Raw genomic sequence first — 224,364 nt, forward strand, 5'->3', positions numbered from 1 at the left:
CGTCCACCGTGTCGTCCAGCCGGAGCTTGCACTCGTCCAGCAGGACCATCGCCGCGGCCATCGCGACCGGCTTGGACGTCGAGGCCATCCGGAAGATCGTGTCCCGGCGCATCGGCGCGCCACCCTCGTGGCGCATCGTTCCGAGCGCCTCGACGTGCGTCTCACCGCGGTGGCTGACCAGGGCGACCAGCCCGGGAATGCGCCCGGAGTCGACATATCCCGACAAAACCTCATGCAGTCTCTTCATGATGAAATCTCCTTCGCCGATCAGGCGTTGAGGGCTTCGGTGATCTTGCGCATCATCTCGGCCATGGTCGGGCTGGGCTGGCCCTGGTGCGTACGGGCCGCCGCTTCGATGGCGACGGTGATCGTGGTGCGGAAGTTGTCGGCCTCTGCCGGGTCCTGCTGCTTGAGCAGGCTCACGCTCGCGGTCAGGGCGGGCAGCGCCTGGTCGGCCAGGGCGGCGACGGTCTTGCCCCACTTCACGCCCTTGGGCGCCTTGGACAGCACGTGCCCGGTCAGTCCGGTGGCCGAGGTCAGGGCGATGGAGCCGTGCGTGGCTGCCTTGTGCGCGGACTCGGCGGCTCCCGCGGCGGACATCAGCGAGACGGCGCCCCAACCGGCGGTGCGGAGGGTCAGCTTGTCCTGGTCGGTGAGGGTGATCGACATGGTGTGCTCCTTCGTGGAACCGGGTGATGGGCATTACCTTCGCCGACCGCCCTGATACCGGGCCGTCACCGTCCTTACACGGCCGCTGACACGGCGCCGATCAGGCTCCTCCTGGCGCGATCCACTCGGTCAGCTCGACGACGATCCCGTTGGGATCGGTCAGCCGCATCAGCCGCTCGCCCCACGGGTTGCGCGACAGCGGCCCGCTGATGGGTGCGCCCTCGGCGCTCAGCCGTTCGTGCTCGCGGGCCAGGTCGGTGACCGCGAACGCCACCACCGGCTGCGCGATCCGCTCGCGCGGCCGTTCGAGGTCACGCTGGTGGAGCAGGATGTCGGGGGCCGCATCGTCGCGGCTCAGCCACGTGAAGTCCGGGGTGTCGAGCACCTCGCGGAACCCCAGGTGGGTGGTGAAGAAGCGGCGGGAGCCCGCCAGATCGTCGACGGTGAAGACGACCGTCGAGGAGACAATGTTCACGGACCAAGGCTCTCGGTACGGCCAGGCCGGGGCAACGACGGATCCCGCAACGCCGCGTTAACCCCGGGCTTCACGCCGGGCCTCAGCCGGGCAGCGGGCCCAGGTCGCGGACGACGCGGGCGAACGCGCGGATCATGTCGTTCTCCGCCGAACTGAGCCACACCAGCCCGTACGGCAGGACGTCCATGTCCTGCACGGGCAGGTAGGCGATGTCCGGGCGAGGGTAGTAGCGCGTCACGTGGATGGGGAAAAGGGTGACGGTATCCCCCAGGACCGTGTGCATGAAGATGTCCTCGATGTTGTTCACGCTGGCCGTGCGATCGATGAGCCGCCCCTTGGGGGTGACCTCCGGCACGTAGTGGTCGAACCAGTAGGCGGGCACCGGCTCGACGGCGATGTGCTCGAAGTCGCTCACCGCCTCCAGCGAGACCGAGGACCATCGGGTGAGCCGATGCCCCTCGGCCACGGCCAGCACCCTGGGCTCGGCGAAGAGCAGCGGGCCCACCGTGAGGTCGGGCTCCTCGATGGGAAACCAGGTGACCAGGATGTCGACGTCACCGTTGCGCAACTGGGCGAACGGGTCCTGGTAACTGGACACCCGCAGGCGCAGCTCCCACTCCGGGTGCCGGGCGCGGAAGGTGTCCCAGTAGCGGCGCAGCTCCTGGATGTTGGCGGGGAACAGGCTGATCCGGAGCGTGCCCGTCTTGCCGCGGGCGGCCAGGCGCGCCCGCTCCAAGGTCTGCGCCAGGCCCTCGTGCAGCACGCGCAGATCGTCGCGCAACTGCTCGCCCAGCCGCGTGAGCCGTACGCTGTGGCTGTTCCTGGCGAAGAGCTCGGCGCCGATCGCCCGCTCCTGCTTCTTGATCGCCTGACTGACCCTGGCCACGGAGACGTGCAGCCGCTCGGCCGCACGGCCGAAGTGGAGCTCCTCGGCCAAGGTCAGAAAGATCTCGATGTCCCGCAGCTCCACAAGCCCCCTTTGTCCCTTTTAGCGGGACAAAGTCTAGGGGTGGAAGGGGAGCACCTTCCGGTACTGGACCAGCTCTCCGTACGGCAGGCCGGAGCCGGTGGCCAGCCACAACACGTCCACGGCCGCGTCGTCGGGGCTCAGCGCCCGCGACATGTCGTCGAACCACGGACGCGACGCGTCGGTGTCCACCAGCCCGGGGCACGCGGCGTTGACCACGATCCCCCTGCTCCGGTCCACCGAGCGGGCCAGCGCGCGCATCGCAGCCACCTGCCCGACCTTGGACGGCACGTTGATCCACTCCGGCCAGCCGAGCCGCTCCGCCGTACCACCCTCCACCGCGGCCACGTAGTCGTCCATCACCCGCCCGATGTCGCCGTCGAACAGCGGCCACAGCTGCTCGGGCAGGTGGTGCAGCGTGCCGAAGAAGCTGGCGACCACCACATATCGGCCGTCGTCGTTGAGCAGCGGCGCGAACGCCTCGATCACCCGGGCGGTCCCGTGGTTGTTGGTGTCCACGAACTCCCGCACCTGGTCGGCGTTCGACACCCCGGGCGAGATCCGCGCCGCGGCGTTGGAGATCACGATGTCCACCCCGCCGTGCCGCTCCGCGATCGTCGCCGCCAGCCCCTTCACGCTCACGTCGTCCCTTACGTCCAGCACCTCCAGCCGGGGGTCGAGCCCTTCCGTACGCAGCAGCTCCACGGCCCGCTCGCCGCGCCCGCGGTCACGCGCGGTCAGATACACCTCGTGACCCGCCCGGCACAGCCCGCGCACCAGCGCCAGCCCGAGCCCCTGATTTCCCCCGGTCACCATTGCGATCGTCATGGTCATCAGCATGGAAGCAGCGACGAGGACGGATCAAGGACGGAACCTGCCACGATTGGTAACTCCGGATGACCGATGGGAAAAGCCGTGGAACGACACGAGATCGAGGCCTTCCTCACGCTGGCCGAAGAGCTGCACTTCGGGCGTACGGCGGAGCGCCTGCGGGTCACGCACGCCCACATCAGCCAGACGATCAAGAAGCTGGAGCGGCGGATCGGCGGCCCGCTCTTCGCCCGCACCAGCAGACGCGTCGCCCTCACCCCGCTCGGCGAGCAGCTCAACGCCGACCTCGCACCTGCCTATTCGCTGGTACGGCAGGCGTACGCCAGGGCCGTCTCGGCGGTGGTCCTGCGCGCGGGATTCGTCGGGGCGGCGATGGGGGCGCTGATGCGGCAGGTGGTGTGCGGGTCGGAGGTCCAGCTGCAGGAGATCCAGTTCGGGGCGGCGTTGACGGCTCTGCGCTCGGGCGCGGTGGAGGTGCTGGGCTTCTGCTTCCCCATCAACGAGCCCGACCTGGTGACAGGCCCCGTGCTCCTGACAGAGCCCACCGTCCTGGCCGTCCCCGCCAACCACCCCCTGGCCAAGCGCGGTCACGCGTACGTGGAGGACTTGGCGGCCGAACGGGTGGTGAGCGCCCCCGACACCCTGCCCCCTTACTGGGCCGACCACCGCACCCCACGCCAGACCCCGAGCGGCCGCCCCATAGACCGCGGCCCGTCGGCGGCGACGTTCCAGGAGATCCTGATGCTGATCGCCTCAGGCCAGGGCGTGTACCCGGTCGGCGAACAGGTCACCCACTTCTACCGCCGAGCCGACGTCACCTTCGTCCCCCTGGTGGACGCCCCGCCCCTGGAATGGGGGTTGATCTGGCGCCGCACCACCCCCACCTCCCCCCGCCTGGACGCTTTCGTCAAGGCCGCCTCAGGGAAAGGGCGATCAGCAGGGCGAACGCGATGATGGCGGTGAGGGTGCGCAGGATGTTGAAGAGCTCCCACCGGCCCAGGATCTCCGCGTGATCCGCCGGAGCCGAGGTGAGCGCCCACTCCTTGATCCGGCCGTTGATCGGCACGTTGCCCAGCCGCGTGATCAGGAAGGACGCGAGGGTCAGCAGGCCTGCCGTACCAGCCACCAACCGGGTGCGTCCGCGGGCCAGGACCGCGAGGGCGAGGGAGCTCAGCGTCGACACGGCCATCGCCGTCTGCATGGTGATGCCGTTCATCCGCATCAGCTCGCTGTGGAAGGACAGCCGCATCTCCAGCGGCACCGCGTTGAAGGTGGGGACGAGGTTGGCCGCGCCGTACCCGAAAGCTCCCGCGAGGAGGCCGGTGGCGAGCAGGGCGAGTGCGTGGAGGAGCCGCATGGTCAGGCCCCCTTGGCGGGGATGCGCTTGCCGAGGGTGACGAAGAGCAGGATCAGGCCCACCGTCAGGATGATGTGCCCGAGCCCGGCGAGGCCGGTGATCGCGGCTCCGGCTTCGGCGCCGAGGACCGTCATGGAGCCGCGGACGGTCATCATGGCGACGGTCAGGGCCAGACCGGCGTTGTAGATCCAGAAGAACCAGCCGAAGAGCTTGCTGGCGGTCAGCGTGAACAGCTTCTCCAGCGCCAGCACGATGAGGAAGAACAGCATGCCGAGGGCGAGCAGGTGCGTGTGGACCACGCCGAGCTGGCTGTCGCCGGTGAAGTCGTTCAGCTTGGTGAGCTCGCGGTAGTAGAGCCCGCTGACCACACCGATGATCATGTAGATGTGCGCGGTGTGAAGGATCTTTCTCATGAGGGGCTCCAAGGAGATGGATGTCAACATGTCCAAGGAGCCCGACGACACAACCGCCTGAAATGTGAGGAAAGGGGTGGAAGGGAGATCCCTTCCACCCCTTTCAGGTGCCGCTACTTCTTGACCGGCAGGATGTCACCGCTCCACGACTTGGCCGCCGCGTTGTACACCGCGGCCGCCTCACCGTCGAAGTACGCGCTGATGATGGTGTCGATCCGGTTGTTCCCGTCGGTGTCCAGGAAGCCGCCGGTCACACCGTTCACGTAACCGAGACGCGTGGCGTTGCTGTACTTCAGCAGCCAAGGCCCGCCGTCGGCCCCCGGAGTCATGCTGCAGCGAAGGGCGACGTTCTCCTCGATGCGGTACTTGGCCCACACCACGTTCTTCGCCGACGTCTTGCCGTAGCACGTCTTGGGGGTGATGCCGGTGAACGCCTTGTGACCGTCGGGGTGCTCGGCGTACGGGTAGCCGAAGGCCCTGACCGGGGTCTTGGCGACCGGCTGGTTGTAGGCGAAGCCCTGACCGCCGACCGCGTCACCCAGGCGGCCGGTGGAGACCAGACCGCCCTCGTTGATGAAGTACTGCTCGACGTAGTAGACCGTCTTGGCGCTGGACTTGACCCACTTGAGCAGCCAGTAGGTGGTCTTCTTCCACCCGATGACGTTGGTGCCGTCCTTGACCTCCTCCAGCTTGCCGGGGAAGTTGCCGTTGGCCTTCTCCTTGGTGAGGCGCTCGAACTCCTCCTTGGAGATGGGCAGCGTCTCCGACTTGAACTGCGAGTTGTTCTCGTAGTCCTTCTTGGCGCCGGTGAAGGCGCCCTCGGTGACCTCGTAGGTGACCGCCTTGACGCCGTCCTTGCCGTCCGCGGTGAGGTACGGCTTGAGGGTCTCGTCCGAGTTCACACCGGAGGGCTTGCCGACCGTCTCGGTCTTCGGGTCGACGACCTTCGACTTGTACGGACCGTCCTTGCCGTACCGCTGCACGCCGGCGTCGTACTCGGCCTGGGTGATCTCCTTGTCGGTCACCCACTTGTCGCCGACGTACTTGTCGAACTCCTCCTTGTTGACCTGCGAGGTCTTCCCGTTGGAGAAGTTCAGCCCGTTGTAGACGGTGACGAACGCGTAGTTGCGGTCGCCGTCCTCGTAGTTGGCGTAGTCGTAGTGCATGTAGGCCGTCTTGCCGACGTAGATGCCGTAGGCGGTCTTGCCCTGGTAGTACGCCGGGACGAAGACGAACTTGTCCATGACGTGCCCGTTGGCCTCCTCGTCGTAGACGCAGCTGCCCGCGGTGGCGATGAGGTTGCGGTTCGGCGACTGGATCGAGGTGGCCGAGCACCAGCGCGGGGCGCCCTTGCCGTCGACGAAGAAGACCTTTCCGATGGTCTTGGGGAAGTTGACGTTCTGGCTCTTGACCGCCGTCTTCTTCTCCTGACCGATCGGCGCGACGATGCCGGGCTTGCCGTCGGCGACGTAACCGCCCTTCATGACGGCGCCGCCGACCTTGTAGTCGTAGGTCAGCGCGGTCGCCTGCTTGAGGGCGAGGTTGTTGGACGCCGTCCAGAACTTGAGGACCTCGGAGACCTTCTTGGCGTCCGAGGCCAGCTGCTCCTGCGCGGGGTCGGAAGCGGTGGCTGACGCGCTGGCCGTGAGGGCCGGGGTGGTGGCCAGACCGGCGGCGAGGAGGAATCCGCCGGCCGCGATGAGGGTGCGCTTCATTTGGTTAAAACTCCTTGGTCGGACGGGGAACGCTTTTTGCGTCCCCTGCGTCGGAGAGGGATGACGGAAACATACACGCCATTCGACCGAATGCAAAACAATTGCATTTCCGCAGGTCAGGGCCCAGAAATAAAGGAAGGCACGCCTTTATGAAAAGGCGTGCCCTCATCCCTTTATTGACGGCGTTCAGCGCAATAAGCCTCCCGAGCAGAAAGTCGATGTGAATGTTCTACCCGGCCGCTTTAAACGAATCTTCGACGCCCAGGTCACCGGGGGTTGGCCGGGGGGAATTCCGCGACTTTCCCAGGTGGCGGCGCATTGAATCTACGTTTAACGTAGTATGCAAGCTTGCTTGATCCACTTGGTTCTGCATCGGGGGCGACTGTGGCTGTGTGGCGTGTTGACCTGCTGGGACAAGTCCGTCTGCGTGACTCCCTCGGCCGGGAGGCCCCGACGGGGACGCCGCAGCAGCGGGCCGTCCTGGCGATGCTCGCGATGCGCGCTGGCGAGCTCGTACCCACCTCTGACCTGCTCGACGGCATCTTCGGGAACGATCCACCGCGTACGGCCGCCGCCACGATCTCCACCTACGTGGGCAGGCTGCGCAGGGCGCTGGGCCGGGAGGTGCTCGCCTCGGTGCCCGGCGGCTACCAGCTCAACGTGGCGCCCGAGCACGTCGACGTGAACAGGTTCACCGAGCTCACGGCCGCGGCGGCCAGGTCAGGGCCGGCCGAGGCACTGGAGCTCTACCGCGAGGGCGAGGCGCTCTGGCGCGGGGAGGCGCTGGCCGGCAGCGGTGGTCCGTACGTCGAGAGGCAGCGGGCCGCGCTCACCGAGCGCCGGCTGGCCGTCTGGGAGGCGCGCCTGGAGCTGGAGCTGGACCTGGGCGACTACGCCTCGATCGCGGCCGAGCTGCAGGGCTCGCAGCACGAGCACCCCTACCGGGAGCGGCTGCACGCCATCCACATGCTCGCCCTCTACCGCCTGGACCGGCAGGGCGCGGCGCTGACCGTCTACGAGCAGGTCAGGCAGACGCTGGCGGACGAGCTCGGCATCGATCCGGGATCCGACCTGTCGGACCTGCACACCGCCATCCTCCAGGCCGACCCGGCGCTGAACGTGGTCCAGCCGGTGCAGGTCAGCGGCGCGCACCCGGCGCAGCTGCCCGCCGACACGGCCGACTTCACCGGGCGCGCCGACCTGGTGGCCGACCTCACGGCACGGCTCGGCGACGCGGGACGCAGCGCCTACACCCTGGTGGCGATCTCCGGCCTGGGCGGGATCGGCAAGACGACGCTGGCGATCCACGCCGCGCACGCCGTACGCCAGCTCTTTCCCGACGGGCAGCTCTACGTGGACCTGCACGGGCTGACGCCGTCCGAGGTGCTCGGGCGGTTCATCGTGGCGCTGGGCGGGGACGCCGTTCCGGAGACAGAGGACGAGCGGGCCGCGCTGTACCGTTCGCTGACGGCCGACCGGCGAGTGCTGGTGGTCCTCGACAATGCGGGCGACCAAGCCCAGATCCGCTCGTTGCTGCCGGGTTCCGCGAGTTGCGCCACGATCGTCACCTCGCGGGCCATGCCGTCCCAGTTGCCCTCCGCGCACCACGTCGTCCTGGACGTCCTGACGGAGGAGGAGGCGCTGGAGCTGCTGTCCACGATCGCGGGACCGGCCAGGGTCGCCGCGGAGCGCGAGGACGCGCGGCGGCTGGTCGCCGAGTGCGGGCTGCTGCCGCAGGCGGTGCGCATCGTCGCCGCCCGGCTGCTCGCCCGGCCCTCGTGGACGATGGCGCAGCTCATGGAGCGGCTGTGCGGCATGGACGAGCTGCGGGCCAGCTTCGACCTGACCGAGCAGGAGCACGCCGCCCTCGGGCTGCTGTCCGCCTGCGGGGGCGAGGAGCTGTCCCTGGCCCGCTGCGCCGCCGCGCTCGGCATACCGGAGCGCGAGACGGAGGAGGTGGTCGAGCGGCTGGTCGACCGCTCGCTGCTCACCTCCCCCGCGCCCGGCGTCTACCGCCTGCGCCCCCTGGTCAGGATGTTCGCCGGGCGGACGCAGCCGCAGCACGTCGCCTAGTCCGGGCGCGGCGCCGGGTCGTCGGTGACCGACCTGAGCAGCGGCCTGGACAGGGCGCCCGCGCCGACGACCCCGGCGAAGCCGACCGCGACGCAGGTCAGTAGCGTGACCAGCCCTGCTGCGCTCATCCCGGCGATCATGAACGGCGCGGCGCAGAACATGCCGACCGCGATCGAGCCGCCGCCCATGATGACCAGCGGGATCAGCGTCTCCGACCTGCGCGCCCGGTCGAGCACCTCCAGCGGGGTGCCGGCCAGGCGCAGCAGGGCGTACGTCTGGCGCCTGTCGAGAATGGACGACGCCGCCGTGATGCCCGCGCTGGTGATCGCGACGAGGAACGACACCGCGAGCACCACGATCGTGCCGGTGCTGATGTCGTCCAGGATGCCCATGTCGACGCTGTCGTCCTCGGCCCTGGTGCTCGCCGAGTGGCCTGGCGCCACCCCGGCGAGAGCCGTACGGGCCCGGTCGACCGTCGCCTGGTCGGCCCCGCTGCCCAGGGCCACGACGATCAGCGACTTCTCCGCCTTCACCGTCGCGTCAGGCAGCAACTCGCGCACCTCGGCGACCTGCGAGGCAGGCGCCTTGACCCGCAGTTGGTGATCCTCGGCCGCGCCGGAGAAGGCGTCGCCGGGGCTCAGCAACCCGAGGAAACCCGCCACGAACCCGGTCAGCGCCACCCCGCTCACCGTCCGCCAGGCGGAGCGCGGATCGTCGACGAGCCTGCGCCCGGCCAGCAGCGCGGACGGCTTGCTCGCCCGCTTGGCGGTGATCCGTCCGATCAGCCCGACCACCCACGGGCCGACCAGGTTGATGCAGAGGAAGGCCAGGGCCAGCACCCCGACGACCACGCCGATGCTGGCACTCCTGCTCGCCAGCGGCACCGCGGCCATGACGGCGAGCAGCGCGAGCACCCTGACGGCGCGCATTCCCGGCGGCGTCTCGCGCTTGGCGACGCCCAGCGGGCTCACCACGACCCGGCGGAGCCCGACGATCGCCGACAGCCCCACCAGGATCGGCACCGTGACCAGCGCCCCCGCCAGGACCAGCGGACCGGGGAACAGGTCGGCGGCGAACCAGGTGCCGCCGCTGATCCTGATCCGCGTCAGCAGGGGTACGGCCAGCGCATAGGCGACCGCGCCGACCAGCGCTCCGGCGAACGCGACGATCACCGCTTCCGCCACGGTCATCCGTACGACCTGGCCAGGGGTCGCGCCGACGAGCCTGAGCGTGGCCAGCCGCTGGTCGCGGCGGGCGACGGTCAGCCGGGCCGCGGCCCCGCCGAACACCAGGAGCGGCACGATCATCAGCACGCTGGCGATCAGCGCGAGGAACCGGTAGGCGGTCGCGTCGTCACTGGGCGTCCCCGCCAGGCTCGCCACCTTCGTGCTCCCGGTCATCGCCGGGTCGTCCTGGCGGTGTCCCATCACGGCCACCAGCTCGTCCGGGTGCACCAGCGCCTCGTCTCCGAGCACGCCCGCGTTCTTGGGGAACCGCTGGGCGAGCTGGTCGGCGGGCAGCTTCCCGGCCAGCTCCGCCAGGGCGGGCGACAACCACGCCTCGCCCGGCTTGGGGAAGGCGGCCATGCCGGGCGGCGGCGCGACCCCGTCCTTCAGCGCGGCCAGCTCCACCACGGAGATCGGCCTGCCCTGGACGAAGTCGGTGCGTCCCGCCTGGACGGCCACCGGATTGTTGTCGGTCTTGACCGGGTTGCGCCAGGCGCCACGGTCCGCCCTCGCGCCGAACGCGACGTTCGCCGCCACCGCGAACAGCAGCAGCGCCGTCGAGATGGCGACCGCGCTCAGCGTCAGCCAGGTGCCGAGCATGCCTCTTCTGCCGCCGCCGCGCAGCAGCCGCCACGTCAGATCCATCATCAGATCGCGCTTTCGAACGGGACGAGCAGGTGGCCGTCGCGTACCTCGACCGTGCGGTCGCACCAGGCGGCCACGTTCTGGTCGTGCGTGACGACGACCAGCGAGGCGCCGTTGTGCTTGGTGGCCTCGACGAGGAGGCGCATGGTGTCGTTGCCGGTGTTGGAGTCGAGCGCGCCGGTGGGCTCGTCGGCGAACACCACGGCGGGCCTGGACACCAGCGCCCTGGCGATCGCCACCCGCTGCGCCTGGCCGCCGGACAGCTCGCCCGGCCTGCGCGTCTCCATGCCGGACAGGCCGAGGGGACCGAACCATTCGCGCGCCTGCCGCACCGCCTGGGCCCTGGCCACGCCGCCCAGCATGAGCGGCAGCGCGACGTTCTCCTCAGCCGGGAGTTCGGGGAGCAGCTGGCCGAACTGGAACACGAACCCGAACCTGGTACGGCGCAGCTGGCTCCTTTCGCGCTCGCTCATGGCGTCGATCCGCTGGCCGAGCAGGTGCACTTCGCCCGAGTCCGGCTTCATGATGCCGGCGAGGCAGTGAAGCAGCGTGGACTTTCCCGAGCCGCTGGGGCCCATGATCGCCACCGCTTCCGCCGCGTGCACGGTGAGATCCACTCCATCGAGGGCCACGGTCTGGCCGAACCGCTTGGTGAGCGCCAGCCCCGCGAGTACGTCATTCATGGTGACGAGCCTCGCGGCCCGACCCCACCCCGAGAATCGGCCACCCGTCCATTCCCCTCAGCCAAACGGCCGATCTTCCCGGTAGAGCGCCCTTCCCCGGACCGGAGTGATGTTCCAACGATCGCACCGAAGCAACCAACCCTCATACCCTTTAAGTAGTACCATCTATATATAGTAAAATCTTCCCGTGAGGAGTGAGTACGTGGAAGTTGGAGATCGTCGAAGAGGTGCGGTGCTGGTTGCGGTCTCTGCGCAAGGACGATCCTGAGCTGGGCATCCAGATCGCCGCCCGTATCGAACTCCTGCTTGACGGTCCCGGGCGGCGCCCTCGGGATCTGGTGGCCAGCCTCAGAGGCGACACTGCCCGGAGCATTAGTCTGCTGGAACTGCGTACCCATGGCACCATCCGCATCGCCTTCGTCTACCACGCAGGTACGGTCGTGCTTCTGCTCTCACACGGCGGCAAACGCAATCTGAAGAGCGGCAGATTCTACGACCAGCTAATCGACGAGGCAGTGGATCGCTATCACCGATGGCAGGCCGACGAGGAGGGGAAACGATGAAGAGTCGCGACGACAGCGCCTTGGCGGAGATCTTCGATGGACCGGGCGAGATGGACGAGATCCGGAGGCAAGCATCGCTCCTGCGTGCCGGGCTTCGGCTCGGCGAGGTCCGCAAGAGGCTGGGCCTGACGCAACAGCAAGTCGCCGATCGGATGGAAGTCTCCCAGAAGCGGGTGTCCGCGATCGAGACAGCGCAGCTTTCGACGATCAAGGTATCCACCCTGGTCGCCTATGCGGAGGCGCTGGGCGGCAAGCTGGGCGTCTCCATCGACGTGGACGACGAGCATCTGGAGCTTGCGGCAGGCGCGACCGACGCCTGACGGGGCCGTTGTCCGCATACTCGCCATGACTTTGGGCTCGGGGAAGAGCGCTTGGGCGCGAAGAGCGCCTGAAAGAACGGCCCTCGCGGAGCGAGGTCCTCTTCCGGGCCGGAGGCCCGCCATAAGCGCTGCCCGAGCGCGTTAGCGCGAGGTCCGAGGGTCCCTAAGCTGGGGGCGTGACGATTCGCGTGCTCATCGCCGACGACCAGGAGCTGGTGCGTACCGGCTTCCAGATGATCCTCGACGCCCAGCCCGACATGGAGGTGGTCGCGGCCGTGGCCGATGGGGCGGAGGCCGTCTCCGAGGCCAGACGGCTCAAGCCCGACGTGTGCCTTCTCGACATTCGTATGCCCAAGCTGGACGGGCTCGAAGTGACCAGGGTCCTGGCGGGGCCTGGTGTCGAGAGTCCTATGCGGGTGGTCATCGTGACGACGTTCGACCTTGATGAGTATGTCTATGGGGCGCTTCGTGCCGGTGCCACCGGGTTTCTGCTCAAGGACAGTGGGCCGACGTTGCTCATCGAGGCGATCCGGGCCGCGGCCAGCGGGGAGGCGCTGGTGTCGCCTTCGGTGACCGTACGGCTGCTGCAACACCTGGCCAAGCCGTCCCCCGTCGTGACCAGGCAGCCCGCAGAGCCGCTCACGGAGCGGGAGCTCGACGTGGTGCGCCTCGTGGCCAGGGGGAAGACCAACCAGGAGGTCGCCGCCGAGCTGTTCGTGTCGCTGTCGACAGTGAAGACGCATCTCGGCAGCATCCAGGTCAAACTAGGGGCGAGAAACAGGGTGGAAACCGCCGCTTGGGCGTGGGAATCCGGCGTCGTGAGCTGATTAATCCGGAGGCTGGCGGGATACAAGTCAGAGGAGAACTTGGGCGGCCAGGGGAGATACAGGTGCGCGCTATCCAGACACCACCGACGGGGGCCGCTGTCTACCTGACCCTCGCCACACAGGTCGTCTCCCTGGGCGGTCTGGTGATCTTCGAACAGGTCCGCGGCAGGCGGCTGGCTGAGCAGATCGCGACGCTGGGGGGCGAGGCGCGCGGGTCCGAGGCCGTAGTGGGGGCCGTGACGGTCTTCGCCGTCCTCATGATGGTGATGGTCGTGGCCACGGTCGCGGCCGCTGTCGCCTACCTGACGTGGCTGGTGCGCGCCCGGCAGGCCAACTCGCCCGCGGCGCCCGCCTCGCCGGTGCTGGGGGCCTGGCTGGTGCCGTTCGTGAACCTGGTGGCGCCGGTGGTGCTGGTGGACGAGGTGTGGCGGGAGGCGAAGCCGCCGTTCGACCGGCGCGGGAGGTGGCTGGCGCTGCTGGGGGCCTGGTGGGCTACGTGGCTCGTCGCCGCTGGGATGGTCACGTACCAGTTGCTGGTCAACGGGCGCGGGGAGCTTACCGGGCTGGGGGTGCCTGAGCTGGTGGTGACGGCGGTGGCGGCGCTGCTGTGCGCGGCGACGGTCCGCGACATCACGGCCATCCAGCGCTCCCTCCACGCGGCTCCCGCCATCCGGCTGCGCTCCCTCTCCTCAGTGGATTCGGTCAGTCGCGCGAGCTAACCCGCCGTAAGTGGCTGGCCTTCCTTCGAAAAGAAGGCCTTTGGAAAGGGCTGAGCGCCCCCGGGACTGAAGGTCCTTTGAGGGCTGAAGGTCCTTTGAGGGCTGAAGGTCCTTTGAGGGCTGAAGGTCGTTTGGGGGTACGGCGGAGCCGGGGGATGCCCAGTCGCCGACCGTGGCTGGGGTCCCTCCAGGGGTACGGCAGGCGAGCGGGAGGGGCGTCCCGCCGCAACGCCGCGACGGGACACCCCTCCCGGGTCTTCACGCAGCCGTAGGCCCCGAGCTGCCCTGGCTCGCGTGCCACAACTGCCGCGTCGGCGTCGTGATCGCAGGCCCCAGGTCGGCGTACGGGGAGAGCTGGAACCCGTTCGCGTACTCGATGCGCCGCCCCCCGACCGCCCCCGCGTCCTCAGACCCGCGCGCCAGCAACGCCCGGACCGCCTCCACCCCCTGCGCACGCCACAGCGCGTCCAGGTCGACCAGGTTCCAGCAGTCCAGCGCCCGCATGGAGATCGCCTTCGGCCCGGTGCGCCTGATCACCCCGCGCGCCACCATCAGCCACGACCCGAACACCGTCGCCGCGCACCGCCCCTGCACCGACTCGAAGAACGTCAGGTCCACCGGCCCTGTCGAATCGTCGAGGGTGGCGAAGATGACCCGCTGCCCCGACCGTACGGCCGGCGTCTGGGTCGCCACCTTGACCCCCGCCACCAGCACCTCGGCCCCGTTGCGCTGGGACAGCAGATCTTCCGAGCGCACCACCCCGATCGCGTCGAGCAGCTCGTCGTGGAAGCTGATCACGTGCTTGCTGATGTCGATGCCGAGGATCTCCAGCTCCGCCTCGACCATCTCGGTCTCGGTCATCTCGGGCAGCTCGCCGGGCGGGATGTGCTCGGCGAAGCCCAGCGGAAGCTGAACGGCGGGGATCTCAACGGGCGCGGCCGTCCTGACGTACCCCTTGCGACGCCCCGTGCCCGAGCGCACGCCGGAAAAAGACTCCCGGTCCAGCGCGCCGACCTGGGCGATCAGGTCGCGGCGGGTCAGCGTGCCCGGCCGCCAGCGCGGCCCGCCCCCGCCCGGGTGCAGGTCGTGCAGCGCGTCGAGGCCGCCGACCTGGACGATCCGCTCCATGATCGGCCGCGAGGGCCTGGCCCGGTCCCAGAAGTCGGCGAGCGAGGAGTACGGCTGCCCGGCCACCATGCGCTCCACCTCGGCCTCGCTGACCCCTTTGACCGCCGAGAACGGCACGCGCAACGCGTATCCCCTGCCCAGCTCCTCGATCTTGAACTCGGCTGGCGGGACGCGCAGGCCGAGCCGTTCCACCCGCCACTCCTTGCCCGACTTGTTCACGTCCAGCGGCAGGATCGTGACGCCGCACTGGCGGGCTTCGTCGACGATGACCCGCTGGGGGTACATGCCGGGTTCGTGGGTGAGCACCCCGGCGAAGAACGCGGCGGCGTGGTGGCGCTTGAGCCAGGCCGACTGGTAGGTGGGCAGCGCGAAGGCCGCGGCGTGCGCCTTGCAGAACCCGAACGCGCCGAACGCGTCGAGCACCTTCCACGCCTTGTCCACGGTGACGTCGTCGAACCCGTTGGACTTGGCCCTGGGCATGAACTCCTTCTTGACGACCTCCCTTCCTTCCGAAGTGGCCAGCGTGCGACGGAGCTTCTCGGCGTAGTTCAGGTCCTTGCCCGTCATCACCTCGATGATCTTCAGGACCTGCTCGTGGAAGACGACCACGCCGTGGGTCTCCTTGAGCGCGTCGCGCAGCCGCTCGTGCGCGTAGTACGGCTGACGCCACCCGTGCCGCGCCTGAAGGTACGGCGTGACCATGTCGGAGTTCACCGGCCCAGGCCGGAACAGCGAGATGTCCACGATCAGGTCGTGCATCGTCCGCGGCTCCAGCTTGGCCACCAGCTCCCGCTGCCCCGGCGACTCGATCTGGAAGCACCCGAGCGTACGGCTGGCGCAGATCATGTCGTAGGTGGTGGCGTCGTCGTGCGCCACCGCGTCGAGCTCGATCTCCAGGTCGTCGACGCGCTTGATCTCGCCGAGCGTGTAGGCCATCGCGGACTGCATCCGCACCCCCAGCACGTCGAGCTTGAGCAGCCCCGCCTCCTCCACGTCGTCCTTGTCGAACTGCGACATGGGGAACTCCAGCAGGCTCCGCTCGACCGGGGTGCGCTCGCGCAGCGTGGAGTTGCCGACCAGCACCCCGCACGGGTGCAGCGCGATGTGCCTGGGCAGCCCGTCGAGCTTCTCCGCCAGCGAGAACATCCGCCCGAGCCCCGCCTCCCCCAGCCGCGACTCGCGCAGCTCGGGCAGGTCGGCCAGCGACGCGGTGATCTGGCGCGCCCTGATGTGCGGGAACGCCTTGGCGATGGCGTCGATCTCGTGCGGCGGCAGGCCCATGGCGCCGCCGACGTCCCTGATCGCGCTGCGCGCCCGGTAGGTCTCCATCATCGACACGCAGGCGACCCTGGCTTCGCCGTACCTGTCGAAGATCGCTTTGTAGCAGTCGAGGCGGCGCGCGGACTCGACGTCGACGTCGATGTCGGGCAGCCCGATGCGGCCCTCGGACAGGAACCGCTCCATGAGCAGGCCGTGGTCGAGCGGGTTGACCTCGCCGATCCTCAGCAGGTAGTTGACGAGGCTGCCCGCGCCAGAGCCACGGATGGCGCAGCGGATCTTCATCCCCCGGATCATGTCCGTGATGCCAGCCACGGCTATGAAATATCCGGACAGGTGTTTGTTCTCGATGATGCCGAGCTCGTGTCTCAGCCGCTCCCGGGCATCGGCCGAGCCCGCCAGGCCGCGGTCGTGGAGGCCGTCCTCGCAGCGGTTGCGCAGCAGCGGGACCGGGTTCTTGCCCATCTCCGGCAGGTTCAGCTTCCGAGGGTCTCCGCTCTGGATGGCCAGCAGCTCCAGCGGGTCGATCGCGCACATCTCGGCGAGCTGCCTGGTGGTGTGCAGCAGCCGGGTGATCCGCTCCTCGTCCGCGCCGCAGATCTTGTGCGCGACCTGCCACATCTCCTTGGTGCCCTTGAGATAGGCGTGCGAGGTGGAGCGGTCCAGGTGGCGCGGGTGCAGCGGGACGAGCTGGCGCGCGGCGTCGAGCACGTCGCCGACCTGGTGGTCGGCCGCGTTCAGGTAGCGCACGGCATTGGTGAGTACGGCGGGCACGCCCAGGGACTCGGCCAGCGCCAGCATGCGGACCGCCGTGGTGGCGTCGCGGTAGCCGTACTGGTCCACCAGCTCGACCACCACGCCGGGGATCGTGGACCGCCAGAGGTTCAGCAGCACCCTGGCCTGCTCGTCGCGCCGCTCGGCCACCGCCCTGCCGACGTCGGACCGCGGGCCGAGCAGCACCATCAGCCCGTCGCCGGTGATCATGTCCCGGGTCACCGCGGGTTTGCCGCGCTCGCCCGCGTAGTGCGCCGCCGTGACCAGGCGGGTCAGGTCGGTCCATCCGTGGGAGCGGGCCAGCACGGTGACGCGGTCCTCGGCGTCGGGACCCGTCCTCGGGCGAGCGCCGGAAACGCCGGACAGGGCGAGGTCGACGCCCAGGACCGGCTTGATATCAGCCTTACGGCACGCGTCGGCGTGCTTGATCGCCCCGTAGAGCCCGTCGCGGTCGGTCAGCGCCAGGATGTCCATCCCGTGGTCGGCCGCCCGCTGCACCAGGGCCGCCGGGAACGCGGTGCCGTACCGCAGCGAGTACGCCGAGCTGACGTGCAGGTGCGGGAAGGCGGCCATCAGTCCCACGCTCGCAGCAGCAGCCACCCGCCACTGGCGGTGTCGAACCTGAGCTCGTAGGAACCCACCTGGCGGCCCGGCGAGGCCTCGACGCGCCAGAACTGCCGCTCGCCCGGGTCGCCCTCGCCGGTCTTCCACCACTCGCGCGCCACCACCCAGTGGTCGAGCACGCGCCGCACCAGGTAGAGCCGATCGCGCCAGACGAACTGGGTGGGCTGCCCATCACGGGTCCACACCTCAATTGGATCGCCATAGAGTCTGCTCAAGACGTCTTCTTCTTCCCACCGGGCCGAAAGGAGCCACCCGGGGGAAGACGGGTGCGTTATCTATCGAACATATGTTCTCACGCCTAGAAACGCAAGTCGCCGGCCTGCCTGATGAGCGGGTTGGCGCCGATCGAGTTGCGGATGCTGAACGTCACGCTGCCCGCGCGGTAGCGGTCGTCCGACCACTCCACCGGGCGGCCCTCGTGGGTGGTGGTGACCCGGCGCTGGCGCAGGAGCGGGCTGCCGCGCCGCACCCCGAGCAGGCGGGCGTCCTGGGCGCCAGCGGCCACCGCGTCGATGAGGTGCTCGCCGTACGCGAAGACGAGCCCCACGGAGTCGAACAGCGCCTGCGCCACCGACTCGCAGTCCGGCGGCAGCGCCTCGACGGCCGCGGCGATCCACCCGGCGTAGACGGTGCGCTCGATGAGCACCGGCTCGTCCTCGAGCGTGCGCAGCCTGAGCACCTCCAGCACCTCGTCCGAGGCGAGCCGGGCGGCCTCCCCGGCTGAGGCCTTGCGAAAACCTTGGGAAAGCACGCGCCCGCCGACCCGGTGGCCGTTCGCGCGCGCCCACTGGGCGAAGCTGTGCAGCTCCGCGAAACTCTGGCTGCGCGAGTTGCCCAGCACGATCCGCCTGGCCCCCTGCCGGGAACCCACGATGCCCTCGGCGACGAGTACGGACACGGCCTGCCGTACGGTCCCCCGAGCCGCCGAGTAGCGCGCAGCCAGCTCGGACTCGGATGGCAACTGGCTTCCTACCGGGTAGACGGCGCGAAGGATGTCGTCGCGCAGCTCAGCGGCAATCCGTTCATAGCGCGCAACCATTACAGACCCTTCCTGTTCACGAAAGAGCAATCTTTATGGGACTTACTAGGGCTGGCCTTGTTTGTACAAGTTCCCCTAGGTTCATTCCACACCCCCAGAGAGTGGAGGCGTCGTGTTCACACCTCGCGCCCGCGTGGCAGGCGTTATAGCAGCCCTAACCGTAGTCACCGCGGCGTGTGGCGCCGCACCGACCACCAAGACGGAAGCGTCGGCGTCGGCAGGAGGGGTGGACGCCAAGACGGCCACCTCCGCCGCCGACTTCGGCGGCCTCGACAAGCTCGTCGAAGCCGCGAAGAAGGAGGGCGCGCTCCACGTCATCGCCCTCCCGCCGGATTGGGCCAACTACGGCGAGATCATCAAGGCCTTCGAGGCCAAGTACGGCATCAAGATCGAGAGCGAGGATCCCGACGCGGCCAGCGCGGACGAGATCAACGCCATCAAGACCCGCAAGGGCCAGGACCGCGCCCCCGACGTGGTCGACGTCGGCCAGTCGTTCGCGCTGAGCGGCGCCAAGGAGGGCCTGTTCGCCCCCTACAAGGTGCAGACCTTCGACAAGGTTCCGGCCGGTCAGAAGGAGGACACCGGCCTCTGGACCAACGACTACGGCGGCTACGTCTCCATCGGCTGCAACGCCAAGGTCGTCAAGGCCTGCCCGACCAGCTTCAAGGACCTGCTCAAGCCCGAGTACAAGGGCCAGGTCGCGATGAACGGCAACCCCACCAAGTCGGGTTCCGCCTTCGCCGGCGTCTACGCCGCCTCGCTGTCCAACGGCGGCTCGTTCGACGACATCGCCCCCGGCCTGGACTTCTTCAAGAAGCTCAAGGCGGCCGGTAACTACAACCCGGTCGAGACCACCCCGGCCAGCATCGAGAAGGGCGAGACGCCCATCTCCATCGACTGGGACTACAACAACGCCGCCTACGGCCCCGAGATGGCGCCCAAGGGCATCGACTGGAAGATCGTCGTCCCGACCGACGCGCAGTACTTCCAGCTGTACGCCCAGGCCATCAACAAGGACGCGCCGCACCCGGCGGCCGCGCGCCTGTGGCAGGAGTTCCTCTTCAGCACCGAGGGCCAGAACCTCTACCTGAAGGGCTTCGCCCGCCCCGTCCTGCTGCCCGCCATGACGGCCGACGGCTCGGTCGACAAGGCGGCGGCGGAGAAGCTGCCCCCGGCCGAGGGCACGCCCACGTTCCCGACGCCCGAGCAGGTGGACAAGGCCAAGGCCGCGCTCGCCGAGGGCTGGGACGCCGCGGTAGCGGGTTGATCATGAGATCGAAAGGCTGGCTCGGGGCGCTGCCCCTGCTGGGCTTCGTGGCGGTCATCTTCGGCCTGCCCGCCGTGGCGCTGCTCACCGGCGCGTTCACGGCAGAGGGCAGGCCGAGCCTGGCCAACATGCAGCAGAGCCTGCGCGGCGGGTACCTGACCTCGATGCTCGGCAGCATCCAGCTGTCGGCCGTCGTGGCGGTGCTCGGCGCGATCTTCGGCACGTTCCTGGCGTACGCGGTGGTGACCTCGCGCTCCACCGCGCTGCGCGAGTCCGTGCTGACGGCCTCCGGGGTGCTGGCCAACTTCGGCGGGGTGCCGCTGGCCTTCGCCTGGGTGGCGACGCTCGGCAACACCGGGCTGATCAGCGAGCTGCTCGGCCTGTCGACGGGCGCCCTCTACACGTTCTGGGGGCTGACCACCGTCTACCTGTACTTCTCCATCCCGCTGATGGTGCTGGTCATGGCCCCGGCGCTGGACGGCCTGCGCCCGCAGTGGCGCGAGGCGGCGTCCAACAACGGCGCGACGACCTGGCAGTACTGGCGCTACGTCGGCATCCCGGTGCTGACCCCCGCGCTGCTGGGCGGCGTGGTGCTGCTGTTCGGCATGTGCTTCGCCGCGTTCGCCACGGCGGCCGCGATGGGCGCGGGCACCGTGCTGCCGCTGATCACCCTGAAGATCGCCAACGCGCTCACCGGCGACGTGCTGATCGGCTACGAGAACGTCGCGCTGGCGCTCAGCCTCAACATGATCGTGATCGCGGGCCTGGTGATGGCGATCTACCTGCCGCTGCAGAAGAGGAGCAGCCGATGGCTGCAGTGATGTGGCGAAGGTCCGTGCTCGTCCTCGCGGCCGTCTACTTCCTGGTACCGCTGGGCGCGTCGTTCTGGTTCACCGCGTACGTGCCCAACAAGGGCTTCACGCTGGACGCCTACGGCCAGCTGCTCACGGCCGAGGGGTTCCTGCCGAGCCTGATGATGTCGCTCGGCCTGGCGGTGGCCACGATCGTGGTGGTCCTGGTGCTCACCCTCCCGGCGATGCTGGCCGTACGGCTCAGCGCGCCCAGGCTGAAGCCGGCGATGGAGGTGATCTGCACGCTGCCCCTGGTGGTGCCGCCGATCACGTTCGTCGCCGGGATCAGCACGGTGATGTCCAAGAGCAACGACGTCCTGGCGCCGACGCCGTTCTGGGCGACGCTCCAGGCGATGCAGAACGGGGCTTTCCCCTTCGAGCTGGTGCTCGCCTACGCGGTGCTGGCGCTGCCGTTCGTCTACCGCTCGCTGGACGCCGGGTTCGGCGCGATCGACGCGCGCACGCTGGTCGAGGCGGCGCGCAACCTCGGCGCCTCCTGGCCGCACGTGATGTTCCGGGTGATCGTCCCGAACCTGCGCTCGGCCCTGGCCAGCGCCTCGTTCCTCACCCTTGCCCTGGTGCTCGGCGAGTACACGATCGCCAGGCTGCGCGGCTACCAGCCGTTCTCGGTCTGGATCGTGACGATCTCCGGGTCGAAGGCGCAACTGTCCGTGGCGGTGTCGGTGCTCAGCCTGATCCTCACCTGGGTCCTGCTGCTGGTCGTCTCCACCGCGTCTGGAAGGAAGAAGAAGGCATGACCGCTCAGGTGGAGTTCAGGGGGCTCCGGCGCGTCTACGGCAAGACCGTGGCGCTCGACGGGTTCGATCTGACCATCGAGCCTGGCGAGTTCGTGGCGCTGCTCGGCCCGTCCGGCTGCGGCAAGACCACGGCCCTGCGGTGCGTGGCCGGGTTCGAGCAGCCGGACGAGGGCGCGGTGCTCCTGGACGGCAAGGACATCACCAAGGTCCCGGCCAACAAGCGCGACGCGGGCATGGTCTTCCAGTCCTACTCGCTCTTCCCCAACCTCAACGCGCTCGACAACGTCTCCTTCGGCCTGCGCGTCCGCAAGGTCAACGTGGCCAAGCGCCGCGCGAAGGCGCAGGAACTGCTGGAGCTCGTCGGCCTGCCCACGCACGGCGACCGCTTCCCGCACCAGCTCTCCGGCGGCCAGCAGCAGCGTGTCGCCCTGGCCAGGGCGCTGGCCCTGGAGCCCGCCGTACTGCTCCTGGACGAGCCGCTGTCCGCGCTGGACGCAAAGGTGCGGGTGTCGCTGCGCGAGGAGATCAGGCGGCTGCAGCTCGACCTGGGCATCACCACGATCTTCGTGACGCACGACCAGGAGGAGGCGCTGTCGATCGCCGACCGCGTCGCCGTCCTGCAGCACGGCAAGCTGGAGCAGGTCGGCGCGCCCGCCGAGGTCTACGACCGGCCGTCGACCCCGTTCGTCGCCGAGTTCGTCGGGACCATGAACCACCTGCCCGGCCGGGTCTCCGGCGACCAGGTGACCGTACTCGGCCAGCTCCTCCCCCTGGACGGCCAGGCTCCTGGCCTGGACGTCGACGTGCTGGTCCGCCCCGAGGCCGTGCAGATCACCCCCACGGAGGACGGCAGGGCCGAGATCATCGCCGCCTCCTTCCGCGGCGCGTCCGTACGGCTGCGCGTGGCGCTGGACGGCGGCGAGGTCGTCGCCGACGTTCCTGGACACGAGGCGGTACGGCTGGGGCCGGGCACGAAGGTGGCCGTGCGCCTGGTGGAACGTCCGGTGCTGGTCGCCGGGCGCACCGCGGCAGCCCCCGTGCCCGCCGCTTCGGAACCGGCCGATGTTGCCTGACGCTGTTCTGTTCGACATGGACGGCACGCTGGTCGACACCGAGGGGCTGTGGTGGGACGCCACGGCGTCCATCGCCCGCTCCCTCGGTGTGACCGTCGGCCAGGACGACGTCCTGGGGCGTTCGGTAGAGGACACGGCGGCCATGCTCACCGCCGCCGACGAGGTCGACGGGGTGGCGCAGCGCCTCACCGACGCCTTCGCCGACCACATCAGACGGGGTGTGAGCATCATTCCCGGCGCGCTCGGGCTGCTGGCCGAGCTGTCGGCTGAGGGCATCCCGACCGCGCTGGTCAGCGCCTCCCCCAGGAGCATCGTCGACCTCGTCCTCCCCAACCTGAACCACCGCTTCGACGAGGTGGTCGCCGCCGAGGACACCGTGCGCGGCAAGCCGTACCCCGACCCCTATCTGGAGGCGGCCAGGCGGCTCGACGTCGACCCGGAGAGGTGCGTGGCCATCGAGGACAGCCCGACCGGGATCGCGGCCGCCCGCGCGGCGGGGTGCCGGGTCGTGGCTGTTACCGAGGCAGGACTGCCCGACCTGCGTGCGATGTCGCTAAGCTGACGCGCTGTGAACCAGATCGGGCGATACAGGCTGCTGAACGTGCTCGGCCGGGGCGGTATGGGTACCGTCCACCTGGCCGAGGACCCCACGGGGCAGCACGTCGCGATCAAGGTGATCAACCCGGAGCTCAGCCAGAACGAGCAGTTCCGCAGCCGTTTCCGCAGGGAGGCCGACGCGGCGCGGCGGGTGCGCAGGTTCTGCACGGCGGCCGTGCTCGAAGCGGCGCTCGACGGCGACCAGCTCTACGTGGTCACCGAGTACGTGCCCGGCCCGAACCTGGAGGAGGCGGTCAGGCAGTCAGGCCCGCTGCGCGGCTCCAGCCTCGACGCCCTGGCCGTCAGCGTGGCCACCGCGCTCACCGCGATCCACGGCGCGGGCGTCGTGCACCGCGACCTGAAGCCGTCGAACGTGCTGCTCTCCCCCGTCGGCCCGCGCGTGATCGACTTCGGCATCGCCCGCGCCCTCGACTCCCTCGACGGCGTCACCGGCACCGGCGAGCTGATCGGCACGCCCCGCTACATGGCGCCCGAGGTGCTGCGCGGCGAGCCGGTCGCGCCTGCCTGCGACGTCTTCTCGTGGGGCTGCCTGATGGCCTTCGCGGCGACCGGCCGCGCGCCGTTCGGCGGCGAGGCGCTTCCCGCGGTCATCTACCAGGTGCTCAACACGGAACCCCTCCTCGACGAGCTCGAACCGGGGCTCAGGGAGCTGGTCATCGCCGCGCTGGCCAAGGACCCGGCGAGGCGGCCGACGGCCCAGCAGCTGCTCGACCACCTCATCGGCCGCTCAGCAGCGCCCGAGCAGGCCGCGCACACGGTGCAGGTGGCCTGGCAGCAGAGCGCGCACCAGCCGACGAGGGTCGAGGAGCGGCGCAACAGCAGGCAGCGCGACCGGTCGAAGCTCATGATCGGGCTGGCAGCCGCCGCTGTGCTGGTCATCGGCGGCGGGGCCACGCTGTGGGCGCTGTCGGGCGGCGGGCCGCCCACCGACCTGCCCGCGCTCTTCCAGGACGACTTCAACAACACCAGCAGCGGCTGGGACAGCAGCACCTACGACCCGCTGGCGGACAAGAGCTACGGCTACACCTCCGAGGGCGCCTACGGGCTGGACGCGGCGGAGGACGCCGAGGAGAAGTGGGCGCAGGCCCCGGTCCCGTTCGTGGTGGAGGCTCCCGCGACGCCCGAGCCCTCGGCGTCACCGACCCCGGTCCTCCCGACGTCGTTACTGATCGGCGTGGACGCGACGGTCAGGAAGGTGCAGGGCAGCGGCGAGTACGGCCTGTGGTGCAGGGGCGACAACAACGGCACCTACTACGACTTCACCCTCGACTCGACGGGCAACGCCCGCATCAGGCGCGTCGTCGACGGCGCGGGCGGCAACCTGGCCCAGCCGGTCAAGGTGGGCGTCCTCAAGACCGGGCAGAAGGTGCGCCTGGAGGCGTCGTGCGACCAGGTCGACACCGCGGTGCGGCTGACGATGTGGGTGGACGGCAAGCGCATCCACCAGGTGGACGACGCCAACCCGCTGAAGAGCGGCTCGCTCGGCATGTTCAGCCGCGTCTCCAAGGGCAGCAAGTCGGTCATCAAGGTCACCTACGACAACTTCGAGCTGCGCGGCAAGCAACCGACTAAATGACCCCCTGCCTGGCCGCGGCCAGCGCGGCGTCGGCCGCCCGGTCCGCGTCCCGGTCGGTGACCGGCTCGTGGGTGACGAACAGCCGGTAGTAGACCGGCGCCACGGCCACCCTGATCACCTCTTCCGCGTCGACCCCCTCGGGCAGCTCACCGCGCTCGACCGCCTTCCTGATCACCACGGCCGACTGCTCGTGCCTGGCCGCGTAGAAGGCGTTGAGCGCTCCGGCCGCCGCGGGGTTCTGCATCGCCGCCGCCACGAACGCCGACGACACCGGCCCTGCCTCGGGATCGGCGAACCCGCTCCGCACGAGCCGGACGATCTCCCGCAGGTCGCCCTCGACCGTCCCGGTGTCGGGGATCGGCCACGGGTCGCCGACGGCGTAGTCGAGCGCGTCGGCGATGAGCCCCTCAGCGCTGCCCCAGCGCCGGTAGACGGTCGTCTTGTGCACTCCTGACCTGATGGCGACGTTCTCCACGGTCAGTCCGGCGTAGCCGCGTTCCACCAGCTCGGCCAGCGTGGCCTGCCGTACGGCCTCGCGCACCCGGGCGCTGCGGCCGCCGGGTCTCCTGTCGGGTTGCAAAAACTACTCCAGTTGCGTTAGTGTCCTTAAAGCAACAATAGTAGCGATTGGAGTTCGTTCTGACCACACAGCTCACCCTCAAGGACGTGACCATGGCGTACGGCGAGCGGGTCGTGCTCGACCACGTCACCCTGAGCGTCAGCCCCGGCGAGCGCGCCGGGATCGTCGGCGAGAACGGCAGCGGCAAGTCGACGCTGCTGCGGCTGATGGCCGGGGTGTCGCGGCCCACGGCCGGGACGGTCACCGTCAGCGGGTCCGCCGGTCACCTGGGCCAGACGCTCGGCCTGCCGGGCTCGTTCACGGTCGCGCAGGCGATCGACGCGGCGCTGGCCGAGTTCCGCCTGATGGAGCGGGACATGCAGGCGGCGGCAGAGGCCGAGGACATGGAGACGTACGGCGAGCTGCTGACGGCCTACGAGGCGCGCGGCGGCTACACGGCGGACGCGCGGGTGGACCGGGCGCTGGACGGGCTCGGCCTGGGTTCCCTGCCGCACACCCGGACCCTGCGTACCCTGTCCGGCGGGGAGCAGGCGCGGCTCGGGCTGGCCTGCGTGCTGGCGGCGGCGCCGGAGATCCTGCTGCTCGACGAGCCGACCAACCACCTCGACGCGTCTGCGCTGGCCTGGCTGGAGGAGCGGCTGCTGGAGCACCGGGGGACCGTGGTGACCGTCTCGCACGACCGGGTCTTCCTCGACCGGGTGGCGATGGCGATCATCGAGGTCGAGGGCGGCTCGATCACCCGCTTCGGCGGGGGCTACACGGGGTTCCTGGCGGAGAAGGCTTCGGCGCGGGCCCGGTGGGAGCAGGCGTACGCCGACTGGCGGGCGGAGATCGGGAGGCTGCGCGAGTTCTCGGTGACCACCGCGCACCGGGTGGCCGCCGGGCGCGAGATGCGGGACAACAACAAGATGGCCTACGACAGGAACGCGGGCCGGGTGCAGAGCTCGATCGCCGGTCGCGTCCGCCAGACCCAGGAACGGCTCCGCCGCCTGGAGGCCGCCCCTGTGCCCCGCCCGCCCGAACCCCTGCGTTTCCAGGGCCTCCCCTCCTCCGGATCCGGCTCTGGCGAGCGGGTGCTCCTGTGCGGGCCCAACGGCGCGGGCAAGTCCACGGTGCTGCGGCGGCTCGCCGCGCGGGCTCGTGGCCGGGTCGGGTACCTGCCGCAGGAGGTGAGCTTCGATCCGTCGCTGACCGTGCTCGCCGCCTACCGGCAGGGCAGGCCGGGGTATGAGGACGACCAGCGGAGGGCCCTGCTGGCCACCGGGCTGTTCGCGCCTGAGACGCTCGACGTCAGGACCGGCGAGCTGTCGGAGGGGCAGCGGCGCAGGCTCGCCCTGGCCAGGCTCCTGGCCGGCGAGCACGACGCCCTGCTGCTCGACGAGCCGACCAACCACCTCTCGCTGACCCTGGTGGAGGAGCTGGAGCGGGCGCTCGACACCTACCGGGGCACGCTCGTCGTCGTGTCGCACGACCGGGCGCTGAACGACCGTTTCCGAGGAAAGAGGATCGACGTGAACCAGTTCCAGGTGGGCGAGGGCGGCCCCTACGGCATCACGACCGGGCCGGACGGGGCGTTGTGGTTCACGCTCGTGCACGCGGGCGCGATCGGCAGGATCACGGTGGACGGCTCGGTCGGGACGTTCCCCCTGGACCCGGCGGACGGCGGGCCCACGGTCATCACGCCGAGTCCGGACGGCGCGCTGTGGTTCACCGAGTTCCACGGCCACCGCGTCGGCCGCATCACCACGTCCGGCGAGATCTCGTCCGTCGACCGGCCCGAGGCCGGGCCGTACGGCATAGCGGCGGGGCCGGACGGCGCGATGTGGGTCACCGAGCTCCAGTCCAACACGATCACCCGCATCGCCGTGGACGGCGCGGTCACCACCTACGACGTGCCGGTCGAGGGCGCGATGCCGTCGGCGATCACCAGGGGCCCCGACGACGCGATGTGGTTCACCATGAACACCGCGAACGCCGTCGGAAGGATCACCATGGACGGCGAGTTCACCATCCACAGGCTCCCGACCGACGCGGCCGCCCCGGTCGGCATCACGGCGGGCCCTGACGGCGCCTTGTGGTTCGTGGAGATCGGCGCGGGCCAGATCGGCCGCATCACCGTGGACGGCGAGATCACCGAGTACCCCCTGAAGACCCCCGAGGCCCGCCCCCACGCGATCGTCCCCGGGAAGGACGGCCTGTGGTTCACCGAATGGGCCGCCTGCAAGCTGGGCCACATCACCTTGGACGGCGAGATCACCGAGCACGACCTCCCTGGCGAGGAGCCGCACGGCCTGACCCTCGGCCCCGACGGAGCGGTGTGGGTGGCGATGGAGAGCGGCTCCCTGACCACTTACCGGCCCGGCACAACGATGTAACGGCGATCGGCCCGTCAGACCGCGTGCCGTGGGAGAGGCCGCGCGCCCACGGCGGCGGGTGGCGATCCCACGGCTCCGCCGTAACAGAAGGAATTAACGATCAGCGAAAGCTGGTTGCCGAGGTATGCGCGCAATCGTTATCGCCGAGCACGGCGGCCCAGAGGTCCTGGAGTACAAGGAGCACCCCGATCCGGTGCCCGGCCCCGGTGAGGTGGTGGTCGACGTCGCCGCCTCCGGGGTGAACTTCATCGACATCTACCACCGCAAGGGCGTCTACCCGCTCGAAATGCCCGCGCCGCTCGGCGCCGAGGGCGCGGGACGCGTCTCCGCCGTCGGCCCAGGCGTCCACGACTTCCGGGCCGGCGACATGGTCGGCTGGCTCAACATCCTCGGCAGCTACGCCGAGAAGGCCCTGGTCCCGGCCGAGCGCCTCGTGCGCGTCCCGGACAACGTGCCGGCGGACCTGGCCGCCGCCGCCCTGCTGCAGGGACTGACCGCCCACTACCTCACCCACTCCACCCACGAGGTGCGGCGCGGCGAGAACGTCCTCATCCACGCCGGCGCGGGCGGCATGGGCCAGCTCCTCATCCAGCTCGCCAAGCTGCGCGGCGCCCACGTGATCACCACGGTCTCCAGCGACGAGAAGGAGAAGCTGGCCCGAGCCCTCGGCGCCGACGAGGTGATCCGCTACGACGGGTTCGCCGAGGCGGTCAGGAGGGTCGTCCCGTCCGGCGTGGACGTGGTCTACGACGGGGTCGGCGCGGCCACCTTCGACGGCAGCCTCGCCTCGCTGCGCCGCCGGGGCCTCATGGTCCTGTACGGCGCGGCCAGCGGCCCGGTGCCGCCCTTCGACCCGCAGCGGCTCAACAAGTCGGGCTCGCTCTACCTCACCAGGCCCACGCTGGACCACTACATCGACGACCACGGCGAGCTGCTCGCCAGGGCCGCCGACGTGTTCGGCTGGATCGAGTCGGGGCAGCTCAGGATCGACATCTCGCACCGCTACCCGATGGCGGAAGCGGCCCAGGCCCACGAGGACCTCGCCGCCCGCCGCACCACCGGCAAGCTGCTCCTGATCCCCTAGAGCTCCCAACAGAGCCCCAGAGATGGGAGGGTCCCCTCTCTGGGGGGTTCTTGGGCGCTCTCAAGGTGAGGGCCCCAAGAGGAAACCATTCATCTCTGTGAGGGCGGAGATTTGGTGGAGGTCCTTTGTTAGGAGCTCTCAGCGCACGATGACGGTGTGGTCGGTGGGTGGGCGGAGCTCGCCGATCACCGTCGCGCCCGGGATCTCCCCCGCGACGAGCAGCCCGCCCGAGGTCTGGGCGTCGGCCAGCAGGATGAGCAGGTCCTCCGGCACCCCCTCCGCGTCCAGGAAGGGCGCCACCCAGTCGAGGTTGCGCCGCGACCCGCCGGGCACGTACCCCGCCTGCACGGACGCGCGAGCCCCCTCGATGAGCGGCACGGCAGCCGCGTCCACCACCGCCGTCACGCCCGAGGCCCGCGCGAGCTTGTACAGGTGGCCGAGCAGCCCGAACCCGGTCACGTCCGTCGCGCACCGCACCCCAGCCGCCAGCGCGGCGGCGGACGCGTCCGCGTTGAGCGCGGTCATCACCTCGACGGCCTGCGGGAAGCTCTCGCCCGTCGCCTTGTGCCTGTTGTTCAGCACGCCCGACCCGATCGGCTTCGTCAGGGAGAGCGGCAGCCCGGCTCGCCCCGCGTCGTTGCGCATCAGCTTCGCCGGGTCGGCCACGCCCGTCACGGCGACGCCGTACATGGGCTCCTCCCCGTTCACGCTGTGCCCGCCCGCCAGGTGGCACCCCGCCAGCGCCGCGACCTCGGCCCCGCCTTCGAGCACCCGCGCAGCGACCTCGTACGGCAGCCCCTCCCTGGGCCAGACCAGCAGGTTGAGCCCGACCAGCGGCCTGCCGCCCATCGCGTAGACGTCGGAGAGCGCGTTGGCCGCGGCGATCCGCCCCCAGTCGTAGGGGTCGTCGACCACGGGCGTGAAGAAGTCGGCCGTGCTGACGATCGCGGTGTCACCCTGAAGGCTGACCACGGCGGCGTCGTCGCCGGTCTCGGTTCCGACGAGGAGCTCACCCAGGGGGTTCTTCGGCGGGGTGTGCCCGAATCCGGCGAGCATGGCCTCGAGGTCGGCCGCCGGGATCTTGCAGGCGCAGCCGCCGCCCTGGGCATATTGCGTCAATCGCAGCATGATCACATCATGACCGATATCCGTAGGTTCGTCCCCCGGACCGATGCCGTACTGTCCGACCCCCTGCTCGCCGACGCGGTCGGGCGGCTGGGCCGGGAGCGGGTGAAGGCCGCGGTGCACGAGGCGCAGGACCAGGCCAGGGCGGGCACGATCACTCCGGGCGAGGTCGTGAGCGCGGTGCTCAAGAGCCTCCGTGGCACCCGCAGGGTGATCAACGCCACCGGCGTGCTCCTCCACACCAACCTCGGCCGAGCCAGGCTGTCCGCCAGGGCGCTGGCCGCGGTGGAGGTGGCCGCCGGGGTGACGGACGTCGAGCTGGACCTGGCGACCGGGCGGCGCGGCAGGCGGGGCAGGGACGCGATGGCCGCCCTCGCCGCGGCAGTGCCCGCCGCCGAGGCGGTCCACGTGGTCAACAACAACGCGGCCGCGCTCGTCCTGGCCGCCACGGCGCTGGCGCAGGGGCGCGAGATCGTGGTGAGCAGGGGCGAGCTGGTCGAGATCGGCGACGGGTTCCGCCTGCCCGACCTGCTGGCCTCGACCGGCGCCCGGCTGCGCGAGGTGGGCACCACCAACCGCACGAGAGTCGCCGACTACCTGGACGCGATCGGGCCGGAGACCGGGTTCGTGCTCAAGGTGCACCCGTCCAACTACCGCATCGAGGGCTTCACCCACACGCCGGGCATCCCCGAGCTGGCCGATCGCGGGGTCCCGCTGGTGGCGGACGCGGGCTCCGGGCTCCTCGCGCCTGAGCCGCTGCTGCCCGACGAGCCGGACGCGGCGACCTGGCTCGCCCAGGGCGCCGACCTGGTGACGGCCAGCGGCGACAAGCTCCTCGGCGGCCCGCAGTGCGGCCTCCTGCTGGGCCGGGCCGACCTGGTCGAACGGCTGCGCAGGCACCCGCTGGCCAGGGCGCTGCGGGTGGACAAGCTCACGCTCGCCGCGCTGGAGGCCACCCTGTCCGCCCCCACCCCGACGCACGAGATCCTGCACGCCGACGAGGCGGAGCTGTGGCAGCGGGCCAAGGCCCTGGTGACCCGGCTCGCCGACGCGGAGGCCGTACCCTCCACGGCCACGGTCGGCGGCGGCGGGGCCCCGGGGGTCGGCCTGGGCAGCGTGGCCGTCTCGCTGCCCGAACGGCTGGCCGAGCCGTTGCGGCTGGGCGACCCGGCGGTGCTGGGCCGGATCGAGGGCGGGCGGCTGCTCCTCGACCTCAGGACCGTGCTGCCGGAGGAAGACGACGATCTCCTTCTTCTGCTCAGCGATCTTGGCCGTTAGGATCGCCTGCGGAGACGTCAAGGAGTCTGGTGGCCCTCCCGGTCTTCAAAACCGGTGGCGCCGAGTATCTCGGCGCGGCGGGTTCGATTCCCGTCCGTCTCCGCTACTCCGATCGGGGGGTTGGATGGGCGTCGACGACCTGCTGAACCGGGCGCGTGAGGGGATGCGCCGCCTCAGCCCGCTGGAGGCGTTCGAGGCCTGCCGGGCGCGGGACACCCTCATCGTCGACACCAGGCCCGAGTTCCAGCGGCGGCGCGACGGCGAGGTGCCGGGCACGATCGTGGTCGAGCGCAACCACCTGGAGTGGCGGCTCGACCCGCGCTCGTCGGCGCGCATCCCCGAGGCCTTACCCGGCGTCCAGTGGATCGTGCTGTGCGACGAGGGCTACTCCTCCAGCCTGGCCGCCTGGTCGCTGCGTCAGCTCGGCCTGACCCGCGCCACGGACGTGATCGGCGGGTTCCAGTCCTGGCGCGCCGCCGGGCTGCCGGTCGAGCGGCCCGCCTGGCCGACGAGCCCCCGGCTGGCGCCGTGCTCGTGATCGCCACCGCCGGTCACGTCGACCACGGCAAGTCGACGCTGGTCCGCGCGCTGACCGGGATGGAGCCCGACAGGTGGGCCGAGGAGCGCCGCCGGGGCATGACCATCGACCTGGGCTTCGCCTGGTCCGCGCTGCCGTCGGGGCGCACCGTGGCGTTCGTCGACGTGCCGGGGCACGAGCGGTTCGTCACCAACATGCTGGCCGGGGTGGGGTCGTGCCCGGCCGCCATGATCGTGGTCGCGGCCGACGAGGGCTGGCGCGTGCAGTCGGGCGAGCACCTGGCCGCGCTCGACGCCCTCGGCGTACGGCACGGCCTGCTGGTGATCACCCGCGCCGACCTGGCCGATCCTGCCGGCGCGCTCGCCGAGGCGCGTGCCGCTCTGCGTGGCACGGGGCTGGCCGACGTGCCCGCGCTGGCCGTCAGCGGGACGACGGGCGAGGGCCTGCCCGCGCTGGTCGCGGCGCTCGACCGGCTGTCCTCAGAGGTGCCGGCTCCGCCGGTGGACGGGCCGGTGCGGTTCTGGGTGGACCGGGCGTTCACCGTGAAGGGCGCCGGGCTCGTCGTCACCGGCACGCTGGGAGCGGGCACCCTGCGGGTGGGCGACACGCTGCACGTGGACGGCTCGGCCATGCAGGTGCGCGGGTTGCAGTCGCTCGGCCTGAGCCAGACCGAGGTGCCCGCCACCGCCCGCGTCGCCGTCAACCTGCGCGGCCCCTCCCCCGTGACGCGCGGGACGGCGCTGCTGACCCCGGACGCGTGGCTGCTCACGACGACGGCCGACGTCCGGCTCTCGCCCGGCGAGCCGCCCAAGGGGGACGTCGTGCTGCACCTCGGGTCCGCCGCCGTGCCCGCCCGGGTCAGGCCGCTCGGCCCTTCGACGGCCCGGCTGACGTTCGCCAGGGCGCTGCCGCTGCGGGTGGGTGACCGGGCGCTGCTGCGCGATCCCAGCCGTCCCGCGGTGCGCGCCGGCGTGCTCGTCCTCGACGTACGCCCACCCGCCCTGGAGCGGCGCGGGGCCGCAGCCGCCCGGGGCGCGGCTCTCTCCGCTGTCGAGGCCCTTCCCGTCGCGGCGGATCTGCTGCGGTGGCACGGGCTGCTCAGCGGCGCCGACCTCGCCAGGATGGGCGTCGCCGTACCGGCCACGGCGCTGCCCGGCGGATGGCACGCCGATCCTGCTCACTGGGCGGGACTCGGGAAGGCGCTGGGAGAGGCGGTGGCGCGCGGGCCGCTGACCGTCGAGGCGGCCACCAGGCTGCTCGGCCTGCCGGACCGCCGCCTCACCGCCGCGCTGGTCGCCGAGCCGCTGGTCGTCGAGGCCGGGGTGATCCGCACCCCGGAGCATGGCCCGCTGACTCCGCGCCTGCTCAAAGCGGTCACCCTGCTGCACGACGACCTCGCGGGGAACCCCTTCCGGGCCCCCAGCGCGGAGCGGCTGGCGGAGCTCGGCCTGGCCCGCCGGGACCTCGCCGCGCTGCAGCGGGCCGGGTCCGTGCTGGTGATCGCCGACGGCGTGGTCCTGCTCCCCGACGCCGTCGATCAGGCCGTGAAGCACCTGCGCGAGCTCCCGGCGCCGTTCACCGTCAGCCAGGCCAGGGTGGCGCTGGACACCACGCGCCGGATCGCCGTGCCACTGCTGGAGTTGCTCGATCGGCTGGGCCGTACCAAGCGCCACGACAACGAGTCACGGAGCTGCACCCCCTGACGAAACAGGGCCATTCCTTTCACGGTATTGCTGGTTTTCGGACGTTCACTTACCTTGCCGATCATGACGAGCAGCACCGCGGGCGTCGTCGGGCAGGGTGCGCTCGTCGCCATCTTCCTCGTCGCGGCCCTGTCGAAGATCCTCACTCACCGCGACCTCACGCAGACCATCGCCAAGCTGGGGCCGGGCGCCGCGGCGCGACCGGCGACCCTGCTCGTGATCGGCGCGGAACTCCTCGCCGTCGTGGGCCTGACCGTCCTTCCCGGGCAGACCTGGCCGCGCGTGCTCATCGCGCTTCTGGCGCTGTGTTTCGCCGGGGCCGGAATCCGGGCGCTCGGGGTCAAGGAGAAGATCCGGTGCGGATGCTTCGGCGGCGGCCGGGCCGTGCTCGGGTGGCGTCAGGTCATGTACCTGCCGCTCTGGCTCGGGCTGGCGGCTCTGGCCGAGTACGCCTCGCCCGCGTGGAGCGTCGACGAGGGGCTGGCCGGGCTGGCGGGCCTCCTGCTGGTGCTGGTCGCCTGGAAACTGCTCGCCGAAGTAAGGCTCTGGCGAGTGCTGCGCGGTGACCGCCTGGTCATCCCTGAACCCAAGGAGGTGCCCGCCGCATGACGACGGTACTGCTCGTGGTGGTCTGCCTGCTGGCCGTGGGGCTGTTCCTGCAGATCGGCGCCCAGGTCGAGCTTTTCGAACAGGTCAAGCAGATCCGCGGCTATCTCGACATGGAGGACAAGCCCACCCCGGTGGAGCTGGGCTCGCTGGAGGGCGCGAGCCCGAGCCGATTCGGCCTGCCGGCCGTACTGGACCAGGCAGGACAGGCCATGGTGCTGTTCGTCTCCAACAAGTGCGAGACGTGCCGCAACCTCGCCTCGGCGCTGCGCGGTGGCGCGGTGCCCCCTTCGATGTGGGTCGTGGTCGTCCCGGTGACCGGGGACGGCAGCGAGTTCGTCACCGAGTTCGAGCTGCACGGCGAGCGGGTCCTCCTCGACGAGGGCGAGAAGATCGTCAACAGCATCGGCCTCGACCTCACGCCCGTCGCCCTCCACATCGCCGAGGGGAAGCTGACGCGGGCCCACACGGTGCCGACGATCAGGCAGATGTACGCGGCGGTCCCCGTCGCCTACTCCTTCTCCCTGACCGGGAAGCGCTGAGCCACCCCCCAAACCAGAAAGGCAGCACATGGACAAGATCTCGGACATGCCGAGGTCCAACCGCCGGGGCTTCATCGGCTGGATGAGCAAGATCGGGATCGGCGCCGTCGGCACGGTCGCCGGGATGACGGCGACGGCCAGGGCAAGCCACGCGGTCGAGCCCAACTGGAACTGCTGCAAGCTCGCCCTCCCCGACCTGTGGTGCCCGAAGAACGCCAGCGCGCAGTACTACTGCCCGCCCGGCTACACCATGAAGGTCTGGACCTGCTGCAGTGGCACAGCCCCCTGGCAGCGCAAGTATGCGTGCGGCGAGTGCACCCAGGGCGCCACCTGCGGCGACGGCCCGGTCTACTGCTCCGCCGGCTGGGTCGTCAGCGCCAACCGCTGCTGACGTGACCCTGGACACCTGGCTGACCATCGCGTTGCTCGTTCTCATCGCGAGTGCGGGCTTCGCGCAGCTCTTCAGCTTTTGAGGCCTCTCCTTCGTCGGATATCTCCGCCCCCTGGTTCAGGGGAGAGTACCCGGGGAGAAGGCCGTGTACCGGCCCCTCCTCGCGCTGGCGATCGGCTTCGCCGTCTCCGCCGTCACGATGTACGGACTGGTCCATCTCATCGGCAGCGGACTGCGCGGAACGGGTCCCAGGATCGCCGCCTGCGCCGTGCTGCTCGCCTGCATGGCCATCGACTCCGGGAAGTTCGGCCTCCGCACGCCCATGCTGCGGCGGCAGACACCACGTTCGCACTTCGCCCGGTTCGGTCCTGCCAGGGGCGCGTTCCTGTGGGGACTCGATACCGGGCTCGTCGTGACCACGTTCCGCGTCACGTCGCTGACGTGGGCGGCTCTCGGCGTGACGCTGTTCGGGCTGGTGCCCTGGTGGGCGGGCCTCTTCTACGCGCTCGGCTTCACCCTGCCCTCCGCCGTGATGGTGGCCGTCGTGCCGCCGTCGAAGGACCAGGAGGTCAAGGCCGAGCCGATCTGGCTGATGGAGTGGCTCATGGACAGGGAGAAGGCGGTGCGCGCCTACGCGTTCGCGCTGCTCACGCTCGCGTTCGCCGGGGTGCTGGCGACGGTGTTCCTCGGATAGGCGTACGGCGGGCAGCACGTGCTGCCCGCCGTACCCTCAGACGTGCGAGCCGCCGTCCACGCGGAGCTCCACGCCGGTCAGGTAGGCGCCGTCGGACGATGCGGCGAAGGCGATGGTGCCCGCGATCGCCTCCGGCTCACCGAAGCCGACCTGCGGCATGATCCGCCCGTAGAAGGACGCGTCGACGCCCTCGGGGAAGCTCACGCTCGTCATCAGCGGGGTCACGACACCACCGGGCGAGATCGCCACGACCCGCACGCCGTCCGCAGCCACCTCGGCCGCCAGGCTGATCGAGAACGCCAGCACGGCGCCCTTGGAGGCGGCATACGCCGTCATGAACGGATGGGCGTGGGTCGCCGAGGTCGACGCGGTGTTGATCACGACGCCCTTGGCCTCCCTGAGGTACGGCATGGCCTCGCGGCAGAACAGGAACGTGCCAAGCAGGTTGACGTCCAGCAGCCGCTGGAAGTCGGCCAGCGTCAGCGTGGCCAGCGGCGTCGTCTTGTGGATGCCCGCGACGTTGACGAGCACGTCGATGCCGCCCATCACGTCCGCTGCCGCTCGCACGGCGTCCTTCACCGACTGCTCGTCGGAGACGTCGGCCACCCAGGTCTTCGTCGGCAGGTCGGCCAGGCCCTCCGCGTTGCGGTCCACGGCGAAGACGGTGGCGCCCTCGTCGGCCAGGCGCAGCGCCGTGGCCCGCCCGATGCCGGTCGCCGCCCCCGTGAGGAGTACCTTCTTGCCCGCGAAACGCTCCATGACTCTTTCCTGTCTTTCAGTGAGACACCGATGTCTCGTCTAAGATAACCACTGATGACCACCACCGATTCCATGGCCAGGACCCGCGACGCGATCCTCCGCGCGGCGGCCACCGCGCTGCGCACCCACGAGCGGGCCGGGATGGCCGACATCGCCGCCGCCGCCGGCGTCGGCAGGGCCACGCTCTACCGCCACTTCGCCAACCGCGAGGACCTCCTCCTCGAACTGGGCAGGTTCGCCGCTGAGGAGTCCATCCGCGTGCTCGACGACGCGCGCATCGACGACGTGCCCGTGACCACCGCCATCACCAGGCTGACCAGGGCGCTGCTGACCACCGGCAGGGAGTTCTGGGTGGTGAGCAGCCACCGGCCGCAGCTGTGGCCCGAGGAGGAAGAGGTCGGCGTACGGCTGCGCGCCCTGGCCACGCGGGGACAGGCCGACGGGCTGCTGCGCGGCGACCTGGCGGCCGATCATCTCGCTGCGCTGCATGGTTCACTCATCATCGGCGCGCTCAGCGTGCCGCCGCTGTCGGAGCTGGGCATCGAGGACGCCACCGACATCATCGTGAAGCTGTATCTGGAGGGGGCTCGGGCGTGAACGGGATCTTAGGTTTCGCGGTGATGGTCGGGTTGCTGACCCTCACCCCAGGGCTGGACACCGCGCTCATCCTGCGCACGTCGCTCATCTCGGGCAGGCGGCCCGCCTGGGGCGTGGTGGCCGGGATCCAGGCGGGCACGCTGTCCTGGGGCGTGGTGGCGGCCGTGGGGCTGTCCACGCTGCTCGCCGCCTCGCAGGTCGCCTACGAGATCCTGCGGTGGGCGGGGGTGGCGTACCTGGTGTGGATGGGTGTGCGCATGCTGCTCCTGCGCGGGTCCTCCTCCTCGGTCGAGGCGCAGGAGGGCGGTTTCCTGGTGGGCTTCCGGCGCGGGCTGACGACGAACCTGCTCAACCCCAAGGTGGGCGCCTTCTACGTGGCCGTGCTGCCGCAGTTCATCCCGGCGGACGCGCCGCACGCGGCCATGGGGCTGCTGCTGGCGAGCGTGCACGTGGCCGAGGGGCTGCTGTGGAGCGCGGTGCTGATCGCCTTCACCGCCCTGGTCGGCAATGCTCTGCGCAAGCCCTCGGTACGCCGGTGGCTGGACCGGGTGACCGGGATGGTGATCGTCGGGTTCGGCATCAGGCTCGCGGTGCAGGACTGACGGCGATGTGGGTGGCCGCGACGTACCCGAAGGTCATCGCGGGGCCGAGCGTGGCGCCCGGGCCGGGGTAGGTCTCGCCCATGACGGCGGCGGAGACGTTCCCTGATGCGTACAGGCCCTCGATCGGGGTGCCGTCGGCGCGCAGGACGCGGGCGTCCACGTCGGTGACCATGCCGCCCTTGGTGCCGATGTCGCCGGGGACGATGGGGATCGCGTAGAACGGACCCTTCTCCAGCGGGGCGAGGTTGGGATTCCTCAGCGTCGGGTCGCCGTAGTAGCGGTCGTAGGCGCTGTCCCCGCGCCCGAAGTCCTCGTCCCTGTCGACGAACCCGTTGAACCGGGCGACGGTCGCGTTCAGCTTTTCCGGATTTATCCCCATTTGTACGGCGAGGCCGTCGATGGTCGGGGCCTTCTTGATGAATCCGGACGTCAGCCACGCCTTCTTGAACGGCTGGCCGGGGAAGTGGTTGAGCATGATGTGCCGGTTCTTGGTGCGCTGGTCGATGATCATCCAGGAGTGCACCGCGTCCTTGGCGTACATCGTGTCCACGAACAGGTGGTACGGCACGGCCTCGTTGACGAACCTGTCGCCGCGCGAGTCCACGACGATCATGCCGGGCACGGCGCGGTCGGTGACCAGGAAGACCGGCTTCTCCCCCGGCGGGACCGCCGTCGGCATGCCCCACACCCGGTCCATGAGGTCGAGCGCCGCGCCCGCCTTCAGTGCCGCGCCGATCACGTCGCCGGTCTGACCGGGCGCGGCCGAGGTCCAGGACGCGTCGGTCGGCTTCGGCAGGTATTCCTCGCGCAGCTTCTGGCTGTGCGAGAACCCGCCGGCTGCCAGGATCACGCCGCCGGTGGCCCTGATGTTCTTGCCCGCCGCCCTGATCCCGACGACCCTGCCGTCCTCGACGACGAGATCCTCGAACGGGGTGTTCACCCACACCTCGCCGCCCGCCTCGGCCAGCGACAGCCGTAGCCTGCCGACCAGCGCCTCGCCCAGCGAGGACCAGCGGGCGCCGGTGATCAGCGAGGAGATCGCGCGGAGGCCGATCTTGAGCGCCATGCGCTTGCCGCGCCAGGTACGCATGATCATGTTGACCTTGTGGAACTCGCGGGAGTTCATCACCATGCCGTAGGTCGGGAGCTCGGCTCTGCGCATGGTCTTGCGGAGCGAGCCGAGTTTGCGCAGGTCGAACAGCGACGGCTCCACGGAACGGCCCAGCGGCTTGCCGCCTGGGGCCTCGGGGAAGTAGTCGGCGTAGCCGGGCGTGTACTCGAAGCGCACGTGCCTGGTGTTGTCGTGCAGGAAGCGGACCATTTCCGGGCCGCGTTCCAGGTATGCCTCGCGGCGCTCCTCGGGGACGCGGTCGCCGACGGTCGCCTTGAGGTAGGTCCTGGCGTCCTCGCGGCTGTCGCGCAGGGCGGTGCCGTCGAGGTAGAGGTTGCCGGGGACCCAGATGGCGCCGCCGGAGAGGGCGCTGGAGCCGCCGTAGGAGGCGGTCTTCTCGACGACGAGCGCGGTGAGGCCGCGCAGCCTCGCGGTGAGCGCCGCCGCGAGTCCGGCGGCGCCGGATCCGACGACTACGACGTCATAGCTGTGATCCCAACGCATCGGCGAGCCTTCCCTATCTCACAACGAGACACCTCTGTCTCACCCCCACTCTACGCCACCCACAGAGAGAAGGACGAAGGGTCGAGTGGGAGGCGCTTCGGGGGCGGGGGGGGCTTCGGGGGCGGGGGGCGCTCCGGGGGGTGGGGCGCTTCGGGGGGGTGGGGCGCTTTGGGGGGGTGGGGCGCTTTGGGGGGGTGGGGCGCTTTGGGGGGGTGGGGCGCTTTGGGGGCGGGGCGCTTTGGGGGCGGGGCGCTTTGGGGGCGGGGCGCTTTGGGGGGCGACGAGAGGAGAAGGATGCCCTTCACCCCTCCCACCCCTCCCACCCCTCCACTCCTTTGACCTCCGCCCCTTGGGGCCTCAGGGAGTCTTGGGGTCTTGGGGTCTTGGGGGCGGGGGCGGGGGCGGGGGCGGGGGCGGGGGGTTCGCCTGTGCGGGCCGGTCAGGAGACGCCCACGGTCTGGTGTTCCGGGTCGATGACGGCGACGACGCGGTCCACGTCTCGCGTGTACGGCTGGCCGATGTACTTCTGCGCCAGCTCGTCGACGATCGCCCACCCCGCGTCCCCGTCGAGCCACTCCACCACCCGCCCCCGGATGATGACCGGCTCGAACGGGTTGTCCACCGGCGCCAGCGACAGCGCGACCCGCGGATCCCGCCGCAGATTACGCGCCTTACGCGACTCAGGCCCGGTGAGGATCACGATGCGCTCGCCGTACGTGCCGACCCACACAGGGACAGCGTGGGGAGCGCCGTCGGGCAGGACGCTGGCGAGGTGGGCGATCGAGGTGCCGTCGAGAGCGCGGCGCACGGTGGGGTTCAGCATGATGGTCATCTCCTAGTTCTCGACTGCGTAGTGGAGGTGCGTGACGCCGGGCGCGGGAACGGCCTCGACGAGGCGGAGCCGTACCTGCCCGGGAAGCGACTGGAAGAACGGCCGGCCAGCGCCGAGCAGGACCGGCACCTGGTGCAGGATCACCTCGTCGACCAGCCCCGCCTCGAGCGCCGCCGTCACGACCCCGCCGCCCATGAGCCCGACGTCCTTGCCGTCGGCAGCTTCACGGGCCGCCGCTATCGCGTCCGCGATGCCGGTGGTGACGAGCGTCTGCCGTTCGGTGATCTCCGGCGCCGCCCGGTGGCTGAGGACGACGAGCTTGGCCGCCGGGTGCGGGCTCCCGCCGCCGAAGTGCTCCGAGTCCTCGTAGGTGTTGCGCCCCGCCACGACCGCGCCGACGCGGGCGGCGAGGCTGTCGAAGACCGGGGCGCTGGCCTCGCTGAGCCGGAACCCGTCGAACACCTGGCTGGGTGTCTCCCCGCTGAAGTACCAGTCGAAGAGCATCGACCCGTCGCCGAGCCCGCGCCCGGCACCCGGGTCACGTCCGGTGATGTATCCGTCGACCGACACCGCGTGGGCGCTGATGACCTTGCTCATCGTCACACTCCTTTTGGGGTTCCTTAAGGAGACCGTAGCACGTGGAGTTTCTTCAGGGAACCCCAAGCGGTAGACTGATGCCATGCAACGCACGCAGTTCACCGAGATGGCCTGCTCCATCGCCCGCACCCTCGACGTGATCGGGGAGCCCTGGTCGCCGCTGATCCTGCGTGACGTGTGGGTGGGCATGAGCAGGTTCGACCAGATCCAGGCCGACCTCGGGATCTCGAGAAAGGTGCTGACCGAGCGGCTCAACCACCTGGTCGACCAGGGCGTGCTCGACCGCCGCCCCTACGACCAGCGGCCGCGGTACGAGTACCACCTGACGGAGAAGGGCGCCGAGCTGGTCGACATGCTCATGGTCATGACCAGGTGGGGCGACAAATGGCTAGCCGGGGAGGCGGGGCCTCCCGTGCTCTACCGCCATCACGCGTGCGGCGAGATCAGCCACGTCGACCTGCGGTGCGCCCACTGCGGCGAACCCATGCACGCGGGCGACGTCGACCTGCTGGAAGGCCCCGGCAGCCAGGGATCCTAGGACCAGGAGAGCTTGAGAGCGCGGCCCTGGGCGCGGCCCGCCTCGGCGGCGGGGAGGCGGGTGGAGGGGTCGAGCGGGTTGGTGCCGAACGTCGCCAGCGACGCCGCGTCCGGCTCCACGATCGCCACCTCAGCGCCAGAGGCCCGCAGGTCGGCGACCGCGTCGGCCAGGGGCTTCTCGGTGGGCAGCAGGGCGGCGTCGGTCGGCATCGGGGAGATCACCAGCACCCGCCGAGCCCCGGCGGCGAGGTCGGCGTTGTTGCCGTCGCGCACCCCGCCGTCCACGTACCGCCGCCCGTCGATGGTCACCGGCGGCCACACCCCGGGTACGGCGCAGCTCGCCGTCACCGCGTCCACCAGGCTCACGCCCGACGCGTTGTCGAAGACGCGCGGCTCACCGCTCTCCGCGTCCACCGCGACGATCTTCAACGCCCGCGCCGGCCACTCGTGCGACGGCAGCCGCGACTCGATCACCGCGCGCCGCTCCGGCTCGGACACGGTGTCCGCGGCGAGCGCGAACCCGCCCAGCCTGCGCCGGATGTCCGCGAAGCCGGACGCGCCCTGCAGCAGCGCGCCCGCCTGCGCGCCGAAGCTCGCCAGATCGACCTCCGCCATGATCTCCGCCGCCTGCAGCGCCGGGTCGACCTGGCGGGCGAACAGCTCCTCCAGGCTCAGCCCGCTGCCCAGCTGCGCCGCCACGGTCGAACCCGCCGACGTGCCCACGATCACGTCGGCGCCCGTCACGTCCTGGCCCGCGTCGGAAAGACCCGCCAGGAGTCCGGTCAGCCACGCGATCCCGGCGACACCGCCGCCGCCCAGTACCAATGCCTCAGCCATGCCTCGAAGATATTCGATTGCCGGCTACGCCAGAGCGGTGGTTGACTCCCGAACGAGCCACGAAAGAACGAGCCACGAAAGGAGGAGGAGTTGATGCCCAGGACCACGAAGGTCGCCGTCGCGCGCCTTCGGCAGAATCGACTCCTCCGGGGCTCCCGGCGGGGTTGATCCCGCATGGCGGCGTCGGCGGCGCAGTGTGCCTGGCCCGACGAACCCGCCACCCGGAGGCTCCCCTTGCCGCGCAATCGCGCCCGTTCTTTCCGCTGTGTCAACTGCCGTCTCGACGTGTCCATGGACGCGCCGGGGACCGCGCATCGCAACCACTGCCCGACCTGCCTGTGGTCGAGGCACCTCGACAACACCCCAGGTGATCGCGGCGCCGACTGCGGGGCCGGGATGGCGCCCATCGCCATCCAGGTGCGTTCCGGGGGCGAGTGGGCGATCGTGCACCGGTGCAACGCCTGCGGCGCGCTCGACGCGAACCGCATCGCCGGTGACGACAACCCGCTGACCCTGATGCGGCTGGCGGTCGCGCCGCTGGCGCAGCCGCCGTTCCCGCTCGACTGGTTCGCGACCCTGTAGGTCCTGGTCAGCCGCCCGGCCGCTCCGCTTCTCTGGGGGCGCGCTGGTCGGCTATCCAGGCGTCGATCTCCTCCCACTGGTCGTAGAGCCAGGCCACCCGCTCCTCCCGCGTCGCGGGAACCTCGCCCGAGGGCACGCGCCACCACTTGGCGGTGATGCGGGCCCGCACGGGGAGCTTGCGCCACACGTCGCCCACGGTGATCAGGTCGTCCAGGCCGGTGTGGGCCACGAAGATGACGTCGGCCGACGGGCACGCCTCGATCGCGGCGATCGCGCCGCCGGGGCGGGGAGGCAGGAGGTGGTCCATGGCTTCCGCGCGGGACGCCTCCTCCTCCAGCCCCTTGTCGCGCAGTCGCCGCACCGCCAGGCGCTTCCTGCGCGGCGTGAAGTTGCCACCCTCTGGGAAGATCACCAGCGCGTCGTCCGCGTCCATGGTCGACGCCAGGCGGCTGATCTCGTCGATCACGCCGCTCTCGGCCACCTTGCGCGGCACGAAGGCGTTGGGCAGCCGGTTGATCACGACGTCCAGCGAGGGGTCGTACTGCAGGGCCGCCTTCATCACGATCCGCGGCCGCCTGCCGTACAACGACAGGAGGTGGTAGACGAGCAGGAACGAGTCGCCCGGCCCGGCGTGGCGGGAGAGGACGATCACCGGGCGGGTCAGCCGCGCCGCCTGCTCGGCCGCGGTCAGCTCGGGCTCGTGGATGTCCACGGACAGCCGGAAGATCCGTACTGCGGTGCCGTACACCTTGCCGAGAAACCACCTGATCAGCGCGTAGTGCCGCTCCTGGTGCCGGTCCGTGCGCAGCCGCCCGCCGAACCCGCTGGCCACCCACAACCCCAGGCACACCACCAGCACGCCGCACTCCAGCGTCAGCCAGGCCACCGCGAACCACACGAACCGGGCACCGCGCCGCTGCGGCGGCGGCAGCCGTAGCGAGGCCGCCGCGACGACGATCAACCAGATCGGCAGCGTGACGATCACGAAGACGGTCAGCACGATCACCAGAGGGGCGAGAATCAGGCGCCGTATTATCCGAGGGGGTAACACATCCTCATACTCCACCGGATGCGAGATATCGGGAAGAAGCCTCGTAAGCCCGCGTGATATACCGCGAAATTCGCGACAAATCCCGATAACGCAGTGGGGACACCACCTCCGGCGATCCCGCCGGAAGAACATGAACCTCCACAGAGGCCGGCAAAGACGCCATCTCCTCCGCGAACCGGTGCCTGCGCGCGATCTCGAAGGCCACCATCCCCACCTCCCACGGCCGGCGCGGCGCGCGCAGCGGCTGCTCGATCCGCCCGACGTGCAGCACGAAAATACGACGCGCCCCCAGTTGTACGGCCCGCCCGACCGGAATGCTGTGCACCAGCCCCCCGTCGAAGAAGTGCTCGCCGCCGATCGCCACCGGCGGCAGCAGCCCAGGCACCGCACACGAGGCGAGCACCGCGTCGACCAGCGGCCCCTTGGTGAACCAGTGCGAGCTGGCCCGCTCCACGCTGGCCGCCACGCACTGGAACGGCACCGCCAGCTCCTCGATCGTCTCGACCGGCAGCATCTCCCCCAGCAGGCGGCGAAGCGGCCCTATCGGGTGCAGATGGGTGCCAGTCTTGGCCAGCGTGGACAACCGCTGCATCCACGACCCGGCGAAAGCCGTACGGACCACATCGGACCCCCACAGCGACGTCAGCGTCTTCACCGCGTCGGACGGGGCAGCCGCGAGCACCACGCCGTTGAGCGCGCCCACCGAGGTGCCCACGATCACGTCGGGCCTGATCCCCGCCTCGTCGAGCGCCCTGAGCATGCCCACCTCGTGCGCGCCGAGGACACCACCGCCACCGAGTACGAAAGCCGTCTCCACCGCTCTATCATCGGGTCATGCTGAGGTTGTTGGTGCCGCTCTTCCTGATGGCGATCGTCGCGGTGGTCATCTTGGGGATGATGCTGTCCGCCAACAGGAAAACTCAGGCGAAGCGCAAGAAGGAAGACCCCCGCGAGATACTCAAACGCCGCTACGCCGAGGGCGAGATCGGCGAGGACGAGTACCTCCGCCGCATGTCGGGGCTCAACCAGGACTGGTAGTTGCCGGAGTACGGCAAGAAAAAGGGTCCGTATGTGCGCGAGGACCTCAGTGACGTGACGCCCGCCAGGCGGGACCATCGCACGCATGACAGCAGTGGTGCAGGCCGAAGGGCTGACCAAGTACTACGGCAAGCGCCGTGGGCTTGAGGACCTCGATCTGGAGATCCAGCCAGGCGAGGTGTTCGGCTATCTCGGGCCGAACGGCGCGGGCAAGACGACGACCAACCGGCTCCTCCTCGACGTGATCAGGCCGACCAGGGGCCACGTCCGCATCCTGGGAGCCGACTCCCGCGAGCCGCACGTCAGGGCGCGGATCGGCTACCTGCCCGGCGAGCTGACGCTGGAGGGCAGGGAGAAGGCGCGCGACTACCTGGCGTTCCTGGCCAAGGCGCGCGGCGGCATCCCGGCCTCCAGGATCGATGCGCTGGCCGAGCGGCTCGACGCCGACCTGTCGGTCCCGATTCGCAAGCTCTCCAAGGGCAACAAGCAGAAGGTCGGGCTCATCCAGGCGTTCATGCACGAGCCCGAGTTCCTCATCCTCGACGAGCCGACCAGCGGGCTCGACCCGCTGGTGCAGCAGGAGTTCCTGGCGATGGTGCGCGAGGTGCGCACGTCGGGCAGGACCGTGCTGATGTCGTCGCACGTGCTGGCCGAGGTCGAGCACGTCTCCGACCGGGTCGGCATCGTGCGCGACGGCAGGCTGGTGGCGGTGGAGAACGTCTCCGCCCTGCGCGAGAAGGCGGTGCGCCGGGTCGAGCTGCACTTCGACGCGCCGGTGCCCCGCTCCGCCTTCGAGGGGCTGCCCGGCGTGCGCGACCTGTGGGTCGAGGGCGCGGCGCTGCGCTGCACCATCGACGGCAGGCCGGACGCGCTGATCAAGGCGGCTGCCCGGTTCACCGTGGTCCACCTGGTCAGCGCCGAGCCCGACCTCGAAGAGATCTTCCTGACCTACTACAGCGGAGGCGAGGAGCGTCATGCTGGTGTCCAGAACCCTGCGTGAGTACCGCAGGTCGCTCATCGGGTGGGCGATCGGCATCTGCGCCTTCTTCACGATGTATCTGTCGATCTACCCCAGCATCAAGGCCAGCCCAGACGTCTACCAGGGCGCGGCGCTGGCGAAGTACCCGGGCGCGCTGCGCGACCTCATGGGCGGGCTCAACGACTTCACCTCCGCCTCCGGATACCTGCAGACGCTGGTCTACCAGCTGTTCGGCCCGATGCTCTTCGTCGTGTGCGCGATGCTGCTCGGCACCAGGGCGATCGCCCAGCCGGAGGAGGCGGGCACGCTGGAGCTGACCGTCACGCTGCCCATCGACAGGAAGAACCTCGTCCTGCAGCGCTTCGCCGGGCTCATGCTCGCCCTGCTCGCGCTGTGCGCGGTGACGCTGCTGGTCGTGTGGGGCGTGTCGGTGTCGGCGGACATGGGCGTCGGCTTCGACCGGATCCTCGCAGGGCACACCGGGGTGTTCCTGCTCGCCGCGCTCTTCGGGACGCTGGCACTGACGCTCGGCGCCGCGACGGGACGCAGGGTGGTGGGCATGGCGGCGGTCGGCGTGCTGGCCGTCGGCGGTTACATCGTGGAGACCGTGGGGAAGAACGTGGACGCGATCTCCTGGCTGAAGTGGATCTCGCCGTTCCACTACTACCTGGACGGGCAGCCGATCTACAACGGTTTCCCGTGGGGTGACTACCTGGTGCTGGCCGGCGCGACGATCGTCCTCGCTCTCACCGCCGTCCTCGCCTTCGACAGGCGCGACGTAGGGGTGTGATGGACCATCTTGCCGCGCTGGCCTCGGCGGCCGGCACCGGCCGCCTGCCCTCCCGCGCCGAGCTCGACTCCTGCCGTACGGCCGGCGCCCAGGCGGCCGAGCTCGGGGTGCCGCTGCGCGCGCTCGTCGACGACGCGTTCGCAGAAGCCTGCGGTACGGCAGGCGCCGCCGTACTGCCCGCGCTTCGCAAGGTCGTCGCCGCGATCATGGAGGGCTACGAGGAGGCGCAGGTCGACGCGTTGCGGCACGAGGAGGCGGCGCGCAGGGAGTTCATCGACGACCTGCTCCAGGGCAGGGCGGAACGGCTGGCCGAACGGGCGGAGCACTTCGGACTGCGCCTGGCCGAGTCGTACGTGGTGGCGGTCGCCACCGGCGCGCGGCCTGGCGCCGAGGACAGGATCGAGCGCGACCTGATCGCCAGGTTCGGCTCGCACAACATCCTCGTCGCGGTGCGCGAGTCGCTGCTGGTGTGCGTGACGCCCGCGACGCTCTCCGCTGCCGTGGGCGAGTTCACCCACCACGTGCGCTCGTCGTTCGACGCGGGGTGGCGGGTGGCCATCGGCCGTGCGCACCGCGGTCCCGGCGGGGTGGTGACGTCGTTTCGCGAGGCGGTCAACGCGCTGGAGGTCGCCGACCGGCTCGGCCTGCGCCTCGACGTCGTCAAGTCGTCCGACCTGCTCGTCTTCCCCGTGCTGTTGCGGGACAGGGAGGCGATGGTGGACCTGGTGACCAGCGTCCTCAGCCCCCTGCTGGAGGCGCGCGGCGGGGCGGCGCCGCTGCTGGAGACGCTGGAGGCGGTGTTCGCCGCCCAGGGCAACCAGACGGCGGCGGCCCGGCGGCTCGGGGTGAGCACCCGGGCGGTCACCTACCGGCTGGAACGCATCCGCCGCCTGACCGGTTTCTCCCCCGACGACCCCACCCAGCGCTTCACCCTGGAGACGGCTGTCCTGGGCGCCCGCCTGCTGGGCTGGCCCAGCTGAACCCGCCGGGGCGGTCGTTCCTGTCGGCGATCAGCCCGGCGAGCGTGGCGAGGGCGATCTCCGGCGGGGTCTGGGAGCCGATGTTGAGCCCCACTGGACGGTGCACGCGGGCGATCTCCTCCTCCGGCACCCCGAGCTCCGCCAGCGCCGCCACGTGCGGGCCGGTGTGCCGGGCGCTGCCCATGATCCCGATCCACCTGGTCTCGCACTTGAGCAGGTCGCGGAGGATGGGGCCGATCTCCGCCCGGTGGTGGTCGGTGAGGACCACGTCGGCGTCGCCGTCCAGGAAGTCGCCGGGCTCGCGCTCCGCCGTGTAGCCGTCGAGCGTGCGCGCCGGGTCGGGCTCCAGGAGGATCGGGCGGAAGCCGAGCTCGACGCCGAAGCGCAGGAGGTGCCCTGCCATCGGCGAGGCGAAGACCGCGACCAGCGTCCTGCCGGCCTCCTTCACATGCGGCTCGCCGTGCGCGACGTCGCATGCCGGATCGTGGCTGTGGGTCATATCCGCAGTGTCGCCGAAATCGGCGGCGAGTTCCAGGAGCCCGCGGTCGTGATCGTCGTTTCCGGTGGTGCCGTGGTGACCATCCTTCGCCATCCGTCGCGCTTTTCTCGACCGCGGGCCAGTGCCTCTACCTGGATTCGAACCAGGGGCCTTCCGCTCATGAGGCGGCTGCTCTGACCAGCTGAGCTACAGAGGCCTGCCGGACGACGACTGGACCCTCGCCGCCCGGTTCCCTTTTTGCGCGAACATTCCGAATTCGCTTTCCCAGGAACTGGGCAATACGTTAACTCCGCTATTCGGCGGGCCGCCACTCGTTTATTTTCGAAAGGATCTGGGGGACATCGCCAGGTCCCTGCTCGATCAGCGCCATCAGTTTCGCGGTGTCCAGGTGCGTTTCGACGAGGTCGCCGAGCGCGTCGAGCCGCTCCTCCCTGAGCGCGGCGAACGACACGTCGGGCGCGGGGGTGAACGCCCTTCCCGCCCTTTCTGCGACGTCGGTGAGGAAGGCTCGGCGGAACCCGTCGTTCTCGAGGGCGCCGTGCCAGGTCGTCCCCCACACGTCACCGACGCGGCAGCCGTCCAGGAACGGCTCGCCACCGTGCACGCTCGCCACGCCGTGGTGGATCTCGTAGCCGTGCACCCGCTCGCCGTACGCCTGCCCGACCGGCCTGCCCAGCGTCTTCTCCCTGGCGAACGTCACGCTGACCGGCAGCAGCCCGAGCCCCTCGACCCGCCCCGCACCGGACTCGACGTCGTCGAGGATCTCCTCCCCCAGCATCTGGAAACCGCCGCAGATGCCCAGCACCGGCCGCTTTCTCTCTTGTACGGCTCGCGCCAGCCCCGACTCCCGCAACCACGCTAGATCGGACACCGTCGCCCGCGAGCCGGGCAGCACGACGAGGTCGGCGTCGTCCAGTTCCGCCGGGCTCGTCACGAACCGCACCAGCACGCCGGGCTCGGCGGCGAGGGCGTCCAGGTCGGTGAAGTTGGAGATCCGCGGCAGCCTGACCACCGCGACGCGCAGGGTCTGTCTGCCGTACGGCCGGCGGACGGGCACCGACCTGCTGTCGAGCGCCAGGGAGTCCTCGACGTCGAGCCAGAGCCCGTCGAGCCAGGGCAGTACGCCGTAGACCTCGCGGCCGGTGAGATTTTCGATCATGTCGAGGCCGGGTTGGAGGAGTTCGTGCGCGCCGCGAAACTTGTTCACCACAAAGCCCGAAATATGCGCCTGATCCTCCGGGCTGAGCAGCGCCACGGTGCCGTAGAACGCCGCGAACACCCCGCCGCGGTCGATGTCGCCCACCACGATCACCGGCAGGTTCGCCGCCCGCGCGAGGCCCATGTTGGCGATGTCGCCCTTGCGGAGGTTGATCTCCGCGGGGCTGCCCGCTCCCTCGCAGATCACCACGTCGTAGGCGCTGCGGAGCCTTTCCAGCGATTCCAGCGCCTTGGCGCGCAGGAGATCCTTCAGCCCGCCGTACTCCATGGCGTCCACGTCGGTCAGTGGCTGGCCCATGAGCACGACCTGGCTGCGCCGGTCGCTGCCCGGTTTGAGGAGGATCGGGTTCATGTCGGCCGTGGGCTCCAGCCCGGACGCCCGCGCCTGAACCTCCTGCGCCCGGCCGATCTCGGCGCCCTCGGCGGTGACGAAGGAGTTGAGCGACATGTTCTGCGCCTTGAAGGGCGCCACGCGCACGCCCTGGCGGGCCAGCCATCGGCAGATCCCGGCGGTGACGACGCTCTTGCCCGCATCGGAGGTCGTCCCGGCGACCAGAAGTGCACCTTTCACCCCGAAACCCTATGCCAGCCCTCCCCTCGCCTAGAGAGCGCCATCCATGCCGCTCTCTCTCCTTTTGAGAGGAGAGATATGTGTGGGAGGTCATTTGTTAGGAGCTCTTGGGGCTCCAAGACAGTTCCCTGGCCGTGAGTGCCGCTTCCAGGAGGCGGGCGTCGGCGGGGACGGCGATGTCCAGCCCGGTGAGCGCGGTGACCCGGTGCAGGCGGTAGTCGAGGGTGTTGCGGTGGATGTGCAGGTCGAGCGCGGTCTGCCGCCGGTTGTGCCCGCGCCTGGCGAACGCCTTGAGCGTTTCGAGCAGGTACGGGTGCCCCTCCAGCGGGTCCAGCTTCGCCGCGAGCCTGGCCAGCCCGCCTCCCGGCCGCGCCAGCTGATACTCAAGGATCACGTCGTCGAACCTGTACAACCCGGGCGGCCGATCGAGCCGTTTCACCAGGTCCATGACCCGCGCCGTCTCCTCCGCCGCGCCCGGGATGTCGGCGGGCGTCGCGGCCCAGCAGGCGGCCGCGTAGACCGGCTGCCCCACGGCGTCCGCGACCTTGGCCAGGTCCGGCAGCACGGGCAGCAGCGCGACGCCCTCGACGTGGTCCATGAGCACCAGCGTCCCCGTGCACGCGTCCAGTGCAGAGTGCACAAACCGGCCGGGAGGTGGTTGCTGGGGAAACCACAACCGCACCACCTCGTGCTCTTGCCCCACCGTGACCCGCGCCGCCTCGGCCAGCGCCTCGTACGGCTGGCCCGCCAGCAGCGCCGTCACCAGCGCCAGCCGTACCTTGCGCGCGTCGTCGCGCACCTCCTCCTGGCGGTGCGCCAGCGCCACTCCGGGGACCGCCGTGTGCAGGCAGGAGAGCAGCGTCGCGCCCGCCGTCTCCAGCTCCCCTGGCCGTGACACCTCCGACAGCTCCTGCCACCACACCTCCGCGCCGACGAGGTACGCGCTGAGCGCCGCCTCCAGCGGGACCCGCTCCCCGGCACGCCGGGCCGACCACGCGATCAGCTCGGTGAGGTCGGCCGTGGTGAGAGGCTCGCGCAGCGCCCGCAGCAGGAGGCCGAAGACGGCGGAGACGGACCGGCTGACCTCGCCGTCGAGCACCTCCCTGGGCAGTTCGCGGTAGAACGGCACCTCCTCGGCGCACCGCCGTACCACTCTCGCCGTGAGCTCTTTGACACGGGGCGCCATGCGGGCATGCAGGTCGGGCATCTCCGGATCGTCACATTGCACAAACCGCACGGTCAATGATTGGCCCGAGTGCGGAGCGACGGCTTTGTTCTGTTCGTCCATCATGTGCGCACACCCCCCAATGGAGGCCGCCATGCGCCTGTTACTCGCCTTCCTGCTGGTTCTCGGACTCGGGTTCGCCTCGCCTGCCCAGGCGTCCACCGGTGGTGATTACGGCTCGCCCGGGCCGTACGCCACCGCCGTCGACATCGGTGCGATCACCACGCTCTACTACCCGCGCGACATCGCGCAGAGCCCGCGCAAGCACCCCGTGATCATCTGGGGGAACGGCACGTTCGCCTTCCCCGTGGTCTACCGGGAGTTGCTGCTCCACTGGGCCAGCCACGGGTTCATCGTCGCGGCGGCCAACACGCCGCAGTCGAACCTCGGGATCTCGATGCGGCTCGGCATCGACCTGCTCGCCCAGCGCAACTCCGACCCGGCGAGCGTGTTCTACAACCACGTGGACCTGGACAGGATCGGCGCGTCCGGACACTCCCAGGGGGGTGCCGCGGCGATCGTCGTCGGGGCTGACCCGCGGGTGGACACGATCCTGCCGATCCAGCCTGGGCCGCTGGCGGACATCGACGCTGTTCACGGGCCTGCGTTCCTGATGGCGGGGCAGTGGGACAGCATCGTGTGGCCTGCGCTCGTGAAGGCGTTCTACAACGACGCCGACCACATTCCGGCGATCTACGGTGAGGTTCGCGGGGCGGACCACCTCACGGTCGTCGGCGACCCTGGGCCTTTTGCGGCGCCCACTACTGCGTGGTTCCGCTTCCAGCTGATGGACGACATGGTGGCCAGAGCCCAGTTCTACGGGCCGTCATGCGGCATCTGCACCGACTCCAGCACCTGGTCCAGCGTAAGACGCAACGCCCAGGTCCCCACCTCCTAACCCACCCCCGGGCACCCACACTCAGCCACCCCTGGACACCAACCCCCGCGCTCAGCCACCCCATGCGCGCCCGCTAGATCCGGCGCGCCCTGCCACGCGGAGATCCACCCACCGGCCCTCCGCGTGCACCCTCTAGCGGGATCACCGGATCCACTCGCGGACTCCCCATAGGGGAACCCCAACAGAGCCCGTCACCGGACCCGCAACCACGAAATCGCCCCGCCGGATCTCCCGGCGGGGCGAGGTTGCCGCCCATGGCATCGGGGGGCGCTTAATCACTCCTTTGCAGCGGTCAGGAGTCGAGGCCCCGCGGCCGCCCCCACGGGCCCGTGATCGCGAACACGTAGCCAGGCGCCTGAATGTTGGCGAACAGGATGTTCCCGTCGTGGCTGAAGTTCGGCCCGGTGAACTCGCTGTCGTTCAGCTCGTTACGCGCCATCGGATAAGCCGTCCCGTGCCGGGTGACCCCCACCAGGTGACTGAGCCCCTCCCCGTCCTCCGCCAGAATGACCCCGCCATACGGCGACACCGTGATGTTGTCCGGCCCGTCATAGTTGGTGTCCTGACTCGGATCCGGATTCACCCCGAAGATCGTCTTGAGCGTCACCGTGCGCGACTGCGGATCGTAGAACCACACCTGCCCGTCATGCTCGTTGGCACTGCCGTCCGCATGCCGCGCGAAGCTCGCCACGAAGTAGGCTCCGCCGTCCCCCCACCAGGCCCCCTCCAGCTTGCGGCTCCGCGTGACCTGGTCGTCGGTGAACTGTTTGCGCACCGACACCGTCGCCGCGTCCCGGTCAGGCACCTCCACCCAGCGCACCTTGTACCTGGTCCCGGGCTGGGTCGCCAGCGACAGGTCTGGGATGTGCGTGGCCCCGTGGTAGCAGCTCATCGCCTCCAACGTCCCCGCGGTCGGGTCGGTCAGCGCCCGCAGCGCCCCCTTCCCGCCTCTGAACCCGCGCGGCGGCGTCCAGCGCAGGTAGAGCCCGTTCGGCGTCCCGGCGTCCTCGGTCTCGTAGATCCGGAACGTCTCCGGATCCACCGCGACCGCCTCGTGCGCGAACCGTCCCAGGAACTTCAGCGGCACCGGGTTCTGATTGGCCTGCCGGTCGAACGCGTCGACCTCGAAGACGTACCCATGATCCTTCTGGAAGGCGCCCCCGGCCCGCTGCTCGGTCTCCTCGCAGGTCAGCCAGGTGTTCCATGGGGTGAGCCCGCCTGCGCAGTTGTTGTGGGTGCCGGCGAGGCTGACGTACTCCCTGATCCTGTTTCCCTCGCGGTCCACGTCGATGTTGGTCGTGCCGCCGCCCGCGCCCGGGTCGTAGGTGAGGCCGGGCAGGGCAGGCACCCTGTACGGCTCGCTGCCGCCGATCTCGTGGTTGTTGACCAGGGTCAGGCCGCGACGGCTGCGGAAACTGGCCGTGCCGTCCGCGTCGCTGGGCGTCGGCTCGCCGCTTTCCAGCAGCGTGACGCCGGCCTGCGCGACGATCTTGTACGAGAACCCGGCGGGCAGGGCCAGCAGCCCGGCGGGATCGGCGACCAGCGGGCCGTACCCGTGGCCGTGTCCGCGCCGGTCATCGGCGAAGGCCGGGCCCGCGATCGCCTCGATACTGCCGGCGAACACGATGCCCAGGCCGCCTGCGGCGCTGGTGCTCAGGAAATTGCGGCGGGAAACAGATGGGGACACGGGAATCGCCTCCGGCTCCGATGCTGATGTCCACAGACACAACTCGTGCTTGGAAACGTACGCTGTGCGGGCCGCTGAGCGCCCGATGAACGCGCGACCAATTCCGGATTTAACACCACATCAAGGAACACCCCTGCGCCCCCACGGCCACCAGCCCTCCCAAAACCCAGCCCGCTCCCGGCCCCTCGGCCAGACAGGCTGGACCAAACCCTCGCCAGGCCTCAGCCCCCTGAGCAGGCCTCAGCCCCCCGCGCAGGGATGGCCAGCCCCCTGGGCAGGCCTCAGACCCCCTGGGCAGAAGGGCCAGACCTCGCCCACCAGCCCCCGGCCACCGGCCACCAGCCCCGCCCGCCAACCCCTGGCTTGCCAACCCCTGGCCCGGCCATCGACCCCTAGACCTAGCGCCCCTTAGACGCCAAGTGACCGAAACGTCAGAGTGGCAAAACCCGCGGACGCCGAGCCTCAGGCACCCAGACCTCACTGGCGGCCGCTGCGCGAGAGCCCAGCGGTCCACTACGGATAGCTGGGCCCTCGCCCGTGCGACGGTGCGTCCCCTCGGAGGCGCGCCCCTACTCGGTTTTCGGGATCAATCCGCGCACTACACACACGGTCACGTAACTGATTGTAATCACAAAACCCCGAGGAGCGACGTCGATCTCACGCCCCCAGGGAGGCAGCTCAGGAAACTCCGCCAGCTCGTTGACCCACGGCGGCGGCGGCGCGACATTCTCCACCCGCACCCACCCGACCAGACACGACCCCCAGCCCACCCAGGAGGCCCACTATTGATCGATGCAACTCGAACATTCTAAACTCATGGTTCATTGCGGTGGGGAGGTCAACCCGTGCACGAACTGTCCCGCGGCGAGGCGCGCAAGCTGGCCGTACAAGCCCAACTCCTGGACGCCCCACGCCCGACCAACCTCCTGGACGTGGTCCGCCAACTGACCCTCGTCCAGATCGACCCAACAGCCGCGATAGCCCCCAGCGCCGACCTGGTGTTGTGGAGCCGCCTGGGCTCGACCTACTCCCCCAGCGCCCTGACGTCCGCCCTGGAATCCAGGACGCTGATCGAACTAAGGGCAATGATCCGCCCCCGCGAGGACCTGGCGCTCTACCGCGCCGAAATGGCCGCCTGGCCCGGCCCAGAAGACCCGCCAACCTGGCGCCACAACCAAGCGACCTGGCTCAGATCCAACGACGCCTGCCGCCGCGACATCCTCAAACGCCTGGAAGCCAGCGGCCCCCTGACCTCCCGCGACCTCCCGGACACCTGCGCCGTCCCCTGGAAGTCCTCCGGCTGGACGAACAACCGCAACATCACCCAGATGCTCGAGTTCATGACCCTGAGCGGCGAAGTAGCCGTGGCGGGACGCCAGGGCCGAGAACGCCTCTGGGACCTGTCCACCCGCATCTACCCGGCAGCGACGATCCCCCTGGCCGAAGCCCAGAGCCTCCGCGATTCCCGCCGCCTCCACGCCCTGGGAATAGCCCGAGCCCGCGGCCCAGAATGCCCAGTGGAACCCCTGGACGTAGGAGAAGCAGGCGACCCCGCAAAAATAGAAGGCGTTAGAGGCACCTGGCGAGTAGACCCCACCTACCTCAACCGCCCCTTCACCGGCCGAGCCGCACTACTCTCCCCCTTCGACCGCCTGATCCACGACAGAAAACGCCTGACAGAACTCTTCGAATTCGACTACCAACTGGAGATATACAAACCGGCGGCAAAACGCCGCTGGGGCTACTTCGCACTACCCATCCTGTACGGCGACCGCCTGATCGGAAAACTAGACGCCACCACAGAAGACGGCACCCTCCGCATACACAGAATCCATGAGGACACCCCCTTCACCCCCACGATCCGCTCCGCCGTACAGGCCGAGATAGACGACCTGTCCAGATGGATCAGTGACGCGGCAACGACGGATGCGGCGCACCCACGACGCCGCTGGTGATCGCCCACCGCTCATGATCCCGCCAGCGCCCGCCGATGAACAGCAGCTCAGGCGAGACCCCTTCAAACCGAAACCCAAGCCGCTGAACCAGCTTCAACGAGGCATGATTGTCCGGCCGGATCTGCGCCTCCAGCCGATGCAGCCGCAACTCCTCAAACGCATAACGAATCACCAGCCCAAGCCCCTCGGACATGTACCCCTGCCCCGCATAGGCCCTGAACACCGCATAACCAAGAGAACCAGACTGCAACCGCCCCCGAATAATACTATTGATATTAACGTTCCCAACAATGGCCCCAGTCTCCCGAACACAAACCAACAGCCCAACAGCAGAACCCGGATCCCCGAACCGCCCGAGAAACACCCGAAAATCCTCCACCGTCGTAGGCAGAACCATCGGACGATGCAGCTCAACGCTGTCTTTGGCCAATTCCAGAAACTCATCCTGATCGTCCTCAGTAAGAGGACGCAAAACCAACCGCGAAGCCCGTTCGCTACCTCTCGCAACCATGCCGAACAGGCTAACGGAGCAGCACCACATCCTCTCCCCGCCGACCTACGGCTCTAGAAGCGTGCCGCAAGCGCCACCCAGAGGACCCGAACCTGCGGTGAGCTCGCCCTCTCAAGGGCGATGTGCCAACGTAGTGACCATGGGGGCTGGTTCCGTACGGAGGATTCTGGCCGTCAAGCTCAACGGTCCATGGCTGGTCCTTCTCAACGAGGCCTGGAATGTCGAGTCCCGAAACGGAGACATCGATACCCCGTTCGCCCGGTCAAGGCTGGCACTCCTTCCACTGCTGGAACGCCCCAGGCAAGAGGTGGAAAGCCAGGCCAGTCAGGCACTCGGCCCAAGTGACCCCAGCGTCGCCGAAGCCCTGCTGGCGATCGTCGAGTGCGGCCTCATGGGCCCCTCCGAGTATTGGCTCTCACGAGCGCTGTCATGGATGACCCCTGACGAAGTAGGGCTTCTCGCCGGACAGCTCAACGAAATTGCCACAGGTCACCAGGGCTCGCAGACCACTCAACACACTGCCAAGCGACTCTTGAAACAGAACGGCCTTTGGCAATCCGCACGCAGAGCCTTCGATTCATAACCACTATGGCAAGCGGTCGTACGACGGACACTCACCCCCACCCAAATGCGGCGCCCCAAATAATCCCATGCCCCGTCGGCCGCCCTAGGGCATTCTGTAGCACCGTGACGATCTTCTACGTGGTCCAGCACGGCGAGAAGGCACAACACGCCGGCGATCCGCCCCTGACCGCCACTGGACGCCGCCAAGCACATCAAACCGCTCTCTGGCTGCACGCCATCCACCCAAAGGCCGTGTTCAGCAGCCCAATGAGGCGTGCTCGCGAGACCGCCGACATCATCGCCTCAGTCATCGGCGTCAAGGTCAACGAGGATGCCCGACTACGCGAACGGATGAACTGGACCGGCGAGCAGCCACTCGAACAATTCCAGGCCGACTGGACCACATCGGTTCACCATCGCGACTTCGTCCCCCAAAGCGGCGACTCATCCCACCAGGCTGCACAGCGATTCCAAACCTTCCTCAACGATCACACATTAGATCCGGGCCCGATCGTCATATGCACCCACGGAGGCATCACCGTCGACCTTCTCCGCACGTTGATGGGCGACGCATCCGTCCCCATCGACTTGGTGGAGAATGGAGTGCCATCGTGCGCCATCACAACCCTGGATGGTCACCGAGTAGAGGACATCGCGTCGCTACAACACCTGAACTGACCAGCCGCCTACCCGCATACACAACCCCTGTTGTCAGTGCCCTTCGAGACAACGCCTCCGGAGTCCCGCCCACAAGCGTGATCCCCCTGATGAGCGACCAACCAGAGGCCTGACCCCGAAGACTCGTGATCAATACGCTCATCGTCATGAGAGAAGACACGAAATCTCTGCAGTTGGCGGACGTCATCTCAGCGTTGGACACAACCCTCACCACCCTGAAAGCAACGGGAATTGACCTGACTTACCGCGTGGGTGGCACCAGCGCCGCTCTCCTGCAAGGAGTCCATCTTCCTGTCGGAGACATCGACGTCCTCGTGGCTCAACGGACGGACGTTGACGCGGTCGCTACCGCCCTCTCCCCCTTCCCCTGCCTGCACGCGACATCCTGGCTCCCCCAGGGCGCACAATATTTCGCCAGGTACGAGGTGAACGGAGTCCACCTGGAGATCAGCACGGTCGAGCAGGAGACCGAATCCGACGCACTGGAGTGCATCGATAGTGGTCCGTGGCACCATTACGTCCAGATCACGTGCGGCCAGCACCCCGTTCCCGTGGTCCGCCTGGAACTACGGTTGGCCACAGAACTCTTACGCGATCGCCCCGACCGCTACAAACCCCTTCTCGACCACCTGGCAACGCACGGGTTCGACGCCGACCTCCTGAACAGGGCCATGGTCGCGCGCGATATCCCGCTAGCCCGCCAACGCTCCATTCACAACCGCCTCATGTCCTCCCGATAGCCGCCAAGGCGATCACAGCCAGCACTTACCCATTCCCGGGAATTGCCTCTTTCCGGCGAGGAATGAGTGACCGGGAGTGAACTGCAACTCGTGACGCCCCGCCCATTTCACTTGCCTGACAGGCCGGATCCGGAAAATGAGACTCCGATCTGCGACTCCCTTCAATCGTTCTGACAGCGCCTTTCAGCTAGGGAATTGCAACGAACACGGAGGCTTCAGGCTCCATGACCAGCGGCGTTGCCAATGCGGTCCCGAGCGACCGTCATCAAGCCAACAGCAACAGGGTCTACAACTGAAATTAGAGCCTGCTACAAACATCGAATCCAAGCCACGATGCGCGTGTAGCCCTCGCCGTTCGGGAACTCTACCTCGGCACAGCCCGCCTCAACCTGGCCCCATGGACTCCACCTTCCGGGTCATCCTCTAGGCATTTGGGACGCCCACCGCGTGAGCTTTCCTGCCTCGTCCGCCCAAGCAATGTCAGTCGGCCGCCGCCGACCCGCCCGAAGGTGAAGCGAACGCAGCCTCGGGTCTACTTGCCGCGCCCGGTCGATGGCGCAGCATGATCAGGCTCCCACCGCTGACTACCCTGACCTACAGTGCACGACCACCCCAGAGCGCCTTGAGCAAAACAGGCCGAATGGATCACGTGGCACCCGTTGATCTGCTTGGACACGATTCGACAGCGGTCTACCTCGACATTAGCCAGTGCCCGTGGCTGACCAGCATCCCTTCACCCGGCGCCACGAGAGGTCCAGGGGCCCGAGGCCTCGGGGGTCCGGGGGCCGGTAGGCCGCCCGGCTGGGGGTCTTTGGGGGCTCGGCCCCCCAAAGAAGGGGAGCCCGAGCGCCAGCGCGCGAAGCGCGCCCCCGCGAGGCCCTTGCCTTGCGCACCCTGCAGGATTCGAACCTGCGACCGTCGGATTAGAAGTCCGGTGCTCTATCCAGCTGAGCTAAGGGTGCTTCCGACTTATTGTGCATGATCCCGCAACCCAACACGTACTCGATTGTCGCGTGTCAGTGCGCAAGACCGATCACCAGCCACATGAACACCGTCCCCCCAACCGTAGCCGCCAGCGTCAGACGGGTGGATCCGCGCGTCGTATGCGCCTCCGGCAGGATGTCGGCCGTGGCCAAGTACAGGAGGAACCCGGCGAAAAGTCCGAGGTACGGCGCGAGCACGGTGTCGGGGATGGTGATCAAGTAGGTGAGGGTGGCGCCGGTTACGGGGGCCAGGGCGTCCAAGGCCAGCAGGATCAGCGCCTTACGCCGTGCGTTGCCGTACAAAGAGGTCAGCGTGTACGTGTTGAAGCCGTCCGTGAAATCGTGCGCCACCACGCCGATCGCCACCGCCACCCCCAGCGACGTGTCGGTTTGGAAGGCGGCCCCGATGGCGGCGCCGTCCAGCAGGCTGTGGACGACCAGGGCGCTCCCGGCGGTCAGGCCGACGCCGGCATGACTGTGGCGATGAGCGGCGTAGTCACCCTCGTGGGCGTCGTGCACGCCGAAGCTGCGTTCCACGACGTGGATGCCGAGGAAGCCGAGTGCGAACGTCAGCATCGGCAACGGCACCCCGTGGACAAACACCCCGGAAAGCGACAAAGACTCGGGGAGCAGGTCGAAGGCGACGACGCCCAGCATGACGCCTGCCGCCGCGCCGAGGACCAGGTGCCGCCGTTCCCTGATGCGGTGGGCGACGAGGCCGCCGAGCAGGGTCATCAGGAACGCCGCGAAGGACAGCACGATCGGCATGACGCCTCACGCTAGCGCCACCCCAGCTTGCGACCAGTCACGACACATCGCGATACTCGATTCATGGCCGCCCGTTTGAGGTCCAATCTGCTGGCCCTCGCCGTGCTGGCGCTCCTGGCCGAGCGTCCGATGCACCCGTACGAGATGGCCACGACCATGCGCGAGAGGCGCAAGGAGGAGAGCATCAAGCTCAACTACGGCAGCCTCTACTCGACCGTGCAGAGCTTGGACAAACGCGGACTCATAGCCGTGAAGAGCACCATCCGGGACGGCAAGCGCCCGGAGCGGACGATCTACGCGATCACCGAGGCCGGCAAGCTGGAGCTCGACGACTGGATGAGTGAGCTGATCGCCACCCCGGCCCGCGAGTACACGAGCTTCGAGGCAGGCCTGAGCCTGCTGCCGGTCCTGGAACCGGACGAGGCGGTGCGCCGGCTGGAGGAGCGGGTGGCCAAGCTCGGCGAGTGGCTGCTCATGGCTCAGGCCATTCACGAGCTGGCCGCCAAGCAGGGGTTGCCGCGGCTGCTGGTGATCGAGTCGGAGTACACGGTGATGCAGAAGACGGCCGAGCTGGAGTGGACGAAGAGCTTGATCGAGGAGATCAGGAACGGCACGCTGCAGGGCATCGCCGAATGGCATGAGTGGCACAAGCCGGAAAACAGCCAGCGCGAGCGGTAGCAGTAAGTTTATGCTCTTCTGTCATGGTCACGACGCTGCAGGGCGGGAGCGTCACCGAGGGTGTGGTCCGGGTGGGCGACACCGTGCGCAGGCCGGTGAGCCGCTCGACGCCCAACGTGCACGCCCTGCTCAGGCACCTCGAGTCCCGCGGGTTCGACGGGGCTCCCAGAGTAGTGGGCACGGACGGGCTCGGGCACGAGATCCTCAGCTACGTGCCCGGAAGGAGCGGGTTCGTGGAAAACGCCGTGGAGGACCTGGCGAGGCTGGTCAGGGCGTTCCACGACGCGACGGAGGGCTTCCCGCTGAAGGACCAGGGCTGGATCGGCGGCTCGAACGTCGACGACCCGCCTGAAGTCATCGGCCACTGCGACATCACCCCCGACAACGTGATCTTCCGGGACGGCAGGCCGGTCGCGCTGATCGACTTCGATCTGGCCAGGCCGACGACCAGGTTGTTCGACATCGTCACCACGCTCAGGCACTGGGCGCCCATCGCCGACCCCGTCGACCTCGACCCGCTCCAGCGCGGCCTCGACGCGGGTGAGCGCATGCGGCTGTTCTGCGACGCGTACGGCGTGCCGCCCCGCGACCGGCGCCGCCTCCTCGACCTGGCCAGGCTCCGCTTCCACCGCTCCTACCAGGTCATGCGCACCAGGGCCGCGGACGGCGGCGCGTGGGGACGGATGTGGGCCGCCGGCTCCGGCCAGCGCATCCGCCGTGCGGCAGCGTGGCTGGATGTGCACGAAGATGAGCTTCGTGCACATCTCGTCTAGAGCAGCGGGCATCGCCCTCGGCGTCCTGCTCGATGGTGTTTTCGCCGACCCGCGCAAGGGTCATCCCGTGGCGCTCTTCGGGAGCGCCGCGGCAAAGCTGGAGAAGCGGCTGTACGGCGACGCCAGGAGCAACGGCGTCGCGCACGTCGCGATCTGCGTGGGCGCCGCGACAGCTATCGGGATATTGGCCGAAAAAACATCTCAAAAAACCCTGCTGACCGCTGCGGCGACCTGGGCGGTGCTGGGCGGCACGACACTGGCCCGCGAAGGCGTGTTCATGGCGGAAAAGCTGGAAACACGACACATCAACCAGGCCAGAGCGCGACTTTCTCACCTCTGCGGCAGGGATCCAGAGAAGCTCGACGAAGCAGGACTGGCCAGGGCGACCGTGGAGTCCCTCGCAGAAAACACCTCGGACGCGGTCGTAGCGCCCCTGTTCTGGGGCGCCGTCGCCGGGATCCCCGGGCTGCTCGCCTACCGCGCGATCAACACGCTCGACGCGATGATCGGGCACCACAACCCCAGGTACGAGCGGTTCGGCTGGGCCGCGGCCAAGCTCGACGACGTGGCCAATTACGTCCCGGCGCGGATCACGGGGCTGGTGACCGTACTCGTGAGCGGAAATGCCCGGAAGGCGCTGGCCGTACTCAGGAGGGACGGTCACCGGCACCCGAGCCCCAACGCCGGGCGCTGCGAGGCCGCGTTCGCCGGGGCGCTGGACCTCACGCTCGGCGGCACCAACGTGTACGGCTCGCGCGTGGAGCACCGGCCGGAGATGGGCGACGGGCCCAAGCCGGAAACGGGCGACATCCGCCGGGCCGTCCGGCTCACCCGTGCGGTGAGCTGGACCGCCGCGGCCCTGGCCGTCCTGGCGACCGTACGGAGAAAGAGCTAGGCGTTGGCGAGCACCTTGGCCGCGTCCCGCTCGAAGGAGCCGCGCGCCGCCAGAGTGATGAGCCCGCCGACGACCATGGGCGCGATCAGCGCGTACATGCCCACCGTCAGCGACCCGGTGCTCTCGGACACCCTGCCGACGATCAGCGAGCCGAACGCGCCACCGGCCGTCGTGAGCAGCTGCAGTACGGCGAAGCCGCGCCCGCGCGCGTTCGCCCCGACCACGTCGGCCAGCGAAGCCGTCATGTTGGGGATCGCGATCGACATGAGCGTGCATGCCAGACCGGTGAGCAGGCTGAGCCAGAGCAGCGAGTCCATGGCCAGGGCCGCTGCCAGCACGAGCGAGCCCAGCGCGATGCCGCCGCCCCCGGCCAGCAGCCTGCCGCCCTTGATCGTGCCGTGCCACCTGCCGCCGAGTCTGGAGCCGATCAGCGTGCCGAGCACCGGGCCGACGATGGTGATCAGGCCCGCGATCGAGCTGGCCGAGGCGGTGCCGAGCCCGAACGAGCGGACCATGAGCGAGGGCAGCCAGAAGAAGATCCCGGCCAGGCCGAGGGTGAGCAGCGCGAGCCCGATGCTGACGACCAGCAGGGTCGGGATCCTGAGCACCTGGCCGAACGTGGCGGGAGCGACCGCCTGGGGAGCCGGTGAGGTACCGGCGACCAGCCGGTCGAGCCCGCCGCGCTCCGGCTCGCGCATCCGCAGGCAGAGCCAGGCGGTCACGAGTCCGGGCACCACCATGATCAGGAAGGCGTTGCGCCAGTCGAACATCTCGGCCAGCACGCCGCCCAGGATGGTCCCCACGCCGCCGAGGTAGGTGGTGACCCTGGTCAGGCCGTACGCCTTGGCCCTGGTGACGGGCGGGTAGTAGTCGGCCAGCAGGCTGCCCGCCGCGGGATTGTCGATGTTCTCCGCGGCAGCGAGGAAGATGCGCATCGCGAAGAACATGGCGAATCCGGTCGCCAGGCCGGAGCCGAGCGTCGCCAGCGCCCAGGTGAAGACGACGATGGCCAGGATGCGGGTGCGCTTGCCCCTGTCGGCGATCAGCCCGGCGGGCACCGCGACCACGATGGCCGCGAGCGCGGAGACGGTGGGGATGGCCCCGGCCTGGGTGTCGGTCAGGCTCCATTCCGCCTGGATGTAGGGCAGCACACCAGAAAGCAGGTTGAACTCGATCCGGTCCACCAGGCCGACGATGAACAGGACCACGAGCGGAGCCCACCCGTAGGGAGCGCGGCTGATCTTGCCGGGGGCGACCTCGACCATGCCCATCCTTCCGGTAGGAAAATCTAGAATACCGTTCTAGGGGAATGTTCTAGGACAGCGTGGCAGAGATCACAGAATTCGTAAATGGGTGTGCGAAGATCTCCCGATGCGCCGCGACTTCGCGCTCCTCTGGAGCGCACAGACGACCAGCGTGCTCGGCAACGAGATCTCGATGATGGCGATTCCGCTGGTCGCGGGGCTGGTTCTGAACGCTTCGCCGTTCGAGATGGGGGTGCTGGCGGCGGCGGGCAAGTTACCCGTGCTCTTCGTGTCACTGCCCGCCGGGGCGCTGGTGGATCGCTGGCGCAAGCGCCGGGTGATGGTCGCGACGTTGCTGGTCGCGGGTACGGCGATGCTCACGGTTCCCGTCGGCGCGGTCGCGGGGACGTTGACGATGACGCAGCTCTACGCGGTCGCCATGATCGTCGGGATCTGCGAGACGATCTACAACCCGGCTTTCCAGAGCTATCCGCTGTTCCTGCTCGGGCCTGAGCGGTTGATGGACGGCAACGCCAAGCTCAGCACCTCGGGCACCGCGGCCTCGACGATCGGGCCTGGTGTGGGCGGTTTTCTGGTGGGGCTGGCGGGCCCGGCGAAAGCCGTACTGGCTGATGCTCTGTCCTACTTCGCGGCGGCGCTGATGATCGGGCTGATCCGCAAGCCCGAAACCTCCGAGCGACGCAGATCACTCAAGACCGACATGAAGGATGGACTGAGATATGTCGTCAGCCATCCTGTCCTGAGGTGGATCACGCTGCAGTCGGCGATCGTGTCGTTCCTGCTCGCGGGGTCGATCGCGCTCTACCGCGTCTACGCGGTCAAGGAGCTGCACTGGTCGCCGGTGGCGTTCGGGGTGGTCATGGGGGTGAGCTCGCTCGGCGGGGTGCTGGGCGGGCTGGTCGCCCGGCGGCTGACCGACCGGTTCGGCATGACCAGGGTCATGTTGTGGGCGAGCCTGTGCTTCGTGATCGGCGAGCTGCCGTTGCCGCTGGTCTCCCCCGGGCTGGCCGGGCAGGTCATCGTCGGGCTCGCCTGGACGTTCCTGCTGGTCGGGGCGCTGGTCTTCAACGTCACCCAGCGCAGTTACCGCCAGCTGGTCACGCCGAAGGAACTGCAGGGGCGGCTGGCGGCGACCACCCGGTTCCTGACGTGGGGCGCCACGCCGTTAGGCGCGTTGCTGGCCGGGGCGGTCGCCGAGTTCGCCGGGATGCGGCTGACGCTGCTCTTCGAGGCCGTCGGGCTGCTGCTGGGGCCGGTGGTGCTCTGGCTTTCCCCGCTGCGTACGGCGCAGCCACAGCAACCCGGCGACCACCACGAGACACCCCAACGCGCCTGACGCGATCACCAGCGACCGCGCCCCGACCAGCCCGCTGGGGGTGCCGAGCAGGTAGCCGAGCGCCACGCAGGTGTTGGCCATCATCTTGTAGTACGCCCAGGCGCTGCCGTGGGCGGACGGCTCGACCATCGTGTGCACGGCGTTGCGCACCCCCACGTTGTGCGCGCCGTTGCCGAACCCGCCGACGAGGAACACCGCCGCGATCACCCAGAAGGACGGCACCAGGCCCACGACCAGCAGCGCCACCGAGATCAGCGCGGAGCCGCCGACGACCAGGAGCGTGGTGCCCGCTCGGCGCGACCCGCCGACCAGGGAGCCGGGGAGCGCGCCGACCGCCCAGGCGGACAGCAGCAGGCCGTACAGGGTGTCGTTGCCGGTGACGCCGCGCAGGTAGAACACCCCGGCGACGCCCTCGATCGAGGTGGTCAGCATCACTCCGGCCATGACGAGCATGAGCGGGCGCAACACGGCCAGCGCCCTGAACCCGTCGCGCACCCCGCCCAGGAGCGACCTGCGCTCCCCCTCAACGGTGACCGCGCCGAGGCGCCGGGCTATGCCGTACCAGCCGAAAAGGGCAGCGGCCACGAAGGTGCCCGCGTTGATCGCCATCAGCAGCGACGACCCGGCCAGTGGGTAGAGCGACCCAGCCAGGGCGGGTCCGATCAGGAACGCCAGGGAGGACGTGGTGGTGAAGGCCGAGTTGGCCCGCGCGACGGGCACGTCGCCCGCGATGGCGGGCAGGAGCTTGAACGCGGCAGCCCCGGTGGCGACGTTGACCACGTTCGCCACCGCCACGAAGACCAGCGTGAGCCAGAAGACCGGCGACAGCGCGGCAGCGGTGAAACAGACACCTTCCAGGATCAGCCCGTAGATCCAGACCTTGCGGGCGTCGCGCTGGTCCACCGCGCTGCCCAGGAACGGCGCGAGCAGCAGCGGCGGGATCAGCTCGCCGAAAAAGACCGCGGTGACCCACCACGGCTGCCCCTGTTTCGCCGCGTCGAGCACAAGGGCAAGCGAGGCCAGGCTGTCGCCGACGATGGACTGCACGTTGATCGCCAGGAGCAACCACAGGGTCTTGCTGCGCACCCGCCGGAAGCTAGCAGCGGGTGACGAGTGGGTTCCAGCGGTTATTCCATGGCATGGCCGCCTCCAACTGGGACGCGACGCGGAAGAGCAGGTCCTCCCTGCCGTACGGCGCCACCAACTGCACGCCGATCGGCAGCCCTGAGGCGCTCTGGCCCAGGGGCAGGCTGATCGCGGGCTGGCCGGTGACGTTGAAGAGCATCGTGAACGGGCCGTAAGCGAAGAGCTGGTCGAGCCACCCGCGCATGGTCTCCTGCTGCACCAGCGAGCCGTGCGGCAACGGAAGCTGCCCGAGCGTGGGCGTGACGAGCAGGTCGTACGAGGTGAAAAACGCTCCGACCGACCGCGACACCCGGTTCTGGGCGCCGAGCAGCCGCAGGAGCTCCACCGACCCCGTCCTCCTGGCGAAGTCGAGCAGCAGCACCGACAGCGGCTCCAGCAGCTCCACGGGCGGCTGCCGCGGCGCGAGCAGCACCGGCGCGGCCACCGCGACGAGCTGCGCGGACAACCCCTCCATCGCCTCGTCCCAGTCGACGACCGGGCTCGCCTCGGCCAGGTGGTGTCCCAGTTCCTCCAGCTTCGCCGCCACGGCGAGAGCCGCACCGGCGACCTCGGGCGCGACGGCGGAGCCCGACCAGGCGGTGGTGGTCACGGCGACCCGCAGCCTGCCGGGGTCCGCGCCGAGTTCCTCCGCATACGAGCGGACCGGAGGCGGAGCGGTGTACTTGTCCCCGACGCCCGGCCCGTGCACGGCGTCCAGCAGATGCGCACAATCACGCACGGACCTGGTCAGCGCGAACTCGTACGCCATCCCCAGCATCGGCTCGCCCATGTCCGGACCGCTCGTCGTCCGCCCCCTGCTGGGCTTCAGCCCCACCAGCCCGCAGGCAGATGCCGGGACCCGCAGCGACCCCGCCCCGTCACCCCCGTGCGCGAGCGGTACGGCTCCCGCCGCCACCAGAGCCGCCGAGCCGCCGCTCGACCCGCCCGCGCCGCGAGAAAGGTCCCAGGGATTCCGGGTCACGCCGTATTTGACCGACTCCGTGGCGAAACTGATCGCCATCTCGGGCGCGGTGGTCTGGCCCAGGGTGGCCAGCCCCGCCTTCCTGAACCTCTTCATCAGGTCGGTGTCGTGGTGAGCGGGAATGTCCGGGATGCCGCGGCAGCCGATCGAGAACGGCACGCCTTCGGCGATCGGCCCGAGGTCCTTGATCAGGAACGGCACCCCGGCGAACGGCCCGTCGCCGGAGTGCGCGAGCGCCTCGGGGAACAATGGCCTGGTCAACCCGTTGACCTGCGCGTTCGCGACCTCCAGCGCGCGCCTGGCCACCTCCTCCACCTCGGCAGAACTCACCTTGCCCGTGGCGATCAGCTCGCTCAGGCCGACGGCGTCATGGCTCACGTACTCATGAATGTCCATGACGCCCAGCCTGCGCCGCCGGGCGCGGCCGGGGCATCAGCGCCAGTACTGAACCGCCACACTGAGACCATGGACAGCTTCGTCGGCCGCGCGCCCGAGCTCGCCCTGCTCCGGACGGCGATCGCCGAGCGCGGGCGCGTCGTGCTGGTGTCGGGGCCGGCGGGCATCGGCAAGTCGCGGCTGGTGGCCGAGGCGGTGTCGGGCGTGCCGGGCGTGGTGTGGGGGCGGTGCGTGGCCGAGGACGGCGCGCCGCCGCTGTGGCCGTGGTCGCGCGTCCTGGGCGGGCTGCCCGCCGTTCCCTTCGAGGCGGCTGACGCGCGGTTCCTCCTGCTGGCCACGCTCACCGAGCAGGTGCTCGGGACCGATCTCGTCGTGGTGCTGGACGATCTGCACGACGCGGACGAGGCGTCTCTGGCGCTGCTCAGGCAGGTGGCCGCGGAGATCGCGGGGTCGCGGGTGCTCGTCATCGCCACCCACCGGGACACGCCCGGACTGACCTCGACGCTGGCTGCCCTGCGTGGCGGGCTGGCTGTGCGGAGTGTGGCTCTTTCTCCGTTCACGACCGAGGAGGTGGCTCTTTGTCTCGGGGGTACGGCTCGCGCCGCTTCCGTGCGGGAACGTACGGGTGGGTTGCCGCTGCTGGTGGCTGCGATGGCTCGGGACGGCGGGCCGGACGCGCCTGGTGACCTGCACGTTCTCGTCCAGCGGATGCTCGGGGGGCTGCCGTCGGAGGTGCGGGCGACGGCTGCGGCGGCTGCTGTGCTGGGGGAGGATCTGGGGGTGCTGGCGGAGGTGCGCGAGCTGCCTCAGGGCAGGATAAATGCGCATCTGAGCGAGTTGGTCCAGGCAGGGTTGCTCACTGAGGCATATCGGTTCACGCACGCGCTGGTCAGGGAGAGCATCGCCACCGACCCGGATCTGCATCGGCGGGCGGCGCTGGCCCTGGAGCGTCACTCCGGCGTTCCCGCACGCATCGCCACGCACTGGGAGCGGGCGGGCACCGACCCGGACGCGACGATCCGCTGGAAACGCGCCGCGGCCGCCGAAGCGCTGCGGCTGCACGCCCCGGAGGAGGCGGCGCGGCTGCTCTCCCAGATCGTGCATCCGCCCCCTGAGGTGCTGGTCGAGCTCGCCAACGCGGAGTTTCTCGCAGGCCGGGTACGGCAGAGCGTCACGCGCTGCGTCGAGGCCGCCGACGCAGCCGCGGGGAGGCCGGACCTGGTGGCCGCCGCCGCGCTGGTGGTCCGGGGCGCGGGCGATCCGTGGGTGCTCGCCCAGGCGATCGCCCTGTGCGACCGCGCGCTCGCCCACGCGGACGGAGTGCTGAGGGCAAGGCTCCTGGCGCGCAAGGCGTCGCTGGAGGTTGACGCCGACCAGTCGGCAGCAGCCGAAGATGCGTTGTCGGAGGCGGAGGCCTGTGACGATCCCTCGGCGTTGCTCGATGCCGCCAGGGCGCGGGTCGGTGCGCTCGGCCAGCCGGGTGACGTGGCGGAGCGGCTGCGCATGGCCGACCTCACGATCGCCACGGCTCGCCGTACCGGACAGCCCATGGCGGCGGCCCGCGCCCACCTGTGGCGCGCCGACGCCGCCTACCAGCAGGCAGACCTGCCAAGCGTGGACCGCGAGCTGGCCAGGCTGGCCGAGCTGGCCACCGAGACCAGGCTCCCGACCGCCCGCTGGTACCACCTGCGCGCCTCAGCCGCCAGATCCGCCCTGTCCGGCCGGTTCGACCAGGCCAGGGAGGAATCCACCGAGGCCAGAAACATCGCAACAAAGATGGGCGACCCCCTGGCCGAAGTGACCAGCGACGTCTTCGCCGGGCTCGTGGCCTTGGTCCGCGGCGACCCGCGCGACCTGCCCACCTCACCGGCCTTCCCGCGGATCCCCGTCCTCGAAGCCGCCCAGGCGCTGGCCCTCCACCTCAACGGCGCGCGAGACGAGGCGTACGCGAAGTACGAGCGGCTAAGGCTGCAGTTGCGCCACCCCCGCCCAGGCCCCCGCTGGCTCGGCGTGCTGCAGCACGTGACCGAGCTCGTGGAGGCCTTCGACGACGAGGAGGCCGCCGAGTGGGCCCTCCCGCTGTGGACGCCATGGATGGAGTGCGGCGGCCTCCCGGGAGGCGCGGACAGCTTCTGCGGCGGCGCGGCGGCCCGCGCGGTGGGCCGCATGCACGCCGTACGAGGCCACTGGGACGAGGCGGTGGCCGCGTTCCGTACGGCAGCCGAGATCAACCTCCGCCTCGACGCCCGCCCATGGCTCGTGCACACCTGGCTGGACCTGGCCGCCGCCCTGCGCCACCAGGGCAACCTGGCCGAGGCGACCGACCTGGCGGACCGGGCGGCGGCCGAAGCCAGGCGCCTCGACCTGCCAGGCCCGCTCGAACGCGCCGAGAACACCCACCCGCTGACCGCGCGCGAGCGCGAGGTGGCCGACCTGGTCCTTCAGGCCCTGTCGAACCGCCAGATAGCCGACCGCCTGGTGCTGAGCGAGCGCACGGTGGAGACCCACGTGCGGCACATCCTCACCAAACTGGGCCTCTCCAACCGTACGGAACTCATTGCCCGGCCTTTCGGAGGAGCTCCGCGAGGTTGGCGGGGAAGATGACCTCGGTGGTGGCGGAAAGGTCGGCCACGGACCACCAGCGGTACTCCAGGGTGGTCTCCTTCTCGATGTCCTCCATGTGGGCGAAGGAGACCTCCGCGTCGCCGACGTGAACGGCGAAGAACGTCTGGTCCTGCACGATGTCGTACTCGGCGAACCTGAACTCGACCGTGCTCGTCTCCAGCGGCCCGACGAAGTCGTCCACCGAGGCCACGATGCCGACCTCCTCGCGGAGCTCGCGCACCGCGGCCTCCTGAAGGGTCTCGTCGCCCTCGGTCGCGCCGCCGATCGTGAACCAGTAGGTCCGCGACGGGTGGTGCGGGTCGAAGCCGTGGAGCATGAGGACGCGGCCCTGCGAGTCGAGGGGAAGGGCGCGGGCGGTGTAGCGGCGCAAAGGGATACGAGTCACGGCGAGACAGCATACGACGCGGGGGTTGACAACGCTGTCATAAGATCTCTTGATGGATCCATGGCGCTGCTTGAGGCACGCGGGATCGAGAAGAGCTACGGCCATGTCGAGGCGCTGCGCGGCGCCGACTTCACCCTGCTGCCCGGCGAGGTCGTCGCGCTGATCGGCGACAACGGGGCGGGCAAGTCCACCCTGGCGAAGATCCTGTCCGGGGTCGAGTCGCCCGACAGGGGAAATATCACGCTCAATGATCAGCAAATCGCCTTCGAAACCGTAGAAGACGCCCGCAAAGCGGGCATCGAGAGTGTTTCCCAAGATCTCGCGCTATGTCAGGACCTGACGCCTGCGGTGTGCAGTATTCGCACAACGATGTCGGCGAGGCGTCCAAGATCCTCAATGCGGCGCTGGCCAAGGACACCGACCTGGCCGGGGTCTTCGCCACCAACCTCAACTCGGCCACCGGGGCGGGCTCCGCGCTGCAGCAGGCGGGCAAGCTCGGCCAGGTCAAGATGGTCGGCTTCGACGCGGGCCCGGCGCAGGTCAAGCAGCTCCAGGACGGCGTCGTCCAGGCGCTCATCGCCCAGCTCCCCGGCGAGATCGGCGCCAAGGGCGTCGAGCAGGCGGTGGCCGCGGTCAAGGGCCGGCAGGTGACCGCCTCCATCCCGACGGACGCCAGCATCGTCACCAAGGACAACCTCGCCCAGCCCGACATCCAGAAGGTGCTCTACAAGGCGGGCTGCTGATCCGACTTCATGAGCGCGGAGGGCACCACCCCGCCGATCCCGGCGTCCAGCGCCCGCTTGGCCTGCTCGATCGCGGCCAGGACGTTGCCGGCGGCGCTCGGTGAATCCTCCACGCTCATCCGCACCTCGACCTCGACGGCCGTCCCGCCGAACCCCTCCCCTTCCAAGCGGATGTAGGCGACCTTGCGGTCTTCGAGCCACGGCACGTAGGCCGCGCCCACGTGAGCGGAGATGCCCGCCCCCTGCGCTTTGGTGGCCTGCTTCGACTTGAGGGCGGCGGGGTCCTGGAGAGCCAGGAAGTCCATGTTGCCGCCGTTGTTGAGCTGGTAGGAGTTGGTGAGCTTCACCCCGTTCCGGGAGAGCGCGTCGACCAGCGCCCGATGCACGAGGGTGGAGCCGAACTGGCTCTTGAGGTCGTCCCCGATCAGCGGCACCCCCGCGTCAGCGAAGCGCCGCGCCCACTCGGGCGAGCGGGCCAGTACGGCGGGCATGCAGTTCACGAACGCGCACCCGGCCTCCAGCGCCATCGCCGCGTAGTGCTCCGCCGCCTCCTGGTTGCCCGTCGGCAGGAAGTTGACCAGCACGTCCGTGCCCTCCAGCGCCCCCGAGGGGCCGGACACGGTCACCCCGAGGTGCGGCACGTCGGCGAACCTCCGCGCGTTGTTCGGCGCCGCCCAGATCGCCTCCGACAGGTCGCGTCCCACCTTGCCCGGGTCGACGTCGAACGCGGCGGTGAACCGTACCTGCTCGTGCGCCCCCTGCACCAGCGACGACGCGCAGTTGCCCACCCCGACCAGCCCCACTTTGACCATGAACGAGCACTATAGGCCGCGGCCGAGGTCCACGATGAAGCGGGCGAGCGCCGCCCTCCTGGCGAACAGCTGCTCCAGCTCCGGCGTCACCTCCTCGCCCAGCCGTTCCAGGGGCAGCGCCTGCCAGGCGCTGCGCAGCACGAGCGAGGCCACGTAACCGAAGGAGACGTCGGCCGGGTCCGCGTCGACCTGACCGAGGTAGGCGGCCTCGATCGTCTCGTGGATGGCGGGCAGGTCCTCCGGGTCGGTGGCGCCCGCCTGGGCCAGCCCGACGAGCAGCTGCCCGAGGTCGAACCCGACCGGCGCCGCGTGCGGCCAGCCCCAGTCGATGGCCACGAAGTCGGCCGACCCGTCTGTGGGCACGAGCAGGTTCTGCGGGCAGGCGTCGCCGTGCGGCATCGTGTGCGGCAGCCGGTCCAGCGCGGCCATGAGCGGCTCGATCCGTTCAGCGAGCGACAGCAGGTCGGCGCGCAGCAGCGGGTCCGCGTGCTCGGCGACCAGCGGGTGCCGCCAGGTGGCCGGATCGCGCAGGAGCGGCAGGAACGCGTTCCGCAGCGGCCCGTCGATGTAGTAGCGCATGCCGAGGTTGGGCCCCCGCGCGGGACGCAGGGACGCCAGCTCTCCCAGCAGCCGCGCGGCGCGCCTGTAGCGGGTCAGATCCCACCCGTCCCTGGCTGCGTCCACGTCCTCCATCCACATGTTCATGCGGTCGTCGCCCAGGTCCTCCATCAGGTAGAGCACGGGCAGCCGGAACCCCGGCGGCAGCGGGGGCGGGCACAGGTAGACGTCGGCGTCCGCACGCCACGGGAAGTGGGCGACGGCGGCCTCCCGCAGGTGCTCGGGCACCATGTCCATGCCCTCCCAGTGCTTCATCGACATGATCGACTTGACGACGAACGACCACGGGACGCCGTCCTTCGTGGTGCCGTGCAACCGCCGCAGGGCGGCCGTCGACAGGGCGCCCGAGGCGACGTGCTCCTCGTGCTGCTCGGCCACCTCGGCCCGCGGATCACCCACGCAGGCCCGCACGACATCCTCAACGCTCATGGTCACACCATCCGTGCCGCTCGAATCCGCTCGCATGAGTACGGCCTACTCAAATAGCCTCATCATGTGTGGCCTTTCTACGGGCGCGCGGCCCAGGTGGCAACGATCAGGTCGGCTGACAGCGGAATCGTCGTGGCCGGCGCTCCTGGCGCGGGCAAAAGCCGGCTGGTGGCGCACGCGGTCGACGGGGCCGCGTGGGTGCGCGCGACCGAGGCCGCCGCCGAGCTTCCCCTGGGCGCGTTCGCCTCGCTGCTGCCCGCGACCCCGCCCGAGGGCAACCCGCTGGGCTGGGCGGCAGCGGCGATCCAGACACCGGTACTCGTCGTCGACGACGCGCATCTGCTCGACTCCGCCTCTGCCGCGCTGCTGCACCATCTGGTGGTGCGCCGCCGTACCAAGGTGATCGCGACGGTGCGCAGCGAGACCAGGGCGCCCGACGCGGTGCAGGCGTTGTGGAAGGACGACCTGCTCCCCCGCCTCGACCTGGCCCCGCTCTCGGCCGAGGAGACGACCGGCCTGCTGGAGCGGGCGCTGGGCGGCAGGATCGAGCCGTCGGCCGCCGACAGGTTGTGGCGCGCGAGCCAGGGCAACGCCCTCTACCTGCGTGAGCTGGTCCTTTCCGGCCTCCTCAGCGATGCGACGGGTATCTGGCGCTGGCGCGGCGCGGTGAAGATGACGCCGTCGCTGCGTCAGACGATCGCCGACCGCATCGGCGAGATCACCGCAGAGGAGCGCGAGGTGCTGGAGCTGCTGGCCTACGGCGAGCCGCTCGGCGCCGACCTGCTGGCCGGGCTCGGCTCGGCCGGTGCGGTGGAGGAGCTGGAGGACCGCCAGCTCGTGACCGTGGAGCACGACGGCAAGCGCCTGAACGTACGGCTCGCGCACCCGTTGTACGGCGAGGTGATCAGGGCGGGATGCGGGGTGCTGCGCTCGCGCAAGCTGATGCGCAGGCTCGCTGACACCGTCACCACGACCGGCCTGCACAGGCGGGAAGACCTGCTCAGAGTGGCCGTCTGGCGGCTCGACAGCGGCGTGGCCACCGATCCAGACCTGCTGATCGCCGGGTGCGACAGGGCCAAGATGATCCGCGACCTCGAGCTGGCCGCCAAGCTCGGCAGGGCGGCGGTCGACGCGGGCGGCGGCCCGCGCGCCCTCTACCTGCTGGGCATGGTGCTCTTCTACGCGAACTGCCACGAGGAGGCGGAGGACACCTACGCCAGGTTGTGGGAGATGGACATGCCGGAGGAGGTCAGGCTGGAGTGCGGGGTCTCGCGCTGCTTCAACCTCCTGTGGGGGCTTGGCCGGATCGACGCCGCGCGGGCCGTGCTCGACGAGACCGAGCGGGCGGTCACCTCGGTGGAGCTCGTGCAGGCCGTGTACGGCACGCGCTCGACCGTCGCCTATGGCTGCGGCGACCTGGACGCGGCCTGGGACTGGGTCGCGCGCGGGCGCGCGCTCGGACCGCTGCCGCCGCGCGGGGTGCTCGCGCACGGCGCCACCGAGTCGATCATGCTGGCGCTGAGCGGCAGGCCGCGCGAGTGCCTGCAGTGGGTCGCCGAGGCCACCGTCGAGTTCGCCAAGGCGCCGCACGCGCTGCCGAGCCTGACCGCGGTGCTCAAGGACGCGGCCTCGCACGCCTCGCTCCAGCTCGGCGAGCTGGACAACGCCGAGCGTTACGCCGACGAGGGTTACCGGCTCGACGGCGACTTCGGCACATGGACCAGGGTGATCCTGCAGTTCGGCGCGCGAAAGGCCGAGATCTCCAGGCTACGCGGCCGGCTGCGCGACGCGCTGGCCTGGGCCAAGGAGACCGCGACGCGGCTGCCGCCCGTCAACGTCATGGCCGGGCTCTGCCTGGGCGAGCTGGCCCACGCCCACGCCCTGCTCGGCGACGTGGCAGCGGCGGAAGCCGTGCTGGAGCAGGCCGAGCGGCGCCACCTGCCGGTCGGCCCCTACGAAACGGCTGGGCTCCGTTTCGCCAGAGCGTGGACGCTGGCCGCGCGCGGCGACCTGGCGGGCGCGGTGGCGGAGTCGCTGGCGCACGCGGGCGAAGCGCTGCCGTGCCACGCGGCGTTCGCGCTGCACGACGTGGTACGGCTGGGCCAGCCCGAGCTGGTCGACGGCAGGATCAGCGGCGAGGGGCCGCTGATCGCCCTGTTCGCCAGGCACGCGCTGGCCCGCGACGGCTCCTCCTTCGAGGCGGTGTCGAAGGAGTTCGAGGCGCTCGGCCTGATCCTCTACGCGGCCGAGGCGTCGGCGCGGGCGGCCACGCGCTACCGCGACGAGGGGCTGAGCCGCGCTGCGCGTGCGGCGGAGACCCGGGCGTGGATGCTCTCGCGGCGCTGCCAGGGCGCGCGCACGCTGCCGCTGCTCGACCTCGACGTGCCGGGGCTCACGCCGAGGCAGCGCGAGATCGCGATCCTGGCCGCGCAGGGCCTGACCAACAGGGAGATCGCCGAGCGCCTCTACGTGTCGATCCGTACGGTCTCCAACACGCTGGTCGCCGTCTACGAGCGCACCGGCGTGAACGACCGGGCGGCGCTGGCCGAGCTGCTAGATCAGGCCCTCCCGCCGGGCCAGGGCGGCGGCCTCGATCCGTGACGAGGCGCCCAGCTTGGCCAGGATGTTGGACACGTGCACCCCTGACGTCCTGGAGGAGATGAACAGCCGCTCGGCGATCTGCTTGTTGCTGAGCCCCTCGGACACCAGCCTGAGCACCTCCAGCTCGCGCGCGGTCAGCCCGGACCCGGCCGTGAGCGCCATCCTGCCGGTGGCCGCGACCGCCTCGACGTCCTTGAGCAGCGGCCCCGCCCCGAGCTCCGTCGCGACGGCGGCGGACTCGCGCAGCCACGGCTCGGCCACCTGCCTGTCCCCCTCGGCCAGGGCACGCTCGGCGCCGCGCAGCAGGACCCGCCCCAGCATGTACGGCTGGCCGACCGCGCGCCAGGCGGCGACCGCCGGTTCCCAGGGCGCGCCGCACTCGGCGTCGAAGGTGCTCCGGTGCGCCTGCTGGAGCCGTCCCGCGGTGACGAGGCCGGGCGGTGCCTGCCGTACGCCGGAGAACCGGGCGGCCAGCACCAGGATCGGCCACGCGTAGCGCCGGGTCCTGGTCAGGTCGTGCGAGGACAGGGCGTGGTCGACCACCCGCCTGGCCCGCTCGTGGTCGCCCGCCGCCTGCGCGTAGTTGGCTTCGAGCAGGTCGGGTTCGAGACAGGAGTCGTAGCCGCGCGAGGTGCCCAGCATCAGCGGGCGCGCCTCGGCGACGACGTCGGCCGCCGTGTCCAGGTCGCCCTGCCACACCGCGACCGTGCCACGGACGAGCAGCAGCCAGGCGCGGTAGATCGGCGGCGGGTCGAGCGCGAGCGCCTCGGTCACGACCTCGTGCGCCTCCTTCCACCGGCCGAGCGAGGCGAGCGGCTCGGCCAGGTTGGCGGCCAGGAGCGTGCCGCGCGAGCGGGCCAGGCCCATGCGTCGGGCCTGCGCGATGCCCCTGCGGGCGACGGCCTCCGCCCTGGCGTGCTCGCCCGCAGCCTCCAGCACGTCGGCCTCGCTGGCCTCGGCGACGAGCAGGGTGTCGTGGTCGGCGGCCTGCCGCCTGGCCCTGTCGTAGAGGCCGGCTGCCTCGTCGAGGTCCTGGGTGAGCGCGGCCAGGGTGATCAGCGACCTGGTGTCGCCGAGCGCGGCCGCCTTCTCGGCGTGGGCGCGCGCCTCGGTTTCCATGCCGTTCCAGTACAGGGTGGCCGCCAGGGCGCCGAGCAGGCGCGGGGTGTCCGGCGCCAGCCGTACGGCTCTGCGCAGGTCGTCGAGGCCGTCCTCGCCGAGCTGGTCGCGGATGGCGACCCTGAGCTCCAGCAGCGTCGCCGTCCGCGCCGGGTCCTCGACCTCGGCCAGGGCCGCGGTCGCCAGCTCCTCGGCGCGTCTCGCCTCGCCCGCGTGCAGGGCGTGCCTGGCAGCGAGCTCCAGCACGGTCGCGTGCTCGACGCCGGACGACGGCTCCCACAGCTCCAGGACCCGCTCGTAGCGCCGCGCCTGCCACGCCGACTCGAACGCGCGCGGCCGGTCGCCCGCCTCGTACCAGTGGTCGGCCGCCATCGACGGCCGGTCGGCCAGCGCCTCGGCGTAGCGCCTGTGCAGCCGGATGCGCTCGCCGGGCAGCAGGTCGCCGTAGACCGCCTCGCGGATCATGGTGTGCCTGAAGGTGTAGCCGTCGCCGTCGACCAGCAGGAACCTGCCGCGCACCAGGGGACGCAACGCGTCGTCCAGCGCCAGCTCGTCCAGGCCCGCGAGGTCGCACAGGAGCCGGTGCTCGACCCGGCGCCCGCCGACGGCCGCGACGCGCAGCACGTCGAGGGCGACCGGCGCGAGCCGTTCCGCCCCGGCCAGCAGCACCTCGCGCAGCGAGCCGAACGTGCCCGCGTCGACCAGCGCCTCCACGAACAGCGGGTTGCCCTCGCTGCGCGCCAGGACCTGGTCGACGTCGCACGCTCCGGCGACCATCGCCGCGACGTCGTCGCGGCCCAGCGGGCGCGGCTTGACCAGGGTGACGTCGCCGATCCTGGTCAGCGGCCACAGGTGCGGGCTCTCGCGGGAGGTGCAGATCAGCCTGACGTTCTCCGACATGAGGTTGCGCAGCAGGAAGGTGAGGAGGTCGAGGCTGGACTGGTCGGCCCAGTGCAGGTCCTCCAGCACCAGGACGATCGGGCGCTCGGCCCCCGCGCGCTCCAGGAAGACCAGGACCTCCTCGAACAGCCGCGCCCGGTCCGCGCCCGGATTGCTCAGCTCGGGCCGGACGCCGGGCAGCCGCCGCATGGCCGCGACGAACGGCGCGTACGGCAGGCTGCCGGGGTCGGCGCCGCCCACGGCCACCAGGGCGTCGAGGGTCGCGACGTGCTCCTTGACGAGCCGCGACTTGCCGATGCCCGGCTCGCCGTACACGAGCGTGGCTGCGGGGGCGGCGGCCAGCGCCTCGAGCTCCTGATCGCGACCTACGAACACGTGGTCATCGTAATGAAGAGGTACGTACGTATCACGCCCGATGTCCTAGGGTCCGTCCCCTGCGACCGTCTTTCTCATGATGACTCGCTCGCTCTACCTCGCGATGGCCGCCTCCGTGGGCGGGCTGCTCGGCTTCTACCTCCTCGTCTCCACCGTCCCCAGCTACGTCGCGCTGGGCGGCGCGGGCGACCTCGGCGCCGGCCTGGCGACCGGCGCGCTGATGCTGGCCACCGTCCTGATGGAGCTGGCCGTACCCAAGCTGCTCGCCACGTACGGCTACCGCGCCGCCGTCGCGCTCGGGCTCCTGCTGCTCAGCCTGCCGTCGCTCGCGCTGCCGCTGTCGTCGGGGCTGCCGCTGGTGCTGGCTGTCTGCCTGCTGCGCGGCGCGGGGCTGGGCATCCTCATGGTGACCGGCACCGCGCTGATGGCCGAGCTGGTGCCGCTGGAGCGCCGCGGCGAGGGCCTCGGCCTGTACGGCGTGGCCGTGGGAATCCCGTCGATCGTCGGCCTGCCGATCGGCCTGTGGGTGGCCGAGCACGTCGGCCACACCCCGGTCTTCCTCGCCGCGGGCGTCCTGCCGCTGCTCGCCCTCGCCGCGGTGCCAGGACTGCCCTCCACCAAGCCCGTCAGGGCCACCGGCAGGGGCTCCTGGAGCATGGCCGGGCTCGTGGCGCCCACCCTGGTCTTCACCGCCGTGACCGTCTCCGTCGGTGTGATCATGACGTTCCTGCCGCTCGCCGCCTCGCCGGGCGTCGTCTCGCTCGCCATGCTCATCCAGTCGCTGACCACGCCCGCGGCACGCTGGTGGGCGGGGCGGTTCGGCGACAGGAACGGCGCCAAGGCGCTGCTCACGCCGTCGCTGCTGGCGACCGCCGCGGGCATCGCCTGCCTGGCCGTGGGCGACCCGGTCGTGACGCTCGCCGGGATCGCGCTGTTCGGCGCCGGGTTCGGCGTCGCCATGAACGTGACGCTGACGATGATGCTGGAGCGCAACGCGGACTCGGGCAAGGTGAGCGCGGTGTGGAACCTGGCCTACGACGGCGGCATGGGGCTCGGGGCGGCCGGGTTCGGGCTGGTCATGGGCGTCACCGGCTACGCGGCGGGGTTCGTGGTCACCGCGGTCCTGGTGCTCGCCGCGATCGTGCCCGGCCGCAGGACGCCCTCGGCCGAGGTCAGCGAGACAGCGGAATGCCTATCGTGATCTCGTTGCCGAGCTTGAACCCGTCCAGCAGGTCGAGGTCGTCGCCGCTCCAGAACCTGCCCGGGTCGTACCAGTTGGGCCTCTTGCCGCCGGGCAGGAGGCCCATCTCCTCGTAGGTGACCGCGACGACCTCGGCGCAGTAGGCGCTCTCCAGCGTGCGCTGCTCGGCTCTGCGGCGCAGCTTCGGCACCCGGCCGCGGGCCCAGCGCCCGGCCAGCCGCGCGGTCGACGGGAACGGCGTGCCGTCCAGCCTGGCCACCGTACGCAGGGCGGCGTCCTCCATCTCCGTGGTGACCGTGGGCTCCAGCTGGCGCAGCCACCCGCGCTGGCCGTACCTGTCCGCCCAGGTCGTCACGGCGGCGCGCAGGTCGTGCAGCTGGACGCCGCGGTGGTGGGTGCCCGACCACAGGTCGAGCAGCGACTTGCCCAGCTCGGCGTGCCACATCATCGGCGGCATGTCGTCGATGACGATCGACATGCCCACGTGGTTGACCGGGCTGTTGGTCATCGTCTGGATCGCGCGGTCGGGCATGGACCTCCCGCGGAAGACCCAGAGATCCCCTGTCCTGGTGACGTTCACGGCCTCGTCGAGAGTCAGCACACCGCTAGCCTAGGCACATGCGCTGGTGGAAGGTACTCGGATTGGCCGGTGTCGCCGGAGTGGCGGCGACCGGTGTGGTGATCGCCCGTTCTGAGCGGCGTCGCCGCGCTTACACCCCTGACGAGATCCGCGAACGGCTGCGCAGCCGGGTGGAGGATCAGCCGGAGGGCCACAAGTCGTAGGCGAAGACCACGTCCGGATACGCCGGGTTGTCGTCGTAGCCCTGCACGCCGCCGAGGTAGGCGCGCTGGTAGGTGACCACCCACGGCACGGCGGCAGCCGCCCGCAGGTCGAGCACGCGGCTGGTGAGCTGGGCGTACGTCCTGGCCGCCGCAGCGCGGTCGGAGACGGTCAGCTCGGGGATCCGGTCGATCAGGTCGTCGACCACGGGGTCCTTGAGGTAGCTGAGGTTGAACTCGGTCGCCTTGGAGCTGCGGAAGACGTTGCCGAAGTAGGAGTAGGCGTCGGCGTAGTCGGGCCACCAGTACATCGCGAAGATGTCCTGGCCGCCCTTCTTGCCCAGCGCCCACTGGTCCTCCCACGGCATCGCCTTGACCACCAGGGTGACGTCGAGCTGGCTGAGCGTCTTGGCCAGCGTGGTGGCCATGAGCTTCTGGTCCTCGTCGCCCTCGGCGTACGTGAGGGACAGCGTCAGCGGCTTGCCGCCCGGCCCGTACCCGGCGCGCGCGAACAGCCTGGCCGCGGCCGCGAGGTCCTGGCGCGGAGGCCTGCCGGAGACGTGGCCGAACAGACCGGGCGGGACCAGCCCGCTGGGCAGGACGGCGCCGCCCTTCATCGCCTTGATCAGCCCGGAGTAGTTGACCGACTTCTGCAGCGCCCTGCGCACCCGCACGTCGGTCAGCGGGCCGCTGGCGGTGTTGAACAGCAACATCATCGTCTGGAACGACGGCATCTTGGACGTGCGCACCCCGGCCGTGCCCCTGGCCTGGTGGTAGCCGCCGGAGTTGAGCCGGTAGAGGAAGCTGGCGTCGCCGTGCAGCAGGCGGCGCCACGACGTGTCCTGCTCGACGCTGACCTGGAAGTTGACCTTCGTGTAGTGCGGGCGGTCCCAGCCGCCCCAGTAGCCGTCGAACGCCTTCAGCGTCAGCTCGTCGCGCTTGCCCTTGCGCCAGTTGTCGATCGTGTACGGGCCGGTGCCGCCGTCCGTCTTGCCGTTCTTGTCGACGCCCGCCGGGTCGTAGATGTAGGAGGCGTAGCCGGCGGAGGCGATCAGGTCGAGCGGCGCCGGATATTTCAGGGTGAAGGTGATGGTGAGCGGGTTGTCGGTGCTGATGCTGTCGACCGGGCCCCAGATGTAGGCCGGGGTGCTCTTGCTGGCGATGGTCCGCTCGATCGCGGCCTTGACCGAGGCGGCGTCCATCGTCTTGCCGGTGTGGAAGCGCACGCCCTGGCGCAGGGTGAAGGTCCAGGTCTTGCCGTCCGTCGAGGTGCGCCAGGAGGTGGCCAGGCGGGGGCTGGCCTTCCTGGTGACCGGGTTCCAGACGGTCAGCGACTCGTAGATGTTCTGCATCGCGATGATCTCGTTGGAGTACGAGGTCGCCGGATCCCAGTCGGTGATCACGCCGGTGTTCTCCACGTACACGAACGTGGAGTTCTGGGGCGGCGGCGCCTGGGTCACGGGTTTTGGAGCGGAACAACCCGCTATGACCAGGAGCGCCAGCGCGGCCGCAACGAGCCGACGGCCCACGACATCTCTCCTTCATCACCCGACAACGAGCGAAACCTACTGCAAACTCGACCCTCAAAACCCACTAAAGTCCCGAAAAATAGGGAAATCCAGAGATCATCTTGCTATCCTCACCGTGTCCCAATCCGGGGTTCCTCCAGGGACTGACCGGACGTGAGGTGACTAATGAGACGCAGCCGCACCATCAGGATGAAGATCGTCGGCCTGCTTCTCGTGCCCTTGGTGTCGATGGTGGTCCTCTGGGGCGTCATCGCGGCAGTGACCGCCGGCGAGAGCCTCAGCCTGCGCCAGTACAAGACGCTCTGGAACAACCTGCGCCACCCGGCCTACGTCCTCAGCGCGGAACTCCAGCGCGAACGACTCACCGCCGCCCACCTGCTGCGCGAGTCCGGCGCTGCCGCCCGGACGGTCGCCTTCACCCAGCGCACCAAGACCGACGAGGCCAGGGCCGACTTCCGCAGGCTGTCGGCCGCCTCCATGGACGCGTCCCCGGCCATCTCCGCCCAGGTCAACGCCGTGCTCACCCAGCTTGCCCGCCTCGACGTCATCAGGGGCGAGATCGACGCGGGCCTGTCCGACCGGCTGCACACCATCGAGGCGTACAACGCGATCTCCGACACCCTCTTCGGCCTGCACCGGCGGGTCGCGCTGATCGACGACATCCCGATCTACGAGCAGTCGCGCATCGTCGTCAACCTGGGGTACGCCAAGGAGCTGCTCAGCCGCGAGCAGGCCATCGCGGCCGGCCGTACGACTGAGGCGGAACGCCGCGTCTTCACCCAGCTCGTCGGGAACCGGCGCTTCCTCATCGACCAGGCGCTGACCGAGCTCGACCCCGGGCTGCGCGACACCCAGGTCGGCCTCATCGCCTCCCCGCCCTACCAGCGCATGCGCATCATGGAAGAGCAGATCATCGCCGGGGGCGCGCCGGAGGGCTGGCAGTCCACGACCGAGGACATGGGCAAGGCCTTCGGCGACGCCGAGATGCAGGCCGGGCGGATGCTGTCCGAACGGGCGGAACCGGTCGCCGACGCCGTCCTCGTGCGCGCCGTGGCCCTCGCCGGGGTCGGCCTCGTGCTCGTCATCGTGTCGATCTTCATCTCGCTGCGCCTGGGCGGGCGCCTCTCCAAGGAGCTGGCCGGGCTCCGCCTGGCCGCGCTGGAGGTCGCCCAGGAACGGCTGCCGCACGTCGTGCGCAAGCTCAGCAAGGGCGAGCAGGTCGCCGTGCCCGACCTCATCGTACGGAGCACCACGGCCGAGATCGACGACGTCGGCCAGGCGTTCTCCATGGTCCAGCGCACCGCCGTCGAGGCGGCCGTCGGGCAGGCGCAGCTCCGCGAGGGCGTCGGGCACGTCTTCCGCAACCTCGCCAGGCGCAGCCAGACCCTGCTGCACCGACAGCGCATCCAGCTCGAAGCCATGCAGCACCGGGCCACCGACCCGGACGCGCTCGACGACCTGTTCCGGCTCGACCACCTCACCACCCGCATGCGGCGGCACGCCGAGGGGCTCATCATCCTGTCCGGCGCGACGCCGGGGCGCGGATGGAGCAAGCCCGTGCCGCTCATCGACGTGGTTCGCGGAGCGGCCGCGGAAGTGGAAGACTATCCGCGCGTGATGGTGTCCCCCATGCCGGGACACAGTCTCAACGGGCCGATCGTCGGCGACGTGATCCACCTGATCGCCGAGCTCATCGAGAACGCCACCGTCTACTCCCCGCCCAACACCCCGGTCACCGTACGAGGAGAAACCGCAGCGCGCGGGTTCGCCGTCGAGGTCGAGGACCGCGGGCTGGGGATGGAGGAGGCGGAGCTCGACGAACTCAACGACCGCCTCGCCAGGCCGCCGGAGTTCGACCTCGCAGACAGCGACAGGCTCGGCCTGTTCGTCGTCGCCCGGCTGGCAGCCAGACATGACATCCGCGTTACCCTGCGCGGTTCACCATATGGAGGGACCACCGCCATCGTGTTGATCCCCGGAGAGCACATGGAGAGCACGGGCGACGAGGCCGTCCCCGAGCTCCGCGACCATGCCCATTTCGGCGGCGGACCGGGCGTGGTGCGATGAGCAGCGAAGAGCAGTGGCTCGACGAGGACGCTGGGCCGATCGTGCCCGCGTACCTGCTGACGCGTGGACGCACCGTGCCCGCCAGCAAGGCCATCGACCTCATCGCGGTGGTCATCACCAAGGGCGGGCTCGCGCCGCCTATGGGGTTGGGGCCCGAGCATCTGATCATCATGCAGATGTGCACGCGGCCCACGCGGCTGGTGGACGTGGCGGCGGAGCTGAACCTGCCGATCGGTGTGGTCCGCGTCCTGGTGGGCGACTTGCATGCCCAGGATCTGGTCCAGGTGGAACTCCCACCCCCGGCCCCGGACGCCCGCGTCCTCCTGGAGGTCATAACAGGCCTCAAGGCCCTCTAGTCCAGGCCCAACGTCGGTCGGCTGCCCGCCCACCGCCCACCCACCCGCCCGCCCCTGCTCCCGCAGTGGCGGGCGACCTCTGGCAGTGACCGCCCGCACGTGGAAGCTCAGGGCGCATCCATCAGGGCCATGTTGTCCTGTGCGTCAGCCAGGCGGGGGGATTCTTGGCGCTCCCGCCAACGAGTGCGCGAGGGGCCCGCGCTCACAATGCTGCCCATGGTGCGAGCACTCGTTCTGGCGTTCAGCCTTCTCGTGAGCCTTACCCCGCCCGCCACAGCAGCCCCTGAGACCGCCCTCGACGCCGCGTTCGCCAAAGCGGCGGCCAAGGTCGGCAACCCCGGCGTCCAAGCCGTCCTCCTGCGTAACGGCACACCCATCTGGTCAGCCGTCAGCGGTAACGCGGTCAAGAGCCCCGTGACCGACGAGACGTTGTTCGGCTACGCCAGCTTCTCCAAACTCGTCCTGACCACCTACGTCCTCCACCTGGTGGAAACCGGCACACTTGCCCTCGACAAGCCGATCTCCACCTACCTCGGCACCGACGTCCCCGGCTCCACCGTGGTCACCCTGCGGATGCTGCTCCAGCACACCGCCGGCTACCCCGACCTCTACGAGTCCCCCGAGACCGTCAACCTCTTCCCACCCGGCGACGACTACGACCCCGACCGCCCCTACACGTGGGCCATGCTGTCCCCCGGCATCCACCCACCCGTGGCCCCAGGCACGAAATACGAGTACTCCAACACCGGCTTCATCACCGTCGCCCGCCTGCTCAGCAGGGTCTCCGGCGGAGACGCCGCCCTCGTGCGCCGCCTCCACGCGTTCCTCCCCCAGGACATCACCGCAGAACGCTCCCCGTCCGCAGCCCGACGCCTCGCCCACGGCTACGTCGTCGACAAGGGCAGGACCATCGACTACTTCACCCACTTCGGCGCCACCGGCATCCCCACCGACGAGTACGGCATGCCCTGGGGTGACGGCCTGTTCGCCGGGAGCGCGCTCGGCGCAGCCAAGCTCCTCGACGCCCTGTTCGCCAGGAAGCAGCTACTCAAGCCCGCCACGATCGCCCAGATGACCAAGGTCACCCCCGAGTCGGTCAAGGCAGGCGACCCGTACGGCATGGGCACCCAGGCCGAGACGGTCGCCGGACGCAGCTGGCAGGGCCACTCGGGCGTCTTCGGCGGCTTCACCTCCATGGGCGGCACCGACATGACCCGCGGCGTCACCCTCATGGTCGTCACCAACCAGGAGGGAAGGGCCGCAGCCCACACCATCTGGAAGAGCCTGGCGACAGCCTTCGTCCAGTGAGGCTCCGCTACCCTCCACTCTGACGGCCCGCTCCTCCACCGAGCCAGGAAAGGCCACGCTCATCCAAAAAATCTGCGCGACACCCCGGTGAAGATCGCACTGCTCGGACCGATCGCCTGGCGGACGCCGCCCCTGCACTACGGCCCCTGGGAACTGGTCACGAGCCTGCTGGCCGAGGGCCTGGTCGCCCGCGGCATCGACGTGACGCTGTTCGCCACCCTCGACTCGGTCACCTCGGCCGCCCTGGACGGCGTGAGCCCGCACGGCTACGCCGACGACCCGTCCCTGGACGGCCGGGTGTGGGAGGCGATGCACGTCGCGCACGCGTTCAGCCATTCCGCGGAGTTCGACCTCGTCCACAGCCATCTCGACTGGTTGCCGCTGGCCTTCGCCGACCACTGCCGCGCCCCGCTGCTCACCACGGTGCACGGCTTCTCCGGAGCGGCCATCCTGCCCGCCTACGCCCGCGCCAGGTCCGCGTACGTGTCCATCTCGGACACCGACCGCGCCCCCGAGCTGGACTACGTCGCCACCGTCCACCACGGCATCGACCTCGACGCCTTCCCCTTCGAGCCGAAGCCCGGCGAGCGGCTGATCAGCTTCGGGCGCATCCATCCCGACAAGGGCACCCACGCGGCGATCGAGATCGCCAGGCGGGCGGGGATGCCGCTCACCATCTGCGGCATCGTCCAGGACCAGCGCTATTTCGACGAGCGGGTCGCGCCGGAGATCGACGGGGACCGGGTCACCTTCCTGGGATCCGTCGGGCCGGAAAGGCGTGGCGAGATCCTCGGGCAGGGCGCCGCGCTCCTGCATCCCATCGCGTTCGACGAGCCGTTCGGCCTGTCGGTGGTCGAGGCGATGGCCTGCGGCACGCCCGTGGTGGCCTACCGGCGCGGCTCGATGGCCGAGGTCGTGGACGAGGGCGTGACGGGTTTCCTGGTGGACTCGCTCGACGGGGCGGTGGCAGCCGTGGCGCGGATCGCGACGATCGACCGGGCCGGCTGCCGCGCACGAGCCCGGAGCAGGTTCGGGGTGGAGCAGATGGTCGACGGGTACCTGCGCGTTTACCGCGAAATATTGGGGCAGAAGTAGCGCCTGCTACTGTCAAGGTGACTCAGACTCCACCATCGACCGGGCCCCGCATGAGGACGGCCCCCGGCGGCACGCCCCGGATCGTCGAGCGAGTCCGTATGGCATCCACTCTGGTGCGGGCGCTACGGAAGGCACGTCCATTGGCCCGCAGCTACGGCTTCCTCAGCACGCATCCGCCCACCCAGTGCGGGCTCGCGACCTTCAACTCCGCCCTAGCCGCCCATCTCACCGGGAGCGGCGGAATCGTCCGGGTCACCGCTGACGGTGACGACGAGCGGCCGCAGCCCGGAGTCGTGCACACCTGGTCGGCCGGCGAGGCCGACGGGTGGAAGGCGGCGGCCGTCGCGCTCGAGACCTTCGACGTGGCCATCGTCCAGCACGAGTACGGCATCTATCCCGGTCAGGACGGCGAGGACGTCCTGCCGCTGCTGCAGAACCTGGCCGTGCCCAGCGTCGTGGTGTTGCACACCGTCCTGGCCAGGCCCACGCCCCGGCAGAAGGCGCTGCTGGAGGAGATCGTCGCCGCCGCCGACGCGATCGTCACCATGACGGGCACCGCGCGCGACCGGCTGCTGGTCGGCTACCGGGTCGACGCCGCCAAGGTCTCCCTCATCCCGCACGGGGCAGCCGACCACATGCGGGTTCCGGCGCGGCGCGGGCCGCGGCCGCACCTGCTCACCTGGGGGCTGATCGGGCCTGGCAAGGGCATCGAGTGGGCCCTGCGGGCGCTGGCGTTCCTCGGCGACGTGTCGCCGACGTACACGATCGCGGGGAAGACCCATCCCAAGGTGCTGGAGTCCCAGGGCGAGACGTACCGCGAGAGCCTGTACGAGCTCGCCGACCAGCTCGGGGTGGCCGGTTCCGTACGGCACGATCCGGTCTACCGCGACCAGGAGTCGTTGAGCAGGCTGGTCCGTTCCGCGGACGTCGTCGTGCTGCCCTACGACTCGGCGGAGCAGGTCACGTCAGGGGTGCTCATCGAGGCGGTGGCCGCCGGGGTGCCCGTGGTCGCCACCTCCTTCCCGCACGCGGTGGAGCTGCTCACCGGCGGTCCAGGGCTGCTGGTCCCGCATGGCGATCCCGTCGCGCTGGCCGCCGCCGTACGCCGGGTCCTCACCGAGCCTGGGCTGGCCGACACGCTGGCCGGCCGTACCCGCGCTCTTGTGTCCGACCTGCTGTGGCCCGCGGTCGCCGACCGGTACGCCGGGCTCGTCGGGTCGCTGCTCGTCAAGCAACCGGCATGAACTCCCCCGGATTCCGGCACCTGGTACGGCTGAGCGACGACACCGGCCTGTTCGAGCACGCGCGCCACGCCGTCGCCCGCCGCCACCACGGCTACTGCACCGACGACGTCGCGCGCGGGCTCGTCGTCGCCAGCCGTGAGGCCCATCCGTCGCACCGGCTGGCCCGGCTGTCGGAGTGCTACCTGGCGTTCCTCACCCATGCCCAGGATCCTTCCGGCGCGTTCAGGAACAGGCTCGGCTTCGACCGGCGATGGGGCGACTCCCCCGGCACCGGCGACTGGTGGGGCAGGGCGATGTGGGGCCTGGGGACGGCGGCGGCCGGGAACACCGCTCCATGGATCCGCGAGGAGGCCCTGGTCGCCTTCACGCTCGGGGCCCGGCAGCGCTCCGCCCATGCGCGCGCCATGGCCTTCGCGGGCCTCGGCGCCGCCGAGCTCCTCCGGGCCAGTCCCGGCAACGCGGTGGCCGCCGCGCTGCTGGCGGACGCCGCCGAGGCCGTCGGCGCGCCGGTGGAGGACCCGGACTGGCCGTGGCCGCAGCCGTACCTGAGCTACGCCAACGCCGCGCTGGCCGAGGTGCTCGTCGCGGCCGGCGAGCTGAACGGTGACCGGCAGTCGCTCAGCAACGGCCTGCACCTGCTCACCTGGCTGTGCGCCGCCCAGACCGACGGCGACCGGCTCTCCGTCGTACCCGTCGCCGGCTGGCGGAAGGACGCGCCGCGGACCCGCTTCGACCAGCAGCCGATCGAGGTGGCCGCACTCGCCGACGCCTGCGCCACCGCAGCCCTCGCGACCGGCGATCCTTCCTGGCAGACCGTCGTACGGCGGGCCGTGGCGTGGTTCGAGGGCGCCAACGACGCCGACGCCGTGATGTGGGACCACACCACGGGCGGCGGCTACGACGGACTGACCGAGCACGGCCCCAACCTCAACCAGGGAGCTGAGTCCACCATCGCGCTGATCTCCACCATGCAACACGCCCGGCGGCTAGCGTGACCGGCGGTGACCTGGCCACGCGGCTCGGCCCGACGATCGCGCCCGACCCGCGAAGGGTGATCGTCAAGCTCTTCGTCCCCGGCGAGGACGCCGCCCTCACCCGTTCTAGGGCCGCCGCGATCATCGACCGCATCGTGCTCCTCGACGAGGACACCAGGACCGAGCTGCTCCAGGCCACGCTGCGGCGGTTCAGCGGGCGGCACGACGACCTCGAGGCGACCTTCGCCCTGCACCACGACGCGGTCCGCCACCGGGTTCCGCGCGGCGCCGACCTGTCCCCCTCCGCCCGCCTCCTCGTGGGCGCCTACTTCAGCCACGAGTACGCCGTCGAGGCTGCGGCGGTGTGCAACCCGTCGATGGTCCCCCACCCTGACCAGAGCGGCCTGGGCCCGGGGCAGCTGCGGGTGGCGATCAGCCTGCGGCAGATCGGCGAGGGGCATCTGTCGTCGATCGGCTTCACCAGCGCCGTCCTCGGGCCGGGGACCGGCCTGGTCCTGACCGACCGCGGCGGCGCCCTGTCCGTCGGCCGTCATCATCCGACCCACCACAGGCGCGACCTGCTCGCCGCCGGGCTCTCCGACGAAGCCTGGGACAACGAGGTGTCCGCCGCCATGCTGGAGTCGCTGCCGGAGCGCTTCGACGACGACTCCTTCGAGCAGGCTGTCGCCCGGCTCCCCGCCGATCTGCTCACCCGCGCCACCGCGCAGCGGACCCTGGAGGAGTTGCGCCGGGCGACGCGCTCCGACTACGGGGTGACCTTCCCCGGCGACCTCCCCCTCGACCGGCGTGTGCTCTGGCCGGCGACCGCCGCCGAGAGCAACGGCATGGAGGACGCCCGGTTCGTGCAGATCGTCGACGCGTACGGCAAGCCGTCCTACCAGGCCACCTACACCGCCTACGACGGGCGGCACATCCGCTCGCACCTGATCGCCAGCGACGACCTGCGGCACTTCGAGATCACCCCGCTGCGCGGCCCGGCGTCGGCCAACAAGGGCATGGCGCTGTTCCCCCGGCCGGTCGGTGGGCGCAGCCTGGCGCTGTGCCGGTCCGACGGCGAGACCATCGGCCTGACCACCCTGGACGGGAACAACACCTGGCAACCGCCGGTGCCGCTGCACGACCCCAGGCGCGGCTGGGAACTGATACAGGTGGGCAACTGCGGATCACCCATCGAGACGAGCCACGGGTGGGTCGTCCTGACCCACGGAGTCGGCCCCATGCGCGACTACGCCATCGGGGCCCTGCTGCTCGACCTCGACGAGCCGCACCGCGTCGTCGCCGAACTCCCCGTCCCGCTCCTCACCGCCGACTCCGAGGAACGCGAGGGCTACGTCCCCAACGTCGTGTACTCCTGCGGTGGCCTGCTGCACGCCGGCGCGGTGTGGCTGCCCTACGGGGCGAGCGACACGCGTGTCGGGTTCGCCCGCGTGCCGCTCGACACCCTGATCGGGGCTATGCGTCGAGGAGATACGCCCCGGCGTCGTGCAGGGTGATCCCGAAGCTGTCAGGGGCGCCCTTGGAGGTCGACTTGAAGCGGGTCTCCAGCGTCGGCCCGCCGCCGACCAGGTGCCCGCGCAGGGTCCCCTCGCGGTCGTAAACCGCCCACCGCCCGGCGCCCACCTGCGGCATCGAGTCTGGGTTGTCCTTGAGCCACTGCGCGTTCGTGGCGTGGTCCGCTCGATCGGGGGTGCTCATGTCGCGTCCCGCTCTCAGATAGTGGCTGAAGCCATCCTATCGGTTAGGCGGCGCCGGTTGAGGAGGCCGAAGGCGGCGGCGAACAGGGCGCCGGTCAGCGAGGCCAGCGCGGATGCGGCGAAGACCCAGGTGAAGCCGCCCTCTCCGGGTACGGCGGCGACGATGGCGGCGATCGCGGTCCCCGCCGTGCTGCCGCCGACGATGCGGACCAGCGCGTTGACCCCGGCGGCCGAGGCGGTCCTGTCGGGGGCCACGTTCTCGACGGCCATGGTGCCCAGCGCGGAGTAGGCGAAGCCCAGCCCGATGCCGAGCAGGGACGAGCCGATGTAGATGTCGGACGGCGTCCGGTGCTCCAGGGCGAGCCACAAGGCCGCCACAGCCACCACCACCGAGCCTCCAGCCACCACGGCAGAGGCGGAGTAGCGGCGTACGGCGCGGCCGACGAACAGGGAGATCACCAGCATGAACACCGTCGACGGCAGGAGGAACACGCCCACCTCCAGCGTGGACGAGCCAAGGGACAGCTGGGTGTAGGTCGAGATCCCGGTCAGCCCGGCGAAGAACGCGAAGCCCATCAGGGCCGAGGCCACCGTGGCTCCCACGGTCCCCCGGTCGACCAGCATCGCCAGGTCCACCAGCGGCTCCGCCGTACGGCGTTCGACGAACACCCACACCACGGCCAGCACCACCGCCAGCGCGAAGGATCCCAGGGTCGCCGAGGAGGTCCAGCCCCAGGTGCGGCCCTGGCTGACGGCAAGCAGCAGCAGGACCAGCCACCCGGCCATCAGCCCCGCCCCCAGCAGGTCGGGGCGGCCATGGGCCGGGACGGCGGCGTCATGGACCGAGACCAGGACGAAGGCTCCGGCGACCACGGCGATCGCCGCCGTCACCCAGAAGACCGCGTGCCAGTCGCCGACCACCCCCGCGAGGATCATCCCGAACCCGCTGCCGAACCCCATCGTGGCGCTCAGCACCCCGATGCCCGTCGCCAGCTGCTTGCGCGGCAACACGTCACGGACCAGCCCGATCGCCAGCGGGAACAACGCCGCCACGACCCCCTGCAACACCCGACCGACCATCAGCCAGGTGTACGACGGCGCCCAGGCCGCGATCACCGACCCGGCGATCAAAGCGGCGAGCGCACCGATGATCATGCGGCGCCTGCCGTACATGTCGCCGAACCGGGACAACAGCGGCGTCGCGACCGCGCTGACCAGCAGGCTCACGGTGAGCGTCCAGGTCGCGGCGGTCAGGGACACGCCCAGGTCCTTCTGCAGGACGGGCAGCAACGGGACCACGGCCGTGTTCTGCAACGCCGCGATCGAGGCGGCCAGCGAGAGGGCGACCACACCCGGCCAGGGATTCGCCATCACGACTCCTTTAGGTAACTTAGGTAAGTAACAGGGTGCGATAATACATACCTAAGTTAGGTAAGCAAATAGATGGACTCCAGGCTGTTCCAGACCGTGGCGGCGTTTCGCCAGGTCATCGCCACGATCAGGCGTGGAAAACTGACCGGCGAGATCGTCAGGGCGGCCGGGGTGCCGCTGGACCAGCCGGACGTGCAGGTGCTGACCTACCTGCTCGACGTGGGCGAGCCGCGCCGCGTCGGCGCGATCGCGAACGGCCTGCAGGTGGCCGGGCCGCACGTGACCAGGCACGTGGCCGGGCTGGAGGAGCAGGGCCTGCTGCAGCGGGTGCGCGACCCCGACGACGGCAGGGCGTGGCAGATCGCGCTCACCCCCGAGGGCGCGGAGGTGGCCGGGCGCTGCGTGGCAGCCACGTCCGCCTGGTTCGACCAGGCGATGACCGGCTGGCCGGAGTCCGACCGCGAGGAGCTGCACCGGCTGCTGACCAAGCTGGCCGCCGACATGCCCACGACGATCAGCTGACCAGCACGTCCTCGGCGCGATGGCAGGCCACCCGGCGCCCTCCGACCTCCCTGAGCTCCGGTGCAGAGGCGCACTCAGGTACGGCGAAGCCGCACCTGAGCCGGAACGGGCACCCGGTCCGAGCGGGTTTGGCCTCGGTCCGTCCGGACGCGACGGGAGGCGCGCCGCCGAGCCTGGGCACCGCGTCACGCAGCGCCCGCGTGTAGGGATGGGCGGGCCGGTCGAGCAGTTCCCCCGTGGGCCCCGACTCGACGATCCGCCCGGCGAAGAGGACGTGCGAGGTACGGCACAGCCGTCCGACGATGGCCAGGTTGTGCGTGATGAGCAGCCGCTCGGTGTCGAGCGACTCGATGAGGTCGAGGATGCGCGCCTGGACGGTGACGTCGAGCGCGCTGGTCGGCTCGTCGAGGACCAGCAGCGACGGGCCGACGGCCAGCGCCCTGGCGATCACGGCGCGCTGCCGCTGCCCGCCGGAGAGCTGGTGCGGCCGCCGGTCGGCCAGCGCCGGGTCGAGGCCGACCTGCTCCATGAGCTCGGCGACCCGGGAGCCGCCGATGGAACGGCCGATCTTCATGCGCGGGTCCAGCGACTCGCCCTGGAAGATGGGCTGCACCTCCCGGCGGAAGGCCTTCCTGTTGATCGCGTAGAGGTCCTGCGTGCCGTACGTGATCCGACCGCTCACCGGCTTGAGCAGGCCGAGCAGGGCGCGGGCGAGCGTGGTCTTGCCCGAGCCGCTCTCCCCGATCAGCCCGACGCCGCCCTCGGTGACCTCCAGGGAGACGCCGTGCACCACGACGGCCTTGCCGTACGCGAGAGTGACGTCCTCGGCGCTCAGCACGGTCATGGCAGCGCCTCCAGCAGCTCGCGGGTGTAGGGGTGGGCGGGCTCGGCCAGCACGGACGCGGCCGGTCCGCTCTCGACGACCTGCCCGTCCTTCATCACCAGCACCCGGTCGGCGATCGTGGAGACCAGGGCCAGGTCGTGCGAGACGAGGAGGACGGCCAGGCCGCGCTCCTCGCGCAGCCTGCGCAGCACGCCGACGACCTCGGCCTGCACGGTGACGTCGAGCGCGCTGGTCGGCTCGTCGGCCAGGATGACCTCGGCGCCGAGCGCGATGGCGAGGGCGATCGCGAAACGCTGCGCCTGGCCGCCGGAGACCTCGTGCGGGTAGCGGCGCAGGATGTCCGGGTCGAGCATGACCGCCTCGACCGCGTCGTTCATGCCGGTCTGTGCGATGCCGTGCCGTTTGAGCGCGCGCCGCATCAGCGTGCCGAGGCGGGTGGTGGGGCTGAGCGCGGACTGCGGGGACTGCATGACGAGGGCGGCCTTCGACCCGCGCACGCTGCGGAGATCCTCTGAGCCACCGATCCTGATATTTCCGGTGACGTGGGCGCCTTCCGTCAGGCCGAGCAGCGCCATCAGGGTGGTGGTCTTCCCCGAGCCGCTCTCCCCCACGATCGCGACGCACTCGCCCGGTCCGACGTCCAGCTCGGGCACGTCGGCCACGAGCCGCTCGCCGTACCTGACCTGAAGGTTCCTGACCTCGATCACCGCAGCACCCTTCTGGGGTCGAGGGCGCCGCGCAGCCCCTCGCCGAGCACGTTGAAGGCGAACGCCGTCACCAGGATCGCCAGCCCGGGGAAGGTCACCACCCACCAGTTCGTGGTGAAGAGCGACTGCCCCTGCTCGACCATCAGCCCCCATTCCGCCGTCGGCTCCTGCGCGCCGAGCCCCAGGTAGGACAGCGCGGCGGCGGTGAGGATCACGCCTCCGGCGTCCAGCGAGAGCTGCACCAGGACGGGCGTCAGCGAGTTGGGCAGCACGTGCCTGACCACGATCAGCGGGGCGGGGACGCCCAGGCAGCGGGCGGCGTCGATGTACGGGCGGGTGGCGATGGAGGCGGCGACCGAGGCCGACAGCCGCGTGTACCAGGGCCACCAGGTCACCGCGATCGCCACGATCACCGTGGTGACGCTCGGCTCCAGCACGACGGCCAGCGCCAGGGACAGCAGCAGCGCGGGGAAGGCGAGGAAGACGTCGGTGACCCGCATGATCACGTCGCGCACCCAGCCCCCGGCGTACCCGGCGACGACGCCCAGCGTGACGCCCACGACAGCCGAGATCGCCAGCACGGCCACGGCGATGGACAGCGACGTCCTTCCGCCATAGAGGACCTGGCTGAAGATGTCGCGGCCGACCTGGTCGGTGCCGAACCAGTGCGTGCCGTCCGGCGGCTTGAGGCTGTCGAGCGGCTGCACGTCGTTCAGTGGGTACGGCGCGAGCCAGGGCGCGAAGAGCACGGCCACCACGACGATCGCCAGCAGCGCCGCCCCGAGCCGGGTCATCGCGTCCTCACCCGCGGGTCGATGACGCCCTGGAGCAGGTCGACGACCAGGTTGGCCAGCACGTAGACCATCGCGACCAGCAACGTGACCCCCGCGATGGCCGGGGTGTCGAGCGAGCTGATCGAGTCGACCGTGTAGCGCCCCACCCCGGGCCAGTTGAACACCGCCTCGACCAGGAACCCGTTGACGATCGCGTAGGCGAACACGAGCGCGATCAGCGACAGCACCGGGTTCAGCGCGGGACGCAGGGCGAACCGCGTCAGGATGGCCGTCTCGCCGAAGCCGAGCGCCCGCTCCATCCTGGCGTGGTCCTGCCCGGCCTCCTCGATCAGCGCCGCCCTGGTGAGCTGGGCGATCACCCCGGCCGGGTAGGCGGCGACGACGATGGCCGGCAGCACGAGATGCTCCAGGGTGCTGGCGAAGATCGGCCAGTTCCCGGTGATCAGGGCGTCGACGATCGTGATGTTGGTCCAGAGGGTGAGCGGGCTGGTGGTGTCGAGCGCGCCGTCGTACTCACCGGCGATCGGGAACCAGCCGAGGTTGCTCGCGAACACCGTCTGCAGGGCGAGCGCGAGCCAGAAGACGGGGACGGAGACCGCGAGCATGCTGCCCAGCCGTACCCCGAAATCGGGAAATTTCATCTTGAAGCGTGCGGCGAGCACGCCCACCGGGATGCCCACGACGATGGCCAGCACGAGCGCCGACCCCACCAGCTCCAGCGAGGCGGGGAAGGCCGTCAGCAGGTCGTCGCGCACGGGGCGCCTGGTGTGCAGGCTCGTCCCCCAGTCACCCGTGACCAGATCCCGGACGTAGTTCCACAACTGCACCGGTATCGACTCGTCGAGCCCGAACCGCAGCCGCGCCGCGGCCAGTTCCTCGGGCGAGGCCTTGGGCCCGGCGAAGGCGACGGCCGGGTCGCCGGGCACCAGCCGCATGATCACGAAGGTGAGCGCGACCACGCCGGCCACGACCAGGAGAGCCTGACCGAGCCGGCGGGCCAGATAGCGGGGCACAGGTCAGCCGGTCGGCTTGAGGTCGTAGAAGAAGACCACGTTGGGATAGGCGGGGTTGTCCACATATCCCTGGATCCCGTCCGAGAGCGCCCGCTGGTAGGTCTGCACGTACGGCACGGCCACGGCGGCCTCGTCCACGATGATCTTCTTCTGCAGGTCCGCGTACGACTGCTCGGCCAGCGCCCGGTCGGTCGCGGTGAGCATGGGCAGCGCGTCGATGGCCTTGTCGATCTCCGGCTTGTTCAGGTACGACAGGTTGAACTCCGGCTTCGGGTTGCTCTTGAAGACGTTGATGAACCACGAGTAGGCGTCGGCGTAGTCGGGATACCAGTACATGACGAAGATGTCCTGGCCCTTCTTCTTGCCCTGGTCCCACTGCGCGTTCCAGGCCATCGGCTTGGCGTTCAGCGTGATGTTGAACTTCTTGAGCTGCGCGCTGAGCAGCGTGACCAGCAGCTTCTGGTCGTCGTCGCCCTGGGCGTAGGTGAGCTTCAGGGTGAGCTCGGGGTTGTCGGGCCCGTAACCCGCAGACTCGATGAGCTGGCCCGCCCTGTCGAGGTCCTGCTTGGGGTCGAGGCCGGGGGTGAAGCCGAGCAGGCCCTGCGGCACCAGGCCCGAGCCCTTGAGCCCGGCGCCCTTGAGCGCGGCCGCCAGGCCGTCGTAGTCGAGCGCCGCCTGCACCGCCTGGCGCAGCTTCACGTCCTTGAGCGGGCCGCTCTCGGTGTTGAACAGCAGCATCAGGTTCTGGAACGACGGCGTCGTGGTCGTCTGGACGCCCTGCGTGCTCGCCGCCTTCTCGATGAGCTGCGGGTTGAGCCGCTCGACGAAGTTCACCTCGCGCTTCTGCAGCAGCTGCCAGGCGGTGGTGATCTGCGGGGTGACCCGGAAGGCGACCTTCTTGTACTGCTCGGGCTTCCAGCCGCCCCAGTACTCCTCGAACGCCTTGAGCGTGAGCTCGGTCTCCTTGCCCTTGGCCCAGGTGTCGATCGTGTACGGGCCGGTGCCGCCGTCCTTCTTGCCGTCCTTGTCCACGCCGTCCGTGTCGTAGATGTAGGCGGCGTAGACCGAGGAGGCGACCAGGTCGAGGGCCGTGGAGCGCTTCAGGGTGAACTTCAGCGTCGTGGCGTCCGGCGCCTCGACCGTCTTGACCGCCTCCCAGATGTAGGCCGCGCCGCCACCGCTCTTCATCGTGCGCTCGATGGCCTTCTTGGCCGCGTCCGCGTCGAGGGGCTTGCCGGTGTGGAACTTCACGCCCTCGCGGAGCTTGAACGTCCACTCCTTGCCGTCCTGCGCCGAGGTCCACTCGGTGGCCAGGCGCGGCTCCGGCTTCTTGGTCTCGCTGTTGTATCTGGTCAGGCCCTCGTAGATGTTGGCCATGGCGATGTTCTCGTTGGAGTACGAGGTGGCCGGGTCCCAGTCGGTGACGACGTCCAGGTTGGGGGCGTAGACAAACGTCTCTTCGTTATTTGCCGCTGCGGTCTGCGTTGTTTGAGCAGCTTGCGTGGTGGTGGCAGGGGTGGGGGTACTGCTTGCGCCCCTTACCTGGCCGCCCGCGCACGCGGATGCGGTCAAGGCCAGGACACCGGTGACCCCGGCGGCGGCTAGACGCTTGTGCCAGCGCATGGTGGGGGATCCCTTCTCAGTGCCGGGCCAGTGGCCCGGCTGCTTTGACGTTGAGCCGCACCGCGGGCTCCGACAGGTAGGCCATCGGCACCTCCTGCAGATCCACGATCTCGACCAGGGTGGGGTCGGCGCCAGCGGCGACGGCTTTGGCCGCCGCCTCTTCCTTGGCCCTTTCGATCGCTTTTGACCTGCTTTCGCCCGCAGGCAAGATCGTATCGACTCTGCCGCTCGCTAGGGCGATAGCCGCTCCAACCGCGTTGGCGACTTCGGCGTGTTCCGGCCGCTCGCCCTCGACGAGGAACGCTCCGCCGCCGACCACGACCAGTTCCGGGCGGGTACGGCCGAGCGCCATGCGGTCGACCGCCTCGGCGATCATCGTGTCGGCGACCGCGAGCGCCTCGGTGGGCGCGCTCACCCGCCAGCCGCTGTCGGGGGTACGGCCCGCAGCCACGGCCACGTCGGTCAGCGTCAGCGTGGTACCGCCGAAGACCAGCGCCTCCTCGGTGATGCGGAAACCCACGGAGTCCGGGCCGAGCCGGGTGCCGCGCACCACCGTGCCGCCGCCGAGCGCGATGGACAGGATGTCGGGCATGCGGAAGTTCGTCAGCACCCCGCCGATCTCCACCGCCGCTGCGGACTCCCTGGGGAACCCGCCGACCAGCACGCCCAGGTCGGTGGAGGTGCCGCCGACGTCGATCACGATCGCGTCGCCCCTTCCGGACAGGAGCGCGGCGCCGCGCAGCGAGTTCGCCGGGCCCGAGCCGATCGTCGCCACCGGCAGGCGCGCCGCCTGCTCGACGGTCATCAGCGTGCCGTCGTTCTGGGCGATGTACGGCCTGGCCGAGATACCACGCTCCTTGACGGTAGTGACCAGCGCCTCGACGATCTGCGCCGCCACGCCGTACAGGGCGGCGTTGAGCACGGTGGCGTTCTCGCGTTCGAGCAGCCCGAGCGGGCCCAGCTCGTGGCTGAGGCTGACCGGCAGGCCGCACTCGGCCCGGATCAGCTCGGCCACCTCCAGCTCCTGGTCGTTGCCCGCCGGGCTGAACACGCCGGTGACCGCCACAGCGTCCGCCGTCACGTGAGCCAGGAACCGCTTGACGGCGTCGGGGTCCAGCGGGCTGATCGGCCTGCCGTCCACGAAGAAGCCGCCGGGCACGATCGCCTCGCCTGCGGAGACGCGTTTCCGCAGGTCGTCGGGCCAGTCGGACAAGGGCGGCACCGACGTGGTGGCGGGCGCGCCGAGCCTGAGGACGGCCACCTTCCCGAGGTTCCTGCGCTCCAGGATCGCGTTGGTCGCGTGGGTGGTGCCGAGCATGACCCTGGTGACGTTCTCCACGGGGATGTCGATCGCCTGGAGCGCCGCCCTGATGCCGCCGGTGACGTCCTGGGTCGTGGGGCGTTTGGCCTTGGCGACCACCCGGTCGTTCTCGTCGAGCGCGACCGCGTCGGTGTTGGTGCCGCCGACGTCGATGCCGATGCGCAGCTCAGCCATGCAGTTCCTCCACGGGCACGTAGGCGAAGTCGTAGCCGAACGCCTTCGGCCCAGCGGTCTCCAGGCCCTTGGGGGTGCGCCAGAGCGGATCGCACGGCCAGGCGAGCACCGTGACCCGCTGGCCGTACCTCAGCCCCTCGGTCTGGATCGCCGTTTCGGTCTCGGTGTCGATCACCGTGATCAGGTCGGGGACGATGGCTCTGACCTGGCCGTTCTCCAAGGCCACGAGGTTCTCGTTCTGCAGCTCCAGGGTGAGGGTCCTGCCCCTGTCCGCCCCGGTGCCCTCGATCGCGGCCGTCCCGCGCACGAAGCCGCCCGTGGTGTGGCGCTCCACGTCGGTCAGCTTGCCGGTGATCAGCCTCTTCGCCCCGAGCGCTCCTTCCAGGTCCGTCGCGGCGCCGATGGCCAGCGCGCGGGTGACCGTACCCTCGATGACCGCGCCCCTGGCCTCGGCTGCGGTCAGCACGTAGTCGGCCATCAGCGCGGTCGACCCGGAAGCCACGCATACCGCCCGCGCCAGCCGTTCCGACCACAGACCGTCCACGGGCTTCAGCGTGATGACGTTCCCCACGACGTCGGACATCACCACCAGGTTGGCCGGTAATCCGGCGACGTACATCGACACCATCTGCACCTCGGGGAAGGCCCGGCCCATGCCGTCGGCGTCGAGCAGGGGCAGGCCGAGCTGCGCCGCCCAGGCGACCGGCGCGACCCCGTTGGCGCCGCCGATCTCCGACGACATGATCGCCCTGGGCCTCCTGCCGAAGATCCGCTCGATCTCCTCGACGATGCGGCGCGGCTCGTCCTCGCCGTGCGGCATCTCGTGGCTGACCGTGGGCGCGCCGATGCCCGACAGCGGGACGACCAGCGCGTCGTCCTCCAGCTCGTCGAGCGTGATGAGCGGAACCGGGCCGTATTTCCTGATCGCCAGGGTCGCGGCGAGCGCGCCCGTTCTGACGTCACCCCCGCCGCCGGTGCCCAGGATCGCGCAGCCCCGCGCGAGAGCCTTCACGTCACCCTCGTTGATATTCATATGGCGACAAAACCAAGCACATGCCGCGCTGTTTGCGCTAGTGGGGCGTTTCCCCGTTCGTTGATGGGATCGGTGTTTCTGCTGCCATCCTGGCGGCACCATGTCCGATGCCCGTGAGGCGTTCGGCCGAGTCTCCTCGCTCGCCGCAGAACACCACGCCGACCTCGACACCGCGACCCGCGTCATGGCCGCGCAGGCCTGGGTGGGCGGCGGCGCGCCGCACTTCGCCGCCTCGCTGGCCACGCAGCGCGCCTCGCTCCAGTCGGCGCTGCAGGTCGCGCTCTCGTCCCTGGCCCAGGCCGTCGTACGGCAGGGCGGTGCCGCGGTGTCACCGCCGAACGTGAACACCCAGGTCCCGGTGTCCGCGCCGACCCACGGCCCCTTCCGCGGCATCGACGTACGCGCCATGGACACCCTCATCACCCACCTCGCCAACGCCTCGACGCGACTGGGCGCGCTCGGCTCGCGGGTGCGCGCCGAACTCGCCGGGCTCGGGCTGCCCGCCTCGCCCGGCTGGACGATCGCCAGGGCCGGGGAGTGGGCCGCGATGCAGGTCCCCGACCTGCGGCGGCGCGTGGCGCGGCTGGCTTCTTCCGAGGGGTGGATCCCGTCCGACGACGCGGCGTTCGGCCTGTTCGCCGCCTTCGTCGCGCCCGGCGACCCGGACGCGTTGCTGGCGCAGCTGGCCTCGGGCTCCCCCGCCGCCCTGGCCGACCTCCTGGCCTCGCGGGACGCCTCACTACCGTCGCGCGTCAACGCGTGGTGGCACAGGCTCAGCGTTGACGCGCAGGAACGGCTGGTCCAGCTCGCCGGCTTCGGCTCCTTGAACGGCCTGCCCGCCACGGTCCGCGACCGCGCCAACCGCCACTTGCTGGCTGCGGAGAAGTCGCGGCTGGAGGCCGAGCTGACCGGGTTGACCTTCGCCGACATCACCGCAGAGCTGTCCGCCCTCGCTCCACCTGGCACTCTGGCCGCATCCAGCCGTTTGTCGGGCTTGTTGCGCAACATCGCCATGATCGAACGGGCGTTGGCCGTGGGAGGCACGGCCGGCCACCCGCCCGCCCTCCTGCTCGCCTTCGACCTCAACGGCACCGGCCGACTCGCCGTCTCCTGGGGCGACCCCGACGCCGCCGACATCACCGTCACGTATGTCCCCGGCCTGAACACGAAGCTGGCCGGGTTCGCGGGGGACATCGACCGGGCGCGGGTGTTGTGGCAGCAGTCCCAGGCCACGGCGGGCTCCCGCGCCGTGGCCTCTGTTGCCTGGCTGGGCTACGACCCCCCACAACTGTCGGGAACCTTCACCCAGGGAGCGTCCGTGATAGGCGACGCACCTGCCGAACGGGGTGGCGTGGAACTGGCCGCCTTCACCGACGGCCTTCGCGCCGCCCACCAGCCTTCAGCGGAGTCCCGCACCGTCATCCTGGGCCACAGTTATGGCTCGTTGGTTACGGGGAAGGCCGCGTTGCTCCGTCCAGGCAGGTTGGCCGACGACCTCATCTTCGTAGGCAGCCCGGGGGTGGGCGTGGACCACGCCAAGGATCTGGGAATCGGTGCTGAGCACGTGTGGGTGGGTGAGGACCGTAATGACCCGGTGGCGATGCTGGGCCGCTTCACCCGCGACCCCGGCGCCCCAGACTTCGGCGCCCAACATTTCCCAGTGGGCCGCCACTTGCTCCAGGAGGCCCACTCGATGTACTGGGAGATGCACTCCTCCTCGCTTCGCAACATGGGCCGCATAGTCACTCAGCACTACGCCGAGCTCGAAGCCCCGGAGACCCGCGTCCAACCGCAGCTTCTGATGCCGGAATTCCTTGGGCCCAAGAAATGACAGTCAGCCGATTCATCGTGCCGATGCTCATACTTCTGGCCGCATGCACCCCGGGAGCGACCTTGAACCAAACGCAGGCCACGGCCCGAGTGGACGAGCTCATCCGACAGACCGCCGCCGCCGTCGACCCGGCCCCCCGTCTCGAAGCACTTGCCTTCTCGGCAGTTCCGAACCCCTGCTCATACACGGAGGAGGGGCTGCCGGAGACGACGGCGATCAGCCGGGCCTACTGGCTGCGTGGCATCCCGAAGTCGCGCATGATGGCAGTGGCCCAGCAGGTGAAGACCTACTGGCGCCAGCAAGGGCACGCCATCACCTCTACCGGCGGGTTCGAGGTGGGGCATCCGAGCATCGGCGGCAAGTCCACGCCCGACGGTTACACCTTGGCGTTGGTGTGGGCGGAAGGGGACAACCTCTACCTTGCCGCCACCTCCCCCTGTGTAGTCCCCGACCCCGCCCAATAGCCGCGCAATCGCGCATACGCCTCCGGCCCCGCCCCCAGCGCGTCCAGCCCAGCCAGCCCGGCGCCCAGCAACGGTGGGGCGCTGACCACCACGGGGCGCACAGACGCAGGGAGGCCTGCGCGGATCGGATCGAGGAGGCCAGGGGGTGCGGCCGCCAGGATGCCGCCGCCCAGCACCACCTCGCAGTCCGTCAGGTTCAAAGCGCTCAACGCCGCCCCAGCCATCGCGACGATCTCCCCCGCCAACCGGTCGACGATCGATTCCGCCACCTCGTCAGCCAGCCCCAGCACCAACGGCGCCAGTTCCCGTAGCCGCAGATAAGGGATCTCGCCCACGTGGACAGCCCGGGTCACCGACGCCACCGACTCCAGGCCGAAGTGCCCAGGAACCAACACCGCCAGCTCCGTCCAAGGCCCCCGCCCGTCAGCACAGCGAGCAGCGTGCCACAACGCCGCCGCCCCCACGTCCGCCCCACCTCCCCAATCCCCCGAGATCGCCCCCAATGCCGGGAACCGGAACTGCTCCCCTCCCAGCCCCACCCCCACGCAGTTGATGCCAGTCCCACACACCACGGCCACCCCGGGCAAAGAAGCTGTACCCGCACGAAGCACTGCAAAGGTGTCGTTCGCTACAAAGACGGAAGACGCCCACCCGCGCGAAGCGACCGCCGACGCCAGCGCAGCCTCCTCCTCAGGAAGATCCGCCCCCGCCAGAAACGCCGCCACGTGCGCCACAGGACGGTCCACGAATCCGACCAGCGAGTCCAGCATCCCCAGAGCGCCCTCCACTCCGGTCACCTGCGGACGAAAGCCCGGCCCCCGGACAGACCCCACCACCTCACCAAGAGACGACACCAACGCCACGTCGGTCTTACTGTTCCCCCCGTCCACGACGAGCGCATACGTCACGCCCATGGCAGATACTCCCGGTTCGCGGCGACCAGCGCCCCGGCCAGCCGTACAGCCACATCCGCCTGCCCGACCAGCGGATGCGCGAGCAAAGCGTCCTCCACCCGCGAGATCCCCCCACGCAACGCCGCATCCACCGCAAGCGTCTCGTAGGCCGACACATGCCCGATCAACCCCGCATACAGCGGCGAGACCGGAGCAACCTCCACAGGAACCGCCCCGAGCGCACCAACCGTGGCAGGCACCTCGATGACCGCCTCGGGCGGCAGGAACGGCAGAGTGCCCTGGTTACGGATGTTGACGACCTGAACGTCTCCCCGATCGTCGGTCAGCGAGGCCACGAGGTTCACGGCGGCCTCGGAGTAGAACGCCCCACCCCGCTCGTCCAGCAGAGCGGGCTTGGTGACCAGCGCGGGGTCGGCGTAGAGGTCGAGCAACTCCTGCTCGATCTCCGCCACCCGCTCGGCCCGCGACCCCTCGGCCAGCTGCTCGGCGACCACCTGGTCGTGCGCGTAGAAGTACCGCAGGTAATAGGAAGGAACCACCCCGAGCCGCCGCAACAGCTCCACCGGGATCTTGACCCGCGCCGCCAGCGCCTCGCCATGGGACGCGAGCAGGCGCGGCAGCACGTCCACCCCGTCCAGATGTACGGCTCGCTCCCAGGTGAGGTGGTTCAGCCCGACATGGTCGAGCGAGAGCCGCGAGGGAGCGACGTCCAGCCATGAGGCGAACGTCCGCTGCAGCCCGATCGCCACGTTGCACAGCCCCACCGCCCGGTGCCCGGCGTCGAGCAGCGCGCGGGTGACGATTCCGACGGGGTTGGTGAAGTCGACGATCCACGCCTTGGGCGCGAGCCGTTCGACCCTGTCGGCGATGTCGAGCACCACGGGGACCGTGCGCAGCGCCTTGGCGAGCCCGCCCGCGCCGGTGGTCTCCTGCCCGACGCATCCGCACGAAAGGGGCAGCGTCTCGTCTACGTGCCGCGCCGCCTGCCCGCCGACGCGAAGCTGGAGGAGTACGGCGGAAGCCCCCTCAATCCCGGCGTCCAGGTCCTGATAAGTCCGGACCTGGCCCGGGTGACCGTACCTCTGCAGGATCCTCGACGAGAGCCCGCCAATCACCTCCAGTCGTGAAATATCGGGATCTACCAGTGCGAGCTCCGCGACCGGAAACCCCAGCCGCGCGAAACCGTCGACCAGCTCCGGCGTATAGGTGGAGCCGCCCCCGACAACCGTGAGTTTCAACCCTTAACTCCAGTGAGTGTCACGCCTTCGATGAAGGCTTTCTGCGCGAAGAAGAAGACCGCGATGAGCGGCGCCATGACGAGCAGCGTCGCCGCCATGGTGAGGTTCCACTGCACCGAGTGGACCGTCTTGAAGGAGGCCAGTCCGAGCGAGAGCGTCCAGTTCTCGGCGACTTCGCCCGTGTAGACCAAGGGGCCGTAGTAGTCGTTCCACGCATAGAAGAACGTGAAGAGGGAGACAGCCGCGACAGCAGGACGAATCATCGGCAGGATGACGCGCAGCAGTACCCGGATCTCCCCGCATCCGTCGATCCGCGCCGCTTGTGCGTACTCCTCCGGAATGGTCAGCAAGAACTGCCGCAGCAGGAAGATCGCAAAGGCGTCGCCGCAGAGGGCCGGGAGCACGAGCGGCCAGATCGTCCCGGTCAGGTGCAACTGCGCCCAGATGAGGTAGACGGGGACGATCAACACCTGAGGCGGCAGCAACATCATCGCCACGACCAGGAGGAAAGCCGCCTTACGCCCGCGGAACCGGAAGCGGGCCAGCGCGTAGGCCGCCGGCACGCTGGACACGACCGTGAAGACCGTCACGAGAACGGCGTAAACGAGGGTGTTGCCCAGCCATCGCAGGACAGGTGCCCGGCTGAAGACCTCGACCAGGTTCGTCCACTCAAACGGCGAGGGCCACAGCGCCGAGGTGAGCGCCTGCCGGTCCGACATCAGCGCGGTGAGCACGATGAACGCGAGCGGCCCGACGAACGCCAGAGCCAGCGCGATCGCGATCGAGTGGTCGGCGATCCTGCGCAGGATCATCGCGCCCTCCTGAGCATGACGGCGGTGAAGCCCAGCGAGACGACGAAGAGCAGGACGGCCAGCGAGCAGGCGTAACCCATGTTGAAGCGCTGGAACCCCTGCACGTAGAGCCAGTAGGGAAAGGTCAGCGTCGACCCGTCGGGAAAGCCCGGAGCCTGCGCCGACGCGGTGATGTCGGCGCTGCCGCTCGCCACCGACCCGGCCACGACCGCCTGCGTGAAGTACTGCAATGCCTGGATCATCCCGGTGACGACGGAGAAGAGCAGGACGGGGGCGATGCTGGGCAACGTCACATTGCGGAAGGCCTGCGCGGAGGAGGCGCCGTCGATGGAAGCCGCCTCGTGCAGCTCCCTGGGCACGTCGAGCAGCGCTGCCAGCAGGATGACCATGACGTTGCCGCTCCCCCACAGCGCCAGCGTCACCAGCGCGGGCTTCGACCAGGACGGGTCGCTGAACCACAGCGGCCCCTCCACGCCCAACCACCCGAGCACCCCGTTGACCGGCCCGGTCGCCGGGTTGAACAGGAACACGAACGCGACGGTCGCCGCCACGGGCGGCGCGAGCGAGGGCAGGTAGAACACCGTGCGGTAGAAACCGGCGCCGCGCTTGATCCTCGTCAGTACCAGCGCGCACCCCAGGGCGAACAGCACCTGGGCCGGCACCATGACCGCCAGGAACCATCCGGTGTTCCGTACGGCCTGCCAGACGTGGGGATCCTGGGTGAACAGGTACACGTAGTTGAGCAGACCCACGAAGTGGGGCCGGTCGAGCATCGTGTAGTCGGTGAAGGAGAAGTAGACCGTCGCGGCCAGCGGGTAGGCGAAGAAGATCACCACGCCCGCCAGCCACGGCGTCAGGAACAACCGGTGCATCTACGAGCCGCCCAGCTTCAGCGCGGTGTCGTTCTGCGCGTCCAGCTCCTTGAGACCCGCCGCGAGGTCCGGTACCCGGCCCTGCTGCCACTTCTCGGCGAACGCCCCGAAGTTGGTCAGGTAGGCGCCGCCGTCCGCGCTGGCGGGCAGCGACGAGCTGGCGGGGTGGCTGAACACGTCGAGGAACGGCTTGAACAGGGGGTCCTTGGCCAGCTTGAGCTCGGGCGACTTCAACGCCGCCAGCGTGGTCGGCACGTTGTGGATGGCGTCGGCGAAGGCCACGAGCGCGCCGGTGTCCGTGCTGGCGAACTTGACGAACTCCCAGGCCAGGTCGGGGTGGGCGGCGCCGCGCGGGATGCCGATGATGTTGCCGCCGATCGCCCCGGCGCCGTAGAGGTCGGGGCGGTCGGCGGGCATCGGCGCCGTGCCGTAGTCCACGCCGGAGCCGTCGTTCTTGATGAACGACGTGCGCCACTCACCGTCGACCATCATGGCGAGCTTGCCGGTCTCGAAGGCGTGCTGCGCCGAGAACTCGTCGCCGAGCCCGGCCTTGAACGTCGTCAACTTGTCCGCGCCGAACCAGTCGACGAGGCCCTTCTGCCAGGTGAGCATCTTGGCGAACGCCGGATCCGTGGCGAGGTTGGAGGTTCCGTCGTCCTTGAGCCACTTCGCCCCGAAGCTGGGGGTGAAGTGCTCGGCGACCGACTGGTAGGCACCGAGATAGGGCAGGAATCCGGCTACTTCGATGGTGCCGTCCGGCTTGCGCCGGGTGACCTGCTTGGTGAGCTCGGCGAGCTCCTCCATGGTCTTCGGCGGCTCCTTGACGAGCTTCTTGTTGTAGTAGAGCGCGAACGTGTCGGCCAGCAGCGGCATCACGCAGCGCTTGCCGCGGAACTCGGTGTAGGAGCGCACGGCCGCCGGGATCTGCTCCAGGTCCACCTTGTCCCGCTTGACCAGCGGGTTCAGGTCCTGGAACGCGCCCGTGGCGCACCAGGCGCCGACGCTGTTGGCGTTGAACGACAGCGCGACGTCGGGCGGGTTGCCGCCGCGGATGGCCTGGGTGACCTTGTCGGCGTCCTGGGCCGAGACGGTCTTGACGTTGATGCCGGGATGAGCGGCCTTGAACCTGTCGACGATGCCCTGGATGGCTTTGAGCTCGTTCGGGTCCTTCAGCGGGTGCCAGAAGACGAGCTCGTTCTTCGAGGTCGTCGGCGACGTGCAGGCCGTCGCCAGGAGGGCTGCGGCGAGGAGTACGGCGTAGCGGGGCATAGCTGACCTACCACTTCTTTACCAGTGATTGCCGCAGAGCCTGAGGGTTATTTCCGGCTATGTCAAGAGATGAGCCCTCGCCTATAGAGCAGATATTGACCACTGATTGACCAGTGTGAGACGGTGCCACCGTGACAGCGAGCCTGAGGAAACGCGACCAGATCAGGGAGCACCTGATCGCGCTGATCGAAGCCAGAGCCGTGGGCCAGGCCATCCCGTCGGAGCGGCAACTCGCCGCCGAGCTGGAGGTCTCCAGGCCGACCCTGCGGGCCGTCGTCGACGACCTGGTCAGGGACGGCTGGCTGGTGCGCGAGCACGGCCGCGGCGTGTTCGTGGGCACGCCGAAGATCGCCCAGCAGCTCGTCACCGGCCCGGTGCCCGGCCTGGCCGCCTACCCGGCAGCACCGGGCAAGTGGACCAGCCGCGTCCTGGACCACTCCGTCGTACCCGCGGGAACGGCCATCGGCAGCAGGCTGCGCGTCGAGGCGGGCACCCCCGTCCTGCGCATCGCCAGGCAGCGCCTGGTCGACGACGAGCCGATGGCGCTGGAGACCATCCACGTGCCCAACACCCTCGTACCCGGCTTGACCAGGGAGGACGTCGAGGCCGGCTCCTTCTACGCGTTGCTGCGCGAGCGCTACGACGTGGTGCCGACCGAGGCCGACCAGATCCACGAGGCGACGATCGCCGACCCGGTGCAGGCGTCGTTGCTGGGCATCGGAGCGGGTTTTCCCGTTCTGTCGCTGGAGCGCGTGACCCGCGACCAGCACGGGGCGCTGTTCGAGTACACCAGGGCGATCTACCGCGGCGACCGCTACCGCCTCACGTCGAAGCTCGTCCTCACCGGGCCGCCGGACGAAACCACCCCCCAGCTGAGGAGCACCTCGTGTTGACAACCGCCATGGCGCTCGTGATCGCCGTGACCCCCCAGGTCCAGGCGTGGCTCTACCCCGGATCCCCCGGCGACCCGCAGTGCCTCGGCCCGTCCGAGTACCACGACGGCCGCCTGCTCAACGGCACGCTCAAGCCCGAGTACTGGGCCGTCCAGCCGGACGGCACGCTGGTCCAGCACACCGGGATGTGCAACACCGCCGACTCGGCGGCCGACGTGAAGGCGTGGTCGGCCGCGCAGTACGCCACGGTGTCCGCGATGGACACCGCCACGGTCAGAGCGCTGGTCACCTCCCCGGCCAAGCGCACGGCCGCGGTGACGAAGATGGTCGCGCTGGTCAAGGCGATCGGGTTCACCGGCGTGGACGTGGACTTCGAGGACTTCTGGTCCTGGACCTCCGCCGACAGGTCGGGATACGAGGCGTTCCTGCGCGAGCTGGCCACCGCCCTCCACACGGCGGGCAAGAAGCTCCAGGCCGACGCCCCGGCGATGCTGGAGGACGCCGACTTCTTCAGCTATTCCGCCACGGTCGCCACGGGTGTGGACGAACTGGTCGTGATGGCCTACGACGAGGAGTACGACTCCACGCCGGGCTCGAAGTGCCTGCCCATCCAGCCGTTCGAGTGGACCAGGACGCTCGTGGCGTACGCGAAGTCGAGGGTGCCCGCCGACAAGCTGGTCATCGGCATCCCCTCCTACGGGTACATCGCGCCCGCCAGGTGCAACACCGACAAGATCCAGACGAACGTCCCGTACTCGGTCATGAAGACCAAGCCGGGGTTCGCGAACGCGACCAGGGATCCCAGCTCGGGCGAGATGCGCTGGATCTCCGGCAACAAGCTCTACGACTACGTCGACAGCAAGGCGCTCGACCAGAAGATCGCCTTCATCGCGGGCCTCGGCGTCACCAAGGTGTCGGTCTGGTCGCTCGGCGGGAACCCCTGGTTCTCCCGCTGAAAATCGTCGGTCAGGCCCTCTAGTGTTCTCGGCATGACCGACCTCCTCCTCCGTGGCGGCCGCCCCTGGGGCCTGGGCTCCCCCGCCGACCTCCTCATCGGCGACGGCCTGATCAAACAGGTCGGTCCCGATCTCCCGCAGGGCGACGCGCAGGTGATCGACGTGTCCGGGCAGCTCCTGCTGCCCGGCCTCGTCGAGGCCCACTGCCACCTCGACAAGACGCTGTACGGCGGAGCCTGGGTGCCGCACTCCGCCGACGACACCCTGGCCGGGCGCATAGGCAACGACCTGGGCAGGCGCGCCGAGCTCGGGGTCCCCAGCGTCGAGCGGATCACCGCTCTGCTGCGTACGATGAGCTCCTTCGGCACCACCCACGTGCGCACCCACACCGACGTCGACCCCGCCGTCGGGCTGCGCGGCATCGAGGCGGTGCTGTCCGCCGCGGAGACCGTCCCCGTCGAGGTGCAGCAGGTCGCCTTCCCGCAACACGGCGTGCTGACCAACCCCGGCACCTTCGAGCTGCTCGAAGAGGCGGCCAAGAGCGGCGTCTTCGCGATCGGCGGGCTCGATCCAGCGGGCATCGACCGCGACCCCGTGCGCCACCTCGACCTGATCTTCGGGCTGGCCGGGCGCTACGGCACCCACCTCGACCTGCACCTGCACGACGGCGGCTCGTTGGGAGCCTGGGAGCTCGAGCTGATCATCGAGCGTACGGCCGCGCTCGGGCTCGGCGGCCGCGTCACGGTCAGCCACGCCTACGCCCTCGGCCAGATCGACGAGGCCCAGCAGGACCGCCTGGCCCAGGGCCTGGCCGCCGCCGGGGTCGCGCTGGCCACCGCCGCCGTCTACAGCTTTCCCGTGCCCCCGGTGAAGCGGATGCGCGCCGCGGGGGTCACCGTCGCGTGCGGCCACGACGGCATCCGCGACCTGTGGGGGCCGTACGGCAGCGGCGACATGCTGGAGCGCGCGATGCACCTGGCCTACCGCAGCACGTTCAGGCGCGACGAGGACATCGAGCTCGCCCTCGAAGCGGCCACCTACGGCGGCGCCCGCGCGCTCGGCCTGTCCGGATACGGCCTCGCAGCCGGGTGCGCGGCCGACCTGGTCGCCGTCCCGTCGAGCACCGCGGCTGAGGCCGTGGTGACCCACCCCTCACGAACTCTGGTCATGAAGAGCGGCCTTGTCCTGCACAATTGACCCCGCGGAACCTCTGAAAGGCGGAGCAGTGCTCTCTATTGACCAGCGGATCGCGGAAGAGCTGGGCGTGCGCGAGGGGCAGGTGCGCTCTGCCGTCGACCTGCTCGACAGCGGCTCGACCGTGCCGTTCATCGCCCGTTACCGCAAGGAGGTGACCGGGGCCCTCGACGACGCGCAGCTGCGCACGCTGGAGGAGCGCCTGCGTTACCTCCGCGAGCTGGAGGAGCGGCGCGCCGCGATCCTGGAGTCCGTGGAGTCGCAGGGCAAGCTCACCGACGAGCTGCGCGCCCAGATCGAGGCGGCTGACTCCAAGGCCAGGCTCGAGGACATCTACCTCCCCTTCAAACCCAAGCGCCGCACCAAGGCCATGATCGCGCGCGAGCTGGGGCTGGAGCCGCTGGCCGATGCGCTGCTCGCCGACCCGACCCTCGACCCTGCCGGTACGGCGGCGCCGTACGTCGTGGAGGGCCTGGCCGACGCGGCAGCCGCCCTCGAGGGCGCCCGCGCCATCCTCATCGAGCGCTTCGCCGAGGACGCCGACCTGATCGGGTCGCTGCGCGAGCGCATGTGGAGCAACGGGCAGCTGGCCGCCCGGGTGCGCGAGGGCAAGGAGGAGGCCGGGGCCAAGTTCTCCGACTACTTCGACTTCGCCGAGCCGTTCACCAAGCTGCCCTCGCACCGGATCCTGGCGATGTTCCGCGGCGAGAAGGAGGAGATCCTCTCCGTCTCGCTGGAGCCAGAGGAGGGGCCGGAGTACGAGCTGCGCATCGCGGCGAAGTTCGGCGTCTCCGACCAGGGGCGTCCCGCCGACAAGTGGCTCTCCGAGACCGTGCGCTGGGCCTGGCGCACCCGCATCCTCGTGCACCTGGGCATCGACCTGCGCATGCGGCTGTGGCAGGCGGCCGAGGAGGAGGCGGTGCGCGTGTTCGCCGCCAACCTGCGCGACCTGCTGCTCGCCGCGCCCGCCGGCACCCGCGCCACCATGGGCCTCGACCCCGGCCTGCGCACCGGCGTGAAGGTCGCGGTCGTCGACGCGACCGGCAAGGTCGTCGAAACCGCCACGATCTACCCGCACGAGCCCAAGCGGCAGTGGGACCAGTCGCTGGCCGTGCTCGGCGCGCTCGCCCAGAAGCACGGCGTCGAGCTGATCGCCATCGGCAACGGCACCGCCTCACGCGAGACCGACAAGCTCGCCGGTGAGCTGGTCAAGCACATGCCCGGGATCACCAAGATCGTGGTGTCCGAGGCCGGCGCGTCCGTCTACTCCGCCTCCGCCTTCGCCTCGGCCGAGCTGCCCGACCTCGACGTGTCGCTGCGCGGCGCGGTCTCCATCGCGCGGCGGCTGCAGGACCCGCTGGCCGAGCTCGTCAAGATCGACCCCAAGTCGATCGGCGTCGGGCAGTACCAGCACGACCTGTCGGAGTCGAAGCTGTCACGCTCGCTCGACGCGGTGGTCGAGGACTGCGTGAACGCCGTGGGCGTCGACGTCAACACCGCTTCGGCGCCGCTGCTCACCCGGGTGTCCGGCATCGGGTCGACGCTGGCCGACAACATCGTGCAGCACCGCGACGCCAACGGGCCGTTCCGGTCGCGCACGTCGCTGAAGGAGGTGGCGCGGCTCGGGCCCAAGGCCTTCGAGCAGTGCGCGGGCTTCCTGCGCATCCCGGACGGCGACGACCCGCTCGACGCGTCCAGCGTGCACCCGGAGGCGTATCCGGTCGTGCGGCGCATGCTGGGGGTGGCGCAGACGGACCTCAAGACGCTGATCGGCAACACGGCGGCGCTGCGCTCCATCAGGCCCGCCGACTTCGTGGACGACACGTTCGGGTTGCCGACGGTCACCGACATCCTGCGCGAGCTGGAGAAGCCGGGCCGTGACCCGCGCCCGGCCTTCAAGACGGCGACCTTCAAGGAGGGCGTGGAGAAGCTGTCCGACCTGGCGTCGGGGATGATCCTGGAGGGCGTGGTCACGAACGTGGCGGCGTTCGGCGCGTTCGTGGACGTCGGCGTGCACCAGGACGGTCTGGTGCACGTGTCGGCGATGTCGCGCACCTTCGTGAAGGACCCGCGGGACGTGGTGAAGCCTGGGGACATCGTCCGCGTCAAGGTGCTGGACGTGGACATTCCCCGCAAGCGCATCTCGCTGACGTTGCGCCTGGACGACGAGGCCACCGCCGACGCCTCCGGCCCCCGCAACGGCCCAGGCCAGCGCAACAACCAGCGCAACCGGCCCTCGGGCGCCGCCACTCAGGGCAGCGCCACGAGCAACCAGGGCGGCCCCCGCGGCACCACCACCGCAGACGCCCAAGCAACCCCGGGCACAGCAGGCACCCCGAGCACAGGTGGCACCCCAAGCACTGCGGGCGGCCGGAGCACCGCAGGCGGCCCCGGCGGCCAGCGCGGCGGCCCCGGGAACCAGCGCGGCGGCCCAGGCAACCGCGACAACCAGCGCAGCTCAAACGGCGGCGACGGCCAGCGAGGCGCGGGAGGCCGCGACAGCCAGCGAGGCGCGGGAGGCCGCGACGGTGAGCGCGGCTCCGGCGGCCAGCGAGGGACCGGCGGCCGCGACGGCCAGCGCGGGTCGGACGGCCAGCGTGGGTCCGGCGGCCAGACCGGTGGCGGCCGCGGCGACGGCGGCCAGCGCGGCGGACAGCGCGACACCGACCGCCGCGGCCAGCGCGACGGCGGCCAGCGACGCCCCGCACCCACGGGCGCCATCGCCGAAGCCCTACGCAAGGCAGGCCTCCTCGACGACAACGCGTAACCCCACCCCACGCAACTGCCGCCCGCACGCCGAAACAGCGTGCGGGCCCCTCCGGGGGAGTCGCAACCAGCGGGCGCCTGGAGGCCTTGCGCGGCGACGGGTGCAGCCCGGTCGGCGAGCGTCGCAACCCACCTGACTATGGGGCGTGTAGCGGGGCGGCGGGTGCAGCCCGGTCGGCGAGCGCGGCGGCGGGTACAACCCGGTCGGCGAGCGTCCCAACCCACCTGACGATGGGGCGCGTGGCGGAGCGGCGGGTGCAACCCGGTCGGCGAGCGTCCCAACCCGTCTGACGATGGGGCGCGTGGCGGGGCGGCGGATTGAGGCTCGTCAGTGCACCTCTTCCTTCATGGGGTCGTGTGGTGGTGCGCCTCGTTTTGGTCGTGTCCGGAGAGACGTCGCCTGGCGTGCGGCACGTAGATCGGGAAGGTGACCGGGTACGGTCGAGGGGTGAGTGCGAAGAAGAGGCCGATGGGCACCTACGCGGCGGCGATCAACCAGGCGCGTGACCTGCTGCGATGGCGTTCGCCACTGCGGGCGGAGCTGTCGGCGGGGAGGCTGACCGCCCAATGGTTCCCCGACGACGCCGAGGAAGGCGAGGCCTTCCTCGCGAAGCTTGCCGATGACGGTGGGCAGGAAGCTCGCCTGATCCTCGCAGCTCTCGCCGTGGTCGGCGCTCCTGAGGAGATCGCCCGCACCGCCGCCACGCTCACCACCCCTCCCACTCCCCCAGAACCGGCCGCCAGCACGGGCGCGACAAGCACGCCAGATGCCACCAGCACGGGCGCGACGAGCACGCCAGATGTCGTGAACGCGGGCACGGCGAGCACGCCGGACGTCACCAACCTGGGCGCGATGAGCACGCCGGACGTCGCCAACACGGGCGATGTCGTGAACGCGGGCGCGGCGAGCACGCCGGACCTCACCAACGCAGGCGATGTCGTGAGCGCGGGCACGACAAGCACGCCGGGAGTCACCAACACGGGTGCGACGAGTACGCGGGATGTCGTCGGCGACGACTCCTGGACCGCGATGATCGGCCAGGTCGCCTGCGACGGCGCCTGGTACGGCAAAGCCGACCCGTACGGCGAGCAACTTCTCGCCGTCCTCTCCTTCCGCTACACCGACGGCAACGAGCCCCACCTCGTCGTCGTGGCCATCGACCAGGTCAACGGCGGCTACGCGGTCGACGCCGCCGTCGAGGAACCCGCCTTCCTCCACGACCTCGACCTGCCCCCGGCGAGCCCGGACGCGGTCGCGGGGCGGATCCTCGACGCGTTCGAGCTCACGGATGGCGTCCTCGGCGCACCCGTGGCGGAGACGCTGCACACCGAGCGCGCCGCCGTACTCGCCAGGACCCGTTCCGTCCCTGACCCTGTACGGCACGCCGTACCGGATCTCCAGCTCGACCTGCCTGAGGTGCCTGGGGCCGAGGAGGCGTTCGGGAAGCTCGTGGAGTTCGTGGGCGAGCGCCCACTCTGGTGGAGCCCGGAGCGCGTGTCATCGTTTGTCACCTCATGGCTGCCCAGAGAGGCGATCCTGAGCGACGCGGCCATCGAGGCGATGCCCGAGGTGCTGCACGCCTGGACCGCGCGGTTGGGAGACCTTCCCGAGGTGCAGACGGTGATCGACGAGCTGGCTCCGTGGTTGCCCGCGTTGATGGCGGAGGAGTCGCTGGCGGGTCCGCGTAAGCGCATGGCAGGGGGCGAGGGCGGCTATGCTGCGCAGTGACGTTTCCACGGCCCGGGTTCGGGCGTTCTGAGGGAGATCTGCACGATGTACAAGGAGTTCGCCGCCGAAGCCGTGGTCTGGCTGGTCCCGGTTATCGTCCTCATCGGACTCGCCGTCATGGTCACCTCGTAACCTGACCTCCACCACAGAAGGGGCCGAACCCACGGTTCGACCCCTTTTTGTCGTGCCCGCGACACCAGGGGCAATGTCCGCATTATTACGGCACGCGCCCAGCCAAGGGGCTCACGCCCTGACGAGTGGCGCAGGTCTAGCCGAGGGCGAGGGCCCGCGTCCTGACGAGCGGCGCAGGTCTAGCCGAGGGCGAGGGCCCGCGTCCTGACGAGCGGCGCAGGTCTAGCCGAGGGCGAGGGCCCGCGTCCTGACGAGCGGCGAAGACCCAGCCAGGGCCGTGCCCCTGACGAGTGGCGCGCGCCCAGCGATCGGCCCACGCCCGACGCGCGTCGGGCCCCGCCCGCCCGGCGGCGTGTGGCCTTGTGCTCGCCCCCTGCCCGTCGGATGCGGCGTGCGCCCAGCGAACGGCCCGCGCCCGACGTGCGTCGCGCCCGGCCGCGCGGGGCCTCGCGTTCGTTCGCTGCCTGTCGGGTGTGTCGTGCGAGCGGCGCATCCTACGCGCGGTGAGACGGGTGGTTAGCGGTAGTACAGGTAGCGGACCGTTGACCAGGCGTAGGCGTACCAGCGGCCGTAGTCGTACCTGTTAGACCACATGCGGGAAAGCTTGCCGGACCTGACCACGCACGAGGCGGTGGCGCGGCGGTGGGCGCGGATGGTGCCGACGTAGTCGCGGCAGGTCCCGACATTCCGTCCGTTGATCTTCAGGGAGACCTTGAGGTTGACCTGGAAGACCGACTGCCCCGAGACGTTGCGGAGCTTGACGTAGACGTGGCAGGTGTTCTTGCACCGCCCGAAGTACGGCTTGCCCTTCAGGAGCCTGGGCTTCCCTGCGGCGTCCACCGCGGAGACCTCGATCGACGGCGCGGACGAGGTGGATGCCGAGGCTGGCGAGACCGCCACCAGCGTGGTCGCGGCCAGGATAAGCGTGAGGATGCCGAATAACCGGCTGACCATGAGTTCCCCCGAGGAAGACGATCTCAGACCCCTCGATTAACTACTACCGCCGCATACAGGTCAATATTTCGGCATCAATCGGTCTGCGGGCGCGCTCACGCTGTCCCGGGTCACGCGGCCGACAGCCGCGAATGAGGTCAAGATGCCGGGCTCGGGAAGAGGTCCAAGTCCCGCGGCATAGCCGGGCAGCGACGGCACGAAGGTTCGGCGTCACACCAGCCAGGGTGGTTCAGCGGGCTCGCCTAATCGGTGAACGGCGATGGCAGGCCTGGGTCGTGGAGCTCGGCGATCGCCAGCTCCGCCGTAGGCCTGATGTCGAAGAACTTGTCCAACGCCGTAATGGCGAACAAGTGCTTGCACCGCCCGTTCAACCCGGACAGCAACAACCGCCCCCCAGAAGCCGTAACCGCCTTGTGCAGATAAACCAGCACCGACAGCCCAGAAGAGTCACAAACACTGACCGCCTGCATGTCGAGCACGAGCAACGGCGGCTGGGTCAGATCGAGCGCCTTGGTCACCCGATCCCGCACCTCAGCGGCCGAACTGAAGTCGAAGTCACCCGTGAGTCTGGCGATGACGCATGGTCCCTGCAGTCCGAGGCTTATCGACAAGGTCTGCTGTTCCGATGTCACCCAGCTCCACCACCCGTGTAGGTCTGTTGCCCCTCACCTTACGAGAAGTAGCGCCTCGGGTTGAACACCAGCATCTGATCAATCTGCTCTCCCGTCACCCCGGACGCCCGAAGCGCAGGCAGCACATCATCATGAATGTGGTCGTAACGCCAGTTCGGAGCGATGACCGGGACCCCTTCGTCCCATGCGTCCCCGAAGTAGTCCATGAAACAAGCCGTGTCGTGGCTGAGAACCATCCGGTCGGCGTACCCGCGCCCGCACAGCGCCGCGATCGTCTCCACACGCTGCGCGGTCGGGTTGTAGAGGTCGAGCCCGAACCGGTCCATGCCCAGCGTGGCGCCGGTGTCGGCCAGCCGCATGAGGTAGTCGAGGTCGTTGCTGTCCCCCGCGTGCCCGACGACGACCTTGGCCAGGTCGACGCCCTCCTTGGCGAACAGGTCGAGCGCGAGCACCCCCGCCTGGGTGGTGGAGTCGGTGTGGACGGTGATCGGCGCGCCGGTGCGCACGTGCGCCTGGGCGACGGCCCGGCAGATGCGTTCGACGCCGGGCGTCAGCCCCTTCTGCTCGACCACGCACTTGAGGAAGGCCGCTTTGACCCCGGTGTCGGCGATGCCCACGGTGAGGTCGCGGACGAAGTCGTCGATCATCGGGTCGGGGCCGTCCATGAGCAGCCCGGGGCCGCGGTGCTCGTACTGGTGTGGCACCTCGTCGTAGGAGTAGAGACCGGTCGCGGCGATGATGTTGAGGCCCGGCACCTCGGCCGCGATCCGCTGCACGCGCGGGATGTAGCGGCCCAGCCCCCACACCGTCGGGTCGGCGATCGTGCTGACGCCCTTGGCGACCAGCGCGTTGAGCTTGGCGATCGCGTCGGAGACCCGGAACTCCTCGTCCCACCAGGCGCCTTTGCCGTAGTTGTCCAGATGCTCGGTCGCCACCACGAAGACGTGCTCGTGCATCAGCGTCTGACCCAGGGCGTCGACGTCGACGGGACCGCGGACGGTGTTGACGGTGGGCATGTGAGCCTCCCATACCGACTGGTCTGTTTGCGCCAACCTAGGTCGGCACGGGAGGCCCGTCAACGGCCGAGCCTGGCGAACAGCGGAGCCGGTGGCGGCAGCCGTACCCCCTCGACCTGCGCGGCCACGCGCGCCGCAGCGGTCGGCAGAAAAGCCTCCAGTTGTACGGCGAGCGTCCGGCACGCGTGCACCAGCGTCGCGAGCGCGGCGGAGGGGTCCTCCAGCTTCCACGGCCGGACGTTCTCCACGAACCTGTTCGCCTCCTCCACGATCGCCCAGATCGCCCCGGTCGCCCGGCGGAAGTCGAACCCGTCCAGCGCCGAGTCCACCAGATCGGCCACCTCGACGCAGGCGGGCAGCGGTTCTGGCGCCAGCGCGGGCGCCTGGCCGTCGCAGAAACGGTGGACCATGGTGACCACCCGGTTGACCAGGTTGCCCACCCCGTTGGCCAGCTCCTCGTCGAACCGCGCGACCAGCCGCTCCTCGGTGAAGTCGACGTCGCCGACGCGCGGCACCTCGCGCAGCAGCCACCAGCGCACCGCGTCCTCGCCGTAGCGCTCGACCAGTTCGGCCGGGTCCTGGGCGCCACCGGCCGACTTGCTGATCTTGCGCCCGTCGACGGTCAGGTAGTCGTGCACGAGGATCTCGTCGGGCAGCGGCTCACCGGCCGACAACAACATCGCCGGCCAATACACCGCGTGAAACCTGATCACGCCCTTGCCGACCAGATGGGCCTTGCGCTGCTCGCGAACCCACCACTGCTCGTAGTCCTCCAGCGCGGTCACGTAGTTGGCCAGCGCGTCCCACCACACGTAGACCACCTGGGACGGATCACCGGGCACCGGAATGCCCCACCCGCGCGCCCGCTCCGCCGACCTGGAGATGCTGATGTCGTCGAGCCCCGCCTCGACGAACGCCAGCACCTCGTTCCTGCGCTCCTTCGGCTCGATCCTGAGCTTGCCCGACCTGATCAGGTCGGCGACCGCGTCCTGGTAGCGGGACAGGCGGAAGAACCAGTTGCGCTCGGACACCTTCTGCAGCGGCGCCGCGTGCCCGTCAGGACAGGGCCCCTCGGTGTAGAACTGCTCGCAGCCCACGCAGTAGAGGCCCTCGTAGTGGCGCTGGTAGAGGTCGTCGGCGCAGGCGTGCCACAGCCGCTCGACGCCCGCGCGGTGGCTGGCGTCGGTGCTGGTCCTGACGAACGCGTCGAACGACAGGTTGAGCACCTCGCGCAGCCCCTCGAACGCCCGCGCGTTCCTTTCGACCAGCTCGGTGACCGGCACCCCTTCGGCCTCGGCGGCCAGAACGTTCTTCAGCGAGTTGTCGTCCGTACCCGTCTGGAACCGTACGGACTCGCCCCTGAGGCGGTGGCGCCGCGCAAGGACGTCGGCCTGCACGATCTCGAGCGCGAACCCGATATGGGGACGGGCGTTGACATAGGGAATCGTGGTCGTGATGTACATCGGGTACCTCCCGTGGGGCCCCGTGCACGAAAAAGAGGCCCCGGTTCGCAGGGCCTCGTCCAGACGTCGGAATGCCCCTAGGGGGCCATCATCACCGTCGTCCTCGTCATGCCTGCCATGCTAGCTGAACCCGGCGAGCTTGTAGACCACCAGCGACCCGGCGACGGCGACGTTGAGGCTCGCGCCCGTGCCGATCATCGGGATCTCCACCACGGCGTCGAGCAGGTCGAGCGCCTCGGGCGGGATGCCCTCCCGCTCGTGGCCGAGCACCACCACGGTCGGACGCCTGGCCATGGGCAGGTCGGCCAGCCTGATCGCCTCCTCGGCCAGCTCGACGCCGAGCACCTGGTCTCCGGCCGCCCGCCGCTCCTCTAGCCAGCGCAGGGGGCGCACCCAGTGCACGCATCCGCCCGAACGGAGCGTGTTGCCCTTGCCGAGGGCTTCGGGGACCCAGGGGAGGCGGGGTACGGCGAGGCAGGATCCTACGGCGTCGCAGGTACGCAGCAGGGTGCCGAGGTTGACGCCGTGCATGGGCCAGAGGGGGGCTACGGTGAGGTGGCCTAGGCAGCTTGGGGGACGGCGGCGGCGTGTTGACTTGAGGTCTTTGCTCGTCCGCACCCGGACGCCGCTCATCGGCGTGGGCGGAGGCTTTCCGCTGGGGTCATGTCATGGGCGCTTTCATCGGCACGCCCGGGCCATCGACGACTGCCTCTGAATGTACCCCCAACCCTCTGACGCGGTCACCCTCGTAGAGGGAGTGACCGTCCTGAAGGGGTGACCCTCTCTGGAGGCTTCCTGGGAGAGCAGCCCCTTCGGGCTGCCCTGCTCGGGAGAGCAACCCCGTGGGGGCTCTCATGGGGGTGACCTTCGCGGGGAGGTGCCCCTCGCGGGTGACCCCCGTGGGGTGGTAACCCCCGTGGGGTGGTAACCCCCGCGGGAGGCGACCCCCCATGGGGGACTCCCATGGGGTTGTGACCCCGTGGGCGCGAGCCCGCCGGGGACGAACCCTGCGGGGCGCGAAGCCTTTGGGTGGACCTCCGGAGAGGGGTCCTGGGGCCGCTCGAGGGGGCCCTCCGCGGTGGCCGCTCGGGGTGTCTCCCCGAGTGTGTCTCTTGAGGGGTTGTGGCCCTCAGGGATATGTCCCCAGGGGGTGTGGCTTCGGGGTGTGTCCCCAGGCGGTGTGGGCCACGGGGTGTGTCCCCAGGCGGTGTGGGCCACGGGGTGTGTCCCCAGGCGGTGTGGGGCTCAGGTGTGTCCCCAGGGGCGTGTGGGCCACGGGGGTGGTCCGTTCGAAGGAGTTGGGGTCAGGTGGGTTGGAGGCGGCGTTTGAGGAGCCAGAGGAGGGTGCCTACCGCGAAGACCGCGAGACCGGCCGCCACCGATGGCCAAGGGAGGGTGGCGGCGAGCAGGGCGCACAGGGCTAAGCCCAGCACGGGGATCGCCTTCGGTGGGGCGCCCTCGTCGGGGGTGAGGGTGAAGGCGCTGGCGTTGGCGACCGCGTAGTAGACGAGCACGCCGAAGGATGAGAAGCCGATCGCGCCTCTCAGGTCGGCAACCAGGATCAGGAGGATCACCGCCACGCCGACCACCAGCTCCGCGCGATGGGGCACCTGTCTGGACGGGTGGACGGCGGCCAGCGATCCGGGCAGGTCACGTTCGCGGGCCATGGCGAAGACCGTGCGTGAGACGCCGAGGATCAGTGCGAGCAGCGCACCTAGCGCCGCCACCGCCGCGCCTGCCTTCACGACGGGTGCCAGCCACCCCACCCCGGACTCGTCCACTACGGAGACCAGCGGGGCGGGCGACTGAGCGAGCGTGGAAGGCCCGAGCACTGAGAGCGCCACGTATCCGATCACCGCATAGACGGCCAGGGCTACGGCCAGGGCCAGGCCGATTGCTCGGGGGATCGTGCGTGAAGGGTCTCGCACCTCTTCGCCTAGGGTGGCGATGCGCGCATATCCGGCGAATGCGAAGAACAGCAGCCCGGCGCCCTGCAGCACCCCCCAGATGTCCGGCCCGTCCGTGAGGCGGGCCGACGTGAAGGCCACGACCATCGGGTGGTCGGCGGGCAGGTCCGTCAGCTCGACCCGCTGATCCTTGTCGACCACCTTCATCGCCGCACCAGGAGAGGCACTCAGAAAAGCGTCCGATGGGGTGCTCGAGGAAGTGCCCGAAGGGGTCCCCGGCGAAGTGCCTGGGGAGGTGCCCAAAGGAGCGCCCGACGTGGTCCCCAGAGAGGTGCCTGGGGAGGTGCTCGGGGAAGCGCCCGGCGAGGTGCCCAGGGAGGTGCTCTTGGTGGGGCTGTTGGGAGAGGGGCCGGGGCCGAGGAGGGCGGCTGTGGCCACGGCGGCGAGGACGAAGAGGACGAAGGACACCATGATGCGGGCGGCCAGCGCGGAACGTTGCACGCCTAGCAGGTTGAGCCCCGTGAGCGCCACCACCGCCCCGACCGCCAGCGGCCTCGCCAGCCCCGGAGCCACATAAGCGCCGAAGGTCAGCGCCATGGCCGCGCAGGAAGCCGTCTTGCCGGTGACGAACCCCCACCCCGCGAGATACCCCCAGAACGGCCCCAGTCGGCGCGTGCCGTACACGTAGGTGCCGCCGGATGCCGGGTAGAGCGCCGCCAGCCGCGCGGAGGAGGTGGCGTTGCAGTAGGCCACCACCGCGGCCACCCCCAGGGCGACCAGCAGCCACGACCCGGCAGAGGCGGCTGCGGGGGCGAAGACCGCGAAAACCCCCGCGCCGACCATGGCGCTCAGCCCGACAAAGACCGCATCACGCGTCCCCAGCCGCCGCACCAGCTCATCCGCCACGAGCCCACCTCCCAGCCGCCCGCCGTACCCCAGAAGGACGCCGTCAAAAGAACAGCCTCAAGGGACGCCACCAGAAGGCCTCGCCCCCTAGAAGGCCACAGCCCTCGTAAGAGCGCGCCCTCCAAAGGCCGCGCCCACACAAGGGGCACCCCCCGAAAGGGCGCAACCCGAGAGGCCGCAACCCCATGAGGCCATCACCCCAGGGGGCCGTGCCTTCAGAAAACCGCAACCCTAAGAGCCCGCGCCCCAAAACGCCGTGCCCCACGAGGCCGCAACCCAAAAGGACGGCAACCCCAAGGAGGCGCAACCCTGGAAGGGCGTGCCCCAGAAGACTGTGACAGACGGCGGCGACAGTTAGGTGAACCGGCCGGAAGAAAGATCAGGACGCGAGCTCGATAACCACGTTCGTAGACTTGATGACCGCCACAGCCACCACCCCCGGCGCCAACCCCAGCTCGTCAGCCGCCTGCCGGCTCATCAAAGACACCACCCTGAACGGCCCAGCCGCCAGCTCCACCTGCGCCATCACCGTATCCCTGACCACCTCGGTGACGATCCCGGTGAACCGGTTACGCGCGGAGGAGAACCCGAACCGCCCCTCCTCCCCCACCTGCGACCGGGCGAACGCGGCGAGCTCCTCTCCCGGCACCACCCGGTGCCCGTGCTCGTCCCGCCCAGCGGTGAGCTTCCCGGAGTCGACCCATCTGCGCACGGTGTCAGCGCTCACCCCGAGCAGCCCGGCCGCCTCACCGATACGGAAACTCGTCACAAAGGGGCACTCTACTGGGCGGAGGGAACGGTGAGCACGGGCCGCTTGGCGTGGTGCAGCACCCGGTTCGACGTGCTGCCGACCAGCAGCGACGCCACCTTCCCCAGCCCACGCGTCCCGGTCACGATCAGGGACGCGTCGATCTGGTCCGCGACGTCCACGATCGTCGACCACACGGCCAGCGAGTCGGTCTCGACCCTGGCCGTCGCCTCCAGCCCGGCCTCCCTGGCCAGCCTGGCCCCCTGTTCGGCCAGCTCGGACATCGCCTCGCCCATCGCCTGGTCGGCCTCGGGGCTGTCGAGGGTGGGCATCATCCCCACCGATCCCCGCATGGCCGACATGGCCATGCGTTCCCACACGGTCAGCACCACCACCGGCTGCGGCTTGACCAGCGAGCCGACGAAGGCGATGGCCGCCTGCGCGTCGTCGGAACCGTCGTAAGCAAGCAGGATCGTCATTCCCTTCTCATGACCACTCGACCGGCAGGGCAAAACCATGCTTTTCACAAGTGTTCAGGGGCCTGCGAGGTGACGTCGTGGCGCCCCCAGCGCAGGTGCCCGCCGATGGCCTCGATGCGTAACGCGTCGATGGTGGCCAGCGCGGACGGCAGCTCCCGCATGGCGCCGAGCAGCGCCCAGGCGTCGTCGCCCGGCAGTTCGGCGAGGGCCGTACCAGGGGGAACGCGGAGGCGGTAGGAGATCCCGTCGTCGTCTTCGGCCCGCGACACCACGTCGATGGACAGCGAGGTGAGCAGCGCCTCGTAGGCGGTGGTGAGCGAGGCGGGCGAGCCGCCCTTGCAGGTGATCCTGCCGGGCACGGTGTGCAGGAGCTCCATCTGCCTGCGCAGCGCGTCGACCTGGATGGAGTGCCGGTCGAGCAGGGCCCTGAGCTGGGCGGCGTGCGTCTCGGCCTGCTCGGCGAGCTCGGCGGAGTGCCGTTCCTCCAGCTCTTCCAGGGCGGCGTTGTGGCGCTCCAGCTGGGAGGTGCGGGCGTCGAGGTCGGCGAGGTCGGCCGCGTGCCGCCGCTCCTGCTCCTCCAGCTCTCTGACGAACCTGAGCGCCCCGACCACGGCGATGGCGGCCAGGACCACGCAGGTCAGGGAGAGAACGATCTCCATCGGGCTCCTCGGGGGAAGGTGCCACCACATCTATCACAAACACCCTTGGAGGTACGGCGGAGCCAGGAGACGCACCACCCGCCGCACAGGGCTGGGGACATTCCAGGAAGACGCTCACCGGCCGCACGCGGCCGGGCGCCGCGACGGAAATGGCTGCGGCCCGCGGGATCACAAGGAACCGCGGGCCGCAGCGCCCCCGTCAGGCTCGCCTGAGCGCGCCGTACTTCACCTTCATGAGCGAGAGCCCGGCCAGCGCCAGCACCCCCACCTCGGTCACCACGACCAGCCGCTGCGTGAGCCCCGCAGGGATGTCGGCGTTGGTGAGCGGGATGCCGAACATCCGCACCACGTACGGCACGACGACCAGCAGCAGCGCCCCCAGCGCGATCCCGCTGAGGATCCGTACCGCCCGCGCGTAACGGACCCGGGTCTTGGCCAGCAGGAACCCGGCCGCGGGCATCGCCAGGAACGCGGCGAACGCCGCGTACCGGTGGATGCCCCCCGACAGCGACAGCGGCACCCCGGGCCGGTCGGTCGGGAACGCCCCGATGAGGAACATGCACACCCCCCACCCGAGCACGAGCAGCACCACGGACTGGGAGGCGCCCGAGCGCCGCAGCGCTGCGGCGATCAGCGCGGAGCCCGCGGCGAACAATGTCAGCGATGCGGGCAGCAGCCAGCCGATCGACTGGAAGGCGTACTCACTGATCACGCTGTGCAGCGGGTCGAGCCCCGCCTCGGCGTGCAACGTGAGCATGGCGCCTACCCCGGCGCCGATGGCCGAGAACCCGCTGACAAGCAATGCCTTCATGACTACAAAACTCGCGGAATACGCGGTTGCCGAACATCGGAGATCAGCCCGAAGCACCCCTGAAAGGACCCTTACGACTTTGGGATGGGCAACCGCGATGACCTGCGGGAAGACAGACCCTGGTAGTGCCTGCCCCCTCAGGGTTTGACTTGGAGCGCACTCTAAGGTCCACCCTGGAGACATGACGATCCAGGAGGCGGCGCGTCGCACCGGGCTCACCGCGCACACCCTGCGCTACTACGAGCGCATCGGGCTCATCCATTCCGTGGGGAGGAATGGCAGCGGGCACCGCGACTACGACGAGCACGACCTGACGTGGGTGGTCTTCCTGACGAAGCTCCGCACGACCGGCATGCCGATCGCCGACATGTGCCGCTACGTGGAGCTGGCGAGGATGGGCGACCACACCAGGAAAGAGCGGAAGAAGATGCTCGAGGAGCACCGCGACCGCGTCCGGGCCAGGATCACCGAGCTGACCCAGGACCTCGCCGCCCTGGACTACAAGATCAATTCCTATCGGGAGCAGGCATGAACAAGCGCACCATCGGCACCCTGCAGGTCTCCGAACTGGGCCTCGGCTGCATGGGCATGTCAGAGTTCTACGGCGAAGCCAACGAAAACGAATCAATAGCCGTCATCCACCGCGCCCTAGACCTTGGCATGAAATTTCTGGACACGGCGGATATGTATGGCAGCGGCCACAACGAGCAACTCGTCGGCCGCGCCATCAAGGACAGGCGCGACGAGGTCGTCCTCGCCACCAAGTTCGGCGTCAGGCGCGAGGAGGGCGTGCGCACCGTCGAGAACTCCCCCGCCTACATCCGCCAGGCCTGCGACGCCTCCCTGAAGCGCCTCGGCGTCGACCACATCGACCTCTATTACATGCACAGGCGCAACCCCGACGTCCCGATCGAGGAAGCGGTGGGCGCGATGGCCGAGCTCGTCCAGGCGGGCAAGGTGGGCAATCTGGGCCTGTCGGAAGTGAGCGCGGACACCCTGCGCAGGGCTAACGCCGTTCACCCGATCGCCGCGCTGCAGAGCGAGTACTCGCTGTTCACCAGGGGCATCGAGGCCGAGATCCTGCCCACCGCCAGGGAGCTGGGCACCGCGCTGGTCGCCTACTCGCCGATCAGCCGCGGCTTCCTGACCGGCACCGTCCCCCCGGCCGACGAGCTGCCCGACGACGACTTCAGGAAGTACACGCCGAGGAACATCGGCGAGAACGCCGCCCACAACGCCGCCCTGGTCGCCGAGGTCGTCAAGATCGCCGCCGACGCGGGCGTCACGGCCGCGCAGCTGTCGCTGGCCTGGCTGCTGGCCCAGGGCGAGGACATCGTCCCCATCCCGGGCACCAAGCGGCTGAAGTACGTCGAGGAGAACGCGGCGGCGGCCGACGTCACCCTCACGGCCGAGCAGCTGGCCGCGCTGGCGCGAGCCGTACCGGCTGACGCGGTCAAGGGTGAGCGCTATGCGGATATGACGACCGTGGAGCTCTGAGCAGGGCGGTCGCCGCCACCAGGAGCGCCATGATCACCGCGATCAGCGGCACGGCCACCGGGGTGAACGCCGCCAGCAGCACGAGCACGGCCGCCACGACGAAGCACAGGTCGTCGCGGCGGCCGTAGCCGTGCGGGCGGATGTGCAGGAACCACGTGGTCAGCACGAACACGGCGACGGGGACGGCCACCGCCATGGACTTGACGAGCGCCGAGACGTGCGCCTCCGGGTCGAACCCCACCTCGATGCCCGCGCCGATCGCCGCCACCGACCCCAGGATCACCAGGTGCCCGTACCCCCACGGGATCGCGTCGCGGTTGGAACGCAGGATCTCCGGCGTGGGCGGGTCGAAGTAGAGCCACCAGATGGCGAACACCACGACCAGCGCGCTCCCCGCCAGCCAGTAGGCACCCTCGCTCACCGCGCCCACGAGCGCGAGCACGTTCTCGCCCATGACGATGATGGTGAACAGCCCGTAGCGCTCGGCGATGTGGTGCGGATGCCACGGCGTGCGCCCGGCCAGCTCGGCGTAGACCGGCATCACCATGTCGCCGATCGCGCCGATGACGAAGAACGCCAGCTTCCACTCGGCGGGCACCAGCAGGAAACCCACCCAGAACAGCTGCACGACCGTCGTGCCGACGGCGTAGCGCAGGGCCGTCTTACGGCGCGGCGGATCGTCGGCCGCCACCCGCAGCCAGAAGATCACCATGGCCACGCGCATCACGACGTATCCGGTGACGCCGAGGGTGAAGTCCTGCACGAACAGCTTGGGCACCCCGGCGGCCAGGATGACGATCCCGGCCATGACCACCAGCGTCATCAGCCGGAAGAACGCGTCGCCCGTGTCGTAGCTGGACGCGAACCACGTGTAGCCCAGCCAGGCCCAGTAGATCGCGAAGAACACGATCGCGTAGCCGACCAGGCCGGTGGCCAGGTGTTTCTCGGCGACGGCGTGGTGCAGCTGGGCCGCGGCCGCGCCGACGGCGACGACGAAGAACAGGTCGAAGAAGAGCTCGAGCGGCGTGGCCACACGATGCTGCTCGGCGGTGTCACGCGCCCGCATCGGGATCATGCGTGGGGCATACCCGCCGCAAGGTCAAAGTACGTACGGACGGTGGTCGAGCCCGACTTGGTGTAGATCCTGACCAGGTCGCTGAGCAGGTTGACGATCAGCAGCCCGCGCGAGCCGGCGGAGCGCGGGTCGACCGGGCTGCGGCCGACGAGCGGGTCGGTGATGTGGCCGCCGTCGGTGACCTCGCAGACCAGCGTGGTGCCCTCGTCCCACACCCTGATGCGCCCCTGCCCGCCGCCGTGGTCGAGGCTGTTGGCGCCGAGCTCGGCGACGACGAGGCGGATGTCGTCGATCCTGGCCGGGCTGAACGCCATCGTGGCGGCCTGCCCGGCGGCCAGCTCGCGGGCGCCGGCCAGGTTCCTGGTGTCGAAGTCGAGGCTGACGGCGTCGAGCGGCTCCGACAGCGGCCGGTTGTTCTGCTCGATGACCAGCTCGGGCGCGAAGGCGAAGCTCTCCCGCGTGCCCGACTTGTCCATCAGGACGGGGTGGGTGCGCTCGGCCTCGTCCAGGACGGACGGGGGCAGGCGTTCCGCGTCGTAGGGGCACATGATCGTCACGTCGCGCCCGGCGAAGGCCAGGTTGATGAGCGCCTCGTGCTGCGCGCAGGCGGGCAGCTCAGCCTCGCTGCGCCCCGGCCAGATCGGTTCGCCGACGATCCTGACCCGCTGTTCGGGGTGGCGGTCGGCGAAGTCGCGCAGCACGGCGGGGATGATCCGGCCCGGGTTGCGCCCGGCCATGGCCATGTCGACCAGGCGGACCCCGCGCACCTGCGTGCCCAGCTCGTCCTCGATCAGGTCCAGGTGGGGCGCGGGAACGGCGACGGCCACCGGCTCGCCCAGCGCCAGTCCTTCCCTGACGAAGGCGGAGATGGCCAGCACGTATTCCCGGTCGCCGCGATAGAACAGCGCCGGGTGGGCGAAATGCGGATCAGCCAGCATCACTAGTCACGGTACCCCTCGTGACTGTTGGGTATCTATTCGTCGTACCCTCGGAAAGGAGCCGGATCGTGAATCGACTCCAGATCATCATCCAGCGACCACGGCCCCCACGTCGTCCCCAGCCCCTCGACCTGCGCACCCCTTCTGGCAAGAGGTTGCCTTTCTAGGACTGTTTGCAGCATGACCGAACCCCGGATGCGGGTATCCGACGCCGACAGGGAGGCGACGGCGCACCAGCTCCAACAGGCGTTCTCCGAGGGCCGCCTGACCTCAGAGGAGCTGGACCATCGCATCGGTCTGGCCCTCTCGGCGAAGACCTACAGCGATCTCCTCGCTCTCGTCACCGACCTGCCCTACGGCAGGCCGGTGGACGAGGTCGTGCACGTCGAGGCCAAGGACGGGCACATCAGGCGCGCCGGAGACTGGCGGGTCCCGCGACGGCTGCGGGTCGTCTCCAAGTACGGCAGCGCGGAACTGGACCTGTCCGAGGCGGCGATCGCGCACCCGGTGGTCGAGATCGAGTTCGACCTCAAGTACGGCTCGGCCACGCTCATCCTGCCGCCCGGCGCCTCGGCGGACATCACCGAGGTGAAGGGCAGCGGCGGCTCCGCCGTACCGAGGTCACCTGGGACGGTGCACGTGCGGGTCACCGGCGAGCTGACGTACGGCGAGCTGACCGTCCGCTACCCGCGCAGGCACTGGCTGACCCACTGATGGAAGGCGGAGATGTGGTGCTCGCTCGGCACCAGCACGCCGCCCTTGGCGTACGCGCGCGAGGACATGCCGGGCTGGGTCCGCTCGCAGGCGTCGAAGTCCTGCTCGTTGACGCGGTGGAAGAGCTCGACCGAGTGCGAGACGTCGGCGCCTGACGCGACGACGTCGGGGTGGTAGAGCCAGTCGCACTCCACGATGGTCCGGTCGGCGGCCATCGGGAACATCCTGTGCATGATCACGTGGTCGGGCACGAGGTTGATGAACACCTGCGGCTTGACGGTGATCGCGTAGTAGCGCCGGTCCTGCTCGGCGGCCACGTCGGGTAACTTGCCGAACCCCGCGCTGCCGTCGACGGTGAACCCCTCGACCCGGTCGGCGAACTCGGCGCCGTGCCCCACGTAGTACTGCGCCGCGTATCCCCCGGCGAACTCGGGCAGCACGGCCACGAGCTCCGGGTGGATGGTGGCGCAGTGGTAGCACTCCATGAAGTTCTCGACGATGAGCTTCCAGTTGGCCGCCACGTCGTAGACGATGCGCTTGCCCAGGGCGAGCTTGTCCACGTGGTAACGCTCGATGGAGGCCAGGTCGCCCAGCCGCTCGGTCGCCGCGCCCATGACCCGCTCCTCGAACGAGGGCGGGTCGTCGGCCAGGCAGACCCAGGCGTAGCCGAGCCACTCGCGCAGCGCGACGGGGATCAGCCCGTACTCCACACGGTCGATGTCGGGCATCTTGACCAGGTTGGGCGCGGCCACCAGCCTGCCGTCGAGGTCGTAGGTCCAGGCGTGGTAGGAGCAGCGCAGGGTGCGCTTGACCTCGCCGCTCTCCTCCTCGCAGATGCGCGAGCCGCGGTGCCTGCAGACGTTGAGGAAGGCGCGGACCTGGTCGTCCCGGCCCCTCACGATGATCACGTTCTCCCTGCCGACCTGGACGGTCTTGAAGGAGCCGGGCTTGGCCAGGTCGTCGGTCCTGACCGCGCAGAACCACAGGGTCTCGAAGATCTTCTCCTGCTCCTGCAGGAAGACGTCCGGGTCGGTGTAGGAGCGGCCGGGAAGGGTGGAGATCAAGCTCGACATAGTCACCCGCTTGTTGCGCATTACGCACTGAGTTGCTCTATATGCGACATCGTCGGGTGACCTTCGTCAACGTGTCAATAGGTACGAAGACGACATCCGGCTCCACGAGGCATAGCCCTTGCTCATCAGCCGGCCGGAGAGGAGGTCGGCCAGCGGGTTGGGCTTGCTGGTCACCTCCATGCCCGCCACGACACCTTGTGCCTGACGTGGGGGAAGAACTCGGAATCCGTCATCCCGGCGAGGATGGACGTCGCCCCACAGCGGGTCGCCGGGCTTCGCCTGGACGTCGAACACCCACAACACCCGGCCGCACCCGCGAGCCAGGGCGAGTCCGGCGACCCCTGCGCCGACGACCAGTACTCTATTTCAGAGACCTCCAATATCAGATACTGGGAGTATCACTTATGAGCCCACGTGGACGCAAGCCCGATCCGTCCGTCGATCTCAAGATCAGGGAGGCGGCGGCGTCGCTGATCTTCACCAAGGGGTTCGACTTCACGATGGACGAGGTGGCGGAGACCGCCGGGGTGGGCAGGGCGAGCGTGTTCCGTCGCTACGCGACGCGGCGCGACCTGCTGCTGGACGCCCTGGGCAGCATGCTCATCGCCAACGTCCCCGTCCCCGACACCGGGTCGTTCCGCGGCGACCTGACCTCGATCGTGGTCGACACCCTCGCCATGTGGCACACGCCTGGCCTGGACAGGATGGCCAAGCAGTCCTTCGCCGAGGCGGGGCGCGACCCGGCCGTCGCCGAGGTGATCCGTACCGGGATGCAGGTCCAGCGGCAGCAGTCGTGGGCGGTCTTCGAGCGGGCGATCGAGCGCGGCGAGCTGGCGCCGGACGCCGACCTGTGGCTGCTCGCCGACCTCCTGGTCGGGCTGGTCACCTATCGCGGGATGCTCGACCTGCCGATGCCCGAGCCCGAGGCGATCGTCGAGGCGCTCCTGTCGGGCTTCGCCGTACGCTGACGTAGCATCACATCCGTGGCAGAACGCCTGCACGGGGTGCCGACTCCCCCGACCGACACGACCGTGGAGTTCGCCGACTGGGACAGCGAGGACCTGTCCGGCCAGGTGCACGAGCGGGTGTTGTTCAACGAGGTCGACCTGACCGAGGCGACGAGCAGGGGGGCCACGTTCGTCGAGTGCGTCTTCCGCAATTCGAAGTTCAACGCCTCGACGCACACCGACAGCGCGTTCCTCAATTGCACTTTCAAGAACACGTCGTTCTTCGACGCGTCCTTCACCGGGTGCAAGTTCGTCGGCAGCATGTTCGACCGGTGCACCTTCGACCTGATGAAGGTCGAGGGCGGCGACTGGTCGTTCGTCGGCCTGCCCGGCGCGCCGCTGGGCGCGGCGTCGTTCGTCGAGGTCAAGCTGCGCGAGGCGGACCTCACCGGGGCCAGGTGCGAGGGCGCGACGCTGCGCAAGGTCGACTTCACCGGCGCCATGCTGCACCGCGCCGACCTCACCCGCGCCGACCTGCGCGGCAGCGACCTGACCACGGTCGATCCGCTGGTCACCGAGCTGCGCGGGGCGCGCATCGACGTCACCCAGGCGGTCGCGATCGCCACCGCGCTGGGCCTGGACGTCAATCCCTGACGAGCATCTGCGGCTTTCCGGTGATCAGCAGCCACGCGGGCAGGATCATCACGCAGGCGATCGGGATCAGCACCGCCTGGTCGACGATGACGATGGCGGAGAACAGGCTGAGCCAGCCCTGCTGCGTGACGGCCAGCACGAAACCCAGCACTCCCCCGGCGACCGCCAGCGAGAGCGGGATCGACGGGATCAGGCCGTTGGCCAGCAGCCCGAGCGCGACCCCGGTGAAGATGACGGGGAAGATGCGCCCGCCGCGGAACCCGCACGTCCCCGCGATCACCAGGGCCACCAGCTTGACCACGATGATCAGGATCAGCTGCCCTGAGCCGTAGGAGCCGGACACCAGCTCACCCGCCTCCTCCAGCCCCTTGAACAGGGTGACCCGCCCGCCGATCACGCCGAGCAGGCCGAGCAGCGCCCCGCCGACGGTGACCATGACGACCGGGTTGCGCATCGCGTGGAAGAACCGGTGCGCGTACGGGAAGGCGTAGACGGCCAGCAGCCCGAGCCCGGCGGCGACCGTGGCGACCACCGACCCGGTGACCAGGTCGATCAGGTGGAACCCCGGGTAGGCGGGCACGTTCACCGCGAGCTGCTCGCCCGACAGCGCGACCGTGGTCAGCGACCCGGCGGCGGCCGCGAGCAGCGGGGCGAACAGCTTGTCCCACAACGGCGTCTTCTCGTCGCCGCCCAGCATCTCCGACAGCGCCAGCGCGGCCGCCACCGGCGTACCGAACAGCGCGCCGATCGTGCCGGCCGCGCCCAGCCCCACCCAGGCCGGAGCGCCGACCTTGGGCATGAACCTGCTGCCGATCGCGAAGGCCAGCGCGATGTTGGCCGCGGTGATCGGGTTCTCCGGCCCGAGGCTGACCCCGCCGGCTAGCGACAGTACGGTCGCCAGCAGGAGGCTGGGCAGCACCGCGACCGGCATGGGCGGCGCGATCAGGCTCTCGGTGGCCGGGTCGGGCCCCGCGTGCCCGGGGACCTTCCAGATCACCAGGCCGGTGGCCGCGCCGACGAGCGTGAGCACGAGCACCGTCCACCAGCCGGAGTCGCTCGGCGCCCAGAGGTAGCCCTGGACGAACCCGGCCACCCTGCTGACCACGACCAGCACGAGGCTGGACCCCACCCCGATGAGCACGGCGGGCAGGACGAGCGGCAGGAGTGCTCTCGCTTTCACGGGGTGCACTTACCCAGGACGGACTGGAACTGATGTTGGTGATGTGCAAGCAGACGTCAAGGATTGCCCCATAATTTTCTCTTCGCAACGAACACAACGAAGGGCTCCCCCATGAAGATCAATAGCCGTCGCATCGCCACCACCCTGGCGGCGGTCTCCCTTGCCGGCCTCCTCAGCGCCTGTGGCGTCGGCCAGAAGGTCGACTGCGTCACGATGAGCAACGAGGTCACCAAGATCTCGCAGGAGTTCACCACCGCGCTGTCCGGCGCCGCGACCGACCCCAAGGCGATCGAGACCGCCAGCGCCGACGCCGGCGCCAAGCTCAAGGCCCTGGCCGGCAAGTACGACGGTGACCTCGCCAGCGCGATCAACGACCTGGCCAACCTCTTCGACGGCATGAAGGACCCGGCCAACGCCGCCACGTCCGCCGGCAAGATCCCGGACATCCAGGCGAAGATCACCAAGGCCTGCAGCTAGCAGGACCACGGCCGTCGCACCGCCTGCGGGGGGCAGCGCGGCGCGGCGGCCGTATACTCTGCTGCCCGTGACGGTCGACACGCTGCCAGCCGAAACCGAGGCGTCCGCCACGACCTCGAGGTTCCCCTGGATCGGCGTGCTGACCGCACTGGCGGCCACCGCCTACGCGACCCTCGGGCTCGTCAAGCTCGCCACCTTCCGCACCACCACGTTCGACCTCGTGGTGTTCGACCAGGCGGTCAGGGGCTACTCGCGCCTCGGCCCGCCGTACGTGCCCGTCGTGGGTGCCTTCCACGGGCGCGGCTACGACTACCTGCAGTTCGCCGACCACTTCTCGCCCATCTGGGCGGTGCTCGCGCCCTTCTACTGGATCCACGACGGCCCTGAGACGCTGGTCGTCGCCCAGGCAGTGCTGTTCGCCGCGGCGATCCCGTTCATCTGGCTGTTCACCCGCCGCGTGCTGGGCGCCGTGCCCGCCTGGCTCGTCTCCGTCGCCTACGCGCTGTCGTGGCCCGTGGCGCAGGCGATCGCCTTCGACGTGCACGAGGTCATGTTCGTCCCGGTGCTCACCGCGATCATGATCGAGCGCTACCAGGCGGGGCGCAGGCTGCCCGCCTACCTGGCGATGTTCGCCCTCCTCCTCGTCAAGGAGGACATGGGGCTGATGGTGATCGGCTTCGGCCTCTACCAGTTCGTCGTCGGCGACCGGCTGCGCGGGCTGTCCAGCGCGGCGATCGGCGTCGGCTGGACCATCCTCGTGCGCGGCGTGCTCATCCCGATCGCTGGAGGCGACCAGAACGACTTCTGGGCCTACAACCACCTCGGCCCGGACGCGCCCAGCGCGGTGGCCGCCATCCTCCGCGACCCGCTGGGCACGCTGCTGCTCCCGTTCAGCGCCGAGGCCAAGGTCGACACGCTCTTCCTGCTCGTCTGGCCGACGCTGCTGCTGTGCCTGCTGTCGCCGCTGTCGCTGGTCGCGCTGCCACACGTGCTGGAGCGCATGTTGTCGGACCGCGAGCTGTGGTGGCAGTCCGACTTCCAGTACAACGCGTTCACCGTGGTGATCCTCTTCCTGGCGGGAGTGGACGGCCTGGCCAGGCTGCTGCGGTGGACGAAGGGGCCTGAGTCGCTCAAGCTCGCCTGGGCGGTCGGGGTGTGCGCGGTCGCGCTGACCCTGGTGCCGAAGTTCTCTCTGGACCAGCTCTACCACCCCGACTTCTACAAGGGCGACGAGGCGCGGACAGCGGCGGCGGCCGAGGCGGTGAGCAAGGTCCCGTCAGGGGTGACCGTGGAGACCGTCAACTCGCTGGGGCCCAACCTGTCCTCGCGCGCCACCGTGCAGCTCTGGACGGCCCAGCCGCACTTCTCCGCGCCGTGGGTGCTGGCCGACACCGCGCGCTGGGAGTTCCCGTTCGGGTCGGCGGAGGAGCAGGCCAACCGGGTCGCCGAGCTGCAGAACCTGGGCTACCAGAAGGTCTTCGAGCGCGACGGCTACGTCGTGCTGAACCGCCCCTAGCCGATCGCCTGCGCGTAACACCTGTCGAACCCGTCGAGCACCGCCGCCCACGAGCCCGCCGTCGGCTCGGTGGCCTGGTTGTGCGCGGCGATCGACCGGCGCAGCTCGCCGTCCACCGCCAGCCTGGTCACCGCGTCGACCAGCTCGTCGAAGCTGCGGCCGAGCAGCCCCTCCTTGCCCGGACGGACGAAGTCGGCGACGCCGCTCTGCGCCCTGGCCACGACGGGCAGCCCGGCCGCCCTGGCCTCCAGGGCGGCGAGGCCGAACGACTCGCGGGGCGCGGGCGCGACGAACACGTCGGCTGAGGAGAGCACCTTGGCGATCTCCTCGCGGGAGTAGCGGCCGGGCAGCGACACCCAGCCGGTCATGCCGTGCTTGGCGAGGAAACGTTCCATCTGGCCGCGTGCCGGCCCGTCGCCGATGATCGTGGCCCGCAGCGCGACCGAGTCCGGCACTCTGGTGCGTACGGCACGCAGGAGCTTGAGGAGCCGCACCGGCTGCTTGCGCGGCGCCAGCCGTCCCACGGCCACGATGTGCACCTCGTCGGCCTCTCCTGGGGTGCCTGGCAGCCAGCCGGACAGGTCGAGGCCGTTGGAGACGACGTTGACCGGCACCCCGCGCCCGGCCACCGCCCTGATGGGGACGGCGGCCGCGTTGCTGACGGCGGTGGCGACCAGCCCCCACTTGTGCCACTCGAAGATCCAGCGCAGCGCCCGGTAGACCCCACGGGTGACCGGATCCCACATGCTGTGCACGGTCACCACGGCGGGCAGTCCTGAACGCACCGCGGCCCGTACCCCCATCCACGCGAAAGGGGACACGGCGCCCGTGTGCACGTGCACCACGTCGGGGCGCCATGAGGTCATCAGGCGGGTGAGATGGCCCACTCCGAACGGGTGGACGGGCAGGTCGAACGGCATGCGGGCGACGATGCGGCGCACCCCCTCGATCGGCTCGCCGCCGGTGGCGGTCGCCACGAGGACGGTGTGGCCCGCCTCCCGCTGCATCCGCACGAGGTCGGCCACCTGCACCTCGATACCCCCGAGCCGGGGCAGGTAACAGTCGCTCACGTGAAGGATCCGCACCCCTCCCAGACTAATCTGGAGGTTGTGCCTCCACGTACAGCTGTGTTCTTCCACGCCCACCCTGATGACGAGGCCCTGCTCACGGCGGGCACGATGGCGATGCTCGCGGCCGAGGGCCACCGGGTGGTGCTCGTCGTGGCGACGGCGGGCGAGCGCGGGCTGGCCGATCTCGAGCCGGGCGACGAGCTGGGCGAGACCAGGCTCAAGGAGCTGTACGAGTCGGCCGCCCTGCTGGGCTGCGCCCGCGTGGAGTGCCTCGGCTACGGCGACTCCGGCCTGAGCCCGTCGGGCGGCGTCGCCTCCGAACGCCCCGACAACGCCTTCATCGACGCCGACACCGAGCAGGCGGCCAAGCGGCTGGCCGAGATCCTCGACGAGGAGCGCGCCGACCTGCTGGCGATCTACGACCCCGCTGGCGGGTACGGTCACCCGGACCACGTGCAGGTGCACCGGGTGGGCAGGCGGGCGGCGGAGATCGCCGGAACGGAGATCGTGCTGGAGGCCACGGTCAACCGCGACCCCCTGCTCAAGGCGCTCAGGATGGCGGGCAAGGTCTACCGGTTCCCGCCCGAGTTCGACGTGCGGACCTTCGAGAGCGCCTACACGGCGGGCGAGGACATCACCCACCGGGTGAACGTCAGGAAATACACGAAGCAGAAGCGCGCCTCCATGGCCGCCCACGCCTCCCAGGCGAAGGGCGGCAGCACCGACAGGACGCTCGCCGTCATGCTGAAGATCCCCGGACCGCTCTATCGCCTCGTCTTCGGGACAGAATGGTTCGTACGCCGCGACGTGCCCCCGGGCACCCGCCTCAAGCACCCCTTCGACGGGATCTGATGAAGAACAAGTGGGTCCAGGGCGCCCTCTCCGTCCTGTCGCTCGGTCTCGCCGTCCTCCTGGTGGTGTACCTGCCGCAGATCGTGCACACGCTGACCGGCAAGCCGGTCTCGTGGGAGCAGATCGGGGAGATCTTCTCCAGGATGGGCATCGGCACCATAGCCCTGATGACGGCGGTGTGGCTGGCCAGCCTGATCGCCTACACCTTCGTGCTGACCAACTCCCTGCCTGGCCTGTCGCACCTGCAGGCGCTGACGCTCAACGCGGCGGGCAGCGCGGTGAGCAACCTGCTGCCGTTCGGCGGAGCGGCCGGGGTGGCGCTGACCTTCGGCATGACCAGGGGCTGGGGGTTCGCCAACCGGCCCATCGTGGTGATGACCCTGGTCAGCGGCATCTGGAACACCCTCTTCCGGTTCATCCTGCCCGCCGTGGGCATCCTGGGGCTCCTGCTGGCCGGGGAAGTGCCGAACCCGACCGTGGCCAAGGCCGGATGGGTCGGCGCGCTGTCGATCCTCGTCCTGGTCGCCGTCATGGCCGCCGCCCTCTACTGGGACAGGGCGGCCAACCTGCTCGGGCGCGGGCTCGACGGGCTCATGCGGCTGTTCAGGCTCAGGTTCAAGGCCTCGGAGGCGCTGGACAACCTGCGCAGGGACACCGCCGAGGTGGTCAGGAAGCGCTGGGCCGGGCTGTCGGCCGGCATGGTCGCCTTCCTGGCGCTCCAATGGCTGATCATGGTGGTCTGCATGCAGGCCACCGGCGCCTACCCGGGGCTGGCCCAGTCGATCGCCGTCTTCGCCCTCTCCAGGGTGCTGACCAGCGCGCTCGTCACGCCCAGCGGCGCCGGGATCATGGAGGCGGGGGTGGTCGTCCTGCTGATCGCCTTCGGGGTTCCCACACCCGCCGCGACGGCCACCGCGCTTCTGTTCGGCTTCTGGACCTACACTATCGAGATCCCCTTCGGTGGGCTGGCCCTCGGCGCGTGGGCACTCCTGCGCAGGCGCAACGGGCGGTCCCAGACTGCTGAGCCCGCCCCCGAGAGTCTGAAAGCACCCTAGTGAACCGTTCAAAGACCTTGTGCCTCCTTCGGAAGCACGCATAGCGTGGCGGCTGACATGGTGGCGTTCCGGGTTCTTGGGCCAGTCGAGGCGTACGAACACGACGACGAACTCGACCTCGGCGGGTTGCGGCAGCGGGCCGTGCTCGCCCGATTGCTCGTGGCCAGGGGTCAGGTCGTGCCCGTCGACACGCTCCTGTTCGACCTGTGGGCCGACGACACGGCCAAGGGCGCCCAGTCGGGGCTCCAGGTTTACATCTCCCGCCTGCGCCGGGTCCTCGAGCCCGGCCGCCCGCGCGGGGGCCCCAACCGGCTGCTGGTGACCGTCGCGTCCGGCTACGCCCTGCGCGTGGCGCCCGACCAGGTCGACGCGCTCCGCTTCGAGCAGCTCGTCCGCGCGGCGGGCGAGCACCTCGACGCCGACGACCCGCAGTCCGCGCGCGGACGCCTGGAGAAGGCGCTCGGCCTGTGGCGCGGCACCCCCTACTCCGACTTCGCCGACCAGCAGTGGGCGGAGGCCGAGGTCAACCGCCTGGCCGAGCTGCGCCTGGTGGCCAGGGAACGGCACGCGGACACCGGCCTGCGGCTGGGCAGCCACGCCGAGACCGTGCCCGACCTGGAGGCGCTCACCGCCGAGCACCCGCTGCGCGAGGAGGGCTGGCGCCTGCTGGCCCTGGGCCTCTACCGGCAGGGCCGCCAGGGCGACGCGCTGGCCGCGCTGCGCAGGGCGCGCGGCATCCTGGCCGACGAGCTCGGCATCGACCCCGGCCCGGCGCTGCGCAAGCTGGAGTCCGACATCCTGGCCCAGTCGCCCGAGCTCGAACTCGTCGCCGCCGCCAGGCCGTCGCGGCCCGCTCCCCCGGCCACCGACACCTGGCCGCCGAGGCCGACCACGCCGATCGAGCCGCCGCCACTGGAGCCTGAGCCGTTCGTCGGCCGTGACGCCGAGCTGAGCAGGCTCACCACGGCCGCCCAGCGCACCGCCAGGTTCCAGGTGGCGATCGTCGCCGGAGACGCAGGAGCGGGCAAGACGACGCTGCTGCGCCAGCTGCAGTCGAAGGTCACGGCGGACGGCTGGCTGTCCGCCTCAGGCGCCTGCCCTGACTCCAGCGCGACCCCGCCCGGCTGGGCGTGGGTGGAGATCCTGCGGGCGCTGACCGAGGTGACCGGCGCCGGCGAGTACGCCACGCTGCTGGCGCCGCTGCTCGACGACGCCGACCCCGACCCGGACGACGACGAGGCGTCCGGCGGGTTCCGCCTGCACCGCGCGGTCGGCGGCTACCTGGCGGGCGTGGCGCGCCGCGCCCCCGTGCTGCTGACGCTCGAGGACCTGCACTGGGCCGACGACCAGACGCTCGCCCTGCTGCGCGCCCTGCCGAGCCTGCTGGCCACCAGCCGCGTGCTGCTGGTCGTGACGTGCCGCGAGGGCGAGCTGGACGACCGGCAGGCCGACGTGCTCGCCGCGCTGGCCAGGCTCGGCCCGGTGCGCGTCGGGCTGTCCGGGCTCGACCCGAAGGCGGTGGCCGAGCTGGTCAGGGCCACCTGCGTGCGGGAGATCGACGAGGACGCCGTCGAGTCGATCGTGGAGCGGACCGGCGGCAACCCGTTCTTCGTGCGGGAGACCGTCCGCTTACTGGACTCGGAGTCCGCGGGCGCGCACGCCACGGCTGCCGAGGTGCTGTCCGGGGTGCCGTCCGGCGTGCGCGACGTGCTGCGCAGGCGCATCTCGCGGCTGCCCGCCTCGGCGCAGCAGATCCTGCTGCAGGCGGCGGTCATCGGGCGCGACGTGGACGTGGACGTCCTGGTGGACGTCGCGGGCGGCGCCGAGGACGCGGTCGTCGACGCGGTCGAGGCGGCGCTGCTGGCCGGGCTGGTCACCGAGCCAGGTCCCGGGCTGCTGCGTTTCGACCACGACCTGGTGCGCGACACCATCTACTCTGACGCGTCCCGGCTGCGCCGTACGCGCCTGCACGCCTCCGTGGCAGCGGTCATCGAGCACCGCAACCCCGGCGACGTGGCCGCGCTGGCCCACCACTTCTTCGCGGCGGGCACCGCCGAGACGGCGAGCAAGGCCGTCCACTACGCGGGGCTGGCCGCCGAGCAGGCCGAGCGGCGCTTCGCGCACCGGGAGGCGGCGCAGCTGTGGGAGCAGGCCATCGCGGCCTTCGACCGCACCGGCGGCGACACCCGCCAGCGGCTGCTGCTGATGCTGCGCCAGATCAAGGCGCTGGCGCTGTGCGGTGACATGGAGGCCGCGCGGCTGCTGCGCCGTGCCGCCATGGACCTGGCGCTCCCGCTGGGCGACCTGGAGATCACCGCGCGCGTGGCTGCCTCGCTGGCCGTGCCGCACAAGGGCATGGCGCGCGACTTCACCCGCACCGCCTGGGAGATCGTCGACGTCACCGAGAAGGCGTTGATGGAGCTGCCCGAGGGCGAGCAGACGCTGCGCGCCAGCCTGCTCACCACGCTGGCGCTGGAGCTGGAGGGGTCCTCCTCGCCCGAGCGCGGGCGGCAGGCCTCCCTCGAGGCGCTGGAGCTGGCCAGGCAGAGCGGCGACCCGACGCTGCTGGCGGTGGCGCTGAGCGGGCGACTGCGCCAGTCCTACGACATCCCCGCCGTCGACACCCGCGAGAGCATCGGCCGCGAGCTGCTGGAGGTGGCGCAGCGGTCGGGGCAGATGGCCGTGCAGGCGCTGGCGCACCTGGTGCTGCTGGAGTGCGCTGCCGCGCGCGGCGAGTTCGCGGTCTCCGACGAGCACGCGGCCGCAGCTGAACGGCTGGCCAAGCAGTACGACCTGTCCGCGCCCGAGGCGGTCTGCGCCTGGTACGCGGGGCAGAAGCTGATGATCGCCGGTGACTACCCCGGCGCCGAGCGGGCCTACCGCGAGGCGGCCCGCATGACGGCGCGCGCCGGCATGCTGGAGGGGCGCCAGGACCTGCCGCTCATCGCGACGTTCTGCCTGCACCTGGTCGACGGGCGCGCTGCCGACATGGTCGACGTGCTGTCCGAGGCGCATCAGCGCGGCGCGAAGTGGACGCTCGACGCCTACGCGCTGGCGCTGGCCTCGGCCGGGCACCAGGCCGACGCGCGGGCGGTGGCTGCCGTGCGGCCGCCGGTGCGTCCCGACTTCCTGTACGAGCTGGCGATGACGTGGCGGGCGCTGGCCGGGATGCTGCTGGGCGACCGGGAGCGGATGGTCGACTGCTACGACAAGCTCAAGCCGTTCCACGACCGCATCGCCGGGGCGGGCACGGGCGTGGTGGCGCTGTGGCCGGTGGCGTTGACGCTGGGCGACCTCGCCATCCGGCTGGGCCAGCCGGACGCGGCGCAGGACCACTACGTCAAGGCGCTGGAGGTGGCCGAGCGGGTCGGCGTGCCGCGCTGGGTGGAGGCCGCGAGGCGCTCGGTCAGCAACTCACCTGGAAGCGGTCGCTCCTGATCGTCTTGCCATCCTGGACGGCGAGCTCGATGCGGTACCAGCCCGGGTTCGACACGATCCTGGGCTGCCACTTCACGGTACGGCTCGCGGCGGCGAACCCGGCGTAGTCGCTGAGGTAGGAGCGCCACTGCTTCGTGGTGGCGTTCCAGCGGGCCAGGCGCCAGCCGTACAGGACGGTCTCTCCGGGCTTGTCGTTGACGAGGACGGTCCTGGCCACCATGGTCTTGGCGCAGCCCGGCTCGGTGGCGCCGGTGGCGACGGAGATCTCGCCGGAGACCGGGGCGATCGTGGTGGTGATGGGCATCGCCTGCGCGGCCAGGGTGATGGTGTGCGCTTCTGCTGGGGCGGAGGCGGCGGTGCCGTACGCAGAGACTCCGACGTAGACGCTGGTGAAGGCGAGCGCGCCGACGAACAACTTCAGCGTGGTGGTGGTGCCTGTGCTCAGAACCGCTGCTGCCTTACCCATGATCAACACCTTGCCCTCTCATCTACAGGTGTACGGGAAGGTGGTTGAGCCCTACTTGCCGCGGGCTTGCAGGCCGCGCATGATACGAAAAGTCAGACGTAAGGCCCTGAGGTGGCAGGTAGTTGGCGAGTCAAATAAGGTAAGGCTGACCTAACGAGCTTCTTGGGTGGTGATTGTCCGCATGGCTCTGATCGCCATCTCCGACGACTACACGCGGCCGTTCTGGCTGGGCCTGCCTTACTGGCTCGTGGGCGTGGTGCTGATCATCGCGCTGTTCGGCGCTTTCCAGGCGTACTACTGGATCGGCCGCAAGCTGGGCGAGAAGCTCTACGAGTCGCGCATCGGGGTCAAGGTCGGGCGCGAGCGCATCCGCAAGGTCGAGCACGTCGTGGAGAAGTGGGGCGCGCTGGCGGTCTACGGCTGCTTCTGGGTTCCCGGGCTGCGGCACACGCTGCCGTGGGTGGCGGGCGCGTTGCGCGTGTCCTACCCCTGGTACGTCGTGGCGAGCGCGCTGGGCTGCCTCACGTGGGCGCCGCTGTGGTGGTTCGGGTTGTACGCGGCAGTCTGGGGCTGGCTCAGGCTGGCGGCGGAGTCGCCGGTCGCGGCAGGCACCGTGGCCGTGGTGGTGGTCGCGGCCGTCGTGGGGTTCGTGGTGTGGCGGCGGCGCAGGAAGCGGGCCGAGAAGGCCCTCGCCGCCTGACGAGGGCCTCCCGGGTTGCGACAGCTGCTCAGACGGCCGCGAGCGTCTCGTCGGCGACCGTGGCGTCGCCGGCGTTCTTGCGCACCGACTCGATGCCGTTCATGCACGCCGCCTTGGTCGTGTAACCCTCGCTGACCGCGATGGTCTGCCCGTTGGTGGCGACGAGCTTGAAGCGGAACTCTCCGCGCCTGTCCTTCGTGATGACGAATTTGCCTGCCATGGCGTTCTCCCCCGTTTACTCCTGGTAAGGATCGTTTACCCCGGTCAGGAGGATGTTTTCGCTTCTTAGGGTCAAGTTCCGCATAGCAACGTTTGATCACCTGTCACCATGCTGGAATGCATATCCGGGGTATCTTCTGCTCTGCCGTACTAGCCCTGAGTGTGGGGTTTGCCGCACCCGCGCACGCGGCCGTCAAGGCGCCCGCCGTGGGGGCGCGCGCGGCCTACGTCGTGGACTCTGCGGGGACGATCCACTTCGGCAAGCGCCAGAGCCGGCGCGTGCCGGTCGCGAGCCTGGTCAAGGTCATGACCGCCTACGTGGTGCTGCGCGAGGCGAACCTGGGCGACGTCGTGACGATCACCAAGGGGGACGTGCGGCACGCGGCCGACAACGGGGCCACGACGGCGGCGCTGTCCACGGGGGAGCGGCTCACGGTCAGGGACCTGCTGTACGGGCTCATGCTGCCGTCGGGGGCGGACGCGGCCAACGCGCTGGCGCGTAAGTACGGGCCTGGGAAGGGGGCGTTCGTGGCGAAGATGAACGACGCGGCGCGGAGTCTGGGGCTTTCCGACACGGCTTATACGAATCCGGACGGGTTGCCGTCGCCGCGCAACGGTGGGTACTCGACGGCGATCGACCAGGCGAAGCTGACGCAGGCGGCGCTGTCTGACGCGACGTTCCGCGCGGTGGTGGGGGCCAAGGCGCATCGGGTGGCCAAGACGGGGGCGCATCGGGCGCACACGTGGAAGAACACGAACAAGCTGCTGGGGATGACGGACGGGGTGCTCGGGGTGAAGACGGGCTACACGAACGCGGCGGGGTATTGCCTGTTGTTCGCGGGGGAGCGTGCTGGGCGGCGCATCGTGGGGGTGTTGCTGGGCGACCAGAACGAACGCCGATTCACCGAGGCCCAGGAACTCCTCGACTACGCCACCACCCAGATCCAGGGCGGCTGACCCCCACTCCCAGGGCCCTTCACCACCAAAGGGCCCTCACCCCAAGACCCTCAACCCCAACGGACCCCCACCTCCCACGGCGCCCTCGCCTCAAGGAGCCTCACCCCCAAGAGGCGCCCAGGCCCACGGGGGCCCTCGGCGGGGCAGTTCCTCACGGGGGGCACCCATAAGGGGTGGGCCACCCTCTCCATAGGTGGCCCACCCTCGAAAAGCTAGCCTTTCCCGGAGGCCGTCCCCTCAAGGGTCCTCAGCTGGCGCGGGCCTCGCGGATCAAGGGGATGCCCTCCCCCAGCGACGCGTGCAGGGGAAGGGCGATCGGGGCGAACTCGTTGCGATGGATCTCGAACCCCTGCACGCTCCACGAAATGCTCGCCGTACACTCCCCCGCGCTCACCCGCATGAGACGCCCCCGATGCACGCTCGCCTGCAGCATCGCGATGTCGAAGCTCAGGTCGATCCCGAACGTCACCCGCCCCACCACCTGCCCGCCCACCAGCACGTCGACATAAGGCGCATGCCGCGACACGATCTTGTGCTCCGCCAGCCGCACCGTCTCCCCCACCCCCGGGTTGTCGAGCGTCCGGCGAGCGGCCGCCTGCAGTCCGCGGTACTTGTACCACCCGCCCAGCAACGCCGCCCCGATGTTGAGCCCAGCCAGCAACTCACCCCCCGACTCGATCATCGGCCGTTCGAACACCCCGCCCACCCGCTGCCTGACGTCATCAGCGACCCCAGGCACGTTGATCGCGTGCGCCAGAGCCGAAGCAGCGTGCCGAGGATCGCCGAAGAGCAGCACGTCGGCCGTGCTGGGATGCGTCTCGATGGAAATGGTCACCGTACGATCTCCTGAAACTCCTGGTGGCCGGGGTCGTGGTGGGGTTCGAACCGGATGCCGGGCAGTTCGTGCAACTCCACGAAGGGCTGAAGATCGTGGTACGGCACGCAGCGCACCCCCGGCACCGCGGGTTTACGCCGGGGGCGGAGGAAGAGCAGCAACCCACCGAGCAGCAACACCGCCGCCGCCACCAGCACGATGGGAACCACGGGCGCCCCACTGCCGGACTCGGACACCTGCAACTCATGCGTCTCCTCGACGCTCGGCGTCTCCTCGGGCGTGGGCGTCTCTTCCGGCGTAGGCGTCACTTCGGGCGAGGGAGTCACCTCAGGCGTGGGGGTGACTTCGGGCGTAGGAGTGACCTCCGGCGTAGGAGTGACCTCCGGCGTAGGAGTGACCTCAGGCGTAGGGGTGACCTCCGGCGTAGGCGTAGGCGTCACCTCAGGCACGGAGGTGGCGATCCGCACCACCGTCTCGCACGCCGCCTCGGTCCCCGCCGCGGGATCCTGGCTCGCCATCGTCGCGTCCTCGTCGGCCACCCCGCTCTCGTCCACCCGGAACCCGGCCTCCCCCAGCGCCGTCCTCGCCTCGGTCAGCGTCAGCCCGACCACGTTGGGGATCGTGTCCCCCGACCCCGTCCCCGTACCGTCCCTGGTCCCGAGCAACGACGGGCAGTCGAGCACGGCGGCCGCCGCCGCCGGTAACGGCGCGACCGAGAACGCCAGCACGGCCGCGCAAACCCATCTGCCGATCACACTCGAAACGCTAGGCGGCGATCACCGCGCACACATGAGTAGGCCCTACTCAACACCGGATTCGAGCAGATCGAACACGGCGTGCATCGCGGCCGGCGGGTCGGGTTCCGCCCCGGCGAGTTCGGGGATCTCCAGGACGTAGCGGGCGAGGGCCCGCACCCGCATGTCGGACGGCTCGCGACCGCTCTCGGCGGCGATCGCCTCCCCCAGCTCGGCCTCGCCCGCGATCCAGAGCCGGCGCGAGTAGTCGCGCAGGGCGGGCGTGCTCACGATCAGGTCGCGCTTGCGCCGCATCGCCTCGGGAAGATCGGGGGCGAACGGCCCGCCGCTCGCCATGCGACGGCGCAGGGCCTCCAGCACGGACTGCCCCTCGGGCCTGTCCCTGATCGCCTCGGCCAGCCAACCGGCCCGCCCGGCGCCGTCGTCGAAGATCAGCGCCTCCTTGCCGTCCGGCACGTGCGCGAACAGCGTGGCGATGGAGACGTCGGCCGCGTCCGCGACCTGGGCGACGGTCACACCGTCGTACCCGCGCTCGGCGAACAGCCGCAACGCCGCGTCCGCCAGTGCCTGGCGGGTCTGTGCCTTCTTGCGCTCGCGCCGTCCCATGCCCTCATCATAGCTAAAATCCAGAATGAGTATGATTTCAGAGTCATTCTAGTTTTTGGAGTCGCCATGTCATGGGACGTGAAACACCTGCCACGGGCGGACGGGAAGACCTTCCTCGTCACCGGCGGCAACGCGGGCATCGGATACTTCGTCGCGGAACAGCTCGCGGGCACCGGCGCGACCGTCATCCTCGGCAGCCGCGACCCCGTCAAGGCGGAGGCCGCGCAGGCCTCGATCCGCGCCCGCGTCCCCGGCGCCCGGGTCGGCCACGTCAGGCTGGACCTCTCCTCCCCGAGGACCGAGCCCCTGGACATCGAGCGGCTGGACGCGGTCGTCTACAACGCGGGCGTGCTCCTCGACCGGCCGCCGCGTCGGCTCACCGAGGAGGGGACCGAGCTGATGTTCGCCACCAACCACCTCGGCCACTTCGCGCTGACCTGGTGGCTGGCGCCCCTGCTCGCCGCCGCGCCGGCGGGCCGCGTCGTCACCACCGGCAGCTTCACGGCCAAGTCCGAGAGCCTCGGCCTCGACGATCTGCAGAACGAGCGCGACTACCGCCCCAAACGCGCGTACGCACGGTCGAAGCTCGCCCAGATGCTCTTCGGCTTCGAACTCGACCGCCGCCTGCGCGCGGTCGGCAGCACCACGATGAGCGTGGTCACCCATCCGGGCGGCGCGCTCGACTCGCTCACGCCGTCCCGACCGCCCGTCCGGGTACGGACCACAGGGGAACGGCTGCGCGGCCTGCCCGCCGGACTCCTCCTCCAGAGCAAGGAGGCGGCCGCCTGGCCCGCGGTCCGCGCCGTGCTCGACCCGGCCGTGCGCGGTGGGCAGCTCTGGGGGCCGCGGGTGTTCGGCATCCGCGGCCTGCCCGTCCTTGAACCCGTGCGCGGCCAGCTGGCCGACGTCGAGCTCGCCGCCCGCCTGTGGACCGCGAGCCGCGAACTGACCGGCCTCGACCCGAGCCTGGCCTTCAGCCCCGCATGAGGGTGTGGCAGGCGATCGCGGTGGCCGCGACGACGTTGAGCGAGTCGACGCCCGAGGCCATCGCGGTCGCGCTCATCGGGATGCACACCCGCTCCGACGCCTCGTTCAGCCAGCGCGGCGACAGCCCGGGCCCCTCGGAACCCATGAGCAGCGCGACGTGCGACCCCATCTTCACCTCGTCCAGGGGCGTCGCGCCCTGGTCCGGGGTGAGCGCGAGGGTCTGGAAACCGGCCGAGCGCAGGGTGTCCAGCCCGCCGTACCAGTCGTCCATCCTGGCGTACGGCACGGCGAAGACGGCGCCCATCGAGACCTTGACCGAGCGCCGGTACAACGGGTCGGCGCACCGCGGCGACAGGATCACCGCATCGACCCCCAGCGCGGCCGCGCACCGGAAGATCGCCCCGACATTCGTGTGATCGACGATGTCCTCCAGGACCACGACGCGGGTGGCCGTGGCCAGGACGTCGGGGACGGGCGGCACGGGCAGGCGTTCCATGGAGGCGAGCGCGCCCCGGTGCACCTGGAACCCGGCGACCCCCTCCATGACCGCCTCGTCCACGACGTACACCGTGCAACCGTCCAGCACGTCGGACAGCGACGCGAGCCAGCGCTCGGTCGTCAGCACGGAACGGACCGGGTAGCCGCTCCCGACGGCGCGCCTGATCACCTTCTCGCCCTCGGCCAGGAAGAGGCCGCGCTCGGCCTCCAGGCTCTTGCGCAGCTCCACGTCACGCAGGCTGGTGTAGTCGGCGAGGCGGGGGTCGCGCGGGTCGGTCAGATACTCAGGCACCTTCGAATACTGCCACGACCCGCCTGACCTGCCAGACCAGCGCGTAGCAGAGGAGCACGAGGCTGAGGCCGACCACGGTGCCCGCGCCGACCTTGGTGAGCATCGAGGCGATGCCGGGATACTCGGGCTCGTCGACCATCGGCCAGACGACCGCCCCCACCAGGATCCCCACCGCGCACGCCGCGAGCACCCCGGCACGGACCCCGCGGGAGATCACCAGCCTGTCCGGTACGGCTGCCGCCGGCATGCGGGCCAGCCCGCGCCACACCCACCACACCACGATCGCCAGCCCGACCACAGACGAGCCGTACTGGAGGGCCCGGAACAGCGGGATCACGTCCAGGACCCGGTGGTCGAACCCGCTCCACCCCCAGTACATCGAGGCGGTGGAGTGGGTGAAGGAGTCCCAGAACACGTGCGTGGCCGAGCCGACGACCGCGCCGGCGACGATCGGCAGCACCCGGAACGACGGCTTCAGCACCGCGGCGCGCCCGCCGAGCGACGGCGGCAGCAACGCGATCAGCGGTTCCCTGAAGACGCCGTGGAAGAGGCCGAGCAACACGAGAACGGACAGCAGGTCGAGCGTCAGCACGCCCTGCAACGAGTGCCAGTCAGTGCGCTCAGGCAGAAAAGGGAGGAAAATCGGCAGGTCAGGGACCATCGCTCCCAGCGCGAGCGCCCATGGGTCGAGCCATCTGCGTATCGTGGGCGAGGACACCAGCGGCAGCACGGCTGCGACGTGGGCGGGCGTGAACGGCACGAGTCGCAGACTACCCGGCGAATCTTGACCATCCTTTACCTAGACCCGCTAAGGTCACTCTAAGTAGTGGGTAAGGTACGTATCGCTGTCGACGGCCGGAGGCCAGAATATCGGGGGTCATGGTGTCTGACCAGCGGATTCATGAGCATCCGGCCGCGTCAGCCACCTGGCTGCGCGACGCCCGCCTCGCCCGGTCGCTGTCGGTGGGCACGCTCGCCTGGCTCGGCGTGGAGAGTTCACTGGGGCTGTTCGCCGGGTTTTCTGCGCATTCCGTCGCGCTCATCGGCTGGGGACTGTCCTCGTTCGTGGAGGCGCTCGCCAGCCTGATCGTGGTGTGGCGGTTCACCGGGTCGCGCACCCTGTCCCCCAGCGCGGAACATCGGGCGCAGCGAGCGGTCGCCGTCAGCTTCTGGCTGCTCGCCCCCTACCTCGTCCTGCACGTGGCGCACGATCTCGACGCGGGCCACCGGGCGGCGCCGACCCTGCTGGGCATCGTGGTGACCGCGGTGAGCCTGGTCAGCATGCCCGTGCTCGGGATGGCGAAGCGGCGGCTCGGCGCGCGGCTGGCCTCGGCGGCCACGTCGGGCGAGGGCACCCAGAACCTGATCTGCGCGGCGATGGCGGCCGGTGTTCTCGCAGGTCTGTGGGCCGGCACGGTCGGCTGGTGGTGGGTGGATCCGGCGGTGGCGCTGGCGCTTGCGGCGGTCGCCGTACGCGAGGGATGGCGCGCCTGGCACGGTCACGGATGCTGCCACTGACCGTCACAGCCGGTAATCGCTGCACCAAAAGAGCGGTTTTGCCACACTAAGCCCACCGAGTATCGTTCCGTAGGCATTGCGGATTGTTTACCGGTAGGGTGACCCGAATTCTCCCGGAACGTCGCAGAACACCGAAGAGGACATCGTGGGGCGACACCGTACAGACGAGCTCGATGATGGCTATCGCGCCTCCGAGTCGGCCCCTCGCAGGCGAAGTGGTGGCAGTGGCCGGGGCAAGGTACTGGTCCCGCTGGCCGGCGCGGTCGCGCTGGCCGTCCTGCTCGGTGTGGCCGCCTTCGTCATCTTCAACAAGGACCACAACTGCTCGGCCGGGAAGATCGCGCTGCGCGTGACGGCCTCGCCCGACATCCAGCCCGCCCTGTCGAAGATCGCCGCCTCCTACACCAAGGCGACCCACTCCATCGACGACAAGTGCGTCGAAGTGAGCGTTGCCAAGGAGTCGACGGCCAAGACCGCGGTCACGCTCGCGGCCGGCAAGTCGGCGACGGACCTGTGGGTGGCCGACTCCAGCATGGTGATCGCCCGGCTGCGCGGCGACGAGGCGGGCGCCGGGCTGCCCGAGCCGTCCGGATCCGTCGCGGTGTCGCCCATCGTGCTCGCCGCGCCCAAGTCGGCGGCGGCGAAGCTGGCCGGGAGCCTGGAGCCGAGCTGGTCGGGCCTGATCGCCGCCTCGAACGTGGCCAACCCGGACGGGCCTGGCAAGAAGATCCGGGTGCTCGCCCTCGACCCGCAGAAGAACTCGGCCGGTCTCGGCGCCCTGCTGGCGGCAGCGGGCGCGGCCAAGGCCGCGCAGGTCAGCGAGAAGGCGTTGCTCGGCTCGCTCAAGCAGCTCTCGCGCACGCTCGTGGCCGACCCGAGCGCGCTGCTGGCGTCGCTGACGGTCAAGTCGGCCGACAAGAAGGTGCCGCTGGGCGTCGCCACCGAGCAGAACATCTGGGCGCACAACACCAAGAAGCCGGACGCGCAGGTCGTCCCGCTCTACCCGGCCGAGGGCACGCTCTTCCTCGACTTCCCCCTGCTGGTGCTCACCAAGGACGCGCAGGTACAGAAGGCGGCGGCCGCCTTCCAGAAGGAGCTCGCCGGGGACTCGGCCGTGAAGACCCTGCGTGACTACGGCTTCCGCACGGCGGACGGCAAGGGCGGCACGGCGCTGTCCAAGGGCGAGGGGTTCAAGCCCGAGGCGCCGCAGGCGCTGGCAGCGCCGGACGCCAAGACGGTCGCCAGCCTCAGCCAGACGTGGTCCAGGCTGAACCTCGGCACCCGCCTGCTGGCCCTGCTCGACGTGTCGGGCACGATGGCGCTGCCGGTGCCCGGGACGCAGATGACCCGCATGCAGGCGATCAGCAAGATCGCCACGGAGGGCATGGGCCTGTACGAGGCCAACGCCGAGATCGGCGCCTGGGCGTTCTCCACGCACCTGGACGGTCAGGGCAAGGACTGGAAGGAGCTCGTCCCGGTCGGTCCGCTCAGCGAGCAGGTGAACGGGGTGCTGCGCAAGCAGGCGCTCGCTCAGCAGCTGGCCACGGTCCAGGCGAAGGCGACGGGTGACACGGGTCTGAACGACACGCTCAAGGCCGCCTACAAGGAGATGCTGGACGGGTACCAGAAGGACAAGATCAACGTCGTGCTGGTGCTGACGGACGGCGCGGGCAACGACGACCCTGACGGCGGGGTCAGCAATGACGAGATCCTGGAGTATCTGAAGTCGCAGTTCGACCCGAAGCGGCCGGTGAGCATCCTGCTGATCGCGTTCGGTCCTGACGCGGCGAAGGGCAAGAAGCAGATGGACGCGATCGCGCAGGCTACGGCGGGCGAGGCGTTCATCGCGAAGGACATCCTCGGGGTGCGGGACGTGTTCCTCGAAGGCATGAAGCGCCGCCTCTGCGCCCCGAAGTGCGACGGCTAGATTTCTGAAGGACGCACTTCTCGACAAAGGACCTCCGCCCAGGCGGGGGTCCTTTGCACGGCGGGGCCGACCCCGCCGTCCCTTTCTTGTACGGCGGAGCCGAGGGATCGCTGCCCGCCGTAAGGGGCTGGGGCCTGTCCTTCATGGCCATCCAGCGTGCGTGGCCGGGCGCCGCGACATCGCCCGGATGGGCTAGTAAACGGACTTAGATCAACGCCCTCCCCTCCTCTCCCTCGTGTTTGCGCAGGTCATGCCCGCTGGTTATGGGTGTGTGGCCCCCGGACAACCCGCCCGTGGGAGGCGGCGTCCAACCCGCTGTGGGGCCACGATCCAAGTCCTGCGGGGAGGAAGTTCTCGTGCCCGGATGGCCGACTGTCGACCGCGCCGACGACCACCAGCTGGTGGACGCGCTGAGGCGTGCGGACACCGACGCCCCTGCCAAGCTCTACGACGCCTACGCCGAGCGGCTGCACGACTACGCCTGCAGCCTCACCGGCGACCGCGACCAGGCGGCCGATGCCGTACACGATGCCCTGGTCACCGCCCAGGGATGCGTCGACCAGCTCAAGGAGACCACCAGGCTGCGCGCCTGGCTCTACGCGCTGACCAGGTTCCAGGCGGCGGCCCGCCTGGACAGGGGCCAGGCGCAGGATCCGACACCGCCGCCGGTGCTCGACGATCCCGAGGACCCGGAGATGGCCGAGCTGGTCCACGAGGCGCTGGGCGAGCTGAGCAGGAGCGAGCGCGAGGTGCTCGAACTGTCGCTGCGCCACGGCCTGACGCCGGGCGAGGCGGGTTCCGTGCTCGGGCTGACCTCGCGCCAGGCGACGACGCGGCTGGGCAGGGCGCGCGACCATCTGGAGAACGCGGCCGCCGCCGTGGTCCTGGCCAGGACCGGGCGGGCGCACTGCCCCGACCTGTCGGCGATGGTCGACTCGTGGGAGGGGCCGCTCACGCCGATGTTGCGCCGGAGGCTGTCCGGGCACATCAGCGGGTGCGAGGTGTGCACCGAGGGCAGGCACAAGCACGTCGCGGCTGCCCGGCTGCTGGACATGGTGCCGGTGGCGTTCCCGCCGATCTCGCTCCGCCGCCGCGTGGTCGAGACGTGCGTGAACCCCGAGCTCGACCAGACCCGGACGATGATCGCGGACACCGGCGCCTTCGACAAGACCGGCTTCCCCGTCGCGGACAAGAGCGCGAACCGGCCGTCCAAGCGCCCCCGCGCCGGTGCCAGGCGTCGGCGTCCGCGCAAGCTGCTGCCCGTCGTGCTGCTCGCGGTCACCGCGATGGCGGCCACGGGGGCGATGGCGCTGATGGGCGGGGAGGAGAAGCCGCTGGCGCTCAGCGTCCCGCCGCCCACGGCGTCCAGCGACCCGCTGCCCAGCACCGACCAGGAGCCGGAGCTGCAGACAGAGGAGTCAGAGGAGCCGCCCACCCCGACCCCCACCGTCACCCGCACGACTCCGACGGCGAGCACCCCGACGCGACGGGCCGCGCCCACCACGCAGACCACCCGCCCGGCCGCGAACCCGACGACCACCCGGGCGCCGCAGCCGGTGGCGCGGCTGGCGGTCGGCTGCCCCGGGCGGATCGACGGCGCGGGCAAGGTCACCTTGAGCGCGCGCAACGCCACGGTCACCTGGAGCGCCACGTCGTCCGAGGGCCTCGACGTCTTCCCCGCCTCGGGTTCCCTGCGGAGCGGCGCGTCGGTCGCGATCTGGGTGACCGCCATCGACCCGGACGAGCCCGGCTCGGGGACGGTCGTGCTCACGTCCAACGGGGGCGGCGGCAGTTGCTCGGTGACGTGGCGCGGCGATCCGCCCCAGTCGTCGGAGTCCCCCACCGCCCCGCCGAACAGCCCGGACCCGACGGTCAACCCGGACGCGACCGCCACGTCGAGCACCACGACTGACCAGACGGCCGCGACCGCGGACCTGCTGGGCCACTGACGCGGGCAAGGAGAAGTGGGATAAAGCTCACGTCTGAGAATGGTGGGACAGGAGCTCACTTCAGGGAGTGGTGGGGGCAGAGGCTCCCACCACTCACGCATTTCAGGAGACGGCGCGGCACCGGTGCGCCCGGGTCACGTGAAGGTCTGCTCATGGCCGCGCGGCTCCGGCGAAACCTCCGGCGGGCACGGGCCTCGGGATCTTTCTGCGGACCTTAGGTGTGAAGGGGTCTGATGAGGAAAAAGCGACCTGCCCTGAAGATCATTTAAGTAACTTTCAGGCAGGCTTCAGGTGTCATGGGTGACGATGGTAGAGGTAGATCAACGGACATCAGCACATTCTGGTGACAAAAAGGTATAAAGCGGACCCCAACGCGAAGATCGGTGGCAAGATAGGGCATCCTGGTGGACTTGGAATCCGCCCAGGGTTGCCCGGCTCTTGACGATGTGTTGAAGAACACATGGGGAACGTCACCAGTCCGGTAAACCAGGTGCGGCGGCCAAGCGTCGGCATTGACGCACTCGGGGGTGCGTTGGTCGGATGAAGAATGCGATCAACCGTGCCTTTGCCCAGGAAGGACCAGGAGTAGGACATGTTCAGGAACCGTAGAGTTCTGACGTGGGGGCTCGCGCTCGCGTGTATCGCCGGTGCGGTGATCGCGCTGGCCGATATCCAGACGCCCCTGCGCCCGTTCCTGATCTCCCTGTTCCTTCTGGTGGTTCCAGGTGCGGCAGTCGTCGGACTGTTGCGTGATCGTGACCCACTTGCCGCACTATCAGTAGGTGCCGCGGCAAGTCTCGTACTGAACGTTCTCCTTGCCCAAGCCATGCTGTTGTTTGACGCATGGTCGCCCCGGGCCGGTGTGGCGACCGTCGCCGTGCTCGGAGGGTTCATGTACGTGCTTCGCGTGTTGTACCGGGGGAAGAACATGCAGACCGAACAGGGGGCCAGGTCAAGGTGAACATTTCCGTGGTTCGCCCGAGAGACCTCGGCGACGTTGAGCGATCCCGATGGCGGGAGTTGCAGAAGGCCGATCCCAGCCTCGACAACCCCTTCCTGTCGGTGGAGTTCGCTGTGGCGATGGACCGCCTGCGTGACTACGTGAGGGTGGCGGTCATCGAGGACGGGGGGAAGATCACTGGATTCTTTCCGTATGAACGGCACAGCTTCGGCATAGGTAAGCCCTTGGGCGGCTTCCTCACTACGTGTCACGGTTTGATTTCAATACCGGACCTCAAGGTCGACGCGAAGGCACTCTTGAGAGCGTGCAAGCTCACTGTCTTCGACTTCGACCACCTGGTGGCCGGCCAGCCCACGTTCGCCCCGTTCGAGACGGACGTACGGCCGGCCCCGATCATGGACTTCACCAACGGCTTCGACGCCTGGCTCGATCAGGTGAAGAGCAACTCACCCAAGAACCTGAAGACCGTGCGCTACAAGGAGCGCAAGTTCGGCAGGGAGCAGGGCGGGTTGCGCTTCAACTGGGCTTCTGCCGATGACGAAGAGCTCCGTACGCTGCTCGCCTGGAAGTCCGATCAGTACCGGCGCACGGGCAGGGTGGACAGGTTCGCCCAGCCCTGGATCGTCGAACTGATCGATCTGATGCACGCGGAAAGGTCGGAGGACTTCTCCGGCGTGCTGACCATGCTCTACGCGGGTGACGTCCCGGTCGCCGGCCATTTCGGTCTGCGCACGGCGACGACGCTCGTCGGCTGGTTCCCCGCCTACGACACCGAGTTCGCGCGCTACTCACCGGGCATCGTGCATCACCTGCAGATGGCCGAGCACGCGGCGCAAGCCGGCCTTCACCAGGTCGACATGGGCAAGGGCGGCAAGGAATACAAGGACTGGCTCAAGAGCGGGGTCCTGCTCGTAGCCGAAGGACGGATCTCCAGACCGTCCGCGGCGGCGGCTGTTCACTGGATCGGACGGACTCCTTTCAACAAAGCCCGAACAATCGTGACCGATCGACCGTCTCTCTATAGAGCGGCCGACCGTGTCCTGAAGGGCTTCGGTCGAATGCGCACGTCCATCCAGCCCGATTCAACCGCCAAGGAACCATCGGGAGCGCGCTAGAGCTCCCATCTCTACCCCTCACCCAAGCAAGCAGCACACCCTCACTCGCACAGGACCCTTCATGCACCGTTCGCCGCATCCGCCATCCCCTCTGGCTCCCGGGTCCGATCGGCAGCGTCAGGTCCCGGAAGGATTGTCCTCACCATGAGTCCCGAGATCACCAAGCACAACGGCAAGGCACAGGTTGCACCCCTGCGCTCCATGCCGCCGCTTGAGCGTTTCACTCCCGTCACGCCTCACCTGGCCATATCTCCAACGGTGAGCGTCGTGGTGCCCGCGATGAACGAGGCGGAGAACCTTCCGCACGTGTTCGCGACACTGCCCCAATGGATCGACGAGATCGTGCTGGTCGACGGAAATTCCGTCGACGACACGGTGGCTGTGGCCAAGCGGCTCCGGCCCAATGTGAAGATCGTCACCCAGACGGGCAAGGGCAAGGGCGATGCGCTCGCGGCCGGTTTCGCCGCATGCACCAGCGACATCATCGTCATGATCGACGCCGACGGTTCCACTGACGGACATGAGATCATCACCTTCGTCGGCTCTCTTGTGACCGGCGCCGACTTCGTCAAGGGCTCGCGCTACGCGGCCGGCGGCGGCAGCGACGACCTGACCTTCAGCCGTCGTTTCGGCAACAAGGTGCTGACCGGCCTGGTCAACGTCATGTACGGCACGCAGTACACCGACCTGTGCTACGGCTACAACGCGTTCTGGGCCCGCCACCTCGACGTCCTCGACCTCGACTGCGACGGCTTCGAAGTCGAGACGCTGATGAACGTGCGCGCCGCCAAGGCCGGCCTCAAGGTGCACGAGGTCCCGAGCCACGAGCGTTGCCGCATCCACGGCGAGAGCAACCTGCGCGCCATCCGCGACGGCATGCGCGTGCTCAAGACCATCCTGCGCGAGTGGCGCCGTCAGCCCACCGCACCCATCCCCGAGCCCGCTGCAGCTCCCGCCGCGGACCGGGGTGTCGCCTAGTTCGGGGTTACCGTGAAAACGTCAGTCGTCATCTGCGTCTACACCGAGGAGCGCTGGGAGGACATCAGGCAGGCCGTGGAGTCGGTCGAGCAGCAGACGCGCAAGCCGTACGAGCTGCTCCTGGTCGTCGACCACAACCCTGATCTGCACCTGAAGCTCAAGCGTGCCTACCCGCAGGCCATCGTGGTAGAGAACACGCACGAGCAGGGGTTGTCCGGCGGCAAGAACACCGGCGTGGCCGTTGCCACGGGCGACATCGTCGCCTTCCTCGACGACGACGCTGTGGCGGACCCCGGTTGGCTGGAGGCTTTGGAGGAGGGCTTCCAGGACCCCGGAGTCGTCGGCGTGGGCGGTCGCACCGACCCGCTGTGGGCGTCGAAGCGGCGCCCGCGCTGGTTCCCGTACGAGTTCGACTGGACGGTCGGCTGCACCTACCGCGGCATGCCCGACGTCAAGGCGCCGATCCGCAATGTCATGGGGGGCAACGCCGCCTTCGTCCGCGGGGTCGTGGCGGAGGTCGGCGGGTTCAACAGCGGCATCGGCCGCAGCGTGCAGGGCAGGAAGAGCCGGCCGCTGGGCTGCGAGGAGACAGAGTTCTGCATCAGGCTGACGCAGCAGAAGCCGGGTTCGGTGATGTTGTTCCAGCCGCGCGCGGTGATCGGGCACAAGGTGTCCAGGCAGCGCGAGGGCTTCGCCTACTTCAGGTCCAGGTGTTACGCCGAGGGCCTGTCCAAGGCGCTCGTCACCCGCGAGGTCGGCACGCAGGACGGGCTCGCCAGCGAGCGCGCGCACGCGATGAAGACGCTGCCGCTCGGCGCGCTCCGCGGGGTCGGTGAGGCCCTGCGCGGCGACGTGGGCGGCCTCGGCCGCGCGGCCGCGATCGTGGTCGGGCTGGCCTGGACGACCTGGGGCTATGTAGTGGGAAGTTGGAGACTGCGATGATCCGGGTGCCGATCCTCATGTACCACTCGGTCACCGACCGGCCGAACGGCGAGACCGCGCCGCTGGCCGTCCGGCCGTCCGACTTCGCCGAGCAGCTGGCCTACCTGTCGGAGAGCGGGTTCACCCCGCTCACCGTCGCCGACCTGGTCGCCTCGCTCAACAAGAACCAGGGGCGCTCCGTGCCGGAGAAGCCGGTCGTCGTCACCTTCGACGACGGTTACGCCGACTTCCACAGCCAGGCGCTGCCCGTTCTCGAGCGTTACACCTTCCCCGCCACGGTCTTCCTGACCAGCGGGTGGGTGGCCGACGCGGGCAAGGACGCGGCGGGCAGGCCGCTGGACGACATGCTCACCTGGGGCCAGGCCCGCGAGGCCGCCCAGACCGGCATCGAGATCGGCGGGCACAGCCACAGCCACCCCCAGCTCGACCAGCTTCCCGAGGCGGAGCTGCGCCAGGAGCTGCGCAAGAACAAGGGGCTGCTGGAGGAGAAGATCGGCAGCCCGGTCGCGACCATGGCCTACCCGTACGGCTACAGCAGCGCCCGCGTGCGCCGCGAGGTCTACAAGGCCGGCTACTTCGCCGCCTGCGCGGTGTCCAACACCATCGCGGCCGACCGGCACGACATGCTGGCCATCCCCCGGCTGACCGTCGCCAGGCACACCACGATCAACATGTTCAGGCGCGCCGTGGAGGGCAGCGCCGTACCTCTCATCTACCTGCGCGAGCGCGTCCTGACCAAGGGCTACGCGATCGTACGGAGAACCAGGTACGGCCTGCAGCGGGTGCGCGGCAATGTCTAACATCGTGCAGAAGGTCATGCGCGACCTCCGTAACCCGTTGTTCCGCAACGGCTACGCGCTCATGGCCAACACCGCGATCACCGCCGTCCTGGGCATGGGTTACTGGCTGCTGGCCACGCACCTCTACTCGCCCGAGGAGTTCGGCCGCGGCCAGGCGGTCATCACCGCGATGCGGCTGTTCGCGTCGCTGACCGCGCTCGGTCTCGTGGGGGCGCTGGCCAGGTTCATCCCGATCGCGGGCCGCCGCACTCCTGAGCTCATCCTTCGCGGGTACGGCGTGGCCGGGGCGACGGGATGCGTGGCCGCGCTGGGCTTCCTGCTGACGCTGCCGCTGTGGGGCAAGACCTACTCGGTGCTCGGCGGGTTCGGCCCTGGGCTGTTCTTCCTGGCGTCCGTGCTGGTGTGGTCGGTGTTCACGCTGCAGGACGTCGCGCTGACCGGGTTGCGCAGGGCGACCTGGGTGCCGATCAACAACCTGGTCTTCGGCCTGGTCAAGATGGGGCTGCTGGTCGCGCTCGCCGGGGCTCTGCCGTCCGGCGGGATCTTCGTGTCCTGGATCGTGCCCACGGCCATCGCGCTGATCCCGGTCAACTTCCTGATCTTCGGCATCGTGGTGCCGCGGCACATGAAGGAGACCGCCTCAGAGGCGTCTCCGCCGCGGTTGCGCGAGGTCGGCCGGTTCCTGGCCGGTGACTTCCCCGGAACGCTGTCGATGCTGGCCATCGTCTACCTGGTGCCGGTGCTGGTGGCCGCACAGGTGGGGGCGGCGACGTTCGGCCGGTTCTCGATGGCGCACACGCTGGGGTGCATGATCGAGCTGCTGGCGATGAACATGGCGGTGTCGCTGACCGTCGAGGGCGCTTTCGACAAGTCGCAGCTCGCGGCCAACTGCCGCAACGCGTTGCGCCGGGCTTACATGATCATCGCGCCGATCATCGTGGTGACGATCCTGGCCGCGCCGTTGATCCTGACCATCTTCGGCAGTGCGTTCGCCGCCGAGGGGACGACCCTGTTGCGGCTGATGGCGCTGGCGGTCTTGCCTCGGGTGTTGATCGAGGTGTATCTGAGTGCTTTGCGGGCGCAGAGTCAGGCTCGGAAGCTGGCGGTCGTGCAGGGTGGGCTGGCGTTGCTGGTGCTGGTCTCGATGTTGTCGCTGTTCCCCGTTTTCAACGTGAACGCCGTGGGGGTGGGGCTGCTGATCAGCGAGATCCTGGTGGCCTTGCTGATCTTGCCCGAGCTACGTAAAATACTCAAATTTGACGAAACCGGGCAGCCTAGCGTGACGCAGGAGTCGCCCGAGCCCGCATGATTGTAAACGTGAGGCAACGGGCAGGCGATGACATGACCACGGGGACCACGGACTCCTCAGAGACGGAGAGGGAGCAGTCTGACGTGTCCTTCGATCCCGACGCCACCGGCGTGATCCCGCGGATCACGGTCCAGCCGCCGGAGCCCGAGGACGAGGACACCGCGCCTCGGCCGCAGGGGAAGAAGGCGCGCAAGGAAGCCAAGGCCGCCGCCCTGAAGGCCCGCCGCGACGCCGCCGACCCCGAGGCCGCTGAGCCCGAGGCCGCCTCGCCGGAGGTCACTGAACCCGAGGTCACTGAGCCTGAGGTCACTGAGCCTGAGGCTGTTGAGCCCGAGGCTGTTGAGCCCGAGGCTGTTGAGCCCGAGCCCGAGCCCCAGCCCGAGCCCGCTTCCGAGGCCGAAGAGACGCCCGAGCCCGACGACGCCGTTGATGAGGACGACGCCGATGTGACGCGTCCCGGACGGTTGCCGAAGCCCGTGGCCCCCGTGAAGGACGACGAAGAAGAGCTCGACCTGTCCGCCACGGTGACCCGCAGGGTGCCCTCCTCCTTCGCCGTGCAGATCGGCCATCCCCCCACGCCGGAGGATGTCGCCCCCGAGGCGCCCGCCGTACCGAAGGACGCACCCGCCACCTCGCCGCAGAAGGACACGCCCACCACCAGGACGCCCTCACGGCTAGAGGACGCCGCCAAGGCCCCTTCTTCGCAGCAGGCCGCTTCCGCGGCGCCTGCCGTACACGAAGAGACGTCCGCCCCCGCGAAGCAGGGTGTGGCGACGGACCTGACCGCTGCGCCGGTGAAGCCCTCTCCCCTGGCTGTGGAGAAGGCGGCTCCCAAGGCCACCGGCATCAGGGGGATCCTGCAGAGCGCGCCCAAGTGGCTGCCCGTCCTGCTCACCCTCGAGGGCCTCCTCATGTACGTCCTGGCGCTGCGCATCGCGCCCGGACCCCTCCGCGGCGTGGACCCCGCCGACATCGGCGGCCTCGGGCTGATCTCCGCCATGCCCCTGAGCGCCTTCGCCGCCATCTTCATCATGATCGTGGCCTTCTTCGTCACGGTCTCCCAGAGCAGCGACCGCAAGTTCCTCCTCCTCTTCCAGATCGCCGTCATCACCTTCGCCCTCCACGGCGCGGGCGCGATCGTGGCCGACGCCCCCCGCTTCCCCACGGCGTACGTGCATGCGGGCTTCGTCGACTACATCTCCAGAACGGGCGAGAGCTCGATCGTCATGGACGCCCGCATGGGCTGGCCCGGGTTCTTCGCGTTGTTCTCGTTCGTCACCAAGACGGCGGGGATCACCGACCTGACCCCGATCCTCATGTGGACGCCACTGCTGTCCAACCTGCTCTACCTGCTGCCGTTCGTCCTGATCCTGCGCCAGGTGGTGGCGACGACGCGGGCCCGCTGGTTCGCGGCGCTGCTGTTCATCCTGGTGCAGTGGATCGGGCAGGACTACTTCTCCCCCCAGGGCTTCACGTTCGCGCTCTATCTGGCGTTCGTGGCGATCCTGCTGCGCTGGTTCGGCCGCGTCGAGGAGCGGACGAAGCCGATCCCGCCCAAGGGCAAGGTCAGGCGGCTGCTGGCCAAGCTCGACGCGATGATGCCGGGCGAGCTGGCCAACACCGGCATGTGGCGCGCCGACAAGCTGCTCATGCTCATCCTGCTGATCCTGCTGTTCGTGGCGGCGACCGCCTCGCACCAGATCACGCCGTTCATGATGCTGGGCACGCTGACCGCGTTCCTGATCTTCAAGCGGACGTCGCTGACGTGGGCGCTGCCGTTCTTCTTCGGCCTGATGGTGCTGGCGTGGATCAGCTACCAGACGGTCGGCTTCTGGTCGAACAACATCGACACGATCTTCGGCGGGCTCGGCAGGCTGCTGGACAACCTGCAGCGCGGCACCGGCGACCGGATCTCCGGCAGCGACCCGGTGCACGCGCTGGTCCTCAAGACGCGCCTGGGCATCTGCGCCGCCGTACTCGGGCTGGCCCTGGTCGGTTTCATCCGCAGGATGCGCCGCGGCGTGTTCGACCGCGCTGCGGTGATCCTGCTGTGCGTGCCAGCGCTGGCGATGGGGCTGCAGAGCTACGGCGGCGAGATGCCGCTGCGCGTCTACATGTTCGCGCTGCCCGGCGCGTGCCTGCTGGCCGCCTACGCGTTCTTCCCGAACATGCCGGCCGACAGCGCGGACGCCCGCGACGAGACGGTCCCCGTGCGCAAGCGCAACGTGCGCTTCAACCCCGAGCTCACCAAGAAGCTCTCGCTGGTGCTGGCCGCCACCGTGGCCATGGTGTTCGCGCTGTCGTTCCTGGTGGCGCGCTACGGCAACGAGAAGTTCGAGCGGGTGACCCCGAGCGAGGTCGCCGCGATGCGGTACGTCTACGAGCACGACAAGCCGAGCGCCCGCGTGCTCTACCTGGTGCCGAAGACGGGGCCGGAGAGCACGCCGATCCTGCCGTGGGGCGAGCGCGACTACGAGCGGACCGTCTACGAGCAGGTGCAGGTCTTCAAGGACCCCAAGGACATCAGCTCGGTCGTCAAGAAGCTGCAGTCCGACTACCGGAACACCTTCCTGGTCGTCACCGACGCGCAGGCCGCCTACCTGGAGCTTAACGAGGGCTTCCCGAAGGGCTGGGCCGACCAGTTCAGGGCGACGCTGGACGGCTCGAAACTGGTGAAGAAGGTCTATTCAGGCGACGACGCCGCGGTCTACACGCTGAAGAAGTTCGTGAAGGGCACCGAGATTCCCGAGCCGAACACCCCGTCGGGTGTGGGCGATCCCACAACGCCGTGGGACCTGGTCGGGCTGATCGCCCTGGGCGTGTTCTGGCCTGCCCTGTTCGCCTATGAAGTGATCAGGCTGCACGGCGATGACCGGGCGCGTAAGGCCAGGCGGAGGCTGCTTTACGTGGCCATTCCGGCCTTCGCGCTGTCCCTCGGCGTGATCATCGAGCGCTTCATCTACATCGCTATGAACAAGTGATGTAACAAATACGGATTTAGCCCCCAATATTCACAGGAAACCCTCAGGAATGCGCAATGATATCTCTGATGAGGACACAGGGGGCAGTGCGCAGCATGGGGCGTGGGGAGACGACGGCCTCGCGGATCGGATCCGTCGACGCCTTACGCGGGTTCGCGTTGCTGGGCATCCTGGTCGTCAACATCGCCTTCCTGGCCTCCGGCTACCGGATGGCGGGGCTGGCTGAACCGGCCTTCGACGGCCCGCTCGACTGGGGCGTGCGCTGGTTCGTGACCATGTTCCTGGAGAACAAGTTCTACCTGCTGTTCTCGTTCCTGTTCGGCTACAGCTTCACGTTGCAGCTCGACTCGGCCGTACGGCGGGGCAACGCGTTCGTGCCGATGTTCCTGCGCCGCCTGGGCGGGCTGTTCGTGATCGGCGTCGTGCACGCGGTGCTGCTGTTCCCCGGCGACATCCTGACCACGTACGCCGTGGTGGGCGTGGCGCTGCTGGCGCTTCGGAACGTGACGCCGCGGCGGGCCATGATCATGGCGGTCTCGCTGACGGTGTTGCTCGCCGCCGGGTTCGCGCTGCTGGCGATCATGGCGCAGCTCGGGCTGGACACGACGGGGCGGGTCGGCGGCGGGCTGGCCGAGGCCCAGGTCTCGGACATCGCGCAGCTCGGGACGGTGGGGCAGATCATCGGGGAGCACATGCACAAGCTCTCCACGATCATGGTGTTCCGCGTGCTCTTCCAGGGGCCTGCCGTACTCGCTGCCTGCCTGATCGGGCTGGCGGTCGGGAAGCTGGGGGCGTTGCGTGACGTGGCCGCCTACGCCTCGGTGTTGCGCCGGCTGCAGTGGGTCGGGTTCTCCGCCGGGCTGATCGGGGCGTTCTTCTACACCCAGTCGGCTTGGAACGGGGTGGGGCACAAGTTCCTGGGGCAGGCAGTGGACCTGGTGACGGCGCCGCTGCTGGCCGCCGCCTACGCCGCGACGCTGTTGCGGCTGCTGCCGCACGTGCCGAGGCTCGGGCAGGCGCTGGCGGCTCCTGGGCGGATGGCGCTGTCGAACTACCTGGGGCAGTCGCTGATCTGCTCGCTGATCTTCACGGGATACGGGCTCGGGTTACTGGACCGGGTGAGCCCGTTGCTGGAGGTGGCGATCGCGATCGGGGTGTTCTGCCTGCAGGTGGTCTACAGCCACCTGTGGCTGCGCAACCACCGCTACGGCCCGGTCGAGTGGATCCTCCGCTTCCTCACCTACTGGCGCCGCCCGACCGCCACCAAGGCACAGACCCTCTCGGAGGGATGAATCCCTGGGATTCATCCCGTCAGGGAGCGGCGGTAGCGGCCTGGGGCGGTGCCGTACTCACGCTTGAAGGCGTTGGCGAAGGCGAATTCCGAGCTGTAGCCGATCTGGGCGGCGACCTGGCTCAAAGAGGCGTCCGAGGCCCTCAGGAGCTGCGCTGCCCTCGTCAGGCGCCACCACGTGAGGTACGTCAGCGGTGGCTGCCCCACCAACGCGGTGAAGCGCTTGGAGAAGGCGGCCCGCGACAGGGACGCCTGCGCCGCCAGTGACTCCACCGTCCACGGTGCGGCGGGGGTCTCGTGGATGGCGTGGAGGGCGGTGGCGATCGCGGGGTCGGCGAGGGCGGCCGCCCAGCCCGTCGTGGCCCCCCGCTCCCCCGTGAACCACGTGCGCAGGATGTACAGCAGCAACACGTCGAGCAGCGCCGGGATCACCGTGTCCACGCCCAGCCGAGGGCTGTCCAGCTCCCCGCCCAGCAGATCGACCGCCGCCCGCAGCTCCGGCGACGTCCCAGCGGGCAGGTGCACGATCTCCGGCAGGTCGGCCATCAGCGGATGCGCCCTGGCCGGGTCGACCTGGTACCCGCCGCACAGGGTCACCGTACTGCTGGAGGACGGCACGCCCACCGTCGCCGAGGCGTAGCGCTCGTCGAACCTGGGGTCGTTCATCGGGTCGCAGATCGGCTCGGTGATCGCCGTCGTCAGGTCGTCGACGAGGGAGAACCCGGTGCCGTGCGGCAGGAACAGCACGTCGCCCTCGTGCAGCTGGACCGGCGTCCCCTCCCCCGAGGGCACGAGCCAGCAGGATCCACGCAGCACCACCTGGAAGGCCGCGGAGCCGCGCACCGTGGGGAACTCCTGCCCCCAGGGCGCGTGCCACAGGATGCGCGCCGAGCGCGGCTCTCCTGCGCGCATGACGGCCACGACGTCGCTGAGCACGTCCCCCATGCCTACGGCGTCCCCCGCTGCGCCCACTTGATCTCGTACGGCTGCAGCGAGACCGGCTTGCCGTCCACGGTGGCCGAGACCGGCTTGTCGCTGGTGTTCACCATCACGAGCTGCCGCTGCTGCGCCAGGACCCTGACCTTCTTGTCCGACGATGTCACCGGCTCCAGCGTGGTGCCCAGCGGGAACCACTTGGTGAACCCGCTCAGCAACCCCGCCATCGGCAGCTCGTTGCCCCGCTCAGGGCTCCACAGGCAGCCGCGGCAGTCCTTGCCGCTCTTCTGCTGCGGGTTCCAGTAGAGAGCGGTGCTGGCACCGCTGGTCGCGAACTCCATCAGCGCCGTCGCCTGCACGGCCGTGCGCTTGGCCTCGGTCCATCCGGCGTTCTCCGGCTCGACGTACCACTCGGCCCACCACACCGGCATGTCGTTGCTCTTCTGGCGCAACCACGTGGTGATCGCGCTGAACTTGCCCGTGGCGGCGAAGTCGTCGGGAACGTTCCCCTTGTCGTTCGTCATCGAGGCGCCGTCGACGACGATGAAGTCGGCGCCCTTCTTGTGCTCGATCCAGTACTCGATCGCGTCGAGCGCCCGCTGGTCGACCGTTCCCCACGGACCGGTCAGCTCGGAGGCGTCCTCGCGGGAACTGCTCTCGACCGGGATGTACGGCCCGCCGACCTGGATCTTCCCGTCGACCTTCTTCAGCGCGTCGTAGACCTTGTTGTAGAGCTCGGTGTAGGCCTCGGCGTCCCAGCGGTTGTCCGCGCCGTTCCAGAAGCCCTTGAACTCGTTCCACACCATGAAGTACTTCACGGTCGGATAGCGCCTGGCCACCTGCGCGGCCAGCTTGGCGTAGTCGTCGAAGTGCTCCCGCTTGGGCGCCGTGGTGTGGTTCTTCGCCCAGTCCGTACGGCCGGCCTGCCCGCCCTTCATCCAGTCGGGCGCGCAGCACAGCGTGATGACCGGGATGGCCTTCGACGACGACATGAACTTCAGCCGCCGGTTCAGGTCGCGGAAGTCGTACTTGCCAGGAGACGGCTCGGGGTTGCCGACGCCCCAGCCCATGATGTGCTGGTTCTGGATCAGCGGCACCCGGCCGAGCACGTGCTTGGCCTGGTCGGTGATCTCGGCCGGCGCGTTGTCCGCGCTGTACTGCGTGTGCGTGACGCCCCAGCGCGGCCACTCCTCCAGCGCGGGCGGCGACTCCAGGCTGGGCGGCGGCTCCTGGGGAAGCAGCGTGGCCGCCTCGCCCTTGGTCGCCGCGCGTTGAGCGCCCCGGTTCCCGGCATAGACCATGATCGCGACGACGAGCAGCACGGCAAGGATGCCTGCGCCCAGCGCGATGGGCCATCCGGGCCCCCGGCGCGCGTGTCGACCACCGGTCGGAATCACGGGAACCCTCCACTCATACAGAGGCCGGGCAAGGGCTGCCCGGCGTCCTTTATGAGGGTATCCGTTCGGACTTGCAGCGGACTTAAATCGGCGGGCGCTCCCCGGTCACCGGACCAGGCACTCCGGAGTAGCGGTAGGGCACGGGTTGCCTGCCCGGCTGAACGACCAGGAGCGTGCCGGGATCCTCGGCGTAGAAGGCGGTTTCGACGGCGGCCGCGACGTCCTCGGCGGTCAGCAGCGGGAAGCCTGCGCCGACGAACATGTCACGCATACCGGCGACGAGCGGGGTGTCGGTGAAACCGGGGCAGACCGCGTTGATCCGGATGTTCTCCCTCGACAGGGGTACGGCCAGCCCGCGCACGAGCCCCACGACGGCGTGCTTGGTCATCGTGTAGACGGGGTCGCCGTGGAAGGCGACGAGCCCGGCCAGGGACGAGGTGACCACGATCGCGCCGCCGCCGGAGCGCTTGAGCAGCGGGACGGTGGCGGTGACGCCGAAGACGACGCCGTCCATGTTGACGCCCACGGCCTTGCGGTACTGCGCCAGGTCGAAGGCGGCCAGGTCGACGCCGCTGGAGATGCCGGCGTTGAGGTGGACGAGGTCGAGCCTGCCGTACCGCTCCTCGGCCAGGTCGACGGCCTGCTGGGACGCTTCCGGGGTGCTGACGTCGGCGGCCAGCGCCACGCCGCCCACCTCCTTGGCCAGCCGCTCGGCGCCCTCGCCGTCGAGGTCCACGATCACGCAGCGCGCGCCGCCGGCGGACAGGCGGCGCGCGACGGCCGCCCCGATGCCGCTGGCGGCCCCTGTGATCAACGCGACAGTGCTCATGCGCTCGCTCCGCTCGAAGAGGTCATATCGCTTGCCGTCCCTCGGGAAGGACCCCCACCAGAGAGGACCTCCCGCGCAAGGACCCCACGGGCAGAGGCCGCATGGACAAAGACCTCACGGGGAGACCCCGGTCCTGGGGTCTCCAAGGCGGGATTTTCCTGGGAAGGGGGTTCTGGATGTGGGGTTGCCCGCATGGAGCTGCTGCAAGTGGAGACCCTCGTCGGGGTGAGGGCAGGGTTCATGGGGTCTCCTGGTCGAGCATGCGGTGGGCGCGGGCGATCAGGGTGGGTACGGCGGAGCCGATGTTCTCGAACCCCTCCCCCACGGTCTTACCCTGGCGGAACCGCGCGTGGATACCCTCCACGATGACCGCGAGCTTGAAATTCCCGAACGCCACGTAATACGGCAGGTCCGTGACATCCCGCCCGGACACCTTCGCGTAGTGCGCCGCGAACTCCGCCGCGTTGAGGAACCCGGGCGCCAGCGTCACGTCCCCGGACACCGGGATCCCCGCCCGCTCGTCGTCCCCAGGGTCGTGCCAGTACGTGAGCGTCAGCCCGAGGTCCGCCAGCGGATCCCCCAGCGTGGACATCTCCCAGTCCACCACCGCCCGGATCTCCGGCGGCGCCAGCCGTACCAGCGTGTTGTCGAGCCGGTAGTCCCCGTGCACCAGCGTCGCCGGGTGCGAGGCGGGCATCCGCTCGCGCAGCCGTTCCACGAGCGAGTCGTAGGCGGGCAGCGAGGCGGTCTTGGACCGCTCCCACTGCTGGCACCACCGGCTGAGCTGCCTGGCCATGTACCCCTCAGGCCGCCCGAAGTCCTCCAGCCCCACCTCGCGGTAGTCGACCGCGTGGATCGCCGCGAGCACCTCGGCCAGCCGTTCCGCCAGCTGCCTGGTCACCTCGGCCGAGGGCGAGGCGAGCTCGGCGCGGGTCCTGACGGACGCGCCGTCCACGTACCCCATGAGGTAGAACTGCGCCCCGATGACGGACTCGTCGGCGCAGAAGGCCACCGGCTCGGGGACCGGCACCGGCGTGGGCGCCAGGGCCGAGATGACCCGCCACTCGCGCCGCATGTCGTGCGCCGTCGGCAGCACGTGACCGAGCGGCGGGCGGCGCAGCACCACCCGGCGGTCGCGCGCCTCGACGAGATAGGTCAAATTTGACTTGCCGCCCGAGATCAGCGCGACGGACAGCGGCTCGCCCACATCCGGGACGTGCACGGCCATCCATGCGGCGAGCTGCGGCCAGTCGATGCCAGGAACCGTCATGGCATCACATTAGAACGCCACTCGGTCGACGAAAGCAAAGCTGAAAGTTCGGTAACGTTCCTAGGTCGGGTAGAGGCGCGGTCCAGGAGATCCTTTACTGTTGGGATACACGTCTGCCCGCACGCTGGTACAGGGAGTGCCTGTCCAGACTCAGATCGTGTAGGAGCCTATGCGCATCGCACTTGTTCACCCTCGTGAGCTGGAGGGGCCGGAAGTGATCCGGTGGCGGGCTCTGCAGGAGGCAGATCCCGCTTTCGACAATCCCTTCCTCTCGCCCGAGTTCACGCTCGCGGTGGGTGCGCTGCGCGACATGGTGAGAGTCGCGATCATCTACGACGGTCCGGACATCGTGGGCTTCTTCCCCTTCGAGCGGCATCCGCTCGGCATCGGCAAGCCGGTGGCCGCCGGGCTCACCGACGCCCAGGGCATGATCTACGCCAAGGACAGCGAGATCGACGCGCGCTGGCTGATCAAGGAGTGCGGGCTCGGCGTCTACGAGTTCGACCACCTGGTCGCCAAGCAGCCGCTGCTGCCGGAGCGGCACGAGACCTACCCGTCGCCGATCATCGACCTGCGCGACGGCTGGTCCGCCTACACCGAGTACCTCCGCGTCAACTCCGGCAAGACCTACAAGTCGACCATGGCCAAGTCGCGCAAGCTCCAGCGCGACGTCGGCCCGCTGCGCCACGACTACGCGGTCACCGAGGTCGGCCCGCTGCACACGCTGCTCGGCTGGAAGACCGACCAATACCGGCGCACCGGCCGCACCGACCGGTTCGCCCACAAATGGATCGTTCAACTGGTCGAGAGCCTGCTGGCCACGCAGAGCGAGAGCTTCGCTGGGGTGCTCGACATGCTGTACGTCGACGACACCCCGGTGGCCGGGCACTTCGGGCTGCGCACGCGCACCACGCTGGTGGGGTGGTTTCCCGCCTACGACACCTCCTTCGCGAAATACTCCCCCGGCCTGATCCATCACCTGGCGATGGCGGAGCGGGCGGCGGAGGCCGGCATCCATGTGATCGACATGGGCCGGGGCGACAAGGAGTACAAGGAGAAGCTGAAGACCGGTGAATATCAGGTCGCGGAGGGCAGGGTGGCCAGACCTAGCGCGGGTGCGGGCGTGCACTGGGTGTTGCGGGTGCCGGTGCGCAAGGCGCGCGGCACGGTGATGGCCAACCCGCTGCTGTTGCGTACGGCGGACAAAGCGTTGAAGACCTACGGGCGGTTGCGTACCGCCCTGCAGTCGTGAGGCCCGAGAGCGCGGTGGCGGAGCGGACCGGACGGCACTGCCTGCTGCTGCCGTCCAACCGCATGGGCCTCTACCTCGCGCTCCGCCACTGGTGCACGCCCGGGATGCGGCTGCTCATGTCACCCATCTCCGCCGACGAGATCCTGTTCCTGGTGCTCGCGGCGGGATTACGTCCGGTGATCGCGCCGGTGTCCCCGCGCGACGGCAACATCGACGCCTCGCGGGTGGACCTCTCGTCCGTGGACGCCGTCCTGACCACCAACCTGTACGGCCTGCCCGACGACGTCGCCGCCTTCTCCGGAAAGATCCTGATCGAGGATGTCGCCCACGCCCTCGAGACCACCCTCGACCGCCCCCTCGGCACGTACGGCCAAGCCGGCGTGTTCAGCCTCTCCAAGCACCCGGGCGCGGGTTCAGGCGGCGTGCTCGCCGTCGACTCGGCAGCCGACCTCCAGTCCCTCACCAGGGCGCGCGACCTGCTGCTCGAACCCGGCGCCATGCGCACCGAGCTGGTCAGCGTGGCCAGCTCCATGGCCAGGCAGGCGGCGCTGCGCCTCGACCTGGTCAGGCCCGCGCTGAAGCTCATGCGCATGCTCGGCATGGAGGAGGAGCGCGAGGGCTACCGCATCGGCCTGCAGAGCCCCGAGCTGGCCGAAGCGATGCGCCTGGCGCCCGCGCTGCAGCCGTTCGACCCGTGGGTGCGCGCCGACCTGCACACCTACCGCGCGCGGCGCGGGTGGGTGGCGCGCTGGTACCAGTCCAGGCGGCTGGCCAAGGTCCCCGGCGAGCGGTCGCGCCGCCTCGCGGGGGTGGCGAGCCTGGCCGAGCTGCCGACGGTGGCGGACGGGGTCAGGTCGCACGTGCACCAGCCGCTGTTCCGCGTGCCGTTGCTGGTGCACGACCGGGACACCGCGATCGCGGCGCTGGAGCGGCGCGGGGTGGCGACCGGCTACCTTTACGACCCGCCGTATGACGACTACGCGCCCGGCTTCACCGAACCGTCGCCCGACCCAGAGCCCGCCCGGTGGTGGGCGTCCAACGTGCTGCCCGTCGACCCGCTCTACGCGCACCGCGCGCTGCCGGTGCTCCAGGACCTCATGCCCGCCCGATCAGATCGGCCAGAATCGCGCATCCCTTCCTGACGTCGGGCAGCGAGGCTGAGCCGTAGCCGATCACCAGACCGCTGACCCGCTCGGCGCCGTGGTGGTGGCGTTCCGTGGTGTCCAGGGCGATGCCGCGCCCGGCCGCCTCGCGCACGATGCGGGGCACCTCCCGCGCGGGCAGCTCGGCCAGCACGTGCAGCCCCGCCGTGTCCCCGTGCAGTTTGCACACCGGGCCGAGCAGCTCGACCACGGCCGCGCGCCGCCGAGCGTACTCCAGGCGCATGCGGCGCAGGTGCCTGTCCAGGTCGCCGTGTTCCAGCATGGTGGCCACCGCCTGCTGCACCGGGCCGCTGGTGCGGTCGGACAGCTCGTCCCTGATCTCGGCGATCTCGGCGAGCAGCTCAGGCGCGCCGACCAGCCAGCCCACGCCGATGTCGGGGGCCAGCGACTTCGACAGCGTGCCCAGCAGCACGACCCTGGACGGGTCCAGCCCGTAGAGGGCGGGCAGCGGCGCCACGTCGTACCTGAACTCGCCGTCGTAGTCGTCCTCCACCACCATGGCCCCGGTACGGCGGGCCCAGGCCAGCAGCCGCTCCCTGCGCGGGATCGGCAGGCGCCCGCCCAGCGGGTACTGGTGGGCCGGGGTGGTGTAGAGCACCCTGAGGTCGTCGGGCAGGTCGTCGACGATCACGCCCTCCTCGTCGACCGGGCACGGGACGATCTCCGCTCCCCGCGACGCGAACACGTTGCGCGCCACCCGGTAGCCGGGGTCCTCCACCCCGGCCCTGCCGCCCTTGAGCAGGGCCATGGCGACGAGGTCGAGGCCGTGCCCCGTGCCGCGGGTGACGAGGATGTTCTCGGGGCCGACGGCGATCACGCGGGCCCTGCGCAGGTGGGCGGCCAGCAGCTCCCTGAGGTGCGGCAGGCCGTACGGGTCGGGGTCGTCGCCGGGCGGGAGGTCGGCGGCCTTGCGCCAGGCGCGTTTCCAGGCCGCCTGGTCGTAGTCGCGCACCCACGGGTCGCCGGGGGTGAGGTTGATCACCTTGTCGCGCGGGGTGATCGGCAGGATCGGCCTGGGCGTGGCCTCCTGGTGGCCGCGCCGTACGCCCTGGTCGCCCGCGTCGGCCACGTAGGTGCCCGAGCCGTGGTGGCCGTCGAGCCAGCCCTCGGCGTACAGCTGCTGGTAGGCCTCGGTGACCACGGTGCGGCTGACCGCGAGCTGCGCCGCCAGCCCGCGCGAGGACGGCAGGCGCTCGCCCGGCGCCAGCCGTCCTGACGACATCGCCTCGCGCAGCCAGTCGCTCAGCTGCGTGGACAGCGGGATCCGCGAGTCCCTGGACAGGGAAACGGGCAGGTCGACGGTGGCGCGCACGGAAGTGGTCCCCCAGAAGGCCGCGTTAGTGGACGTACAAGACAGGTCCACTATCTCAATACAGTCGACCCATGCTCTCCACCACACCCCGCACCACGCTCGGCCGCGAGAAGCACCGCGGCAGCACCGACAGGAGCGACCTCTACGCCGTGCTCGACGAGGGCCTCTTCTGCCACCTGGGCGTGGTGGTCGACGGGCACCCGATGGTCGTGCCGACCGGCTACGGCCGCATCGGCGACACCCTTTACCTGCACGGCTCGACCGGCGCCCGGTCGCTGCGCGCGGGCGACGGGACGGAGATCTGCGTCACCGTGACCCACGTGGACGGGATCGTGCTGGCCCGCTCGATCTTCAACCACTCGGTCAACTACCGCTCCGCGATCATCTACGGCCCGGCCAGGCTGGTGACCGGCGAGGAGGAGCGCCTCGACGCGCTGCGCGCGCTGACCGAGCAGCTCGCCCCCGGCCAGTGGGACTACGCCAGGAAGCCGTCGCGCAAGGAGCTCGCGGCCACGGCGGTGCTGGCGCTCTCGCTGGAGGAGGCGTCGGTGAAGATCAGGCAGGGCGCCCCGAACGACGAGGAGGAGGACTACGAGCTGCCCGTCTGGGCCGGGGTCCTGCCGATCGAGACGTCCTGGGGCAGGCCGCAAACCGACCCAGTGCTCCCAGAAGGTATCGAGGTACCCATTCACATCAGGGAGCGGCGGTAGTCCAATGAAACATGGACCACCTGGCCAACCTTTGTCCTAGATCCAGCGTCTCATCAGGTGGGCCACACTCCTGATGGGAGAGCGCCATGGACTGGAGCGCGCCCGGCTACACCGAGATCAGACAGCTCGGAACGGGCGGAAGCGGCAGAGTCGTGCTCGCCGTGCACGACGAGACAGGTGTCAAGGTCGCGATCAAGTACCTGTCGGAAGAGCTGCGGCGCGATCCCGCCGCGCTGACCCGGTTCCAGACCGAGGCGCGCCTGCTGGTGAGTCTCCAGGACCCGAACATCGCGCGGATGTGGGAGTACGTCCAGGAGCCGCGCGGCGCGGCCATCGTCATGGAGCTCGTCAACGGCGTCTCGCTGCGCGCGCTGCTGCGCGAGGCCGGGGAGACCGGCCCGGAGGCGGCGCTCGTCGTGCTCAAGGGGTCGCTGCTCGGCCTGTCCAGGGCGCACCAGGTCGGCTTGGTCCACAGGGACTACAAGCCGGAGAACGTGATCGTCCGTGACGACGGCGTCAGCAAGCTGGTCGACTTCGGCATCGCCGTACGGCAGGGCACGACGGCACACCCCGAGGGCACCCCGCCCTACATGGCGCCCGAGCTGTGGGAGGGCGGCCCGGCCACGCCGTCCACGGACGTCTACGCGGCGACGGCCGTCTTCTTCGAGTGCCTGACCGGGCACCGGCCCTACCAGTCGACCGAGCCCGTCGTGCTCGGCTACCAGCACATGCACGCGCCGATCCCCGCCCACGACGCGCCGGAGCCGGTGCGCGAGCTGGTCATGCGCGGACTGGCCAAGAACCCGGCCGACCGGCCGCCGGGCGCGCTGACGTTCCTGTCCGAGCTGGAGCGGGTGGCGGCCGCAGGGTACGGCGAGGACTGGGAGGAGCGGGGCAGGCGGCGGCTGATCGCGCTGGTCGGGTTGCTGCCGCTGCTGCTGCCGATGCCCGCGCAGGCGCCGACGGTCTCCTCCGGCGGGACCACGTTGTTCCGCACGGTGCTGCACGGGGCGCGGAGCAACATGTCGAAGCTGCTGGTCGGTGTCGGGGCGACCGCGGTGGCCGTCGTGGCGGTGGTCGCGACGGTGGCGCTGGCCGGGCGGGACGCCACGCCGATCAAGCCCGTGGACGTGGTGGCCGAGGCCCCGACGACCACGCCGCCGCTGAGCCCGCTGGCGCTGCCGCCGACCGCGGACACGCCGACGCCGTCCCTGGTGGAGAACACGGACACGGGCGGGCCCGGCGAGGAGCCGTCGTCCTCGACGGTGGTCTCCCAGGTGTCGCCGTCCACGACGCCGACCGTGGTCAAGCCGACTCCTACGGTGGTCAAGCCGACCCCGACCCCCAAGGTCACCACGAAGAAGCCCACTCCGACCCCGACGATCACCACCAAGAAGCCGACCCCGACGCCCACGCCCACTCCGACGATCACCCCCAAACCGGTCACCTCCGTCTCCGCGCTCTCCCTCGCGGCGCTCAAGGTGAGCGCGGCCGGCGTGGCGTCCGGCGCCGCCACCATCAGCACGACGGGCACGGCCCAGATCACCGTGACCGCCACGTTCGCGGTGGCCGGTGACGTGGTGCACACCGAGCGGGTACGGCTGCGCGGCTCCAGGACCTACACCAGCGCCTTCACCCACGACCTGGGCGACGAGGCCTGCGGCAGGACCGTCACCCTCACGGTACGGACCACCCCGGCGGCCCCGGGCGGCGCCAGGACCGTGCGCGCCGCCGTGCCCGCCTGCGCCACCAAGGTCACCGCGCTGCGCGTGTCGCTGGACGTCGCCGAGGCGCCAGGGCGGGCCGTACAGGCCGCGGTCAGGGTCGCCACGAGCGGGACTGCCGCCGTCGAGCTGGACGGCGCGTTCTCGGTGAACGGCGACCAGGTCGCCACCCGCTCGGCCACGCTGTCCGGCCGGCGCTCCTACTCGCGCACCCTGAGCTACACCTTCGACAAGCGCCCGTGCGGCGCAGTGCTGTCAGTGACGGTCCGCGCGGGCGGCGAGTCCGCTTCGGCGCGCACGACCGTCTCGTGCCCGGCCGGCGTCAGGACGGTCTCCATCGCGCGCGCCTCGCTCAACGCGCGCGGCCTGGCCGCCGCCACGGTCGTCGTCCTGACGAACGGCGAGCAGCCGGTGCAGCTGCACGTGTCGTTCCGGCTCGGCGAGGCCACCCACAACGAGGAGGTGGAGCTGACCGGGCAGACGTCCTACACCCGGACGGTCAGCTTCACCTTCGAGAAGGTCCCGTGCGGCTCCGAGTGGGCGATCAGCGCCTCCACGACCCCCGCAGCGGACGGCGGAGGCGACAGCACCGGCGGCAAGACTCCGGCGTGCGAAAGTCAGGACACAACGCCCACTCCCGATCATTCCAGCGACTAAATTTCCGACTTTTCGGAACAATCACGGTTACCAGAGTTAAGCTACGCTCCGTCTGTTGAGGGTGGGGGCCCAGACAAACTCTGAGGAGACCGTTATGTACGGGACGCACTGGGGGGTCCCCGGTTATACCGAGGTCCGCGAGTTAGGCACCGGTGCCGCCGGACGTGTGGTGCTGGCCCGCCGCGACCACGATGGCGCCGAGGTGGCCATCAAATACCTGTCCGACGAACTGCGGCACGACGTCGGGTTCGTCGCCAGGTTCAGGCACGAGGCACGGCTGCTCGGCGCGATGCGCAGCCCGCACAACGCCCAGTTCATCGACTACGTCGAGACCGGCGACGGCGCGGCGATCATCATGGAGCTCGTCAACGGCGTCCCGCTGCGCGCGTTGCTCAACTCCGAGGGCCCGACGGGCCCCGAGGCCGCGCTCTGCGTGCTGTACGGCGCGCTCAAGGGCCTCGCGGCGGCGCACGCGATCGGCGTCGTGCACCGCGACTTCAAGCCGGAGAACGTCGTCGTCCAGGGCGACGGCACCAGCAAGCTCATCGACTTCGGCATCGCCGTACGGCAGGGCGACGGCGCCAACGCGGCGGGCACCCCGCCCTACATGGCGCCCGAGCAGTGGTCGGGCGCGGCGGCCTCGCCCTCGACCGACGTCTACGCGGCCACCATCGTCTTCTTCGAGTGCCTGACCGGCACCAGGCCCTTCCGCGCTTCGAACATCGCCGCGCTGGCCCACCAGCACCACAGCACGCCCCCTCCCGTCGAGGAGGTGCCGGCGGCGCTGCAGGGCCTGGTCGAGCGCGGCATGGCCAAGAACCCGGCGGAGCGCCCGCCGTCGGCCGAGGCGTTCCTCACCGAGCTGGAGGCGGTCGCGGCCGACGCCTACGGGCCGGACTGGCAGGAGCGCGGACGGCGCCGCCTGGCCAGGCTCGCCGGGCTGCTGCTCGTGCTGTTCCCCAGCGCCGACGACCTGCCGCAGGACGACGCCACCTCGCTCGCCGAGACCAAGCTGCACGGCGGCGGGTCGAAGGTGATGACGAAGCTCGGGGTCAAGGTCCTGGTCGGTACGGTGGCCGTCGGGGTGATCACCGGGATCGCGGTGGTGGCGCTGAGCGGGTCGGACGAGAAGCCGAAGCTGCAGGCGGGGACGTCGACGCTGACCCCGAGCGCGGTGCCGCCGATCACCGGCGAACCGGTCACCGAGTCGCCGACGCCGACCGAGGAGGAGACCACCCCGGCGCCGGAGGAGACGCCGACCGTGGAGCCCACCACGACGGCCGCGCCGCCCACCGTCGCGCCCACCTCGGCCACTCCCACGGTCACGCCGAAGCCGTCGAAGACGCCCACGGTGAAGCCGACGCCGAAGCCGACCAAGAAGCCCACGGAGAGCCCGGAGCCCGGCATCACCTCGACGGCGGACACCGACCCCACCACTCCCCCGACGAAGAGCGCCACCCCGACCCCGACGCCCACTCCGACGACGCAGTCCCCGACGTCCCGCCCGACCCCGACCAAGTCCACCGGGGAGCCGACCGAGGAGCCGACAGGGGAGGAGTCCCCTCCTCGGGGCGGCGAATCCCCGACGCGCACCGACAACGGGGAGTCGCCCACTCCGGAGAGCACACCGGACCCCAGGAGGAATCCGCAGGTCGCGATGTTCCCGGGGGCGGTGCTGGCAGCCGGGCTGGTGACGTCGGGCGCGGTACCCGTCACACTGGCGGTGCGGCGCCGCATGGCAGGGCGGCACAGGAGGAAGCGGTAGAAGGGATCGGGGAGCTACGGCGATGAGCGAGCAGCCACCCAGGAAGGGCATCGCCGGCTTCCAGCTCACCGAGCGGACCCGGATCACCGAGCTCGGCACCTGGATCGACTCCATCGGCCCCGACGGCACCAGGGCGGGCGCGCTGCGCTTCGACCCCAAGGTCATCGGGCTGCCCGGAGTGAAGGAGCGCCTGGTCGAGACCGTGGTGTCCGACCAGCGCCTGGTCAGTGGCGGGGTCGGCGGGCTGGTCCCGGTGGTGGACGTCGTGGCGGCGGGCGACGACGTCTGGCTGCTGACCGGGCAGTCGGCGAGCCCGACGCTGTCCGACCTCATCAACGCCCCGGGCATGGACGCGTCGGGTGCGGCGGCCGTGCTGGTGCAGACGGCGCAGACGCTGCTGTCGCTGCACGCGGCCGGGCTGGTGCACGGGTCGGTGCACCCGGGCACGGTGGTGATCGCCGGTGACGGCGCCGCGCTGCTGAGCGAGCGCGGGCTGGCCGACGCCGTACGCGGGATGCCGCCGACCCAGGAGCGGGACATCGCCGCCTGGGGGTCGCTGGCCCGAGGGCTGGCGGCGACGTGGGCGGCCGGGGTTCCCGGCGCTGCCGCGCTGTTCGAGCGGGCGGCCGCCGTCGCCGCCACGCACGGGCTGGCCGCCGCCCGCGACACGCTGCTGGGCGGGCGCGACGCCCTGCCCGGCGGGCTGATCAGCAGGGACGCGCTGGCGATGGTCGCGCGCAGGTGGGCAGCGCTGGACGTGGTGGCGCAGGGGGTGCTGAACCAGGACGAGGGCGACATCGTCACGCTCCTGCACGTGCCGGGGGGCCAGCAGCAGCACTTCGGCCCCGGGGTCTCGACGGAGCACTCCTCGCCGGTGGAGGAGATGTGGCGGGCCGGGCGCGACCAGCTCGCCACCGCCTCGCCGCGCGGGGCGGCCAGGGCGGGGAAGGTGGCGCGCAAGCGGCGCACGCGCACGATCGTCGCTGCGGCGGTGCTCGCGCTCATGATCGCCGGGTTGGTCCTGGTGTGGCTCTGGTACGACCCGTTCACCGGGACGCCGCTGGCGGTGCAGTCGGTTCAGGTGACCGTGCCGAAGAAGACCCTCGGGTGTGACAAGACGATGAAGGTGAGCGGGACCTTCCTGACGAACGGCCAGGCGGGAACGATCGAATACGAGTGGCGCAAGAGCGACACCAAGCAGCCGATCACGCAGAAGCAGACTGTGCGCGAAGGCCAGAAATCGGTGACCGTACCGCTGCTGTGGACCGTCAAGGGACAGGGGTCGTTCAAGGGGACGGCCACGTTGCGGGTGCTGTCGCCCGCGCAGGACGGCAAGACGATCGAGGGGAAGACGAGCTTTACCTACAAGTGCTGAATGCACAACAAAGCGGTTCTTACTACTCTGACGGACATGACTCCGCAGACCCCCGCAGGCTGGTACCCCGACCCCTACGGATCGCCTCAGCTCCGCTGGTGGGACGGAAGCCAGTGGACCGACGCCACGCACCCGCTGGAGCAGGCGCGAACGGACACTGCGGGGGCCCAGCCGTCCTCTGGACCCCAGCCCTCATCGGCCCCCCAGCCAGCCGCTCCCCCGCCCCCAGGCCCTCCTTCCGGCCCGTACTTCGCGCCAGGCCCCTCCTCCGGGCCCGCCCCTTACGGACCGCAGCAGGCCTCCAACCCGACCCAGGTGTACGGCCAGGCCCCCTACACCCAGCCGGGGTACGCACAGCAGCAGTCGCAGTGGGGCGCCCCGCTGCCCGGCGCCGAGTTCGGGCCGCCGCCCAAGCGCAGCAGCGCGCTGCCCTGGGTGCTCGGCGGCGTCGGCGCGCTGCTCGTGGTCGCGCTGATCGTCGGCGCCGTGGTCTTCGTGGTCAAGTCGACGAGCGGCAGCGGTCCCATCGCCCAGCCCATCCCGACCAGGAGCCTCGAGCCCCGGCCCGAGGAGACCACGCCCGGTGAGACTCCGTCGGCCCAGCCGTCGACGGGTGAGCTGCCGCAGGCCCAGGACGGCACGATCACCGATCCGGTGACCGGACTGTCGTTCGCGGTGCCCGAGGGCTGGACGGTGCCGGAGTGGTCGGAGATCAACGGGACCGACCCCAGCATCCAGAACTGGTCGGGCGCGGTGCAGAAGACGTCGCAGGAGAACTACGACGGCAAGGACAACGACTGGATCGGCAACATCTACACCGGCACGCTGAACCCGGTCTACCCCTACTCCGGGGTCGCCGGCCTGAAGGACGCGACAGAGGGCGTCTTCATCGACTTCGCCACGAACTACTACCAGATTCCCAACGAGCGCAAGATCCTGCAGAACAAGGCGATCAAGGTCGGCGACCGGGACGGGTGGCTGATCGAGTTCGAGCTCGACTTCTCCAAGGAGTCCGCTGCCAAGGGCTACAAGTGGAAGAAGGAGCGCGGCGCCGTCGTGGTCGTGGACCAGGGCGAGGGCAAGGCTCCGGCGCTGCTCTACACCTCGGTTCCCGACAATCTCGGCACCGATGTGGTGACTCAGGTGCTGAACTCGCTCAAGGTCTCCTGACCAGTGGCACTAGGCTTGTCCCATACAAGGGAGATGCTATGAGTGACGTGCTGGTCTGGATCGACTGCGAGATGACCGGGCTCGATCTGGGTCGTGACGCGCTGGTCGAGGTGGCCTGCGTGGTCACCGACAGCGAGCTCAACCAGCTCGACGAGGGCGTCGACGTGGTGATCAAGCCGCCGCCGGAGTCGCTCGAGCAGATGTCGGAGGTGGTCAGGCAGATGCACACCGCCTCCGGGCTGCTCCCGGAGCTGGCCGGCGGGGTCACGCTGGCCGAGGCGGAGTCGCTCGTCCTCGACTACATGCGCGGCCACATCGCCGAGCCGAAGAAGGCGCCGCTGTGCGGCAACTCGATCGGCACCGACCGCACGTTCCTGTCCAGGGACATGCCGGCGGTCGACGCCTACCTGCACTACCGGATGATCGACGTGTCGTCGATCAAGGAGCTGGTGCGCCGCTGGTACCCGCGCGTCTACTTCGCGGCGCCCGAGAAGCAGGGCGGGCACCGGGCGCTGGCCGACATCACCGAGAGCATCCGCGAGTTGCGCTACTACCGGGCCGCCGTCTTCGTGGGACAGCCCGGTCCGGACTCGGCGACGGCCAGGACGCTCGCCGAGGGCGTTACTCGGTCGTAAAGACTCCCGAAGGCCGCTACACTTTTCTTGTGCTGCTGCGGCGGCGCACATGGTGGGCGTGGCTCAGTTGGTAGAGCGCCAGGTTGTGGTCCTGGATGTCGCGGGTTCAAGTCCCGTCGCTCACCCCATGTACAACGGCCGGTCCTACGGGACCGGCCGTTGGCGTTTTCTCCCGTACGTCCCCCAAATCATGACATTGCGAGTTATGCTCGCTGACAACCGCTTACGCCGGATGCACGGGGGCCCTCGGCGATCTGACCGTCTTCGCGCCCCGGAGGCCGGATGAGAGTCGACGACGCAGCGTTTGACAGCGCGGCCATGTCACTGAGCAAACGCGAGACAGAAGTGATGGACCTGATCGCGACCGGCCAGTCCAACGGCCAGATCGCGCAGCGTCTCTTTCTCAGCGAGAAAACGGTGAAAAACCACGTCAACCGCATCTACGCCAAACTTGGCGTCGACTCCCGCCCGACCGCGATCACCCTCTGGCTCCAACGCACCCCATGACCTCTTGAGGGGATCCCTTCCTCTGATCCCACCAAGAGCTTGATGGGCCGTTCTGTCAGGTGCTCCGGGATGGCCCGGCGTGGCAGAAGGTCCCTACGCGCGGTAGGTGTACACCTCCTGGCCGTTGACGAAGACGCGGAGGGCGCGGCTCATGACGTCCAAGGGGTCGCCCGACCACAGCACCACATCGGCATCCAGCCCCGGGACGAGCGCACCGACCCGGTCGTCCAGGCCGAGGATCGCCGCCGGTTTGGTGGTGATGGCCTGCAGGGCCGACGACCGGGCCAGCCCTTCCTTGACCGCCAGCGTCACCTGGTGGACGAGGAACTGGATCGGCACCATCGAGTGATCCGTCGTGATCGCCACCAGGACTCCCGCCGCGTCGAGGATGCCCGGACTCGCCAGCGTGCGGTTCCGCAGCTCGACCTTCGTCCTCGTGCCGAACAGCGGCCCGCTGACCACCGGGATGCCCTTAGCCGCGAGAAGGTCGGCCAGCAGGTGCGCCTCCGTGCCGTGGTTGATCACCAGGCGGTAGCCGAACTCGTCGGCCAGCCGTACGGCGGTGCCGATGTCGTCGGCGCGGTGCACGTGCTGCAACCACGGCAGCTCCCCCGACAACACGCGAGCCAGCACAGGGTCAGGATCGAGGAAGGCGTCCCTGATGGCCGCGGCCGTACCCATCCGCGTGCCGCTCCTGACCCGGCGAGGATTCTCCCCGAGCGCGCTCTTCACCCCGACCGGCGAACGGACCACCATGTCCTCGACCGTGCGCCCGAACGTCTTGACCGCCACGGCTTGCCCGCCGATCGGGTTGGCCGAGCCCGGCAGGATGGCCGCAGTGGTGACGCCTCCCGACAGGGCATCCACGAACCCCTGGTCAGCGGGGTTGATGGCATCGACGGCCCGTAGCCGGGCGCCGTTGGTCTCGCCGGGCTCGTTGAGATCCTCCCCGACGTCGCCGATCCCTTCCTCGCCGATCCCCATGTGCCCGTGCGCCTCGACGAACCCCGGCAGGACCCAGGTGCCGCGCGCATCGACGACGGTCGCGTCACTCGGTACGGCCAGCCCGGCACCAACCGCAACGATCTTCCCGTCCCGCACCAGCACCGTCCCCCCGTCAATCGGCGGGGAGGCGACGGGGACCACGTATCCCCCGGTGATCGCCGTGATCACAGCAGATCCCTCCTGACGACCAGGTGATGCTCGACGTGCAGGTCGGGGGAGAGCTGGTAGGCCTCGTCACCGGGATACAGCACAGCGGCACTGACGTCCGGCCCGGCGAACCCGCGGATCGCCTCCCACGACTCCCAGAAGGTCTCCAGCCGGAACTCCACGGTGCGCCCCTGGGGATGGGTGGAGCGGAGGATCTGAGCGCCCTGATAGCCGGGTAAGGCGGACGCTGCGGTCAGGCCGGTGGCGATGAGGTGGGCTTCGAAAGGGTCGGCGAGGTGCGAGGGGACGCGGCCGGACCAGGTTCTGGCGATCACCTGAGAGCCTCCATCGCGACGGTGGCGGCGGCCAGGTCCTGGATGCCCAGCCCGATGAGCTTGGCGACGGTGATCTGGGCTGGATGGGTGCGGCCCGGGTGGCGCCCGAGGATCAGCTCGCCGAGTTCCGCGTCGATGGGCCCGGTCAGGTCGCCGGCGAAGAGCGGGGCGAGGGAGCGGCTGTCGACGGCCACGACGTCCGCTCTGGCGAAGCAGGCGGGGTCGAGCTCGGCCTTGGTCAGGTCGTCGGCGCCGACGGCGGTGATGTGCTGACCGGGCCGCAGCCAGGACCCGTGCAGGACGGGCGCCCTGCTGCCGGTGGCGGTCACGATCACATCCGCCTGCCGTACGGCCTCCGCCGGATCGGACACCGCGGAAACGACCGGCCCACCCGAGGTGGTCAGGGTGGTGGCGAGGGTTCGGGCGGATTCTGGGTTGCGGCCCCAGATCAGGATGCGTTCCAGGGGGAGCACGGCGGCCGCGGCCTCTGTCTGGAGGCGGGCCTGGGTGCCGGCGCCCAGGACGGTGAGCGTGGTGGAGTCCGGGCAGGCCAGCAGCCGGGCGGCTATCGCACCGGCGGCTGCCGTACGGAGGTCGGTCAGGTGGTGTTCGTCGCGGAGCAGGGCCAGCAGGTCGCCGGTCGCGGCCGAGTGGACGGCGATGTAGCCGCTGGTGGCGGGTGTCCGGGCGGCGAACCAGGTGGCCACCTTGACGGTGAAGTACGGCCAGCCGCGCAGCCAGGCGGACTTCACGTGCACGTCGCCCTGCTCGCCCGCCGGGGCGAAGACGGCCAGCGGGGTCTCGCCCAGTCCTGCGCTGTAGTCGGCGAAGGCTCGTGACACCGGCTCGATGAGATCGCCGAGGGACACCGCTGCGCGCAGGGTCTCGGCCTCCACCATCATGGGGCGACGCTCAGGGTGCCTGTGCCCACCTTCGCCACGTTGCCACCCACCGTGACGCGCGTTACGGAGTCGGAGGTGCCGTAGGCGGTGATGGTGATCGTGCTGGGGCGGCCGGTGAAGCGGCCCTGGCTCAGGGACACCTTCTCCCCTGCCGCGATGTGCCCGTGGCGGAGCAGGTATGCCGCCGCACAGCCGGCGGCGCTGCCTGTCGCCACGTCTTCCAGGACGCCGTCGTTGTTCCAGTGGCGGCCCTCCACGGCGCTGATGTCCAGGAGGTAGGCGAACTGGGCGCCCAGGCCAGCGAGGAAGGAAGTGAGGTCCGGGTGGGTGATCTGGGCTCGGGCCAGGGCGTCTCCCCCGCGTACGGGGATGACGAGGTAGCGCAGGCCGGTGGAGATGACCTCCGGCTCCAGCAGGTCGGAGGCGTGCAGCCCCATCGCCTCTGCGACCTCGGAGACGATGGGGCTGGACGGGATGAAGCTCGGGCGGCCCTGGTCCAGGAGCGCCTGGGAGCCGTCCACGGTCACCTCCACCTCGCGGCCGTCTCTCAGGGTGAAGGTCACGGACGGGCGGCCCAGGACGGCTGCCGCGCCGAGCAACGGGTGTCCGGCGAAGTCGAGCTCCTCCACGAGGTCGAAGACGCGCACTGACGTCTCCGTGACGAAGATCGTTTCGAAGTGGCGGAGTTCCTGGGTGATCGTCAGCATCTGGGTGGACGACAGCGGGGGCGGGTCGACGAAGACGGCCAGGCTGTTGCCCGTGTACGGGCGGTCGGCGAACACGTCGACGTGGTGGTACTCGATGGGCATGTGCCCACTGTAGGAATCCGCCCGGCCATGGAGAATGGCAATATTGCGATGCTGTGCATAATGATTGCTTATGGACTTCCAGATCGCCGACCTGCGTTCCTTCGCGGCGACCGTCCGCGCCGGGAGCATCACCAGGGCCGCCGCCGCCCTCCAGCTCAGCCAGCCGGCCGTCAGCCAGCGCATCCAGCGCCTGGAGCAGGCGGCAGGCGAGCGCATCCTGGTCAGGGACTCGCAGGGCGCTCGGCCGACCCCTGCGGGTGAGAAGCTGCTCGCCTATGCGGAACGCCTGCTCGTCCTGCACGACGAGGCGCGCGAGTCGGTCAACGGCAGGGCCGCCTCGGCGGGGCGGCGGACGATCGGGCTGCTCGAGGACCTGGCGATCACGGCGCTGCCCACGGCGCTGGCCGACTTCGCCGCCCTGCATCCCCTGGTCGACCTGGAGGTCGTCATCGGCTCAGCGGCCACGCTGCGCAGGCTCGCCGACCGTGGGCGGCTCGACCTGGCGCTCGGCGATCCGGCGGCGATGAGCGAGGCGGCGCTGCGCTGGGAGCGGCGGGTGCCGCTGGTCTGGGTGTGCGCGCCGGGGTTCGACCATGCGAGGGAGCCGCTGCCGCTGGTGATGTTCAGCCAGCCGTGCCAGTGGCGCCAGCCGATGCTCGACGCGCTGAGCAGGCACGGGCGCGAGTGGCGCATCGCCTTCCAGAGCACCAGCGCGCACGCCGTGATCGCCGCCATCTCGGCGGGTATCGGCCTGGGCGCCCTCCTCGCCGACAACGTCCCTGCGGGAGCCGTACGGCCGGCCGAGGGTCTGCCAGAGCCGCTCAACGTGGACATCGCGATCTCCAGGCGCGCCGACACCGACGCGGACCCGGCGCTCAACAGCCTGGAGCGCCTGCTCAGGCGGGCGGTCAGCTAGGCGCCGCGCACCTTGTCGTAGTGCCTGGCGGCGCGCGCCCGGTTGCCGCAGCCCGCCGAGCACCACTCGCGCCTGGGGTGGTCCTTGACGAAGAAGAGCACGCAGCCGGGCGCGTGGCAGGCGCGGAGGTCGTCCAGGAGCGGCCCGGCGAACAGGTCGACGGCCTCCTGCGCGATCGACGACAGCGCCCCGGCGACCCCGCCCAGGGTGTTGTACGGCACGGCGGACGGGGGCGCGTCCCAGCGCAGTTCCCGCCAGCGCGGAGCCGTACGGGCATGCTTGTTCACCGCTTCCACGGCAGCTTCAGCGGGCCGCTCCCCGGCGACCACCGCCCCCGCCAGGGCCCGGATGGCGTCACGCAGCTCGCGCGCCACCGTGAGATCGGCCTCCCTGGGAGAGGGAAGGCCGGGGAGGGTGAGCTCCAGCCAGGCGGACAGCGCGCCCACGTCCGCCAGGCCGTCCCGCACCTTGCCTCTGACGGCATACGTGGTGTTGGCCAGCTCGACAGGCAGCGGCTCCCCGCTCACAGGCGAGCCTCGAGCTCGGCGATCCGCGCCTGCAACCTCCTGATCGTCCCCTCCACCGCCTCGACCGGGAACATCTGCGGGATGTGCTGGCTGCAGTTCCAGTCGAACGCCTCGACGTCGATCAGCATGGTCCGCTCCACCTTCGCAGGGTAGCCCTCGACCGCCAGCGAGCTGTCCCCCTCCACCACCCGGGCGCGCCCGAGGATCTTGAGCCTGGCCTGGTTGGCGTAGTCCATGAGGAACAGCGACACCCGGTTGTCCCCGTCGAGGTTGCCGCGGGTGATGTACTGCCGGTTGCCGCGGAAGTCGGCGAACCCGAGCGTGCGGTCGTCCAGCACCCGCAGGAACCCGCGCGGCCCCCCGCGGTGCTGGATGTACGGCCAGCCGGTCTCCCCCACGCTGGCCAGGTAGAAGCTGTCGCGCTCCTCGATGAAGTAGCGCTCGTTCTCGCCGATCCTGTCGGTCTGTCGCGGCCCGTCGAGCATGCGCTGGTAGGCCCGGTCGCTGCCGTGCGCCCGCTGCTGCTCCTGGACGGCGGGCGTGAAGGCGACCTGGGCGAATCTGCTGGTCATCGCGGCGCTCCCTCGAAATTTCTTACGGTTATACATGCTTATAAGCATGAGAACCAGCGAGACATTCCCCCGAGGCAGGATCCGCACATGTCTGCATATTTCAGGGTTCTGGGCACCGTCGAGGTGCTCGGCGCCGACGGGCAACCCGTGCCGGGCGCCGCCCCGCGCCACCGCGCCGTGCTCGCCTACCTGCTGCTCCACGCCCGCACGGTGATCAGCGCGGAACGCATCATCGGCGCCGTCTGGGGCCAGGACCCGCCGGACACGGCGCGCTCCCAGATCCAGGCCTCCATCGCCGCCATCCGCCAGGTCCTGCGCCGGGCCGGGGCGGGAGAGGTCCTGGAGACCCGATCGGCCGGGTACGTGATCCTCCCCGAGCCAGGACGGTTCGACCTGGACGAGTTCGCCGAGCTGGCCGGCGAGGCGGGTGACCGTACGGCGCAGGTGGATCGGCTGCGCAGGGCGCTCGCGCTCTGGCGCGGGCAGCCGCTGTCCGGGATCGGCGGCGGCTACGTGGAGCAGGCCCGCGCCCGCCTGGTCGAGCGGCGCCTGGCCGCCTTCGAGCGGCTCGCCGAGCTCGAACTGGGCGCGGGCAGGCACGCCGCGCTGGTCGACGAGCTGGCCGCGCTCGCCGCCGACCATCCCCTGCGCGAACGGCTGACCGGCCAGCTCATGCTCGCCCTGCACCGCTCAGGCCGCCAGGTGGACGCCCTGGCCGCGGCGCGGGCGTTCCGCGAACGGCTGGCCGACGAGCAGGGCCTGGACCCCAGCCGCACGTTCGCCGACCTGGAACGCACGATCCTGAACGACGTCCCGGCACCGGACTTCCTCCCGTACGGCGTGCCCGACTTCTCAGGACGAGCCGAGGAGCTCGACCGGCTGGTGACCAGCGACGCGACGGTCTCGGCCATCGACGGGATGGCCGGGGTCGGCAAGACCACGCTGGCCGTGCACGCGGCGCACCGGCTGGCCCCACGCTTCCCCGACGGCCGCCTGTTCGTCGACCTGCACGCGCACACCAGCGGCCAGGTCCCGCTCGCGCCCGCCGCCGCGCTGGAGATCCTGCTGCGCCAGCTCGGCGTCCCGGCCGAACGCCTGCCCGCGTCGCCGGACGAGCTCAGCGCCCTCTGGCGGGCCGAGCTCGCCGGTCGCCGGGTGCTGGCCGTACTCGACAACGCGGCCGACGCCGACCAGGTCAGGCCCCTGCTCCCGGGCTCGCCCGGGAGTCTCGTGCTGATCACCAGCAGGCGCAGGCTGGTCGACCTGGACGGCGCGCACGCGATGTCTGTGGACGTGCCGCCGGCCGCCGACGCCGTGACGCTGTTCACCAGGATCGTGGGGGCGCGCGCGGCCGAGGAGCCCGAAGCGGTGCTGGAGGTGTTGCGGCTGTGCGGGTTCCTGCCGCTGGCCGTCCGAATCGCGGCGGCCCGCCTGCTGCACCGGCCACGATGGAACGTCGCCTACCTCGCGGAACGGCTGCGCGAGAAGAGCCTGCTCTCCCGCGAGCACGGCGTGGCCGCCGCGTTCGCCATGTCGTACGAGCAGGTCGGCCCGCACCAGCAACGGATGTTCCGCCTGCTCGGCCTGCACCGCGGCCCCGACATCGAGCCGCAGGCAGCTGCCGCGCTCGCCGGGCTGCCGCCCGACAGGGCCGAGGCCCTGATGGAGGACCTGCTCGACGTGCACATGCTGCTCCAGCACGAGCCGGGCCGCTACACCTTCCACGACCTGCTGCGCGAGCACGCCCGCGCCATGGCGACCCGGGACGAGGCGCCGGAGGCGCTGGAGCGCCTGTTCGCGCACTACCTGTCCACCGCGGCGCGAGCGGGCGCGGGCGCCTGGCTGGACGCCGAGCGCGCCAACCTCGTCGCGTCGGGCGGCGACCACTGGCCCGCGCACACCCGCCACCAGGCGATCGACCTCTACCGCCACCTGAACGGCCGAGGCCACTACGCCGACGCCCTCACCCTGCACACGAAGGCCCTGCGGGTGACCGGCGAGCCGGGCTACGAGGCCCGCACGCTGCTCGCCCTGGGTGCCACCCACCAGAGCCACGGCCTGTACGGCGAGGCCGCGGCGTGCTTCCGCCGCGCCCAGGAGCTCTACCGGGAGCTCGGCGACCGGCACGGAGCGGACCGCGCCGGTCGGGCCCTGGCCGAGGTCACGGGAGAAGGCGAGCCAGCGCGGCCAGCCCGAACTCCAGATCCTCCTCCAGCACGTTGAGGGCCGGACGCAGGCGGATGGAGCGCTCGCCGCACGGGAGCACCAGCACGCCCTCCTCCTCGCGCAGCCTGGAGATCAGGCCGGCCCGCGCGTCGGCGTCCGGCAGGTCGAAGGCGCACATGAGACCCCGGCCGCGCACGTTCGACACCAGCGCCGGGTTCTCCGCCTGGATCTTGGTGAGCCGCTCCAGCAGGAACGCGCCGAGCTGCCCGGCGCGGGCGATCAGCCCGTCCCGCTCGACGATCTCCATGAGGCTGCGGGAGCGCACCATGTCGACCAGCCCGCCGCCCCAGGTGGAGTTGATGCGGCCGCTGACCTTGAACACGTTGTCCTCGACCAGGTCCACCCTGCGCCCGGCCATGATCCCGCCCACCTGGACCTTCTTCGCGAAGGCCACGATGTCCGGGGCGAGGCCCAGCTGCTGGTACGCCCAGGGCGTGCCGGTGGTGCCCCCGCCGGTCTGCACCTCGTCGAGCACGAACAACGCGTCGAACTCGTGGCACAGCGCCTGCATCGCCTGAAGGAACTCGGGGCGCATGTGGTTGTCGCCGCCCTCGCCCTGGATGGGCTCGGCGATGAAACAGGCGATGTCATGCGGATGCGCCTCGAAGGCGGCGCGAGCCTGGGCCAGCGCCCGCTCCTCCGCCCGCTCCACGTCGCCCAGGTGGATGGCGGGCACCTCGATGCGCGGCCAGTCGAACTTGGGGAAGCGGTCGGTCTTGTTGGGCTCGGTGTTCGTCAGTGAGAGCGTGTAACCGCTGCGCCCGTGGAAGGCCTTCGTCAGGTGCATGACCCGGGTGCCCAGCTCCCGCGACCTGCCCGCCGCCTCGTTGCGGCGGCTCTTCCAGTCGAAGGCGGTCTTGAGCGCGTTCTCCACGGCGAGCGCGCCGCCCTCGACGAAGAACAGGTGCGGCAGATCGGGGTCGCCGAGCACGCGGCTGAAGGTGTCGACGAAGTCGGCCAGGTGCGCGGTGTAGATGTCGGGGTTGGCGGGCTTGTTCTTCCCGATCCTGCCGAGGAGCTCCTCGTCGAGTGGGGGGTTCACGCCCAGGGGGGCGGAGGCGAAGAAAGTGTAGAAGTCCAGATAGCGACGGCCGGTGCGGGCGTCGACGAGCCAGGAACCCTGGCTGCGTTCGAGGTCCAGCACCAGCCGGTAGCCATCGACGAGAAGGTGGCGGGCAAGCCTGTCGTGAACGTCCATGTCTCCTCCACAGTGGGCCGGACACGGCATACGTTCCCTCAAGAATGCGTATTTACCCGAAAAATTTCTGCGATCTAGGTTCTTGGGGCCAGGTTCTTCACCCGGAACGACAGAGCGACCATCGCGATCCCGTAGATGATCGCGAACAGGCCGATCAGCCAGGTGAGCGTCAGGGCTCCGGTGGCCGGCCAGATCAGCAGCAGGATGCCGAAGATGATCGAGAGCGCGCCGCCCACGATCAGCATCCACTCGTTGTCGATGATCTTGCGCAGCTTGATGCCGCCCGCGATCTCGGCGACGCCGGTGAAGATCGCCCAGAAGGCGATGACGAACAGCAGCGCCAGCGTGGTGATCCCGGGCCAGACGAAGGCGATGATGCCCGCCAGGATGCCGAGGATGCCGGAGGCGATCAGCCAGCCCTTGGACTCCGCGTCGTGGCGGAACGCGCTGGCCAGCGTGAACGCGCCGTTGACGATCGCGTAGGCGCCGAAGAAGATCACCAGGGTGTAGAGAGTGATGCCTGGCCAGACCAGCGCCAGGATGCCGAAGATAATCGCGCAGATGCCGCGGATGAGCACCAGCCACCATGCGCTCGCCAATTGCTCCATATGGGGGCGTTTCCCGCGATCATCTCGGCCTATCGTCAAAGATCGGTGATCTTTACCCCTATCGTGCCGGTACGGCCGCGCCGGATCAGGCTCCCCAGCAAGGTCAGCCGCCCGACCAGCCCATATTTCCGGCGCAGCAGCCCGCGCACCCGCTCGGTCTCCGCGTCGGACAGGACCGTCGCCGCCCCCTTGACCGCCTCGCCCCGCACGTTCCCCCGGTAGTCGCACGCGGCGACGGTGACCGACGGGTTGTTGCGTATGCGCTTGACCTTGGCCGACCCGGTCACCGTCCAGAACACGACGTCCTCGCCGTCCTGCGCCACCCACACGGGCGTGGCGACCGGCGTCCCGTCCCTGCGGTAGGTGGTGACCGACACGTACTGCTCGCTCCCGAGGTTCACAGATGGGAGTAGACCACGATCGAGACCGCGATGTACTGCACCAGGTACGCGGCGATCGTGAAGGCGTGGAAGACCTCGTGGAAGCCGAACCAGCGCGGCGACGGGTCAGGGCGGCGCAGGCCGTACACGACGGCCCCCAGCGAGTAGAAGACTCCGCCTACGGCCACCAGCACGACGGCGGTCACGCCCGCGCCTTCCAGGAGCTGTGGCATGACGAAGATCGCGGTCCAGCCGAGCGCCAGGTAGAGCGCGGTGTAGAGCCAGCGCGGCGCGCCGACCCAGAAGACGCGGAACAGGACCCCGGCCAGCGTGCCGCCCCAGATGACGGCGAGCACGGCTATGCGGGCCGCCCCGTCGAGCGCCAGCAGGGCGAAGGGGGTGTAGGTCCCCGCGATGATCAGGTAGATGTTGGCGTGGTCGAAGCGGCGCAGGACCTCGGCGAGGCGCGGGCCCAGCGTGCCGCGGTGGTAGGTGGCCGAGATGCCGAACAGCAGCGCGGAGGTGATCGCGTAGACGGCGGAGGCGAGCCTGGCCTGCGGGGTGGGTCCGAGCGCCACGAGCACGAACCCGGCGACCAGCGTCACGGGCAGCGCGCCCGCGTGCAGCCAGCCGCGCAGCAACGGCTTTTCATAGAGCACGTAACCTACGATACCGTAACTTACGGTTCCGTAGCTTTGTGCACCCGGAAAGAGACGCTCCTCACAAGGAGAGGGGCTCTGCTAGAGGCCGTTGAGGAAGCGTGCCGCGATCGGCACCGCGGCCTGGCGGCCCGCGCCGCCGTACCTGACGAAGACGCAGAAGGCCAGGTCACCGCGGTAGCCGATGAACCACGCGTGCTCACCGCCGCTGACCTCGGCCGTCCCCGTCTTGCCCGCGACCCCGTCGGGCAGCCCGGCGCCCGACGCCGTGCCCTCGGTGACGACGGCGCGCATCATGGAACGCAGCGCCGTGACGACCCCGTCGTCGAGCTCGACCGGCTGGGGCGGCGGCCCGCCGTCGATGTCGTCGATCTGCTTGCGCGAGATCAGGAAGCGCGGTGAGCGCCACGTGCCGTTCTCCACCGCCGCGGCGACCATCGCCATGCACAGCGGCGTGACCTGCACGAGCCCCTGCCCGATGGCGTCCTCGCCGAGCCGGTCCAGCCCGTCGGGCTCGGGCAGCTCGCCGCAGCTGCCGGAGACCCCGGTCGGCAGCGGGTCGCGGTTGATGCCCCACGCCTTGGCCGCCTCCAGCAGGTCGGCCGGGGTGAGCCTGGTGGTCGCCTGCTCGGCGAAGGCGGTGTTGCAGGAGATCGCGAAGGCCTCCAGGAACGTCGTGGTGTCCGCCGCGGACTCGCCGCCCGCGTTGGTGAAGGTCCTGCCCTCGGGGATCGTGTAGGAGGGCGGGCAGCCCACCTCCGTCACCGGGTCGAGCCCGGCCGCCAGCAGCGCAGAGGCCGTGATGACCTTGAACGTCGACCCCGGCGGGAAAAGGCTGTGGAAGGCGCTGGCCTCCTTCAGCCGGTCGGCCACCGCCAGCACCTCCCCCGAGCTCGGCCGCAGCACCACGATCGCCGCGTCGTCCACGGCGTCCAGCGCGCGGGCCGCCGCCGCCTGCACCGATCGCGACAGCGTGGTCCGCACCTTCCGCGCGTCCGGCAGGATCACCTGCAGCCGTTCGGCCGGTTTGCCCGGCGCGGTCGCCTCCAGCGCCCACCCCTCGCTCACCCCGTCGTCGAACTCGGGCAGCAGCCGGTCGAGGTAGGCGTCGAGGTAGCCGTTGTTCGGGATGTCCACGCCCTCCCTGGTGACGAGCTTGATCGCGGGGCCGTCGATGGCCTTGACCTCCAGCTGGCCGCCGCCCTTCAGGTGCGGGTCCAGCGTCTCCGGCGCCCACAACACCCGCCAGGCCCTGTCACGTACGGCCAGCCGCAACGTGCCGGCGAACGGCAGGTCGCCGAACTCCTTCAGCTTGCGCACCCCGGAGAACGGCACCTCGGCCCGCTGGTCGCCGGTGCGCCTGAGCACGCCCGGGGTCAGCGTGAACGACTCCACATGCAGGCCGTCGTCGAGCGCCAGATGCGTGGTGACGAAGTTCCTGGGCGGCTGGTCCACCAGGCGCCGCATGGCCTCGATGTCACCGTTGCGCCAGTTGGTGAAGTAGGTGTCCGCGGTTCCGGCTGCCGTGCCGTACACCTTGGTGGAGGCGGCGACGGCGAAGGTCCCTGCTCCGATGACGGCGAAAAGCGCCACCAGGAGCACGATCAGCCTTCGTCGTCGCATACGGTTTCTCCCGTGAGGGGACGATCTGAGCCGACGCCGGGCCTGTACAAAGTGACCTTTGGGGAGGTCGAGTTGCTACGGGACCTGGACAGGCAGGACGGCTGGATGTTGTCCAAGGATGACGTACCGCAGTCTTATATCGACCTACAAGACCCCACATATCTTGACTTTGAGTATGTGCGGCTTATGGCGGACGTCGTGGACGTCATGCGGGACGGCCCGCTCGCCTGCGTGCACGTCGGCGGCGGCGCCTGCACGATCCCCCGCTACATCGCCGCCACCCGCCCTGGCTCCAGGCATCTGGTGATCGAACCCGACGGCCTGCTGGTCAACCTGGTGCGCGAGCAGCTCGACCTGAAGTCGGTGCCGAAGCTGAAGGTCCGCGTCGTCGGCGGGCGCGAGGGCACCACCGGGCTGTGGGACGAGTCGGCCGATCTCTTCGTGCTGGACGCCTTCTCCGGCGCGACGATGCCGGTGGAGCTGGCCACGGCCGAGTACATGGCCGACATCGCGCGCGTCCTGCGCTCCAGCGGCACCCTGCTGATCAACCTGGCGGACGGCAAGGGCCTGATGTTCGCCCGCCGCCTCGCCGCGACCGTGCGCGGGACGTTCCGCCACGTGGCGCTGCTCGCCGAGCCCGGGGTGATGCGGGGGCGGCGGTTCGGCAACCTGATCATCGCCGCGTCGCCGACCGAACTGCCCCTCGAGATTCTCACCAGGCGCGCCGCCGGTGGTCTCACCCAGGCCAGATGCGTGTACGGCGAGGCGCTGACGAACTTCGTCGCCGGGGCCCCGCCCATCAAGGACGGCGACCCCGTGCTGGCCCCCGTGCCGCCTCCTGCGCTGTTCGACTGATCAGGCGCCTTCCAGGGCGAGGTCGCGGATCTGGTCGGCGAACTGCAGGGCCTGCTCGCGCGTCATCCGCGGCTCGGTGCCCACGTAGAACACCACGATGTCTCCGGAAAGCGAGCGCATGGCGGCGAAGGGGGGTGGAGGTGTTGTGATCATGATGAGCCTCATCATGCCCCACGCCACTGACACTTTCCGGTGGGAATACCACCTCAACTCCAGAAGCTAGCCAAAGGCATGACTGAGATTCTGGTGACCGGTGCGACGGGCAACGTGGGCGGCCAGGTGGCCAGGCGGCTCGGGGACGCGGCGCGGCCCTTCTCCAGGCGGACGGGCGGCGATCTGAGCGAGCCAGAGACGCTGGAAGCGGCGTTGCCCGGCGTGGAGCAGGTGTTCCTCATCTGGCCGTTCCTCGGCACCGAGGGCGCGCCCGGCGTACTGGAGACGATCGCCCGCCACGCCAAGCGCGTCGTGTACGTGTCGTCGTCGGGGGTGGGCGTCCACGACGATCCGATCAACCTGATGCACGCCGGGATGGAGCGGCTGATCGAGGCGTCAGGGCTGGAGTGGACGGTGTTGCGCGCCGACACGATCGCGTCGAACGCGCTGGGGTGGGCCGGGCAGATCCGCGCCTCCGGGGTGGTGCGCGGGCCGGACATCGCGGCCACGGCCGTGGTCCACGAGGCGGACGTCGCGGCTGCCGCGGTGACCGTGCTGCGTGACGCAGGCCATGCCGGGGCGAAGCACGTGCTGACGGGGCCCGAGGTGCTGAGCCGGGCGGACCAGGTGCGGCTGATCGGGGAGGCGGCCGGGCTCTCGCTGCGGTTCGAGCCGCAGCCCGTGGAGGAGGCGCGGCGGCGGATGCTCGACGACGGCAGGCCGCCCGCGCTGGTCGAGGCGCTGCTGGCCGCGGCCTCGCGCTCGCCGTCCTCGCTGGTCACCCGGACCGTGGAGGAGCTGACCGGGTCTCCTGCCCGTACGTTCGCGTCGTGGGCGCGCGAGCACGCGGACGTCTACTCCTCAGGCTGAGCCCTGGTGACGCAGCTCGGGCAGACCGGCTGCTCCACCGCTCTGGCCACGGCCTCCGGCGACGGCTCCCTGGTCGTCCCCAGGACGGTGATCCCCGGTGGAAGGCCGGTGTCCGGGTCGACCAGGAACATCTGGACGCTGTCTGGTTCGTAGGCGAACATCCGCCCGCATCCATAGCACCGCCCGATCGTCTTCATACGGCGACGGTACGGGGTCAGGCGGTCCTGCGGTAGCGGGTCATCGGGCCGAGCAGGCCGGGGACGGACTCGAACGCGGTCATGCCGAGCCGCTCGACGACCGCGACGGAGGCGGTGTTGCCCGCGTCGACCTCGGCCAGCACCTCGGACAGGCCGAGGGGCCCGAGCGCGTGCTCCACGACCGCCCTGGCCGCCTCGGTGGCGTAACCCTTGCCCCAGGCGACCGGGGCGAGGCTGTAGTAGATCTCCAGGCCGAGCTCCTCCAGCGGCCGCAAGCCCGCCGTACCGACCGGCTCCTGCCCGCCCTGCGGGACGATCAGCCACAGCCAGGTGTCCGGGTCCTCGATCGTCTCGCCGACCTCCTCGGGCGTGAGGATCTCCCCGTCGAACAGGAACCGCCGCACGTCCTGCTCGGTCCAGTGGGCAAGCAGCCAGGCGTGGTCGATTACGGTCACCGGCCGCAGAACCAGCCGCGAAGTGGTCAGAACGTCGCTCACCCGACCAAGCATAAGCAAGAGGGCTAGGGGCGCAGGTAGGCGAGGACGGCGGCGACGCGGCGGTGGAGGTCGGCGCTGGCTTCCAGGCCGAGCTTGGTGAAGATGCTGTTCACGTTCTTCTCCACCGACGAGACCGACAGGTGCAGCGCCCGCGCGATCCCGCTGTTGGAGCGCCCGGCCGCCATCTCACGCAACACGTCGCGCTCCCGCGGCGTCAGAGACTCCCGGTCGCCGCGCACGTCGCGCTTGGCCAGGAGGCCCTCGACGACCTTGGGATCGATCACCGACCCGCCGCACGACACCGCCCTGATGGCGCCGAGCAGCTCGTCCAGGTCGCCCACCCGGTCCTTGAGCAGGTACGCGTACCCCTCGGTGCCCTCCTTGAAGAGCTCCAGGGCGAACAGCGCGTCGGCGTACTGCGACAGCACCACCACCCCCACCGACGGATGGTCGGCGCGGATCCGGTGGGCCGCGTCGATGCCCTCGAAGCCGGGCCGCCACGCCCCTCCCGGCATCCTGATGTCGGTCACCACCACGTCTGGCCTGAGCCTGCGCACCGCGTCGAGCAGCTCGTCCGCGTCGCCGACCGCGCCGACCACGACGACCTCGCCCGAGGTCTCCAGGAGCTGCCGCGTGCCCTCGCGCACCAGGTAGTGGTCGTCGGCGACGACCGTGCGCAGCCGTTCAGCCATCGGCGGGCACCCAGGCCTCCACGAGCGTTCCCCCTCCACGCGAGATCTCCAGCCCGCCGCCGAGCGCGTCGAGCCGGTCGGCCATCGGCCGCATGGGCGTCTGCCCGTCGGCGAACCCGACCCCGTCGTCACGCACCGAGGCGCGCAGGCGTGCGCTCTCATGCGACAGCCGTACCTCGATCCTGGCAGCGCGGGCGTGCTTGAGCGCGTTGGCCACGGCCTCGCTGACCGCGAAGTACATGGCGCCCTCGACCTCGTCGGAGAACCGCCGCAGGCGCAGCCCGTCCGAGGCGACGACCTTGGTGGGGACGGGCAGGTCGGCGCAGCGCCCCTCGACGGCCTCGACGAGCCCGCCCTGGCTGAGCGCGGACGGGTGGATGCCCGCCGCCAGCTCGCGCAGGTCGGTGAGGGTCTGGCGGGCCTGGTCGCGGAGCCGTCCGAACAGCTCGGCGCCGCCGCCGGTGGCGCGGGCCAGCTCCAGCCCGGCGATCAGCGCGACGAGCTGCTGCTGGACGCCGTCGTGGAGGTTGCGCTCCAGCCGCCTGCGCTCCTTCTCCTGCGCGTTGACCAGGCGCGCGGCCAGCCCCGCGCTCTGGATGGCCAGCCCAGCCGGTACGGCGAGCGCCTCCAGCAGCCTGCCGTCCTCCTCGGTCAGCCTGCCGAGCCGCCTGGGACCGCTTTCGAGCTGCCCCAGCCCGCCGCGCACCGGCACGGTGAGCACGGCGGGCGTCGCCTCCTGTCCTGAGACGACGCGGGTGCCGTCGGCGAGGCGGACCGCCGCCCACCTGACGTCCAGCCCGGTCCGTACGGCGGCGGCCAGCCTGCCGAGCTGCTCGACGGGCTCAGGTGTGTCCTCCAGCGCCGTGCCGAGCCGGTGGAGCACCTCACCCACCGACGGCCTGACGTCGACCACCACGTGCAGCCTGGACCCGCGCACGCCGACCCTGATGTCGAAGAGCTGGTAGCGCACCAGCGTGACCCCGATCGCCGAAGGAACAGCGGCCAGTACGGCCAGCAGCCCGAACATCACCGCGACCGAGCCGACGCCGCCGAACGCGTAGCCGATCACCACCCCCCACCCGGCGAGGTTGATCAGCGTTCCCGCGACCATCCACGCGTACTGCCCCCGGTGGGCCGCGCGCCGCCAGCGCACGACCAGCCCGGCCGCGACCACCAGCCCCAGGACGAGCACGACCGCCTGGCCGCCCACCGACGCCCAGACGGCGATCCACACCTGTGGCAGGGCGAGCGGGTTCTGCCTGCCGTACAGGGTCATGGGCAGGAGCATGTTGCCGGCGAACTGCACGGCCAGCGCCACGCCGCCGAGCCACGCGACGGGCCGCCAGCGCCGCGAGGGGAGGTGTCCGTCGGGGAAGAGCAGCGGGATGTAGACCCACAGCAGCCCGTAGTAGAAGGTGAAGCAGGCCGACAGGATCGCGGCCAGGCCGGCCAGGTCGTCCGACCGCCTGCTCAGGCCCACGCCGAACGCGCCGAGACCCAGCGACAGGGCGGCGGCGAGCAGCAGCCAGCCGTACACGATCCCGGGCCGCCTGGAGGCCAGCAGCCAGCCGAGGGCGGCCAGCACGCAACCGAGCGCCGCGAAGACCCACTGCTGCGGAGGCGCTGGCAGGCCGGACTCCATCAGCGCCCCGGCCGTCGCGCCCGCTGCCGCGATCACCGCGGGCACGGCCGCCACCGTCTTCGCACCCATAGGTCCCCATCGTTGCCGCGACGGCTGGCGACGTCTATGAGGTTAACCGCACATCAGGTCTATGGCTGGCCTGGTAGGTCCGGCTGCGGCGCTTCTGTTGGCTGGAGGGGACCCCGAGAGAAGGAGTTCCCATGCGAGTCCTTGCCGCAGCACTGGCAGCAGCGACCGTCGCCGTCGCGGCGTGCGCAGGGGTGCAGACCCCCACCCCAGCCGCCGCCTCCGCCGTTCAGGAGTCGGCGGTGGAACGGCAGCTCACCTGGCTGATGGACGCCGTCGGCCGGGCGCCGCTGCCGGACAGCGAGCTGACCGCGCACTTCGCCGAGTCGTTCCTCAGGCAGGTCCCGCCCGCGCAGATCAACGAGGTGCTCAAGACCTGGAAGGACCTGCGCCTCGACAAGGTCCTCTTTGTCCGGGGCACCTCGCTCGTCGCCGAGATGACGCTGAACGGCAAGAAGCAGAACCTCGAACTGACCGTCGACGGCAGCGGGCTGATCAGCGGCGCACGGATGGACGACCCGCCGGTCGAGCGGACCCCGCCCACCAGCTGGAAGGAGCTCGACAAGCGCATGCGCGCGGTCGCTCCCCAGGTGGGCTTCCTGGCCGCCGAGATCACCAAGGGCGGCGCGTGCCGCCCGGTCCACGGGATCCAGCCGCGTACGCCGAGGGCGCTCGGCTCGATGTTCAAGCTCTACGTGCTCGGCGCGGCGGCCGAGCACATCAAGGACTGGAAGACCGAGCTCACGATCAGGCCGGAGCTCAAGAGCCTGCCGTCCGGCGAGCTGCAGAACCGGCCGGACAACAGCAAGGTGACCGTCGAGGAGGCGGCCAAGCTGATGATCTCCATCAGCGACAACACCGCCGCCGACCTGCTGCTGAACAAGGTGGGCAGGAAGGCGGTCGAGGCGAAGAACCGGCAGTGGTCGTCCACGCGCAACGAGCCCTTCCTGTCCACCAGGGACATGTTCGTGATCAAGGGGACCAAGCGGGTGGACGCCTACCTCAACGCTCCCGACCGGCGCGCGTTCCTGCGCGACGTGGTGGCCAAGGTGCCGCTGTCGGACATCACCACCTGGGAGAAGCCGACGGCCATCGACACCGTCGAGTGGTTCGGCTCGCCCAAGGACGTCTGCCGCGCCCACGCCTCGCTGCGCGGGCTGGCCGACGAGCGGGTGAACCAGGCGATGTCGACCAACACGCTGGCCGCGAAGGAGCTGACCGACGTCTGGTACAAGGGCGGCTCGGAGCCCGGGGTGCTCGCCTTGGGGTTCTCCGCGAAGTCGGGCGGGCGCACCTATTCCGTGACGCTGATGGCGAGCGACCCGGCGGCGCCGATCGACGAGAACCAGGCGGGGTCCGAGCTGATCGCCCTGGCTCAGGGGGCGTTCACGCTAGCCACGCGCCGCTAGCTCGTAGGCGCCCGCGGCGCAGCCGGTGACGCGCCAGCCGCCGGGCGACTGGCGGGCGGACAGGTTCTGGAGGCCGGTGCCCTGGGTGGCCGGCTTGGCCGTACCGGGGAACCAGACGTCCAGACCGCAGCCCTTGCCCTCGCCCCTGAGGGTGAGGGCTGCCTTGTCCGAGGTGAGCGCGGTCAGGCGGCCGGGGGCGGAGCGGGGGTAGGGGCGGGACAGGGCGGCGGTGTACTCCGGGGGCGAGGGCAGGTCCTTGCCGGTGGCGCAGTCCTCGATCATGAGGTTGCCGCCCGTCCTGTCCTCGGGGCCGGCGTGGGCGTCGCCGCAGGACTGCTTCCAGACCCAGAACGCGCCGCCGATGCGGTGGGCGTCCTCCTGCTTCGTGTAGCGGCCGATGGGGGCCTCGGCCGGGTCGCCGAACCAGCCCCACTCCCCCGACCACAACCCGGCGCCATACGCCTCTGCCGCCCTGCTCGCCAGGTCGAAGCCGCGCTCGATGCTGGTGATCGTGACGCCGGTGCCGCGGTCAATGGTGATCGACTCGTTGTAGAGGTGCGGGGCGAAGACGATCAGCCGGTCGTCGGTGAAGTCCCTGGGCACCGAGACCTCGAACCCGAGGCCCGACCAGAGCACGGAGGGCTCGAAGAAGACCAGGTGCGGGAAGCCGCCCCGCTCCGCCGCGCGGATCGCCTTGATCGTCCTGTCGTAGAAGCGGCCCAGGAGGACGCCGGAGGTGACCGGCGGGGCCTCGCCGAAGCCCGGCTCGTTGAGTAGGTCGTATCCGGCGACCATCGGGTCGGCGGCGAAGCGCCTGGCGAGCATGGCCCAGGTGTTCACCAGGTGGGTCTGGATGCCGTCGCGGTCCTGGTAGAGGTTGGTGAAGGCGCGGGAGACGGCCGGGGAGATGTCGCGGCCGGTGAACTCGCACCTGGGGGCGCCGTCGAAGCGGTCGGCCCAGGCGGGGGCGCCGTCCCAGCCGTGCATCGGGGAGCCGTTGCGGCAGGTGGCGCCCTGGTCGGCCTGGACGCCCTTGCCCCAGGCGTCCTGGTGCATGTCGAGGACGGTGCGGAGGCCGTGCTTGGCGGCGGTCGCGACGGCCCAGTCGATCCTGGAGAGATAGGTTTCGTCGTATTTCCCCGGGTTTGGCTCCAGTGCGGACCAGGACAGGGCGAGCCTGATGACGTTGAAGCCCATGCGCTCCATGCCCGCGAAGTCGTCCTCGGTGAGCGGGCGGGCCACCTGCTTGGCGGGGTCCTTCTGGTAGTAGTCCTCGAACTGGTTGACGTTGACGCCCCTCAGCAGCACCTCGTTGCCGTGGGCGTCGACGATCCTGCGGTCGGCGGACAGGGTGAGGCCCTGGGTCTTCTGCGGCTGCACCGCCGTCGTTTGCGGTCCCAGCAGTGGTACGGCCAGCGCTCCGGCCGCGACCACCGCGAGGGCGGCCTTCGGGATGCGCACGAGAGTGGCCAGGGCGACGAGTACGGCGAGCATCGCGCCGAACGACAGCGCGGAGGCCAGTCTCAGCATGATCGCCGGGGCCCAGAAGGAGTCGCCGCCCGCCATGTCGCCCGGAAGGCCGATCGCCACCTGCACGAGACCCAGGACCCCCGCCGCCGTGAGCGCCGACATGCCCGCGACAACCGCCCGCGCACCTCTGCCGGGAGCACCCGCAGCCACCCGGGCACCTCTGTCGCGGGCACCCACCACGGCCACCCGGGCGCCCGCCGTCCCCCAGGACGCCGGAGCGCCGAGCCAGCGGTCGACCGCCCAGGTGACCAGGCCGAGCAGGATGACCGCTGCCAGGCAGCCGAGCGGCCCCGCTTCCGGCGCGGGGGCCAGCGGGGAGTCACCGACCGCGTATCCGATCGGCGACCCACCCCACCACGACCCGCCCACCAGAGCCCCCAGCACGACCGCAGCCGCAGCCGCCACCAACCCCACCGACCGCGCAGAAAGGGGCTGGGCGACCGCAAAAGCGGGCGCGAGGGCGGGCGCGGACGGCGACCCGGCGAGCGCGGGTACGGGCTCGGGCTTGGGGAGCCTGCGGCGTACGGCTTGCGTGATCCAGGTCGCGACCAGCACCGGGAGGCCGAAGACCAGCGCCTTCACGCCTGTGAAGCCCGTCGACCACGCCAGATACGCCACGTCCCCCAAGGACATCACCATCGACATGGCGAACTTGGCGACCATCGCCGACACCACCACCGCGCCCCACGCCAGCAGCGCCGTACGGAAAGGAGGCAGGGAGACCGGCGTGAGCGCCCACACCCCGAGGAGCAGCAGCGGCACGTAGACCACCAGCGGCGCCACCTGCCACACCCCCGCGACCGGCAGCAGGTCGGCCCCCGTCCACGTGTACGGCGCGGCCAGCCCGGAAGGGTCGAACACCGCCCCCAGCACGATCACCAGCGCGAGCACGACGACGGCGATCAGCGCCACCCAGCGGTTCCTCATAGTGCCGCAGAACATACATGAGCAATGTTCACGTTGACTAGCGCACGGCGAGGTCCAGGAAGAGCGCCGAGGACCAGCCGAAGCCGGAGGTGGCCCGCTTGGCCTTGGCGCCGGTGAGCGGGTTCCAGTACTCGTACAGCCCGCCCCCGTCCCGCACCATCGCCAGCGTCCGGAGGGTCAGCTCGTCGGCCACCTCCGCGTACCCCGACCTGCGCAGCCCGTCGATGAGCAGGTAGTTGACGTTCAGCCAGACGGGACCGCGCCACATCGACTCCGCGTCGAAGTGCGGGTCGTCGAAGGCGACGGTCGGCACCGGCCGCTCCCCCCAGAAGGAGGGAGAACGGAGGTCGGCGACGAGCCGGTCGGCGATCTCGGCGGGCAGGCGCCCGGTGAACAGCGGCATGAGGTCGAGCGGCGTCCGCACGTCAGCCGTGGGCGTGACGAACCGGGTCCCGTTCCACCGCCTGGCCACCAGGAGGTCGACGAGCTCCTGAGCCTTCGCGCGCCAGGGCGCGTCGTCGTGTCCCAGCGCGGCCGCGATGTCGCCGAGGCGGTCGTACTGCAGGGCCAGGTAGGAGTTCAGGTCCGGCGGCTCGGCGCGCGGCCCGTGGTCCCAGATGGGGCTGTCGTCCAGCCCGGACGAGTACGGGTGCAGGTACTCGGCCAGCCCGTCCCCGTCCGGATCGGAATGCCGGAACCACCACTCCTGCGACTTCACCAGCTTGGGATAGACCTCCGCCAGGAACTCCAGCGAGGGGTCCGCCTCATGGATCTTCCACACCGCCCAGGCGGTGAGCGGCGGCTTGGTGACCGGCACCACCTCGCGCGGCGCTCCCCCGCCCACGTGCTGGTCCATGCGGGCGATGTCGGAGCGGGGCAGGTCGGTGGTCTCGGCCAGCACCCCCTCGTCGTGCACGACGTCGGGGATCAGCCCGCTGTCGAGCTGGTTGTCGAGCAGGATCCGGATCTGCTCGCGGGCCAGCGCGGGGTCGCCGTGCCTGAGCCCGATGGCGTGGAAGTAGGAGTCCCAGTTCCACAGCCCGACATATCCGTACTTGGAGGGGATCAGCGACTCCCGGCCCCGGATGCCGATCAGGTTGACCCCGAGGGTCCACCACGCCATCCGCGCCCGCTCCTCAAGATCCTCCCGTACGGCGGGCATCAGCCCGAGCCACCCGCGCCACCGCGCTGCGGCCCGTTCGAGCGCTCCTACTGGATCCCCTGAGCCGACGAGCGTGAGGCTGCCGTCGATGGCCGCCCCCCCGCCGTCCCAGACCGCCCGAGCCCCCGAACCGACCAGCACCAGGGTCTCGGCGTCCGCGAAGGCGAGCGAGACCCCACCATCGAACTCGATGCGGTCAGGCAGCGCCCGCCGTACGGACAGCTCGGTTGACCCGGCGAACACCCGCAGCCCCGTCAGGACGGTCGTTTCCGAGAGCCGGGTCTCGTAGAGCGCCCTGGCGATCCACAGCGAGCCGTCGTCGGCCGCCATCACCAGCAGCCGGGAGCCCCGTTCCGTGAAGGGGCGTTCGCGCAGGTCGAGCATGTCTATTTGCCTCCGAGGCCGGACGCGGCCATCGAGTTGATGATCTTCCGCTGACCGATCAGGAACGCGATCAACGTCGGCACCACCGCGACGGCGGCAGCCGCCAGGGTGAGCCCGTAGTCGATCGCGCCGTGCTGCCCCGAGAAGCGCTGGAGCAGCAGCGGCACGGTCGCCAGCTCGGTCGTGTTCAGGAAGATCAGCGGGAAGAAGAACGAGTTCCACGAAGCGAGGAACGTGATGATGCCCAGCGCGCCGAGACCGGGACGGATGTTCGGCAGCACGATGCTCCAGAAGATCCGCCAGCGCCCCGCGCCGTCCAGCCTGCCCGCCTCCTCCAGCTCGACCGGCACCGCCCTGATGAACTGGCGCAGCAGGAAGACCGCGAACGGGTTGGCGATGCTCGGCACGATCAGTGCCAGATGCGAGTCGATCCACCCGAGCTTGGCCAGCAGCAGGTAGAGCGGCACGATCGTGACCTGCGACGGCACCATCTGGGTGGCCAGGAACAGCACGAACAGCGCGTTGGAGCCCCTGAACCTGATCCTGGCGAAGGCGTAGGCGGCCATCGCCGAGGTCAGCAGCGTCAGGACCACGTTGAGCACGGCGATGTAGAAGCTGTTCCAGTAGGCCAGCCCGAACGGCATCTCGGACAGCGCGTCCGAGTAGTTGGCCGCCCGCCACGGGTTGGGCAGCCAGTCCGTCGGGTTGTTCAGCATCTGCGGGGTGCCCTTGAAGGACATCAGCACCATCCACACGAACGGGAACAGCATGAGCAGCCCGCCGATGGTGAGTGTGGCGTGCAGCGCCACCTGGCCCTTACGCATCGTAGTGAACCAACCGCTTCTGCAGGCCGAACTGGACGACGGTGACGATCAGCGTCAGGACCAGCAGGATCAGCGCGGCAGCGCTGCTCATGCCGAGCTTGAAGTCCTGGAAGCCGAGCTTGTAGACCTGGTAGACGATCGTCCTGGCGCCCTCGTTGTTCTTCGGGTTGACCAGCACGAAGATCTGGTCGAACGCCTGGAACGAGCTGATGACCGCCACGACCGTGGAGAAGAAGATGGTCGGCGACAGCATCGGCAGCGTGACCGAGCGGAAGGCCCGCCACGGCCCGGCGCCGTCGATCTTGGCGGCCTCCATCAGCTGCGGCGGGATCGTCTGCAGACCGGCCAGGAAGATCACCACGTTGAGCCCGAGCGACGACCAGATCGTCACGACGGCGATGGCGACGATCACCCAGTTGGTGTCGCCGAGCCAGTCAGGGCCGGTGATGCCGAACCACTTCTGGAGCGAGGTGTTGAGCACCCCGTTCTCGTCGTTGGCCAGGATGACCTGCCACATCAGCGCGGCCGCGACCGAGCTCGTGACGACGGGCAGGAAGTACAACACCCGGTAGACGTTGCCGCCCTTGATGTTGTTGAGCCCGACGGCGATCGCGATCGCCAGCGCCAGGCCGATGGGCACGGTGAGGACGGCGAGCTTGACGGTGTTCCAGATCGAGCGCAGGAAGTCGGGGTCGGTGAGCTGGGTGGCGAAGTTGTCGAAGCCCACCCACGTCGCCGGGTTCAGCCCGTCCCAGCTCATGAACGCCAGGACGACGGCGTAGCCGAGCGGGAAGACCAGGAACACCAGCAGCCCGATCACCTGCGGCGCCAGGAAGAATGTCGCCCACCAGCCGTCCCTGGTCCGCACGCGCCTGCTCTTGGCGTGCGCGGCGGACCTGGGGGGCCGGGTGTCGGTGAGGACGGACACCGTTAGCCCAACTTGCTCTCGACGAGCTTCTGCAGCTCGGTCATGCCCTGGTCGAAGGGCACCTTGCCCTGCCAGACCTTGATCAGGTGGTCGTTGATGCCGGCGGTCAGACCGGGGATCGCGACCTCCTCGGGGAAGTTGGCGAAGCCCTTGTCACGCACGTCGAGGAACGTCTGCGCGTGCGCGGGGTAGCCGTCGAGCACGAGCGCCTCTGCGCCCTTGATGGACGGTACGGCGCCGCCGCCCTTGAGCCTGAGCGCCTGGCCCTCCTTGCTGACGAACTCCGTCAGGAAGGTGAAGGCCTCCTTCGGGAGCTTCGTGTCCTTGTTCATCGCCAGGTAGGAGGCGGCGACCGCGCCGGACAGCGGCTGGCCGTCCTCGGACGGGAACGGGACGATGTCGTAGTTGGCCTGGTCGCCACCCTTCTTCAGGGAGTCGATCATCCAGCGGCCGCCCGCGTAGAAACCGGCCTTGTGCTTGAGGAAGGTGGTCTCCGCGCCCGCGCTGGCCGGAAGGAGGTCGGCGCTGAGGAAGGTCTTGTCCTGGTACCCCTTGGCCAGGGTGTCCAGGGCCTTGCGCGACTTCTCGTCGGTGGTGGCGACGAACTTGCCGCCGTCCCAGACCTTGCCGCCGAAGCCGGTGATGACGCTGTAGGTGGAGCCGTACCAGTTCCAGAAGATGGAACCGGCCTTGCCCGCCGCCTTCAGCTTGGCGTTCATCTCCATGTACTTGGCCATGGTCCAGGTGCCCGCCGCGTACAGGTCGGCCGGGTTCTCGGTGATCCCGGCGCTCGCGAGGGCCTTCTTGTCGAACCAGAGCACTTCGGGGTTGACGTCGTTGGGGACGCCGTAGATCTGGCCGTCCTTCTTGGCTCCGCCGTACACGCCCTCGAAGAAGTCCTCGGGCTTGCTCTTGGAGTCAGGTCCGCTCAGCTTGTCGTTGAGCGGGGTCAGGACGTTGGCCGAGACGAACTTGCCGACGTTGTCGTCGCCCACGAAGAACACGTCGGGCGCCGTCTTGGAGGTCAGCTGGGTGAGCAGCTTGGGGTGGTAGTCGGCGTACTTCGGCACCGACTCCAGCTTCAGCTTGATGTTGGGGTGGCGCTTCTCGAAGTCCTTCATGAACTCGTTGTAGAACTTCACGTCGTCGGCCGAGCCCCAGGTGGACCAGCGGACGGTGACCGGGCCGCCGTCCGAGGAGGAGCCTGCCTGCTTCACGCCGGGGCCGGTCGCGTTGCCCCCGCTGCAGGCGGTCGCGGCCAGGGCCAGTAGGGCGATCGTGGAGAGTGCACGTTTCATGGGGGGATTCCTCCTGTTATGCGAGGCCGCCGCCGTCAACGACGAGGGCGGATCCGGTGATGTAGCTGGCGGCGTCACTCGCCAGGAAGAGCACGGCCTGAGCGATCTCGTCAGGCGTGCCTGAGCGGCCCATCGGGCGATCGGCCGCGTCTGCCTCGAAGGCGGCCCAGTCCTCCTGGAGCTGGCGGGCCTCCTCGCGAAGCATGGGTGTGTCCGTGTCCCCCGGGTTCACGGAGTTCACCCTGATACCGGCCTTGGCGTGGTCGATGGCCAGCGCGCGGGTCATGTTGACCACGGCGGCCTTCGAGGCGCAGTAGGAGATGGCGTTGCCGCCGCCCTTGAGCCCCCAGCCGGAGCCGGTGTTGACGATCGCGCCGCCGTCCTTCATGGCGGGGATCGCGTACTTGCACATCAGGAAGACCGACCTGACGTTCACGGCCATCACCCGGTCCCACTCCTCGACCTCCAGGTCGAGCGCGGTGGTGCGGCGGATGATGCCGGCGTTGTTGAACAGCACGTGCAGGCCGCCGAAGGCGTCCACGGCGGTCTGGACGATCCTGGCGCAGTCCTCGGCCGAGGAGACGTCGGCCTGTACGGCGACGCCGCCGATCTCCTGCGCCAGCGCCGAAGCGCCGGCCGCGTCGATGTCGGCGACGACGACCTTCGCGCCCTCCTTGGCGAACAGCAGAGCGGTGGCCCTGCCGATGCCGGACGCGCCGCCGGTCACGATGGCGACCTTGCCCTCGAGAGCACTCATGCCTGAAACTCCTCACTTGCCGCTTGAATGCGGTAAATCGCGCTTTCGCGGTATCCGGTGATCACCCGGACGTGGCCGCTCAGCCTCTTGTCCGTCTCCTGGTCGCCGGTGTCGGCGAGCAGGGGCCGCCCGCCGAGCCCGGCGAGCTTCTGCTGGGTGGCCAGCACGGTCAGCTCCGCGTGGTCCAGCACCCGGGGCGAGACCTGCTGGTTGCCCCGCCCGAGTACGAACCCCTGACCGCCGATGACCGAGAGTACGACGACCGCCGCAGTGTCCTTGACCAGGTCGAACAGCTCGCTCTCCGAGACGTCCGCGGCCACCAGCTCGCCGTCCTCGACGACGTCGACGCCGAGCAGCGTGGTGGCCAGCCCCAGCTCCCTGCCGACGGCGGCCGTGGTGGCGCCGGGGCCGAGCACGTAGCGGACGCCCGGTCGCATCCGGGCGGCGACCTCCTGCGCGATGCCCTCGGCCGAGGCGGGGATCGCGCTGGAGGAGCCCGTCTTGCGCCCGGACAGCCTGACCCTGGCGGCCGGGACCTTGAGCGTGCCGTACAGCCTGGGACTGACCAGACCGTGCCGGTACCGCTCCTCGTCGAGATCGACGACCTCGGCTTCGACGACGCGCTCGGCCCCTTCCGCCGCCAGGAAGCCGGCGGCGGCCGGGCTCACGGCGAAGCAGCCGGAGTAGACCTTCACCCCGGCGGGGATGCCGAGCACGGGCGGGGCCTCGTCGCCGAGCTCCCTCACCGCGTCGAGCACGTCACGTGCGGTGCCGTCGCCGCCAGCGAAGAGCAGGAGGTCCACCCCTGCGAGGGCGAGCACCGCCGCCTTCGTGTCGGCCGCCGTGGTGTCCGATGCCCCCCGGCGTACCACTTCGGGGGTCGCGCCCGCCGCGAGGGCGCTGTCCTCGCCCATCGCCCCGCCGACCGTGACGATCTCGGTGTCCGGGCGGCGGGACAGCAGGGTTCGTACGGCCTGGGCTGCCCGATCCCCCGCACGCGGCACGGCGCCCCTGGCCAGCGCCTCGCGCTGGACCTCGACGCCGTCGCTGCCCTTGAGCCCGGCGGCGCCGCCGAGCCCGGCCACGGGGTTGACGACCAGCCCGATCCTCATGACAGGTGCTTACGCACGTAGGCCCGCCAGGTGGGCGCCCACTGCTTCGGGTCGTCCAGCGACGTCGTGTCGATCTTGTGGATCGTCTGGTTGTACGGCGCGCCCTTCACGAACTCGGGGTTGTCCCGAGCCTCCTGCGCCACGTGGGCCAGGATCGCCGCGTACTCGTCGAGGTCGGCGCGCGAGTAGGACTCGGTCGGCTCCAGCGTGAACGGCTCTGGCACGAGGTACGGGTGGTGCGAGGTCCAGTAGTGCACGCCGAAGTCAGCGGCGCGCACGCCGATCTCCTCCGAGTGCACGCCGGTCTCGGCCGACAGCGCCTCCCAGGAGTAGCGGGCCTGCTCGATCCTGCGCTTGTTCCACGGCGCCGAGGCGCCCGGGATCTGCAGGATCTTGTGCATCAGGTAGTTGTTGTTGAGCACGGCGGTCTCGGCGACCGTGCGCAGGCCCTCGGCGCCCAGCGACATGATCCACGCGTAGGCGCGGACGACGTTGGTGGTGACGCCGAGCCCCGGGCGGATCTTGCCGACCGACTTCTCCGGGGTCCGCAGGACGTACTTGCCTTCGACCTGGTCGACCACCGGGCCGGGCAGGAACGGCACCAGCTTCGCCGAGACGCCGGACGCGCCGGCCGCAGGGCCGCCGCAGGCGTGCGGGGTGGAGAAGGTCTTGTGCAGGTTGAAGTGGCCGAGGTCGAACCCGGCGTCAGCGGCCCTGGTGATGCCCAGGATGCCGTTGGCGTTGGCCTGGTCGTAGCAGGCCAGGCCGCCCACCTCGTGCACGAGGTCCACGAACTCCTGGATGCGCGGGTTGAAGATGCCCGTGTCCTCGGGGTTGGTGATCATCAGGGCAGCCGTGCGCGGGCCGACGGCCGCGCGCAGCGCCTCGATGTCGGGGTAGCCCTCGGCGTTGGGCATGAGGGTGATGACCTCGTACCCGGCGACCTTGGCGCAGGCCGCGTTCGACGGGTGGGAGAACATCGTGGTGATGACCTGGTCGCGGTGGCCCTCGCCGTTGGCCTCGTGGTAGGCGCGGATCATGGCGATGTTCGCGTAGATCGCGGCCGAGCCGGAGCCTGGCTGGAGCGAGACCCTGGCCATGCCGGAGATCTCGGCGAGCATCTTCTCGAGCTGCGCGTAGATCTCCAGCACACCCTGGACGGTGTCCTCGTGCTGGGCCGGGTGCAGGTCGGCGATGTCGTCCATGAAGGTGTCGTTGATCTTGGGGCTGTACTTCATCGTGCAGGTGCCCTGGCCGACGTCGATGTTGAAGTCGAAGCCGAGGTTCTCCTGCGACAGGCGCAGGTAGTGGCGCAGCACGTGGAGCTGGGCCATCTCGGGCAGCTTGGGCGGGGTGGCCCGCCGTACGCCCTCGGGCAGCTCCACCTTCGGCGCGCCAGGCTCGGGTACGGCGATGCCGCGCGCACCGGGCTCGGTCAACTCGAAGATGATCGGCTCGTCCCATCGCGCCTGGTGGAAGCGGCGGATCGGCGGCTTCGGCTTGACGGGCAGCTCGGCGAACGACTCTCCTGCGGAGCTCACAGCGCCTCCTTGACGGCTGCGGCGAGCCGGTCGATCTCAGCGATGGTGTGGCGCTCGGTCACGCAGACCAGCACCGTGCGGTCGTCCAGCGGGACGCCGCCGAAGATGCCCTGCTCACGCAACTTGGCCAGCAGGTCCTCAGAGGAGGGGACGGAGATGGCGAACTCGCGGAAGTGGATGGCGTCCTTGGCCTGCACCAGGTCGCCCAGGGCGTCCATGGCGTAGCGGGTGCGGGCCAGGATGGTCTCGCCGACCTCGCGCATGCCCTCGGGGCCCATCAGGGCCAGGTAGACGCCCGCGGTGATGCCCCACAGGGCGGCAGCCGTACCCACCCATTCCTTGCCCTCTTCGCGCTGGGCGAAGGAGGTGCGGTCGTAGAAGACGTCGCCGAAGCCGTACTCGCCCTCGACCGCGGTGGGCGCGATGCCGAACAGGCGGGAGGGGAACTCGGCGACCAGCGGCTCGTGGTCCTGGGTGGCGATGAAGCCGGCGTGGCCGCCGCCGTAGGACTGGTGCATGCCGAGCGACTGGATGTCGCCGCAGACGATGTCGGCGCCGTAGCAGACGGGCGGGGCCAGGACGCCGAGGGAGATCGGGTCGGTGGAGACGACGAGCAGCGCGCCGTGCGCGTGCGCGGCGTCGGCCAGCTCGCGGCCGTTGGTGGCGACGACCCCGTACACGTCGGGGGTCTCCAGGTAGATCGCGGCCGTCTCGGAGTCGACCTCGGTGCCGTGGACGATCTCCACGTCGGGGGTGAGGAAGTCGCGCAGCTTGCTCAGCTTGTCGGCGCTGATCGGGCTGGCGATGAGCACCTTGCCGCGCTTGGTGTAGCGCGCGGCCATGCGGATCGCGGTGCCGGACGCCTGGAAGCCGTCGTAGGTCGGGACGTTGACCACGTCCATCTCGAGCAGCTCGCCCATCATGCTGACGTACTCGAACAGCGCCTGGAACCTGCCGTGGTCCTCGTACGGCTCGCCCGCGTACGCGGTGAGGAACTCGGAGCGGGAGTTGACCTCGTCGCACACCGCGGGGACGTAGTGCGGGTAGGTGCCGTGCCCGAGGAAGCTCAGCCCCTCGACGTTGCGGCCGAACAGGCCCTTCATGTGCCGCTTGAGCTCGTACTCGGCCGCGAAGGGCGCGGGCAGGTCGAGCGGGCGGTCGAGGCGGAGGGCCGCCGGGATGTCGGCGTAGAACTCCTCGACGCTCGTGGCGCCGATGGCCTCTAGCATCTCGGCCCGGACGCGGGGTTCCGCGTTCGGGATATAGGGGTGTGTCACTGGTCTCCTTCGATGCGCAGCACGACGGCGTCGCGAGGGGCGAGCTCGATCTCGCCTTGCCTGTCGGTCTGGGTGAGCAGGTCGAACCCGGGCTCGCGCAGGGTGACGCGGGCGGGTTCTGCGGTGTGGTTCAGGAGGAACAGGTAGTTCTGGCGGCGCGTGGCCTCGACGCCTTCCGGCACGTCGGCGACCGGGGTGAGGCCGTCCAGGAAGGGGGTGAGGTCGTCGAGCAGGCAGCTCAGGTAGGTGACGTGGCCCCTGCGCGTGACGGCCGGGCGTCCGTCGAGGTCGCCGCCCTCGTAGCGGGCGAGCACCTCGGCGTCGGTCACCCGGATCCACTCGGCCCAGGTGCGTGCCGTACCCATGGAGGTGCGCTGCTCCGCGCCGTCGGGCAGCGGCCAGGGCTCGTCCACGGTGATGCCGAGGAGGTCGCGGAGGGGGCCGGGGGCGCCGCCGTCGTGCACCTGGTCGGCAGCGTCCACGACGCCCGAGAACGGGCCGACGACGAGCTTCTGGGCGGCTTCCAGGGACTTGACCTGCTCGGGCGTGCACATGTAGAGGTTCGGCGCGATCACCAGCTTGTAGCCGGACAGGTCGCGGCCCGGCGGCGTGAGGTCCACGGCGATGCCGCGCGCGTGCAGCGGCCGGTACCACGACAGCAGCAGTTCCTTGAGCTTGAGCCGCTGCGACGGCATCGACTCCGGGGCCTCCAGGCCCCACCAGCTGTCCCAGTCGAGGACCAGGGCCACCTCGGCCCGCGTGGTCGTCCCCGCGATCTCGGCCAGGTCCTTCAAAGAGGCGCCGAGCTGCAGGGTCTCCTGCCAGCCGCGGGTGGACACGCCGCCGTGCGGGAGCATCGCGGAGTGGAACTTCTCCGGGCCGTACTTCGCCTGGCGCCACTGGAAGAACATCACGCCGTCAGAGCCGTGGGCGAGCGCCTGGAGGCTGTGCAGGCGCATCATGCCGGGCGGCTTGGGCGCGTTGACGTCGCGCCACGACACCGCGGACGGCGCGGACTCCAGCAGCAGCCACGGGCGCTGCCTGAGCGAGCGCATGAGGTCGTAGCTGAGGGCGATCGCCACGTGGGAGGACGGGTCGGCCGGGTCGGGGTAGGCGTCGTCGCTGACGACGTCCTCCGCTTCGGCCCAGGCCCAGTAGTCGAGGCTGTGCAGGATGCTCATGAAGTTCGTGGTGACCGGGACGTCCGGGGTCACCTCGCGCAGGACCGCCTTCTCCGCGTTGAAGCAGGCCAGGAGCGCGTCGCTACAGAAGCGGCGCCAGTCGACGAGTTGGCTGGGGTTGACCGGGCCCGGCGCCTTGCGCGGCGGTTCGACCTGGTCGAAGGAGGTGTAGTGCTGGCCCCAGCAGGAGGTGCCCCAGGCCGCGTTGAGCCCGTCGATGCCGCCATACCGCTTTTCCAGAAATTTCCGGAAGTCGGCGGCTGACTCCTCGCAGAAGCACTCCACGGTGTGGTCGGCGTACTCGTTGCTGATGTGCCACATCGCGAGCGCCGGGTGGTCCTTGTAGCGCTCGGCCATCGCGCGGGCCAGCTGTACCGTGTGGGCGCGGAAGATCGGCGAGCTGGGACAGTACCCCTGGCGGGAGCCGAACTCCAGCCTGGTCCCGTTCGCGTCGACGGGCATCACCGAGGGGTGCTCACGCACCAGCCAGGGGGGTGGGGTCGCGGTCGCGGTGGCCAGGTCGACGGCGACCCCGTGCTCGTGGAGGAGGTCGATGACCCGGTCGAGCCAGGCGAAGTCGTACTCACCCTCGCGCGGCTCCAGGCGGGACCACGAGAAGACGGCGACGGTCGCCAGGTTCACCCCGGCCTCGGCCATCAAGCGCACGTCCTCGGCCCACACCTGCTCGGGCCACTGCTCGGGGTTGTAGTCACCGCCGAACAGCAGACCTGGCACGCGGGTCAGTCCCACTCTATCCTCCTAGATGTCTGTGACATGTACTATTTTGTACACAGAATTCATAGTGCAGTATTTTGCATCACGTCAAGCGCTAGGCTTGCACGGGGGCATACACAACCGGAGGACTGCATGCCGATCGAGCGGCGACCGCTACGGGAGCAGATCAGGGAAGAGCTGCTGCGCAGGCTCGATCGCGGCGACTTCTCAGCGGGCACCGACATCAACGAAGTGGCGCTCGCCGGCGAGCTGGGCGTCAGCCGTACCCCTCTCCGCGAAGCCCTCATCACCCTCGCGGGCGAGGGCGTGCTGGAGAGCAACCAGGGACGCGGGTTCAGGTTCGCGCCGGTCAGCCGCAAGGAGTTCCGCGAGCTGTGCGAGATCGTCGCGGCGCTCGAGGCGCTCGCGCTCGACACCTCCGACCCCGACCACCTGCGCAGGGTCGCCCCCGAGCTGCTGCGGCTGGCCAACGACTTCCCCGACCAGGTCGCCGAGCAGCAGGAGATAGAACGGCACGACGACGAGTGGCACGACCTGCTGCTCAGCGGCTGCCAGAACGAGCGGCTGCTCGACCTGATCACCAGCGTCAAGGCGGGCATGCGCCGCTACGCGCACCTCATGGTCGGCGACGACGCGCCGCTGGAGCGGGAGGCGGCGGAGCACTGCAAGATCGCGTTACTGCTGGACGAGGGCGATCTCCGTGGGGCCACAGAGGCGCTGCGCGACAACTGGGTCAACGGGATGGAACGCATGATGGCGCGGATCCCCGCCTAGCTGTTCAGCGCGGAATAGTTGAAATATAAACTTGGTTATGGGGTGCGTAGCTCGCTGGAAGGAGCCTGAGATGCCCGCCGTGACCGTAGAGAACCCGCTGACCCTCCCCCGCCTGCCAGAGGACCTGGGGATCCCGCGGAAGGTGCTCGCCGTGGAGACCGCGCCCAGCGGCTTCGAGGGCGAGGGCTTCCCGGTGCGCAAGGCGCTGGCCGCAATCAAGCCCACCTATCTCGACCCGTTCATCATGATGGACCAGATGGGCGAGGTGGACTACGCGCCGGGCGAGCCCAAGGGCACGCCCTGGCACCCGCACCGCGGCTTCGAGACCGTCACCTACCTGATCGACGGCACGTTCGTGCACCAGGACTCGCACGGTGGCGGCGGGGTCATCACCGACGGGGACACGCAGTGGATGACAGCCGGCTCCGGCCTGCTGCACATCGAGGCTCCGCCGGAGTGGCTCGTCCAGCAGGGCGGGCTGTTCCACGGCATCCAGCTCTGGGTGAACCTGCCCTCCAAGGACAAGATGCTCGCCCCGAAATATCAGGACATCGGGCGGTCCAACGTCGTCCTGCTGAGCAGCCACGACGGCGGCGCCCTGGTGCGGCTCATCGCGGGCGACGTGGCGGGGCACGCGGGGCCTGGCGCCACGCACACCCCGATCACGCTGCTGCACGCCAGCATCAGCCCCGGCGCGCAGCTGACCATGCCGTGGCGCAAGGACTTCAACGCGCTCGCCTACGCGCTGTCCGGCAAGGGCACCGTGGGCGCGGAGAAGCGACCGCTGGACAGCGGCCAGCTCGCCGTCTTCGAGGGCTTCGGCAACCGTCCCGGCCTCGCCACGGACGCCGAGACCATCACGATCACCGCATCGCCGAAGACCGGGCTGGAGGTCATCGTGCTCGGCGGCGAGCCCATCGGCGAGCCGGTCGCGCACTACGGCCCGTTCGTGATGAACACCCGCGCCGAACTCGTCCAGGCCTTCGAGGACTACCAGGCGGGTCGGCTCGGCACCATCCCCGCAGGTCACTGAGGGGGTACGGCGGAGCCGAGGGACGCCCGGCCACCGCACGTGGCCGGGCTCCCTCCAGGGGCACGGCCGACGAGCGTGAGAGCGGGCCGCCGTAACGGCCGCCCGTCAGGCCGGTAGGGCGATCGCCGTCTGGCGCCAGATCTTGCCGTCACGGACGACGAACGTGCCGAAGGTGTTGAAGTCGGCGCCGCCGATCGTCATCCCCGCGTTGTAGAGGACGACGTCACCCGCGTACTGGACGTTCTTGAGCTCGGCCAGCTTCGGCTCGCGGGTGAAATAGGCCGCCATCAGCTCCCTGATGGCGGCCTTTCCTTCGGCCACCACGTCCAGGCGGACCAGGGTCGCCTCGTCGTGGTACTGGGCCATCAGGGCGTCGAGGTCGCCCGCCGCGATGGCGGCGAGCTGGTTGTCGAACAGTTCCTTCATGACGGCTTCCTTGCGCTGATCCGTTGGGCGGCGAGCGAGAGCGCGACTCCGGCGACGGCGGCCGCGATGATCCACCAGGCGGTGGCGCCCGGGTGCACGATGAGCTGCTCCACGCCGACGCCGAAGGCCACGAGCGCCATCGCCAGCGGCAGGTGCGAGTAGGTCCACACCTGACCGGCCATCTGCGTGCGCAGCACGACGGTCTCGTCGATGTGGTCGAAGTAGGCCCACCAGGCCGCCACCGCGCCCACGATCCCGGCCAGGGCGATGAGCAGCGTGACCGGCGTGATCGGGTGGTCCTTGAGACCCATGATGATCGAGGCGACCACCTCGCCGAGCACGATGACGACCAGCAGGCCGAACCGCTCGGGCAGGTGCTCGCTCTGCGGCGGCAGCGCGTGCTGGAACCGCCTGCTGACGAACGGCGTGGCCAGGTCGATCACGATCGCGACGCCCCACAGGAGGTAGCGCTGCGGCAGCGGCAGGGCGAGCGAGCCGAGCCAGAAGACCACCGCGATCGAGAACCCGGTGGCGTAGCTGACCGCCAGCGCCCTGGCCTCGGGAATGCTCCTCGCGACCCGGATATAGGCGACGATGAGCAGCAGCCTGACCAGGGTGTACGCTACGGCGAACAGCGCCGAGCGGCCCTGGATGTCGCCGATGCTGGCGGCCATCAGGGAGACCGCGAGGATCTGGGCGGTGACGAGCAGCCGATGGCTGACGTCGTCGGTGTCGAAACGGTTGGCGTAGAAGACGTAACCACCCCACGCCCACCAGATCGGGATGAACAACCCGACGTAGCCGCCGACGTTGCCGTCGGCGAGGACCCCGGCGAGCTCTGCGACCGCTACGACGAAGACGAGGTCGTAGAACAGCTCAAGCCAGGTGGCCCGCCGCTGGCCGTCCTCGAACAGCCTTAAACGGGGCGGCTGCCAGGTACGACCCGGGTTGGTAATCATGTAATCATATTAGCGGAAGATCCATTTCTGTAGAGGCGTGAAGTATCGTCCCAGATGTGGACTTTGATTACCCTGCGCCTGAAGGTGTGGATATTTCCGTCCCGAACGCCGCCCGCATGTACGACTACGCGCTGGGCGGGCGGAACAACTACGCGGCCGACCGCGAGTTCGCCGACGTCTTCTTCGCCATGCAGCCCAACGCGCGGGACGAGGCAAGGCAGTCGCGGCAGTTCCTCATCCGCGCGGTCCACCACCTGGCGGCAGAGGCGAGCATCCGCCAGTTCGTCGACGTGGGCTCAGGGCTGCCGACCGAGCAGAACGTGCACGAGGTGGCGCACCAGGTCGACCCCAGCGCCCGGGTGGTCTACGTCGACTACGACCCCGTCGTCATCGCGCACGGCAACGCGCTCCTGGCCACCACCGAGCACGTCACGCTCGTCCAGGCGGACCTGCGCAAGCCAGCCGACATCCTGACGCAGCCCGGCCTGCTGGAGCGGGTCGACCTGTCCAGGCCGATGGCGCTGGTGCTGAACAACGTGCTGCACTTCGTCACCGAGGAGGACGACCCGTACGGGATCGTCGCCACGCTCACCGGCGCCATGTCGCCGGGCAGTTATCTCGTGCTCTCGCACGTCTCCTTCCCACCCGCCCTGCTCGAAGCGGTGATCGCCAAGGCGGGCGGGCGGCCTTCCGCGCCCTACGTGTCCAGGACGCCGGAGCAGATCATGCGCTTCTTCGACGGCTTCGAGCTGCTCGAACCCGGGCTGGTCACGCCGCTCGAATGGCGCCCGCCGATCGAGCGGCACGCCGTACAGGAGAAGCTGTTCGTCCAGGTGGCCGTCGGGCGCAAGGTGCTCAGCGCGACAGGGTGACGCAGGCCACGCGCGGGCCCGCTGTGCCGTCTGCCTTGGTGGGCTGGGCGTGGATGACGATCGAGCCGGGCACCGTGCCCACGGGGAAGCCCCACGCCTGGGTGGCCGTGGCGCGGCCCATGCCCGCCTCGTCGGTCTTGACGTCGAGCCACACCTCGTTGGCCGCGTCGGCGTGGCCCGCCTGGTGCTGGAAGTGGGCTCCCGCGTCGTCGGGCTTGGCGCCGCACGGGTTGACGTGCAGGTGCGCGCCGTACGCGCGCTTGGCCAGCAGGCCCTCGACGACCAGGGACGACACGGTCCTGCCCGGCGAGGACTCGACGGTCGCGCTGGCCTGCGCGCCCTCGGGCGCGAGCTTGCTGTCGTAGACGACGGCCGCCGTGCCCTTGGTGGCGAACTGGCCACCCCCGGACAGCCGTACGGCTCCCTCGGGGGAGGGCGACGGGGCCGCGGTCGACTGGCTGCAACCGGCTACGAGCAGGACGGCTAGGAGCGCGGGAATGCGCATGACTACTCCCCAGAGTGGCCCGGATCAGAGGAGCCACTCTAGTGAGTAGTCATGTGCTCACGCGCCGTGTTTGGCGGCTATCTCGTCGATGATGGCGGCGAGCTTGTGGTCGAGGTCGGTGAGCCCGCCCGCGTCGTGGGTCGTCAGCGTCAGGTGGAGCTTGCGCCACCTGATGTCGATGTCCGGGTGGTGGTTGAGCTCTTCTGCCTTGACGGCTATCTCGTCGACGATGCGGATGGCCGTCGGGAAGTCCGGGGCCTCGATCGTGCGCTTGATCTCGTTGTCGTGTTCGGTCCACATAGGACTATTTCAGCGCACCCGCGCCCAGACCTGACTGGATCTGGCGCTGGAAGATGATGTAGATGATCAGTACAGGGATGATCGCGAGGTTGAGCGCGGCGAAAAGCGCGGGCCAGTCGGCCTCGTAGCCCGCGATGGTGGAGATGTCGGCGATGCCCTGGGTGATGACCCACTTGTCCTTGTCGCCTGGAACGAGCGCCAGCGGCAGCAGGTACTGGTTCCACTGGCCGAGCACGTTGAAGATGGTGATGCTGATCAGGCCCGGCTTGGCCATGGGCATCATGACCTGGAAGAACGTACGGGTGTGCGAGGCCCCGTCGATCTTCGCCGCCTCGGCGACCGCCTCGGGCAGCGTGCGGAAGAAGGCGGCAAGGAAGAACACCGTGAACGGCAGTGAGTACGCGATGTAGACGATGATCAGGCCGATGTGCGAGTTGAGCAGGCCGAACTGCTTGACGATGAAGAACAGCGGCCCGACCGCCAGGAACACCGGGAAGGCCATCCCGGCCACGAAGAGCAGGTAGATCAGCCGTTGTCCGACGAACTTGTAGCGGGCGAGCACGTACGCCGCCATCGAGCCGAACAACATCGTGCCCGCCGTACTGAAGAACACCACGATGACGGTGTTGATCATGTACGTGCCGACGTGCGCCTTGCTCCACGCCCGCGCCCAGTTGTCCCAGCGGATCGCGCCGGGCAACTGCAGGGCGTCGCCGAAGATCTCGGTGTTGTTCTTGAACGCCGCCAGGAACGTCCACAGCAGCGGCAGGATGATCAGCAGCGCCCAGATCGCCAGCGCCAGATGCGACAGGGCGCCGAAGAAGCTGCGCTTGGGCTTGGGGGTCGTCCTGGCCATCTCAGAGCTCAATCTTCTCGCGCCTGGAAACCCGCAGGGTCAGGACGGCAAACGTAATGGTCAGGAAGAACAGCGCGACGCCCATCGCGGAGGCGTACCCGACCTTGTTGAACGAGAAGGCCGTCTTGTAGATCTCCACGGGCAGCACCGTGGTCGCGCCGTCCGGGCCACCGGCGTCGATGGACAGCACCTGGACCAGCGCGAAGCAGTCGAACGCGGCGATGCCCAGGTAGACCCAGCCCACCTGGACGGTGTCGCGCAGCAGCGGCAGCGTGATGGAGAAGAACAGGCGGAACCGGCCCGCCCCGTCGAGCGCCGCGGCCTCGAAGTAGTCCTTCGGGATGGCGGCCATCCCGGCCGCGAACAGCACGACGTAGAACCCGACCGCCTGCCACACCATGACGGCGATCAGCGACCACAGGGCCAGCTTGGGCTCGGTGAGCCAGCCGACCGGCTCCGCGCCGAACCTGGCGAGGATGCTGCTGATCACGCCGTTCTCGTCGGGCCGGTAGATCGCCTTCCACAGCACGCCGACCACGGCCACGGCCAGGACCTGCGGGGCGAAGAAGACGACCTTGTAGAAGGTCGACCCCCACACGCCCCGCATCCCGGACCCCCGCGAGCCGCCGCCCAGGTTGAGGAGGAAGGAGAAGAACAGTGCCAGCGCGATCGTCAGGAGCGGCAGCACGAGCAGGATGATCCCGTGGTTGCGCAGCGACTGCCAGAAGATCTCGTCCTTGAACAGCCGGACGAAGTTCTCCAGCCCCACGTAGGCGGGATTGGCCTGGTAGCCGTTCCAGCTCGTGAACGAGAGCTGGAACGCCTGCACGTAAGGACTGAGGACGAAGACCACGTAGAGCGTCACCGGGACGATGAGGAACCCGGTGACGAACCCGTACTTGCGCAACCGCTCCATCAAAATCAGGCGTTCCTGGTCTGCTTGGTGATCGAGGAGTCGGCCTTGATGTCGTCGGCCTTCTTCTGGACCGTGTTCATGAACTCGTCCACCGAGATACGCCCGTACATGAGGGCGTTCGTCTGCTTGGTGGCGTAGTCGAACAGCTCCTTGTACCAGCCCTCGAACCGCGCGTCCGTGATGATGTTCTGACCGGCGGCGTCCTGCGCCTTGGCCGCGCTGACCAGGCCCGGCGTCAGGGTCAGGCCCTCGGCCGCGCCGTTGACCACGGTGAGGTTCTTGGTCTTCTCGGTGAAGCCCTTCGCGCCCTCCTTGGAGAGCATGACGCGGAAGTACTCCAGGCCGCCCTGCGGGTTCTTGCCCTTGGCCGCGACGATGAAGTTCTCGCCGACGCCGACCTGGATGGCCTCGTACGGCATCTTGTCGGCGGCCGTGACGGCGGGGACCGGCGCGATGGCGTACTCGAACCCGGCGGGCTTGTCCTTCTCCATCTCGTTCTCGAGCCAGGAGCCCGTCGCGTAGAAGAGCACCTTGTGCTGCAGGTGCTTGATCTGCGTCTGGGTGTGGTCGAGACCCTGGTACGACTTGTCGCCGTACTTCGTCTGGACGTCGAGCCACGCGGTGAGCGCGGCCTTGACCGGCTCCGACTTCCAGGCGTTGTCGACCAGGTTGTCGATGTCGATGATGACCTGGTTGCCGCCGATCTTCGCAGCCGTGTAGAGCATGTTCCACAGCTGGTAGTACGGGCCCTTCTGGCCCGGGTAGGCGTACAGGTGGATGCCCTCGGCCTTGGCCTTCTCGCCCAGCGCCAGGAACTCGTCCCAGGTCTTGGGCAGCGTCCAGCCCTTGGCCTCGAAGAACTTGGCGTCGTACCACAGCGCGCGGTGCGACACCGTGTAGTTGAGCACCAGGTCCTTGCCGTTGAGCTTGGCGTTCTCGATGGCGGCCGGGGTGATGGTGTCGCGGACCTTCTTGCTCGGGTCGTCGATCGAGGGCGCGTCCCACAGCGGGGTCAGGTCGGCCAGGTGGCCCTCGGCGGCGAGCGCCGCCAGGTCCATGGCCTCGGGGCCCGAGTTGTTGACCACGTCGGGCACGTCGCCGCTGAGGAAGCGCGGGCGGAGCTGGGTGCCGATGGCCTGGGTGCCGTTGTGCTTGATCGAGACGCCGGCGAACTCCTTGGCGTACAGGACCTCGTGGACGTCCTTGGCGTAGGCGTCGCTGTAGCCGCCGCTGAAGATGACGACTTCGAGGGGCTTCTTGGGGTCGACGCCGAAGGGGTTCTTCGGGTCGTTGCCCGCTGCGGCGGTGGTGACGGGGGCGGCGGACGGCGTGGCCGTACCACCGGTGGCGCAAGCGGTCAGCAGGCCCGCGCCGGGGCCGGCGACGAGAGCGGTAAGGCCGATTCGGCGCAGCAACTGCCGCCGAGTGATCTCTCCCGGGTGGGTCATGCGGGCTCTCCTGGGGATCAAATAGGAAAGTTTCCTAAACGTTTGCCTGAACGTACGGACGCTCGCAATAGGCGTCAAGGGCTCGAAACCGAGACGTGACCTTGGGATGTCACAACGTGACCCGGGGGCCGCTGTGCTCGCTCCCATTGCCTGTCGCGCGGGGCCGGGGAGAGGCTGGGGACCATGATTGAGGAGTACGCCGACCGCGTCTGGCGCGGCGAGATGGCAGACAGCATCGTCGACAACGGGATGGACGGCAAGGGCGTCCAGACCATCGCCGGCGGGCTCGGCTGGTGGCCGGGGTTCGGCAACGTGATCACCTTCGAGACCGAGGGCGAGTTGCTGCTGTTCGACACCAGCTCGCCGTTCTCCACAGCGAAGCTGTACGAGGACGTGCGCGCGTGGTCGTCTGCGCCGCTGACCTCGGCGTTCTTCTCGCACGGGCACATCGACCACGTCTTCGGCGTCGCTCCCTTCGAGCAGGACCGGCGGGCCACGGTCTACGCGCACGAGGCGGTGGCCGAGCGGTTCGCTCGCTACGTCCTTACCAACGGCTACAACTCCGTCATCAACCAGCGGCAGTTCCAGGCGCCCAACCTGCGCTGGCCGATGGACTACCGGCAGCCCGACGTCTCCTACCGCGACGCGCTCACCGTGCGGGCGGGCGGGCTGACGTTCGAGCTCTTCCACGCCAAGGGCGAGACCGACGACGCGACCGTGGCCTACGTGCCCGAGCACCGGCTGCTGCTGCCCGGCGACCTGTTCATCTGGGTGACGCCCAACTGCGGCAACCCGCAGAAGGTGCAGCGCTACCCGCGCGAGTGGGTGCACGCGCTGCGCCGCATGGCCGCGCTCGACGCCGAGATCATGCTGCCCAGCCACGGCGCGCCGATCTTCGGCGCGGCCAGGATCCGCACGGCGCTGCTGGAGACGGCCGAGTGGCTGGAGTCGCTCGTCACCCAGACGCTCGACCTGCTGAACGCCGGGGCGCGGCTCGACGAGATCGTGCACACCGTCAAGCCGCTGGAGCACCTCGCCGACCGGCCGTACCTGCGGGCGCGCTACGACGAGCCCGAGTTCATCGTCAGGAACCTGTGGCGGCTCTACGGCGGCTGGTACGACGGCAACCCGGCCAACCTCAAGCCCGCCTCCGACGCCGCGATCGCCTCGGCCGTGGCCGGGCTCGCCGGTGGCGCGTCAGCGCTCGCGGACGCGGCGCTGAAGGCGCTGGCCGACGGCGACGAGCGGCTGGCCGGGAACCTCGCCGAGATGGCCGCCCTGGCGGCGCCCGACGACGCGGGGGTGCACCGGGTCCGCGCCGAGGTGTTCTCCACCAGGGCGCGGACCGAGCAGTCGCTGATGGCCCAGAGCATCTACACCTGGGCCGCCGCCGAGTCCGCCAAGCGCGCCTAGAACTGCTTGCGGGTCTCGGCGAAGGCCAGGTCGGTGCCCTCCAGCGCCCTGGCCACGTCGGCCTCGGTGTGCGCGGCCGACATGAACCAGTTGTGCCACGGGTGGATGTAGACGCCGTGGCGCAGGCAGGCGTCGCTCCAGAACATCGCCCTCGACAGGTCCGCGTCGCCCTCGAAGCTCAGCCAGGGGATCGAGACGGGACCGGTCTGGTTGACGGTGAAGCCGTGCGTCCTCGCCTGCGCGTACAACCCCTCTCGGAGCTGGGCGCCCGCGCGGTTCATCTGGGCGATGCCGTCGTCGTCGCGCAGCGTCTCGATGGTCGCCTTCGCCGCGGCCATCGCGACGGCGGAGAACCAGAACGAGCCGGTCGAGTAGAGGGTCTGGGCCGCGTTCCTGAGGGCGTCCGTGCCGGTCACGGCGGCGATCGGGTAGCCGTTGGCCATCGCCTTCGACCACGCCGTCAGGTCCGGGCGCACGCCGTACGGCTCCCACGAGCCGCGCAGGTCGATCCTGAACCCCGCGCGCACGTCGTCGATCACCAGGGCGGCGCCGATGCGGTCGGCCAGGGCCCGCGCGCCGCGCGCGAAGGCGGGCTCGACGAGCTCCTGGTCCTCGAACGAGTCGTGCTTGAACGGCGTCACGATGATCGCCGCCACGTCGCCGTCGTGCTCGGCGGCGACCGCTTCCAGGGACTCCAGCGAGTTGTAGGTGAACTCGGCCAGGTCGGCGCGCTCGTTCGGGGTGACGCCCGCCATGGACGGCGTGCACCACGGGTCGGCGCCGTGGTAGGCGCCGTGCGCCATGAGCACCTTGGTACGGCCGGTCGCCGCGCGGGCCACCATGAGGGCCTGGGTGGTGGCGTCCGTGCCGTTCTTGGAGAACATCGCCCAGTCGGCGCTCGGGACCGTGTCGACGAGCAGCTCGGCCAGCTCGACCATGATCGGGCCGGGGCCGTTGAGCGTGTCGCCCTTGGCGAGCTGCCTCTGTGCTGCCTCCTCGACCTTGGGGTGGCGGTGGCCGAGCACGATGGGGCCCCAGCTGCACATGAAGTCGATGTACTCGCGGCCGTCGACGTCCCACTGGCGGCAACCCTCGGCGCGGTCGAAGAACTGCGGGTAGCCGGGGGCGAAGATGGCCGCGTTCAGGTGACCGTACATGCCGCCTGGGACAACCTTGAGTGCCCGCTCGCGGAGCTCGCCGTCCTTCATGAATTCTCACTTTCTGTACGGATAACGTCGTCCAGGCTCTCGATGCCCGCGTCCGAACCCAGGCCGGTGGCGACGCGGGCGGCGGCAGCCGTACCCAGCCTCGCGGCGCCGACGACGTCGCGGCCGCTCAGCAGGCCGGTGACGAACCCGGCGCAGTAGGCGTCGCCGCAGCCCGTCGTGTCGCTGACCTCGACCTTGAGCGCGGGGACCCGGGTCGTGCCCTCCGGCGTGACCACCAGGCTGCCCTCGGCGCCCAGCGTGACGAGCACGCCCTTCGGGCCCTCGGCCAGCAGCTGGGAGGCGGCGGTCGCCACGTCGTCGGCGCCGGTCATGAGCAGCGCCTGGGAGTCGTTGGGCAGGAAGTAGTCCACGTGCGGGAGGAAGGCCCTGGCCATGCCCAGCAGGTCCGGCATCTCCGACAGCAGATCCATCGTGATGATCGTGCCCTGCGCGCGGAGCTCGTCCAGGAGGGCGAAGAACGCCGGGTCGCCGAGGCCGAACGTCACGTCGACGCCGCCCAGGTGCACGGCACCGGCCGCCCTTAGCGCGTCGACATCGAGGTCGGCCAGGGTGACGCCCAGGTTCGCGCCGGGGACGTGGAAGCTGGGGCGCCCGCCGTCCGGCCTGATCGGCAGGATGGAGGCGGCGGTCTGCTCGCCCGGCTTGCGCACCAGCTTGGAGACGTCGACGCCGTGCCTGGCCATGACCATGAGGAGGAAGTCGCCGAGCTCGTCGTCGCCGATGGCGCCCAGGGAGACGACCTCGTGACCCAGCTTGGCCAGATCGACCGCCGTGCCCGCCGCGGCGCCCGCGGCTGTGAGCCGGATCTGGTCGACCAGCACGGTGTCCTGACCCTGCGGGATGAACTCCACGGGCCTGGTCAGGATGTCGACGATGTGCACACCCACGGTGACGACGGTCATGGTGGTTAGTAGACAGACGTCCGAATAAAAAGTCAATATGCTGCTGGACGGAAGGGAGCTCACTCATGCCGAAGATCGTTGACCACGACGAGCGACGCAGCGAGGTGTTGTCGGCGGCGCGGCGGGTGATCGTGCGCGACGGCATCGACGCGGCCACCACGCGGGCGATCGCCAAGGAGGCGGGGTACTCCAACGGGGTGCTCGCGCACTACTTCGCCGACAAGGACGAGATCCTGCTGTCGGCGCTGCGGCAGTCACACGAGCGGATCCGCTCGCGGCTGGCGCGGCGGGTGCGGGGGGTGTCGGGGGTGGCGGCCCTGCGCGAGGTGCTGCTGGACAACCTGCCGCTGGACGCGGAGCGGACGCAGGAGACGCGGCTGGAGGTGAGCTTCTGGAGCCGCAGCCTGGCGTCGGAGCACCTGGCCGAGGTGCAGCGGGCGGAGGCGGAGGAGCTGCGCGCGGCCGTACGGTCCCTGCTGGGCGAGGCGCAGGCGGCCGGGGAGATCGCGAGTGGCGAGAACCTTGACGACGTCACCGAGCATTTGCTCGCCCTGGTGGACGGTCTGTCTCTCCACCTGCTCCTCTACCCCGGCCGCCTGACCCGCGTCGACCTCGAGCGCCTGATGCTCACCGCCCTCGACCGGCTGGTTACAGGGCGAGGGTGAAGGCGTTCAGGGTGGCGAGGTGGCGGAGGAAGGGGGCGGCGGGGAAGGCCTCCGCCGTACTCAGGACGCCCGCCTTGGGTGGGGTCTGACCTGAGGCCAGCCGCGTGGCGGCCTCCACCGAGGCGAGCGCGCCGACCCACCAGATGTCCGACCCGCGGACGTGACCGTTGCGTCCCCCACCGCCCACCGAGGTGGCCTGGACGGCGATCATGAAGTCGGTGCGCGCCCGCTCCTCAGCCGTCGCGTCCTGGCTGGTGAAGGTCTGCTCCTCCTCGAAGGTGCTCGCCGTGAGCTGCGACTCCACCCGCCGGGCGGGCACGTGACGCGGAATCGTCACCACCTCCCCCGACGGGAACGGCGCGATCATCGTCCGCGGCCCGACCGGCGGCGGGAACGGGAACACCGTGTTACGGATCTCCACCGGCTCCACCCGCTGCACACCGTCCGCGAACGTCACCCTGTCGATCTCGCCGATCAGTAACTCGGCCGTCTTCACCGCGGCCGGCGTCATCCGCCACCCGGTCACCGAGTACCCCACGGTCACCCGGTCGACGTCCCCCATCCCCTCCGTCACCGCGGCCGCCAGCAGGTCCGCGATCCCGCCGTAGAAGCTCAGCTGCGGGATCATCACGATCCCCGCCGACTGCGCCCGCGCCTGCATCGTGTCGAACAGCAGCTTCACCGGGTGCGGCTCGACCGCGTGGTCGATGTAGTGGCTGCCGCCGTCGACCGCGGCCTGGGCCAGGGGCAGGGCGGTCTCGGCGTACGGCCCGGCGCAGTGGACGATCACCGCGCTGCGCTCGGCCAGCTCGCGGAGCGCCGCCTCGTCGTCGAGGGTCGCCACGTGCGTCCTGATCCTGCCGTCTGGGGCGTTCAGTTCGACGGCCAGTTCCTGGAGTTTCGCGCCGTTCCTGCCCGCGAGGATGACGGGGTGGTCGCGGGCGAGGAGTTCCTTGGCCACCAGGCGTCCGGTGTGTCCGGTGGCCCCGTAGATTGC

The 224,364-nt window shown here is 69.9% G+C and carries 215 protein-coding genes, 4 tRNA genes and 2 pseudogenes (2 of these 221 cut by a window edge); 104 read left to right on the forward strand and 117 right to left on the reverse strand.

The features are described 5' to 3' along the window. The 5 genes from ACIBG8_RS37830 to ACIBG8_RS37850 form a co-directional block, all read right to left on the reverse strand. Positions 1-247: the 5' portion of a serine hydrolase domain-containing protein gene (locus tag ACIBG8_RS37830; protein WP_397348006.1), read on the reverse strand. The gene continues 935 nt to the left of window position 1, outside the view; 247 of the gene's 1,182 nt are visible here — the first part of the coding sequence; the start codon lies at positions 245-247; the stop codon falls past the left edge of the window. Positions 248-267: 20 nt separating this feature from the next. Further along, positions 268-669: a hypothetical protein gene (locus ACIBG8_RS37835; RefSeq protein ID WP_397348007.1), complete on the reverse strand. Its 402-nt coding sequence runs from the start codon at positions 667-669 to the stop codon at positions 268-270. Between the two features lie 100 nt (positions 670-769). Further along, positions 770-1,144: a VOC family protein gene (locus ACIBG8_RS37840; RefSeq protein ID WP_397348008.1), complete on the reverse strand. Its 375-nt coding sequence runs from the start codon at positions 1,142-1,144 to the stop codon at positions 770-772. A gap of 82 nt (positions 1,145-1,226) precedes the next feature. Then, on the reverse strand, positions 1,227-2,114 hold the full coding sequence (locus tag ACIBG8_RS37845) for a LysR family transcriptional regulator (protein WP_397348009.1): 888 nt from the start codon (positions 2,112-2,114) through the stop codon (positions 1,227-1,229). Positions 2,115-2,147: 33 nt separating this feature from the next. Further along, positions 2,148-2,939, reverse strand: a complete 792-nt coding sequence (locus tag ACIBG8_RS37850; protein ID WP_397348010.1) for an SDR family NAD(P)-dependent oxidoreductase — start codon at positions 2,937-2,939, stop codon at positions 2,148-2,150. 87 nt (positions 2,940-3,026) lie between these two features. Between ACIBG8_RS37850 and ACIBG8_RS37855 the strand changes: the two genes are divergently transcribed. Further along, positions 3,027-3,896 carry a LysR family transcriptional regulator gene (locus ACIBG8_RS37855; RefSeq protein WP_397348011.1) on the forward strand — a complete coding sequence of 290 codons (870 nt, stop codon included), beginning with the start codon at positions 3,027-3,029 and terminating at the stop codon, positions 3,894-3,896. On the opposite strand, the gene ACIBG8_RS37860 is transcribed toward ACIBG8_RS37855, so the two are convergent. The 3 genes from ACIBG8_RS37860 to ACIBG8_RS37870 form a co-directional block, all read right to left on the reverse strand. Then, positions 3,850-4,299 carry an anthrone oxygenase family protein gene (locus ACIBG8_RS37860; protein WP_397348012.1) on the reverse strand — a complete coding sequence of 150 codons (450 nt, stop codon included), beginning with the start codon at positions 4,297-4,299 and terminating at the stop codon, positions 3,850-3,852. The two genes, ACIBG8_RS37855 and ACIBG8_RS37860, sit on opposite strands and share 47 nt — an antisense overlap. Before the next feature lie 2 nt (positions 4,300-4,301). Next, a complete protein-coding gene (locus tag ACIBG8_RS37865) occupies positions 4,302-4,712 on the reverse strand; it encodes a DUF2871 domain-containing protein (RefSeq protein WP_397348013.1) in 411 nt (136 codons plus the stop codon). A gap of 113 nt (positions 4,713-4,825) precedes the next feature. Next, entirely contained in the window at positions 4,826-6,427 is a 1,602-nt protein-coding gene (locus ACIBG8_RS37870) for a hypothetical protein (protein ID WP_397348014.1), read from the reverse strand. A 390-nt stretch (positions 6,428-6,817) separates the two neighbouring features. Here ACIBG8_RS37870 and ACIBG8_RS37875 point away from each other — a divergent pair, with 390 nt between their 5' ends. Beyond that, on the forward strand, positions 6,818-8,500 hold the full coding sequence (locus tag ACIBG8_RS37875) for a BTAD domain-containing putative transcriptional regulator (RefSeq protein ID WP_397348015.1): 1,683 nt from the start codon (positions 6,818-6,820) through the stop codon (positions 8,498-8,500). On the opposite strand, the gene ACIBG8_RS37880 is transcribed toward ACIBG8_RS37875, so the two are convergent. Both ACIBG8_RS37880 and ACIBG8_RS37885 read right to left on the reverse strand, forming a co-directional pair. Beyond that, the gene (locus ACIBG8_RS37880; protein WP_397348016.1) at positions 8,497-10,374 is read right to left on the reverse strand and encodes an FtsX-like permease family protein; all 1,878 of its coding nucleotides are present in this window, start codon (positions 10,372-10,374) and stop codon (positions 8,497-8,499) included. The two genes, ACIBG8_RS37875 and ACIBG8_RS37880, sit on opposite strands and share 4 nt — an antisense overlap. Beyond that, complete coding sequence (locus tag ACIBG8_RS37885; RefSeq protein WP_397348017.1) at positions 10,374-11,054, reverse strand: ABC transporter ATP-binding protein; 681 nt, start codon at positions 11,052-11,054, stop codon at positions 10,374-10,376. The genes ACIBG8_RS37880 and ACIBG8_RS37885 overlap by 1 nt, the downstream gene beginning before the upstream one ends. 209 nt (positions 11,055-11,263) lie before the next feature. On the opposite strand from ACIBG8_RS37885, the gene ACIBG8_RS37890 reads away from it, so the two are divergent. From ACIBG8_RS37890 to ACIBG8_RS37905, 4 genes are all read left to right on the forward strand, one after another. After that, positions 11,264-11,617 (forward strand): type II toxin-antitoxin system RelE/ParE family toxin, encoded by a 354-nt coding sequence (locus tag ACIBG8_RS37890; protein ID WP_397348018.1) that lies wholly within the window; start codon positions 11,264-11,266, stop codon positions 11,615-11,617. Further along, on the forward strand, positions 11,614-11,937 hold the full coding sequence (locus ACIBG8_RS37895; RefSeq protein WP_397348019.1) for a helix-turn-helix domain-containing protein: 324 nt from the start codon (positions 11,614-11,616) through the stop codon (positions 11,935-11,937). Before ACIBG8_RS37890 ends, ACIBG8_RS37895 begins: the two co-directional genes overlap by 4 nt. A 176-nt stretch (positions 11,938-12,113) precedes the next feature. Next, positions 12,114-12,764 (forward strand): response regulator, encoded by a 651-nt coding sequence (locus tag ACIBG8_RS37900; protein WP_397348020.1) that lies wholly within the window; start codon positions 12,114-12,116, stop codon positions 12,762-12,764. A 62-nt stretch (positions 12,765-12,826) separates the two neighbouring features. Further along, positions 12,827-13,483, forward strand: a complete 657-nt coding sequence (locus ACIBG8_RS37905) for a DUF4328 domain-containing protein (RefSeq protein ID WP_397348021.1) — start codon at positions 12,827-12,829, stop codon at positions 13,481-13,483. Between the two features lie 258 nt (positions 13,484-13,741). Here the strand turns inward: ACIBG8_RS37905 and ACIBG8_RS37910 are convergent, their stop codons facing one another. The 3 genes from ACIBG8_RS37910 to ACIBG8_RS37920 form a co-directional block, all read right to left on the reverse strand. Further along, complete coding sequence (locus ACIBG8_RS37910; RefSeq protein ID WP_397348022.1) at positions 13,742-17,236, reverse strand: DNA polymerase III subunit alpha; 3,495 nt, start codon at positions 17,234-17,236, stop codon at positions 13,742-13,744. After that, positions 17,236-17,502 carry a DUF6504 family protein gene (locus ACIBG8_RS37915; protein WP_397348023.1) on the reverse strand — a complete coding sequence of 89 codons (267 nt, stop codon included), beginning with the start codon at positions 17,500-17,502 and terminating at the stop codon, positions 17,236-17,238. The genes ACIBG8_RS37910 and ACIBG8_RS37915 overlap by 1 nt, the downstream gene beginning before the upstream one ends. 83 nt (positions 17,503-17,585) lie before the next feature. Then, positions 17,586-18,326 (reverse strand): GntR family transcriptional regulator, encoded by a 741-nt coding sequence (locus ACIBG8_RS37920; RefSeq protein WP_397348024.1) that lies wholly within the window; start codon positions 18,324-18,326, stop codon positions 17,586-17,588. Positions 18,327-18,552: 226 nt separating this feature from the next. On the opposite strand from ACIBG8_RS37920, the gene ACIBG8_RS37925 reads away from it, so the two are divergent. Genes ACIBG8_RS37925 through ACIBG8_RS37950 form a run of 6 tightly spaced genes read left to right on the forward strand, consistent with a single transcriptional unit; the run spans position 18,553 to position 24,469 of the window. After that, a complete protein-coding gene (locus ACIBG8_RS37925) occupies positions 18,553-19,593 on the forward strand; it encodes an ABC transporter substrate-binding protein (protein ID WP_397348025.1) in 1,041 nt (346 codons plus the stop codon). Between the two features lie 2 nt (positions 19,594-19,595). Next, a complete protein-coding gene (locus tag ACIBG8_RS37930; RefSeq protein ID WP_397348026.1) occupies positions 19,596-20,414 on the forward strand; it encodes an ABC transporter permease in 819 nt (272 codons plus the stop codon). Then, positions 20,402-21,202 carry an ABC transporter permease gene (locus tag ACIBG8_RS37935; protein WP_397348027.1) on the forward strand — a complete coding sequence of 267 codons (801 nt, stop codon included), beginning with the start codon at positions 20,402-20,404 and terminating at the stop codon, positions 21,200-21,202. The genes ACIBG8_RS37930 and ACIBG8_RS37935 overlap by 13 nt, the downstream gene beginning before the upstream one ends. After that, positions 21,199-22,275 carry an ABC transporter ATP-binding protein gene (locus tag ACIBG8_RS37940; protein ID WP_397348028.1) on the forward strand — a complete coding sequence of 359 codons (1,077 nt, stop codon included), beginning with the start codon at positions 21,199-21,201 and terminating at the stop codon, positions 22,273-22,275. Before ACIBG8_RS37935 ends, ACIBG8_RS37940 begins: the two co-directional genes overlap by 4 nt. Further along, the gene (locus ACIBG8_RS37945; RefSeq protein ID WP_397348029.1) at positions 22,265-22,837 is read left to right on the forward strand and encodes an HAD family hydrolase; all 573 of its coding nucleotides are present in this window, start codon (positions 22,265-22,267) and stop codon (positions 22,835-22,837) included. Before ACIBG8_RS37940 ends, ACIBG8_RS37945 begins: the two co-directional genes overlap by 11 nt. Before the next feature lie 6 nt (positions 22,838-22,843). After that, complete coding sequence (locus ACIBG8_RS37950) at positions 22,844-24,469, forward strand: serine/threonine-protein kinase (RefSeq protein WP_397348030.1); 1,626 nt, start codon at positions 22,844-22,846, stop codon at positions 24,467-24,469. Here ACIBG8_RS37950 and ACIBG8_RS37955 read toward each other — a convergent pair. Beyond that, entirely contained in the window at positions 24,462-25,049 is a 588-nt protein-coding gene (locus tag ACIBG8_RS37955; RefSeq protein WP_397348031.1) for a TetR/AcrR family transcriptional regulator, read from the reverse strand. The two genes, ACIBG8_RS37950 and ACIBG8_RS37955, sit on opposite strands and share 8 nt — an antisense overlap. A gap of 47 nt (positions 25,050-25,096) precedes the next feature. Here ACIBG8_RS37955 and ACIBG8_RS37960 point away from each other — a divergent pair, with 47 nt between their 5' ends. Continuing rightward, positions 25,097-27,424: an ATP-binding cassette domain-containing protein gene (locus ACIBG8_RS37960; RefSeq protein ID WP_397348032.1), complete on the forward strand. Its 2,328-nt coding sequence runs from the start codon at positions 25,097-25,099 to the stop codon at positions 27,422-27,424. Positions 27,425-27,548: 124 nt separating this feature from the next. Beyond that, on the forward strand, positions 27,549-28,508 hold the full coding sequence (locus tag ACIBG8_RS37965; protein WP_397348033.1) for a quinone oxidoreductase family protein: 960 nt from the start codon (positions 27,549-27,551) through the stop codon (positions 28,506-28,508). A gap of 138 nt (positions 28,509-28,646) precedes the next feature. Here the strand turns inward: ACIBG8_RS37965 and selD are convergent, their stop codons facing one another. After that, entirely contained in the window at positions 28,647-29,636 is a 990-nt protein-coding gene (gene selD / locus ACIBG8_RS37970; protein ID WP_397348034.1) for a selenide, water dikinase SelD, read from the reverse strand. 9 nt (positions 29,637-29,645) lie between these two features. On the opposite strand from selD, the gene selA reads away from it, so the two are divergent. The 8 genes from selA to ACIBG8_RS38010 all read left to right on the forward strand — a co-directional run bounded on the left by selA (position 29,646) and on the right by ACIBG8_RS38010 (position 35,385). Further along, the gene (gene selA, locus ACIBG8_RS37975; RefSeq protein ID WP_397348035.1) at positions 29,646-30,911 is read left to right on the forward strand and encodes an L-seryl-tRNA(Sec) selenium transferase; all 1,266 of its coding nucleotides are present in this window, start codon (positions 29,646-29,648) and stop codon (positions 30,909-30,911) included. Positions 30,912-30,921: 10 nt separating this feature from the next. Beyond that, a tRNA-Sec gene (locus ACIBG8_RS37980) sits at positions 30,922-31,014 on the forward strand. A gap of 21 nt (positions 31,015-31,035) precedes the next feature. Further along, positions 31,036-31,449: a rhodanese-like domain-containing protein gene (locus tag ACIBG8_RS37985; protein ID WP_397348036.1), complete on the forward strand. Its 414-nt coding sequence runs from the start codon at positions 31,036-31,038 to the stop codon at positions 31,447-31,449. Next, positions 31,440-33,152 (forward strand): selenocysteine-specific translation elongation factor, encoded by a 1,713-nt coding sequence (gene selB, locus ACIBG8_RS37990; protein ID WP_397348037.1) that lies wholly within the window; start codon positions 31,440-31,442, stop codon positions 33,150-33,152. Before ACIBG8_RS37985 ends, selB begins: the two co-directional genes overlap by 10 nt. Before the next feature lie 63 nt (positions 33,153-33,215). Continuing rightward, entirely contained in the window at positions 33,216-33,761 is a 546-nt protein-coding gene (locus ACIBG8_RS37995) for a MauE/DoxX family redox-associated membrane protein (RefSeq protein WP_397348038.1), read from the forward strand. Then, positions 33,758-34,300, forward strand: coding sequence for a hypothetical protein (locus ACIBG8_RS38000; protein ID WP_397348039.1), 543 nt, complete (start codon positions 33,758-33,760; stop codon positions 34,298-34,300). Before ACIBG8_RS37995 ends, ACIBG8_RS38000 begins: the two co-directional genes overlap by 4 nt. Before the next feature lie 28 nt (positions 34,301-34,328). Continuing rightward, positions 34,329-34,691 carry a hypothetical protein gene (locus ACIBG8_RS38005; RefSeq protein WP_397348040.1) on the forward strand — a complete coding sequence of 121 codons (363 nt, stop codon included), beginning with the start codon at positions 34,329-34,331 and terminating at the stop codon, positions 34,689-34,691. Positions 34,692-34,836: 145 nt separating this feature from the next. Next, positions 34,837-35,385, forward strand: coding sequence for a hypothetical protein (locus tag ACIBG8_RS38010; RefSeq protein ID WP_397348041.1), 549 nt, complete (start codon positions 34,837-34,839; stop codon positions 35,383-35,385). Positions 35,386-35,421: 36 nt separating this feature from the next. Here the strand turns inward: ACIBG8_RS38010 and ACIBG8_RS38015 are convergent, their stop codons facing one another. Then, on the reverse strand, positions 35,422-36,144 hold the full coding sequence (locus ACIBG8_RS38015) for an SDR family NAD(P)-dependent oxidoreductase (protein ID WP_397348042.1): 723 nt from the start codon (positions 36,142-36,144) through the stop codon (positions 35,422-35,424). Between the two features lie 54 nt (positions 36,145-36,198). Between ACIBG8_RS38015 and ACIBG8_RS38020 the strand changes: the two genes are divergently transcribed. Together ACIBG8_RS38020 and ACIBG8_RS38025 are read left to right on the forward strand one after the other, a co-directional pair. After that, positions 36,199-36,741 (forward strand): TetR/AcrR family transcriptional regulator, encoded by a 543-nt coding sequence (locus ACIBG8_RS38020; RefSeq protein WP_397348043.1) that lies wholly within the window; start codon positions 36,199-36,201, stop codon positions 36,739-36,741. Continuing rightward, positions 36,738-37,343, forward strand: a complete 606-nt coding sequence (locus ACIBG8_RS38025; RefSeq protein ID WP_397348044.1) for a LysE family translocator — start codon at positions 36,738-36,740, stop codon at positions 37,341-37,343. Before ACIBG8_RS38020 ends, ACIBG8_RS38025 begins: the two co-directional genes overlap by 4 nt. On the opposite strand, the gene ACIBG8_RS38030 is transcribed toward ACIBG8_RS38025, so the two are convergent. The 3 genes from ACIBG8_RS38030 to ACIBG8_RS38040 form a co-directional block, all read right to left on the reverse strand. Continuing rightward, positions 37,321-38,958 (reverse strand): FAD-dependent oxidoreductase, encoded by a 1,638-nt coding sequence (locus ACIBG8_RS38030; protein WP_397348045.1) that lies wholly within the window; start codon positions 38,956-38,958, stop codon positions 37,321-37,323. The genes ACIBG8_RS38025 and ACIBG8_RS38030 overlap by 23 nt on opposite strands. Before the next feature lie 439 nt (positions 38,959-39,397). Beyond that, positions 39,398-39,790, reverse strand: coding sequence for a TIGR03618 family F420-dependent PPOX class oxidoreductase (locus ACIBG8_RS38035; protein ID WP_397348046.1), 393 nt, complete (start codon positions 39,788-39,790; stop codon positions 39,398-39,400). 3 nt (positions 39,791-39,793) lie between these two features. Further along, complete coding sequence (locus tag ACIBG8_RS38040; RefSeq protein ID WP_397348047.1) at positions 39,794-40,387, reverse strand: dihydrofolate reductase family protein; 594 nt, start codon at positions 40,385-40,387, stop codon at positions 39,794-39,796. An 82-nt stretch (positions 40,388-40,469) separates the two neighbouring features. Between ACIBG8_RS38040 and ACIBG8_RS38045 the strand changes: the two genes are divergently transcribed. After that, positions 40,470-40,925 carry a winged helix-turn-helix transcriptional regulator gene (locus tag ACIBG8_RS38045; RefSeq protein ID WP_397348048.1) on the forward strand — a complete coding sequence of 152 codons (456 nt, stop codon included), beginning with the start codon at positions 40,470-40,472 and terminating at the stop codon, positions 40,923-40,925. On the opposite strand, the gene ACIBG8_RS38050 is transcribed toward ACIBG8_RS38045, so the two are convergent. After that, positions 40,922-41,761, reverse strand: coding sequence for a patatin-like phospholipase family protein (locus ACIBG8_RS38050; protein WP_397348049.1), 840 nt, complete (start codon positions 41,759-41,761; stop codon positions 40,922-40,924). The two genes, ACIBG8_RS38045 and ACIBG8_RS38050, sit on opposite strands and share 4 nt — an antisense overlap. Before the next feature lie 291 nt (positions 41,762-42,052). Here ACIBG8_RS38050 and ACIBG8_RS38055 point away from each other — a divergent pair, with 291 nt between their 5' ends. Further along, positions 42,053-42,343, forward strand: a complete 291-nt coding sequence (locus tag ACIBG8_RS38055; protein WP_397348865.1) for an RNHCP domain-containing protein — start codon at positions 42,053-42,055, stop codon at positions 42,341-42,343. Positions 42,344-42,350: 7 nt separating this feature from the next. Here the strand turns inward: ACIBG8_RS38055 and ACIBG8_RS38060 are convergent, their stop codons facing one another. Then, on the reverse strand, positions 42,351-43,349 hold the full coding sequence (locus ACIBG8_RS38060) for a 1-acyl-sn-glycerol-3-phosphate acyltransferase (protein WP_397348050.1): 999 nt from the start codon (positions 43,347-43,349) through the stop codon (positions 42,351-42,353). 49 nt (positions 43,350-43,398) lie between these two features. Then, positions 43,399-44,211: a patatin-like phospholipase family protein gene (locus tag ACIBG8_RS38065; RefSeq protein ID WP_397348051.1), complete on the reverse strand. Its 813-nt coding sequence runs from the start codon at positions 44,209-44,211 to the stop codon at positions 43,399-43,401. Between the two features lie 17 nt (positions 44,212-44,228). Here ACIBG8_RS38065 and ACIBG8_RS38070 point away from each other — a divergent pair, with 17 nt between their 5' ends. The 4 genes from ACIBG8_RS38070 to ACIBG8_RS38085 all read left to right on the forward strand — a co-directional run bounded on the left by ACIBG8_RS38070 (position 44,229) and on the right by ACIBG8_RS38085 (position 47,181). Next, the gene (locus ACIBG8_RS38070; protein WP_397348052.1) at positions 44,229-44,432 is read left to right on the forward strand and encodes an SHOCT domain-containing protein; all 204 of its coding nucleotides are present in this window, start codon (positions 44,229-44,231) and stop codon (positions 44,430-44,432) included. Positions 44,433-44,517: 85 nt separating this feature from the next. Further along, positions 44,518-45,432 (forward strand): ABC transporter ATP-binding protein, encoded by a 915-nt coding sequence (locus ACIBG8_RS38075; protein WP_397348053.1) that lies wholly within the window; start codon positions 44,518-44,520, stop codon positions 45,430-45,432. Continuing rightward, positions 45,407-46,201 (forward strand): ABC transporter permease subunit, encoded by a 795-nt coding sequence (locus tag ACIBG8_RS38080; RefSeq protein ID WP_397348054.1) that lies wholly within the window; start codon positions 45,407-45,409, stop codon positions 46,199-46,201. Before ACIBG8_RS38075 ends, ACIBG8_RS38080 begins: the two co-directional genes overlap by 26 nt. Next, the gene (locus ACIBG8_RS38085; RefSeq protein WP_397348055.1) at positions 46,201-47,181 is read left to right on the forward strand and encodes a PucR family transcriptional regulator; all 981 of its coding nucleotides are present in this window, start codon (positions 46,201-46,203) and stop codon (positions 47,179-47,181) included. The genes ACIBG8_RS38080 and ACIBG8_RS38085 overlap by 1 nt, the downstream gene beginning before the upstream one ends. Here the strand turns inward: ACIBG8_RS38085 and ACIBG8_RS38090 are convergent. From ACIBG8_RS38090 to ACIBG8_RS38105, 4 genes are all read right to left on the reverse strand, one after another. After that, complete coding sequence (locus tag ACIBG8_RS38090) at positions 47,129-47,773, reverse strand: XdhC family protein (protein WP_397348056.1); 645 nt, start codon at positions 47,771-47,773, stop codon at positions 47,129-47,131. The genes ACIBG8_RS38085 and ACIBG8_RS38090 overlap by 53 nt on opposite strands. A 29-nt stretch (positions 47,774-47,802) precedes the next feature. Then, positions 47,803-47,876 (reverse strand) — tRNA-Ile (locus ACIBG8_RS38095). A gap of 96 nt (positions 47,877-47,972) precedes the next feature. Continuing rightward, on the reverse strand, positions 47,973-49,469 hold the full coding sequence (locus ACIBG8_RS38100; protein WP_397348057.1) for a cobyric acid synthase: 1,497 nt from the start codon (positions 49,467-49,469) through the stop codon (positions 47,973-47,975). Between the two features lie 97 nt (positions 49,470-49,566). Next, complete coding sequence (locus ACIBG8_RS38105; protein ID WP_397348058.1) at positions 49,567-50,676, reverse strand: PucR family transcriptional regulator; 1,110 nt, start codon at positions 50,674-50,676, stop codon at positions 49,567-49,569. 112 nt (positions 50,677-50,788) lie between these two features. Between ACIBG8_RS38105 and ACIBG8_RS38110 the strand changes: the two genes are divergently transcribed. After that, the gene (locus ACIBG8_RS38110) at positions 50,789-51,592 is read left to right on the forward strand and encodes an acetylxylan esterase (protein ID WP_397348059.1); all 804 of its coding nucleotides are present in this window, start codon (positions 50,789-50,791) and stop codon (positions 51,590-51,592) included. A gap of 292 nt (positions 51,593-51,884) precedes the next feature. On the opposite strand, the gene ACIBG8_RS38115 is transcribed toward ACIBG8_RS38110, so the two are convergent. Further along, complete coding sequence (locus tag ACIBG8_RS38115) at positions 51,885-53,279, reverse strand: alkaline phosphatase PhoX (RefSeq protein WP_397348060.1); 1,395 nt, start codon at positions 53,277-53,279, stop codon at positions 51,885-51,887. An 845-nt stretch (positions 53,280-54,124) separates the two neighbouring features. Between ACIBG8_RS38115 and ACIBG8_RS38120 the strand changes: the two genes are divergently transcribed. Continuing rightward, positions 54,125-55,234 carry a DNA glycosylase AlkZ-like family protein gene (locus ACIBG8_RS38120; protein ID WP_397348061.1) on the forward strand — a complete coding sequence of 370 codons (1,110 nt, stop codon included), beginning with the start codon at positions 54,125-54,127 and terminating at the stop codon, positions 55,232-55,234. Here ACIBG8_RS38120 and ACIBG8_RS38125 read toward each other — a convergent pair. Beyond that, on the reverse strand, positions 55,185-55,745 hold the full coding sequence (locus ACIBG8_RS38125; RefSeq protein WP_397348062.1) for a GNAT family N-acetyltransferase: 561 nt from the start codon (positions 55,743-55,745) through the stop codon (positions 55,185-55,187). The genes ACIBG8_RS38120 and ACIBG8_RS38125 overlap by 50 nt on opposite strands. 139 nt (positions 55,746-55,884) lie before the next feature. On the opposite strand from ACIBG8_RS38125, the gene ACIBG8_RS38130 reads away from it, so the two are divergent. From ACIBG8_RS38130 to ACIBG8_RS38140, 3 genes are all read left to right on the forward strand, one after another. Beyond that, positions 55,885-56,328 carry a hypothetical protein gene (locus ACIBG8_RS38130; RefSeq protein ID WP_397348063.1) on the forward strand — a complete coding sequence of 148 codons (444 nt, stop codon included), beginning with the start codon at positions 55,885-55,887 and terminating at the stop codon, positions 56,326-56,328. A 104-nt stretch (positions 56,329-56,432) separates the two neighbouring features. Next, a complete protein-coding gene (locus ACIBG8_RS38135; protein ID WP_397348064.1) occupies positions 56,433-56,987 on the forward strand; it encodes a histidine phosphatase family protein in 555 nt (184 codons plus the stop codon). Between the two features lie 146 nt (positions 56,988-57,133). Next, positions 57,134-57,727, forward strand: a complete 594-nt coding sequence (locus ACIBG8_RS38140; protein ID WP_397348065.1) for a hypothetical protein — start codon at positions 57,134-57,136, stop codon at positions 57,725-57,727. 888 nt (positions 57,728-58,615) lie between these two features. On the opposite strand, the gene ACIBG8_RS38145 is transcribed toward ACIBG8_RS38140, so the two are convergent. Both ACIBG8_RS38145 and ACIBG8_RS38150 read right to left on the reverse strand, forming a co-directional pair. Then, positions 58,616-58,689: transfer RNA gene (locus tag ACIBG8_RS38145), tRNA-Arg, on the reverse strand. Between the two features lie 54 nt (positions 58,690-58,743). Continuing rightward, positions 58,744-59,478: a ZIP family metal transporter gene (locus ACIBG8_RS38150; protein ID WP_397348066.1), complete on the reverse strand. Its 735-nt coding sequence runs from the start codon at positions 59,476-59,478 to the stop codon at positions 58,744-58,746. A gap of 63 nt (positions 59,479-59,541) precedes the next feature. On the opposite strand from ACIBG8_RS38150, the gene ACIBG8_RS38155 reads away from it, so the two are divergent. Genes ACIBG8_RS38155 through ACIBG8_RS38165 form a run of 3 tightly spaced genes read left to right on the forward strand, consistent with a single transcriptional unit; the run spans position 59,542 to position 61,824 of the window. Further along, positions 59,542-60,156 carry a PadR family transcriptional regulator gene (locus ACIBG8_RS38155; protein WP_397348068.1) on the forward strand — a complete coding sequence of 205 codons (615 nt, stop codon included), beginning with the start codon at positions 59,542-59,544 and terminating at the stop codon, positions 60,154-60,156. A 23-nt stretch (positions 60,157-60,179) separates the two neighbouring features. Beyond that, positions 60,180-60,929, forward strand: coding sequence for an aminoglycoside phosphotransferase family protein (locus ACIBG8_RS38160; protein WP_397348069.1), 750 nt, complete (start codon positions 60,180-60,182; stop codon positions 60,927-60,929). Next, positions 60,892-61,824, forward strand: coding sequence for a cobalamin biosynthesis protein (locus ACIBG8_RS38165; RefSeq protein WP_397348070.1), 933 nt, complete (start codon positions 60,892-60,894; stop codon positions 61,822-61,824). The genes ACIBG8_RS38160 and ACIBG8_RS38165 overlap by 38 nt, the downstream gene beginning before the upstream one ends. On the opposite strand, the gene ACIBG8_RS38170 is transcribed toward ACIBG8_RS38165, so the two are convergent. Continuing rightward, positions 61,821-63,089, reverse strand: a complete 1,269-nt coding sequence (locus ACIBG8_RS38170) for an MFS transporter (protein WP_397348071.1) — start codon at positions 63,087-63,089, stop codon at positions 61,821-61,823. The genes ACIBG8_RS38165 and ACIBG8_RS38170 overlap by 4 nt on opposite strands. A 106-nt stretch (positions 63,090-63,195) precedes the next feature. Between ACIBG8_RS38170 and ACIBG8_RS38175 the strand changes: the two genes are divergently transcribed. Then, positions 63,196-64,425, forward strand: a complete 1,230-nt coding sequence (locus ACIBG8_RS38175) for an MFS transporter (RefSeq protein WP_397348072.1) — start codon at positions 63,196-63,198, stop codon at positions 64,423-64,425. On the opposite strand, the pseudogene ACIBG8_RS38180 reads toward ACIBG8_RS38175, so the two are convergent. Together ACIBG8_RS38180 and ACIBG8_RS38185 are read right to left on the reverse strand one after the other, a co-directional pair. Then, positions 64,408-65,511 (reverse strand): annotated as a pseudogene (locus ACIBG8_RS38180) (MFS transporter); the annotation flags it as partial. The gene ACIBG8_RS38175 and the pseudogene ACIBG8_RS38180 sit on opposite strands and share 18 nt — an antisense overlap. A gap of 10 nt (positions 65,512-65,521) precedes the next feature. Continuing rightward, entirely contained in the window at positions 65,522-66,928 is a 1,407-nt protein-coding gene (locus ACIBG8_RS38185; RefSeq protein ID WP_397348073.1) for an amidase, read from the reverse strand. A 69-nt stretch (positions 66,929-66,997) separates the two neighbouring features. On the opposite strand from ACIBG8_RS38185, the gene ACIBG8_RS38190 reads away from it, so the two are divergent. After that, a complete protein-coding gene (locus ACIBG8_RS38190; protein WP_397348074.1) occupies positions 66,998-69,532 on the forward strand; it encodes a LuxR C-terminal-related transcriptional regulator in 2,535 nt (844 codons plus the stop codon). On the opposite strand, the gene ACIBG8_RS38195 is transcribed toward ACIBG8_RS38190, so the two are convergent. Continuing rightward, a complete protein-coding gene (locus ACIBG8_RS38195; protein WP_397348075.1) occupies positions 69,483-69,938 on the reverse strand; it encodes an NUDIX hydrolase in 456 nt (151 codons plus the stop codon). The genes ACIBG8_RS38190 and ACIBG8_RS38195 overlap by 50 nt on opposite strands. Positions 69,939-69,998: 60 nt before the next feature. On the opposite strand from ACIBG8_RS38195, the pseudogene ACIBG8_RS38200 reads away from it, so the two are divergent. Together ACIBG8_RS38200 and ACIBG8_RS38205 are read left to right on the forward strand one after the other, a co-directional pair. Continuing rightward, positions 69,999-70,220 (forward strand): annotated as a pseudogene (locus ACIBG8_RS38200) (ATP-binding cassette domain-containing protein); the annotation flags it as partial. A 44-nt stretch (positions 70,221-70,264) separates the two neighbouring features. Continuing rightward, the gene (locus ACIBG8_RS38205; protein ID WP_397348076.1) at positions 70,265-70,681 is read left to right on the forward strand and encodes a substrate-binding domain-containing protein; all 417 of its coding nucleotides are present in this window, start codon (positions 70,265-70,267) and stop codon (positions 70,679-70,681) included. Here the strand turns inward: ACIBG8_RS38205 and ACIBG8_RS38210 are convergent. Both ACIBG8_RS38210 and ACIBG8_RS38215 read right to left on the reverse strand, forming a co-directional pair. Next, on the reverse strand, positions 70,663-71,493 hold the full coding sequence (locus ACIBG8_RS38210) for an inositol-3-phosphate synthase (RefSeq protein WP_397348077.1): 831 nt from the start codon (positions 71,491-71,493) through the stop codon (positions 70,663-70,665). The genes ACIBG8_RS38205 and ACIBG8_RS38210 overlap by 19 nt on opposite strands. Positions 71,494-71,502: 9 nt before the next feature. Next, on the reverse strand, positions 71,503-72,540 hold the full coding sequence (locus ACIBG8_RS38215) for a hypothetical protein (RefSeq protein WP_397348078.1): 1,038 nt from the start codon (positions 72,538-72,540) through the stop codon (positions 71,503-71,505). A gap of 66 nt (positions 72,541-72,606) precedes the next feature. Between ACIBG8_RS38215 and ACIBG8_RS38220 the strand changes: the two genes are divergently transcribed. Continuing rightward, complete coding sequence (locus ACIBG8_RS38220; RefSeq protein WP_397348079.1) at positions 72,607-75,141, forward strand: LuxR C-terminal-related transcriptional regulator; 2,535 nt, start codon at positions 72,607-72,609, stop codon at positions 75,139-75,141. On the opposite strand, the gene ACIBG8_RS38225 is transcribed toward ACIBG8_RS38220, so the two are convergent. Beyond that, on the reverse strand, positions 75,094-77,535 hold the full coding sequence (locus ACIBG8_RS38225; RefSeq protein ID WP_397348080.1) for an ATP-binding protein: 2,442 nt from the start codon (positions 77,533-77,535) through the stop codon (positions 75,094-75,096). The genes ACIBG8_RS38220 and ACIBG8_RS38225 overlap by 48 nt on opposite strands. A gap of 76 nt (positions 77,536-77,611) precedes the next feature. Between ACIBG8_RS38225 and ACIBG8_RS38230 the strand changes: the two genes are divergently transcribed. After that, positions 77,612-78,736, forward strand: a complete 1,125-nt coding sequence (locus ACIBG8_RS38230) for an MFS transporter (RefSeq protein ID WP_397348081.1) — start codon at positions 77,612-77,614, stop codon at positions 78,734-78,736. Here the strand turns inward: ACIBG8_RS38230 and ACIBG8_RS38235 are convergent. Next, complete coding sequence (locus tag ACIBG8_RS38235) at positions 78,708-79,334, reverse strand: hypothetical protein (RefSeq protein WP_397348866.1); 627 nt, start codon at positions 79,332-79,334, stop codon at positions 78,708-78,710. The genes ACIBG8_RS38230 and ACIBG8_RS38235 overlap by 29 nt on opposite strands. Before the next feature lie 20 nt (positions 79,335-79,354). On the opposite strand from ACIBG8_RS38235, the gene ACIBG8_RS38240 reads away from it, so the two are divergent. Continuing rightward, positions 79,355-79,519: a hypothetical protein gene (locus ACIBG8_RS38240; protein WP_397348082.1), complete on the forward strand. Its 165-nt coding sequence runs from the start codon at positions 79,355-79,357 to the stop codon at positions 79,517-79,519. Here the strand turns inward: ACIBG8_RS38240 and ACIBG8_RS38245 are convergent. Next, positions 79,495-81,045: an ABC transporter substrate-binding protein gene (locus tag ACIBG8_RS38245; protein ID WP_397348083.1), complete on the reverse strand. Its 1,551-nt coding sequence runs from the start codon at positions 81,043-81,045 to the stop codon at positions 79,495-79,497. The genes ACIBG8_RS38240 and ACIBG8_RS38245 overlap by 25 nt on opposite strands. A gap of 165 nt (positions 81,046-81,210) precedes the next feature. Between ACIBG8_RS38245 and ACIBG8_RS38250 the strand changes: the two genes are divergently transcribed. From ACIBG8_RS38250 to ACIBG8_RS38280, 7 genes are all read left to right on the forward strand, one after another. Then, positions 81,211-83,112 carry a nitrate- and nitrite sensing domain-containing protein gene (locus ACIBG8_RS38250; protein WP_397348084.1) on the forward strand — a complete coding sequence of 634 codons (1,902 nt, stop codon included), beginning with the start codon at positions 81,211-81,213 and terminating at the stop codon, positions 83,110-83,112. Continuing rightward, positions 83,109-83,468, forward strand: a complete 360-nt coding sequence (locus ACIBG8_RS38255; protein WP_397348085.1) for a DUF742 domain-containing protein — start codon at positions 83,109-83,111, stop codon at positions 83,466-83,468. The genes ACIBG8_RS38250 and ACIBG8_RS38255 overlap by 4 nt, the downstream gene beginning before the upstream one ends. Before the next feature lie 216 nt (positions 83,469-83,684). Beyond that, the gene (locus ACIBG8_RS38260; protein WP_397348086.1) at positions 83,685-84,776 is read left to right on the forward strand and encodes a serine hydrolase domain-containing protein; all 1,092 of its coding nucleotides are present in this window, start codon (positions 83,685-83,687) and stop codon (positions 84,774-84,776) included. 87 nt (positions 84,777-84,863) lie between these two features. Beyond that, the gene (locus tag ACIBG8_RS38265) at positions 84,864-85,871 is read left to right on the forward strand and encodes a glycosyltransferase family 4 protein (protein WP_397348087.1); all 1,008 of its coding nucleotides are present in this window, start codon (positions 84,864-84,866) and stop codon (positions 85,869-85,871) included. A gap of 98 nt (positions 85,872-85,969) precedes the next feature. After that, entirely contained in the window at positions 85,970-87,115 is a 1,146-nt protein-coding gene (locus ACIBG8_RS38270) for a glycosyltransferase (protein ID WP_397348088.1), read from the forward strand. After that, entirely contained in the window at positions 87,112-88,110 is a 999-nt protein-coding gene (locus ACIBG8_RS38275) for a glycosyltransferase (protein ID WP_397348089.1), read from the forward strand. Before ACIBG8_RS38270 ends, ACIBG8_RS38275 begins: the two co-directional genes overlap by 4 nt. Continuing rightward, a complete protein-coding gene (locus ACIBG8_RS38280; RefSeq protein WP_397348090.1) occupies positions 88,107-89,603 on the forward strand; it encodes a glycoside hydrolase family 130 protein in 1,497 nt (498 codons plus the stop codon). Before ACIBG8_RS38275 ends, ACIBG8_RS38280 begins: the two co-directional genes overlap by 4 nt. On the opposite strand, the gene ACIBG8_RS38285 is transcribed toward ACIBG8_RS38280, so the two are convergent. Together ACIBG8_RS38285 and ACIBG8_RS38290 are read right to left on the reverse strand one after the other, a co-directional pair. Then, positions 89,563-89,805 carry a hypothetical protein gene (locus ACIBG8_RS38285; RefSeq protein WP_397348091.1) on the reverse strand — a complete coding sequence of 81 codons (243 nt, stop codon included), beginning with the start codon at positions 89,803-89,805 and terminating at the stop codon, positions 89,563-89,565. The genes ACIBG8_RS38280 and ACIBG8_RS38285 overlap by 41 nt on opposite strands. Positions 89,806-89,819: 14 nt before the next feature. Further along, a complete protein-coding gene (locus ACIBG8_RS38290) occupies positions 89,820-91,175 on the reverse strand; it encodes an MFS transporter (protein WP_397348092.1) in 1,356 nt (451 codons plus the stop codon). 72 nt (positions 91,176-91,247) lie between these two features. On the opposite strand from ACIBG8_RS38290, the gene ACIBG8_RS38295 reads away from it, so the two are divergent. Beyond that, positions 91,248-91,697: a MarR family winged helix-turn-helix transcriptional regulator gene (locus tag ACIBG8_RS38295; RefSeq protein ID WP_397348094.1), complete on the forward strand. Its 450-nt coding sequence runs from the start codon at positions 91,248-91,250 to the stop codon at positions 91,695-91,697. Here ACIBG8_RS38295 and ACIBG8_RS38300 read toward each other — a convergent pair. Genes ACIBG8_RS38300 through ACIBG8_RS38330 form a run of 7 tightly spaced genes read right to left on the reverse strand, consistent with a single transcriptional unit; the run spans position 91,690 to position 99,185 of the window. Continuing rightward, entirely contained in the window at positions 91,690-92,541 is an 852-nt protein-coding gene (locus tag ACIBG8_RS38300) for an ABC transporter ATP-binding protein (protein ID WP_397348095.1), read from the reverse strand. The two genes, ACIBG8_RS38295 and ACIBG8_RS38300, sit on opposite strands and share 8 nt — an antisense overlap. Next, positions 92,538-93,248, reverse strand: a complete 711-nt coding sequence (locus tag ACIBG8_RS38305; RefSeq protein ID WP_397348096.1) for an ATP-binding cassette domain-containing protein — start codon at positions 93,246-93,248, stop codon at positions 92,538-92,540. The genes ACIBG8_RS38300 and ACIBG8_RS38305 overlap by 4 nt, the downstream gene beginning before the upstream one ends. Continuing rightward, positions 93,245-94,042, reverse strand: coding sequence for an ABC transporter permease (locus ACIBG8_RS38310; RefSeq protein ID WP_397348097.1), 798 nt, complete (start codon positions 94,040-94,042; stop codon positions 93,245-93,247). The genes ACIBG8_RS38305 and ACIBG8_RS38310 overlap by 4 nt, the downstream gene beginning before the upstream one ends. Then, positions 94,039-95,055, reverse strand: coding sequence for an ABC transporter permease (locus ACIBG8_RS38315; RefSeq protein WP_397348098.1), 1,017 nt, complete (start codon positions 95,053-95,055; stop codon positions 94,039-94,041). The genes ACIBG8_RS38310 and ACIBG8_RS38315 overlap by 4 nt, the downstream gene beginning before the upstream one ends. A gap of 3 nt (positions 95,056-95,058) precedes the next feature. Then, positions 95,059-96,678 carry an ABC transporter substrate-binding protein gene (locus ACIBG8_RS38320; protein ID WP_397348099.1) on the reverse strand — a complete coding sequence of 540 codons (1,620 nt, stop codon included), beginning with the start codon at positions 96,676-96,678 and terminating at the stop codon, positions 95,059-95,061. 16 nt (positions 96,679-96,694) lie between these two features. Further along, on the reverse strand, positions 96,695-98,173 hold the full coding sequence (locus ACIBG8_RS38325) for a hydantoinase/oxoprolinase N-terminal domain-containing protein (RefSeq protein ID WP_397348100.1): 1,479 nt from the start codon (positions 98,171-98,173) through the stop codon (positions 96,695-96,697). After that, a complete protein-coding gene (locus ACIBG8_RS38330; protein ID WP_397348101.1) occupies positions 98,166-99,185 on the reverse strand; it encodes a DUF917 domain-containing protein in 1,020 nt (339 codons plus the stop codon). The genes ACIBG8_RS38325 and ACIBG8_RS38330 overlap by 8 nt, the downstream gene beginning before the upstream one ends. A gap of 121 nt (positions 99,186-99,306) precedes the next feature. Between ACIBG8_RS38330 and ACIBG8_RS38335 the strand changes: the two genes are divergently transcribed. Together ACIBG8_RS38335 and ACIBG8_RS38340 are read left to right on the forward strand one after the other, a co-directional pair. Further along, the gene (locus ACIBG8_RS38335) at positions 99,307-101,037 is read left to right on the forward strand and encodes an alpha/beta hydrolase (RefSeq protein ID WP_397348102.1); all 1,731 of its coding nucleotides are present in this window, start codon (positions 99,307-99,309) and stop codon (positions 101,035-101,037) included. A gap of 62 nt (positions 101,038-101,099) precedes the next feature. After that, a complete protein-coding gene (locus tag ACIBG8_RS38340) occupies positions 101,100-101,501 on the forward strand; it encodes a hypothetical protein (RefSeq protein ID WP_397348103.1) in 402 nt (133 codons plus the stop codon). Here ACIBG8_RS38340 and ACIBG8_RS38345 read toward each other — a convergent pair. Genes ACIBG8_RS38345 through ACIBG8_RS38365 form a run of 5 tightly spaced genes read right to left on the reverse strand, consistent with a single transcriptional unit; the run spans position 101,453 to position 106,606 of the window. After that, positions 101,453-102,415, reverse strand: coding sequence for an N-acetylglucosamine kinase (locus ACIBG8_RS38345; protein ID WP_397348104.1), 963 nt, complete (start codon positions 102,413-102,415; stop codon positions 101,453-101,455). The two genes, ACIBG8_RS38340 and ACIBG8_RS38345, sit on opposite strands and share 49 nt — an antisense overlap. Next, positions 102,406-103,653 carry a 6-phospho-beta-glucosidase gene (locus ACIBG8_RS38350; RefSeq protein ID WP_397348105.1) on the reverse strand — a complete coding sequence of 416 codons (1,248 nt, stop codon included), beginning with the start codon at positions 103,651-103,653 and terminating at the stop codon, positions 102,406-102,408. Before ACIBG8_RS38350 ends, ACIBG8_RS38345 begins: the two co-directional genes overlap by 10 nt. Then, on the reverse strand, positions 103,650-104,465 hold the full coding sequence (locus ACIBG8_RS38355; RefSeq protein ID WP_397348106.1) for a carbohydrate ABC transporter permease: 816 nt from the start codon (positions 104,463-104,465) through the stop codon (positions 103,650-103,652). Before ACIBG8_RS38355 ends, ACIBG8_RS38350 begins: the two co-directional genes overlap by 4 nt. Continuing rightward, entirely contained in the window at positions 104,462-105,337 is an 876-nt protein-coding gene (locus ACIBG8_RS38360) for a carbohydrate ABC transporter permease (protein WP_397348107.1), read from the reverse strand. Before ACIBG8_RS38360 ends, ACIBG8_RS38355 begins: the two co-directional genes overlap by 4 nt. Further along, on the reverse strand, positions 105,338-106,606 hold the full coding sequence (locus tag ACIBG8_RS38365) for an ABC transporter substrate-binding protein (RefSeq protein WP_397348108.1): 1,269 nt from the start codon (positions 106,604-106,606) through the stop codon (positions 105,338-105,340). Positions 106,607-106,737: 131 nt separating this feature from the next. Here ACIBG8_RS38365 and ACIBG8_RS38370 point away from each other — a divergent pair, with 131 nt between their 5' ends. From ACIBG8_RS38370 to ACIBG8_RS38390, 5 genes are all read left to right on the forward strand, one after another. Continuing rightward, positions 106,738-107,499 carry a GntR family transcriptional regulator gene (locus tag ACIBG8_RS38370; protein WP_397348109.1) on the forward strand — a complete coding sequence of 254 codons (762 nt, stop codon included), beginning with the start codon at positions 106,738-106,740 and terminating at the stop codon, positions 107,497-107,499. Then, the gene (locus ACIBG8_RS38375; protein ID WP_397348110.1) at positions 107,493-108,455 is read left to right on the forward strand and encodes a glycosyl hydrolase family 18 protein; all 963 of its coding nucleotides are present in this window, start codon (positions 107,493-107,495) and stop codon (positions 108,453-108,455) included. The genes ACIBG8_RS38370 and ACIBG8_RS38375 overlap by 7 nt, the downstream gene beginning before the upstream one ends. A 33-nt stretch (positions 108,456-108,488) precedes the next feature. Next, positions 108,489-109,652: an amidohydrolase gene (locus tag ACIBG8_RS38380; RefSeq protein ID WP_397348111.1), complete on the forward strand. Its 1,164-nt coding sequence runs from the start codon at positions 108,489-108,491 to the stop codon at positions 109,650-109,652. Between the two features lie 28 nt (positions 109,653-109,680). Continuing rightward, positions 109,681-112,416 (forward strand): Tex family protein, encoded by a 2,736-nt coding sequence (locus ACIBG8_RS38385; protein WP_397348112.1) that lies wholly within the window; start codon positions 109,681-109,683, stop codon positions 112,414-112,416. A 447-nt stretch (positions 112,417-112,863) separates the two neighbouring features. Beyond that, positions 112,864-114,144: a hypothetical protein gene (locus ACIBG8_RS38390; protein ID WP_397348113.1), complete on the forward strand. Its 1,281-nt coding sequence runs from the start codon at positions 112,864-112,866 to the stop codon at positions 114,142-114,144. 648 nt (positions 114,145-114,792) lie between these two features. Here the strand turns inward: ACIBG8_RS38390 and ACIBG8_RS38395 are convergent. The 10 genes from ACIBG8_RS38395 to ACIBG8_RS38440 all read right to left on the reverse strand — a co-directional run bounded on the left by ACIBG8_RS38395 (position 114,793) and on the right by ACIBG8_RS38440 (position 123,851). After that, complete coding sequence (locus ACIBG8_RS38395; RefSeq protein WP_397348114.1) at positions 114,793-115,230, reverse strand: hypothetical protein; 438 nt, start codon at positions 115,228-115,230, stop codon at positions 114,793-114,795. A gap of 242 nt (positions 115,231-115,472) precedes the next feature. Continuing rightward, the gene (locus ACIBG8_RS38400) at positions 115,473-115,862 is read right to left on the reverse strand and encodes an STAS domain-containing protein (protein ID WP_397348115.1); all 390 of its coding nucleotides are present in this window, start codon (positions 115,860-115,862) and stop codon (positions 115,473-115,475) included. 38 nt (positions 115,863-115,900) lie between these two features. Next, a complete protein-coding gene (locus ACIBG8_RS38405; RefSeq protein WP_397348116.1) occupies positions 115,901-116,878 on the reverse strand; it encodes a phosphotriesterase in 978 nt (325 codons plus the stop codon). A 59-nt stretch (positions 116,879-116,937) separates the two neighbouring features. Beyond that, positions 116,938-118,341, reverse strand: a complete 1,404-nt coding sequence (locus ACIBG8_RS38410) for a methionine--tRNA ligase (RefSeq protein WP_397348117.1) — start codon at positions 118,339-118,341, stop codon at positions 116,938-116,940. Between the two features lie 120 nt (positions 118,342-118,461). Next, complete coding sequence (locus ACIBG8_RS38415; protein ID WP_397348118.1) at positions 118,462-118,872, reverse strand: TrmH family RNA methyltransferase; 411 nt, start codon at positions 118,870-118,872, stop codon at positions 118,462-118,464. Positions 118,873-119,645: 773 nt separating this feature from the next. Then, complete coding sequence (locus tag ACIBG8_RS38420; RefSeq protein WP_397348119.1) at positions 119,646-121,154, reverse strand: APC family permease; 1,509 nt, start codon at positions 121,152-121,154, stop codon at positions 119,646-119,648. Between the two features lie 379 nt (positions 121,155-121,533). After that, positions 121,534-121,923, reverse strand: coding sequence for a molybdopterin-binding protein (locus ACIBG8_RS38425; protein ID WP_397348120.1), 390 nt, complete (start codon positions 121,921-121,923; stop codon positions 121,534-121,536). A gap of 11 nt (positions 121,924-121,934) precedes the next feature. Then, complete coding sequence (locus ACIBG8_RS38430) at positions 121,935-122,381, reverse strand: universal stress protein (RefSeq protein ID WP_397348121.1); 447 nt, start codon at positions 122,379-122,381, stop codon at positions 121,935-121,937. A 44-nt stretch (positions 122,382-122,425) separates the two neighbouring features. Next, positions 122,426-123,040 carry a hypothetical protein gene (locus ACIBG8_RS38435; RefSeq protein ID WP_397348122.1) on the reverse strand — a complete coding sequence of 205 codons (615 nt, stop codon included), beginning with the start codon at positions 123,038-123,040 and terminating at the stop codon, positions 122,426-122,428. A 199-nt stretch (positions 123,041-123,239) separates the two neighbouring features. Further along, positions 123,240-123,851: a DUF998 domain-containing protein gene (locus ACIBG8_RS38440; protein ID WP_397348123.1), complete on the reverse strand. Its 612-nt coding sequence runs from the start codon at positions 123,849-123,851 to the stop codon at positions 123,240-123,242. A gap of 181 nt (positions 123,852-124,032) precedes the next feature. Here ACIBG8_RS38440 and ACIBG8_RS38445 point away from each other — a divergent pair, with 181 nt between their 5' ends. After that, complete coding sequence (locus ACIBG8_RS38445) at positions 124,033-124,383, forward strand: MerR family transcriptional regulator (protein WP_397348124.1); 351 nt, start codon at positions 124,033-124,035, stop codon at positions 124,381-124,383. Beyond that, positions 124,380-125,348 (forward strand): aldo/keto reductase, encoded by a 969-nt coding sequence (locus tag ACIBG8_RS38450; protein WP_397348125.1) that lies wholly within the window; start codon positions 124,380-124,382, stop codon positions 125,346-125,348. Before ACIBG8_RS38445 ends, ACIBG8_RS38450 begins: the two co-directional genes overlap by 4 nt. Here the strand turns inward: ACIBG8_RS38450 and ACIBG8_RS38455 are convergent. Together ACIBG8_RS38455 and ACIBG8_RS38460 are read right to left on the reverse strand one after the other, a co-directional pair. Beyond that, a complete protein-coding gene (locus tag ACIBG8_RS38455) occupies positions 125,305-126,423 on the reverse strand; it encodes a low temperature requirement protein A (RefSeq protein WP_397348126.1) in 1,119 nt (372 codons plus the stop codon). The genes ACIBG8_RS38450 and ACIBG8_RS38455 overlap by 44 nt on opposite strands. Then, the gene (locus ACIBG8_RS38460) at positions 126,420-127,361 is read right to left on the reverse strand and encodes an anti-sigma factor RsbA family regulatory protein (RefSeq protein ID WP_397348127.1); all 942 of its coding nucleotides are present in this window, start codon (positions 127,359-127,361) and stop codon (positions 126,420-126,422) included. Before ACIBG8_RS38460 ends, ACIBG8_RS38455 begins: the two co-directional genes overlap by 4 nt. 180 nt (positions 127,362-127,541) lie before the next feature. On the opposite strand from ACIBG8_RS38460, the gene ACIBG8_RS38465 reads away from it, so the two are divergent. Continuing rightward, positions 127,542-128,075: a DUF1707 domain-containing protein gene (locus tag ACIBG8_RS38465; RefSeq protein ID WP_397348128.1), complete on the forward strand. Its 534-nt coding sequence runs from the start codon at positions 127,542-127,544 to the stop codon at positions 128,073-128,075. Here ACIBG8_RS38465 and ACIBG8_RS38470 read toward each other — a convergent pair. Further along, a complete protein-coding gene (locus ACIBG8_RS38470) occupies positions 128,045-129,148 on the reverse strand; it encodes an aromatic ring-hydroxylating dioxygenase subunit alpha (protein WP_397348129.1) in 1,104 nt (367 codons plus the stop codon). The two genes, ACIBG8_RS38465 and ACIBG8_RS38470, sit on opposite strands and share 31 nt — an antisense overlap. A 66-nt stretch (positions 129,149-129,214) precedes the next feature. Next, positions 129,215-129,442 carry a hypothetical protein gene (locus ACIBG8_RS38475; protein WP_397348130.1) on the reverse strand — a complete coding sequence of 76 codons (228 nt, stop codon included), beginning with the start codon at positions 129,440-129,442 and terminating at the stop codon, positions 129,215-129,217. Between the two features lie 110 nt (positions 129,443-129,552). On the opposite strand from ACIBG8_RS38475, the gene ACIBG8_RS38480 reads away from it, so the two are divergent. Continuing rightward, on the forward strand, positions 129,553-130,116 hold the full coding sequence (locus ACIBG8_RS38480; RefSeq protein WP_397348131.1) for a TetR/AcrR family transcriptional regulator: 564 nt from the start codon (positions 129,553-129,555) through the stop codon (positions 130,114-130,116). 15 nt (positions 130,117-130,131) lie between these two features. Further along, the gene (locus ACIBG8_RS38485; protein WP_397348132.1) at positions 130,132-130,749 is read left to right on the forward strand and encodes a pentapeptide repeat-containing protein; all 618 of its coding nucleotides are present in this window, start codon (positions 130,132-130,134) and stop codon (positions 130,747-130,749) included. On the opposite strand, the gene ACIBG8_RS38490 is transcribed toward ACIBG8_RS38485, so the two are convergent. After that, complete coding sequence (locus tag ACIBG8_RS38490) at positions 130,739-131,929, reverse strand: ion channel protein (protein WP_397348133.1); 1,191 nt, start codon at positions 131,927-131,929, stop codon at positions 130,739-130,741. The two genes, ACIBG8_RS38485 and ACIBG8_RS38490, sit on opposite strands and share 11 nt — an antisense overlap. A gap of 111 nt (positions 131,930-132,040) precedes the next feature. On the opposite strand from ACIBG8_RS38490, the gene ACIBG8_RS38495 reads away from it, so the two are divergent. Beyond that, on the forward strand, positions 132,041-132,406 hold the full coding sequence (locus tag ACIBG8_RS38495; RefSeq protein WP_397348134.1) for a hypothetical protein: 366 nt from the start codon (positions 132,041-132,043) through the stop codon (positions 132,404-132,406). Positions 132,407-132,473: 67 nt separating this feature from the next. Next, on the forward strand, positions 132,474-133,922 hold the full coding sequence (locus ACIBG8_RS38500) for a DUF2079 domain-containing protein (RefSeq protein WP_397348135.1): 1,449 nt from the start codon (positions 132,474-132,476) through the stop codon (positions 133,920-133,922). On the opposite strand, the gene ACIBG8_RS38505 is transcribed toward ACIBG8_RS38500, so the two are convergent. Next, positions 133,919-135,007, reverse strand: coding sequence for a glycosyltransferase family 4 protein (locus ACIBG8_RS38505; RefSeq protein ID WP_397348136.1), 1,089 nt, complete (start codon positions 135,005-135,007; stop codon positions 133,919-133,921). The two genes, ACIBG8_RS38500 and ACIBG8_RS38505, sit on opposite strands and share 4 nt — an antisense overlap. 24 nt (positions 135,008-135,031) lie before the next feature. Between ACIBG8_RS38505 and ACIBG8_RS38510 the strand changes: the two genes are divergently transcribed. The 3 genes from ACIBG8_RS38510 to ACIBG8_RS38520 are packed head-to-tail and all read left to right on the forward strand — an operon-like array spanning position 135,032 to position 140,337. Next, the gene (locus ACIBG8_RS38510) at positions 135,032-135,844 is read left to right on the forward strand and encodes a PIG-L deacetylase family protein (protein WP_397348137.1); all 813 of its coding nucleotides are present in this window, start codon (positions 135,032-135,034) and stop codon (positions 135,842-135,844) included. Continuing rightward, positions 135,844-136,899: a YbhN family protein gene (locus tag ACIBG8_RS38515; protein WP_397348138.1), complete on the forward strand. Its 1,056-nt coding sequence runs from the start codon at positions 135,844-135,846 to the stop codon at positions 136,897-136,899. The genes ACIBG8_RS38510 and ACIBG8_RS38515 overlap by 1 nt, the downstream gene beginning before the upstream one ends. A gap of 45 nt (positions 136,900-136,944) precedes the next feature. Then, positions 136,945-140,337: a BTAD domain-containing putative transcriptional regulator gene (locus tag ACIBG8_RS38520; protein WP_397348139.1), complete on the forward strand. Its 3,393-nt coding sequence runs from the start codon at positions 136,945-136,947 to the stop codon at positions 140,335-140,337. Here the strand turns inward: ACIBG8_RS38520 and ACIBG8_RS38525 are convergent. Continuing rightward, positions 140,306-140,803, reverse strand: coding sequence for a hypothetical protein (locus ACIBG8_RS38525; protein ID WP_397348140.1), 498 nt, complete (start codon positions 140,801-140,803; stop codon positions 140,306-140,308). The two genes, ACIBG8_RS38520 and ACIBG8_RS38525, sit on opposite strands and share 32 nt — an antisense overlap. Before the next feature lie 181 nt (positions 140,804-140,984). On the opposite strand from ACIBG8_RS38525, the gene ACIBG8_RS38530 reads away from it, so the two are divergent. Further along, on the forward strand, positions 140,985-141,503 hold the full coding sequence (locus tag ACIBG8_RS38530) for a DedA family protein (protein ID WP_397348141.1): 519 nt from the start codon (positions 140,985-140,987) through the stop codon (positions 141,501-141,503). A gap of 28 nt (positions 141,504-141,531) precedes the next feature. Here the strand turns inward: ACIBG8_RS38530 and ACIBG8_RS38535 are convergent, their stop codons facing one another. Next, positions 141,532-141,723 (reverse strand): YegP family protein, encoded by a 192-nt coding sequence (locus tag ACIBG8_RS38535; protein WP_397348142.1) that lies wholly within the window; start codon positions 141,721-141,723, stop codon positions 141,532-141,534. A 116-nt stretch (positions 141,724-141,839) separates the two neighbouring features. Between ACIBG8_RS38535 and ACIBG8_RS38540 the strand changes: the two genes are divergently transcribed. Beyond that, complete coding sequence (locus tag ACIBG8_RS38540; protein WP_397348143.1) at positions 141,840-142,679, forward strand: D-alanyl-D-alanine carboxypeptidase family protein; 840 nt, start codon at positions 141,840-141,842, stop codon at positions 142,677-142,679. A 247-nt stretch (positions 142,680-142,926) separates the two neighbouring features. Here ACIBG8_RS38540 and ACIBG8_RS38545 read toward each other — a convergent pair whose 3' ends face one another. Genes ACIBG8_RS38545 through ACIBG8_RS38555 form a run of 3 tightly spaced genes read right to left on the reverse strand, consistent with a single transcriptional unit; the run spans position 142,927 to position 144,875 of the window. Next, a complete protein-coding gene (locus ACIBG8_RS38545) occupies positions 142,927-143,514 on the reverse strand; it encodes a hypothetical protein (RefSeq protein WP_397348144.1) in 588 nt (195 codons plus the stop codon). Then, the gene (locus ACIBG8_RS38550; protein WP_397348145.1) at positions 143,511-144,269 is read right to left on the reverse strand and encodes a PASTA domain-containing protein; all 759 of its coding nucleotides are present in this window, start codon (positions 144,267-144,269) and stop codon (positions 143,511-143,513) included. The genes ACIBG8_RS38545 and ACIBG8_RS38550 overlap by 4 nt, the downstream gene beginning before the upstream one ends. Positions 144,270-144,314: 45 nt before the next feature. Then, positions 144,315-144,875 carry a TetR/AcrR family transcriptional regulator gene (locus tag ACIBG8_RS38555; protein ID WP_397348146.1) on the reverse strand — a complete coding sequence of 187 codons (561 nt, stop codon included), beginning with the start codon at positions 144,873-144,875 and terminating at the stop codon, positions 144,315-144,317. A gap of 66 nt (positions 144,876-144,941) precedes the next feature. Between ACIBG8_RS38555 and ACIBG8_RS38560 the strand changes: the two genes are divergently transcribed. After that, positions 144,942-145,862 carry an SDR family NAD(P)-dependent oxidoreductase gene (locus ACIBG8_RS38560; protein WP_397348147.1) on the forward strand — a complete coding sequence of 307 codons (921 nt, stop codon included), beginning with the start codon at positions 144,942-144,944 and terminating at the stop codon, positions 145,860-145,862. Here ACIBG8_RS38560 and ACIBG8_RS38565 read toward each other — a convergent pair. Beyond that, entirely contained in the window at positions 145,849-146,652 is an 804-nt protein-coding gene (locus ACIBG8_RS38565) for a TrmH family RNA methyltransferase (protein ID WP_397348148.1), read from the reverse strand. The two genes, ACIBG8_RS38560 and ACIBG8_RS38565, sit on opposite strands and share 14 nt — an antisense overlap. After that, the gene (locus ACIBG8_RS38570; RefSeq protein WP_397348149.1) at positions 146,645-147,412 is read right to left on the reverse strand and encodes a DUF4184 family protein; all 768 of its coding nucleotides are present in this window, start codon (positions 147,410-147,412) and stop codon (positions 146,645-146,647) included. The genes ACIBG8_RS38565 and ACIBG8_RS38570 overlap by 8 nt, the downstream gene beginning before the upstream one ends. Positions 147,413-147,531: 119 nt before the next feature. On the opposite strand from ACIBG8_RS38570, the gene ACIBG8_RS38575 reads away from it, so the two are divergent. The 11 genes from ACIBG8_RS38575 to ACIBG8_RS38625 all read left to right on the forward strand — a co-directional run bounded on the left by ACIBG8_RS38575 (position 147,532) and on the right by ACIBG8_RS38625 (position 162,424). Further along, positions 147,532-148,170, forward strand: a complete 639-nt coding sequence (locus ACIBG8_RS38575) for a cation transporter (protein WP_397348150.1) — start codon at positions 147,532-147,534, stop codon at positions 148,168-148,170. 145 nt (positions 148,171-148,315) lie between these two features. Then, the gene (locus ACIBG8_RS38580) at positions 148,316-150,097 is read left to right on the forward strand and encodes a substrate-binding and VWA domain-containing protein (protein WP_397348151.1); all 1,782 of its coding nucleotides are present in this window, start codon (positions 148,316-148,318) and stop codon (positions 150,095-150,097) included. A 356-nt stretch (positions 150,098-150,453) separates the two neighbouring features. Beyond that, complete coding sequence (locus tag ACIBG8_RS38585; protein ID WP_397348152.1) at positions 150,454-152,046, forward strand: RNA polymerase sigma factor; 1,593 nt, start codon at positions 150,454-150,456, stop codon at positions 152,044-152,046. A 592-nt stretch (positions 152,047-152,638) separates the two neighbouring features. Further along, the gene (locus tag ACIBG8_RS38590) at positions 152,639-153,007 is read left to right on the forward strand and encodes a hypothetical protein (protein WP_397348154.1); all 369 of its coding nucleotides are present in this window, start codon (positions 152,639-152,641) and stop codon (positions 153,005-153,007) included. Then, positions 153,004-154,122, forward strand: a complete 1,119-nt coding sequence (locus ACIBG8_RS38595) for a GNAT family N-acetyltransferase (protein WP_397348155.1) — start codon at positions 153,004-153,006, stop codon at positions 154,120-154,122. The genes ACIBG8_RS38590 and ACIBG8_RS38595 overlap by 4 nt, the downstream gene beginning before the upstream one ends. Positions 154,123-154,266: 144 nt before the next feature. Continuing rightward, positions 154,267-155,100 carry a glycosyltransferase family 2 protein gene (locus ACIBG8_RS38600; RefSeq protein ID WP_397348156.1) on the forward strand — a complete coding sequence of 278 codons (834 nt, stop codon included), beginning with the start codon at positions 154,267-154,269 and terminating at the stop codon, positions 155,098-155,100. A 12-nt stretch (positions 155,101-155,112) separates the two neighbouring features. Beyond that, positions 155,113-156,042, forward strand: coding sequence for a glycosyltransferase (locus ACIBG8_RS38605; protein WP_397348157.1), 930 nt, complete (start codon positions 155,113-155,115; stop codon positions 156,040-156,042). Further along, entirely contained in the window at positions 156,039-156,842 is an 804-nt protein-coding gene (locus ACIBG8_RS38610) for a polysaccharide deacetylase family protein (RefSeq protein WP_397348158.1), read from the forward strand. Before ACIBG8_RS38605 ends, ACIBG8_RS38610 begins: the two co-directional genes overlap by 4 nt. After that, positions 156,835-158,151 (forward strand): lipopolysaccharide biosynthesis protein, encoded by a 1,317-nt coding sequence (locus ACIBG8_RS38615; RefSeq protein ID WP_397348159.1) that lies wholly within the window; start codon positions 156,835-156,837, stop codon positions 158,149-158,151. The genes ACIBG8_RS38610 and ACIBG8_RS38615 overlap by 8 nt, the downstream gene beginning before the upstream one ends. Positions 158,152-158,234: 83 nt before the next feature. Then, positions 158,235-161,132, forward strand: coding sequence for a hypothetical protein (locus tag ACIBG8_RS38620; RefSeq protein ID WP_397348160.1), 2,898 nt, complete (start codon positions 158,235-158,237; stop codon positions 161,130-161,132). Positions 161,133-161,200: 68 nt separating this feature from the next. Continuing rightward, the gene (locus tag ACIBG8_RS38625; protein ID WP_397348161.1) at positions 161,201-162,424 is read left to right on the forward strand and encodes a DUF418 domain-containing protein; all 1,224 of its coding nucleotides are present in this window, start codon (positions 161,201-161,203) and stop codon (positions 162,422-162,424) included. Between the two features lie 11 nt (positions 162,425-162,435). Here the strand turns inward: ACIBG8_RS38625 and ACIBG8_RS38630 are convergent, their stop codons facing one another. The 4 genes from ACIBG8_RS38630 to ACIBG8_RS38645 form a co-directional block, all read right to left on the reverse strand. Next, positions 162,436-163,368: an AraC family transcriptional regulator gene (locus tag ACIBG8_RS38630; protein WP_397348162.1), complete on the reverse strand. Its 933-nt coding sequence runs from the start codon at positions 163,366-163,368 to the stop codon at positions 162,436-162,438. A gap of 2 nt (positions 163,369-163,370) precedes the next feature. Next, positions 163,371-164,756, reverse strand: a complete 1,386-nt coding sequence (locus tag ACIBG8_RS38635) for a xylan 1,4-beta-xylosidase (protein WP_397348163.1) — start codon at positions 164,754-164,756, stop codon at positions 163,371-163,373. A gap of 82 nt (positions 164,757-164,838) precedes the next feature. Beyond that, positions 164,839-165,585 carry an SDR family oxidoreductase gene (locus ACIBG8_RS38640; protein ID WP_397348164.1) on the reverse strand — a complete coding sequence of 249 codons (747 nt, stop codon included), beginning with the start codon at positions 165,583-165,585 and terminating at the stop codon, positions 164,839-164,841. Positions 165,586-165,823: 238 nt separating this feature from the next. Beyond that, on the reverse strand, positions 165,824-166,855 hold the full coding sequence (locus tag ACIBG8_RS38645; RefSeq protein WP_397348165.1) for a phosphotransferase family protein: 1,032 nt from the start codon (positions 166,853-166,855) through the stop codon (positions 165,824-165,826). Positions 166,856-167,024: 169 nt separating this feature from the next. Here ACIBG8_RS38645 and ACIBG8_RS38650 point away from each other — a divergent pair, with 169 nt between their 5' ends. Further along, complete coding sequence (locus tag ACIBG8_RS38650) at positions 167,025-168,107, forward strand: GNAT family N-acetyltransferase (RefSeq protein WP_397348166.1); 1,083 nt, start codon at positions 167,025-167,027, stop codon at positions 168,105-168,107. Next, on the forward strand, positions 168,104-169,249 hold the full coding sequence (locus ACIBG8_RS38655) for a DegT/DnrJ/EryC1/StrS family aminotransferase (protein ID WP_397348167.1): 1,146 nt from the start codon (positions 168,104-168,106) through the stop codon (positions 169,247-169,249). The genes ACIBG8_RS38650 and ACIBG8_RS38655 overlap by 4 nt, the downstream gene beginning before the upstream one ends. Here the strand turns inward: ACIBG8_RS38655 and ACIBG8_RS38660 are convergent. Next, on the reverse strand, positions 169,203-170,582 hold the full coding sequence (locus ACIBG8_RS38660; RefSeq protein ID WP_397348168.1) for a PLP-dependent aminotransferase family protein: 1,380 nt from the start codon (positions 170,580-170,582) through the stop codon (positions 169,203-169,205). The genes ACIBG8_RS38655 and ACIBG8_RS38660 overlap by 47 nt on opposite strands. Positions 170,583-170,653: 71 nt before the next feature. Between ACIBG8_RS38660 and ACIBG8_RS38665 the strand changes: the two genes are divergently transcribed. From ACIBG8_RS38665 to ACIBG8_RS38700, 8 genes are all read left to right on the forward strand, one after another. Next, positions 170,654-171,292 carry a pyridoxamine 5'-phosphate oxidase family protein gene (locus ACIBG8_RS38665; protein WP_397348169.1) on the forward strand — a complete coding sequence of 213 codons (639 nt, stop codon included), beginning with the start codon at positions 170,654-170,656 and terminating at the stop codon, positions 171,290-171,292. Between the two features lie 86 nt (positions 171,293-171,378). After that, positions 171,379-173,673: a serine/threonine-protein kinase gene (locus ACIBG8_RS38670; protein WP_397348170.1), complete on the forward strand. Its 2,295-nt coding sequence runs from the start codon at positions 171,379-171,381 to the stop codon at positions 173,671-173,673. A 94-nt stretch (positions 173,674-173,767) separates the two neighbouring features. After that, positions 173,768-175,438 (forward strand): serine/threonine-protein kinase, encoded by a 1,671-nt coding sequence (locus ACIBG8_RS38675; protein WP_397348171.1) that lies wholly within the window; start codon positions 173,768-173,770, stop codon positions 175,436-175,438. Between the two features lie 22 nt (positions 175,439-175,460). Next, positions 175,461-176,813, forward strand: coding sequence for a hypothetical protein (locus ACIBG8_RS38680; protein WP_397348172.1), 1,353 nt, complete (start codon positions 175,461-175,463; stop codon positions 176,811-176,813). 36 nt (positions 176,814-176,849) lie between these two features. Continuing rightward, positions 176,850-177,983 (forward strand): DUF2510 domain-containing protein, encoded by a 1,134-nt coding sequence (locus ACIBG8_RS38685; RefSeq protein ID WP_397348173.1) that lies wholly within the window; start codon positions 176,850-176,852, stop codon positions 177,981-177,983. 38 nt (positions 177,984-178,021) lie between these two features. Next, positions 178,022-178,618: an oligoribonuclease gene (gene orn / locus ACIBG8_RS38690; protein ID WP_397348174.1), complete on the forward strand. Its 597-nt coding sequence runs from the start codon at positions 178,022-178,024 to the stop codon at positions 178,616-178,618. A gap of 52 nt (positions 178,619-178,670) precedes the next feature. Further along, positions 178,671-178,746: transfer RNA gene (locus ACIBG8_RS38695), tRNA-His, on the forward strand. 154 nt (positions 178,747-178,900) lie between these two features. Beyond that, entirely contained in the window at positions 178,901-179,125 is a 225-nt protein-coding gene (locus ACIBG8_RS38700; RefSeq protein WP_397348175.1) for a LuxR C-terminal-related transcriptional regulator, read from the forward strand. A 93-nt stretch (positions 179,126-179,218) separates the two neighbouring features. On the opposite strand, the gene ACIBG8_RS38705 is transcribed toward ACIBG8_RS38700, so the two are convergent. The 4 genes from ACIBG8_RS38705 to ACIBG8_RS38720 are packed head-to-tail and all read right to left on the reverse strand — an operon-like array spanning position 179,219 to position 182,323. Then, positions 179,219-180,298, reverse strand: coding sequence for an amidohydrolase family protein (locus tag ACIBG8_RS38705; protein ID WP_397348176.1), 1,080 nt, complete (start codon positions 180,296-180,298; stop codon positions 179,219-179,221). After that, on the reverse strand, positions 180,295-180,612 hold the full coding sequence (locus tag ACIBG8_RS38710; protein ID WP_397348178.1) for an antibiotic biosynthesis monooxygenase family protein: 318 nt from the start codon (positions 180,610-180,612) through the stop codon (positions 180,295-180,297). The genes ACIBG8_RS38705 and ACIBG8_RS38710 overlap by 4 nt, the downstream gene beginning before the upstream one ends. Continuing rightward, entirely contained in the window at positions 180,609-181,514 is a 906-nt protein-coding gene (locus ACIBG8_RS38715; RefSeq protein ID WP_397348179.1) for an ornithine cyclodeaminase family protein, read from the reverse strand. Before ACIBG8_RS38715 ends, ACIBG8_RS38710 begins: the two co-directional genes overlap by 4 nt. Continuing rightward, on the reverse strand, positions 181,511-182,323 hold the full coding sequence (locus ACIBG8_RS38720; protein WP_397348180.1) for a PhzF family phenazine biosynthesis protein: 813 nt from the start codon (positions 182,321-182,323) through the stop codon (positions 181,511-181,513). Before ACIBG8_RS38720 ends, ACIBG8_RS38715 begins: the two co-directional genes overlap by 4 nt. A 70-nt stretch (positions 182,324-182,393) precedes the next feature. Between ACIBG8_RS38720 and ACIBG8_RS38725 the strand changes: the two genes are divergently transcribed. Then, positions 182,394-183,239: a LysR family transcriptional regulator gene (locus tag ACIBG8_RS38725; protein WP_397348181.1), complete on the forward strand. Its 846-nt coding sequence runs from the start codon at positions 182,394-182,396 to the stop codon at positions 183,237-183,239. On the opposite strand, the gene ACIBG8_RS38730 is transcribed toward ACIBG8_RS38725, so the two are convergent. Both ACIBG8_RS38730 and ACIBG8_RS38735 read right to left on the reverse strand, forming a co-directional pair. Then, positions 183,236-183,766 (reverse strand): CGNR zinc finger domain-containing protein, encoded by a 531-nt coding sequence (locus tag ACIBG8_RS38730; RefSeq protein WP_397348182.1) that lies wholly within the window; start codon positions 183,764-183,766, stop codon positions 183,236-183,238. The two genes, ACIBG8_RS38725 and ACIBG8_RS38730, sit on opposite strands and share 4 nt — an antisense overlap. After that, entirely contained in the window at positions 183,763-184,338 is a 576-nt protein-coding gene (locus tag ACIBG8_RS38735; protein WP_397348183.1) for a pyridoxamine 5'-phosphate oxidase family protein, read from the reverse strand. Before ACIBG8_RS38735 ends, ACIBG8_RS38730 begins: the two co-directional genes overlap by 4 nt. Positions 184,339-184,425: 87 nt before the next feature. On the opposite strand from ACIBG8_RS38735, the gene ACIBG8_RS38740 reads away from it, so the two are divergent. Further along, positions 184,426-186,561 (forward strand): BTAD domain-containing putative transcriptional regulator, encoded by a 2,136-nt coding sequence (locus tag ACIBG8_RS38740; RefSeq protein WP_397348184.1) that lies wholly within the window; start codon positions 184,426-184,428, stop codon positions 186,559-186,561. Here the strand turns inward: ACIBG8_RS38740 and lat are convergent. The 5 genes from lat to ACIBG8_RS38765 form a co-directional block, all read right to left on the reverse strand. Then, positions 186,500-187,762, reverse strand: coding sequence for an L-lysine 6-transaminase (gene lat, locus ACIBG8_RS38745; protein WP_397348185.1), 1,263 nt, complete (start codon positions 187,760-187,762; stop codon positions 186,500-186,502). The genes ACIBG8_RS38740 and lat overlap by 62 nt on opposite strands. 74 nt (positions 187,763-187,836) lie before the next feature. After that, positions 187,837-188,370, reverse strand: coding sequence for an HdeD family acid-resistance protein (locus ACIBG8_RS38750; RefSeq protein ID WP_397348186.1), 534 nt, complete (start codon positions 188,368-188,370; stop codon positions 187,837-187,839). 35 nt (positions 188,371-188,405) lie between these two features. After that, positions 188,406-188,771: a PPOX class F420-dependent oxidoreductase gene (locus tag ACIBG8_RS38755; RefSeq protein WP_397348187.1), complete on the reverse strand. Its 366-nt coding sequence runs from the start codon at positions 188,769-188,771 to the stop codon at positions 188,406-188,408. After that, entirely contained in the window at positions 188,768-189,409 is a 642-nt protein-coding gene (locus tag ACIBG8_RS38760) for a hemolysin III family protein (RefSeq protein WP_397348188.1), read from the reverse strand. Before ACIBG8_RS38760 ends, ACIBG8_RS38755 begins: the two co-directional genes overlap by 4 nt. Positions 189,410-189,490: 81 nt before the next feature. Beyond that, the gene (locus ACIBG8_RS38765; protein WP_397348189.1) at positions 189,491-191,032 is read right to left on the reverse strand and encodes a penicillin-binding transpeptidase domain-containing protein; all 1,542 of its coding nucleotides are present in this window, start codon (positions 191,030-191,032) and stop codon (positions 189,491-189,493) included. A 105-nt stretch (positions 191,033-191,137) separates the two neighbouring features. Between ACIBG8_RS38765 and ACIBG8_RS38770 the strand changes: the two genes are divergently transcribed. Next, on the forward strand, positions 191,138-191,887 hold the full coding sequence (locus tag ACIBG8_RS38770; protein WP_397348867.1) for a spermidine synthase: 750 nt from the start codon (positions 191,138-191,140) through the stop codon (positions 191,885-191,887). Here the strand turns inward: ACIBG8_RS38770 and ACIBG8_RS38775 are convergent, their stop codons facing one another. Next, on the reverse strand, positions 191,888-192,040 hold the full coding sequence (locus ACIBG8_RS38775) for a hypothetical protein (protein ID WP_397348190.1): 153 nt from the start codon (positions 192,038-192,040) through the stop codon (positions 191,888-191,890). A gap of 78 nt (positions 192,041-192,118) precedes the next feature. Here ACIBG8_RS38775 and ACIBG8_RS38780 point away from each other — a divergent pair, with 78 nt between their 5' ends. Beyond that, positions 192,119-192,910 (forward strand): NAD(P)H-binding protein, encoded by a 792-nt coding sequence (locus ACIBG8_RS38780; protein WP_397348191.1) that lies wholly within the window; start codon positions 192,119-192,121, stop codon positions 192,908-192,910. On the opposite strand, the gene ACIBG8_RS38785 is transcribed toward ACIBG8_RS38780, so the two are convergent. The 4 genes from ACIBG8_RS38785 to ACIBG8_RS38800 are packed head-to-tail and all read right to left on the reverse strand — an operon-like array spanning position 192,895 to position 196,007. Next, positions 192,895-193,107, reverse strand: a complete 213-nt coding sequence (locus ACIBG8_RS38785; RefSeq protein WP_397348192.1) for a hypothetical protein — start codon at positions 193,105-193,107, stop codon at positions 192,895-192,897. The two genes, ACIBG8_RS38780 and ACIBG8_RS38785, sit on opposite strands and share 16 nt — an antisense overlap. A gap of 17 nt (positions 193,108-193,124) precedes the next feature. Beyond that, positions 193,125-193,604 carry a GNAT family N-acetyltransferase gene (locus ACIBG8_RS38790; RefSeq protein WP_397348193.1) on the reverse strand — a complete coding sequence of 160 codons (480 nt, stop codon included), beginning with the start codon at positions 193,602-193,604 and terminating at the stop codon, positions 193,125-193,127. 23 nt (positions 193,605-193,627) lie between these two features. Continuing rightward, a complete protein-coding gene (locus tag ACIBG8_RS38795; protein ID WP_397348194.1) occupies positions 193,628-194,296 on the reverse strand; it encodes a response regulator in 669 nt (222 codons plus the stop codon). Then, complete coding sequence (locus ACIBG8_RS38800; protein ID WP_397348195.1) at positions 194,289-196,007, reverse strand: sensor histidine kinase; 1,719 nt, start codon at positions 196,005-196,007, stop codon at positions 194,289-194,291. Before ACIBG8_RS38800 ends, ACIBG8_RS38795 begins: the two co-directional genes overlap by 8 nt. A gap of 131 nt (positions 196,008-196,138) precedes the next feature. Here ACIBG8_RS38800 and ACIBG8_RS38805 point away from each other — a divergent pair, with 131 nt between their 5' ends. Beyond that, positions 196,139-197,413 (forward strand): serine hydrolase, encoded by a 1,275-nt coding sequence (locus tag ACIBG8_RS38805; RefSeq protein ID WP_397348196.1) that lies wholly within the window; start codon positions 196,139-196,141, stop codon positions 197,411-197,413. Here ACIBG8_RS38805 and ACIBG8_RS38810 read toward each other — a convergent pair. Genes ACIBG8_RS38810 through ACIBG8_RS38855 form a run of 10 tightly spaced genes read right to left on the reverse strand, consistent with a single transcriptional unit; the run spans position 197,396 to position 211,084 of the window. After that, positions 197,396-199,870 (reverse strand): glycoside hydrolase family 5 protein, encoded by a 2,475-nt coding sequence (locus ACIBG8_RS38810; RefSeq protein ID WP_397348197.1) that lies wholly within the window; start codon positions 199,868-199,870, stop codon positions 197,396-197,398. The two genes, ACIBG8_RS38805 and ACIBG8_RS38810, sit on opposite strands and share 18 nt — an antisense overlap. Positions 199,871-199,907: 37 nt before the next feature. Continuing rightward, positions 199,908-201,416, reverse strand: a complete 1,509-nt coding sequence (locus ACIBG8_RS38815) for an amylo-alpha-1,6-glucosidase (protein ID WP_397348198.1) — start codon at positions 201,414-201,416, stop codon at positions 199,908-199,910. 2 nt (positions 201,417-201,418) lie between these two features. After that, positions 201,419-202,240 carry a carbohydrate ABC transporter permease gene (locus ACIBG8_RS38820; protein WP_397348199.1) on the reverse strand — a complete coding sequence of 274 codons (822 nt, stop codon included), beginning with the start codon at positions 202,238-202,240 and terminating at the stop codon, positions 201,419-201,421. Continuing rightward, entirely contained in the window at positions 202,233-203,168 is a 936-nt protein-coding gene (locus ACIBG8_RS38825) for a carbohydrate ABC transporter permease (RefSeq protein WP_397348200.1), read from the reverse strand. The genes ACIBG8_RS38820 and ACIBG8_RS38825 overlap by 8 nt, the downstream gene beginning before the upstream one ends. 2 nt (positions 203,169-203,170) lie before the next feature. After that, complete coding sequence (locus ACIBG8_RS38830) at positions 203,171-204,466, reverse strand: ABC transporter substrate-binding protein (RefSeq protein ID WP_397348201.1); 1,296 nt, start codon at positions 204,464-204,466, stop codon at positions 203,171-203,173. Between the two features lie 16 nt (positions 204,467-204,482). Continuing rightward, on the reverse strand, positions 204,483-205,223 hold the full coding sequence (locus ACIBG8_RS38835; RefSeq protein ID WP_397348202.1) for an SDR family NAD(P)-dependent oxidoreductase: 741 nt from the start codon (positions 205,221-205,223) through the stop codon (positions 204,483-204,485). Then, positions 205,220-206,335 (reverse strand): ATP-NAD kinase family protein, encoded by a 1,116-nt coding sequence (locus ACIBG8_RS38840; protein WP_397348203.1) that lies wholly within the window; start codon positions 206,333-206,335, stop codon positions 205,220-205,222. The genes ACIBG8_RS38835 and ACIBG8_RS38840 overlap by 4 nt, the downstream gene beginning before the upstream one ends. After that, positions 206,332-207,876 (reverse strand): aminomethyl-transferring glycine dehydrogenase subunit GcvPB, encoded by a 1,545-nt coding sequence (gene gcvPB / locus ACIBG8_RS38845; RefSeq protein WP_397348204.1) that lies wholly within the window; start codon positions 207,874-207,876, stop codon positions 206,332-206,334. The genes ACIBG8_RS38840 and gcvPB overlap by 4 nt, the downstream gene beginning before the upstream one ends. Continuing rightward, entirely contained in the window at positions 207,873-209,153 is a 1,281-nt protein-coding gene (gene gcvPA / locus ACIBG8_RS38850; RefSeq protein ID WP_397348205.1) for an aminomethyl-transferring glycine dehydrogenase subunit GcvPA, read from the reverse strand. The genes gcvPB and gcvPA overlap by 4 nt, the downstream gene beginning before the upstream one ends. After that, a complete protein-coding gene (locus ACIBG8_RS38855; protein WP_397348206.1) occupies positions 209,150-211,084 on the reverse strand; it encodes a beta-galactosidase in 1,935 nt (644 codons plus the stop codon). Before ACIBG8_RS38855 ends, gcvPA begins: the two co-directional genes overlap by 4 nt. Before the next feature lie 117 nt (positions 211,085-211,201). Here ACIBG8_RS38855 and ACIBG8_RS38860 point away from each other — a divergent pair, with 117 nt between their 5' ends. Together ACIBG8_RS38860 and ACIBG8_RS38865 are read left to right on the forward strand one after the other, a co-directional pair. Then, positions 211,202-211,843: a GntR family transcriptional regulator gene (locus ACIBG8_RS38860; protein WP_397348207.1), complete on the forward strand. Its 642-nt coding sequence runs from the start codon at positions 211,202-211,204 to the stop codon at positions 211,841-211,843. 70 nt (positions 211,844-211,913) lie between these two features. Next, the gene (locus ACIBG8_RS38865) at positions 211,914-212,876 is read left to right on the forward strand and encodes a pirin family protein (RefSeq protein WP_397348208.1); all 963 of its coding nucleotides are present in this window, start codon (positions 211,914-211,916) and stop codon (positions 212,874-212,876) included. Between the two features lie 105 nt (positions 212,877-212,981). Here ACIBG8_RS38865 and ACIBG8_RS38870 read toward each other — a convergent pair whose 3' ends face one another. Then, positions 212,982-213,302 carry a nuclear transport factor 2 family protein gene (locus ACIBG8_RS38870; RefSeq protein ID WP_397348209.1) on the reverse strand — a complete coding sequence of 107 codons (321 nt, stop codon included), beginning with the start codon at positions 213,300-213,302 and terminating at the stop codon, positions 212,982-212,984. Beyond that, a complete protein-coding gene (locus tag ACIBG8_RS38875; RefSeq protein ID WP_397348210.1) occupies positions 213,299-214,261 on the reverse strand; it encodes a low temperature requirement protein A in 963 nt (320 codons plus the stop codon). The genes ACIBG8_RS38870 and ACIBG8_RS38875 overlap by 4 nt, the downstream gene beginning before the upstream one ends. Before the next feature lie 56 nt (positions 214,262-214,317). On the opposite strand from ACIBG8_RS38875, the gene ACIBG8_RS38880 reads away from it, so the two are divergent. Beyond that, positions 214,318-215,133, forward strand: a complete 816-nt coding sequence (locus ACIBG8_RS38880; RefSeq protein WP_397348211.1) for an SAM-dependent methyltransferase — start codon at positions 214,318-214,320, stop codon at positions 215,131-215,133. On the opposite strand, the gene ACIBG8_RS38885 is transcribed toward ACIBG8_RS38880, so the two are convergent. Genes ACIBG8_RS38885 through ngcE form a run of 5 tightly spaced genes read right to left on the reverse strand, consistent with a single transcriptional unit; the run spans position 215,117 to position 219,158 of the window. Then, the gene (locus tag ACIBG8_RS38885; protein WP_397348212.1) at positions 215,117-215,638 is read right to left on the reverse strand and encodes a hypothetical protein; all 522 of its coding nucleotides are present in this window, start codon (positions 215,636-215,638) and stop codon (positions 215,117-215,119) included. The genes ACIBG8_RS38880 and ACIBG8_RS38885 overlap by 17 nt on opposite strands. Positions 215,639-215,695: 57 nt before the next feature. Continuing rightward, positions 215,696-215,938 (reverse strand): 4a-hydroxytetrahydrobiopterin dehydratase, encoded by a 243-nt coding sequence (locus ACIBG8_RS38890; RefSeq protein ID WP_397348213.1) that lies wholly within the window; start codon positions 215,936-215,938, stop codon positions 215,696-215,698. Between the two features lie 4 nt (positions 215,939-215,942). After that, positions 215,943-216,794 (reverse strand): carbohydrate ABC transporter permease, encoded by an 852-nt coding sequence (locus tag ACIBG8_RS38895; protein WP_397348214.1) that lies wholly within the window; start codon positions 216,792-216,794, stop codon positions 215,943-215,945. A 1-nt stretch (position 216,795) separates the two neighbouring features. Beyond that, the gene (locus ACIBG8_RS38900; protein WP_397348215.1) at positions 216,796-217,710 is read right to left on the reverse strand and encodes a carbohydrate ABC transporter permease; all 915 of its coding nucleotides are present in this window, start codon (positions 217,708-217,710) and stop codon (positions 216,796-216,798) included. Between the two features lie 5 nt (positions 217,711-217,715). Beyond that, the gene (gene ngcE, locus ACIBG8_RS38905; protein ID WP_397348216.1) at positions 217,716-219,158 is read right to left on the reverse strand and encodes an N-acetylglucosamine/diacetylchitobiose ABC transporter substrate-binding protein; all 1,443 of its coding nucleotides are present in this window, start codon (positions 219,156-219,158) and stop codon (positions 217,716-217,718) included. 183 nt (positions 219,159-219,341) lie between these two features. On the opposite strand from ngcE, the gene ACIBG8_RS38910 reads away from it, so the two are divergent. After that, positions 219,342-220,571 (forward strand): alkyl sulfatase dimerization domain-containing protein, encoded by a 1,230-nt coding sequence (locus ACIBG8_RS38910; protein ID WP_397348217.1) that lies wholly within the window; start codon positions 219,342-219,344, stop codon positions 220,569-220,571. Here the strand turns inward: ACIBG8_RS38910 and ACIBG8_RS38915 are convergent. Both ACIBG8_RS38915 and ACIBG8_RS38920 read right to left on the reverse strand, forming a co-directional pair. Then, complete coding sequence (locus tag ACIBG8_RS38915) at positions 220,568-221,779, reverse strand: aminotransferase class III-fold pyridoxal phosphate-dependent enzyme (protein WP_397348218.1); 1,212 nt, start codon at positions 221,777-221,779, stop codon at positions 220,568-220,570. The genes ACIBG8_RS38910 and ACIBG8_RS38915 overlap by 4 nt on opposite strands. Next, positions 221,776-222,702, reverse strand: coding sequence for a carbohydrate kinase family protein (locus ACIBG8_RS38920; RefSeq protein WP_397348219.1), 927 nt, complete (start codon positions 222,700-222,702; stop codon positions 221,776-221,778). Before ACIBG8_RS38920 ends, ACIBG8_RS38915 begins: the two co-directional genes overlap by 4 nt. Positions 222,703-222,767: 65 nt before the next feature. Between ACIBG8_RS38920 and ACIBG8_RS38925 the strand changes: the two genes are divergently transcribed. Further along, positions 222,768-223,367 (forward strand): TetR/AcrR family transcriptional regulator, encoded by a 600-nt coding sequence (locus ACIBG8_RS38925; protein ID WP_397348220.1) that lies wholly within the window; start codon positions 222,768-222,770, stop codon positions 223,365-223,367. Here ACIBG8_RS38925 and ACIBG8_RS38930 read toward each other — a convergent pair. Beyond that, positions 223,351-224,364: the 3' portion of a saccharopine dehydrogenase NADP-binding domain-containing protein gene (locus ACIBG8_RS38930; protein WP_397348221.1), read on the reverse strand. The gene runs 18 nt beyond the window's last position; the window shows 1,014 of its 1,032 coding nt (coding positions 19-1,032); the start codon falls outside the window, past its right edge — the gene reads right to left on this strand; it ends in the stop codon at positions 223,351-223,353. The two genes, ACIBG8_RS38925 and ACIBG8_RS38930, sit on opposite strands and share 17 nt — an antisense overlap.

This window comes from Nonomuraea sp. NPDC050556 (genome assembly GCF_044457355.1).
Classification (GTDB): domain Bacteria; phylum Actinomycetota; class Actinomycetes; order Streptosporangiales; family Streptosporangiaceae; genus Nonomuraea.

Bases quoted from the DNA above. Each gene is read 5' to 3' on its own strand.
- ACIBG8_RS38325 (WP_397348100.1), bottom strand. From the start codon at position 98,173: ATGGCTGAGCTGCGCATCGGCATCGACGTCGGCGGCACCAACACCGAC.
- ACIBG8_RS38285 (WP_397348091.1), bottom strand. From the start codon at position 89,805: ATGAGCACCCCCGATCGAGCGGACCACGCCACGAACGCGCAGTGGCTC.
- ACIBG8_RS38615 (WP_397348159.1), top strand. From the start codon at position 156,835: ATGTCTAACATCGTGCAGAAGGTCATGCGCGACCTCCGTAACCCGTTG.
- ACIBG8_RS38290 (WP_397348092.1), bottom strand. From the start codon at position 91,175: ATGGCGAATCCCTGGCCGGGTGTGGTCGCCCTCTCGCTGGCCGCCTCG.
- ACIBG8_RS37835 (WP_397348007.1), bottom strand. From the start codon at position 669: ATGTCGATCACCCTCACCGACCAGGACAAGCTGACCCTCCGCACCGCC.
- ACIBG8_RS38300 (WP_397348095.1), bottom strand. From the start codon at position 92,541: ATGACCGTGCTGAGCGCCGAGGACGTCACTCTCGCGTACGGCAAGGCC.
- ACIBG8_RS38445 (WP_397348124.1), top strand. From the start codon at position 124,033: ATGACGATCCAGGAGGCGGCGCGTCGCACCGGGCTCACCGCGCACACC.
- ACIBG8_RS37850 (WP_397348010.1), bottom strand. From the start codon at position 2,939: ATGACGATCGCAATGGTGACCGGGGGAAATCAGGGGCTCGGGCTGGCG.
- ACIBG8_RS38215 (WP_397348078.1), bottom strand. From the start codon at position 72,540: ATGAGCGTTGAGGATGTCGTGCGGGCCTGCGTGGGTGATCCGCGGGCC.
- ACIBG8_RS38795 (WP_397348194.1), bottom strand. From the start codon at position 194,296: ATGGCTGAACGGCTGCGCACGGTCGTCGCCGACGACCACTACCTGGTG.
- orn (WP_397348174.1), top strand. From the start codon at position 178,022: ATGAGTGACGTGCTGGTCTGGATCGACTGCGAGATGACCGGGCTCGAT.
- ACIBG8_RS38495 (WP_397348134.1), top strand. From the start codon at position 132,041: ATGAAGATCAATAGCCGTCGCATCGCCACCACCCTGGCGGCGGTCTCC.
- ACIBG8_RS38335 (WP_397348102.1), top strand. From the start codon at position 99,307: ATGTCCGATGCCCGTGAGGCGTTCGGCCGAGTCTCCTCGCTCGCCGCA.
- ACIBG8_RS38430 (WP_397348121.1), bottom strand. From the start codon at position 122,381: ATGACGATCCTGCTTGCTTACGACGGTTCCGACGACGCGCAGGCGGCC.
- ACIBG8_RS38480 (WP_397348131.1), top strand. From the start codon at position 129,553: ATGAGCCCACGTGGACGCAAGCCCGATCCGTCCGTCGATCTCAAGATC.
- ACIBG8_RS38045 (WP_397348048.1), top strand. From the start codon at position 40,470: ATGCAACGCACGCAGTTCACCGAGATGGCCTGCTCCATCGCCCGCACC.
- ACIBG8_RS38205 (WP_397348076.1), top strand. From the start codon at position 70,265: ATGTCAGGACCTGACGCCTGCGGTGTGCAGTATTCGCACAACGATGTC.
- ACIBG8_RS38005 (WP_397348040.1), top strand. From the start codon at position 34,329: ATGGACAAGATCTCGGACATGCCGAGGTCCAACCGCCGGGGCTTCATC.
- ACIBG8_RS38360 (WP_397348107.1), bottom strand. From the start codon at position 105,337: ATGCACCGGTTGTTCCTGACGCCGTGGCTGGCGGGCGTGGTGATCTTC.
- ACIBG8_RS38815 (WP_397348198.1), bottom strand. From the start codon at position 201,416: ATGCTCGACCTGCGCGAACGCCCCTTCACGGAACGGGGCTCCCGGCTG.
- ACIBG8_RS38720 (WP_397348180.1), bottom strand. From the start codon at position 182,323: ATGCCCATCGAGTACCACCACGTCGACGTGTTCGCCGACCGCCCGTAC.
- ACIBG8_RS38295 (WP_397348094.1), top strand. From the start codon at position 91,248: ATGGACTCCAGGCTGTTCCAGACCGTGGCGGCGTTTCGCCAGGTCATC.
- ACIBG8_RS37945 (WP_397348029.1), top strand. From the start codon at position 22,265: ATGTTGCCTGACGCTGTTCTGTTCGACATGGACGGCACGCTGGTCGAC.
- ACIBG8_RS38515 (WP_397348138.1), top strand. From the start codon at position 135,844: ATGAAGAACAAGTGGGTCCAGGGCGCCCTCTCCGTCCTGTCGCTCGGT.
- ACIBG8_RS38140 (WP_397348065.1), top strand. From the start codon at position 57,134: ATGAGAGAAGACACGAAATCTCTGCAGTTGGCGGACGTCATCTCAGCG.
- ACIBG8_RS38800 (WP_397348195.1), bottom strand. From the start codon at position 196,007: ATGGGTGCGAAGACGGTGGCGGCCGTGCCCGCGGTGATCGCGGCAGCG.
- ACIBG8_RS38440 (WP_397348123.1), bottom strand. From the start codon at position 123,851: ATGAAGGCATTGCTTGTCAGCGGGTTCTCGGCCATCGGCGCCGGGGTA.
- ACIBG8_RS38890 (WP_397348213.1), bottom strand. From the start codon at position 215,938: ATGTGGACCGAACACGACAACGAGATCAAGCGCACGATCGAGGCCCCG.
- ACIBG8_RS38355 (WP_397348106.1), bottom strand. From the start codon at position 104,465: ATGATCCTGCGCAGGATCGCCGACCACTCGATCGCGATCGCGCTGGCT.
- ACIBG8_RS38070 (WP_397348052.1), top strand. From the start codon at position 44,229: ATGCTGAGGTTGTTGGTGCCGCTCTTCCTGATGGCGATCGTCGCGGTG.
- ACIBG8_RS38750 (WP_397348186.1), bottom strand. From the start codon at position 188,370: ATGGAGCAATTGGCGAGCGCATGGTGGCTGGTGCTCATCCGCGGCATC.
- ACIBG8_RS38805 (WP_397348196.1), top strand. From the start codon at position 196,139: ATGCGAGTCCTTGCCGCAGCACTGGCAGCAGCGACCGTCGCCGTCGCG.
- ACIBG8_RS38925 (WP_397348220.1), top strand. From the start codon at position 222,768: ATGCCGAAGATCGTTGACCACGACGAGCGACGCAGCGAGGTGTTGTCG.
- ACIBG8_RS38860 (WP_397348207.1), top strand. From the start codon at position 211,202: ATGCCGATCGAGCGGCGACCGCTACGGGAGCAGATCAGGGAAGAGCTG.
- ACIBG8_RS38630 (WP_397348162.1), bottom strand. From the start codon at position 163,368: ATGGGGGACGTGCTCAGCGACGTCGTGGCCGTCATGCGCGCAGGAGAG.
- ACIBG8_RS38625 (WP_397348161.1), top strand. From the start codon at position 161,201: ATGAGGACACAGGGGGCAGTGCGCAGCATGGGGCGTGGGGAGACGACG.
- ACIBG8_RS38365 (WP_397348108.1), bottom strand. From the start codon at position 106,606: ATGCCCCGCTACGCCGTACTCCTCGCCGCAGCCCTCCTGGCGACGGCC.
- ACIBG8_RS37930 (WP_397348026.1), top strand. From the start codon at position 19,596: ATGAGATCGAAAGGCTGGCTCGGGGCGCTGCCCCTGCTGGGCTTCGTG.
- ACIBG8_RS37880 (WP_397348016.1), bottom strand. From the start codon at position 10,374: ATGATGGATCTGACGTGGCGGCTGCTGCGCGGCGGCGGCAGAAGAGGC.
- ACIBG8_RS38320 (WP_397348099.1), bottom strand. From the start codon at position 96,678: ATGCGCTGGCACAAGCGTCTAGCCGCCGCCGGGGTCACCGGTGTCCTG.
- ACIBG8_RS38875 (WP_397348210.1), bottom strand. From the start codon at position 214,261: ATGATTACCAACCCGGGTCGTACCTGGCAGCCGCCCCGTTTAAGGCTG.
- ACIBG8_RS38810 (WP_397348197.1), bottom strand. From the start codon at position 199,870: ATGAGGAACCGCTGGGTGGCGCTGATCGCCGTCGTCGTGCTCGCGCTG.
- ACIBG8_RS38830 (WP_397348201.1), bottom strand. From the start codon at position 204,466: ATGAAACGTGCACTCTCCACGATCGCCCTACTGGCCCTGGCCGCGACC.
- ngcE (WP_397348216.1), bottom strand. From the start codon at position 219,158: ATGACCCACCCGGGAGAGATCACTCGGCGGCAGTTGCTGCGCCGAATC.
- ACIBG8_RS38650 (WP_397348166.1), top strand. From the start codon at position 167,025: ATGCGCATCGCACTTGTTCACCCTCGTGAGCTGGAGGGGCCGGAAGTG.
- ACIBG8_RS38190 (WP_397348074.1), top strand. From the start codon at position 66,998: ATGGACAGCTTCGTCGGCCGCGCGCCCGAGCTCGCCCTGCTCCGGACG.
- ACIBG8_RS38870 (WP_397348209.1), bottom strand. From the start codon at position 213,302: ATGAAGGAACTGTTCGACAACCAGCTCGCCGCCATCGCGGCGGGCGAC.
- ACIBG8_RS37885 (WP_397348017.1), bottom strand. From the start codon at position 11,054: ATGAATGACGTACTCGCGGGGCTGGCGCTCACCAAGCGGTTCGGCCAG.
- ACIBG8_RS38920 (WP_397348219.1), bottom strand. From the start codon at position 222,702: ATGACCGTCGTCACCGTGGGTGTGCACATCGTCGACATCCTGACCAGG.
- ACIBG8_RS38685 (WP_397348173.1), top strand. From the start codon at position 176,850: ATGACTCCGCAGACCCCCGCAGGCTGGTACCCCGACCCCTACGGATCG.
- ACIBG8_RS37860 (WP_397348012.1), bottom strand. From the start codon at position 4,299: ATGCGGCTCCTCCACGCACTCGCCCTGCTCGCCACCGGCCTCCTCGCG.
- ACIBG8_RS38575 (WP_397348150.1), top strand. From the start codon at position 147,532: ATGGTGTCTGACCAGCGGATTCATGAGCATCCGGCCGCGTCAGCCACC.
- ACIBG8_RS38030 (WP_397348045.1), bottom strand. From the start codon at position 38,958: ATGCGTTGGGATCACAGCTATGACGTCGTAGTCGTCGGATCCGGCGCC.
- ACIBG8_RS38395 (WP_397348114.1), bottom strand. From the start codon at position 115,230: ATGGTCAGCCGGTTATTCGGCATCCTCACGCTTATCCTGGCCGCGACC.
- ACIBG8_RS38670 (WP_397348170.1), top strand. From the start codon at position 171,379: ATGGACTGGAGCGCGCCCGGCTACACCGAGATCAGACAGCTCGGAACG.
- ACIBG8_RS38465 (WP_397348128.1), top strand. From the start codon at position 127,542: ATGACCGAACCCCGGATGCGGGTATCCGACGCCGACAGGGAGGCGACG.
- ACIBG8_RS38590 (WP_397348154.1), top strand. From the start codon at position 152,639: ATGTTCAGGAACCGTAGAGTTCTGACGTGGGGGCTCGCGCTCGCGTGT.
- selA (WP_397348035.1), top strand. From the start codon at position 29,646: ATGACCGATATCCGTAGGTTCGTCCCCCGGACCGATGCCGTACTGTCC.
- ACIBG8_RS38435 (WP_397348122.1), bottom strand. From the start codon at position 123,040: ATGGAGATCGTTCTCTCCCTGACCTGCGTGGTCCTGGCCGCCATCGCC.
- ACIBG8_RS38610 (WP_397348158.1), top strand. From the start codon at position 156,039: ATGATCCGGGTGCCGATCCTCATGTACCACTCGGTCACCGACCGGCCG.
- ACIBG8_RS38260 (WP_397348086.1), top strand. From the start codon at position 83,685: ATGGTGCGAGCACTCGTTCTGGCGTTCAGCCTTCTCGTGAGCCTTACC.
- ACIBG8_RS38535 (WP_397348142.1), bottom strand. From the start codon at position 141,723: ATGGCAGGCAAATTCGTCATCACGAAGGACAGGCGCGGAGAGTTCCGC.
- ACIBG8_RS38450 (WP_397348125.1), top strand. From the start codon at position 124,380: ATGAACAAGCGCACCATCGGCACCCTGCAGGTCTCCGAACTGGGCCTC.
- ACIBG8_RS38645 (WP_397348165.1), bottom strand. From the start codon at position 166,855: ATGACGGTTCCTGGCATCGACTGGCCGCAGCTCGCCGCATGGATGGCC.
- ACIBG8_RS38270 (WP_397348088.1), top strand. From the start codon at position 85,970: ATGGCATCCACTCTGGTGCGGGCGCTACGGAAGGCACGTCCATTGGCC.
- ACIBG8_RS38840 (WP_397348203.1), bottom strand. From the start codon at position 206,335: ATGAGGATCGGGCTGGTCGTCAACCCCGTGGCCGGGCTCGGCGGCGCC.
- ACIBG8_RS38680 (WP_397348172.1), top strand. From the start codon at position 175,461: ATGAGCGAGCAGCCACCCAGGAAGGGCATCGCCGGCTTCCAGCTCACC.
- ACIBG8_RS38125 (WP_397348062.1), bottom strand. From the start codon at position 55,745: ATGGTTGCGAGAGGTAGCGAACGGGCTTCGCGGTTGGTTTTGCGTCCT.
- ACIBG8_RS37870 (WP_397348014.1), bottom strand. From the start codon at position 6,427: ATGAAGCGCACCCTCATCGCGGCCGGCGGATTCCTCCTCGCCGCCGGT.
- ACIBG8_RS38090 (WP_397348056.1), bottom strand. From the start codon at position 47,773: ATGGCGAAGGATGGTCACCACGGCACCACCGGAAACGACGATCACGAC.
- ACIBG8_RS38765 (WP_397348189.1), bottom strand. From the start codon at position 191,032: ATGCGACGACGAAGGCTGATCGTGCTCCTGGTGGCGCTTTTCGCCGTC.
- ACIBG8_RS38275 (WP_397348089.1), top strand. From the start codon at position 87,112: ATGAACTCCCCCGGATTCCGGCACCTGGTACGGCTGAGCGACGACACC.
- ACIBG8_RS38700 (WP_397348175.1), top strand. From the start codon at position 178,901: ATGAGAGTCGACGACGCAGCGTTTGACAGCGCGGCCATGTCACTGAGC.
- ACIBG8_RS38780 (WP_397348191.1), top strand. From the start codon at position 192,119: ATGACTGAGATTCTGGTGACCGGTGCGACGGGCAACGTGGGCGGCCAG.
- ACIBG8_RS37965 (WP_397348033.1), top strand. From the start codon at position 27,549: ATGCGCGCAATCGTTATCGCCGAGCACGGCGGCCCAGAGGTCCTGGAG.
- ACIBG8_RS38020 (WP_397348043.1), top strand. From the start codon at position 36,199: ATGACCACCACCGATTCCATGGCCAGGACCCGCGACGCGATCCTCCGC.
- ACIBG8_RS38160 (WP_397348069.1), top strand. From the start codon at position 60,180: ATGGTCACGACGCTGCAGGGCGGGAGCGTCACCGAGGGTGTGGTCCGG.
- lat (WP_397348185.1), bottom strand. From the start codon at position 187,762: ATGGACGTTCACGACAGGCTTGCCCGCCACCTTCTCGTCGATGGCTAC.
- ACIBG8_RS38885 (WP_397348212.1), bottom strand. From the start codon at position 215,638: ATGCGCATTCCCGCGCTCCTAGCCGTCCTGCTCGTAGCCGGTTGCAGC.
- ACIBG8_RS38415 (WP_397348118.1), bottom strand. From the start codon at position 118,872: ATGCACGGCGTCAACCTCGGCACCCTGCTGCGTACCTGCGACGCCGTA.
- ACIBG8_RS38080 (WP_397348054.1), top strand. From the start codon at position 45,407: ATGCTGGTGTCCAGAACCCTGCGTGAGTACCGCAGGTCGCTCATCGGG.
- ACIBG8_RS38085 (WP_397348055.1), top strand. From the start codon at position 46,201: ATGGACCATCTTGCCGCGCTGGCCTCGGCGGCCGGCACCGGCCGCCTG.
- ACIBG8_RS38055 (WP_397348865.1), top strand. From the start codon at position 42,053: ATGGACGCGCCGGGGACCGCGCATCGCAACCACTGCCCGACCTGCCTG.
- ACIBG8_RS37895 (WP_397348019.1), top strand. From the start codon at position 11,614: ATGAAGAGTCGCGACGACAGCGCCTTGGCGGAGATCTTCGATGGACCG.
- ACIBG8_RS38865 (WP_397348208.1), top strand. From the start codon at position 211,914: ATGCCCGCCGTGACCGTAGAGAACCCGCTGACCCTCCCCCGCCTGCCA.
- ACIBG8_RS38380 (WP_397348111.1), top strand. From the start codon at position 108,489: ATGACCGACCTCCTCCTCCGTGGCGGCCGCCCCTGGGGCCTGGGCTCC.
- ACIBG8_RS38050 (WP_397348049.1), bottom strand. From the start codon at position 41,761: ATGGCTGAGGCATTGGTACTGGGCGGCGGCGGTGTCGCCGGGATCGCG.
- ACIBG8_RS38230 (WP_397348081.1), top strand. From the start codon at position 77,612: ATGATGACTCGCTCGCTCTACCTCGCGATGGCCGCCTCCGTGGGCGGG.
- ACIBG8_RS37910 (WP_397348022.1), bottom strand. From the start codon at position 17,236: ATGGCCGCCTTCCCGCACCTGCACGTCAGCTCGGCGTACTCGCTGCGG.
- ACIBG8_RS38035 (WP_397348046.1), bottom strand. From the start codon at position 39,790: ATGACCATCATGCTGAACCCCACCGTGCGCCGCGCTCTCGACGGCACC.
- ACIBG8_RS38410 (WP_397348117.1), bottom strand. From the start codon at position 118,341: ATGTACATCACGACCACGATTCCCTATGTCAACGCCCGTCCCCATATC.
- ACIBG8_RS38915 (WP_397348218.1), bottom strand. From the start codon at position 221,779: ATGAAGGACGGCGAGCTCCGCGAGCGGGCACTCAAGGTTGTCCCAGGC.
- ACIBG8_RS38075 (WP_397348053.1), top strand. From the start codon at position 44,518: ATGACAGCAGTGGTGCAGGCCGAAGGGCTGACCAAGTACTACGGCAAG.
- ACIBG8_RS38540 (WP_397348143.1), top strand. From the start codon at position 141,840: ATGCATATCCGGGGTATCTTCTGCTCTGCCGTACTAGCCCTGAGTGTG.
- ACIBG8_RS38785 (WP_397348192.1), bottom strand. From the start codon at position 193,107: ATGAAGACGATCGGGCGGTGCTATGGATGCGGGCGGATGTTCGCCTAC.
- ACIBG8_RS38775 (WP_397348190.1), bottom strand. From the start codon at position 192,040: ATGATCACAACACCTCCACCCCCCTTCGCCGCCATGCGCTCGCTTTCC.
- ACIBG8_RS38110 (WP_397348059.1), top strand. From the start codon at position 50,789: ATGCGCCTGTTACTCGCCTTCCTGCTGGTTCTCGGACTCGGGTTCGCC.
- ACIBG8_RS38900 (WP_397348215.1), bottom strand. From the start codon at position 217,710: ATGGAGCGGTTGCGCAAGTACGGGTTCGTCACCGGGTTCCTCATCGTC.
- ACIBG8_RS38310 (WP_397348097.1), bottom strand. From the start codon at position 94,042: ATGACCCGGCTCGGGGCGGCGCTGCTGGCGATCGTCGTGGTGGCCGTG.
- ACIBG8_RS38735 (WP_397348183.1), bottom strand. From the start codon at position 184,338: ATGACCAGCAGATTCGCCCAGGTCGCCTTCACGCCCGCCGTCCAGGAG.
- ACIBG8_RS38175 (WP_397348072.1), top strand. From the start codon at position 63,196: ATGCGCCGCGACTTCGCGCTCCTCTGGAGCGCACAGACGACCAGCGTG.
- ACIBG8_RS38000 (WP_397348039.1), top strand. From the start codon at position 33,758: ATGACGACGGTACTGCTCGTGGTGGTCTGCCTGCTGGCCGTGGGGCTG.
- ACIBG8_RS38895 (WP_397348214.1), bottom strand. From the start codon at position 216,794: ATGGCCAGGACGACCCCCAAGCCCAAGCGCAGCTTCTTCGGCGCCCTG.
- ACIBG8_RS38600 (WP_397348156.1), top strand. From the start codon at position 154,267: ATGAGTCCCGAGATCACCAAGCACAACGGCAAGGCACAGGTTGCACCC.
- ACIBG8_RS38675 (WP_397348171.1), top strand. From the start codon at position 173,768: ATGTACGGGACGCACTGGGGGGTCCCCGGTTATACCGAGGTCCGCGAG.
- ACIBG8_RS38470 (WP_397348129.1), bottom strand. From the start codon at position 129,148: ATGTCGAGCTTGATCTCCACCCTTCCCGGCCGCTCCTACACCGACCCG.
- ACIBG8_RS37940 (WP_397348028.1), top strand. From the start codon at position 21,199: ATGACCGCTCAGGTGGAGTTCAGGGGGCTCCGGCGCGTCTACGGCAAG.
- ACIBG8_RS38740 (WP_397348184.1), top strand. From the start codon at position 184,426: ATGTCTGCATATTTCAGGGTTCTGGGCACCGTCGAGGTGCTCGGCGCC.
- ACIBG8_RS38405 (WP_397348116.1), bottom strand. From the start codon at position 116,878: ATGCCCACCGTCAACACCGTCCGCGGTCCCGTCGACGTCGACGCCCTG.
- ACIBG8_RS38130 (WP_397348063.1), top strand. From the start codon at position 55,885: ATGGGGGCTGGTTCCGTACGGAGGATTCTGGCCGTCAAGCTCAACGGT.
- ACIBG8_RS38210 (WP_397348077.1), bottom strand. From the start codon at position 71,493: ATGGTCAAAGTGGGGCTGGTCGGGGTGGGCAACTGCGCGTCGTCGCTG.
- ACIBG8_RS38640 (WP_397348164.1), bottom strand. From the start codon at position 165,585: ATGAGCACTGTCGCGTTGATCACAGGGGCCGCCAGCGGCATCGGGGCG.
- ACIBG8_RS38040 (WP_397348047.1), bottom strand. From the start codon at position 40,387: ATGAGCAAGGTCATCAGCGCCCACGCGGTGTCGGTCGACGGATACATC.
- ACIBG8_RS38155 (WP_397348068.1), top strand. From the start codon at position 59,542: ATGGCCGCCCGTTTGAGGTCCAATCTGCTGGCCCTCGCCGTGCTGGCG.
- ACIBG8_RS38665 (WP_397348169.1), top strand. From the start codon at position 170,654: ATGCTCTCCACCACACCCCGCACCACGCTCGGCCGCGAGAAGCACCGC.
- ACIBG8_RS38170 (WP_397348071.1), bottom strand. From the start codon at position 63,089: ATGGTCGAGGTCGCCCCCGGCAAGATCAGCCGCGCTCCCTACGGGTGG.
- ACIBG8_RS38560 (WP_397348147.1), top strand. From the start codon at position 144,942: ATGTCATGGGACGTGAAACACCTGCCACGGGCGGACGGGAAGACCTTC.
- ACIBG8_RS38530 (WP_397348141.1), top strand. From the start codon at position 140,985: ATGGCTCTGATCGCCATCTCCGACGACTACACGCGGCCGTTCTGGCTG.
- ACIBG8_RS38460 (WP_397348127.1), bottom strand. From the start codon at position 127,361: ATGCTGGCTGATCCGCATTTCGCCCACCCGGCGCTGTTCTATCGCGGC.
- ACIBG8_RS38250 (WP_397348084.1), top strand. From the start codon at position 81,211: ATGAGACGCAGCCGCACCATCAGGATGAAGATCGTCGGCCTGCTTCTC.
- ACIBG8_RS38910 (WP_397348217.1), top strand. From the start codon at position 219,342: ATGATTGAGGAGTACGCCGACCGCGTCTGGCGCGGCGAGATGGCAGAC.
- ACIBG8_RS37935 (WP_397348027.1), top strand. From the start codon at position 20,402: ATGGCTGCAGTGATGTGGCGAAGGTCCGTGCTCGTCCTCGCGGCCGTC.
- ACIBG8_RS38185 (WP_397348073.1), bottom strand. From the start codon at position 66,928: ATGGACATTCATGAGTACGTGAGCCATGACGCCGTCGGCCTGAGCGAG.
- ACIBG8_RS38455 (WP_397348126.1), bottom strand. From the start codon at position 126,423: ATGATCCCGATGCGGGCGCGTGACACCGCCGAGCAGCATCGTGTGGCC.
- ACIBG8_RS38835 (WP_397348202.1), bottom strand. From the start codon at position 205,223: ATGAGTGCTCTCGAGGGCAAGGTCGCCATCGTGACCGGCGGCGCGTCC.
- ACIBG8_RS37865 (WP_397348013.1), bottom strand. From the start codon at position 4,712: ATGAGAAAGATCCTTCACACCGCGCACATCTACATGATCATCGGTGTG.
- ACIBG8_RS38725 (WP_397348181.1), top strand. From the start codon at position 182,394: ATGGACTTCCAGATCGCCGACCTGCGTTCCTTCGCGGCGACCGTCCGC.
- ACIBG8_RS38150 (WP_397348066.1), bottom strand. From the start codon at position 59,478: ATGCCGATCGTGCTGTCCTTCGCGGCGTTCCTGATGACCCTGCTCGGC.
- ACIBG8_RS38240 (WP_397348082.1), top strand. From the start codon at position 79,355: ATGCGCTGGTGGAAGGTACTCGGATTGGCCGGTGTCGCCGGAGTGGCG.
- ACIBG8_RS37995 (WP_397348038.1), top strand. From the start codon at position 33,216: ATGACGAGCAGCACCGCGGGCGTCGTCGGGCAGGGTGCGCTCGTCGCC.
- selD (WP_397348034.1), bottom strand. From the start codon at position 29,636: ATGCTGCGATTGACGCAATATGCCCAGGGCGGCGGCTGCGCCTGCAAG.
- ACIBG8_RS38820 (WP_397348199.1), bottom strand. From the start codon at position 202,240: ATGCGTAAGGGCCAGGTGGCGCTGCACGCCACACTCACCATCGGCGGG.
- ACIBG8_RS38770 (WP_397348867.1), top strand. From the start codon at position 191,138: ATGTTGTCCAAGGATGACGTACCGCAGTCTTATATCGACCTACAAGAC.
- ACIBG8_RS38255 (WP_397348085.1), top strand. From the start codon at position 83,109: ATGAGCAGCGAAGAGCAGTGGCTCGACGAGGACGCTGGGCCGATCGTG.
- ACIBG8_RS38715 (WP_397348179.1), bottom strand. From the start codon at position 181,514: ATGATGGTGGAGGCCGAGACCCTGCGCGCAGCGGTGTCCCTCGGCGAT.
- ACIBG8_RS38555 (WP_397348146.1), bottom strand. From the start codon at position 144,875: ATGGGACGGCGCGAGCGCAAGAAGGCACAGACCCGCCAGGCACTGGCG.
- ACIBG8_RS38165 (WP_397348070.1), top strand. From the start codon at position 60,892: ATGTGCACGAAGATGAGCTTCGTGCACATCTCGTCTAGAGCAGCGGGC.
- ACIBG8_RS38525 (WP_397348140.1), bottom strand. From the start codon at position 140,803: ATGGGTAAGGCAGCAGCGGTTCTGAGCACAGGCACCACCACCACGCTG.
- ACIBG8_RS37985 (WP_397348036.1), top strand. From the start codon at position 31,036: ATGGGCGTCGACGACCTGCTGAACCGGGCGCGTGAGGGGATGCGCCGC.
- ACIBG8_RS38105 (WP_397348058.1), bottom strand. From the start codon at position 50,676: ATGCCCGACCTGCATGCCCGCATGGCGCCCCGTGTCAAAGAGCTCACG.
- ACIBG8_RS37920 (WP_397348024.1), bottom strand. From the start codon at position 18,326: ATGGTTGCGCGCTATGAACGGATTGCCGCTGAGCTGCGCGACGACATC.
- ACIBG8_RS38015 (WP_397348042.1), bottom strand. From the start codon at position 36,144: ATGGAGCGTTTCGCGGGCAAGAAGGTACTCCTCACGGGGGCGGCGACC.
- ACIBG8_RS38345 (WP_397348104.1), bottom strand. From the start codon at position 102,415: ATGGGCGTGACGTATGCGCTCGTCGTGGACGGGGGGAACAGTAAGACC.